Source organism: Streptomyces sp. NPDC001868, from assembly GCF_040297125.1.
Classification (GTDB): Bacteria; Actinomycetota; Actinomycetes; order Streptomycetales; family Streptomycetaceae; genus Streptomyces.
Window position 1 is genome coordinate 115,218 of record NZ_JBEOYO010000004.1, and the last position, 204,591, is coordinate 319,808.

The window sequence follows — 204,591 nt, forward strand, 5'->3', positions numbered from 1 at the left end:
GTAGCGGATGATCGGGAGGGCCTCCTTGGTGAGGGAGGTGAAGACGATCTCGCCCTCCTCGCCCTCGGGGAGCACCGCGTCCGTGAGCGGGTCGACGACCTCCGGATAGAAGTGGTCCTCCCAGATGTGCAGGCCGTCCTTGGTCTCCACGCACTCCTGCGCGACACCCGGGCCGATCACCTCCGACAGGCCGTATATGTCGACGGCGTGCAGGCCCGCCCGCTCCTCGATCTCCCGGCGCATCTCCTCCGTCCACGGCTCGGCCCCGAAGATGCCCACCCGCAGGGAGGACGAGCGCGGGTCCACGCCCTGTTTCTCGAACTCGTCGAGCAGTGTGAGCATGTAGGAGGGGGTCACCATGATGATCTCGGGGCGGAAGTCCTGGATGAGCCGCACCTGGCGGGCCGTCATACCGCCGGAGGCCGGGATCACCGTGCACCCGGCGCGCTCGGCCCCGTAGTGCGCGCCGAGGCCGCCGGTGAACAGGCCGTAGCCGTAGGAGATGTGCACCTTGTGCCCGGGGCGCCCGCCTGCGGCCCGGATCGAGCGGGCGACCACGTCCGCCCACACGGAGAGGTCGTTCTCCGTGTAGCCGACGACCGTGGGGCGCCCGGTGGTGCCGCTGGAGGCGTGCACGCGCCGTACGTCCGCCATGGGCACGGCGAACATGCCGAAGGGGTAGGTGTCCCGCAGATCGGCCTTCGTGGTGAAGGGGAACCGGGCCAGGTCGGCGAGGGAGCGGCAGTCGTCGGGGCCGACCCCGGCCGCGTCGAACTTCTTCCGGTACAGCTCCACATGGTCGTACGCGTGCCGCAAGGTCGCCCGCAGCCGGTCGAGTTGGAGCTCCCGCAGCCCCTCCGGGGTGAGGCGCTCGCCGTCGTCCAGCAGGTCGTGGGGGAGGGGTTCGCCCAGGCTGCTCATCACGGCTCCTTCGTGCCCACCACACCGTGAGCCGACCGACCATTCGGTTGCTGTGCGTCACGGTCATGTAATCCAGGGGTGTCGTCGCCTGTCAAGAAGGCGCTGATCGCGGGAGGGGGCGTGCGGGTCTTGCCCGTCCGCGCGAATCGCGTCACACTGGTACCGAACGAATGGTCGGTTGGGAAGCTGGTATCGATGACGACGACAGACTCCGCCGGAGGGCCGTCCCAGGGCACCGAGGGGCCCCCGGACGCCCAGGACGCGCTCCAGGAGCACTTCGACGCGACGATCGCGCGCGACCAGCGGATCGAGCCACGCGACTGGATGCCCGAGGGCTATCGCAGGACGCTCGTCCGGCAGATCGCGCAGCACGCGCACTCGGAGATCATCGGCATGCAGCCGGAGGGCGAGTGGATCACCAAGGCGCCCTCGCTGCGCCGCAAGGCGATCCTCTTCGCCAAGGTCCAGGACGAGGCCGGGCACGGGCTCTACCTCTACTCGGCGGCGGAGACCCTCGGCGCGGACCGCGCCGACCTGACCCGGCGGCTGATCGAGGGCCGCCAGAAGTACTCGTCGATCTTCAACTACCCGACGGCGAGCTTCGCCGACGTCGGTGTCATCGGCTGGTTCGTGGACGGCGCGGCGATCTGCAACCAGGTGCCGCTGTGCCGGAGTTCGTACGGGCCGTACGCGCGCGCGATGGTGCGGATCTGCAAGGAGGAGTCGTTCCACCAGCGGCAGGGATATGAGCTGCTGCTGACGATGATGCGCGGCACCGAGGCCCAGCGCGAGATGGTCCAGGACGCGGTGAACCGCTGGTGGTGGCCGTCGCTGATGATGTTCGGCCCGCCCGACGACGCCTCGCCCAACTCCGCGCAGTCCATGGCCTGGAAGATCAAGCGGCATTCCAACGACGAGCTGCGGCAGCGCTTCGTCGACATGACCGTCCCACAGGCCGACAAGCTCGGCGTCACCCTCCCCGATCCGGAGCTGCGCTGGAACGAGGAGCGCGGCCGGCACGACTTCGGCACGCCCGACTGGGCCGAGCTGAAGCGCGTGATCACCGGCGACGGACCGTGCAACGACCAGCGCGTGGAGCGACGGCGCACCGCCCACGAGGAGGGCGCCTGGGTGCGCGAGGCGGCCACCGCCCACGCGGCCAGACAGAGCGAGCGAGCCCGGAAGGGGACGGCGGCATGACCGGCACGAACGACGGCGGCACGGCCCGCCCGCACAAGGGCGACTGGCCGCTGTACGAGGTCTTCGTACGGGGCAAGCGCGGCCTGAACCACGTCCATGTGGGCTCGCTGCACGCCGCCGACGACCAGATGGCGCTCACCCACGCCCGCGATCTCTACACCCGCCGCAACGAGGGCGTCTCCCTGTGGGTGGTGCGCTCCGAGCACATCGCCGCCTCCACCCGCGACGAGAAGGACCCCTTCTTCGAGCCCAGCGCCGACAAGGTGTACCGCCACCCCACCTTCTACGACATCCCCGACGACGTCCCGCACATCTGAGGAGCAGGGCATGAGTGACGACCACGTCTACCTGACCCTCGCCGAGGGACACGAGGACGATGCCCGCTGGGCGTACGGCACCGGCTTCGAGGACCCCCTCCACGGCGTGGACACGACCGTGCCCGAGGGCGTGGACGCCGCCGAACTGGCCGCCGACTGCGTCGCGTTGGCCGACGACGCCCTCGTCTCGGCCCAGCGGCTCGCCGAGTGGACCACCCGCGCGCCCGAGCTGGAGGAGGAGGTCGCCCTCGCCAACATCGGCCTCGACCTCCTCGGCCAGGCCCGGCTGCTGTACTCCCGCGCCGGACAGGTCGACGGCACCGGGCGCGGCGAGGACGCGTACGCCTACTTCCGGGACGCGGACGACTTCCGCAACGTCCGCCTCGCCGAACTCCCGTGCGGTGACTTCGCGTTCTCGATCGCCCGGCTGCTCGTCCTGTCCAGCTGGCGCCTCGCGCACTTCGAGCGGCTGGCGGACCACCCCGACCCGGTCCTTTCCGCCATCGCGGCGAAGGGCGTCAAGGAGCTGACGTACCACCGGCAGTACGCCGCCGAGTGGGCCGTACGCCTGGGCGACGGCACGGCGGAGTCGCACCGGCGGATCCGTGCGGCGATGGAGCGAGTGGCCCCGTACCTCGGCGAGTTGTTCACCGCCTGCGACGTACGGGACGAGGTCGCCGCCGTGCTCCGCCAGGTCACCGAGGCGGCCGGGCTGCCGATGCCGGTGTACCGGCCGCTGTCCGGCACGGGCCGCGGCGGCGACCACACCGAGCATCTGGCGCCGCTGCTCGCCGAGTTGCAGAGCGTGGCCCGCGCCCACCCGGAGGCGACATGGTGACCGCCCCGACCGACGTGCGGCGTGCCCGGCACATCGCCGAACAGGTGCCGGACCCCGAGCTTCCCATGCTGACCCTCGCCGACCTCGGCGTCCTGCGGGACGTCGAGCTGACCGACGACGGCACGGTGGTCGCGAGCCTGACCCCGACCTACTCCGGCTGCCCGGCCATGGCCGAGATGCGCGCGGACGTGGCGGCCCGGCTGCGCGCCGCCGGGTACGAACGGGTGGAGATCCGCACGGCCCTGACCCCGCCCTGGACCACCGACTGGATCACCGAGGCCGGCCGCCGCAAGCTCACCGAGCACGGCATCGCCCCGCCCGGAGCGGCCCCCCGAGGCCCGGTCCCGCTCCTCCTGTCGCCCACCCGCCGCACGGTCGCCTGCCCCCTCTGCGGCTCGGCGGACACCGAGGAGACCTCCCGCTTCGCCGCCACGTCCTGCAAGTCCCTGTGGCGCTGCCGCGCCTGCCGCGAGCCGTTCGAGCACGTCAAGGAGATCTGATGGAAGGCCTCAAGGAAGAACCGACGGCCACCGCGCCGCGCCCGCGCGCCCGCCGCCGCCCGGCCTTCCACACCCTGCGGGTCACCTCCGTGCGGCCGCTCTGCGAGGACGCCGCCGCCGTCGGGTTCGACATCCCGGACGAACTGGCGGAGGAGTTCGCGTTCGCGCCCGGCCAGTCGCTGACGCTGCGGCGCGAGATCGACGGACGCGACGAACGCCGCTCCTACTCGATCTGCTCGCCGGCCGGTTCGGCGCCGCGTATCGGGGTGCGGGTGGTGCCGGACGGTCTGTTCTCGTCGTGGCTCGTGAACGACGTACGGCCCGGCGACACGGTCGACGCCATGGCCCCCACCGGCTTCTTCACCCCCGACCTCACCGTCCCCGGCCACCATGTGCTGATCGCGGCGGGCTCCGGCATCACCCCCATGGTCTCCATCGCCGAGTCGGTCCTGGCCGCCGACGCCCGCTCGACCGTGACCCTCTTCTACGGCAACCGCCGCAGCGGCACGGTGATGTTCGCGGACGAACTCGCCGACCTGAAGGACCTGTACCCGGCCCGCTTCCAGCTCGCCCACGTCCTGTCCCGCGAACCCCGCGAGGCCGAGGTGCTGTCGGGCCGCCTCGACGCCGAACGCCTCTCGGCACTGATCGACGCCCTCGTCGACGTCGGCACGGCGGACCACTGGTGGCTGTGCGGCCCGCACGGCATGGTCCGCGACGCCCAGCGGGTCCTGACCGGCCTCGGCGTGCCGGCCGACCGCGTCCACCAGGAGTTGTTCTACGCCGATGACGAGCCCGTACGGGAGGCGCGGCACGAGGAGGCCGCCGCCGAGGGGCCCGTCAGCGAGGTCACCGTCACCCTCGACGGGCGCTCCACCACCGCCGCGCTCTCCCGTGAGCGCAGCATCCTCGACGGCGCCCAACGAACACGCCCCGACCTGCCCTTCGCCTGCAAGGGCGGCGTCTGCGGCACCTGCCGCGCCCTCGTCACCGACGGCAAGGCCGACATGCGCCGCAACTTCGCGCTCGAACCGGCGGAGGTTGCCGCCGGGTATGTCCTGACCTGTCAGTCGTACGCGGTGTCGGAGACGTTGGTGGTGGACTACGACACGTGAAGGGGCTTTTGAGGCCGGATTGTCGAGTGCGGGCCCGGTGGGGCTTCTCGCGCAGTTCCCCGCGCCCCTCAAGATTCAGGCCCCTGCGGGCCTGAAAGACCACGGCCCCGCCGGCCTGAAAAGCGACGGGGCTGCGGGTTGAAAAGCACGGGGCGCAGCCCCTGCTTTTCAGGGGCGCGGGGAACTGCGCGACCAGCCCCCACTCACCCGCACCCGACAACGCACCGTCCCCACCGGCCCCCCACCCACCGTCACCCCTGATGCAACCGCTCCACCAGAATGTCGATCACCAACGGCGTACGCGGCCCGAAGCTGAGCAGCACCCCGTCCTCCAGATCCACCACCCGCCGATCCATCCCGGCCGGCGTCTCCTTGATCCCGGGAATCTCCACGAGCCCGTCGACCCCACCGACCGACTCGAGCCCCTTGCTCATCATCAGGATCACATCGGGCTGCGCCTTGACGAGCGCCTCGCTGGTGATCGGCGTGAACGGCTTGGACAGCCCGGCCACCACCCCCGCGTCCTCCGCCCCCGCGGCCGAGATGAGGGAATCGGCCCCGGACCCCTTCCCACCGATGAGGTACACGGCAGCCGAGCCCCGCATGTACAGGAACGCCACCTTCGGCGTACTCCCCTCGGGCACCGCCGCCCGCGCCGCCTTCAGCTCGTCCGCGAAACGCCGGTTGAGCGCCTTGCCGGCCGCTGGAACACCCAGTGCCTCGGCGACCCGGGTCGTCCGCGTGCTCACGTCGGCGAGTTCGTTGGCCGGATCGAGGACGACCACGGGGACTCCGGCGTCACGGATCTGGTCGATGGCCTCGCTGGGCCCGGTGTCGGTGTCGGCGAGCACGACGGTCGGCTCCAGCGAGAGCACGCTCTCCGCGCTCACATCGTGCGCCTTGGTCACCTGGGGAAGGCTCTTGGCCTCCTCGAAGGTCGCGGTGATGTCCCGGCCGACGACCTTGTCCCCGAGGCCGAGCGTGAACACGATCTCCGCGATGCCCCCGTTGAGCGGCAGGATCCGCGAGGCGTCCTCGACGGTGACCTCGCGGCCGTCGGAGGAAGCCACCGTGACGGGCAGCTTCGGCGTCGGCGCCTCGCCCTCCAACGGGACGACGGAGTTCGTCTTCAACTGCTTCTGGGCCGCGGCCGCCCGCGCGCTCGCGGACGACACCGAGGGCTTCGCTCCCTTTGCGTCCCCGTCCCCGTCGCCGCCTGCGCATCCGGCCGCCAGCATCGCGATAGCAACGGCCAGTGCGGCAACTCCCCTGCGGGCTATGGTGAGTTGAGGTCTTCCGGACCTGCGCATCGAACCGCCTTCCATGTCTACCGTTCGAACCAGGTGTTCGTTAGTTTAGGTTAGCCTTACCTGAGTTTCCTATGGTGGGAGTGCTGACAGCGATGCACAGATGTGGCCTACGAGCCCTGCGCGCAGCCCCGGCGGCGGTCGCCGTCGCGAGTGCCCTGATCCTCTTCCCGGCCCCCTCGGCGACGGCCGCCGGCGGCTCCGCGACCGGCCCCGAGGACCAGAAGCTCACCGTCTCCAAGTCCTCCGGACTCGACCCGGACGGCGAGACGGTCACCGTGTCCGGCACCGGCTACAACACCGAGAAGGGCATCTACGTCGCCTTCTGCGTGGACAACGGCGCCGGCAAGACCCCCACTCCCTGCATCGGCGGCGTCGACATGTCCGGCGACTCCGGTGCCTCGGTGTGGATCTCCTCCAACCCGCCCTCGTACGGGGAGGGGTTGGCCAAGCCGTACAAGGGCAGCGGGCACAAGGGCACGTTCTCCGTGCGACTCAAGGTGCGGGCCAAGGACACCAACACGGACTGCGCGAAGTCCGGGGTGACCTGCTCCGTGATCACCCGCAACGACCACACCCGGGGCGGCGACCAGAGCCAGACGGTCCGTATCCCGGTGACCTTCGCCGGTGCCGACGGCGGCAGCGGCGACGACTCCGGCGCCGACAGCACACCGACCCCGTCGGCCAGTACGAGCACGACGACCACCGGGGGCACCGGCAGCACCGCCGGCACGTCGGGCGACACGAACACCTCGGACGACCCGCTGGCCGACACCGGCAGCGCCGCCGTGCCGCTCGGCATCACCGCGGCCGGGCTGGTCGCGGCGGGCGGGGCGGCCTGGGTCTGGGCGCGCCGACGCCGTACCGCCGGCGCGGCCGGAGGCGCGGACCCGAGCTGACGTTATGCCGACGACAGCCGCACACAAGCCAGTCGACGCCCCCCCGACCGGGGCGTCCCGTCGGCCGCTCGGCCGACATTCCAGGGAGGACTTCGAGGTGATGAACAGACCTGGTGCCGCCGTGACGGCGGCGGGCGCGCTGCTCGCCCTGCTCTGCCAGGGCACGGCGACGGCACTGGACGCGGACGGGGCGCCACGGGAGGTGTCCGGCGGATTCGCCGGCTGGGGCCCGACGTTCGGGGCGTCCACCGGCACCGACGCGACGGTGACCGCCGAGGCGCCCGCGGTGCGCGGCTCAGGCGGCCGGACCTGGTTCCCCGTCGACGGCGGCAGCGCGGCCCCGAAAGCCGGGGACGCGGACGTCGAACTCGACGGCTCGATCCGTCTGTCCGGCGCCGGGACCGGCACACTGACCCTCAGTGAGCTGCGCCTGCGGCTCGACGGCGGCACCGGCACTCTTCGGGTGCGGGCCGAACGGGCGGGGGAGAGCGGCGATCTGACGCTGGCTCAGGTCGGCACGGGTTCCGCCGCGCCGACCGTGCGCGGCGGCGGCGCGACCTGGTCGGGCCTGCGCGTGTCGCTGACCGCCGAGGGTGCCGGACTGCTCGCCGAGTGGAGCGGGCGTTCGTACGCGGCGGGGGACGAACTCGCCCCGCTCGACGTGACCGTGGGCACCGGCACCTCAGGGGCGGACCGGCCGGAGGACGCGTCTGGCGACGACACTCCCTCGCCGACCCCGGACGCGGACGGCGCGGCGGCGACGCCCGGCTCCGAGGGGGAGGCCGACCCGGAATCCGTAGCGGCCACCCCCTCCGCGGCCGTGAATCTCACGAGCCTGGCCCCGGGTGCCGAACAACGGGTCACCGGCGCGGGTTTCGCCCCGGGTGAGGTCGTGCTGGTCGCGATCGACGACGACACCCGCTACCAGACCGTGGCCGACGACTCGGGCGAGGTCGCCCGTGACTTCCCGGTGTACGACACGGCGGCCAAGGGTGTGCACAAGGTCCGGTTGTACTCCGTGACCGGGGGCCGCGAGGCCGCCGCGGAGTTCACCGTGATCGGCGGCGAAACGCCTTCCTGAGCAAGGTACTTGTGACGTCCTTTGCCTTCTGTTGACAAAGAGATCAAGACCAAGGTTAGGTAAGCCTTACCTAAGTGTTGATGGGGTGTCCCTGTCGACCGCTGACGAGAAAGGTCCTCTCCCGATGAGAGTCGTTCCTTCCGCCCGTACCGCCGCCCGCGCAGGTCTCGCCGTCGCCGCCGCCTCCGCCCTCACCCTGGGCCTCGCCACCTCGGCCTCCGCCGCCACCTCGACCCGCTCGATCGTCGACGGCGGCACCACCTACAACCTGTCCGTGACCGCGCCGAACTCGGCCACCGCGGCGGGCCAGGTCATCACCGTCTCCGGCTCCGGCTTCAACACCGGCCAGGGCATCTACGTCGGCCTCTGTGTCGTCAACGGCGCCCAGGGCGCCAACAAGCCCACCCCCTGCCTCGGCGGCCAGGACGAGACCGGCGCCACCGGCGCCTCGCACTGGATCAACAACACGTTCGGCGGCCTGTTCGCCAACAGCTCCAAGTTCGGCACCGGCGGCACCTTCAGCGTCAACATCTTCGTCAAGGCCACCCTCGACGACGGCAGCGTCTGCGGCGAGGACGTCACCTGCGCCGTGGTCACCCGCGCCGACCACTTCGACAGCAGCGACCGCAAGTACGACGTCCACGTCCCGATCAGCTTCTCGTAATCACCCGCTCCGGCCGGGCCCCCTTCGCCACGGGGCCCGGCTCTCGGCGTCCCCGGGTGCGGGGCGCACCCGACGAATGAGGAACCCATGACAGACGACACGACGGCCCGGCGGCGGCCGGGCCGCGCGGCCCGGTTGTGGCTGAGACGCCCCGCGGCGCTTCTCGGAGCCGCCGCCCTGGTGACCGCCGCGGTCACCGCCGTCACGGTGAGCACCGCCGCCCAGGCCGCCGACACCCCGAAGACCGGCCATGGCGCGAACGGCCAGAAACTGACCGTCTCCGCCTCCGCCGACCTCGACCCCGACGGCGAGAAGCTGCGGGTCACCGGCTCCGGGTACGACACGGCCAAGGCCGTCTACGTCGCCCTGTGCAAGGACAACGGGGACGGCAAGATCCCCTCCCCGTGCATCGGCGGCGCCGACCAGAGCGGCACCGGCAGCTCCTCCCACTGGATCGTCCCCAAGGGCGACCCGTACGAGGGCACCCTCGCCATCGCCTGGGGCGCGGGCGGCACCTTCGACGTCGAGATCGACATCAAGGCCAAGGACAACGGCGTCGACTGCGCCCAGGTCGTCTGCTCCGTCGTGACGCGGGTCGACCACCGCAACTCCGGCGACCGCTCCCAGGACGTCCGCGTCCCGGTCGCCTTCGAGGGCCAGGACACCGGCGGCGGTGACGGCGGCGAGGGCGAGGACGTGCCCGCCGGCACGTACAGCTACGTCGAGTCCGGCGCGTTCCCGGCGGCCGGTAAGGTCAACGATCTCCTGCTGCACCCGGACTCCAAGAAGCTGTACGCGGGTTCGGACAATTTCGCCGCCTCCGGGGACGTCGACGAGCGCGGCCTGCACATCCTCGACCCGGCGGACGGCAAGAGCCTCGGCCACATCGCCCAGGCGCCGGGCAGCACCGGCACGCTCGCTCCCCGGGCCGTCGTACGGATCGCCGCCCCGCTCGCCGGTGACGGCGCCGTCTTCCAGTTCGCGCTGCGCGGCATCGGCACCGCCGAGGCCGGCGACGCGGCCGTGGCCGGCAAGTGGATCGCCGGCGCCAACATCAGCGGCATCGGCCCCGGCACCAAGGACACCACCGTCCTGGTCGCCCAGGGAGAGCAGCTCTCCGAGGCCGACATCGCCACCGCCGTCCCGCTGGAGAACCGCACCCTCACGCTGCCGGGCGGCTCCGTGCTCGGCGTCGACAAGGCACGCAAGGCCGCCTGGTCCGCGGGCTCCACCGGCGGCACCCTCCGCCGTGTCGACACCGGCTCCTTCACCGTCACCGCCACGGCGGAACTCCCCGCCGGGGACGTCCAGTTCGTCGAGGCGGACCCGGCCACCGGCAACGCCTGGGCCGGCAGCGGCAACACCGTGCGCGTCTACGACAAGGACGCCAAGCTCCTGAAGGCGATCGAGGGACCGGACGAGGCCGCCGATATCGCCTTCGACACCGCCACCGGCCGGGCCTTCGTCGTCTGGCAGGACAACGGCGACTCCGGCAACGGCGGCGACAGCACCAGCCACCTCGGCGTGTACGACACCACCACCTACGCGGCGGCCGTCGCGTCCACCAGGCTGCCGGACAACGACTCCCAGAACGGCTCGGCCTCGATCGCGGTCGCCCCGGGCGGCAGCACCGTCTACGTCAGCAGCCCCTCCGAGGGCGAGATCACCAAGCTCGACCGCCATATGTCCCCCAAGGTCACCCAGTCCCCGACCGACCGGACCGTGGCACCGGGCGACGAGGTCTCGTTCGTCGCGGCGGCCGAGGGTACCCCCGCGCCCGACGTGTCATGGGAGGTCAGCACGGACGGCGCCCAGACCTGGTCCGTGATCAAGGGCGCGACGAAGAACACGTACTCCTTCAAGGCGCGGGCGGCGCACGACGGTTACGAGTACCGCGCGGTGTTCAAGAACTCCGCCGGCACCACCCGCACCGCGCCCTTCACCCTCACCGTCACCGAGGCCGACGACACCACCACCGGCGGCGGGAACGGCGAGGAGGGCGACGAGCCGTCCGGCACGAAGACCGTCACCGGCTCCGAAGGCCAGAAGCTCACCGTCACCCCGGTCAACAACCTCGCCACCGAGAAGCAGACCCTCAAGGTCACCGGCTCCGGCTACGACGAGAAGAAGGGCGTCTACGTCGCCCTCTGCGTCGACAACGGCGCCGGCGAACTGCCCACCCCGTGCATCGGCGGCGTCGACATGACCGGCGGGTCGCACTCCTCCGCGTGGATCTCCTCCAACCCGCCGGACTACGGCGAGGAGTTGGCGATCCCGTACGAGGACGGCGGCAAGTTCGAGGTCGAGCTGACCGTCGACGCCAAGGACGAGTACACCGACTGCTTCAAGGCCAAGTGCGTCCTCGCCACCCGCGCCGACCACACCCTGTCCGGCGACCGCTCGCAGGACGTCAAGGTCCCGGTCGCCTTCGTCGGCCAGGACCCCGTGGACACCGACGACGGCAGCGACGGCGGCACCTCCACCGGCGGCGGCTCCAGCAGCGGTTCGACGTCCAGCGGCGGCGGCAGCACGTCCGGTACCTCCGGCACCTCCGGTGTCAGCGGCACGGGCGGCAGCACGACCACCGGGGGCGGCGGCAGTCTCGCTTCCACCGGCCTGACCGTCCTCGGCGTGGCCGCATCGGCCGCCGCGCTCACCGTGACGGGCTGGATCCTGCACCGGCGCGCCCGGGCGGCGGCACACGGCACGGCGGCCTGATCCACCAGACCGCACGGGGCCCGGTCCGCCGATTCGTTCGGCGGACCGGGCTCCCGCCGTCTCACCCCGTGGCCACGATCCAGTCGTACGCCTCCCGCGCCGTGAACTCCCCCTGCCCGCCCCGCACCAGCAGCCCCGCCGTCGCGAACGCCGGATCGTCCGCCTGGCCGGTGACGTACGGGACCGCGACGCACCGCATCCCGGCCGCGTGGGCGGCGGTGGCGCCCGGCGCCGCGTCCTCCAGGACGACACAGTCGGCCGGGGCGGCGCCCAGGCGGCGGGCGGCCTCCAGGAACACATCGGGCGCCGGCTTGCCGCGGTCGACCTCGTCCGCCGACACGACGGTCCGCAGATGAGCGTCGAGCCCCGTGCCGCCGAGGATCACCTCGATCGCCTCGCGCGACGACCCCGAGGCCACGGCCATGGCCACTCCCTCGGCCGCCAGCAGCTCCACGAGCTTCCGCATCTCCGGATAGACCCGGGTACCGGTGCGCGCCAGCTCCAGATAGTGACGGTTCTTGGTGGCGACGACCGTCTCGACCGGGGCGGCGAGGTCGTAGCGCTCCCTCCAGTCCGCGACCGTCTCCCGCAGGCTGATGCCCACGTACCGCTCGTGGTCCGCCCAGGTGAAACCGGTGACCCCGTGCTCGGCGAGGGTCCGCAGACTCGCCTCGTAGTAGTTCGGCTCGCTGTCCACGAGCGTTCCGTCGAGATCGAAGATGACCGAAGTGCTGCGGATGATGCTCATGGACTCCAGGGTGCCAGGGGGCCGCCGGGCCCCTGACTCAGCTCCTCGCCGCCCGGCCCGCCGCCGAGCCGATCGACTCGACCAGCGGCGCCAGCCGGTACGGCACCCGCTCCCTGAGCGCCACCTCCGTGCGCGTGCGCACCACGCCCGGCAGGCTGATCAGTGCCTGGATGACGTCCTCCAGATGCGCGTTGTCCCGGGCCACGACCCGGGTCAGGAGATCGCCGCCACCCGTGATCGAGAACGCCTCGATGATCTCCGGTACGGCCGCCAGCGCGTCCCCGACGTCGTCGAGGTGCCCCTGGGTCACCTCGATGTGCACGAAGGCCAGCACCGGGTGGCCGAGCGCGGCGGGGGAGAGCGACGGAGCCGTACCGGTGATCACACCGTCGCGTTCCAGCCGGTCGAGACGGGCCTGGAGCGTGCCCCGGGCGACCCCGAGGACCCGGGCGTACTCCCGCACGCTGGTACGCGGCCGCTCCAGGAGCAGTCGCAGGATACGGGTGTCGAGCTCGTCCACGGCCATGGTCCGTTGGCCTCCCTCTGTCCGTCGATGATCACCGGAAACTGTACCAATGGCCCAGTGGACCGCACGCCGGTTGAGCCAGCGGCTCTCTGATGCTTTCCTGAGGACCATCGATGGCGCCGCGCAGCGCAGGACGGCAATGAGGCCGGTCCGTGCCCGCGGCGCCATTTCCATGCCGGAACGGGCGTGGTCGAACTCGGAGGGGCCCGCACGGGCCGAAGGCGAACGGGAGAGGGGCGGGCGGCCGGCGGTGAAGAGGATGTTCATGGCTCCGGACCCGGGGCTGCTGAGGCTGCGGGTGTCGCTGCGGGCGGTGCTCGGCATCGGTCTCGCGGTGACCGTGTCGGAGCTGGCCGGGATGTCGCTGACCGCCTCGATCACGGCCGGACTCACGGCGCTCCTCGCCCTGTTCACGGTCACCGACCCGACCGTGCGCGGCCAGGCGGTCACCACCGCGCTGCTGCCCGCCGCCGGCTTCCCGGTCCTCGCCCTGGCGACGGTGCTGCACGACGTTCCGGCGCTGCGGGACGCGACGTGGCTCGTCGTGATCTTCTGCGGTGTCCACGCCCGCCGCTGGGGCCCGCGCGGTCACGCGCTCGGCATCTTCGCCTTCATGACCTTCTTCGTCACCCAGTTCCTGCACGCACTCCCCGGCCAACTGCCCGAGCTGTACACCGCGATGACCCTCGCCCTGACCGCCTCCTCCGCCGTGCGCTTCGGCGCCTGGTGCATCGAGCGGCGCACCCCGCCGACGCCCGTGCCCGCCCCCGGGGACGGCCGCGGACTGGCCCGGTCCACCACCCGCCAGGCCTTCCAGGCGAGCGCGGCCTGCGCCTTCGCGATGGCCGCCGGGCAGGTCCTCTCGCAGGAACGCTGGTACTGGGCCGTCGGCACCGCCTGGTGGATCTTCGTGAACACCACCTCGCGCGGCGAGACCCTGGTCCGCGGCTTCCGACGCGTCCTCGGCACGGTCAGCGGCATCGCCGTCGGCCTCCTCGTCGCCGTACCCCTGCACGGCGCCCCCGCCCCCACCGCCGCACTCGTCGCCGTCTGCGTGTTCGGCATCTTCTACACGGCCGCCGTGTCGTACTCCTGGATGATGCTCTGCGTCACCGTCATGGCGGGCCTGCTCTACGGCCTCCTCGGCGTCCTGGACCCGGCGCTCCTCGTCCTCCGCCTCGCGCAGACCGGCGTCGGCGCGCTCGGGGCCGCGCTCGCGGTGGCGCTGATCCTGCCGGTCACGACACACGCCGTCACCGACCGGTGGGTGCGGCGGGCCCTGCACGCGGTGCACGGCTGCACCGCGACGGCGGCCAGGCGCCTGGCGGGCGACCCGACTGCGGACCCGGCGCCGCGCGTGGCAGAGCTGGAAGCACTCCTGGGGCGCGTACGACTGTCCCTCGCGCCCCTGGTCCACCCGCTCAACCCGCTGCGGCGGCGCAAGGAACGGGCCCGCCGGGTGCTCGCCCTGCTGGACGACTGCGCCCGGGAGGCCCATGGCCTCGCCGCCGTCGCCGCCGACCCGGACGCCTCCCACGACGCCCGCCTCACCGCCGCGTGCCGCCGAGTCGAATCGGCCGTCGAAACCCTGGTAGGCGCGACCCCGGTCCACCCCGCCCCGCCCCACGCCTCCACACCCGCCCACCACCCCCACGCAGACCGTGCCCTGGCCCACCTACAGGCCCTGGAACGCGCCCTCACAGAACTGGCCCACCCCCTGCACACCGCTGCTCCGGCCCACGCCTGACTTCAGGGGGCGAGTTCTTCGACTGCGGGCCCGGTGGGGCTTCTCGCGCAGTTCCCCGCGCCCCTGAAAAGCATGGGTCGCCCCCGGCGCTTTTAAGGGGCGCGGGGAACTGCGCGATCAACCCAACACAACCCGCACCCGCCCACAATCCAGCACCCCCCGAGCCAGTAGGCGCAAGGGGGGTCAAAGGGGCACAGCCCCTTGAGGATGGGACGGGTAGGGGCGGCGGGGGCGAAACCCTCTGGTCTAGACCTGCTGCTACCCTCGCCCGCACAAAGACGAGCAGGCGAGGGGACGAACCATGGCACCAACGACAACACCCGGCAGACGACGGGCCTACATAGGCTCGTTCACCTCGGCCGGAGGCCCAGGCATCCTCACCACCACCGTGAACGAGAGAACCGGCGCCCTGACCCCCCTCACCACCACGGCCGACACCCCCGACCCGTCCTACCTCGCCCTCTCCCCGGACGGCACCACCCTCTACGCGGTCGGCGAGCAGCCCGACGGCACCATCGCCGCCTACCGGGTGACGGACGACAAGCTCGAGTTGACCGGCCCCCCGGTGACGGTCGGCGCCGCCCCCACCCACCTCACCCTGCACGCCGACCACGTCCTGACCGCCGACTACGGCTCCGGCAGCATCACCGCCGTCCCCCTGCACCCCGACGGCACCCTCAAGGTCGCCGCGTCCGGCACGCTCTGGCACACCGGATCGGGCCCCGACCCCGGCCGCCAGCAGGAGCCACACGCCCACCAGGTCCTGCCCGCCCCGGACGGCCACCGCTTCCTCGGCGTCGACCTCGGCACGGACTCGGTCCGGGTGTGCGCGCTGGAGGACGGCGTCCCCGTCGTGCACCACGAGACGCCGCTGCGACCGGGCTCGGGCCCACGCCACCTCGCCGTCCACCCGGACGGATCGTACGTCTATGTGCTGAACGAACTGGCCCCCACCATCACCGTGTGCCGCTGGCACGGCGCCGAGGGCTCTGAGGGCCCGCTGGAGGCGCTGGGAGAGGTCCCGGTGCTCCCGGGAGCCCCGGAGGGCGACGCGTACCCCTCGGGCGTCGCCGTGTCCCCCGACGGCCGCTTCGTGTGGACGGCCACCCGCGGCACGGACGTCCTCTCCGTGCTCGCCGTTGAGGGGGACACGCTGCGCCTGGTCACGACCGTGCCCTGCGGCGGCCACTGGCCGCGCGCCCTCACCTACGCGGCCGGGACGCTGTACGTGGCCAACGAGCGCTCGGGCGACGTCACCTGGTTCACGGTCGACCAGGAGACGGGCGTACCGACCCGAGGCGGCTCGATCGAGGCACCCGCGGCCTCCTGCGTCGTCCTGAACGTCTGAGACCGGACCCCGCTACGGCCCCCGGACATGGCCGCGCGGTCGCGCGTACGCATGCGGCGAGGCCGTACGGGTCGCGGTCGGGGACCGGGCACCGGGCTCAGCGGACCGGCATGCCCTGCGGCTGCTGCGGCGCGATGCCGAGCGCGGTCGTGTACTTGCCGAGCGCCAGCTTGCCGATCGCCGGGTAGGGGCCGAGCGCCTCGGCGGCGGAGCAGCCCGCCTCCGTCGCGGCCGCCTCGATCAGACCGGCGTCGATCTCCGGCCCTATCAGGTACGGCGCGAGCGCCAGCTGCTGGGAGCCCGAGGAGCGCAGCTGCTCGGCGACGGAGGTGATCGAGCCCTCCTGGTCGAGGGCGGCGGCCATCACCGGCACGGCGAGGCGCGCGGCCAGCAGCATGCCCGTGATCCCGGCGGCCTGCACGGCCTCCTCGCCGCCCACGGTGGCGAGGACGATGCCGTCCGCGGCGGTGGCGACGGTGAACAGCCGGGCCCGGTCGGCGCGCGCCAGACCGGCCTCGGACAGGCGCACGTGCAGCGCCTCGGCGAGCAGCGGGTGCGGGCCGAGGACATCGGTCAGCTCGGCCGCGATCCGGCTCTCCATGACGGCCTGGCGGACCTGGCGCAGCGTGGCGCTGTCCGGACCGGCCAGCAGGGGCACGACGACGGCGACGAGGCCTTCGGGCTCCTTGACGTCCAGGCCGGCGGCGCGCGCCTGCTCGTAGCGGGCGGTGCGCTCCTCGGCGGCGTGCGTGAGCACCGACTGCAGTGTGGGGAACTCGTCGGCACCCCCGTCGACGTAGCCGATGCGGGCGTCGAGGCCGGGCAGCTCGGAGCGCGCGATGCTCACGACCTCCTCGGCGAGGCTGCGCGTGGCGGCGCTGGGCGTGCCGGGCACCGCGAGGACGAGCGCGGGCGCGCCCTCGGGAGCCGCCAGGGGCTCCGGGCGGCGGTGCCGCCCGGGCTGGCGGGGTCGCGGCATTCGTACTGGCAGGCCGGACGCGGGCCCAGTGGGGGAACTCATGGCGCCGCATGTTACTGGCTTCTTGGGCTCCCCTGTTCGGGGAGGGTGCAGGTGAGCGGTATCCGTCCGGATTTGTCTGATGAGTTACGGCTCGATCAGGGCCGATCGATACCGCATTTATCTGCTGAGGGGTGTTCTTGGGTGCCCACGGTGATGCTTGTCCGACAGGCTGGATTGATCCCTGTTTCAGGTACTATTTTTCGGCCACCACGTACAACATCCGCTCGTCGTACGGCAACCCGAGCCCGCCACCCGCCAGCGCGGCCGCGATACGCACCGCGCCGACCAGCGGATCCCCTTCCGCCGGCACCCGTCGCGCGTGCGGCAACCGGTGCGCCAACTCGGCCTCCAGGGGGACGAGCAGCGGATCGCCGAGCTTGAACAGACCGCCGGTCAGGGCCACTCGGGGCTCGCCCGAGGCCGGGACCGGGTCGTCGGGGTGGGGGGCCGGACAGACGGCGGCAGCCGCGTCGGCCATGTGCCGGGCCGCCTCGCGCAGGACGTCCGCCGCCACCGGGTCGTCCCCGGCGCAGGCGGCGACCTCGGGCGCGAAGGAGGCGAGGACCGCCGGGCGGTCGGGTCTCGGGTAGAGCAGGCCGGGCAGCCCGACCATCGGGCCGAACATCGTCTCGGCGCGGGCCAGCAGCCGGGCCGACCCGCCGGTCCGGCCGTCGTGGGCCCGCAACGCCGCCTCCAGCCCCGCCCGTCCGATCCACGCCCCGCCGCCGCAGTCCCCGAGCAGATGGCCCCAGCCGTCCGCCCGGCGCCAGCTCTCCAGGTCCGTGCCGATCGCGATCAGCCCCGTGCCCGCGGCGATCACGGCGCCCGGCCGTGTACCGAGGGCGCCGGTGTACGCGGTGACCGCGTCGGCCGCCAGCGCGATCCGCCGCACCCCCAGCTCCCGCGTCAGCGCCGACGGCAGCTCGTCGCGCAGCTGGTCGCCGAGTGTCGCGAACCCGGCGGCCCCGAGGGCCACCGCGACCGGACGGCCGCAGCCGGCGTCGTCGAGCAACCGCCGTGCCAGGGGCAGCAACCGCTCCAGCAGCTGCCCCGCGTCGATACCGCGCGCACCGGTCCGCACCGGCTCCCCGGACACGAGCGGCTCGCCGAGCACCTCGGTGCCCCGGGCCAGTACCGCCCGCAGTCCGGAGCCGCCGGAGTCCACGGCGAGCACGACCGGGGGCTCACCGCCGGTCATGGCAGACGCCAGTCCACGGGAGCGCCGCCCTGGCGGGCCAGCAGGTCGTTGGCGCGGCTGAAGGGGCGGGAGCCGAAGAAGCCCCGGTCGGCGGAGTAGGGGGAGGGGTGAGCGGACTCGATGGCCGGCAGGTCGCCGAGCAGCGGGCGCAGATTGCGGGCGTCCTTGCCCCACAGGATGGAGACCAGGGGGCGCCCGCGTGCGGCCAGCGCTCGTATCGCCTGCTCGGTGACCTCCTCCCAGCCCTTGCCTCGGTGCGCGGCCGGCTTGCGCGGGGCCGTGGTGAGCGCCCTGTTGAGCAGCAGCACGCCCTGCTGGGTCCAGGGCGTCAGGTCGCCGTTGGACGGCTGGGACAGCCCCAGGTCGGTGTTCAGCTCCCGGTAGATGTTGAGCAGGCTGCCCGGCAGCGGCCGTACCTCCGGCGCGACCGAGAAGGACAGCCCCACCGCGTGCCCCGGGGTCGGATAGGGGTCCTGCCCGACGATGAGGACGCGGACGTCGTCGAAGGGCTGCTGGAAGGCCCTCAGGACATTGGATCCGGCGGGGAGATAGGTGCGTCCCGCGGCGATCTCCGCGCGCAGGAAGTCGCCCATCTCGGCGATCCTCCCGGCCACGGGTTCGAGGGCCTTCGCCCAGCCGGGTTCGACGATTTCATGCAACGGTCGTGGTGCCACGGCGTCACCCTACTGCCGTAACGGCCATGACGATCAACCGGCGATCGGCGGGTGATCGATAGTGATCGCTTCGATGATGAACTCGACGGAATTCGGGCCGACTTGATGGACGGATTCCCTGCCCTCCCCTCGGCTCGCCCCGCTCACTCAGCCGACGACCGCCGCCCGCACACACAGCACGTCCGGCAGATGCGACGCCAACTGTCGCCAGCTGTCGCCGTCGTCCGCCGACGCGTACACCTCGCCGTTGCGGTTGCCGAAGTACACGCCCGCCGGGTCCGCGTCGTCCGCGCACATCGCGTCGCGCAGGACCGTGCCGTAGTGGTCCTCCGTCGGGAGTCCCGCCGACAGCGGCTCCCAGCTCCTGCCCGCGTCCGCCGTGCGGAAGACCCGGCAGCGGTGGTCGGCGGGGACGCGGTCCGCGTCGGCGTTGATCGGGAAGACATAGGCGGTGTCCCCGCGGTGCGGATGGGCGACCGCGGCGAAGCCGAAGGTGGAGGGCAGGCCCGCGCCGATGTCCTCCCAGTGCGCGCCCGCGTCGTCACTGCGGTACACACCCCAGTGGTTCTGCAGATACAGCCGGTCGGGGGTGGCCGCGTCCCGGGCCACCTTGTGCACGCACTGGCCGAACTCCGGGTTGGGGTCCGGCAGGAACACCGCGGAGACACCGGAGTTGGACGGCGACCAGCTCGAACCGCCGTCCGCGGTGCGGAACACCCCGGCGGTGGAGACGGCCACCGTCACCGCGCGCGGGTCGCGCCGGTCGGTGAGGACCGTGTGCAGCCCCTCGCCGCCGCCACCCGGCACCCACTTGTCGCGCGTCGGGTGCTCCCACAGCGGCCGGACCAGCTCGAAGGACTCCCCCCGGTCCTCGGAGCGGTACAGCGCGGCCGGTTCCGTGCCCGCGAACACCACGTCCGGCTCGGCGGCCGACGGGTGCAGCTGCCACACGCGCTCCAGCGAGGCCCCGGTGTCCTTGGGGAACTTGACGGCCGGGCGGGCGGGCTCGGTCCAGGTGCGGCCGAGGTCGTCGGAGTGGAAGACGGACGGGCCCCAGTGGGCGCTGTCGCCGCCGACGAGCAGCCGGGGGGTGTCCGTACGGGTGTCGATCGCGATCGCGTAGACGGCCTGCGCGTTGAAGTACGGACTCTCGTCGAACTCCCAGACGCCCGCGCGTCGTCGCCCGATGAACAGTCCCTTGCGTGTGCCCACGGTGAGCAGTACGTCAGCCATCTCGGCCACCTCCCGGACATCGTCGTCCCAGTCACCGGCCAGTCTGCACCCCACCACTGACAGTCACCCCTCGGGACACCTCCGCCGCAGGTCAGCGGGCATGGCGGTGGGCCTGGCGCGGGCCGGGGCCCGTCCGGCCCCGGTGGGGTGACCCATGTCGCATGAGCAGCGGGCGGACCGCCGCCGTATGGGAGAGCGGTCCGGCAGTCCTGCGCGTGTGAGGGAGGGTGCCTCCGATGGTGGCATTCCGTGGTCCGAAGGTGTGGTTGTGGCGATGGCGGCGCAACCCGCTGAGAAGGCGCAGCGACCGGCTGGAGTCCTGGGTCGTGCTGATCGCCTGGGCGCTGACCCTGTTCGGCGGGGTGACGGCCGGGCTCCTGGCGGCCGAATCCGTCGAGTCGGGCCTCGCCCGGCAGCGCGCCGAGTGGCGTCCCGTCGGCGCGGTCCTCACCGAGGACGCGCCGGAGCCCTCCGCGGCGAGCGGCAGCGGCACGGACCAGGTGTGGGCGAAGGTCCGCTGGACGGCGCCGGACGGCTCCACGCGCCGGGGCCAGGCCCGGGTCGACCCCGCCAGTCTGATGGGCGCCCGGGTCACCGTCTGGACGGACGCCGAGGGCCTGCTGGTCACCAAGCCCGCCAGTGAGTCCCAGGCCCGGCTGCGCGCCACGCTCGTCGGTGGCCTCGCGGGCGTGTTCGTGGCCGCCGTGCCCTTCGTGGGCGGCCGGCTCGTACGCGGCCGTATGGAACGGCGGCGGATGGACCGGTGGGACGAGGAGTGGGCGCTGATCGGCCCGCTCTGGGCACGCAAGATCTGGTGAGTACGGGCGGGGCGTGAACGTGACGGCGATCGCCCCGCCCGCCCCGTTCCGCCCCAAGCCGCGCCGCCGCGCGCGTTCACGGCCGACGGCCGGACGAGGCCCGTGGGGGGAGGCTCCGTCCGGCCGTCGGGGGGACTCACCGGTGGGTGACGAGTGGTCTCACCTGTAGGTGATGTCCGAGGTGGAGTAGCGGCAGTTGGTGCTGTCGGGGCCCGTCCCGACGGCGGTGTTGTTGTTGTACTTCTGGCACGGGATGACCTTGCGACCGCTGTCGTTGAGGATCGTGATGCCCCGCAGGGTCGCCACGTCGCCGCGGTTGACGTTGATGCCGACGAGCCGCGTGGTCGAACCCGTCCCGGTCACCTCGATGTTGCTGAGGTTGACCTTGCGGGTGTACTGCGTGGAGCAGTCGCCGCACGAGCGGTACAGCGTCTTGAAGTCGCTGACCGCGAAGTTGGAGATGTTGAGCGTGCCGGGCCCGTTGTGCTGGAAGACCTTGTCGGCCGCCTTCTTCGCGCCGCCGCCGGTCACCGTGTAGGTGGATCCGCCGCGGAAGGTCGCCGCGTCCTCGCCGACGTCCTCCCACCACACGTTCTGCAGGGTGCAGTTGCCCTCGCAGTGGATGCCGTCGGCGCCGGGCGCGCCGATGATGACGTTCCTCAGCGTCGCGCCGGCCGCGAGCTTGAAGATCGGGTCCTGGCCCTCCTCCTGGCCGTCGCCGGCCAGGGCGCCGCTGCCGTAGTAGCGGACCATGCCGCCGTCCCTGGTGCCGGACACCGAGATGGTGGAGGACACCGGCTGGCTGCTGGTGGGCGTCGGCCAGGTGGCGGCGTTCGCCGGAGTGGCCCCGGTGGTCATGATCATGCCAAACGAGAGGCTGAACGCGGCGAACGTGCCGGTCAGCGCGCGCGTGCGGGCACGCGGACGTACCGCAGAAGTCATGTCCCGATTCCTTCTGTTGTCCCGGTGGATGGGGGGTGTCAGAGCTTTCCGGTGCCCGCGCCCGACGTCACCGAGGCGACGACGGAGGAGGCGGGCTCGGCGGTGTAGCCGTAGGGCGGGGCGGTGAAGCTCCCCACCCGGGAGATCTCGGTGGCGGCCCCACCGAGGTCGTTGCCGCGCAGGTTCGCGTAACCGTCCACGTCACTGCTGCGGTTCGTGGTGACCGCGACTCCCGTGTTGCGGAAGACGTTGTTCTCCACGAGCATCTGGGCGCCCATGCGCGAGTGGCAGGCGGTCTCCGCGCCGTCCACGTAGTTGTTGTAGAAGTGCCCGGTGCCGAAGCGCAGGCTGGGGACGCGCGAGTACACGTTGCCGAAGTGGTTGTGGTGGTACGTCACCCTCAGCCGGCCGGTGTCCTCGGAGGCGTTGTTGTCGCTGTGGCCGACGAGCGAGCCCTTGAAGTGCTCCCTGAAGGTGTTCCAGGACACCGTCACATGGTCCGAGCCGTGGTTGATGTCCAGCAGACCGTCGTAGTGGTCCTTGTCGTGGGTGCGGTCCGCCGAGAACGCGTTGTGGTCGATCCACACCTTCGTGGACTCCTGGACCGTGATCCCGTCGGCGGGCGCGACCGGCTTGCTGATGTTCAGATTGCGCACGACGACATTGGTCTCCTCCTTGATCCGCAGACCGCCGCCGGTGAACCCGGACGACGAACCCACGCCGAGGACCGTCGTGTGGGAGCCGATGTCCACCTGACCGCTCAGCGGGATCAGGCCGTTCACGCGGACCACCTTGGCCGCGTCGCCGGTGACGGCGCTCCGGAAGGCGGCGAGCGTCGAGACCGTCACCGGGGAGGCACCGCCGCCACCGGTGGTCCCGGCGCCGAAGCCGATCGGCGAGGTCTCCGCCGCTCCCGCCGAGTGCGGCAGGGCGAGCACGGCCGCTGTCGCCAGGGCGACCGAGGAGGCGACCAGGGCTGATCTTTGCGCCTGTGTACGTGGGGGGACGGTACGCATGCGGGTGCGTCCCTTCAGGGAGAGCTGACGGGCCATGTGTATGAACGATGTTCATATGTCTGATCGACGCGCGCGAGCGGAAGTACTGCCGCGTGGACCTCGATGGTGCAGGTGGAGCGGATTCCCGTGGGGGGTCGGGTTCCGGCGCGCGTGGCCCCTGGGGAGGGGTGCCCGTCGCCGGTTCACACTGCTGAACGGAACGTAGGGGGCAAGCGCTTTCTAGTCAACGCTTTGCGCAAAAGACATTGGGTCGGGCCTGGTGGGGGCGCTGGGCCGCGCTCGACGCGTGCGCCGACCGGTCGCGGCGGGCCGGCGGAAGCGAATTCTTTCGACGCGTGGGAGCGCTTCCATGGCCACCATGTCCATGTCACGATGCTCTTCCCGGTGACCGGAACCGACTTCTCTCCTTCCGCCGAACTCGTCACAGGAAGGCACAACGACGTGACCCTCACCCCCCACGACCGGGCGCGCGGACCACTGCGTCCGGTGCTCGTCGCGCTGCTGGGAGCGCTGGTGGCGTTGCTCGCGGCGACGCTCCTGACCGCGCCCGCGGCCGCCGCCGCGGACGCGAAGGCCGAGGCCGCTCCCCGGGCGGCCCTCACCGAGATCACCGGCTTCGGCACGAACCCCAGCAATCTGCAGATGTACCTGTACGTGCCGGACAACGTCACCGCCAGGCCGGCGATCGTGGTGGCCGTGCACTACTGCACCGGTTCGGGACCGGCGATGTACAACGGCACCGAGTACGCCCAACTCGCCGACCGGTACGGGTTCATCGTCGTGTACCCGTCCGTCACGCGCAGCAGCAAGTGCTTCGACGTCGCCTCCCCGCAGGCGCTGACCCGGGGCGGCGGCAGCGACCCCGTGGGCATCAAGTCCATGGTCGACTGGACCGTCCGCACCTACGGCGCCGACACCAGCCGTATCTTCGCCACCGGTATCTCCTCCGGCGCGATGATGACCAACGTCCTGCTCGGCGACTACCCGGACGTGTTCGCGGCCGGCGCCGCCTTCGCCGGGGTGCCCTTCGCCTGCTTCGCCACCACCAACGGCTCCGAGTGGAACAGCGACTGCGCCAATGGCACCATCAGCCGCACCCCGCAGGCCTGGGGCGACCTCGTCCGCGGTGCCTACCCCGGCTACACCGGAGCCCGGCCCCGCATGCAGCTGTGGCACGGCACCACCGACGACGTGCTGCGCTACCCCAACTTCGGCGAGGAGATCAAGCAGTGGACCAATGTGCACGGTGTCAGCCAGACACCGGCCGCCACCGACTCTCCCCAGTCCAACTGGACCCGCACCCGCTACGGCGGCACCGGTGACCGCGCCCCCGTCGAGGCCATCAGCCTCCAGGGCACCGGCCACAACCTCTACGCCTGGGGCATGGGCGAACGCGTCCTCACCTTCTTCGGCCTGAACAGCTCCGGCCCCGCGCCCCAGCCCCCGGCCGGCCCCTGCAAGGTGACCGTCACCACCAACGCCTGGAGCACCGGCCTGACCGCGTCCGTGACCATCACCAACACCGGTACGACGGCGGTCAACGGCTGGAAGCTGGGCTTCACCCTGCCCTCCGGACAGTCCGTCACCAACGGCTGGGGCGCCACGTACAGCCCGGCGAGCGGCGCCGTGACGGCGACCAACGTCTCGTACAACGCCGCGATCGCACCCGGCGCGAGCGTCAGCATCGGCTACCAGGCCAACCACTCCGGCAACAGCGGCGCACCCTCGGCGTACTCGCTCAACGGGACGGCGTGCACGACCGGTTGACATGCCGTACGGGCCGTCCGACCGGCCTTCGGCGCCGACGGTCCCCGGTCCCGGCCGACCTCCTGGCGTGCGCCGACGCGGCGCACGCCAGGACCTCGTTCGCCCCCGCTCCGACCTGCGACCCGAGATCTCCGAACTCCGACCTTCGACTTCTGACCTCGCCCTTCGACTTCCGACCTTCGATCTCCGGCGAAAGGCACCGCTCTTGCACCCGCTCAGCAGCCCACAGCCCGCCAGGCCGTCGAGCAGGACGCCGCTCGCGACCGTGATCGCCACCTGTGTCCTCGCCCTGGCCCTCGTCGTGGCGTCGTCCGCCGTGGCCGCCCTGGTCGGGAGTCCGCGGCGGACGGACGACGGGGCCGGCACCGGTGACACGGCGACGTCCGCCCGGCGCTGGGTGAACACCTGGTCCGCGATGCCGCAGCTCACCGAGCCGGGCAACATGCCCCCGGCGCCGTTCACCGGGGAGCGGGCCGTACTGGTCGACACGACCCTGCGGCAGACCGTGCGCGCCACCACCGGCGGCGACCGCGTCCGGGTGCGCTTCTCCAACGCCTTCGGCGGCGGCGCGCTGCCGCTGACCGCCGTGAGGGTGGCCCTTCCGCTGGGCGGACAGGCGGGGGTCGGCGCGATCGAACCCGGCACCTCGCGGACGGTGACCTTCAGCGGGAGGGAGTCCACGACCGTTCCGGTGGGCGCCCAAGTCGTGTCCGACCCACTGGACTTCACGCTGAGGCCGGGCGCCAACCTGACCGTGACGGCGTACCTGGCCGACGGGCAGGCGTCCCTCGCCCTCACCTCGCACCCCGGCTCCCGCACCACCTCGTACCTCCGGCACGGCGACCACACCGAGGACCCGGACCTCCCCGGCGCGACCCCGACCAACCACTGGTATCTGCTCAGCGATGTCGAGGTGCTGTCGCGGCCCGCCACGACCTCGGTCGCCGTCCTCGGCGACTCGCTCACCGACGGCCGGGGCTCCACCACCAACGGCAACAACCGCTGGCCCGACCAGCTCTTCGACCGCCTCCAGCGACAGCCCGGCACCCGGCACATCGCCGTCGTGAACCAGGCGGCCGGTGGCAACCGCGTCCTCAACGACGGCCTCGGCCCCAACGCCCTGGCCCGCCTGGACCGCGACATCCTGGCCCACAGCGGCGTCGAACAGTTGATCGTCTTCGAGGGCGTCAACGACCTCGGCACGGCCGAAGCCACCCCCACCGCCCAGCAGCGGGTCACCGCCGACCTCATCGCCGCCTACGAACAGATCGTCGTCCGCGCCCACGCCCAGGGCATCCGGGTGTACGGCGCGACCCTGCTGCCCTTCGGCGGCAACACCCCGTACGACGACACCGCCGGACACCGTGAGGCCGCACGGCAGGCCGTCAACACCTGGATCCGCACCAGCGGCCGTTTCGACGCGGTCCTCGACTTCGACCGCGCGGTCCGCGACCCGGGTGATCCGAGCCGGCTCCTGCCCGGCCTCCACGACGGCGACTGGCTCCACCTCAACCCGGAGGGCTACCGGATCCTGGCCGAAGCGGTCCCGGCCCGTCTGCTGCGGCGGAGCTGACCGGCGCGAGGTCCGGTTCGGCGCCGGCCGAACCGGACCTCGCCGGAAGGTGGTTGAAGAGCAGGTTCAGCACGATCGCCGTGAGGCAGCCCGCGCTGATGCCGCTGTTCATCACCGTCTGGAACCAGTCCGGGAACTTCGCGTAGACGGTCGGCACCCCGACCGGCAGCAGGCCCACGGCCACCGAGACGGCCACGACGGTCAGGTTGTCGTTGCCCTTGAACTCGACCCGGGCGAGGGTGCGCAGCCCACTGGCGGCGACCGTACCGAACATCACCAGGCCCGCCCCGCCGAGCACCGGCGCCGGAATCGCCGCGACCACGGCGCCGAGCTTGGGCAGCAGACCGAGCAGTACGAGGATCCCGCCCGCCGCCGCGACGACCCAGCGGCTGCGCACCCGGGTCATGCCGACCAGGCCGACGTTCTGCGCGTACGCCGTGTACGGGAAGGTGTTGAAGACACCGCCGAGGACCGTGGAGAACCCGTCGGCCCGCAGTCCGTCGGCGAGGGAACGGGGTTCCACCTCGCGACCGGTCAGCTCACCGACCGCGATCAGGTCGCCGGTGGTCTCGGTCATGGTCACCAGGGCCACCACCAGCATGGCCAGGATCGCGGAGACATGGAAGGTGGGCGCCCCGAAGTGGAACGGTGTGCTGATGCCCAGCCAGTCGGCGTCCCGCACCCCGCCGAAGTCCGTGAAACCGAGCGGCACCGCGACCGCGAGGCCCACGACGATGCCGATCAGTACGGCGATCCGGCTCAGGAACACCGGGGCGAACCGCTGCACACCCAGCACCACGAGCAGGACGAACACCGCGAGCGCCAGGTTCCTCGGCTCGCCGAAGTCCTTCGCGCCCACACCGCCGGCCGCCCAGTTGCCGGCCACGGGGAGGAGGGAGAGGCCGATGATCAGGATGACGGTGCCGGTGACGAGCGGCGGGAAGAAGCGGAGGAGCCTTCCGAACACCGGTGCCAGCAGCATGATCGCCAGGCCGGCCACTATCACCGAGCCGTAGATGGCGGGGAGTCCGCCGCCCTCCGTCCCGATCAGCACCATGGGGGAGACGGCCGCGAAGGTGCAGCCCTGCATGATCGGCAGCCGGACGCCGAAGCGCCATACGCCGACGCACTGGATGAGCGTCGCGATGCCGCACACGAGGAGGTCGGCGGTGATCAGATAGGCCAGGTCGGCGGGTGGCAGACGCAGGGCGCCGCCGACGATGAGGGGCACGGCCACCGCGCCCGCGTACATGGCGAGGACATGTTGGAGGCCGAAGGCGAGGAGGTGGCGGGTGGGGGGTACGTCGTCCACGGGGTGGGTCGGGGTGGTGGATGCCATGGGCGAGACCCTAGGGGACTTGAACAGTTTGTTGATTTCAGATGTGTTGCCTGTTCGCGTTCATGGCGCGGGTCGGTGGGGGTTGATCGCGCGGTTCCCCACGCCCCTGAAGGGGCGCGTCGCTCCGCGCGGCGGTCATGAGTGACTCCCAGTCGGGGAGTTTGACCACACCCCTGCCCAGTGCGGCCCCCAAGGTCGCCTCGGCCCTCTCGATGGCCTGCCAGCCCGACCAGTCGACCGGGTCGCAGCCCGCCGCTCGCAGTGCCGCCACCGGATCGTCCGGCACCTCCCTGCCCGCGAGCTCCGACGCGTCCTCCAGCAGGGACGTCGCCGTCTCCTTCGCGCAGGGGCGGTTGCTGCCGATCACTCCGGTCGGGCCGCGCTTGATCCAGCCGGCCACGTACTCGCCCGGGGAGGGGACGCCTTCGCGCAGGACGCGCCCGGCGGTGTGCGGGACCGTGCCGTGGGCCGGGTCGAAGGGGAGGCCGTCGAGGGGGACGCCCCGGTAGCCGACCGAGCGGAGGACCAGCTGGGCCTCGATCTCCTCGAAGCGACCGGTGCCCGTCAGACCGCCGTGGCCGTCGGGCTCCGTGCGCTCCAGGCGTACGCCGCAGACCCGGTCGCCGTCGGCGAGGAGTTCGACGGGGCGGAGGAAGAAGCGCAGCCGGATGCGGTGGCGGCCGGACGGGGCGGGCGCGGTGGCCCAGCCGCGCAGGACCTCCACGTTGCGGCGCTGCGCGGCTGGGAGGGACGACGGGTCGACATAGGCCGGGTCGAGTTCCAACTCGGCCGGATTCACGGTCACTCGTGTGTCCGGGAGGGTGCCCAGCTCGCGCAGCTCCTTGGTGGTGAAGCGGGCCTGGGAGGGGCCCCGGCGGCCCACCATGTGGACGCGGGTGACCTCGCTGGCGGCGAGGGAGGTGAGGGCGGCCTGCGGCATGTCGGTGGGGCTCAGCTCGGTCGCACCGCGCGCGAGCATCCGGGTGACGTCCACCGCGACGTTGCCGACACCGATGACCACGGCGGTCCGCGCCCCGAGGACGAAGCCGTCGGCGACCGCGTCCGGGTGCGCGCTGTACCAGGAGACGAACTCGGTCGCCGACCAGCTGCCGCGCAGTTCCTCGCCCGGGATTCCGAGCCGGCGGTCGGTGGCGGCGCCCACGCAGTACACGACCGCGTGGTACAGCTCCCGCAGCCGGGCGGCGGGCACCCCGTCGGGGCCCACCCGGACGCCGCCGAGGAACCGCACCCGCTCGTGCTCCAGCACGGCCCGCAGGGTGTTCTGCAGCGACTTGATCTTCTCGTGGTCCGGCGCCACCCCGTAGCGCACCAGCCCGTACGGGCACGGCAGCCGGTCCAGCACGTCGACGAGCACGTCCGGGTCCTGCTGGACGAGGCTCTGGGCGGTGTAGCACCCGCTCGGCCCCGAACCGACGACGGCGACACGCAGCACGGCGGACTCCTTACGCGAGGAGATCGCTGATGCCTCAAGGATCGCACCGCGGGGCCCGCCGGGGGAGGGGCGCGGAGGCGGGGGAGCGGCTGCTGCGCCGTCGGGGTGCCGTGCGCCCCCGGTATGCGTGGCTGTACGCAGTGAATGTGATCATGCGCTTACGTTGCGTATGTGCTGGAAGCATCCTTTCTTAATCTTTCTGATCGCCACTGGCAGGACGGCACGGTGACCGTGCGGCCCGCATGGGAGGTACAGGAGCACGACGGCGCCACGGCCTGGTTCAACGCGAAGCTGGCCTTCCCGGACGGCGCCGCGGTCGAGGTGCTCGCCGTGGTCTGCGAGGGCCGGCTGTCCCTGGAGGACGTCCGCGCCCAGCCGCCACTGTCCCTGGACGACCTGGCGGAGCTGGCCGACTGGATCGAGGGACCGCTGTTCGAGGCGTGCGGCACCCTCCCCGAGCACCTCGACGAGGAGCTGCCGGAGGCCCCGTACGGGCCCGGGCGCCGGGCCAGACCCGCCTGGCCGCGCGGGGTGGAGGGGCGGCGACTGGTGGCCGAGGAGTACCTCGCGGCGCAGCGGTCCGGCTACGACCCGGTCCTCGCCGTGATGTGCGCGACCGGGCACAGCCGCCGCAAGTCGCTCCGGCTGATCGCCGGGGCGCGCGACGAGGGCCTGCTCGGCCCCCGCCACGCCCGGCGCTGAGCCCGGGGGGCCGGCCGGCTACTTCGTCAGGTCGCGCATGCGGCTGATTTCCGTCGCCTGCTGGGCGATCACGTCGTCGGCCATCTCCTCGATCAGGATGTTGTTGCCCTGCGCCTTCACATCCGTGGCCATGGTGATCGCTCCCTCGTGATGGGTGATCATCAGCTTCAGGAAGAGCTGGTCGAACTTCTCCCCGTCGAGCGCGCCGAGTTCCTTCAGCTGGGCCTCGGTCGCCATGCCGGGCATCGACCCGTGGTCGTGCGAAGTCTCCCGCCCGTCACCGTCGTTGACCTTCAGCCAGCCCTCCATGGCCGCGATCTCGGGTTTCTGGGCGGCCGAGATGCGCTCGGCGATCCGCTTCAGCTGGGTGGACTTCGCCCGGTCGGGGGCGAGTTCGGTCATCTCCAGGGCCTGGGTGTGATGCTGGATCATCATGCGCGCGTAGTCGAAGTCCGCCGAATTCGGAGTGTCGTCCTCCGCCCGCTGTTTCGCGACTTCTTCCGGCGAGAGGGTTTGAGCCGCCTCACCGGGTTTTCCGGGGGCGATCACCGCGGGGCCGCTCGACTTGGCGGAGCCGCCGTCGGGGGCCGCCTCCGACCCCGAGTCGCAGCCCGCGAGTGCCAGCAGAACGGCCGTCAGCGAGGCCGTGACCAGCGGCGCGCGGGACATGCGGCGAACGAGCACAGTGACCTCCTGGGACACAGCAACGGGCGTACACCTCGTGAGTGTTGACGAACGTTCCTAACACGCTTTCACGAGCTGGTGATCAAATTTGTTCGTTACAAGTACATTGCCGTCTGTTGATCTGTGCATGATGAAGACGATACTTCGGAGGTGCACGAACCGTTCACCTGCGAACGGCCATACGGGAGGACACAGTGACCCTGTTGAACAACCTGAGGACGCGGCGCAGACGTCTGGGTGTCGCCGCGACCGCGGCCGGACTCCTGGCCGCACTGCTCACGGCCGGGCCGGCGGCCGCGATCCCCGACCCCGGGGACTCGCCCCCCACTCGGGAGAAGGTCTCCAAGAGCGACGCCGCCGAGGCGCGCGCGGCGATCGCCGCCGGCGAGATACCCGGCAAGGACGAGATCGTCCACTCCGACAACATCCAGCACGTGACCAACATCCCGAAGGACGCGCTGGCCGGCACCAACTCGGACCTCGCCTTCCAGGGCAAGTACGCCTACGCCGGCAACTACGACGGCTTCCGCGTCTTCGACATCAGCAACCCCAAGGCCCCCAAGACGGTCGCCCAGGTGCTCTGCCCGGGCTCGCAGAACGACATCTCCGTCTCCGGTGACCTGCTCTTCCTGTCCACGGACTCCTCGCGCAGCGACAACTCCTGCAACAGCACCACGCAGCCCGCGAGCGAGAAGTCGTCGTGGGAGGGTGTGAAGATCTTCGACATCAGCGACAAGGCGCACCCGAAGTACGTCGCCGCCGTCGAGACGGCCTGTGGCTCGCACACCCACACGCTGGTGCCCGAGCGCAGGAACATCTACGTCTACGTCTCCTCGTACTCGCCGAACGCCGCGTTCCCCGACTGCCAGCCTCCGCACGACGGCATCTCGATCATCAAGGTGCCGCGCAAGTCCCCGGAGAAGGCGGCCGTGGTGGGCTTCCCGGTGCTCTTCCCCGGTGAGGGCGCGGACGGTGGCGGCAACCCGGGTTCGCCCACGAACCCCGGTGTCTCCAAGACCACCGGCTGCCACGACATCACGGTGCTGCCGTCGAAGGACCTGGCCGCCGGCGCGTGCATGGGCGACGGCATCCTGTTCTCCATCAAGGACCCGGAGAACCCGAAGGTCATCGACCAGGTCCAGGACAACGTGAACTTCGCGTTCTGGCACTCGGCCACCTTCAACCAGAAGGCCAACAAGGTCGTCTTCACCGATGAGTTGGGCGGCGGCGGCGCGGCCACCTGCAACGAGGCGATCGGCCCGGACCGGGGTGCCGACGGCATCTACGACATCGTCGGCAAGGGCGACCAGCGCAAGCTCGTCTTCAAGAGCTACTACAAGATCCCCCGCCACCAGGCGGACACCGAGAACTGCGTCGCCCACAACGGCTCGCTGATCCCGGTCTGGGGCAAGGACATCATGGTCCAGGCCTGGTACCAGGGCGGCGTCTCCGTCTGGGACTTCACCAACTCCTCGAAGCCCAAGGAGATCGCCTACTTCGAGCGTGGTCCGATCTCCACCGACACCCTCGTCGGCGGCGGCACGTGGTCGGCGTACTACTACAACGGCTACATCTACTCGAACGACATGGTGAAGGGCTTCGACGTCCTGAAGATCAACGACCGTCGGACGGATCCGGCCAAGTGGATCCACCAGCGCGAGCTCAACGTGCAGACGCAGCCGGACTACTTCAGCTGGTAGCGGATCCCGCTGACCCCGCTGACGGAACAACCGCGACAGACCCCTGTCGCCCGTCCCGCCGGGCCCTTCGGGGACCGGCGGGACACCCGTCTCCGGCGCTCTTCATTGACCGAGGGGCCGCGCGAGGACATCCTGTAACTTCCGCGTCGACCGGCGGTCGGCCAACTATACTCAGCGCTTCCGGGCGGCGACCCTACGTGCTCCCGCCCGGCCGTTGTTCGTCCCGGGCCGCACGGGGGACGGTCCGGGACGGACGTCCAGCGGAGCCGAACAGCCGGTCGGCGAACGGCACTCGGGCACCGGCCCACCTCGGGACACCGGAGTCGACGGGACCTCAGCCCACCAGATTCAGCACGGGCCGCAGCCCCTCCGGCCGCGCGGCGGCGGGCAGAGGGTCGACGAAGTGCACCGCGCACCCCAGAGCCGCCGCACCGCCGTCGGCCCGCCGGTCGTCGCCGACCATCAGGACGTCCCGCGCGTCGACCCCGAGCGCCTCGCAGGCGAGGGCGAACAGACGCGGGTCAGGCTTCTGGACGCCGTGCTCGTACGACAGCGCATACGCGCCGACGTACGGGTCGAGGCCGTGGGCGCGGAACACCGGCCGTAGATCCCAGCCGATGTTGCTCACCACCCCGACGGCCACCCCGCGGTCGCGCAGCGCGGCGAGGACCTCCAGGGCGTCCGGGTAGGGGCTCCAGGCCGCCGGCGTCATATGGCGGTCGTACAGCGTGTCGTGGAGCGCGGGGTCGGGGAGTGCCACCCGGCGGGAGAGGCCCGTGAACGCGGCCCGGTGCTGCTCGGCGCTCCGGTCCCGCACCGCCCACAGTTCAGCCAGCCCACCCGTCGGCGGCTCCGCCGGGGGCGCCCCGCCCGGCAGGGCGCCCGCCCGCTCCAGGGCCTCGGCCGCGCGGAGCAACTCCGGCTCGGACAGGACGAGACCGGAGCCCGTCAGCGCCGCGCGGAGCCAGGACTCCGTGGACTCCGCCCGGAAGAGCGTGCCGGAGAAGTCGAACAGGACCCCTTTGATCGTCATGCCGACGATCCTTCGCGCCGGCCCGCGCCCGGTCAAGTACGCCTCGGGGCCGGTGAAGTACGCCTCAGGGCCGGTCAGGTAAGCCTCGGGACCGATCAAGTGCGAGTCGGGACCCGGTCGGTACGTGTCGGGGCATGCCACTTCTCGTACGTCAGCACCGCCAGCGCGATCGCCAGACCGCCCAGCAGCCAGCCGCCCAGCACGTCCGACGCCCAGTGCACGCCCAGCCAGATCCGGGTCACCCCGACACCCACGACGGAGACGACGGCCACCGCCAGTGCCGTCCGCACGACGACGCGGCCGGCGCCGTACCGGTGCAGGAGCCACACCAGCAGACCGAGGACGACCGTGGCCGTCATGGCATGACCCGAGGGGTACGCGGCGTAGTGGGCGGAGTCCACGGGGTCGGGCCACGCGGGCCGCTCCCGGCCGACGGCCGCCTTCAGGCCCTGCTGGACCGCCGTACCCACCGCGCAGGTGACCGCCATCCAGACGGCGAGCCACCATTCCCTGTGCCGCCACACCAGCCAGAAGGCGGCGGCCGCGGCCAGCAGACGCATCGTCACCGGGTCCCAGACCCAGTCCGTCAGCACGCGGAACGTGTGGGTGATGCCCGGTTCGTCGACGGCCCATCTGTGCGTGGTGTCCGCGATGCTCTCGTCCAGCGACAGAAGCGGCCCCCAGGAGAGCGCGACCAGGACGAGCAACAGGACGGAGGGCACCGCGAAGGCCGCGGCGACACGGTCGGTGCGGGTGGTCGGCGGCCGGTGGGGCGGCGCGTCGACGGTGGGGGTGTGCATACTGCGATCCTTGCCGACTCGCGGGGCATCAGGCCAACCCCGGGGCGTGAGATCACTGTCACGCGCCGCGACCGGAGCAAAGCCGCCGCGTCGCGCGTTGTTCTTGGGCTGCCCTTTATCCCCTCTTTGCCATGTCACGACCTGCCGAGTGCCCGCAAAGCGGGGACGAATGCCACCAGCACCGGCACGAACGGCACCAGGGCGGCGTACGCGGTCAGCCGCAGCCGCCGCGCCGGAGTGAGGCGTTCCGGGGGAGCCAGCAGCCGGTGGACCCGCTGCGGCACATGGTCCTGAGGGGCCGGACAGGGCCCGAACGCGCCCCGGTCCTCGTTGAGGCCGACGAGCGCGAGGGCGATGGTGAGGTGGCCGTGGCGGCGGGAGGCCATGTCGTCGGCGGCGAGTTCGACCAGCCGGTGCATCTCGTCGCGGAACGCCGCGAACACCGGCACCCGGGGAAACCCGCCCGCGAGCGCCGCCGCACAGTGCAGCAGCCAGTGGTGCCGCGCCCGTGCGTGCCCCTGCTCATGGGCCACCACCGCGTCCACCTCCCGGCTCTTCAGACGGCGCAACGCGGCCGTGGTGATGACCAGTCGGGGCACGGGACCGGGCAGCCACCAGGCGTCCGGCCGTTCGCCCTCCACCACCACCAGCCGGTCGCCGCCCGGTTCCTCGCCGGGCAACAGCGGTGCGCGCAGGAGGAGTTCGGCGTGGCGCCGATGGTGCTGGCGCCGGGCCCGGACGATCTCGCGGACCAGCATCGCCCCGGTCCACAGCCCGCCGCACGCGAGCGCCACGGCGGTGGCCACGGCCCAGGCGCCCCCGTCGCCCAGCGCGTACGCCTCCACGACCCCCTCCGGCGCGGGCGCGAACACCCGCCCGCGCACCGCCGTCCAGGCCGCCGCCGCGCTCAGCGCCATCGACAGCGCGCAGCACAGCAGTACGGCCGCCACCGCGCACTGCCACACCCACAGGGCGACCACCGGTTCACGGTCCGGCCAGTCGGCACGGGCCAGCAGTCGCGGGGCGACGACGGCGGTCAGGGCGCCGAGCAGCAACAACGCCGCGGGGACCATCATGACGCGCAGCCTATGAGCGGGCCGGTGCGCGGCGACACGGGCCGGACCGGCGAAGTGACACAGGCCACGGTCGGCTACGGCCCACGGCGGGACGAACCGCTTCCGCGCGGGTCGTGGCCGGGGCGCGGAGCCGTTCCGCACCGCCGGCCGCGCGGAGCCTTTCCCCACCCGCCGGCCGGGCGTGCGGCCGGCGGTGCCGCCGAGGCCTCAGCGGTACGGCTCAGGCGGCCAGGCATCAGCGGTACGGCTCAGGCGATCAGCGGCATGGCTCAGACGGTCAGCAGCATGGCGAACATCCCGATGCCCATGGACAGCCGGCAGGCCCGCGCCAGCTCCGGCCGGTCGCCCCAGCCCGTCGCCCCGGCGGCCGGGGCCCGCGCGCCCACCACGGCCGGTACGGGCATGAGCCGGACGCCCGCCCACAGCACATAGCCCGCGAAGTACACCAGCAGCACCCCGGTCACCGGCGGCAGGCCCGCACCGCCGTGGCCGGCGCCCGGCGAGGCGACCATCACCGCGGCCATGTAGACCATCGCCAGCGCACCCACCAGGTGATGCAGATGGTGCGGACTCGTACGGGCCGACCACAGCGCGCGCACCGCCGTCGCGCCGAACACCACCGCGTAGGCGAGCCAGGCCCAGCGCGGCGGCGCCACAGCGGCGGCGGGCACCGCCATCGCGGCCATGCCGAACCCCATCAGCGCCTCGCCGCCGGCGGCCAGGCGCTGTTCCTCGACGGCGCTGCGCATCCGGAGCAGGCAGTAGCCCCCGGTCACCGCGCACAGCGCGACCAGCAGCCAGCCGGCCGCGACCGGTCCGTGCACCGCGCACCTCCCCGTTCGACGACATCGGTCCGTGCTGAGCGTGAGGTCGGACAGTCGGTCAGGGCATGCCCGGGCCCGATGGCGCGCATACGAGCGCAAGGGTGTACGCGGGGGAGCGCGCGGTGGTGCTCGGCATGGTCGGCGCGAGCGGCGAATGGTGGCGACGCGCCTGGCCCTCGGAGTGGGCGACCCACGCCGAGCAGGCCGGACACCGTACGCTCGCGGCGACGGTACGACAGCACGGGTTCCAGGCATCGGAGGGCGCACGGGCATGACGGCAGGCAACGGGCGGGCAGCGGGGAGCGGCGCGGCGCTGGGGGACACGGTCTCCAAGGTGGTGCGCCAGTGGCAGACGGTGCACCCCGGTATCGACACGGCGCCGATGGAGATCATCGGCCGCGTCAACCGCTGCGCCGCCCTCCTCCAACAGGCCGAGGACGCGCCCCTGCGCCGCGCCGGCCTCACCCGCCCCGAGTTCGACGTCCTCGGCACCCTGCGCCGCACCGGTCATGAGCTGACCCCGAGCGAGATCGCCCGCGAGACCTTCGCCTCCGGCGCCGCCGTCACCAAACGCCTCAAGCTGCTCACCGAACGCGAGCTGGTCGAACGACGCGGCGACGACCGCGACCGCCGCGTCGCCCACGTCCGCCTCACCGACGCCGGCCGCGACCTCGTGGACAGCGTCATGCCGGAGCAACTCGCCTACGAGGAGGCCGTGCTCTCCGGCGTCGACACCGACGACCGCCGCGAACTCGCCGTCCTGCTGGGCGAGTTGCTGATCCAGCTGGAGGGCCGCCTGAATCTGCCGCGCGCCTAGGCCCACAGGACCTGGCGGGCCGTGCGGCGCGGATCGCGGATGCCGCCCGGCGAGGGCACGCACCTCACCGCACCTCACCTCTCCGGGCAGCCCCGCACGCGCGTCAGATCCCGGGCCGGTAGCGCAGTGGATGGTCCGCCGGGATCTCCACCAGCACGATCTCCGTGCCGTCCGGGTCGGCGATCCACATCTCGATCAGGCCCCACGGCTCCTTCACCGGCGGCCGCCGCACCTCCACCCCGGCGGCCAGCAGCTCCTCGTGCGCCGCCGTCACGTCCGCGACCTGCAGCCACAGCTTCAGCGCGGGCGACGGCGGGATCTCCGAGCGGCCCGCGACCTCCAGGAAACCGCCGCCGAGGAAGTACACGACGCCGCGGTGGTCCCCCGTACCGAACTCCCGGTGGACGGGAAGGCCGAGCTGCTCGCCGTAGAAGGCGCGGGAACGTTCGGGGTCGGTGGGGCGCAGGAGGGTGCGGCTGCTCAGTACGTGGATCATGTGTCGAGCGTAGGCGCTGGGGCCGTGCCTTCGGGGGCGGGCGGGTGGGGCTTCTCGCCCGGTTCCCCGCGCCCCTGTCGGGCCGCGGCTGCCGATACCCTCTTCCGTGTTCGAGCCCCGCAGACATCTGCCAGGAGCAGCCCATGGACACCGCCACCGGCCTGACCTTCCGTGATGCCACCGATGCCGACGTGGACGCCCTCGTCGCACTGATCGAGTCGGCGTATCGCGGGGACTCCAGCCGGGTCGGGTGGACCACGGAGGCGGACATCCTCGACGGTCAGCGGACCGACCCCGAGGGGGTCCTGGAGGTCATCAAGTCGCCCGACAGCCGGCTGCTCACCGTCGAGCGGGACGGCACCGTCGTCGCCTGCTGCCAGCTCGAACACCGTGGTGAGCACGCCTACTTCGGGATGTTCGCGGTGAGCCCGGCCCTCCAGGGCGGCGGCCTCGGCAAGGTGATCATCGCCGAGGCCGAGCGGATCGTGCGCGAGGCCTGGGGTGCCGAGGAGATGCACATGACCGTGATCTCCGTACGGGACGACCTGATCGCCTGGTACGAGCGGCGCGGCTACCGCCGTACGGGACGGACGACCCCGTTCCCGTACGGCGACGAGCGCTTCGGCATCCCGCTCCGTGACGACCTGCGGTTCGAGCTGCTGGTCAAGGAGCTTCGGTGAGCGTCAGGCCGTGAAGCGGCCCGTGCGTTTGATGTCCGGGTAGTCGGTCGTCGCGCCGTCCAGCTGGAGCGCGCGGACCAGGCGCAGATGGTCCTGGGTGTTGACCACCCAGCCGATGATCCGCAGGTTCGCCTTGCGGGCCTTCTCGACGACCTCCAGGGTCAGCCGCCGGATGTTCAGCACGAGGGTGGCGGCGCCCACCGCCACCGCCCGGTCCACGACGTCGGGGCCGTAGCGGCTGGCGACCAGCGCGGTGCGTACGCCGGGCACGAGCCGGGCGATCTCGGCGACCGCCTCGTCGTGGAAGGACAGCACCTCGACCCGGCCCACCAGGTCGCGCCGGTGCAGGACCTCGGCGAGGGCGCGGGCCGCCGCCGTGTCCTTGATCTCGGCCTGGAGCGGTGCCCGTACCGCGTCCAGGACCTCCTCGAAGGTGGGCACCCGCTCGCCGCGGCCCGCGTCCAGGGCGCGCAGTTCGGCGAGGGTCTTGTCGGCGATCGGGCCCGTGCCGTCCGTCGTCCGGTCCACGTCCGCGTCGTGCATGACGACGAGCGCGCCGTCCTTGCTCAGATGCAGATCGAGTTCGATGACGTCGAGGCCCGCGCGATCGGCGGCCACGAAGGAACGGAGGGTGTTCTCGGGTTCGACACCCATGACACCGCGGTGACCGATGGTGAGGAAGTTCAAGGTTGACTCGCTTCCGTCGACGGCGGCTCGGCCCGCGTGACCGGGGGAGGGGCGGCACGCGGCTGGGGCGCAGCGTAGTCCTCCCGCCGTGCGATGCATCCGTATGTGCACGGGCCCTTTCGGGTCGTGTCATGGCGTCCCACGCCGTGCCACGTCGCAGAACAGGACCGTTTCCGCACCTGCCCGGCGCCGATCGGGTCATCCCTGAGTGGGCGAGTCCGGCGCGCGTTGACCCCGGTGACCTCCGTGCGGGGAGCATGACGCACAAACTGTGATTCATGACGCGTGTGGCAGGAGATTCAGCGGTTAGGTAGGGAGGGTGGCGGGAAGATTTCCGGCTGGATCGCTCAAGATCGGTCTTGCGGTGGGGAAGCCTCGCTACGTACGGTGTCCTTACGAAAGTTTATCCCGTGGAGGATGGGTCATGACGGAAATTCTTGTGCGTATGGGTGTGGAGGGCGGCGTTCCTCCGGTCGATCGGGTGGTGGACCATCCGGCCTGGCCCGTACTCAAGGATGCCGTGGAGCGGATCCGGCCATGGCAGTCCAAGGACGGTTCGATCGACTTCGACGCCGAGCACACGCCCGATCCGGCGGACGCCGGGCTGGCCGTGCGGGACGTCATCGGTGCCGTCCGGGCGCTGTCGCCGCTGCTGCCGCACGACGCCGCCTACCACGAGGCGCTCGTCGAGGACCTGCGGCGCTGGGCCGACGACGGCTTCCAGGTGCCCGACTTCCTCGACTCGCTGCTGGCCTTCCAGCCCGCCGCGAGCCGCGCGGACGGTCTCCAGCACCTGGTCGTCTTCCCGATGTACACGCAGAACGGCAACCCCGACCGCAACCTCGAAGCGGTCGTGCTGCGCATGGTCTGGCCCGACTGGCTGGCCGAGCTGGAGCGCACCCGCTACGACAACCCGCTGTTCTGCGGCATCACCTTCGAGGACTTCACCGCCGGCTACGACACCAACTCGGCCGTCCTCTTCCCGGAGACCATCGCCGTGCGCGAGGCCCCGGCCCGCTTCTCCTGGGGCGGCATCTTCTGCGACCGCGAGGCCGCCCGCTTCCGCCGCGTCACCGACGCCGCCGTCGACATCCTCGGCCTCGAACTGCCCGAGGACGTCGCAGCGATGGTCCACGACCAGAAGCGCTGCGAGGAGGCCTTCGTCCTGTGGGACATGGTCCACGACCGCACCCACAGCCACGGCGACCTGCCCTTCGACCCCTTCATGATCAAGCAGCGTCAGCCGTTCTGGATGTACGGCCTCGAAGAGCTGCGCTGCGACCTCACCGCCTTCAAGGAGGCCGTGAAACTGGAGGCCGACGGCGTCCCGCAGGCCCGTGACGTGCAGTACGCCGTGCTCTTCGACCGCATGTTCCGCTTCCCGGTCACCGGCGAGCGCGTACGCAACTACGACGGCCTCGGCGGGCAGCTCCTCTTCGCCTACCTGCACAAGCACGACGTCGTCCGCTGGACCGACAACAAGCTGTACATCGACTGGCAGCGCGCCCCGCAGGTCACCAACCAGCTCTGCGCCGACATCGAGCAGCTCTACCGCGACGGCATCGACCGCCCCAAGCTCGTCCACTGGTTCGCCGGATACGAGCTGGTCGCGACCTATCTCGCCCCGCACCCCGGCTCCCGCTGGGCCAAGGGCCCGGACGCCCTGGATCTGACGCAGCCGCCGCGGAAACTCGTCGACGACGTGCTTCCGGACGAGTTTCCGCTCAGCATGTTCTATGAGGCGCTCGCCAAGAAGCTGAAGACCGTGATCGCCTCCACCAAGGGCATCACCGCGGCGGACGCCGAGCGGGCCGCCGCGTGAGCGCCCGGTTCGCGGACGTTCCAGTCGCTGCTCAGGAGGCGGAGACCATGCAGAACGGCAACGGTGCACTGAGTGGCGCGGTGATCGCGGTGGCCGGCGCGGGCGGACCCGCCGGCCGGGCGGCCCTGCTGCGGCTGGCCGACGCGGGAGCGATCGTCGTCGGCTCCGACAACGACCCCGAGCGGCTCTCCGAGGCCGTCGACGCGGCCCGGTACGCGCACGGCGGCGCGACCGTCGTCGGCGACACGGTCGATCTGCTGGACCTCCAGTCGACCCGGGACTGGGCCACCCGCATCGAGAAGGACTTCGGCCGGGTCGACGGCCTCGTCCACCTCGTCGGCGGCTGGCGCGGCAGCGAGACCTTCACCAGGACCAGCCTCGACGACTGGGACTTCCTGGAGATGCTGCTGATCCGCACCGTGCAGCACACGTCCCTCGCCTTCCACGAGGCCCTGCAGCGCAGCGAGCGCGGCCGGTACGTCCTGATCAGCGCGGCCGGCGCCAGCAAGCCCACCGCGGGCAACGCCGCGTACGCCGCCGCCAAGGCCGCCGCCGAGGCGTGGACGCTCGCCACCGCCGACTACTTCCGCAAGGCGGGCGGCCCGGACGGGCCGACCTCCGCGGCTGCCATCCTGGTGGTGAAGGCGTTGGTGCACGACGCGATGCGCGCCGACCGCCCCAACGCGAAGTTCGCGGGCTTCACCGACGTCAAGGATCTGGCCGAGGCCATCGCAGGAGTCTGGGAGAAGTCCGCCGCCGAAGTGAACGGAAACCGTCTGTGGCTGACCGACAAGCCGTGAACCCTCCGAAGACCGACGCCCGACGCCATCACGACCCGGAGATCCGCGGTTTCGCCAGCGACAACTACGCGGGGGTCCACCCCGAGGTGCTCGCCGCCCTGGCCCTGGCCAACGGCGGGCACCAGGTCGCGTACGGCGAGGACGAGTACACCGAGAACCTCCAGCGGATCGTCCGCAGCCACTTCGGCGCCACCGCAGAGGCGTTCCCGGTCTTCAACGGCACCGGCGCCAACGTCGTCGCGCTCCAGGCGGTCACCGACCGCTGGGGCGCGGTGATCTGCGCCGAGAGCGCGCACATCCACGTCGACGAGTGCGGGGCGCCCGAACGGATCGGCGGGCTGAAACTGCTCACCGTCCCCACACCCGACGGCAAGCTCACCCCCGAGCTGATCGACCGGCAGGCGTACGGCTGGGACGACGAGCACCGTGCCATGCCGCAGGTCGTCTCGATCACCCAGAGCACCGAACTCGGCACCCTCTACACGCCCGAGGAGATCCGCGCGATCTGCGAGCACGCCCACGCGCACGGGATGAAGGTGCACCTGGACGGCTCCCGGATAGCCAACGCCGCCGCCTCCCTGAACGTGCCGATGCGGACGTTCACCAACGCGGCCGGCGTCGACCTGCTCTCCCTGGGCGGCACCAAGAACGGCGCGATGTTCGGCGAGGCCGTCGTCGTCATCAACCAGGACGCCGTCCGCCACATGAAGCACCTGCGCAAGCTGTCCATGCAGCTCGCCTCCAAGATGCGCTTCGTGTCGGCGCAGTTGGAGGCCCTGCTGGCGAAGGACCTCTGGCTGCGCAACGCCCGGCACTCCAACGAGATGGCCCAGCGGCTCGCCGAGGGCGTCCGCGCCGTCCACGGGGTGGAGATCCTCCACCCGGTGCAGGCCAACGCCGTCTTCGCCCGCCTCCCGCACGACGTCAGCGAACGCCTCCAGAAGCGCTTCCGCTTCTACTTCTGGGACGAGGCCGCCGGTGACGTCCGCTGGATGTGCTCCTACGACACCACCGAGGAGGACGTGGACGGGTTCGTGGCGGCCCTCAAGGAGGAGATGGCGCGCTGACGGCCCACACGGAGACTGCATAGGTATACGGTCACCCGAAAAGTCATTGACGCTCGGGTGATCGTTTTCCTATGCTCTGCGGGCATGGAGCTGATCCAGCAGAACCCCGACCTGTCCGCCTATTTGATCGCCGACGAGGCCATAGACCATCACCATCCACGCGTGCGGCAGACGGCCGCGCGACTGGCCAAGGAAGCGGTGGACTCGTATGACTATGCGCGCGTCGCGTTCGAGTACATCCGGGACGCCGTCACGCACTCCCAGGACGCGGGTGATCCGCGCGTGACCTGGCGCGCGTCCGACGTCCTCGAACAAGGCACCGGTGTCTGCTACGCCAAGGCCCATGCGCTGACCGCTCTGCTGCGTGCCGAGGACATCCCCACCGCGCTCTGCTACCAACGGCTCGCGCACGACGACGGTGACGGCCACGTCGTCCACGGCCTGGTCGCCGTCCGCTTCAACGGCGCCTGGCACCGCCAGGATCCGCGCGGCGACAAGCCGGGTGTGAACGCCCGGTTCTCGCTGGAGGGGGAGGAGTTGGCGTGGGTGCCCGATCCCGACGCCGGCGAGCGGGACTACCCGGTCCTGTACGCCGCACCGCATCCGGCGGTGCTTGACGCCCTCAAGGCCGCCCCCGACCGGCCGCACCTCTGGCGAACGCTCCCCGCGGAACTCTGAGGTCCGTGTGGGTGCCGGGCTCCGTGACACTCCTGTGCCCGGAGGTGTGGCCTCCGCCATAGGCCGCCGCCGAGCCGAAGTGATCGACTCGGCGGATGCGTGCAGCGGGGCGGGTCCAGCGGTTCCTGGTGAGGTCGGAGCGGCATCGGCGCGCGGACATCGGCGTGGCGGTGGTGCTGGGGGCCATGGACCTCGTCGTCATCGGCTCGGTCCTGATGCTCGGCACGGAGGGTGTCTTCACCGAGGACTGGCTGCCCTACCCGGGGATGATGGCCCCGGAGGGCGAGACGTACCAGCAGGACTCCGTGGCCTTCCTCCAGCGGTTGGCGGCCGGAGGCGTCGGGCTGGCCCTGCTCTGCCGACTGTGGCTCACCGCCGTGGTGCACCTGGTCGTGCTCACCGTCGGGGCGGGCTTCATCGGGTCCCTGTCGACCTACTGGAACCCGTGAAGCCCGCGCCGGGCGAGGGAGGTCAGCGGGCCTCGGCCTCGCGGACCTGTTCCGGGGTCGGGGCCGTGCCGCCGAGGTGGGCGGGCATCCACCAGGTGTCGTCCGGGCCCTGCGGGCGGACCGGGTAGGCGCGCTGGGCGGCCTCCAGCAACTCCTGGACGCGTTCGCGGAGCTGGCGGGTGATGGCGCCCGCGTACTTGTCCTTGGAGGCCTCTATCGCCTCGCCGACCCGGATGGTGATCGGGATGTGGCTGCGCTTGAAGTTGCGCGGGTGGCCCTTGGTCCACAGCCGCTGCGTGCCCCACACGGCCATCGGGATCAGCGGGACGCCCGCCTCCTGGGCCAGCCGGGCGGCACCCGACTTGAAGCTCTTCAGCGTGAACGACTGCGAGATCGTGGCCTCGGGGAAGACACCGATGATCTCGCCGGAGCGCAGCGAGTCCAGCGCGTGCGCGTAGGCCGCCTCACCCTGCTTGCGGTCCACCGGGATGTGCCGCATGTTGCGCATCAGCGGCCCGGAGATCTTGTGCCGGAACACCGACTCCTTGGCCATGAAGCGCACCAGACGCTTCTGCGGCAGCGCCGCCAGACCGTCGAAGATGAAGTCCAGATAGCCGATGTGATTGCTCACCAGTACGGCGCCGCCCGAGCGCGGGATGTTCTCCGACCCCTTGCAGTCGATCTTCAGGTCCCAGGCCTTGAACAGGGTGCGGGCGAGACCGACTGCGGGACGGTAGACAAGCTCTGCCATGGGCGGAGTGGACCCTTCTCTCTGCCTGGGAAGGGGGCTCCCGGCGGGAAGTTACGCAGCCGTAGGTTTACGGCATCCCGCAGATCGTGCCCCAAGAACGGACGAGTAGCCAGTCTTGGCGCGGGCGTAGGGCGAGATTCTCGTCACGTCGGACACACGAGCGACCGTCGGGAGTTCATCCGGCTGTCACTTCGCGCGCACGGCCACCCGCCGGACGAGCAGATACATCTCGCACCCCAGGCAGTACCCGAACACCGCGTTCAGGAAGGCGGCGGCGAGTGCCGCGCCCGTCGCCGCCAGCCCCAGCCACTCGGGCCCAGCCGTGAAGCCGACCAGGCCCGCAGCCGCGAAGACCAGCCCGACCGCCTGCGCGAACCGCGGCGGCTCCGGCGCCTCGAACTCCGTCGGCGGCCCGATACGGGGCTGTACGAACCTGCGGAAGACCCAGCCGTACGGCGAATACCCCACCCCGCCGGCCGCGCCCAGCGCGAACGCGAACGTCTGCCAGCCCAGCAGTCGGCCGCTGCCGGTGATCAGCGCGACCGCCAGCACCGCGGTCGTCACGGCGGCCCCGAAGCGCGGGCCCCTCACATCGATGTCCATGCGTCAAGCATTCCGCAGGCCAATCTCCTCGGGGAGCCGGGAATCTTTGCAGTCTCATGAACGCTGAAGCACGCTGTGACGGGACTTGTGGTGTGTGGACTGGTGCTCGCCATGGCGAGCGTCTACGGAGTGCTGCATCAGCGGCGGAGCGGGAGAGTCAGGGTGCGCGGGCGGGACGGCGACAAACGGCTCGGCGCGGCGGAGTTGGGGGAGAGGCTCGGCGAACGGGCCACGCTCGTCCAGTTCTCCAGCGCCTTCTGCGCCCCCTGCCGGGCGACCCGCAGGCTGCTCGCCGAGGTGGCCGGAATGGTCCCCGGTGTCGCCCATGTGGAGATCGACGCCGAGGAACACCTCGACCTCGTACGCCGGCTGGACATCCTCAAGACGCCGACCGTGCTCGTGCTCGACGCGGACGGCCGGATCGTCCGCAGGGCAACCGGACAGCCGCGCAAGGCGGATGTGATCGCGGCGCTCGGTGAGGCCGTGTGAAGCCGCACACCGGTACGCACTTGACTGTACGCCTCACCTATCGTCAGCCTGACCGTATGCCCCGAGAACTCCTTCTCTTCGAGCGAGACGCCATGTCGACGGCGCTCTTGGTCCGCACGGCCAGTTCGTGCTGTCCCGGACCCTGAGCCCCAACGGACCAGCCCGTCGACTCCGGCAGAAGGACAACTCCATGACGGCCACCTCCGGCCTCGGTTCGCCCCAGCTCGCCTCCCCCGACCTCCTGCGCTCCGTCTTCCGGCGCCATGCCGCCGGTGTGGCGGTGATCACCGCCCAGAACGCAGGCGGCCCGGTCGGCTTCACCGCCACCTCGCTCAGCTCGGTCTCCGCCGAGCCTCCGCTGCTCTCGTTCGGCGTCGGCACCGGCGCCTCCAGCTGGCCGGTGATCTCCGAGGCCGAGTACATCGGCGTGCACATACTCGGGGAGCACCAGCGGGAGCTCGCCGCCACCTTCGCCCGGAGCGGCGCCGACCGGTTCGGGGCACCCACCGGATGGCGTAGCGGCCCGGAGGGAGTTCCCGTCCTCGACGACGTGCTCGCCTGGCTGGTCTGCCGGGTGGTGGCGCGTGTTCCGGCGGGGGAGCACCGGATCGTCCTCGCCGAGGTGGTGGTGGGCGATCCGTCGGGCGCCGGGCGGCCGCTGCTGTACCACCAGGGCCGCTTCAACGGTCTGCGAGACTGATTCCCGTACGACTACGCAGGGTTGCCTAACTCACAGTTCAAAGCGCTTGCTCAGCGGGCACGAACTGCGGGAACGTAGGCGTCGTACTGGCGAGTAATATATCGACCGGAGCGCAGGTCGCCCCGATCGGGATCGGCCGCTTCAGGCGCCTATGCTGCCTGGAAGAAGGCAGCCCAGAAATGACGATGCAGTAGGAGAGCCGGCGTGAGCTTGAGGATCGTTGTCACTGTGAAGTACGTGCCCGACGCCACTGGCGACCGGCACTTCGCCGATGACCTGACCGTCGACCGCGACGACGTGGACGGTCTGCTCTCCGAGCTGGACGAGTACGCGGTGGAGCAGGCGCTGCAGATCGCCGACGAGGCCGACGACGCCGAGATCACCGTGCTGACCGTCGGTCCGGAGGACGCCAAGGACGCGCTGCGCAAGGCGCTGTCGATGGGCGCCGACAAGGCGATCCACGTCGAGGACGACGATCTGCACGGCACCGACGCCATCGGCACCTCCCTGGTGCTGGCCAAGGCGATCGAGAAGGCCGGTTACGACCTGGTGATCTCCGGCATGGCGTCCACCGACGGCACCGGCGGCATCGTCCCGGCGCTGGTCGCCGAGCGTCTGGGTGTCCCGCAGGTCACCCTGCTCTCCGAGGTCTCCGTCGAGGACGGCGTGGTCAAGGGCCGCCGTGACGGCGACGCCGCGAGCGAGCAGCTGGAGGCCTCCCTCCCGGCGGTCGTGTCGGTCACCGACCAGTCGGGCGAGGCGCGTTACCCGTCCTTCAAGGGCATCATGGCGGCGAAGAAGAAGCCGGTTCAGTCCTGGGACCTGTCCGACCTCGACATCGAGGCGGAAGAGGTCGGTCTGGAGGGCGCCTGGACGGCTGTCGACTCCGCGGCCGAGCGCCCGGCGCGCACCGCCGGCACGATCGTCAAGGACGAGGGCGAGGGCGGCAAGCAGCTCGCCGAGTTCCTCGCGGGCCAGAAGTTCATCTAGGCCCCACTCCCTTACCGCCCCTTAAGCCTTCGCAATCCGCAGGAGAGCATTCCCATGGCTGAAGTTCTCGTCTACGTCGACCACGTGGACGGTGCCGTCCGCAAGCCCACCCTGGAGCTGCTGACCCTGGCCCGTCGCATCGGCGAGCCCGTCGCCGTCGCGCTGGGCAACGGCGCCGCCGACACCGCCGCCGCCCTCGCCGAGCACGGCGCGGTCAAGGTCCTCACCCACGAGGCCGCCGAGTACGCCGACTACCTCGTCGTCCCCAAGGTCGACGCGCTGCAGGCCGCCGTCGAGGCCGTCTCCCCGGCCGCCGTCCTCGTCCCGTCCTCCGCCGAGGGCAAGGAGATCGCCGCCCGCCTCGCGGTGCGCATCGGCTCCGGCATCATCACCGACGCCATCGACCTGGAGGCCGGTGACGAGGGCCCGGTCGCGACCCAGTCGGTGTTCGCCGCCTCCTTCACCACCAAGTCCCGTGTCTCCAAGGGCACCCCGGTCATCACGGTCAAGCCCAACTCCGCCGCCGTCGAGGCCGCTCCGGCCGCCGGCGCGGTCGAGGCGCTCGCCGTGACGTTCGGCGCGCTGGCCACCGGCACCAAGGTCACCGGCCGCACCCCGCGCGAGTCGACCGGCCGCCCGGAGCTGACCGAGGCCGCGATCGTCGTCTCCGGCGGCCGTGGCGTCAACGGCACCGAGAACTTCGCGATCATCGAGGCCCTCGCCGACTCCCTCGGCGCGGCCGTCGGCGCCTCGCGTGCCGCCGTGGACGCCGGCTGGTACCCGCACACCAACCAGGTCGGCCAGACCGGCAAGTCCGTCTCGCCGCAGCTCTACATCGCCAACGGCATCTCCGGCGCCATCCAGCACCGCGCCGGTATGCAGACCTCGAAGACCATCGTGGCCGTCAACAAGGACGCCGAGGCCCCGATCTTCGACCTCGTCGACTACGGCGTCGTCGGCGACCTCTTCGACGTCGTCCCGCAGCTCACCGAGGAGATCAACACCCGCAAGGGCTGATCCTCCGGACTCCTCCCGAGTCGTCCGAGGCCCCCGCGACCGCACGAACGGTCACGGGGGCCTCGGCTCATCCCAGGGTCAGCGAGGCCTGCACCGGCAGATGGTCGCTCGGGTAGGTGCCGTCCACCGAGAAGGTGTTCATCGCCGCCCAGTGGGTGGTCACCCCTGGCGAGGTCAGGATCCAGTCGATGCGCCGGCCGCCGGGCTTGAGCCCCCGGTAGCCGTGGTACGTCCCATAGGCCTGGGTGCGCGAGGCCGCCGCGTCCCAGGCGTCCACGAGCCCGTTGTCCAGCATCAGGTCGTACACCCGGTTGTCGTGGGCGGCGGCGTTGAAGTCGCCCGTGACGACGACCGGCGCCGACCGGTCCCAGCCCGCGATGGTTTCGCCGATCAGGCCGGCGGAGCGCTCCCGGGCGTACTGGCTGACGCTGTCCAGATGCGTGTTGAGGACGTAGAACTCCCGCCCCCCGTCGGCGAGATCGGCGAACTTCACCCAGGTCACCATGCGCAGCCAGTCCGCGTCCCAGGTGTTGGAGGCGATCGTGTACGGGGTGTCGGACAACCAGAAGTGATCGAACTCGATCGGGTCGAGTCTGCGGGTGTCGTAGAAGATCGCCATGAACTCGTCCTTGCTGCCACCCCCTCGGCCGGTGCCGATCCAGTCGTAGTGCCCGCCGAGATCCCTCTCGATCATGCGCAGCTGCTGGTACAGCCCCTCCTGGGTGCCGATGACATGCGGTCGCTCGCGGCGCAGCAGCTCCCTCATCACCGGGCGGCGCACGGCCCAGCGCGGTGTCTTGTCGACGACGGTCGCGAAGCGCACATTGAACGTCATCACGTTCAGGGCGCCCGCGTACTCACCGGCGGACGCCGGCTGTGACGAACCCGCTGTGGTCAGCAGCGGCACGGCGATGGCGGCGGCCGCCGCGGACCGAAGTCCTTGGCGACGCGTCACTCCGACCTCTTTCGGCACGCGATCTCCTCCCCTGGGCAGTCAGGATGAACCTTGCCCAGTGAATACGGAACAAGCGGCCGGTTCGGCAGTGACCAGCGGGAAAGCATGGGGAATCCCACTTCCGGACAGTGTTGACCGGGGCGGAGAGCGAAGGTTAGCTTCATTATACGGATTCGTGATTCCGCAGTGCGGAAAATGGAGGGTGTGGAATGGGGCAGGGCCGGCAGGAGAACGTGGCGACGAGTCTCGCGGGCACCGTCAGCGAGGAGATCAGCGCCTCCCTCGCCCCCGTCGACGCGGAGCTGGAGCGCCGCTACCCGGGCGACCCGGGCACCCGCCAGCCCGTGCACACCGTCTACGTCCCCGGTGACGTCTTCGCCGCCGACACGATCCGCGCCTGGGGCGACCGGGCCCTCGCCGCCCTCGACGAGCACGCCCCCGACGCCGCCTCCTTCGGCGCCGTCCTCGGCCTCGACGACGACCTCGCCGGGCCCGTGTACGACCGCGTCCGCGCCAAGCTGGAGCGCGAGCCGATCGAAGACCTGCGCGTCGACTTCGAGGACGGCTACGGCCCGCGTCCGGACGCCGAGGAGGACGAGGCCGCCGCCCGCGCGGCCCGCCTGATCGCCGAGGCGTACGCCAAGGGCACGGCCGCCCCGTACATGGGCATCCGGATGAAGTGCATGGAGGCGCCGGTACGCGACCGGGGCATCCGCACCCTCGACATCTTCCTCACCGGCCTGCTGGAGGCCGGCGGTCTGCCCGACGGGCTGGTCCTGACCCTGCCCAAGGTGACCTACGCCGAGCAGGTCACCGCCATGGTCCGGCTCCTGGAGGCTTTCGAGAAGGCGCGCGGCCTCACGCCCGGCCGGATCGGCTTCGAGATCCAGATCGAGACCAGCCAGGCCGTCCTCGCCTCCGACGGCACCGCCACCGTCGCCCGCATGATCGGCGCCGCCGAGGGCCGCGCCACCGGTCTGCACTACGGCACCTTCGACTACAGCGCCTGCCTCGGCGTCTCCGCCGCCCACCAGGCCAGCGACCACCCGGCCGCCGACCACGCCAAGGCGATCATGCAGGTCGCCGCGGCCGGGACCGGCGTACGTGTCTCCGACGGCTCCACCAACGTCCTCCCCGTCGGCCCGACCGAGCAGGTCCACGACGCCTGGCGCCTGCACTACGGCCTCACCCGCCGTGCCCTCGCCCGCGCCTACTACCAGGGCTGGGACATGCACCCCGGCCACATCCCCACCCGCTACGCGGCCGTCTTCGCCTTCTACCGCGAGGGCTACGCCCAGGCCGCCGCCCGCCTCTCCCGCTACGCCAACCGCGCGGGCGGCGACGTGATGGACGAGCCCGCGACGGCCAAGGCCCTCAGCGGCTATCTGCTGCGGGGCCTCGACTGCGGCGCCCTCGACATCGACGAGGTGTCCTGGGCGACCGGGCTGACCCGCACCGATCTGGAGGGCTTCGCGGCACCCCGACGGGCCGATCTGACGACCGACCCCGGCCGGTAGTCGCGTGGGCCGGACGGCCTACAAGTAGCGGTCCTGTGACAGCCGTTGCCACCGGTCCGGAGCGCCCCCGCCCACCGCTTAGGCTGTACGCGATTCATCGGTGTGTCATAGGAGCGAGGCGCGGGTGTCTTCGGGGGCGAACGAACAGACGGACGGTGCCGGGCGGGTTCTCGCCGGGCGGTACCGGGTCGTGGAGCAGCTCGGACGTGGCGGCATGGGTGTCGTCTGGCGGGCCGTGGACGAGGTGCTCCACCGCGAGGTCGCCCTCAAGGAACTGCGCACCTACACGGACGCGGGCGCGCCCGAACTCGCCGATCTGGGGCTGCGGATGCAGCGCGAGGCACGGGCCGCCGCCCGCGTCCGGCACCCCGGGGTCGTCGCCGTGCACGACGTGGCCGAGGTCGACGGACGCCCGCTGATCGTCATGGAGCTGGTCGACGGGCCGTCCCTCGACGACGTCCTGCGCGACCGGGGTCTCCTCGACCCGCGCGAGGCCGCCGCCATCGGCGCCAAGGTGATGGACGCCCTCGCCGCCGCCCACCGGGTCGGCGTCCTGCACCGCGACGTCAAGCCCGGCAACATCCTCCTGGACCGCTCGGGCCGCGTCGTGCTCACCGACTTCGGCATCGCCACCATGGAGGACCCGGGCGACGGCTCCGCCACCCACCTCACCCGCAGCGGCGAACTCGTCGGCTCCCTCGACTATCTGGCCCCCGAACGCGCCCAGGGCAACGACCCCGGCCCCGCCTCCGACGTCTGGGCACTCGGCGCCACCCTGTACGCGTCCGTCGAGGGCACTTCCCCGTTCCGGCGTACGTCCACCTGGTCGACGCTCACCGCGATCGTGAGCGACGAGCTGCCCGAGCCGCGGCGGGCGGGACCGCTCGCGCCCGTCCTGCGGCAGCTGATGGACAAGCGCCCGGAGAACCGTCCGGACGCCGACCGGGCCCGCGAACTGCTGGAGGCCGTGGCCTCCGGGGAAGCGCTCGCCTCCCCGACGGCGGGGCTGAGCGGCGGCCCGGCCCCGCAGCCGAGGGCGGAGACCCAACGGAGCGTGCCGTCGGTGCCGCCCGGCTTCGGACCGGCGACCGCGGGCGCGGGACACGGCGGCACGGGCACGGGTGCCGGGTTCGGCGCGACGGGCCCGACGCCCGGCTTCGGGCCGCCGCAGCCGCTCCCCGGCCCCGGCACGGGGGCCTCCCCTGCGGTCGGCGGTCCCGGTGCGGGCGCTCCGCAGCCGCCGGCCCCCGCTTCGGGCGCCGCCACCACCGTCTCCTCGACCGGCGGCAGCCGTCCCCGCAAGGGCCGCGCCCTGCTCGCCGCCGTGGCCGTCACCGTCGTACTCGCCGCCACGGGCGGCACGGTCGCCCTGCTCACCAGTGGCGACGACGGGAATACGGGCGCCCGGCCCTCGGCCACCGGAACAAGCAGCGGCACGCCCTCCCCGGGCCGCAGCCGGGGCACGGTCGACCTCACCGACGACTCCGAGGCCAAGAAGCCGGCCAAGGACGACAAGAAGTCCCCGAGCCCGAGCGAGAAGACCGAGGAGGACGAGGAGAAGGACACCGACGCGTCCCCCTCCCCGTCGAAGGACACGAGCGACGGCACCACCACCGGCGGCGGCTCGGGGGGCTCGGACACCTCGGGCGGCTCCACGAGCGGGGGCACGACCGGAGGGGCGACCGAGGAGACACCGGTCTGCCACTCCATAGGCGGCGGCAAGTACAACTGCACCGTCTGGACCACCGCCAAGTCCTACACCGCCTCCGGCACCGAGGTCGGCATCCTCAAGCAGGGCACCAACTACTTCTACTGCCAGGAGAACCTGGGCCGCCGCGAGACCTCCGGCGAGTGGACCAACGTCTGGTGGGCCAAGACCGACGACGACAGCGGCAACACGAACGTCTACGTCAGCGACGTCTACATCCAGGGCGGCGACAACGACGCCCCGGTGCCCGGCCTCCCGGTCTGCTGAGGCCGGGTCTACGGCCTTGCCGCCGGATGAGGCCGTACGTACTGCTCCAGACCCGACACCGTCGTCCACCTCTGCTCGGCGAACAGCTCCCTGCCCCGCAGACACAGCGCCCGGTCGCCGCGTGCCCGGGCGCAGAACTCGTCGGGGGTGGTGCCGAACAGGGCGCGCAACTCGGCGGAGGCGGCGAGGAGTTCGGAGATCAGCGGGCGCTGCCGGCCCGGGTGGGAGCGGGGGCCGGGGCCGCCGTCGTGCAGGACGCCCCACCGGTTGACGTAGATCCAGGCACGGTCGAGGACTTCGCCCGACTCCAGCTCGACACGGAAGTCGGCCGCGGGCAGGGCCGCCCGCTGGAAGTTGCCGGTCGGTGAGTCGACGCCCTCGCTCGCGTCGACCACGGCGAGCTGGGCCTCGTCGAGCCAGGTGAGGAACAGCTCGCTCGTGGAGCCGGGGGAGTGGAAGGGCGACGCGGACATGTAGCCGAGCAGACTGACATGGGCGGAGACGCCGATCCCGATGTTCGTGACCCTGGCCCTGACCATGGGGATCCGGCACCCGACACCGCGCTCCGCCATCTTGTGCACGAGCTGCGCGGGACAGGCGTTGGAGCCGACGGAGAGGACGGGGACACGGTCCTCGAAGACGAGCGTGTCCAGCGGCAGCAGCCGGTTGCCGTCAAGGAGCGCGGACTCGGCGGGCCAGGCGCCCGGATAGCTCAGCGGGTCCTCGCGCGGGGCCACGGCGAGGCCGAGCGCTTCGAGCGTACGGGGGTCGGGGGCTTCCAAGGGTCAGTCCGCGGGCGGGAGTTCGCCCGAGCCGCGGGCGATCAGCCGGGTCGGCAGCTCGATGCGCTCCGGGGTGAGGAGGGAGCCGTCCAACTGCTGGAAGAGACGCTCGGCGGCGGTGCGGCCCAGCCGGGCGGGGTCCTGGGCGACGACCGTGATGCCGGGCCGGAGCAGATCGGCCAGCTCGAAGTCGTCGAAGCCGACGAGGGCGACCGGGCGGGTGTGCTCGGCGAGAACCCGTACGACCGTGACCGTAACCCGGTTGTTGCCCGCGAAGACCGCCGTGACCGGTGCCGGGCCGGACAGCATCTCCTCGGCCGCCCTGCGGACCCGCTCGGGATCGGTGACGCCCAGCGACATCCACGCGTCCTCGACCTGGATGCCCGCGTCCTCCATGGCCGCCCGGTAGCCGCGCAGCCGCTCGGCGGCGGTGTGGATACGGGGCATGTCGCCGATGAAGCCGATACGGCGGTGGCCGTGGGCGATGAGATGGGCGACGCCGTCGCGGGCGCCGCCGAAGCTGTCCGACAGCACCACGTCCGCGTCGATCCGCCCGGCCGGGCGGTCCACGAACACCGTGGCGACGCCCGCCCTGATCTCGGGCTCCAGATAGCGGTGGTCGTCACCGGCCGGGATGATGACCAGGCCGTCGACGCGGCGGGCGCACAGCGCGAGCGCCAACTCCTGCTCGCGGTCCGGGTCCTCCGCGCTGGACCCGTTGATCAGCAGCGAGCCGTGCGCGCGGGACACCTCCTCCACCGCACGGCTGAGGGGGCCGTAGAACGGGTCGGCGAGGTCCTCCAGGACCAGGCCGATGGTGGCCGTACGGCCCTTGCGCAGCACCCGCGCGCTGTCGTTGCGCCGGAAACCGAGTGCCTCGATCGCCTCCTGGACACGGCGCTCGGTGTCCGGGGTGACGCCCGACTCGCCGTTCACCACCCGGGAGACCGTCTTGAGACCCACCCCGGCCCGGGCCGCGACGTCCTTCATCGTGGGACGGTTGCCGTAGCGGTTCTCGGAGCGGCGGGCGATGCCGTTGGCGGTCTCGGGCACTGTGCGCTGTCCTGTCCTGTCGTCCACGGGGTGCGATCGGTAGTGCCGTGGCGGAGTTGTGCGGCTGTTGAGGATGTGGCGTCGAGCATAGAGCCTGGACAACGTTGTCACAGCCGGGGGAGACTGTCTATCGCATTCTCTGGCCGGCGCCCCCCACCAGGCGAGCGTCGTGCTGCCAGTTTTTCCGGCCGGAGATCCGGGCGCCGCTGGACTCGGGCGTCCGGTAGGAGACTCGCAGCGGGAGAACTGACACTGATGCAGACCGACCTCGTGGCCGCGCTCGACATCGGCGGCACCAAGATCGCCGGGGCGCTGGTGGACGGCCACGGCCACATCCTGGTGCGCGCGCAGCGCCCGACGCCCGCGCGGGAGGACGGCGACACCGTCATGCGGGCCGTCGAGGAGGTGCTCGGCGAGCTGACCTCCGCCCCCCTGTGGAGCGGGGCCACGGCCGTCGGGATCGGCAGCGCGGGCCCGGTGGACGCCTCGGCCGGCACGGTGAGCCCCGTGAACGTCCCCGGCTGGCGCGGCTTCCCGCTCGTCGAGCGGGTCCGGGCGGCCACCGGCGGGCTGCCCGTCGAGCTGATCGGCGACGGTGTGGCCATCACGGCGGCCGAACACTGGCAGGGCGCGGCGCGCGGCCACGACAACGCGCTGTGCATGGTCGTGTCGACAGGCGTCGGCGGTGGGCTCGTCCTCGGCGGCAAGCTGTACGCGGGTCCCACCGGGAACGCCGGCCACATCGGTCACATCAGCGTCGACCTCGACGGCGACGCCTGCCCGTGCGGTGCCCGTGGCTGCGTCGAACGCATCGCCAGCGGGCCCAACATCGCCCGGCGTGCCCTGGAGAACGGCTGGCGGCCCGGCCCCGACGGGGACACCTCGGCCGCGGCGGTCGCCGCCGCCGCGCAGGCCGGCGACCCGGTCGCCGTGGCCTCCTTCGAGCGCGCCGCGCGGGCCCTCGCCGCGGGTATCGCCGCCACGGCCACGCTCGTCGAGATCGACATCGCCGTCATCGGTGGCGGTGTCGCGGGCGCCGGCGACGTCCTCTTCGCGCCCCTCCGCACCGCTCTCAAGGACTACGCGACCCTGTCCTTCGTCCAGCACCTGACCATCGCGCCCGCCGTCATGGGCACGGACGCGGGCCTGGTCGGCGCCGCGGCGGCGGCGCTGGCCCGCCGACCGAGCACGCGGGTGGCCGGGGTGGGGTGAGGGGCTTCCCGCACAGCTTCCGGGTGGGTGCGGTGGTGGGGCGAAACGTTGGAACCCGGCCGTGACCCCTTGGGGGCTTCGGCAGTTGAGCGGGGCATGAAGAAGCGCAGCATGCTCGCCATCGCCTCCCTCGCCACCGGTTTCGTCGTCGCGGCCATCACGCCGTCGCACGGTCTCGACGCCTCGGACGCGCTCGGGAAGACGGACGGGCTGAGCAAACTGGACGTCGAGGGCACGCTCGGCAAGGTCGGCAAGACGGTCTCCAGCGACAGCCTGGCGGTCGACGAGGACGCCCTGGGGGGCCAGGCGGACCAGGAGGGCAAGGGCGGCAAGGAAGGCTGACGGGAGCGGAGCGGGCAGCGGGTCCTTCGTCCGCTTCCCCTCGCATCGCAGGCGGCGGGTCCCCACTCGGTGGGGGCCCGCCGTCCGCGTATTTCGGCTCCTCGGCAGCGGCTGGTTTCCGTGGCGGAGTGGAGGGCAAGCCTCAGGGGGTCAACAGAAGAGGGGGAACCGTGATCGTCTGGATCAACGGTGCGTTCGGTGCGGGGAAGACCACCACCGCACGGGAACTGATCGACCTGATCCCGAACAGCACGCTCTTCGACCCCGAGGTCATCGGCGGCGCACTGACCCACATGCTGCCTGCCAAACGCCTCGCCGAGGTCGGCGACTTCCAGGACCTGCCGAGCTGGCGACGGCTCGTGGTCGACACCGCCGCCGCCCTGCTCGCCGAGCTGGGCGGCACCCTCGTGGTCCCCATGACCCTGCTCCGCCAGGAGTACCGCGACGAGATCTTCGGCGGCCTCGCCGCCCGCCGCATCACCGTCCGGCATCTGCTCCTGGCCCCGGCCGAAACGATACTGCGAGAGCGAATAGCCGGGCGGGAGATACCGCCCGATCTCCCCGACGGCGAGATGCGGATGCGTCAATGGGCGTACGACCACATCGCGCCGTACCGCGCCGCGCTCAGCGGCTGGCTCACCGCCGATGCCCATCTCGTCGACACCGGCGCCCTCACCCCGTACGAGACCGCGCGGCGCATCGCCGACGCCGTGGCCACCGACGACGTACCCGTGTGCGACATCGTGCAGACCCCCGAGCCGACCGCCGAGACGGTCGCGGCGGGGGTTCTCCTGTTCGACGAGGACGACCGGGTGCTGCTGGTCGATCCGACCTACAAGGCCGGCTGGGAGTTCCCCGGCGGGGTCGTGGAGGCGGGGGAGGCGCCGGCGCGGGCGGGTGTGCGGGAAGTTCTCGAAGAGACCGGGATAAGGCTCGACTCGGTGCCCCGGCTGCTGGTCGTCGACTGGGAGGCGCCCAGGCCACCCGGGTACGGGGGGTTGCGGCTGCTTTTCGACGGGGGACGGCTCGATGTCGGCGGTGCGCAGCGGCCCGTGCTGCCCGGGCCCGAGTTGCGTGGCTGGCGTTTCGTGACCGAGGAGGAGGCGGCGGATCTGTTGCCGCCGGTGCGGTTCGAGCGGTTGCGGTGGGCTTTGCGGGCTCGGGAGCGGGGCGCTGCGCTGTACTTGGAGGCCGGGGTTCCGGTGTGAGGGGGGCGCCTTGTCGCCGTTTCGGGGCGGTTGTGGGGCGGGTGCGGGTGAGTCGTGGTTGCTCGCGCCGTTCCCCGCGCCCCTGAAAGATGCGCAGTTCCCCGCGCCCCTAAGAGATGCGCTGCTCCCCGTGCTGCCGAGAGATGCGCCGCTCTATGTGCTCCGAGGGGATACGCGGTCCCCGCGCCCCCCTCAGAAGGACGAGGGGCGCGGTTCCGCACCGGGCGTTGGGCCGTCGCTCAGTTTGTGGCGTAGTTCTGGAGGAACAGTGCCTCCGTCACCGACATGCGCTCCAGCTCCTCCGGGGACACGCTCTCGTTGACCGCGTGGATCTGGGCCTCGGGTTCGCTGAGGCCGATGAGGAGGATCTCGGCGGTGGGGTAGAGGGCGGCGAGGGCGTTGCAGAGGGGGATGGAGCCGCCGTGGCCCGCGTACTGCATGTCCTGGCCCGGGTAGGCGACGGCCATGGCGGCGGCCATCGCCTCGTACGCCGGGCTGGAGGTGTCGGCGCGGAACGGCTGGCCGTGGCCGATCAGTTCGCAGCTCACCCGGGCGCCCCACGGGGTGCGGGCGACCAGGTGGGTTTCGAGCAGCTTGGCCGCGTGCTGGACGTCGACGCCCGGCGGGACCCGCAGGCCGATCAGGGCGCGGGCGCCCGCCTGGATCGACGGGGTCGCGCCGACCACCGGCGGGGCGTCGATACCGAGCACCGTGGCGGCCGGGCGCGCCCAGATACGGTCGGCGACGGTGTCGGAGCCGACCAGCTCCACACCGTCGAGCACCTTGGCGTCCGCGCGGAACTGCGCGTCGGCGTACTGGAGGCCGTCCCACACCCCGTCGCTCGCGAGGCCGTCGACGGTCGTCGTGCCGTCCTCGGCGCGCAGTGAGTCCAGCACGCGGATCAGCGCGGCCAGCGCGTCGGGGGCCGCGCCGCCGAACTGGCCCGAGTGCAGGTTGCCTTCGAGGGCGTCGACCTTCACACGCATGAGGATCATGCCGCGCAGGGAGGAGGTCACCGTCGGCAGGCCGACGCGGAAGTTGCCGGCGTCGCCGATGACGACGGTGTCGGCGGCCAGCAGTTCGGGGTGCGCCTCGGCGTACTGCTGGAGGCCGCCCGTACCCATCTCCTCGGAGCCCTCGGCGATCACCTTGATGTTCACCGGCACCCCGCCGTTCGCCTTCAGCGCCCGCAGCGCGAGCAGGTGCATGATCACGCCGCCCTTGCAGTCGGCGGCGCCGCGCCCGTACCAGCGGCCGTCGCGCTCGGTCAGCTCGAACGGCGGCGACACCCAGGCGGTCTCGTCCAGCGGCGGCTGCACGTCGTAGTGCGCGTAGAGGAGGACGGTCTTCGCGCCCTCGGGCCCCGGCAGGTAGCCGTACACGGACTGGGTGCCGTCGGGGGTGTCCAGCAGGGCCACGTCCTGGAAGCCCTCGGCGCGCAGCGCGTCGGCGACCCAGCGTGCGGCGCCCTCGCTCTCGCTCCTCGGGAACTGGTCGAAGTCCGCCACCGACTTGAAGGCCACCAGTTCGGTGAGCTCCTCCTTCGCCCGGGGAATCAGCGAGGCGACGGTCTCGGCGACCGGGTTCGACGGCATGGGCACGCTCCTCGTGGGTGCGACGTTGTCCTTGTGGGTAGGTGGCTGCGTACGCGCCTACCCGGTGTGTCGGTGTAGGGCGCATGCGCTGCCGATCCTCCCACAGCGATCCTCGGCGTCACCCGCCGTAGGATGCCTGTGACAGGTGCGGCAGGCGGCTGGATCGGGAGCTATAGACCATCGTGAGCAGCGAGAACTCTTCGGCGGACGACGTGCAGCGGGTGTGGGACGTCGTCGTGGTGGGCGCGGGGCCCGCAGGGGCTTCGGCCGCCTATGCGGCGGCGGTCGCGGGACGCAGCGTCCTGATGCTGGAGAAGGCGGAACTGCCTCGGTACAAGACGTGCGGCGGTGGCATCATCGGCCCCTCGCGCGACTCGCTGCCGCCCGGCTTCGAACTGCCCTTCAAGGACCGGGTGCACGCGGTCACCTTCTCGCTGGACGGCCGGTACGCCCGGACGCGCAAGTCGAAACAGATGCTGTTCGGGCTGATCAACCGGCCCGAGTTCGACCAGCAGCTCGTCGAGCACGCCCAGAAGGCGGGCGCCGAACTGCGTACGGGCGCCACGGTCACCCGCGTCGAGCAGCACGGTTCGGCCGTGCCCGACCGGCGCACGGTCGCCGTCGTCCTGCAGAGCGGCGAGACACTGCTCGCGCGGGCCGTCGTCGGTGCGGACGGAAGCGCCAGCCGTATAGGGGCCCATGTCGGGGTGAAGCTCGACCAGGTCGACCTCGGCCTGGAGGCGGAGATCCCCGTGCCGGAGACCGTCGCCGAGGACTGGAAGGGACGCGTCCTCCTCGACTGGGGCCCGATGCCCGGCAGTTACGGGTGGGTCTTCCCCAAGGGCGACACACTGACGGTGGGGGTGATCTCCGCGCGCGGTGAAGGCGCCGCCACCAAGCGGTACTTGGAGGACTTCATCGGGCGGCTCGGCCTCGCCGGCTTCGAACCGAGCGTCTCCTCCGGGCACTTGACGCGTTGCCGTGCCGACGACTCGCCGCTCTCGCGCGGGCGGGTGCTGGTCTGTGGGGACGCGGCGGGGCTCCTTGAGCCGTGGACGCGGGAGGGCATCTCCTTCGCGTTGCGTTCGGGGCGGCTCGCGGGGGAGTGGGCGGTGCGGATCGCCGAGGCGCACGACGCGGTGGACACCCGCCGTCAGGCCCTCAACTACGCGTTCGCCGTGAAGGCGGGACTCGGCGTCGAGATGAGCGTCGGCAAGCGGATGCTGACCGCCTTCGAGCGGCGGCCCGGCCTCTTCCACGCGGCCATCACCGGCTTCCGGCCCGCCTGGCGTGCCTTCGTCGACATCACGCGCGGGGCGACCTCGCTCGGCGAGATCGTCCGCACCCATCCGCTGGCCCAGCGTGCGCTGACCGCGTTCGACAAGTAGCGCGGGGGCCGCCGCCCGACGCCGGGCCTCGACAAGTAGGCGCGGCAGGCCCGCCCGAGGCCGGGCGCCGCCTCGGGGCACCCCGCCCGGTCATCGCTTCACGGTGATCCGGAAGACGGGGTGCTTCGGGGCGGCGGCGAGCAGTTCCTCGTCGGTGGAGTCGGCGTTGACGTCGCCGAAGAACCGGCCCACCTCCCAGCCCCACTTCTTGAGGTAGGTACGCAGCACGACGGGCTTCTCGGCGTCGGGCAGTTCGACCGCCGTGAACTCCTGCACCCGGCGGCCCACCTGGAGCCGTCCACCGCCGGCCGCCCGCATGTTGCGCACCCACTCGGAGTGGCCGCGCGCCGAGACGAGGTAGGGGCCGCCCTCGTACGGCAGCGGGTTGACCGGGAGCCGACGCCATTCGCCGCTCTTGCGGCCGAGCACGGAGAGCTCGGCGGTGCCGAGAACGCTGACGCCACGGCGGGCGAGCCAGCCGATGAAGCCGTTGAGCGCGCGGTCGAAGGGGTTGGCCTTGATGTAGTGCGGCGACGACGTCATGGGGTTCCTCCCCGTTGTGGTGGAGCAGTGCTCTCCCGGGTGATTGGGAGAGCACTGCTCTCGCTTGAGAGCAGTGTGCACGAGATCGGTGCTCCAAAGCAAGAGCAGTGCTCTCGTTTGTGGGTGGCGCTCCGAACTGTGAGCGCTGATCCATTCAGTGAGCACTGCTCCGAAACGTGTGCAGTGCTCTGCTCCTGTGGCACACTGCTTCGCATGAGCACAGCACACGGAGCCCGCGCCCGCGCCCGGATCGAGGTCACCGCCGCCATCAAGGACGAGGCACGCAGACAGCTCGCGGCCGAGGGCGCCGCCAAGCTGTCCCTGCGGGCCGTGGCGCGGGAACTCGGCATGGTCTCCTCCGCGCTGTACCGCTACTTCCCCAGCCGCGACGAGCTGTTGACCGCGCTGATCATCGACGCCTACGACTCCGTCGGAGAGGCCGCCGAGGCCGCGTACGCGAAGGCCGTCGACGGGAGCCCGGCGGCGCAGTGGGTCGCGGTGTGCGAAGGGGTGCGGGAGTGGGCGTTGGCGCGGCCGCACGAGTACGCGTTGATCTACGGTTCGCCCGTGCCCGGGTACACCGCGCCCGACGCGACCGTGCCGGCCGCGGCCCGGGTCGGGCTGTTGCTGATCGGGATCGTGCGCGACGCCCACCAGGGCAAAGGGGTGGCCCAGTGGAAGCTGCCCGCCGAGGTGCGGCCCGAGGCGCGGCGGATGGCCGAGGACCTGGCGCCCGATCTGCCGCCGGAGGTGGTCGTGGTGCTGGTCGGGGCGTGGGCGCAGCTGTTCGGGTTGGTCAGCTTCGAGGTGTTCGGGCAGTTCAACCGGGTGGTGGAGGAGCGGGCGGTGTTCTTCCGGCACGCGGTGGGCCAACTCGCCCACCATGTCGGTCTGGTCTTCCCCCGGTCCGAGCGGGCGGTGCGCTGACGTTCCCCGGGACCGGTGGGGCGTAGCTCGCGTACTTCGCCGGGAGTATCTGTGATCACCTCGCTCGGGTGACGTCGTGCCCGGTGGGCGGCGTCTAGCGTGGCGGGCATGGTGGAGCAGGGTACGGAGGCGGGCGGACCCCCGAGGTGGGGCGGGCCGCCGTGGCGACGGTGGCACGGGGGCGGCCCCCCGTGGTGGAACCGGCCGGACGGCGACGAGGCGCGTCCCCGCTGGCCGTGGCGCTCCACCGTGGTGCTCACCGTCTTCGTGATGGTCGGCTCGAACGCGGCGGCCGGGTTCCAGCAGGACGAACGGGCCGCGCCGGACCTGTTCGCGCGCGTCCTGCTGCTCATGGGCGCCGTTCTGCTGCTGTGGCGGTGGCGGCGCCCGGTGCTGGTCGCGTTCGGCACGGCCGCGACCGCCATGGTGTATCTGGGCGCCGGATACCCGTACGGGCCGGTGTTCCTCACCGTCGCGATCGGCTGCTTCAGCGCGATCGTCGCCGGGCATCGCAAGGCGGCCTGGACGGCGATGGGGGCGCTGTGGGTGGGGCATGTACTGGTGGCGCACTGGCTGTACCGGTGGCTGCCGCCGGGCGGGGACGACGCCGCGAGCTGGGGGCCGGAGATCGTCGTGGTGACCTGGGGCGTGGCGATCGTCGCACTCTCGGAGCTGGCCAGGACCCGGCGCGAGCAGTGGGTCCGGGAGCGGGCCGAGCGGGCGCAGGCCGCCCGGCGGCGGGCCGACGAGGAACGGCTGCGGATCGCCCGCGAACTGCACGACGTCCTCGCGCACAGCATCTCGGTGATCAACGTCCAGGCGGGCGTCGGCCTGGCGCTCCTCGACTCCGACCCGGAACAGGCGCGCACCGCCCTCACCACCATCAAGGCGGCCAGCAAGGAGGCCCTCGGTGAGGTCCGTCAGGTCCTCGACACCCTCCGCACCCCCGGCGACGCCCCGCGCACCCCGGCGCCGGGCCTCGACCGCCTCCCCGAACTCGTCGAGCAGGCGGCCAGCGCGGGCCTGACCGTCGAGATCGGGGGCGAGGCGCCCGATCTGCCGCCGGGCACGGATCTCGCCGCCTTCCGCATCGTCCAGGAGGCCCTCACCAACGTCGTACGGCATTCGGGGTCGCGCCACGCGCGCGTGGACCTCGATCACGACGGCCGTGAACTGCGGCTGCGGATCGACGACGACGGGCCAGCGACCGGCACCCACGCGGGCGGCGGCGGCAACGGACTCGTCGGAATGCGGGAGCGGGCCGCCGCGCTCGGTGGCACGATCGAGGCGGGGCCGCGCGCCGACGGGGGGTTCCGGGTGCTCGCCGTACTGCCGGTACGGGCGTCCCGCGAGGTCGAGGAGGACCGGTGATCCGCGTACTGCTGGCCGACGACCAGGCTCTGGTGCGGGCCGGGTTCAAGGCGCTGCTCGACGCGCCGCCCGACATCGAGGTGGCCGGGGAGGCCGCCGACGGTGAGGAGGCGCTGCGCCGGGTGCGTGAACTCCGCCCCGATGTGGTCCTGATGGACATCCGGATGCCCCTGCTCGACGGGCTCGCCGCGACCCGGCGCATCACCGGCGATCCGGCTCTGGAACAGGTCAGGGTCGTCGTGCTGACCACCTTCGAGCTGGACGAGTACGTCTTCGAGGCGATCCGCTCCGGCGCGTCGGGCTTCCTGGTGAAGGACACCGAGCCGGAGGAACTCGTGCGCGCGGTACGGGCGGTGGTCGAGGGCGACGCGCTGCTGTCGCCGGGGGTGACCCGGCGGCTGATCGCCGAGTTCGCGGCCCGTTCCAAGGAGCCGACGGCCTTCGCCTCGCTCGGCGAACTCACCGAGCGGGAGCGGGAGGTGATGGCCCTCGTCGGTATCGGCCTGACCAATGACGAGATCGCCCGTCGGCTCGTCGTCAGCCCGTTGACCGCCAAGACGCATGTGAGCCGCACGATGGTGAAGCTGGGCGCCCGCGACCGGGCCCAACTCGTGGTCCTGGCCTATGAGTCGGGGTTGGTGCGGCCGGGCTGGCTGGGCTGAGCGGGGTCCGGGCGGCCGGGTCCCGGGACCTGCTGTCCCGGAGGGCGTGTGGCGCGCCGGAAGCGGGTCAGCACGATCGTGACCACCGCGACGAACACCACCACGGTGACCGCCAGCGCGAGGAGGTCGAGCACACTCTCGCCGCGCAGGGAACCGACGACGTCCGGCAGGAACTCGGTCACCCCGAAGTAGGCCGCGCCCGCCAGCACCGCCCCCGCGAAGAGCGCGAAACCGATCTCCGTGGTCATCGCGTCCCGCTCCGCCTGTGTTCGTCTCCCCATGGGCCGAGTGTGGGGGCGGCGGGCGCACCCGACAAGGTGATGGACGCATCCGCCGGGCGCGGTTCAGCCGATGCCCGAGGATTCCCGCCACAGCCGCGCGAGTGCGGGGTCGCCTGTGACGGTGGGGAGGGGAAGCCGGTTCCACAGGGACAGGTACAGCCGGGGCGCCGGGCCCGCGATCTCGCAGTCCGCGTCGCCCGCCTCCGGTGTCTGTGACGCCTCCGCGCGTGCCGTCACGGGCGGTTCGGACGACAGCCGTACGGTCCACACGGCGTCCGTGTCGGTGGCCCGCATCCGCAGGACGCGTGGTGTCCCGGTGCGCGCGCGGCTCCTGCCGCGGGCGTGGAAGCCGAGCAGCAGTTCGTCGATGCCGTCGACGGCGAACTCCACGGTGGGCTCGGTGAGTTCGCCGCCGAGCGCGGACTCTGCGTCGGCGCGGTGCACGGCCGTCTCGTGGGCCTGGCGGCGCGCCCAGAAGGCCAGTGGGGACGGGGCGGGCAGGAAGCTCCAGCAGGCGAGGTCGGCGGGGGCGTTCCGCAGGGTGTCGACGAGACGCCGGTGCCCGTCCTCGAACCAGGTCAGCAGCGGATCACCGTCCAGCTCCGGGGCACTCCCGAGAGGCCGGGGCGAGTCGTGTCCCTCGGCGACGAGCGCCGTGGCCCAGCGGTGTACGGCCCCCGTGTGCCGTACCAGGTCCCGGACCCGCCACTCCGGGCACGTCGGCACCTCCGCGTCCGTACCGGCCTTCCGGGCGGCCGCGGCGAGCAGCCGGCCTTCCTCGTCCAGGGTTCTGATGTGCTCGGCAGTCTCCATGGGGTGAGTCTGCCGGATGAAGCCCGCTCGAAGCGCCCGCCCGAGGGGGGAGGGCGCTTCGGTTCACCAGAGGGTCGTCCGTGGGGCGACCGTGGGGCGATCGCGAGCCGTCCGTGAGTCGTCGGGGGGGCCTCGGCGGGTCCTCTGCGGGTCTTCGGCGGGGCGTCAGCGGGTCACGGTGTCGCCCGGATCCGGCCGTCGCGGCGCGTTCCCGCCCCCGCTTCCTCGTGGGCCAGCCACTCGGCGACGCTGTGGGCGATCGGCTGGCCGGTGTCCATCTCCACGAACCCGAACTGGCCGGACTGGTTGCACTCCAGGAACCACCAGATCCCGTCCGCGTCCTCCGCGAAGTCGAAGGCCCCGTAGGAGAGTTCGGCGTCGCGGAGATAGGTGCGCACGGCCGCGGCGGTGCGCGCGGGGACGTCGACCGGCTGCCAGGGCGCGGTGGACGGGGCGAAGCGGACGTCCACCTCGTCGGGGTGCGCGTCCGGGGCGACCGCCTTGCGGGCGGCCAGCATGCGGTCGCCGACGACGGTGAGCCGGATGTCGGCGGTCTTGGCGATCCGGCGCTGCAGCAGCGTCGGGCCGAACGCGACGGCGGTGAAGTCGGTGCCGGGCGCGATACGGCTGGTGGGGACCGTCCGGGCGGGCTCCTGCGGATGGGTGCCCGACACCGGCTTCACCACCAGGTCCGGGAAGCGCTCGGCGAAGTCACGGGCCGCCTGCGGGAACGTGGTGATCAGCGTGGCCGGTACGGGGAGCCCGCAGCGCTGGGCGTGCCGGAGCTGCCAGGGCTTGTGGCGGGCCCGCCGGGCCGCGTCCGGGTCGTTCATCCAGCGGGCGCCCGTGCCGCGCAGCATGCCGTACAGAGCCTGCGAGGACTCCTCGGTCAGCCAGGCCGACGGCTCGGCGACCCCGGCCGCCGGAACACCGGGCCTGCGCAACCAGATGGACCGCAGCCCGCTCATGCTCACCAGGCGCCCCCCGGCGGACAGATGTCCGCGGAAGGAGCCGTGCACGTACTCGCCGGAGAGCGCCACCGCGCCGGGCAGGTCGGCGGGGTCGAGCCGGACCACCGGTACGCCGGTCCTGTGGAGCTGTGCCACCACCAGGTCCGCCGTCACATCCTGTTCGCAGGTGAGGATCAGCACCGTCATCGTCGCCGGTCCGCGTTCAGTCGTCGAAATGGGTCTTCGACCCCGCCGTGGACGTCGTCGCCCCCAATTCCCGCATAAGACCCTGGTCGTGAGCGGCTATCCGCCCGTCGGCGAGCACGTTCAACTGCAGCCCGGAGTCGTAGGTGTACGGAGCGCTGAACTCCAACTGCTCAGCGGCGCGAGCGTAGTTGAGCACGAACAGTCGCATCGTTTCTCCTTGTTCGGGACCATCCGGAAAACCGGATGGTGACGCTCCGGCCGTCCTCTGTTCGGCCGGGTCGCAGTGCCTCCAGGGAGTTATACGAATCGAACGACTGAATGGTTGCCTCATGTTCTCGGAGGGCTGACTTCATGCACCGCGAGGTGTCACGGGGCAACGGTGAGTGGTCATTTCGAGGCCGGGTGACAAGGGGTGAGTGACGGGTGACGAACGCGTGGTGTCAGATCCGGAGCGCTCCGGAGGGGTGGCCGTGGGCGCGGCCGCAGGCGGTGAGGGCGAGGAGCGCGGTGCCCGTGACCCGGGTGTGCGGCCCGAGGGCGCCGGGGTCGACCGAGAGCCGGGCGGCGATGTCGGTGGCGTCGCAGGTGTCGGGGATCCCGAGTTCCTCCCGCACCTGGCGGTAGCGAGCGCCGAAGGCCTCGGCGTCCGAGAGGTCGACGCCGTCGTACATGTCGTCGGGGAGGCCGGCCGGGTGCTGGTGCGGCAGGAGAAAGCCGGACTCGGCCGGATGCGGGGGACCCGTGTCGCCGGCCTCGCTCTCCGCGGCGGCGAACGCGTCGTAGTGGCGCACCACATGTCCGTCCTCGGCGACGCACCAGGCCGTCCAGCCGTCCCCGCAGCTCATGCCGTACCACTGCGCGGTCCCGAACCGGCGGCTGAGGTCGGCGCACCGCCGGCGTACGACCTGCGGCAGGGTCTTCTCCGGGTCGTCCGAGCCCTCGATACGGTGGGTGTTCTCGGACGAGTCGCCGAAGACCAGCGTCCAGCCGTCCAGTTCGGGGCTGACGAAGACGCGTGCGCAGCTCGCGTGCGGGCGGCGGTCCCAGTTGTGGTGGTCGTGGTTCCAGGCCGAGGCTCCCGTCCGCAGGGTGACCGGCTCGGGGTCGCCCAGGCCGAACTCCTCCAGCAGCGCCCGCTGGTCGGCGCCCGGGACGGCGTACCAGGAGCCGCACAGGTGCAGGGGTTCCGGTATCTCGGCCGGCCGCCTGATCCGTGTCAGCCGACGCCACGCGGCGAGATCCCGGTCGCTGATCGCGGCCGGTCCGCCGCCGACCGCCAGCGCCTCCAGGGCCCCGGCGCGGATCCTCGGGCCGGTCGCGGGCCCCAGCCGCAACCGCCGCAGTACGGGTACGGCACGGGGGCCGATCGCCCCGAACGCCACGACCGCACGCTGCCGGACGTCCGGGTCGGGGTCTCCCAGGGACGGCACCAACTGGTCGAGGTAGCCCGCCGCGGACTCGCCACGGTGCTGGAAGACGGACAGCGCGACGACGCGCACCGGGGCGCGGGGGTGCTTCAACAGCGGGCCGTAGACCCCCACATCGGCCACGTCCAGCCGTGCCAGCGCCCACCGGGCCCGCCTGTCCGCCTCGGACGACTCGGCCCGCGCGACCGCCTCCGCCAGTGGACCGAGCGCGGGCTCCCCGATCCTGGTCAGCACGTCGGCCGAGACCGTCCAGTCCACGGGCGACCCCACGTCCACGAGCACGTCAAGCACCGCCGCGACCACGGCCTCCCCCTGCGCCACGAGGGCGTCGCGGGCCGCGCGGGTGTCGTCCCAGGAACCGGAGAGTTCGTCGGTGAGGGCTGCCTTGTCCATGGGCGCGCAGGTTAGCCGGGGCCACTGACATCATGCCCCCGAGTACGGTTCCCCCCCCGTTTACGGTTCCCCCCCGTGTACGGCCCCCGTGTGCGTCCCGCTGTACGTCCCGCGTCCGTCCCATGCACGTACAACTAATGCTCTTGACACCTTCCCGGGCGGACGGCGTAGGTTGAGGTGATCCTTCTCGGACGGGTGGAGGCCCTGATGCGCGTACGTGACGCGGCACCGCACGGTGCCGACGCGGGCGCGTGGCTGATCACCCGGCGGCATGTGGACTACTGCCGTACCGCCTCCGCCGTCTGTCCTTCCGCACGCGTCTGACCCCCGTCGGCCCCCTCGGGCCGGCCGTCTCGTCGTGCCCTCGGAAGGAACCCCATGTCCGGCCCCGCCCTGCGTCTCGCCGTCGAACTCGACGGCGACGGCGCCCATCCCGCGGCCTGGCGCCGCGCCGCCCACTCGCCCGACCAGCTGCTGACCCCGCGCCGGGTGGCCCGTGTCGCCGCCGCCGCGGAGAACGCCGGGTTCACCCTGCTCACCCTGGACGACGGCGCGCTCCCGCCCGGTGCCGCGCCCGACCCGGTCGGCCGGATCGGCGCGGTGGAGCGGGCCGCGTTCATCGCCGCGTCGACGAGTGTCGTCGGTGTCGCTCCGGTCGTCCCCCTCACCTACGCCGAACCGTTCCATGTCTCCAGCCAGTTGGCGTCCCTCGACCACATCTCCGTCGGGTGCGCCGGGTGGGTGGTCGGCGAGGAGACACGGCCCGAGGCGGCACGCGCCTGGGGACGACCCCTCGTCGACGGGGCCGCCGCCCGGGCTCGCGAGTCCCGCGACGGCGTCGACGTGGTGCGCGCGCTCTGGGACTCCTGGGAGGACGACGCGGTCATCCGTTCCGTGGCCACCAGCCGGTACCTCGACCGTGACCGGCTCCACTACGTCGACTTCACCGGCGACACCTTCACGGTGAAGGGCCCGGCGATCGTGCCGCGTCCCCCGCAGGGGCAGGTCGTCGTGCTCGGCCGGCCCGACCAGGTGCCCGCCGAGCAGCTCGACGTCGCCCTCGTCACGGGCCGCGACCTCGCCGCCGTCGCCACGGCCGCCGCCGGCGCCGGGACACCCCGGGCCTTCGCCGATGTCGAGGTCGCCCTCGACACGGCACACGCCACGGCCGAGGAACGCGTCGCCGACCTCGAACAGCACGCGCCCTGGACCGATCGCGGACGGCTGCGCCACATCGGCTCCGCCGCCGGACTGGCCGCGCTGCTGGAACGACTGCGGGGCGTCGTGGACGGCGTACGGCTGCATCCGCTCGTGCTGGACGAGGACCTGCCGGAGCTGTCCCGCCTCGTCCTGCCGCACCTCTTCGAACGGCGGCACGCCGTCCGCCCGCTGCCCGGCGCCTCCCTGCGCACCCACCTGGGCCTGGAGCGGCCCGCCAACCGCTACGCCGTCGCGGCGGCCCGGTCCGGGGAGGAGACCCGATGACCCGCACCGACCCCCTCGACGTCCCCCGGTCGGACGCGAAACTGCACCTCGGCGTCTTCTTCCAGGGCGTCAACCACTGGACCATCTGGTCCGACCCGGCCAGCGGCAGCCAGATCGACCCCGCCAGCTTCCGGCAGGTGGCCCGCACCGCCGAACGGGGCCTGTTCGACGCCTTCTTCCTCGGGGAGGGGCTGCGGCTGCGCGAGGTCGACGGGAAGGTTCACGACCTCGACATCGCCGGACGGCCCGACGCCATCACCCAGCTCGCCGCCCTTGCCGCCGTCACCGACCGGATCGGCCTGGTCTCCACCTCCAACACCACCTTCAACGAGGCCCCCGACCTCGCCCGCCGCCTCTCCGGCCTCGACCTGCTCTCCGAGGGCCGCGCCGGCTGGAACGTGGTCACCACCGACAACGCCTGGACCGGGGAGAACTTCCGGCGAGGCGGCTACCTCGACCACGCCGACCGGTACACCCGCGCCGAGGAGTTCCTGAACCTCGCCCGCGCGATCTGGGACGGCTGGAAGGACGGCGCGGCCTCCGGATCGCCGGGCGCCTCCACCTGGGCGGCGCCCGGAGCGGTCCGCCAAGTCCGCCACCGCGGGCGGCAGTTCGACGTCGACCTCGCGCCCACGCTGCCGCGCAGCCCCCAGGGCCACCCGGTGATCTTCCAGGCCGGCGACTCGGGCGAGGGCCGCGACTTCGCCGCCCGCAACGCCGACGTCATCTTCTCCGCCCACGGCAGCGACTTCGACGACGCGCTGGCCTTCGCCGAGGATGTCCGGGGGCGGCTTTCGGCCGCCGGACGCCCTGAGGACGACCTGCGCATCCTCCCCGGCACGGAGATCATCATCGGGGCCACCGAGGAGGAGGCCCTGGAGAAGAAGCGCTGGATCCGGCTCCAACAGGTCACCCCCGCCACGGCGTTGGGCATCGCCGGGCTCCTGTGGAACCGGGACTTCTCCGACCGGGACGCCGACGGGCCGCTGCCGAAGGAGGACCCGGTCGTCACCGAGAACGACGGCTCGTTCGGCTCCCGGCGCGTCGCCGACCCGCGCAAGGTCGTCGCCGAGTGGCGGGAGAAGGCCGAGGCGGGCGGCTGGTCGCTGCGCGAGACCGTCATCGCCCTCGGCCCGCAGCGCGGCCACGTCGGCACTCCGGCCGGCCTCGCCGACCGGTTCGCCCACTGGGTACGGCACGGCGCCGTGGACGGCTTCAACGTCACGCCGTACCTGATCCCCGACGGCCTCGACGACATCGTCGACCTGCTCGTCCCCGAACTGCAGGAACGCGGCGTCTACCGCACCGAGTACACGGGGACGACGCTGCGCGAACACCTGGGCCTGCGCGAACCCCTCACGCACCGCGCCACGACGGACGGGCCGTCGGCGGGCTGATCGAGCCGCCGCCTCACGACCGGCCCACCCCGCCCCGGGGTGGGCCGGTCGCCGTAGACCGGGCCGGGTCCGGATACGTGGGCCCGCCCCGCTCGGGCCGTCGCGGGGAACCCGACCGGCCGCATGCCGTGGGCCGTGCGGGCGAACGTCCGGCCGTGACTGCCACCGGCGTGGACCGATCCGCCGTCATGTTCGTGTGGCGCCGCCCCCCCGGCGTTCCAGGTCTGCCCGAGGAGAGCCATGCCCCGCCTGCCCCAGCTGCCCGCCGTCGCCGCGGTCACCGCCGCCGTCGCCCTGCTCGCCGCGGCGCCTCCGCCGGACGGCGAGCAGACCGTGTCCCGGCCCCGCATCGTCGCCCACTTCGACATCACGCGGGGACAGACCCCGGAGAACATCGCCCTCGAACCCGACGGCTCCGCCGACCTGACCTTCTCGGTCGCCCGTCAGATCGCCCATGTCACCAAGCAGGGCCACACCCACATCCGCGCGACCCTCCCCGCCGAGCCGAACCCGCGGACCCCCCTCGTCGGCGACGACATCGTGCTCGGAATCGCCCGCGCCCACGACGGCACGCTCTACGTCACCTACGCCACCGGAACCGGCAAGACCGGCGTCTGGCGCGTCGCCCCCGGCGGCCGGCCCCGCCAGATCGCGCAACTGCCGGCGAACGGGCTGCCCAACGCCATCGGCCTCGACGAGCGCCGAGGCGTGCTCTACGTCGCCGACTCGGTGCTCGGAACCGTCTGGCGCGTACCGCAGGCGGGCGGCACGCCCACGGCCTGGGCCACGGGAACGGCCCTCGAACCGGTGCCCGCCTCGGAGGGCGGTTTCGGCGTCGGCGTGAACGGCCTCAAGGTCCACGACGGAGCCGTATGGGTCTCCAACACCGACCGGGGAACCCTGCTGCGCATCCCCGTGCGCCGGAACGGCTCGGCGGGTGAGGTCGAGACCAGGGCGACCGGCCTCGGCGGAATCGACGACTTCGCATTCACCGGACGCGGAAACACCGTTCTCGCCGCCTTGGTCATCAGCAACGAACTCGCCCTCGTCCGCCCGGACGGCACCCACACCGTCGTCCTCACCCAGGAGGACGGGCTTTCCAACCCGACCTCCGTGGCCGTACGCCACCGCACGGTCTACGTGCCCAGCGGCGCCTTCTTCACCCTGCGGGACCCGAACCTGCTCCTCGCCCGCCTCGGCGAGGGGGGTCACGGAGGGTGACCGTCCGTGGTCCCGTCCACCGAATCGCTCGGCACCTTTCCCCGCATGTTTTCCGCCATGACTCCTGGTGCCTTTAGGCCCTTTGATCGCTTGATTCCCTGACGGAATTATCGCGGTCTGAGCCATGGAATTCGCCCGACAATGATCCGGAAACCCCGCGTGAATACGTGGACTCCGTGATGCCTCCGCGGAACTGCCCCGGTACAAGCCCTTTCCCGCTGATCCGCTGTGTTCTCAGAAGGCGGCCGGGGCGCGGCCGAGGGTGTCGTCCGGATCGGTGTTCCTGGGTGGACTCGGATTTCAGCCGGCTCAAGAAGTCGACTCAGCCGGCCGCCCGGAACGTCCGCAGCCGCAGGGAGTTGCCGACGACGAAGACCGAGGAGAAGGCCATGGCCGCCCCGGCGATCATCGGGTTGAGGAGGCCGGCCGCCGCGAGGGGCAGGGCGGCCACGTTGTAGGCGAAGGCCCAGAACAGGTTGGACCGGATGGTGCCGAGGGTCCGGCGGGCGAGCCGGATGGCGTCGGCGGCCACGCGCAGATCGCCTCGTACGAGGGTCAGGTCGCCGGCCTCGATCGCGGCGTCCGTGCCCGTCCCCATCGCCAGCCCCAGATCGGCCTGGGCGAGCGCGGCAGCGTCGTTGACACCGTCACCGACCATGGCGACCGAACGGCCCTCGCCCTGGAGCCGCTTGACGACGTCGACCTTGTCCTGCGGCAGCACCTCCGCGATCACGTCCTCGGGCGCGATCCCGACCTCGCGGGCGACGGACTCGGCCACGGCCCTGTTGTCGCCGGTCAGCAGGATCGGGGTGAGGCCGAGCGCGCGCAGCCGGGTGATCGCCTCCGCGCTGGTCTCCTTCACCGCGTCGGCGACTTCGAGGACCGCGCGCGCCTCGCCGTCCCAGGCGACCGCGACGGCCGTACGGCCGGACGCCTCGGCCTCGGCCCGCGCCCGGGCCAGGCTCACCGGCAGCTCCATCGCCCAGTCGGCCAGGAGCCGTTCGCGACCGACGAGGACCGCGTGGCCGTCGACGATGCCCTGCACCCCGAGGCCGGGCACGTTCGCGAAGTCCTCCGGCGTGGGCAGTGAGCCGAGCCGCGCCAGCGCACCCTCGGCGACGGCACGCGCGACCGGGTGCTCGGAGGCGTGCTCCAACGCGCCCGCCAGCCGCAGGACTTCGGCCTCGTCGGTGCCGTCGGCGGGGTGCACGGCGAGCAGGGTCATCCGGCCGGTGGTGACGGTGCCGGTCTTGTCGAGGACGATGGTGTCGACCCTGCGCGTGGACTCCAGCACCTCCGGGCCCTTGATCAGGATGCCCAGCTGGGCGCCGCGCCCGGTGCCGACCAGCAGCGCGGTGGGCGTGGCGAGCCCCAGGGCGCAGGGGCAGGCGATGATCAGTACGGCGACGGCGGCGGTGAACGCGGCGGTGAGCCCCGCGCCGTTGCCGAGCCAGAAACCGAGGGTGCCCAGGGCGAGGGCGATCACGATCGGTACGAAGACGGCGGAGATCCGGTCCGCGAGCCGCTGGGCCGCGGCCTTGCCGTTCTGCGCGTCCTCCACCAGCCGTGCCATCCGGGCCAGTTGGGTGTCGGCGCCGACCCGGCCGGCCTCGACGACGAGACGGCCGCCCGCGTTGACGGTGGCCCCGGTGACCGGGTCTCCGGCCACGACCTCCACCGGCACGGACTCGCCGGTGAGCATGGAGGCGTCCACGGCGGACGAGCCCTCGACGACCGTCCCGTCGGTGGCGATCTTCTCGCCGGGACGCACGAGGAAACGGTCGCCTACCTTCAACTCGCCGACGGGAACAGTCTGTTCGCCGCCGCCGGGCGTCAGGAGGGTGACGTCCTTCGCGCCCAGCTCCAGCAGCGCCCGCAGCGCCGCGCCCGCCTTCCGCTTGGAGCGGGCCTCGAAATAGCGCCCGGCGAGGATGAAGGCGGTCACCCCGGCCGCGGCCTCCAGATAGATGCTTCCGGCGCCGTCACCCCGGACGATGGTCAGCTCGAAGGGATGCGTCATGCCCGGTGTGCCCGCCGTTCCGAAGAACAGCGCCCACAGTGACCAGCCGAACGCGGCCAGGGTGCCGACCGAGATGAGTGTGTCCATGGTGGCGGCGCCGTGCCGGGCGTTCGTCCAGGCCGCGCGGTGGAAGGGCCACCCGGCGTACGTCACCACGGGCGCCGCCAGCGTCAGGGACAGCCACTGCCAGTACTCGAACTGCAGCGCGGGGACCATGGCCATCGCGATGACGGGGACGGCGAGGACCACCGCCGTGATCAGCCGCTGCCGCAGCGGCAGCAACTCGTCGTCCACCGCCCCGCCCGTGCTCTCGGGCTCGGCCCGTGCGGGCGGCGCGGGTTCCTGTGCGGTGTAGCCGGTGGCTTCGACGGTGGCGATCAGGTCCCGTACGGAGACGTCGTCGCCGTAACTGACCTTCGCTTTCTCGGTGGCGTAGTTGACCGTGGCCGTGACGCCGTCCATGCGGTTCAGCTTCTTCTCGATACGGGCCGCGCAGGAGGCACAGGTCATACCGCCGATGGAGAGCTCCACCTCGGCGGCCGGGCCGGTCCTGGTGATGGTCATGGCAGCTCCTCGTACGTCGTGGGCGGCTTGCGGACCGGATACCGGGTGGGGGTATCCTCGTCGCCAGATCCTGTATACCCCTGGAGGGTATCAGGGGCAAGTCGCTCGCCCCGCTTGACTTCATACCCCCTGGGGGTATCGTGAGCTGTGTGAAGGCCCCGGACCCGAAGGAGACGGCCATGAACACCGGACTGAGGATCACCGCGTTCGCCGCGGCGCTGGCCGCGACGTTCGGCACCGCCTACGGCGTCGGCAAGGGCGTCGACTCCGTCGTCGCGGAGAGCGCGGACACGGCGGAGAGCGGGGAGAACACGCCCGCGCGCCACGACAGCCACACCGAGGAGTCACCGGATCCCGGCGAGGGCGAGGGCGGCGAGGGCGGGCACGCGTCGGCCCCGGCCGGCGGACTGCAGATCTCCGAGGGCGGCTACACGCTCGATCTGAGGACGCCGGGCGTCACCGCAGGTCAGCGGGCTGATCTGCGCTTCGTCATCCGGGACGAGGACGGCCGCGCCGTCACCGCGTTCCAGCGCGAGCACGACAAGGAACTCCACCTGATCGTCGCCTCACGCGACCTGGTCACCTATCGCCATCTGCACCCCGTCCGCGCCGCCGACGGCACCTGGAGCACCCCCGTCGACCTGCCGAAGGCGGGCGGCTACCGCGTCTTCGCCGACTTCACCCCGGCCGGGAAGAACGCCGAGAACCTCACGCTCGGCGCCGACCTCGCGGCCTCGGGCACCTACAAACCGGAGAAGCTCCCGGCGCCGAGCGACACCGCCGAGGTCAACGGCTACGAGGTCGAGCTGAGCGGCGGCCTGCGCCCCGGCGCCGCGACCGAACTCGAGCTCAAGGTCTCCCGCGACGGCGGCCCCGTCACCGACCTCCAGCCCTACCTCGGCGCGTACGGCCACCTGGTCGCCCTCCGCTCCGGCGACCTCGCCTACCTGCACGTCCACCCCAACGGCGAGCCCGGCGACGGCAAGACCCGTCCGGGCCCCGACATCTCGTTCACGGCCACCGCCCCCAGCGCCGGCACCTACCGCCTGTTCCTCGACTTCAAGCACGAGGGCAAGGTCCACACGGCGGCGTTCACGGTCCGCGCCCCGTAAAGGGGCGCGGGGAACTGCGCGACCAGCCCCCACCGGCCCGCGGGTTCGTCACCGAGCCCTCCGCGGAACTCTCAGACGTCGGCCATCACCACCGAAGGCCGCCGCTCCCCGACCCGCGTCACCCGCTCGAACGCGTACCCCGCCTTCAGGACCGACCAGTCCCGCCGGTGCGGCCCCACGATCTGCAGCCCGACCGGCAGCCCCTCCGGCGTGAACCCGGCCGGGACGGACAGCGCCGGGCACCCCGTGACGGAGATCAGGTACGCCGAGCGCATCCAGTCGAGATAGGTCTCCATCGGAACGCCGTCGACGACCGTCGGATACGCCAGCCCGATGTCGAAGGGCGCGACCTGACTGACCGGCAGCAACAGCAGGTCGTACCGCTCGAAGAACTCCCGGACCCGGTGGAAGAGGGCGCCCTGCAGCGCCTGCGCACGGCCGAGGTCGGGGCCGCCGAGCCTGCGTCCCTCCTCGATGTTCCAGATCACGTCCGGGGCCAGCCGGTCGCGGTGCTCGTCCAGCAGCGGCCCGTAGGAGAGCTCCACCTGCCAGGCGCGCTGGGCGAGGAACACCTCGTCCGCGCCGGTGAGGTCCGGGCAGGCCTCCTCGACCTCGCAGCCCAGCGCGGCGAACACCTCGGCCGCCGGGCCCAGCGCGTCCCGTACCTCCGGGTCGACGGGCACCCGCCCGCCGAGATCGGGCGACCAGGCGATCCGCAACCCCCGCAGCCCGCCGTCGAGTTGCCACGCGAAGGTGGAACCCGGCGTCTGGAGGGAACGCGGGTCGCGGGGATCCGGACCGGCCATTACAGACAGGGCCAGGGCGACGTCCGCCACGGTCCGGGCCATCGGCCCCTTCACCGACAGCTGCCCCCAGGGCGCCTTGTCGGGCCAGGACGGCACCCGGCCGGGGGAGGGGCGCAGCCCGACGACGTTGTTGAAGGAGGCGGGATTGCGCAGCGAGCCCCCGGTGTCGCTACCGTCGGCGAGGGGCTGCATCCCGCAGGCGAGGGCCGCCCCCGCCCCGCCGCTGCTGCCGCCCGCGCTGCGGGAGAGGTCGTACGGATTGCGCGTCGCCCCGAAGACGGGGTTGACGGTGTGCGAACCCAGGCCCAGTTCGGGGACGTTGGTCTTGCCGAGGGTGATCGCCCCCGCCTTCCGCAGCCGCTCCACGACCAGATGGTCATGGTCGGGCACCCGGTCGGCGAAGATCGGCGAACCGGACGTCGTCCGGATGCCCGCCGTGTCGTGCAGGTCCTTGTGCGCGACGGGCAGCCCGTGCAGCGGGCCGACCGGCTCCCCGGCCGCCATCCGGTCGTCCGCCTCGGAGGCCTGCTCCAGCGCCCGGTCGGCCACCAGCGTCACGATCGCGTTCACCGCCGGATTGACCCGCTCGATCCGTTCCAGATGGGCGGTCACCACCTCCCGCGCGGAGATCTCACGGCGCGCCAGCGCGACGGAGAGTTCGTACGCGGTCCGGAAGCACAGGTCGTCCGTCGGATCCGCGTCGCCCGTCGGATTGACGGGGTACTGCACGGGATGGTCGACGAGATGGTTCACGGAGTGGTTCACGAGGTGGTTCACGCCCCTCCCAGGGAGTCCTTGAGCTGGACGGCCGCGAGCACTCCGAAGAGCGCGAAGGAGCCGCCCAGCAGTACGTTCGAGGTGATGCGGTTGCGCAGCGCCGGCTCCACGCTGCGGCGGTTGAGCAGTACCAGCAGCGCGCCGGAGAGCAGGGGCAGGATCAGCGAGCCGACGGCGGCGTAGGTGAGCACCAGGGACACCGGCCGGCCCATGAAGGTGACGGCGACCGAGGTGACGGCGCAGTAGAGGACGAACAGCCGGAACGGGCGCCCGTTCTGCGCGATATGGGGTTCGGCCTCGGCGTCCGGGATGCCGCGCAGCGCCCGCAGCGAGTCGGCCATCATGTAGCACAGGCCGTTGAAGCCGCCGACGAGCGCGCTCAGCGTGACGAGGAAGAACGTCCCCAGGAACAGCACCCGCGCCACCGACCCCAGATCGGCGCCGAGCGGATCGGCGAGTGCGGCCAGCCCGTCGCTGCCGGTGATGCTGCCGCCCGTGCCGTACAGCAGGCCCGTGCCCACCACCGTCGTGCACAGCACGAACAGGAAGGTCACGCCGTAACTCACCGCCGAGTCCGCCCGCATGAGCCGCAGCCGGCTCCGGTCCGCCCAGCCCTTCTCCCGCACCCAGTAGCTGTACGAGGCGATCCCGGCCGTCCCGCCCACACCGCCGACCAGCGCCAGCACGGTCACCACGTCACCCTCCGGCAGCCTGGGACGCAGCGTGCCGAGCAGCCCGGGAAGATCGTCGGCGGTGGCGAGCGTGGCCACCGCCAGGACGGCCATGCCGAGGAACTTGGCGAGCATGAACACGCTCATCACCCGCTCGAACACCGTGTACCGCCCGACGTACACGATCGCCGCCGACAGCAGCGCGATCCCGATGGCGACGGGCCTGACCGGCAGTACGGGGAACAGCGTCGACAGCGCCAGGGACGCCACCGAGCTGAGCGCCGCCCCGTAGAGCAGCCCGATCACCAGCACGAAGAGCATGAACACCAGCGGCAGCCAGCGCGCGGCCGACTTCAGGCTCACGATCACGGTCTGCCCGGTGGCCAGATACAGGCGGCCCACCGCCTCGGTGAGCGTGTACTTCAGGACGACACCGATGACGATCGCCCACAGCAGCGCCATTCCGTACCCGGCGGCGCCCGCCAGTGACGTCACCATGTCGCCGGCGCCCACACTCGCGGCGGCCAGCACCAGACCGGGACCGAGGAGCGCCAGGCGGCCCCGCCGGGCGACCGCGGGCGGGAGCGGTGCCGGAGCGGGGGAGTCGGCGGCCGGGGAACGCGGGGGACTGCCGGGAGTCAGCGTCACGTCAACCATCTCCGTACATCGGGGAGTTACGGGAGCCATGGGTTCGTGCGGCGGGTGCGGGCCGAGGGGGACGTGGACGCGCCCCGCACGGCGGGGAGACCGTGCGGGACCCTGCGGTTCCACTTCACGGCAGGCTGGTCCACGGCGACGGAAGGGAACAAGAACCCCTGCGGAGTTGACGGAATCAGCCATAGGCTGGGACCGATGGACGCACCGCAGACCGGGCCCGTGACGGATTCGCTGGACCGGCGCATCATCAGCGCGCTGCAGATCGACGGCCGGGCCGCCTGGCACCGCATCGCGGCGGCCCTCGGCGAGCCCGAGCGCACGGTCGTCCGCCGGGGCACCCGCCTCCTGGAGGCCGGCCTCGTACGGATCGGGGCGATGGCGATGCGCGGCCGCAGTGTGGTCGTCGGCGTCCGCTGCGCCCCCGGTCGCGCCCGGGTCACGGCCACCGCGCTGGCCCGCCGCCCCGACTGCGTCTACGCCCATGTCCTCACCGGCACCCCGGACTGCCTCGCGGAACTGCGCTGGCCCCGCGAACGGCTGGCGGGCCTGGTCCTGGACGAACTCGCCGGTCTGCCGGGCGTGGTGGAGACCCACACCCTCCCCGTACTGCGCCACGTCCGCACGATCCGCGAGTGGCACGCGGGCCTCCTCACCGACACCGAGATCGCCGCGCTGAAGGGCGAGGACCCCTCCGACACCTCGTCGCGGCCGATCACCGATCCCCTGCCGGCCTGCGGGACGTCACCCGAACTCACCCGCGCCGACCGGCTGTTGCTGCACGCCCTCGCCGAGGACGGGCGCCGCACCTACGACGAACTCGCGCGTGTCTCGGGCGTGTCGGAGGCCACCGCGAGACGCCGACTCGGCGCGTTACGGCGCGAGGGCAAGGTCCGCATCCGCGCCGTGATCGAACCCGCGGTGCTCGGCCTGCCGATCGAGGCCGTCCTCTGGGCCCGCACACCCCCGGCCAAGGTCGACTCCGTGACCACGGCCCTCGCCGAGTCCGCCCACGTCCGCTACACCAGCTTCGTCACCGGCGAACGCCAGCTCCTGATCCTCACCGCGTTCCCCGACGAGAACGCCCTGCACGACTTCGTCACCCGCTCCCCCTGGCTCCCCGAGGTGACCTCGATCGACGTCTCCCTCGTCCTCACCACCCTGAAGCGGGGCGGCCTCCTGGCCCCCTGGCTCCAGGACTGACACCCCTGGCACCCCCGGCACACCCTGGCACCACAGTCACCGGCCTCAGACGGTGACGACCCGCACCCCGGCCTCCTCGAAGCCCCGTACCGTCTCGGGTGCGGCGGCCGAGTCCGTGACCAGCGTGTCCACCGACTCCGTCGCACAGATCCAGGCGAAGGCCCGCCGCCCCAGCTTGCTGGAGTCGGCCGCGACCACGACCCGCTCGGCCCGCTCGCACAGCAGCCGGTTGACGGCGGCCTCCGCCTCGTCGTGCGCGGCGGCGCCGTGGACGACGTCCAGGGCGACCACGCCGAGGACGGCCAGATCCAGAGTGATCCGGTCCAGCACGCCGTCGGCGAGCGGGCCCACGAGCTCGTACGACTGGGCGCGGGCCACCCCGCCCGTCACCACGATCTTGAACTGGGGGCGCACGGCCAGCTCGCTCGCGATGTTGAGCGCGTTCGTGACGACGGTCAGCGCGGGCGCGCCGGAGGCCACATCCCCGCGTACGGCAGCCAGATCGCCCCGTACGGCCAGGGCCCGCGCCACCTCGGTGGTGGTTGTGCCGCCGGTCAGGCCCACCGCCTCGCCGGGGGCGACGAGATCCGCGACCGCCTTCGCGATGCGCTGTTTCTCGGTGGCCCGACGCGCCGTCTTGTAGCGCAGCGGCAGCTCGTACGAGACGCCGTGCACGACCGCCCCGCCCCGGGTGCGGACGAGCATCTGCTGCTCCGCGAGCTGGTCGAAGTCACGCCGGATCGTCGCGGCGGACACCCCCAGCTCGGCGGCCACCTCCTCGACCTCCAGCCGTCCGCGCTCGACGAGCAGTTCGAGCAGGGTCTGCCAACGGGCGTCGCGGGACATGGGCCCTCCTCTTGCGCGCGGATGCGATGGTGGTGGCTGTCATGATGCTTGAAGATGCTCGATAGGTGACTATATCTTGCAGAAACAAGCATGAGTCGGGTGTCTCCTGGGGAGGGTGACCGCATGACCCACGTCGAGGACGAGCTGAACAGCCAGCCCGAGTGCTGGACCCGCGTCGCCGCCGAGGCGGACGGACACGCCGGGGTCCTGCCGGCGCCGGGGGAGCGGGTGGCGTTCGTCGGCTGCGGGACGTCGTACTTCATGGGGCAGGCCGCCGCCGCGCTGCGTGAGCGGGCCGGTCAGGGGGAGACGGACGCCTTCGCGGCCTCGGAGTTCCCCCACGGCCGGGCCTACGACCGGGTCGTCGCCCTCACCCGTTCCGGCACCACCACCGAGGTGCTGGAACTGCTCGGCGCGCTGCGGGGCCGTACGCGCACGACGGCGATCACCGCCGACCCGGACACCCCCGTGATGACGGCCGCCGACGATGTCGTCGTGCTGGACCACGCCGACGAGAAGTCCGTCGTCCAGACCCGCTTCGCCACCACCGCCCTCACCCTCCTCCGCGCCCACCTCGGTCTGCACACCGAGGCCGCCGTCGCCGACGCGCGCACCGCGCTGGCGGCACCGCTGCCCGAAAAGCTCGTCGGCGCCCACCAGTTCACCTTCCTCGGCCGGGGCTGGACCGTGGGCCTCGCGAACGAGGCCGCGCTGAAGATGCGCGAGGCCGCGCTGGCGTGGAGCGAGGCGTACCCGGCGATGGAGTACCGGCACGGCCCGATCAGCGTCACCACCGGGGGGACGGCGACCTGGATGCTCGGCGAGGCACCCGAGGGGCTGGCCGAACAGGTGCGGGTGACCGGTGCGGTGTGGGTGGCCGGCGGTCTCGATCCGCTCGCCGAACTGGTCCGCGCCCAACGCCTCGCCGTCGCCGTGGCCGCCGCCCGCGGTCTCGACCCGGACCGGCCGCGCCACCTCACGCGCTCGGTGATCCTCGACTCCGACACCCGCTGAACCAGGAGGAGTTGTGCCGCTCACGACCACCGGGGAACTGATCACCGGGGCCGCCTCCGCGCACTCCGCGGTGGCCGCGTTCAACGTCATCACCCTGGAGCACGTCGAGGCGGTCGTCGCGGGCGCCGAGTCCGTCGCCGCGCCGGTCGTCCTCCAGGTCAGCGAGAACGCGGTCGGGTTCCACGGCGGGGACCTGTTCCCGCTGGCCCGCGCCGCGTCCGCCGCCGCCGAGCGGGCCGCCGTGCCCGTCGCGCTCCACCTCGACCACATCCAGAGCGACGACCTGCTGCGCCGGGCCGCCGACGCCGGATTCAGCTCCGTGATGTACGACGCCTCCCGCCTGCCCTACCTGGACAACCTCGCCGCGACCCATGCCGCCGTGGAGTGGGCGCACGGCCAAGGGCTGTGGATCGAGGCCGAGTTGGGCCGGGTGGGCGGGAAGGAAGCGGCGCGGGTCGGCGGCAGGAACGGCTCGGCGCCGCTCGACGCGCACGCGCCCGGCGCCCGCACCGACCCCGACGAGGCGCGGGCCTTCGTGGCCGATTCGGGCGTGGACGCGCTCGCGGTCGCCATCGGCAGCTCGCACGCGATGACCACCCGGACCGCGGCCCTCGACCACACCCTCCTGAAACGGCTGGCCGCCGCCCTGGAAGTGCCGCTCGTCCTGCACGGCTCCTCCGGCGTCCCGGACGACGAACTGCGCGCGGCCGTCACGGGAGGCATCGCCAAGGTCAACATCGGCACCGCGCTCAACATCGCCCTCACCGGCGCGGTCCGGGAGTTCCTCACGGCCCGCCCCGAGGTGGTGGACCCGCGAAAGTACCTCACGGCAGGGCGGGCGGCGATGACGGAGACGGTGGCCCGCCTCATCCGGGTCCTGCGGACGGAAGACGCCGTTCCACCTGCCTAGGCCGACCGTACGAGCCCGACGGGAGCCCGCACAGGCCCGAACGGGAGCCCGTACAGGCCCGAGCGGGAGCCCGTACGTGCCCGTCCCGCGTGGGAATGTGACCGTCTTGCGAAGCGCGACGTCCGGGCTCGGAGTGTGACGCCCGTCACTGATATTTTCCGGACATGCGGGAGACGGAGATCCACCTCGGTGAGCCGCCGGTGGTCGCCCTCATCGGTGTCGGCGTGCACGGCGTGGCGGGGCGCACGGATGTGTTCCGGCTGCCGGAGCTGTGGCAGCTGCACCTCTACCAGTACGAGGCCGAACTGACCGTCGACGGCACGGCCCACACCATCCGCCCCGGCCGGGTCAGTCTCGTACCGCCCGGCACCACGGTCCGCTACCGCTACCGGGGCCGCTCCGAACACCTCTTCGCCCACCTGCGCATCACCCCGGCCGGGGCGCCCCGCACCGTACCCGTAGTGCAGGACACCGGCCCCGAACTCCCCACGCTCACCGGCCTGTTGCTCCAGGCGGTGGCCGCCGCCCCGAGCGAGCCCGACCGTACCCGGGCCGAGCTGTGGACCGCCCTGTGGCGCGTCGCGCACCTGACCCCGCCCGCCGCGGCGGACCCCGGCCCGCACCCGGCGGTCACCACCGCCATCGCCCATATCGAGGCCCATCTCGCCGCCCCGCTCACCATCCCGGAGGTGGCCCGGGTGGCCGGTGTCTCCCACAACCATCTGACCCGGCTGTTCCACGCCGAGACGGGCGGCACGGTCGTCGCCTACATCCGCCGCCGCAGACTCGAACGCGCCCACCATCTGCTGCGCGCCACGACCCTCTCCATCCCCGCCGTGGCCGCCTCCGTGGGCATCCCCGACCTCCAGGCCTTCAACAAGGCCTGCCGCCGGGAGCTGGGCGCCTCACCGCGCGCCCTGCGGGGCACCGCCTCCTCGGCGGATGCCCCTAACCCCGTCTGACCGCCTTCAGCACCACGAACTTCGCGTCGCTCGCGACGAGTTCGCTGTTGCCGAAGATCCGTCGCAGCGTCACGTGGTACGCCAGATGGCGATTGCCGACCACCCACAGTTCACCGCCCGGCCGCAGCGCCCGCCGTGCCCCGGCGAACATCCGCCGGGCCGTGGCGTCGGTCGTCGCCTGGTGGGAGTGGAACGGCGGGTTGTTGAGCACGAGATCCACACTTTCCGGCGCGAACCCCTCCAGCCCGTCACCGACCCGGAACTCGGCCTTCCCACCGGCCTCGCCGTCGGCGTCCGGCCGGTTCGCCCGGTACGTCTCCTCCGCCGAGGCCACCGCCGGGTACGACTCGTCGACGAACACCACCTCGGCGTCCGGAGCGGCCAGCGCGACCGCCGTACCGACCACACCGTTGCCGCACCCCAGATCGACGATACGCCCGCCGCCCGGGTCCTTCGGCAGATGCCGCAGGAAGAACCGGGTGCCGATGTCCAGCCGGTCGGCGCAGAACACGCCCGCGTGGTTCACGACGGTCCGCCCGGCCAACAGGCCGACGTCATCCGGGAGTTGGTAGCTGTTCGGCCATGGGTTGTTGCCCCGGGCCCCCAGAGTCCGCGCGTCCGGCGCGCAGAAGATCAGCCGCGCCTTCTGCCGCGCGAGCGAGGTACGGGTCGGGCCGAGGATCCGCTCGAAGAGCCTGAGCGTGGAGGTGTGGATCTCCTTGACCATGCCGGTGCCGATCACGACCGTGCCCTCGTGCACGGCGGGCGCGAGCCGGTGCAGCTGGTCCTCCAGGAGCGCGAGGCTCTTCGGGACCCGGACGAGGAGCACGTCCACCCGGTCCGGGGGCGCGTCCTCGGTGGTCAGCAGCCGTACCGAGTCCGCCTCGACGCCGGCCCGCTCCAGATTCGCCCGCGTCGCCTCCCGGCTCAGGAACGAGTCGGTGATCTGCGTCGGTCCCTGCCCGTCCGGGGCAGTGGCCGGAGCGGTGATCGGTGCGGTGGCCAGCGCGGTGGTCAGCGCACCCCAGCGGTCCCCGACGACCACGACCGCCCCCTCCAACGGCGTTCCGCTCTCCGCGAGATGGCGCAGCAGATACGCGTCGGACGCGTCCCAGGCGCGCAGCTGCTCACGTGGGTCCTCGGGAAAGCGGGACAGGGTGTATTCGCCCCAGGGCGCGGTCATAGGGTCGCTCATCGTGTGCCCAGGCTAACCCGAGCCCAGCTCAGGCCCGGTCGCCGAGCGGCCGTGCGCGATGATGGCAGTCATGGACGCCGAGCTGTTCCCCCGGAGCCGTACGGAGATCGCGCCCGGCGCGGTCCATGTACCGGACTGGCTGGACATGGACCGGCAGCGGCGGCTTCTGGAGGCCTGCCGGGAGTGGGCCAGGCCGCCCGCCGGACTCCGCACGGTCCGCACCCCGGGCGGCGGCGCGATGACCGCCCGGCAGGTCTGCCTCGGCCTCCACTGGTACCCGTACGGCTACGCCCGCACGGTCGTCGACGGCGACGGCGCGCCCGTGAAACCGTTCCCCGACTGGCTGGACGAGCTGGGCCGGCGCGCGGTCGAGGACGCCCTCGGCGCACGGGAGGCGGCCGCCGCGTACGACATCGCCCTGATCAACTTCTACGACGGCGACGCCCGGATGGGCATGCACCGCGACAGCGACGAGAAGTCGGACGCTCCCGTGGTGTCGCTGAGCCTCGGCGACACCTGTGTCTTCCGCTTCGGCAACACGGAGACCCGGGCGCGGCCGTACACGGACGTGGAGCTGCGCAGCGGTGATCTCTTCGTGTTCGGCGGGGCGGCACGGCGGGCCTACCACGGGGTGCCCCGGGTGCACGCGGGGTCGGGGCCGCCCGGGCTGGGGCTGACGGGAAGGCTGAACGTCACCCTGCGGGTCGGCGGCTTCGACGACGGCTGACGCCCGCCGGGCGGGGTTCGGTGCCGAGCGGATCATGGGAGACTCGCCCTCATGGACGGGAAGGCGGCCCCCAAGGCGGCGGGCGAAGGGACACCGACGACGACGCGCACGCGGCTGGACCGGGGCAGGGGCGCGCTCGGTCCGGCGCTGGAACTGGTGCACACCGGCCGGGCACCGACCCGGGCCGTGCTCACCGCCGAGCTGGGCGTCACCCGGGCCACGGCGGGTGCCGTCGCCGCCGAGCTGGAGGCACTGGGACTGATCCGGGTCGACGCGCACCCGGGCGCCGCCGCCGGCTCCCAGGGCCGGCCCTCGCACCGCCTCGAAGTCGCCGAGGAGGGACCCGTCGCGCTCGCCACCCAGGTCCACGCCGACGGCTGGCGGGCCGCGCTGGTCGGGCTCGGCGGACGGATCGTCGCCACCACGCCCGCCTGCGAGATCGTGGACGCCGACCCGGCGAAGGTGCTCGGCTCGGTCGTCGACGCGGGCGCCGAGCTGCTGCGCGAGACCGGTCGGCGGTGCGTGGGCGCGGGCCTCGCCGTACCGTCCGCGGTCGCCGAACCGGCGGGGCTCGCGCTGAACCCGCTGCACCTGGCCTGGCCGGCCGGGGCACCCGTCCGGGAGATCTTCGCCGAGCGGGTCCGCGCGGCCGGGATCGAGGGGCCCGCGTTCGCGGCCAACGACGTCAACCTCGCCGCCCTCGCCGAACACCGGCACGGCGCCGGGCGCGGCTCCCGCGATCTGCTGTGCGTGGCGACCGGGCACCGGGGCGTCGGCGGTGCGCTGGTCCTCGACGGCCGTCTGCACACGGGCAGTTCGGGCCTCGCCCTCGAAGTCGGCCATCTCACCGTCAATCCCGAGGGCCGCCCCTGCCACTGCGGCAGCCGCGGCTGCCTCGACGTCGAGGCCGACCCGAGGGCCTTCCTCGCCGCCGTCGGCCGGGACCCCGGGCCCGAGGGGTCACTGCTCCAGCAGGCCAACGACCTGATCCGCACCCAGTACGCCGACCCGGTGGTCCGCGCGGCCACCGAGACCATCATCGACCGCCTCGGCCTCGGGCTCGCCGGCCTGGTCAACATCCTCAACCCCGACCGCATCATCCTCGGCGGGATGCACCGCACCCTCCTCGACGCGGACCCCGACCGGCTGCGCGCCGTCGTCGCCGACCGAGGTCTGTGGGGCCGGCAGAGCGGGGTCGCCCCGGTCCTGGCCTGCACGCTCGACCACAACAGCCTGGTGGGCGCGGCCGAGTTGGCTTGGCAGCCGGTGCTCGACGATCCGCTGGGCGCGCTGGTCTGACGGCCCTCACCGGGGCCGGGGCCCCCGCAGCATGATCATGCGGGAGACCACGAACGTCACCGGAATCGCCGCGCCCGACGCGAGCAGGGGGGCGAACCGGTTGCCCGCGTGCAGGACGTCCACGATCACATACACACCCGCCGTGGTGATCAGGAAATTCGTGGCATTGGTCAGCGGAAACAGCAGGAATTTACGCAGGGTCGGACGGGTGCGATAGGTGAATCGCGCGTTCAGGAAAAAAGAACCCGTCATGCTCAGAGCAAACGCGAGAATATGCGCGGCGAGATAAGGAAGCCAATGGAGGAACAACAGGTAAAAGCCGTAATAGGTCGCGGTGTTGACCACCCCGACCAGGGCGAAGGCGATGATCTGTCCTGATATGCGGCGCTCCGGCATCGGCTGGGCCTCGGGGAGCGTCGTCGTACGGGTCGCCGTCCCCATCAGCGAATGAGATCCTTCGTCGTGCCGCACGCCGCGTGCCCCTCCGTCTGCTCCACGTTGGTCGCCTTCACCAGGAAGTGCGGGCGTCCCTTCACCTCGTAGTAGATCCGGCCGGTGTACTCCCCGATCACCCCGAGCATGATCATCTGCACGCCGGCGAGGGCGGTGACGGCCGTGACGATGGTGACATAGCCCGGTGTCTCCACGCCGTTGACGAGTGCGGCGCCCACGATCCACGCCGTGTAGAGCCCCGCGCACACCAGCAGGCACAGACCGAGGTAGAGGGCGGCCCGCAGCGGCCGGTTGTTGAAGGAGAGGAGTCCGTCGAGCCCGTAGTTGAGCAGCGACCGGAAGCTCCAGGAGCTGTGGCCGTGTTCGCGCACGGCGTTCTCGTACGCGAAGGTCGTGGCGGGGAAGCCGACCCAGGCGAAGAGGCCCTTGGAGAAGCGGTTGTACTCGGTGAGGTCCAGGACCGCGTCGACCACCCGGCGGGACAGCAGCCGGAAGTCGCCCACGCCGTCGGCGAGTTCCACGTCGACGACACGGTTGACCAGCCGGTAGTACAGGCGGGCGGTGGCGGTGCGCAGGAGGCCGTCGCCGGTCCTGTTGCGGCGGGCGATGACCTGGTCGTAGCCCTGTTCGCGCAGGTCGACCATGCGGCGGATCAGGGCCGGCGGATGCTGCAGGTCGGCGTCCATGACGATCACGGAGTCGCCCGAGGCGTGCCGCAGCCCCGCGAGCAGTGCCGCCTCCTTGCCGAAGTTGCGACTGAAGGAGACGTACCGGACGCGGGCGTCCATGTCGGCCAGCTGCTTCAGGACGGTGAGCGTCCGGTCCCGGCTGCCGTCGTCGACGTACACGAACTCCATGTCGTGGCCGAGCGGAAGCAGTTCCTCCGCGACCTTCTGTATCTCCTCGTGGAAGCGCGCGACGACGGCTTCCTCGTTGTAGCAGGGTGCGACGATCGAGATGAGCATGGTTCTCCCCCAGGGGTGCGGTTCACGGCGCGGTGGTCACGCGCTCACGTGCGGTCGGGTCGTCGGGCGCGGGTCGAGTGGTGGCCTGGGGCACGGGTACGGGTCCTGCCCGGTCCCGTCGACGGCGGAGCAGGCCTGTCGCGCCGATCAGGAGCACGGCAGTGAGTGAGACGGCCCCGACCGCCGTGCCCAGGCGCAGCCCCGGTGGATGGAATGTGCAGGTCACGCTGCTGGCGGAGCCGTAGAGAGGCACGGCGATCAGCCCGTGGTAGTCCTTGGCGGGTACGGCGGGGGCGTTGTCCGTGGCACAGCGCCAACCGGAGATCCGGGGCGCCGCGACGACCGCGATACCCGTGCTGTGGGCGGGCAGTTCGGCCCGGACGGTCCCGTCGGACACGCTCACGCGGGTGGCGCCCGTCGCCTTCAGCCCGTCGACGGCGGTGCGCAGGCGCGCGGTGTCCAGGCAGCCGACCGCCCCGTCCGGGACGAGACTGGTCTTGTTCGGCGACAGCTCGATCCGGAACCGTCCGTCGTCCCCGACCGTGCCGAGCCGCTGCATGGGGGCGATCTTGGTGACGGGCTGATCGGAACGGAACCGCCCGGTCAGCGCCTCGCCGGACCCGGCGCCGTCGGCCGATCCGGGGCCGTCGGCGAGCCGCGCGGTGCCCGACATGTGCGGCGCCCACAGATACAGCTCGGACCCCGCCGGGCACCTGCCCGTGATCGTCGGCTTCTCCGGTGCGCTGATGTACGGCAGCGGACCCACCCGCACACCCGGCCGTCCGTCGTCGCTGGGGGACGGCGGCTTCCCGGCGGCGGTGCGCACGGTGAACCGGGGCACGGTGTACACCCGCGTGCCCAGCAGCAGTTCCTGGTTGCGGTACGGCGACGGCCCGAAGGCGGAGAGGTCCGTACGGCCGCCGGCGGTGTGCGGCCGTACCGTCACCAGTGGCGGCACGTCCTGCCGGGTCACGGTCACCCCGCTGCCGTCCTGCTGGAACCAGTTCTGGTGCGGGTCCGGCGGGGAGTGCACCCGGGCGCCGACGGAGAAGATCGCGTCCACGACGGCGTTGTCCAGGCTCTGCACGTTTCGGCCGCGCGAGGTCCAGCCGCCCCCGAGGGCGGTGAGCGTACGGCTCAGCACATCGGAGGTGAGACTGCTGTAGTACTGGGCGCCCTGTCCGCCCACCAGCAGCGGATCGTTGCCGACGGTCTGCTCCCGGCCCGGGTCGGTCCGGTACCGGGGCCAGCCGTCGGCCTCGGCGATCGCCTCGGCCTGGTCCCGCTGCCGCGCACCCCAGGGTGCGTAGTCGTCCATGTGCCCGAGCCGCAGCCGGGTGTCGGCGGCGGAGGTCACGGCCGCCTCCCCGAACTGCGTGCACACCAGCAGCGCCACGGCGAGGACCGCGAGCGGCCTGCCGTCCTTCCGTCTGAGCCCCAGCAGGATCAGACCGCCCAGCGCGCCGGCGGCCGCCAGCAGGGCGAGCGGGAGCGTGAAGGCGCGCGTCGTGCGCTCGCTGCCGCTCGCGACGACGATCACCAGCGCGAGCAGCGCACCCGCCGCGCCCAGCGCACGCGGGCCGGGAACGCCGTACGACAGGGCGTGCCAGGCGGCGATCACCAGCAGCGCGCAGAGCACGAACGCCTGACGGTACGAGCCGCCCTGCGGGGTCGCGAAGGCGTGCCAGAGCAGATGCGTCGGCCCCCACTGCATCGACAGCGCCACGGCCACCACCAGCAGCGTCCACCCGGCCCGTACCCGCACCGGGGCCGCCCGGTGGAAGGGCAGCGCGAGCGCGAGCAGCAGCGCGGTGGTGCCCACGAACACGGCCGGCGTCCCGAAGCTGTACGTCCCCGGCAGCAGCCGCGCGAGCAGGTCCTCGGTGGGGACGGGCACGAACTGCCGGACCCGGCCCGGATAGGAGTGCCGGGTGCCGAAGTGCACGACCGCCACCAGCGGCGCGGCCAGGCCCATGCCGAGGACCGTGACCAGGGCGGCACGGCCCGCCGCCCCCAGCCGCTGCCGGCGCGAGAGGTCGCCGAGCCACAGCCGGAGCAGCAGCACCAGGGCGGCGGCGAGGGTGGCCATGTACGCGGTGTAGAAGTTGGCGGTCCAGGCGAGCGCCACGATCAGCACACCCAGGAACGGCCGCCGCCCCCGTCGCGCCCATTCCCCGACCAGGCACAGCAGTGGCAGGAAGACCAGGCCGTCGAGCCACATGGGGTTGTAGACCGCGTCCGCCAGGGTCCAGCCGCACAGCGCGTAAGACGTGCCGAGCAGCCCCGCCGCCCACCAGCGGCCGGGACGCAGCGCGAGCAGCAGCCAGGCCATCGCGGCGGCGGCCGACGCCACCTTCAGCAGGGTGACCGCGTACACCGCGAGATCGATCTCGTCCCTCGGGAACACGGCCACGAGCAGGGCGAACGGGCTGCTGACGTACGTGCCGAGGTCGGGCAGGAAGCCGGCTCCGAACCCGGACTGCCAGTTGACGAACAGCCCGCCGTCGGCCCGGCCGTGCAGCAGGTCCCACAGGTGCGCGTGGAACGGCACGTACTGGTTGCCGAGGTCGTTGACGCTCCGGGTGCGCGGTCCGAACGGATAGCTGCGGGCCACCACATCGCCGGCGCAGAGCACGGCGACGGTGAACACGGCGGCGAACAACGCGGCTTTTCCCTGCGGGCGGAGTGGCGCCGCGGAACGGGTTCTCGGTTTCACACCCTGTCCCTGTCCGCTCGGCACGCCGAGTTCCGTTGAGCTACCCACTTCATTTTTCGACGGACCCCCATTTCGGTTCGCCGAATTAGAGGCTTGTGACTGGTTGAAGGTTGTGTCGTCGGTGAAAAGTGAAAGCAATAATTCCGAATGCCGCGGGAGAGCGGAAATGAGGAACGGATTTCCGGAGTACAGGAGTTGTCGTCGAGGTGATCAGCGGGTGAACTCGGCCGTGAGGCTCCACAGTGCCGCCACCAGTGGCCGCCGCAGATCCGCCCGCCGTACGCACAACCCGATCGGGAAGGGCTCGGGCGGAGTGTCGGCGGGGACCTCCGTGAGCCGGTCGCGTACGGCGCTGTGGTCGAGCACCAGTCGGGGGACCACACCGGTGCCGCAGCCCAGCGCGACGAGGGCCAACAGCGCCTCGTGGCCCTCCGGCTCGGCCACCGGATCGGGTGCGGTGCCGTGGAAGCGGAACCAGCGGTCGGCGGCATCGCGCACCAGCCCGCGGTGGGGGAGGACGAAGGGGCCGCCGAGACCGGGGTCCGGGCGGTCGCGCGCGGTGACGAACACCAGATCCGTCGTCGCCACCGTCCGGCTCACCAACGCCTCCGGCAGCCGCCCCGGGACGCCCGCGACCGCCACATCCACCTCACCCTCGTCCAGCCGGGCCAGCGCGGCGGCCGCGTCACCCGTGCGCAGATCGAGCCGGACCTGCGGATGGGCCGCACGGAACGGCGCCAACAGGTCCGGGAGCAGCGCCTGACACGCGGTCACCGTCGCGAACACGGCCAGCCGCCCGGTGAGTTCGGCGGGGTCAGGGTGCTCCTCGCGGTACGCGCGCCACAACTCCAGCGCCCGCACGGCGTACTCACGGAAGCGATGCCCCTCGGCCGTCAGCGAGACACCCCTCGGCCCCCGGTCGAAGAGCCGGTGCCCGAGGCCGGCCTCCAGCCGCTGCACGGTCCGGGTCAGGGTCGCCGGGCTGACATGACAGTCCAGGCTGGTCCGCCCGAAGTTCAGCGTCCCGGCCAGATGAACGAACAGCCGCAGCTCACGATGACCGTCCCGCATACCCGCCCACCTGGCCCTTTCAGTATCCGCAATACCCCGCTGCAGAGGTTGCGCTTGCCGCAACACTCGCGCGGACCCTACAACTCCTCCATGACCACCTCCACCGTCTTCGCCCTCGAAACCATGGACGTGCCCGGCGGCACGGAGACCGTCCTGCGCGGCGGCCGGCACCTCTTCCCGCTGCTGCCCCGGGCCTTCGCCGGGGTGCGCCGCATCGGTGTGATCGGCTGGGGACCTCAGGGCCGGGCCCAGGCCCGCAATCTGCGCGACTCCCTCGCCGGCACCGGCATCACCGTCACCGTCGGACTGCGCCCCGGCTCCGCCTCGGCCGACGACGCCCGCGCCCACGGCTTCACCGAAACGGACGGCACCCTCGGCGACTGGCTCACTGTCACCGCCGACAGCGACCTCGTCATCCTCCTGATCGCGGACGCGGCCCTCGCCGCCCACCACGCGGAGATCTTCGCCGCCCTGAAGCCCGGCGCCACCGTCGGCCTCTCCCACGGCTTCCTCCTCGGCCACCTCCGCGAGACCGGCGGCGACTTCCCGCCCGGACACGGCGTCATCGCCGTCTGCCCGAAGGGGATGGGCGACTCGGTCCGCCGCCTCTACGAGCAGGGCGCAGAGATCAACGGAGCCGGGATCAACAGCAGTTACGCCGTCCACGCCGACCCCGACGGCCACGCGACCGACCGCGCCCTCGCCTGGTCGGTCGCCCTCGGCTCCCCGTACACCTTCCGGACCACCCTGGAGAGCGAGTACCTCTCCGACATCGTCGGCGAGCGCGCCGTCCTGCTCGGCGCCGTCCACGGCATCGTCGAGAGCCTGTACACCCGCTACCGGCTCGCCGGGGACGACGCGGTGACGGCGTACGAGCGCTCCTGTGAGACCCTCACCGGCCCGATCGCCCGCACCATCTCCCACACCGGGCTCCGCGCGGTCCGCGAGGAGCTCGACGCGGCAGGCCGGGACGTCTTCGACCGCGCCTACACGGCCACGTACGGGCCCGCCCGGGAGATCGTCGCGGAGATCTACGACGAGGTCGCCGACGGCACCGAACTGCGCAGCGTCGTCCTGGCCGAACGCCGCCTCGGTGCCCGCCCGATGAGCGGGATCGGCGGCTCACCGATGTGGTCCGTCAGCGACCGCGCGCACGCCCGCCGGGGCGAACACGAGCTGCCCGTGGACCCGTTCACCGCCGGTGTCTTCGTCGCCACGATGACCGCCCAGATCGACGAGTTCGCCGAACGCGGTCACCCCTGGTCGGAGATCGTCAACGAGTCCGTCATCGAGGCGGTCGACTCCCTCCTCCCCTATATGCACGCCCGCGACGTGGCGTACATGGTCGACAACTGCTCCCGCACGGCCCGCCTGGGCGCCCGCCGCTGGGGCCCCCGCTTCCAGACCGCCTACGAGCAGATCGCCTACCCGGCCGCCGAACACCCCGCCGACCCGACCCTGTTGGCCGCCTTCGACACGCACCCGGTCCACATGGCCCTGGCCGCGGCGGCGAAGCTGCGGCCGTCGGTGGACATCGCCGTGGGCTGACGCCGGACGCGGGGGTGAGGTTCGCCGACGGGGGTGGGTGCGTGCGGTTCGTCGGCGGGTGCGGGTGCGTCGTGGTTGCTCGCGCAGTTCCCCGCGCCCCTGAAAAGCAGGGGCTGCGCCCCGTGCTTTTCAGGCCCACCACCGGTCGCCTTTCAGGGGCGGGGGGCCTGGTCTTTCAGGGGCGCGGGGAACTGCGCGACCAGCCCCCCACCCACCTGCACCCGCCGACGAACCGCCCCCACCGAGATGGTCACCGCCCGGTCAGCCTGCGACGGCCGACCGGGCGGGAGCGTGTTCGGACCTGCGCCCGCGCGTGGCGGGCCTGCGTCCGGTGTCGAACGGCTGCGCGGTGTCGAGGGCCGGCCCGGTGTCGAGCGTCCGACCGGCGTCGTACGGCGAGATCTTCGGCACCGCCGCCGAGGACGCCGGCAGCGTGAACCACACGACCTTCCCCGACTCGCCGTGCGGCCGCACACCCCAGCTCTCGCTGACCGCGGCGACCATCGCGAGACCGCGACCGCAGGTGGCGAAGGGCTCCGCGTCCTGGACGACGGGAAGGCGGGGGTCGTGGTCGTGCACCGAGACCGTGAGCCGGCCGAGGAGCAACTCCATCTCCACGGTGCACATCTTGTCCGGCTCCGCGTGCCGGTGGACGTTGGACAGCAGCTCGGTCACCCCGAGTGCGGCCCGCTCTATCAAGGGATCCAGATGCCAGTAGCGCAATTGCGCAGATACGATTCTGCGGACCTGGCCGATCCGCGACGGCAGGGCTTGGAGCTCCACCGTGCAGTGCCTGCTTTGCTGGCTGATCACGGCTGCGACTCCCCGAATTGAGTCCGGAAGAAGATCGGAGTACGGATCCAGCGAGGTGGCTGGGCGAAAAACGCCGCCTGCTGTGGTGCGGCCGCCTGTGACTGCCGCCTGGTGGCGGAGGCCGAAGCCGCCGCCTGCTCGTGGGGGGTGGCTGCGTACAACCGCCGCCCGCTGACATGGCCGGCGGGCTGGTTCGCAGCGTTATCGCCGGTAAACCCAGAGTGACGTGAGACCAGAGTGAACCAGGGTCACCGGTCCCGCAACTCGCGGTTCGTCAGCCGCTGCGTCCCGCGGCCCTGCGCACCGCCTCGATGAACCGGCGCGCGGAGGGCGGACCGGGCTTCCCCGGAGCCGGGTCGTGCTCGTTCAGGATGAGCGTGTAGCGGGTGCCGTTGACATCGGCCAACGCCCGGTCCTCGTTCGCGAACCAGGGCTTCGAGGCGCGTACCGCCTGCACCGGCGCGCTGTCGATCTCGCTGCCGTAGCTGGTGAGCAGCTGCAGCCGCCCGTCCTCGATCCGGACCTGCCCCGCCCGGGTGAGCTGCCGCAGCCGCTTCCCTATCCGCACGCCCGTGGCCGTGAACTCCGGCTCGGCCATGTACCCCGCCCCCTCATGCCCTTCGACTGTCCTGTGTCGTGATCCGTGTCCGGCGGACCGTGATCCAGTGTGCCCGAGGCCGCCTCCCCTGGGTGCCCCGGCATCGACCCGGCCCGTGCGGTGAAGTCTGCACGTCCCCCGCGTCGAGCACCAGTGCGCACGGTGGACCGGGGGCGGGGTTCCGGCGCACGCGCGGCATGCGCCCCCCATGCGCCCCGCGCATCCTTGCCACAGGAGTGCCTTTGAGGGGCTCAAAGGCATGTTTATGCAGGTGAGAAGCGTGCGGAAGGTGTTTATCATCGGGATGTCCGACGCCGCGATCCGCCGTCGGCGCAACGCGTGAGGAGCACGCCGTGAGCACCCCCCACCCCACCCGCCCTGGCGCCACCCTCGACGTCGATCACAGCGACAGCGAGTACCGCGCCTGGCTCAAAGAAGCCGTGCGCAAGGTCCAGGCCGACGCGAACCGCTCCGCCGACACCCATCTGCTGCGCTTCCCGCTGCCCGAGAGCTGGGGCATCGACCTGTATCTCAAGGACGAGTCGACCCACCCCACCGGCAGCCTCAAGCACCGCCTCGCCCGCTCCCTCTTCCTCTACGGCCTGTGCAACGGCTGGATCCGGCCGGGCCGCCCCGTCATCGAGGCCTCCAGCGGCTCCACGGCCGTCTCCGAGGCGTACTTCGCGAAACTGATCGGCGTCCCCTTCATCGCCGTCATGCCCCGTACGACCAGCCCCGAGAAGATCCGCCTGATCGAGTTCCACGGCGGACGCTGCCACTTCGTGGACGACTCCCGGAAGATGTACGAGGAGTCGGCCCGCCTCGCGGTGGAGACCGGCGGCCACTACATGGACCAGTTCACCTACGCCGAGCGGGCCACGGACTGGCGGGGCAACAACAACATCGCCGAATCCGTCTTCCGCCAGCTCCAGTTGGAGCGCTTCCCCGAGCCGGCCTGGATCGTCGCCACCGCCGGCACCGGCGGCACCTCCGCGACCATCGCGCGCTACGTCCACTACATGCAGTACGACACCCGCATCTGTGTCGCCGACCCCGAGAACTCCTGTTTCTTCGAGGGCTGGACCACCGGCGACCCCGATGTCACCTGCGACTGCGGCTCCCGTATCGAGGGCATCGGACGCCCCCGCATGGAGCCCAGCTTCGTCCCCGGCGCCGTCGACCGCATGATGAAGGTCCCCGACGCGGCCAGTGTCGCCGCCGTGAGAGCCCTGGAGAACGCGATCGGCCGCAAGGCCGGCGGCTCCACGGGGACGGGCCTGTGGAGCGCCCTCAAGATCATCGCCGAGATGGTCGCCGACGGCCGCCGGGGCAGCGTGGTGACCCTCCTGTGCGACCCGGGCGACCGCTACCTCGACAAGTACTACTCGGACGACTGGCTGAGACAACAGGGCCTGGACATCACCCCGTACACGGCGGCGATCGAAAGACTGCTGACCACAGGCATGTGGACGAACTGAGAGCCCCTTGTCACCGCCGGGCCCCGCAGCGCCCCTCCAGGGGCTCGGGGAACTGCGCGACCAGCCACAGACAGCCCGCACCCTCAAACGGCCCGCACTCTCAAACGGCCCTCACCCCCAACGGCGCTCAGTCGTCCGAGTCGTCGTCGAAGTCCTCCCCGGCCACCACCAGCCGCCGCAGATGCTCGGCGATCTCGGCCCGCGCCTGCGCGGCCAACCCCGCGTCGGTCACCAACGTGTCCACCTGCTCCAGCGCGGCGAACGAACTCAGCCCGACCGTCCCCCACTTGGTGTGGTCCGCCACCACGACCACCCGCCGGGCCGACTGCACGAGCCGCCGGTTCGTCTCGGCCTCCGCCAGATTCGGCGTGGACAGCCCCGCCTCGACCGATATCCCGTGCACCCCGAGGAACAGCACATCGAAGTGGAGCGCCGCGATCGCCTGATCGGCCACCGGCCCCACCAGGGAATCGGACGGCGTCCGCACACCACCCGTGAGCACCACGGTCGCCGCACCCTGCCGGGGCCCCGACGAGCGCTGGGCGGCATGGAAGACATCGGCGACCCGCACCGAGTTGGTGACCACGGTCAGATCGGGCACGTCCACGAGCCGGTGCGCCAGCGCGTACGTCGTCGTACCGCCCGACAGAGCGATCGCCGACCCCGGAGCGACCAGCTCCGCGGCGGCCCGCGCGATGTCCTCCTTGGCGCTCAGCTCCAGCCCGGACTTCGCCTCGAAACCGGGCTCGTGCGTGCTCGCCTCGGCCACCGGCACCGCGCCGCCGTGCACCTTCTCCACCGCGCCCTGGCGGGCGAGCGCGTCCAGATCGCGGCGCACCGTCATGTCCGACACGCCGAGTCTGCGGGTCAGCTCGTTGACCCGGACCCCGCCCCGTCGTCGTACCTCGTCGAGGATCAGGGCTCGGCGCTGCTCCGCGAGGAGGTTCTGGTTCTCACTCACGCCCGCTCCGGTCCTCTCGCCCCATCACACCCGACACGCCTTCCCTACCCCCTCCGACGAGGACATTCCCCCGTCCCCGGTCCCGAGGACGTCCCATATTCGCACGCCCCACGACGGGTGCCGCCACTACTTGCACAGCCACGTGCACGTCACGCTCCGTTCCTCGCGCCCGCCACTATCACACGGATCGGGGAGATTCGGTGACCACAGGTGTACGAGGCCCGCTCAGCGGCGATCATCAGTGCCTGCACATCACACCTGACTTGCGGCGCATCACGGGGGAAGCGGAACAGTGGATCGTGCGAGGGAACATACGACACATACGGAACCCAGGGAACATCCGGACCCCGTCGAGGCGGAAGATCAGCCGGAATCCGACCGGTCCACGACGGACGGCGCGGCCCTGGAACTCCTGGTCCACGGCGTCGGCGGCACCACCCCCGAACGCATGCTGGACGACCCGCGCACGGTCCGGATCACCGGCGACGACACGGCCGCCGTCTTCCGGCGCATCGACGACGCCGACGCGGAGAAACGTCCCGCCGACCACCGGGGCAGACCCGTCCCCGAGGCCTACGTCTGGTGCAACCTCACCTCAGGAAACGGCTCCCGCGCCCTGTGGCTGTTGCTGCTGCCGTTCATGGTCGTCAACCTCGCCCACTGGATGCGCCCCGCCACCCGCGCCCGCCGGCGGACGGTACGCCTCTACGGCCTCCTCGTCCGGCTGACCGGCCTCACCCTGACCGTGCTGCTCGTCGCGGCGGCCTGCGAGGTCGCCCTCGACCTGACCGCGTGGCAGTGCGCGGGCGCACGCGCGTGCGCGGAGGCGCACACCTGGCTCGGTTTCCTCTCCCCGGCCGTCTCCGACGACGGCTGGTGGAGCGAACCCGGCCGCCGCCTCTCCCTGGCGGCCCTGGTGCCCTCCGCGCTGACCGGCCTGCTCTGGTACCTCTCCCACCGCACCTGGAGCGAGTACGAGTCCCAGCGCCCCATGGACCGCGACGAGGCCCGCCCCGACGACGAGGATCAGGCGCCCCGCATCGCCCCCGACGTCGAGGACACGGCCCGCGTCGCCCTCGGCCGGCCCGGCTTCTGGTACGGGCGCCGTCTCGTGGCCCGGCTGCGGGCCGCCCACGCGGCGGCCGGCTTCCTGACGGTCGCGGCGGCCGTCGGCACCTCCGCGGCCCGCCACGACCGCCGGGCGGGCGGCCCCGCCGTCCTGGAGCTCCTGGGCTGGCTGCTGAACGCGGCATTCGTCGTGCTCGCCGTCGTCGTGGTGTGGGTGGTGTGCCGCCGGGGCCGCAGCGAGCGGCGCCTCGACAAGCACCTGGACGAACACCTGGTACGCCGCCTGCCCGCCAGCTCGATCGCCCTGCTGGTCCTGGCCGTGGTGTACGCCGGGTGGTCACGCCCCGGCTGGCGGTCGGCGGGGCGGCTGCCGGGCGACATGACCTTCGGCGGGATCACGCTGGTCCAGAGCCTGCTGGTCATCGCGCTCGGCGTGGTCGCCCACACCCTCTACCGATCTCGCCCCGACCCGCGCACCGCCATGTACGGTCTGGCCGGCCCCGCCGTCGCGATGCTCGCCTGCGCCCTCGGCGGCGTGATGTCCGCCGGTGTCGCCCAACGCGTCGCCGACTGGCTCGGCGGCACCGACGACGCCCTGCCCGGCCCACCCGTCCTCCTCACCTGGCAGGCCTCCGTCATCCCGCCCCTCCTCCTGGTCGTCCTCGGCCTCCTCGGCTGGCTGGCCCGCCGCACCTGGGTCCTGCGACGGACGGAGACGGCGGCGGTGGAGCGGGAGTACGACTTGGCCGAGGAGCGCCCGAGGGACAAGCAACCGAGGGACAAGCAACCGAAGGAGAACCCACCGAAGGAGAACCCACCGAAGGAGAACCCACCGGACGAGGCGCGACCGGACGAGGCGCGACCGGGCGGGGAGCCATCGCACTGGGCGCCACCGAACGAGGAGCACGAGTCCCAGGACTCCGGCCGCACCCGCCGCATCGCCCGCACCCGGGCCATGGCGGCGCTCACCGACCGGGCGCCGCGGATCGTCGGCATCACCTCCACCGTGACCCTGCTGCTCGGCGCCGGAGCCCTCACCGGCGCCCTGGCGACGTGCGAGACACCGGCGAGGGCGGCGCACGACTCACCGGACTTCGTCGCGGGCGCTGCCCAGACCGCCCAGACGCTGGGGTCCTGGCTGATCGGCGTGGGCTTCCTGCTGTTCGTCACCTGGGGGCGCCGGGCCTACAAGGACGCCTCCGCGCGGCGCACGATCGGCATCCTCTGGGACGTGGGCACGTTCTGGCCGCGCGCCGCCCACCCGTTCGCACCGCCCTGCTACGCCGAGCGGGCCGTACCCGACCTGACCTGGCGCATGGCCACCTGGACCCGCACCACGGGCGGCCGGCTCGTCCTCTCCGGACACTCCCAGGGCAGTGTCCTCGCGGCGGCGGCCGCCTGGCAGCTGACCCCCTCGGTCCGCAAGCGGGTCGCGCTGCTCACCTACGGCTCCCCGCTGGAGCGGCTGTACGGCCGCTGGTTCCCCGCCCACTTCGGCCCCGAGCCGCTGGCCTCCCTGCACCGCGAGGTCGACTGCTGGCGCAATCTGTACCGCCTCACCGACCCCATCGGCGGCCCCGTGCACCTGACCGGCGGATGCGCGCCGCAGGTCGACGCCGAGCCCTTCCAGGACCCGCTCGCCTACGGCCGCACCGGCGCCCACCCGCTGCCCGCCCCGATCCTCGGCCACTCCGACTACCAGGCGGACCCGGCCTTCGCCCACGAACGGCAACACCTGCTGGCCCGCATCGGCCCGGAGCTGCCGAAGCCCCGGCAGTCCTAGCCCACGGCCCACCCGGTACCGGGCCCAGGTCATTCGTCCGGGCAGGAGACATCCCGCTCCGGCCGGTGCCCCGTGCGCAGGAAGGCCGTCGCCACCCGGTCGCCGCACGCGTTCCCCGTCCCGAGGTACGCGCCGTGTCCGCCGCTCTCCACCGTGACGAGCCGGGCCCGGTCACCCAGCGCGGACCGCAGGTTCAGGGCGCCGACGTGGGGCGTCGCCGGGTCGCGCCGGTTCTGGATCATGAGGATGTCGGACGGCCCCTCGTCGGTGATCCGGGTCGGCCGCTCCACCGGCTCGTCCTTCCAGAAGGAACACGGCGTGATGTTCGCCGGCATCCCGGCCGTGAGCGGACGCCGCGCCCGGCTGTCGGCCACGGCCCGCTCGTGCGCGCCCACCGACGCGGGCCAGCGAACGTCGTTGCAGATCACCGCCACGGTCACCGCCACGTCCTCGTCGCTCATCGGCCCGGCCACGTCGGGGGTGAGGACCGGTGTCGCCTTCGGGTCCATGGCCTGCCGTATCAGCCGGGCCAGATCGTCGAACGAGTTGTCGTTGTAGAGCGCGGTCTGCATGGCCTGCCGCAGCCGGTTGCCGGTCAGGGGGACGCCCTCGGTGGTCGTCGCCCTCGGTGCGCGGTCCAGTTCGGCCGCCAGGGACAGGAACAACGGCCGTACGTCCTCCGGCCGTTCTGCGAGCCGCAGGCCCGCCGTCTCCTGCGCCGGGTCGGCGGCGAAGGCGGCGAAGTCCGGGAACCGGTCCTCCGCGCCCCGCGCCATGTTCGCCAGCCAGCCCCGCGCGACCCGCCGGGGATTCGGGTCGTCATTGCTGTCCAGCAGCAGGCGGTCGGTCCGCTCCGGGTACTTCTGCGCGTAGACGGCGCCCACATAGGTCCCGTACGACACCCCGTACGCCGACAGTCGCTCCTCGCCCAGGGCCCGCCGGAAGCGGTCGATGTCGCGTACCTCGTTGGCGGTGGTGAGGCTGCGCAGCACCGCCCCGCCGTTCTTCGCACAGGCCTCGGCGATACGCCGGGACCGTGCCACGTTCCCGGTGATGTCGCCGTCGGGCGCGGGCCAGGACCGCAGGTTCACCAAGTGCCGGTCGTCGGCAGGGAGTTCACAGCTCGCCCGGGTACTGCCGCCCACACCGCGCGGGTCGAGGCTGACGATGTCGTACACGTCGCCGAGTTCCCGCTGCAGGGCCTTGCCCTGCTGTGTGAGCCGCCTGACGCCGGAGCCGCCCGGCCCGCCCGGGATCACCAGCAGGGTGCCGCGCCGCGCCTCGGGGTTCTCGCTGCGCAGCCGGGAGACGGCGAGGGTGAGCTGCGGGCCGTCCGGGGCGCGGTAGTCGAGCGGTACGGGCAGGTCCGCGCACTCCTGGCCGGCGGGGCCTTCGGGCTGTGCGCAGGGGCGCCAGGTGAGGGTGCGGGAGGAGGGGGTCGCCGTGGCGGACGCCGGGCCGGTGACGGCGGTCAGCGCGGTGGCGGTGGCCGAGACCGAGAGGGCCAGGACCAGGGCTCGTCGGGTGCGAATCGTCATGGGGATCATGCTGTCCGCCGGATCGCTCCGGTCCCATCCGGCCGACAGCACACCCGGGGTGGGGTTCACCCCCGGGGGTAAACCCCCGCAACGTCCGCATCGTTCGCTACGACAGCTCCGGGAGGTCCTCCGCGTAGAGCAACGTCAGCGCGTCCTTGTCCGGTTCGTCGACCTGGGCGACCCGGCTCGCGTGGCGCTCGACCATCGCCTCGAAGGTCTGCCGCGCGGTACGGCCGTTGCCGAAGGCCGGGCCCTTGGGGATCGCCGTGAAGTAGTTCAGCAGGGCCTCGTCCGCGCCCGGCGCCAGCCGGTACTCGTGCTCCTCGGCCTGCTGTTCCACGATGCGCAGCAGTTCGTCGGGGACGTAGTCGTCGAAGGTGATGGTCCGTGAGAAACGGGACGCCACACCGGGGTTGACGGTGAGGAAGCGCTCCATCTCGGCCGTGTACCCCGCGACGATCACCACCACCGCGTCCCGGTGGTCCTCCATCAGCTTCACCAGGGTGTCGATGGCCTCCTTGCCGAAGTCCCTGCCCGAGTCCTCCGGCGACAGCGCGTACGCCTCGTCGATGAACAGCACACCGCCACGGGCCCGTTCGAAGGCCTCCTGGGTGCGGATCGCCGTGGAGCCGATGTGCTCGCCGACCAGGTCCACGCGGGAGACCTCGACGAGATGCCCCTTCTCCAGGACGCCGAGCGAGTGCAGGATCTCGCCGTAGAGGCGGGCGACCGTGGTCTTGCCGGTGCCGGGGGAGCCCGTGAACACCAGGTGCCGCTTGACGGAGGCCGCCTTGAGACCGGCCTCCTGGCGGCGGCGGCCCACCTCGATCATGTCGGTGAGGGCGCGGACCTCGCGCTTGACGCTGTCCAGACCGACCAGCGCGTCGAGTTCGCCGAGTACGGCCTTCGAGGCCCGCGCCGGCGTCTCGGGTTCCACGGCGGCTGGCGGCTGCCCGGTGGTGCGCTGGCCCGGGATCGAGCCCAGCAGGCCGGGCGACTGGGCCGTGGTCTGCGTGGCGGTCTCGTGCGTGGCCGGGGGCCGTACGCCCGCGCTCTCGTCGCTCGCGCAGTCCTCGACGACGGGACCGCCGCCCCCGGTGCCGGGGCCGCCGTCCGCGAACTCGTAACCACCGCGCGCGCAACGCTCCGTACGGCACTTGCGCAGGGTCGCCCGGCAGCCGTCGATGACGTGGAAGCCGTAGCCACCGCTGCCCGTCACCCGGCAGTTGAGGAAGCTGCCGCGGCCCCCGGCCGAGACATAGAAGCCCGCCTCGGCGGGCGAGGTGACCGTGCAGCGCTCGATGGTGGGGTCGGCGCCCTTGGTGACGATCACGCCGGTCTGCGTGCCGTCCACCGTGCAGTTGTTGAGGGTGCCGCCGCTGCCGTGGTCACGGAACCAGGCGCCGGTGGCGGCGTCCCGGATCCGGCAGTCGTCGAGCTGCGCGGTCGCCCCGTCGCTCACCGACACCGCCGTGTTCCGCACCTGCGACAGATCGCTGTCGACGACGTCCGCGCGCGAGCCCCGGTCCAGGACGAACAGGGCGTCCGGCACGTCGTGCACCCGGCAGGACTCCAGCACCACCGTCGCGCCGTCGCTGACCCAGACGGCCGGGTAGTCGCCGGTGCTGTCGAAGATCTCGCACTGGTTGGCGTCCACACGGGTGCCCGGGTCCCACACCGACAGTCCGTTGCGCCCGAACTGCCGCACCGTCGTGCGGGTCAGGGTGAGGACGGAGCGCGAGCGGAGGTCCACCGCGTTCTCCGGGATGTCGTGGATACGGCAGTCCGCCAGGGTGAGCACGGCGTCGGTGTCGAGGGTGACCCCGTCGGCCGTCGTCCGGTGCACATCGCAGTCGGTGAGATGGGCCGTGGCCCGCCCGGTGATCTGGACGCCGCTGCCGCGGACCTCGTAGACCTCGCAACCGACCGCTTCCAGCGCGGAGTTCTCCCCGGTCGCCGTCAGGCCCGAGCCCGAGGTGTGGTGGACGCGGCAGCGCTCCAGCCGGGGATGGCCGCCGCCGCGCACCGCGACACCGGCCTGGCCGGCCGCGACGACCTCGCACTCCTCGAACACACCGCCGCCGCCGTCGACCACGGCGATGCCGATACCGGCCGGGTTGTCGACCGTGCAGCGCCGGACCGTCGGACGGGCGCCGCCGCGCACCTCGATGCCGGCCGCGGAACGCGTGACGATCCGCAGGTCCAGCAGCTCGGGTGTGCCGTCCTCGACGAGCAGCGCGGGCGCCGCCGCGTCCTGGCCCTCCACATGCAGGTCCTGGACCACGGCGGACGCGGAGACGGTCAGGGGCACCCCGTCGACGGGCGCGATACGGACCGAGCCGGGCGAGCCCTCCGGGCCGCGCAGCGTGACCCCCCGCCGCACGACGAGGTTCTCCCGGTACGTGCCGGGGGCGACGATGAGCACATCGCCGTCGCTCGCGGCCTCCAGGGCCGCGGCGAGCGACGAGTACTCACCTGTGCGGCGCCGCCACCGCGATGTACCGGTGTGCGTCACCTGGACCGTGCCCTGTGCCATGGCGTTGCTGTGCCCCCACCTCGTGGAACGCGGGTCGATGCCGAACAGTTCGGCTGGTCGGTCCACCGTAGCGTGCGCGGGCAGGGGGAGTTGACCGGAGTGCGAAGGCGGTCAGCTGCCCGTGCCCGTCCTGCCCCAGTCCGGCCCGGCCTTGTCCCAGGCCTGGTCCCAACGGGCGTACCGGCGGCGGATCATGCGCCAGACGATCAGCCGTCTGCCGCCCTCGACGAGGCCCCCGGCGAGCACGGTGGCGCCGAATCCGGCCAGCACCGCGTGGGTCGTCGCGGTGGCGCTGTCCAGGGGGCGGCCCACGGTGCGGCCCTGTCCGTCGGTCCACAGCGTGAAGCGGTCGCCGGGCTGCGGGGTCTTGAGGTTCGCCATGACCGTGCCGTGGCGGTCGGTGCCGTCCGGGCCGGTCCAGTCGGCGACGACCCGGCTCTGGCGGTCGCGGGTGGTGGCCGTCTCCGGATCCGGGTCCAGCGGGGAGCCGTCGACCTTCTTGACGACGGTGGCCGTCACCCGGTGCCGGGTCTGCTGCTGGTCGCGCACGGACTGCTGCAGGGCGTCCTGGGCGCTGGTGCCGGCGACGGCGCCGATCACGGGGGCGACGAAGAGGATCAGGACGAGGGCCGCGAACGCCAGCCAGGCCTCGACCAGATCGGTCGCCCGCCGCAGGGGGTTGTGCCGCCAACGCCACAGTCCGCCGAACGCCCGTAGCCCACCGATTGCCCGCACTGCCCCACACCCCCTTCCGCGTCCGTGATAACCCGGGGCGGAGCCGTCCACGCGCGGTCACGGTCAAGAGAGAGGGAAATCACCCTCCCATCGGCCTTCTCATGAACTTCTCACAAAGACCCAACGGTCGGACCCGGGGCAGGTGTTCCCTGCACACGAACCGAATCGTAAGAGATTGAATTTTCAAGAGGGGAAGGGGGGTTCCCTCAAGAACGCTCAGATCTCGTCGGGTTCGAACTCCCTATTCGAGCACGCGCACCGGATCGCCGATCCGGACCGTGCCCCCGGATTCCGGCACGAGGTTCTGCCCGAAGACCAGCTTGTCGCCGAAACGGCGATGGCGGGCCAGGGTGCGCAGCGGCTCGCGGCCGCGCACGGCGGTGTCCTGGTCGGTGGTGGTCACCACGCACCGGCCGCACATCTTGGCGACCCGGAAGGTGACCTCGCCGATCGCGACGCGCCGCCAGTCGTCCTCGGCCCAGGCGTCCGTGCCGTCGACGACCACGTTCGGCCGGAAGCGGCTCATGGGGAGCGGGCCCTCCTCGGGGTGGTCGCCCCGTGCGATCAGGGAGTTGAGGGCGTCGAGCGAGCCGAGCGTGGTGAGCAGCAGCGGATAGCCGTCGGCGAAGCTGACGGTCTCGCCGGGACGGGCGAACTCGGGGTCGATCGGGCGGCGGGTCGCCGGGTCGTCGAGATGTGCGAGCCGCACGGGGATGCCCAGGTAGTCGCTGAACCAGGCGTGCGCGGCCGCGTCGGCGGGGACCCCTTCCACCTTGTCCCGCCAGATCTCCACGGTGACCGTGCCCGTGGGCTCGGGCACGGGGACGGTCAGCGGGGCCCGGCCGGACGCGGACAGCAAGAGACCGCCACCGGGCAGCGGCCCGGCGGCGGCCAACGCCAAACGCGGATGCGGACGTTGAGTGATGACCTTGCCCGTGTCGTCGACCAGCACCCAACGACGGTCGCCCGCCAGCCCCCAGGGCTCCACGACGGCCTCGTCGGGGGCGAAGCCCCGGGCCGCCTTCAGCGGGTGGACGTGGATCGAGTGCAGTGACGGATTCCCCATGGGGTCATCCTGCCAGCAGACCGTGACAACCCCACGCGAAACAGTTCAAGTGCCTCAGTACCCGCGGTACTGCTGACCGTTGTACGGATCCTGCTGGTACGGGGCCGCCTGGGCCGGGCGGGGAGCCGCCGGGCGCATGGCCTCGTAGCCGGCCATCGGGCGTTGCTGTTGCTGCTGAGGCTGGGCACCCGGATAGCCGCGCGGCCCCGCTGCCTGCTGCGGGATGTACGCGTTGGGCGCCTGCTGCAGCGGCGAGGGCTGCTGGGCCTGCGGATAGCCGTAGGCGGGCTGGGAGGGGCCGGCCGGCAGCGCGGGCAGCGCCGACGGCAGGGCGGGCAGGTTGCTGCTCGGGATGTCGTACTGGGCGGGTACCCGGATCGGGGCGATCTGAGGGGTTCCCCGCTCGGCGACGAGAGAGTCGTAGATCGGAGTGTCCGCGAAGGACGAGGCGGAGTAGTAACCGCCGCCGTAGGTGGAGCGGGGGGAGGTCATGGCACATAAGTTAAGCCCACGATGTGCTGGTTGGGGAGACCGATAAGAGGGTTGTTTTCCGTGTCGGCAGTGACGCCGGATCCCCAATGCGAGCGAACTCGGCGAAAAAGGGCAGCAAAGAGCGTACTGATCGTGTAAAGGCCGAGTTCCCAGCGGGTTACCGGCGGTTGGCCACGGATCTTTCCGTACGGGTTCTGGGGGTTGCGGGCCCCGGGGGAATAGGTTTGGCGCCGACAACGGATCCGGCCGGATCCGACGGTCCGCGTGGGACGCGGCCTGGCGACGACCTTCTGGATGACCTTCTGATGGGGGCGGACATGTCAATGCCGAAAGGATCGAACACCGCGGTGCCGACCACCGCGCTGCGCGTGGAACTGGGCCGGCGCTCCGGACCGGGCGTGCCCGACACCGACGCCTCGGCGCTGTTGCTCGTCGGCGGAAAGGTGCGCTCGGACGCCGACTTCGTCTTCTACAACCAGCCCGCGCACTCCTCCGGCGCGGTCCGCCACGAGGGCAAACGGGACGTCGGCGACCAGGTGACCGAGTCGCTCCTCGTCGACCTCGCGCGCGTGGAACCGGCCATCGAGACCGTGGTGCTCACCGCCTCCGCGGACGGGGGGACCTTCGGACAGGTGCCCGGGCTGTACATCCGGGTGCTCGACGAACGGGCCGGCACCGAACTCGCCCGCTACGACAGCGCGGACGCCGGCGTCGAAACCGCTTTCGTGCTCGGCGAGTTCTACCGCCGCCAGGGCGCCTGGAAGTTCCGCGCCGTCGGCCAGGGCTACAGCAGCGGCCTGGAGGGCCTCGCCACCGACTACGGCATCACCGTGGACGAACCGCAGCAGACCACGGCGCCCGCACCCGCACCCGTGGCCGCGCCCGTCGCGCCGCCCGTCACCGTGCCGCCCCCGGTGACGCAGGCCCCGCCCCCGCCGCCCGCCCCGCCCGCGACGGCCCCGGCCCCGGTCCGCCTCACCAAGGTCACGCTCACCAAGGAGGCGCCGGCGGTCTCCCTGACCAAACAGGGCGGCACCTCCGGCGCCCTGCGCGTGAACCTCAACTGGGAGGTGCGCAAGCAGTTCAAGGGGTGGGGCAGCAAGCTGGGCCGGGCCGTGGCCATGCACGCGGACCTCGACCTCGACCTGTGCGCCCTGTTCGAACTGTCCGACGGCAGCAAGGGCGTCGTCCAGGCACTCGGCAACGCCTTCGGGTCACTGCGTCAGCCGCCCTTCATCCATCTCGACGGCGACGACCGCACCGGCGCCGTCAGTAGCGGTGAGAACCTCACCGTCAACCTCGACCACACGCAGCACTTCCGGCGCATCCTCATCTTCGTCACCATCTACGAGGGCGCCCGCTCCTTCGCCGATCTGCACGCGACGGTCACCCTCCAGCCGCAGCACGGCGCCCCCATCGACTTCTCCCTCGACGAGTGCACCGTCCCCTCCACCGTCTGCGCCCTCGCCCTCATCACCAACCAGGGCGGCGACCTCATCGTCCAGCGCGAGGCCCGCTACCTCGTCCCCGAACGCGGTGTGAGCCCGCAGCGCACGGTCGACTACGCCTACGGGTGGGGGATGAACTGGACCCCGGGCAGGAAGTAACCGCGCCCTCGGCCGTTTCCTCATATTCCTCATATGAGGGGCCCTCGGTGGACGAGGGGTCCCCGGTGCGGGGCTAGCCCTCGTCCGGGACCGTGTCCGGGCGGGCGTAGGTGCGGCCCTTCCAGGCCGCACCGCGCCCCCGGTGGTGCCGCACCGCGGAGTCGACCGTCATGAGCAGATACAGGAACGCGGTGAACGGCAGCAGCGGAGCGAGCCACGGCGACTGACCGTAGTAGCGGAGCATCGGCAGATACGTCGCCGTCATCAGCAGCCAGGCGAGCCCGCCGAGGAGGGCCGTCGGGAGGTCTCCCGTGGCCGACCCCACCATGAGCCCCACGGGCGGTACGAGGTACACCAGCGCCAGACCGAGGACCGTGCCGGTGAGCAGCAGCGGGCTGTGCAGCAGCTGGGCGTAGGCGCTGCGCGAGACCATGCGCCACAGGTCGTGGAGCCGAGGGTAGGGCCGCACGCTGTCCACCCGCTCCGCGAGGCCCAGCCAGATGTGGCCGCCGCTCCGCTTGACCGCCCCGGCCAGGGCCACGTCGTCGATGACCGCCTGCCGGATCGCGTCCGGGATCCGCGCCCGCTCGGCGGCCTCTGCACCCAGCAGCACACAGCCGCCCGCGGCCGCCGCCGTGCGTGAACCCCGTACGCCGATCCGGCGGAACGGATAGAGCTGGGCGAAGAAGTAGACGAAGGCGGGCACGACGAGCTTCTCCCAGACGCTCTCTGCGCGCAGCCTGGCCATCTGGGAGACGAGGTCGAAGCCGCCGGTGCGCGCGGCGGCCACCAACGCGCGCAGGCTGTCCGGCCGGTGCGCGATGTCCGCGTCCGTCAGCAGCAGGAACTCGGGTCCACGCGCGCGTGCCAGCTCCATTCCGTGCCGTACGGCCCAGAGCTTGCCCGTCCAGCCGGCGGGCGGCTCCCCGGGCGAGGACACGGTCAGGGGCAGTCCGCCGAAGCGCCGGGACAGCTCACCGGCCAGGTCACCGGTGCCGTCCGAGCTGCCGTCGTCGACCAGGAATACCTCCGCCCGGCCGGGGTAGTCCTGGGCCAGCAGCGACGGCAGGCTCTCGGGCAGTACGGCGGCCTCGTCGCGCGCGGGGACGACGACGCAGACGTACGGCCAGTCGTCCGGGTCTCGGCGCGGTGGCAGACGTACGTCCGTGCGCCAGAAGAAGCCCTGGCCGAGCAACAGCCACAGCCAGGCGGCGAGTGATCCGGCGGCGATCCATGCGAGGGCGCTCACGCTCGCAGTCTGCCCCACCCGGGCGGTCCCACCGAGGCCATCGTCTATCGTGGCCGGGTGAAGATCGCGCTCATGGACTCCGGTATCGGTCTGCTCCCCGCCGCCGCCGCGGTACGGCGTCTGCGGCCCGACGCGGATCTCGTGATCTCCTCGGACCCCGACGGCATGCCCTGGGGCCCGCGCACTCCGCAGGATCTGACGGAGCGTGCCCTCGCCGTCGCCGAGGCGGCGGCGGCCCACCGGCCCGACGCCCTGATCGTCGGCTGCAACACCGCGTCCGTGCACGCCCTGCCCGCCCTGCGCGCCCTCCTCGAACCCGGTCTGCCGGTCATCGGCACCGTCCCGGCGATCAAGCCGGCCGCGTCCGCCGGCGGCCCGTTCACCATCTGGGCGACGCCCGCCACCACCGGCAGCCCCTATCAGCGCGGCCTCATCGAGGAGTTCGCCGACGGGGTGCCGGTCACCGAGGTGCCCTGCTGGGGACTGGCCGAGGCGGTGGAGCACACCGACGACGCGGCGATCGACGCCGCCATCGCCGCGGCCGCCGCGCTCACCCCGGACGATGTGACGACCGTCGTCCTGGGCTGCACCCATTACGAACTGGTCGCCGAACGCATCCGCGCGGCCGTCCAGAAGCCCGGCCGGCCGCCCCTGGTCCTGCACGGTTCCGCCGGCGCCGTGGCCGCCCAGGCGCTGCGCCGCATCGGCCAGCTGCCGAAGCCCGAGGCCGACTGGACCGCCGCCACGCTCACCGTCATCCTCAGCGGTCGCGAGGGCGCGCTGCCCGCCTCGGCCCTGGCCTACGAGGAGGGCAGGCTGCTCGGGACGACCGCTCCCGCGCCTGCCGTCCACGCGGAGCAGTAACGTTCCGCAACCAGGTGCCCGCGCTGCGGAACCTGAGTAGTCTCAGAGCCATGAGGGACCATCCCCACGGCGAGACGGGCGCCCCCGTAGGCCCGCACCCCGAGGTCTGGACCGGCCGCGCCACCAACCGCGGCCAATGGCTGCTGGCACTGGGCGGCGCCGCCTTCATGGCACTGGGCATCGAACTCGCGGTCGACTCCGCGTGGACGTCCGGAGTCGCCCCGCTGCTGATGGCGGTCGTCGGCTGCATCGCGGCAGGGGTGCTCGTCCTCTTCGGCACGCTCGCGTTCGTGCACGTCTCCGTGAAGGTCGACCAGGTATCCCTCGAAGTCCGCTGCGGCCACATCGGCGTGCCGCGCCGCCGCATCCCCCTGTCCCAGGTCGCCGACGCCGTCTTCGCGCCGTGCGTCACGCCCCACCAGTGGGGCGGCTGGGGCTACCGCTGGCGGCCGGAGAAGGGCACCGCCGTCGTCGTACGACGGGGGGAGGCCGTGGTGCTGCGGCTGTGGGACGGCCACACCTTCACGATCACCGTGGACAACGCGGAGACGGCCGTCAGCGTCATCCGTGCCCGGCTGACTCCGAAGGAGTCCGGCGCCGCGCGCTGACGCCCTCGACCACGGGACTACCGGTCGTCGAGATCCGGCACGTCGGCGCCGTGGCCCTCGTCCGTCAGGGGCCGGGCCGTCGCCATCCCCGCGAGCAGGCCCGCGCCCGCCGTCACGGTCGTGAAGCTCAGCGCGTTGCCGACCGCCGCGATCACGGCCAGCGCGGACAGGGCGGCGCCCGCCGTGAGGACGACCGGCGTGGGGCGAGGGGCCCGCCACAGGACGTACAGGATCCAGCCGAACACCGCGGCGAGCAGGGCGACACCCATGAGCCCCTGCTCGGCCGCCAGCTGCAAGGGCGCCGAGTGCGGTCTGTCGTCGGCCGACAACGTCAGGGCGACCGTCGGACTGAGTTCCCCGAAGCGGCCCGGCCCGGTGCCCAGCCACGGTTCGTCGTGGACGAGGCCGAGCGCGTCGTGCCACAGCTGGACCCGGTGCGGGGTGAGCTGCCCTTCCAGCGAGTCGGTCAGCCCGGCCGGCAGGGCGTCCTCGGCGATCCCCCACACCGTCGCCGTCACCAGGGCCGTGCCGAGCGCGAGTCCCGCGAGTCCCAGGCCCCGGTGCCGCATCCGGGCCGCCGCGAGCGAGCACAGCAGCACCCCGGCGCACGCGGCGAAACCGGTGGTCGAGCCCAGCACGGCCGCCGTCACCGCGATACCGCAGGCCAGCAGCCGCAGGGCCAGCCGAGGCCCGGCCGAGCGGGCCGCCCAGGCGGCACAGCAGGCGGCGCCCGCGGACAGCGCCAGCAGCGCGGCGGTCGCGCCCGTGTGCCCGAGCGGTGAGATCAGCGGTGAGCCCGCCAGGGCGTGCGGGGCGGTGACCGCGAGACCGAGACCGGCCAGCGCTCCGGCGGACGGTGCCAGCACCGGCAGCAGGGCACCGCAGATCCGGCCCGCCGCGTAACCGGCCGCCACCGCGAGCACCGCCAGCAGCACACCTTCCGGGCGGCCGCCCCGCGCCGCCGCCGTGGTCAACGACCAGGCCGCGCACGCCCCGAGCAGGAGCACGCCCGTGACATCGGAGACGTTCCGTCTCTCCCGCGCGGCCGACGCTCCGGCCGCCGGCTCCGTCCCTGTGGACCCCAAACCCGTAGCCCCCGACTGTGACGGGCCTCGACAGCCCCCCGACCCTGACGGGCCTCGACCGCTCGTACCGCATCCGGCCGCACGTCAGAGGCTCGCGCACACCGTAACGGGTGATGCGCCGGTTTGTGGACGAGTTGCGCAGGAACGTTGCGGCTGGTGTGCGACAAATGCCTCACCCGGGACGCACGGGCCGCGCTGTCGGCGCCGGGGTGACGCGCCGTACACTCCCCGAGTGACCGTCACCGCCACTCCCGTAGACGAGCCGGAACAGCTCGAACCCCAGGCCGCGCCCGTCTCCCGGGCGTCCCGATGGGTCGGCCGGCTCCTTCCGGCCGCCGCCGCGGCGCTCTCCGGGGTGCTGCTCTACGTCAGCTTCCCGCCCCGGACCCTGTGGTGGCTGGCCCTGCCGGCCTTCGCGGTCTTCGGCTGGGTGCTGCGCGGGCGGAGCTGGAAGGCGGGCCTCGGGCTCGGCTATCTCTTCGGCCTCGGATTCCTGCTGCCGCTGCTGGTGTGGACCGGTGTGGAGGTGGGCCCCGGCCCGTGGCTGGCGCTCGTGGTGATCGAGGCGGTGTTCGTGGCGCTCGTCGGCGCGGGCGTCGCCGTCGTGTCGAAGCTCCCCGGCTGGCCGCTCTGGGCCGCCGCGCTGTGGGTCGCCGGCGAGGCGGCACGCGCGCGTGCCCCGTTCAGCGGCTTCCCCTGGGGCAAGATCGCCTTCGGCCAGGCGGACGGCGTCTTCCTGCCGCTTGCCGCGCTCGGCGGCACCCCGGTGCTCGGCTTCGCGGTCGTCCTGTGCGGCTTCGGCCTGTACGAGGCGGTGCGGCTGGTGGTCGAGAACCGGCGCACCGGCGAGGCCGTACGCCGGAGCACCGCGATCGTCGCGGCACTCGCCGTCTCCGTCCCCCTGGTGGGCGCCTTCGCGTCCCGTGCGCTGGTGAGCGACAAGGCGGAGAACGGCACCGCGACCGTGGCGGTCATCCAGGGCAACGTGCCGCGCCTCGGGCTCGACTTCAACGCCCAGCGCCGGGCCGTGCTCGACTACCACGCCAAGGAGACCGAGCGGCTGGCCGCCGAGGTCGAGGCCGGCAAGGTCGAGCGGCCCGACTTCGTGCTCTGGCCGGAGAACTCCTCCGACATCGACCCCTTCGCCAACTCCGACGCCCGTGCGGTGATCGACAAGGCGGCCCTCGCCATCGGCGCCCCCATCTCCGTCGGCGGTGTCGTCGAGCGGGACGGCAAGCTCTACAACGAGCAGATCCTCTGGGACCCGGAGAAGGGCCCCGTCGACACGTACGACAAGCGGCAGATCCAGCCGTTCGGCGAGTATCTGCCCCTGCGGTCGCTCATCGGCGCCATCAACAGCGAGTGGACGTCCATGGTCCGCCAGGACTTCAGCCGGGGCACCGAGCCGGGTGTCTTCACCATGGACGGGGCCAAGGTCGGTCTCGTGACCTGCTACGAGGCGGCCTTCGACTGGGCCGTGCGCTCCGAGGTCGTCGACGGCGCCCAGCTGATCTCGGTGCCGAGCAACAACGCCACCTTCGACCGCAGCGAGATGACCTACCAGCAACTCGCCATGTCCCGGGTCCGCGCCGTCGAGCACAGCCGTACCGTCACCGTGCCGGTGACCAGCGGCGTCAGCGCGATCATCATGCCGGACGGCAGGATCACCCAGAAGACGGGCATGTTCGTCCCCGACTCCCTGGTGCAGAAGGTGCCGCTGCGCTCCTCGGAGACGCCCGCCACCAAGCTCGGCATCGCGCCCGAGATGCTTCTGGTGCTGGTCGCGGCCGGTGGGCTCGGCTGGGCGATCGGGGCCGGTGTGCGCGGGAGGCGCGCCGGTGGCGTGTAGCCGTACGCCTCTCGTGCGCGTCCGGGATGCGGCGGGGTGACGGAACCGGCCCGTTAGGGTCGGCTCCATGGCTACCCCTGACTTCATCCGCACACTCCGTGCTTCCGCCGGCAACCAGCTGCTCTGGCTCCCCGGAGTCACCGCCCTCGTCTTCGACGACGAGGGCAGAGTGCTGCTCAACCGCCGGTCCGACAACGGCAAGTGGTCGCTCATCGGCGGCATCCCGGACCCGGGGGAGCAGCCGGCGGCCTGTGCCGTGCGGGAGGTGTTCGAGGAGACGGCGGTCCGGTGCGTGGCCGAACGGATCGTCCTCGTCCAGGCGTTGGACCCGGTGCGGTACGACAACGGGGACGTCTGCCAGTACATGGACACCACGTTCCACTGCCGTGCCGTCGGCGGCGAGGCCCGGGTGAACGACGACGAGTCGCTGGAGGTCGGCTGGTTCTCCCTGGACGCCCTGCCGGACCTGGGCGAGTTCGCGCTGTTCCGTATCAAGCAGGCGATGTCCGACGCGGTCACGTGGTTCGACCCCACGGTCTGAGGGCGGACGGTCCTCGGTACCTGCCGCAAGCGGGTACCGGCGAGGTCGCCCACCTGACCGAACCGACCGTGCCCCTGTCCCCCGACCGGCACCGCTGTGCTGCGCGGTGCCGGTCGGGGATGTGGAGGTCCACGGATGAGACGGGACGACCCGCTAGGGCTGGGCGGAGGCCGTGGCGTCGGTGGTCTCGGTGCGGGACGCGGTCAGCCGGAGCGTCAGGGCAGCCGCGACCCCCGCCGACAGGCCCCGGACGAGGGCGGCCGGGACGCCGTCGCCGAGACCGTGACCACGTACAGATCCCAGCGCGGCTGCGACCCGTCCACCAGCATCCGCAGGAACTGGCTCGTCAGCAGGCCGAGTACGGTCGCGCAGACCGCGCCGACCGCCAGCGCGGGGACCGTGGCCCGGGTGAGCAGGCCGGGCAGCAGGCGCAGGGACCATCAGACCACGCCGAGCAGTACTGCATCGATGACGCGGTACAGGAACCAGCCGCCGAGCGGGGTGCCCGCCGGGCCCGACCAGGCGCAGAGCAGCAGCCACTGGCGCAGGAGGTCACCCGGTTCGGAGAGCCGGCCGCCACCCGCGAAGGCCGTTTGGAGGGAGACGGCGGCCGACTGGTACGAGAGGATCACCAGGAAGAACGCGATGAGCGCTGTTCCGGCGGTGGCGGCCGGACGGGCGGAGCGTGCCGGGACGGCTTTCTGCGGCAGCGGGCCGGCGCCCTTGGCGGTGACCCGCGCGATGAGGATCGTCGCCAGGGCGGATAGTCATGTGCCGTCGCCCGATCGACCGTACCCCGTGTGTCTCCTGGCAGAGGGGGAGACTGCGGTGCGGCGATCACACGGAGATCACAGAGGCGCGTCGGCTTGCCCGTCTGCCCGTTCCCCCCCGTGGGCCGGGTCAGTCGTCGGCGCGTACGAAGACGGGCTTGAGGTGCTTCTCCGGGAGCGCGTCGGGCAGTCGCTCCCAGTCGAGGACATGGGAGACGACCCGCGCGGGGTCGACCTTCCCGGAGCGGGCCAGGTCGAGGGCGTCGGGGATGTGGGCGCGGACGTTGTCCCGGGCGACGCGCAGGGTGACCCCGGTGAGGTACATGTCGAGCAGCGGCAGTTCGCCGGGGCGGAAGTGGTTGCCCGCCGACTCGCAGACGCCTTCCGGCACGAGGGACTGGACGGCGAGGGCCAGTTGGTCGACGCGGCCGGTGGCCTCGACGGCTATGTCGAAGCCGTGCCCGACGGGTTCGAGTGTCCCGGCGGTACGGGCGCCGAAGTCCTCGGCGAGCGCGCGGTGTTCGGGGTCGGGGTCGACGTACAGCACGTCGGAGGCGCCGAGCGCGCGGGCGATGTCGCAGACGTACAGGCCGATGCTGCCCCGGGCCACGACCAGGACGCGGGCGCCGGGCCGGTTCCTCAGGTGGGGTGCGACCAGGCGCCAGGACAGGGACCAGTTGTCGCTCGCGGAGGCCATGGCGACGGGGTCGAGGCCGGCGGGCAAGGGCACCAGCATGGCGTCCGCGTACGGCACCCGGACCAGGTCGGAGAAGAGGCCGCCCCAACTGCCGCCGATCGGCGCCCCGTACATCGCCATGTGCGGGACGGCCGCGCAGTGGGCGGTGAGCCCGGCCCGGCAGTGGTCGCAGGAGCCGCAGTTGATGGACCAGGGGACGACCACCAAGTCGCCGGGGGTCACGGTGGTGGCGGCGTCGCCGGTCTCGACGACGCGGGCCACGCACTCGTGGCCGAGGGCGAACGGCGGGTCGATGAAGCCGTGTCCGGCCAGGATCGCGGAGTCCACGTCGCACGAGGTGGCGGCCACCGGGGCGACGATCGCCTCCGCGTCCGACCGGAGCTTCGGGTCGGGCGCCTCGCGCCACTCGACGGTGTGGCGGGCCACGTAGGTCAGTTCACGCATCGGTCCGCTGCCCCTTCGTCAGCGCGACGAGGTCGGCGAAGCGGATGACGGAGCCGCCCGCGCCCCAGGTGCCGTCGGGCTGCTCGTGCACCAGCACCCACACCCGGAGGGCGTCGTCCCCGGTGAGCCCGGCGGCTTCGAGGACGGTCCTGGTGGCCTCCTCGATCAGCCCGGCCCTGCGGCGCTCGGACAGCGCCCCCTGCGGGACGGTCACCTCCACGAGGAAGCGCGGCGCGTCGTCCTCCGCCGTGGTCTGCGCCCCCTCGGGCAGCTCGGCCAGATAGCTCCACGCCTGGGCGCGGAAGAACGCGGTGTCCGGTGCGCCCTCCCAGCGCAGCAGCACGGCGGCCAGCTCGCGCTGAACCCGCGCGCGGCCCTCCTCGGTCAGCGAACCGGTCGGGGCGGTGAGCCGGATCATCGGCATGACGGAATCCCTTCGGGGGTGTGGATCGTCGGTTTCGCTCGTCGTTCCCGGCTCGTCGTTCCCGGCTCGTCGGTCTCGGATCGTGGGTCTCGGATCGTGGGTCTCAGGGGTCGGCTGGGGGCCGACGCCCTTCGCACGATCTATGACGATCGTTATAAACGGAGGTCACGCTAGACTATGACGAGCGATATAGCCAGAGGGGAGTACGGCCTTGACCCAAGGCGGCACGCCGTCCCGTGAACGCATCGTGGCCGGGGCGGCCGATCTGATCAGCAGGCGCGGCCTGAACGCCGCGAGCATCCGGAACCTGGCCAAACACGCCGAGGCGCCCCTCGGCTCGACCTACCACTACTTCCCCGAGGGCAAGGGACAACTGGCCACCGAGGCCGTGCGGTACGCGGACGCGGCCGTCGTCCGCATCCTGCGCAAGGCGCTGGAGGAGGGGCCGGTCGCCGGGCTGGGTGCCTTCCTGGCCCTGTGGCGCGGCATCGTCCTCGACAGCGGGTTCCGCGCCGGCTGCCCCGTGCTCGCCGTATCGGTCGAGGAACCCCCGGCCGACACCATCCCCCCGGCCCTCGCCGCGGCCGCCGAGGCGTTCGACAGCTGGGAGCGACTGCTCGCCGACTCGCTGCGCGCACACGGCGCCGACCCGGAACGGGCCGCCGCGCTCGCCGCCCTCGTCGTCGCCTCGGTCGAGGGGGCCATCGCCATGTGCCGCGCCAAGCGCGGCACCCAGCCGCTCGACCATGTGGCGCAGCAGCTCGAAGCGCTGATCGCCGGGGCCGTCGAACAACGAACCTGAGGGGGCGGCGCCCGGCGCGTGGCTCTCAGTCCGCGCGCCCCAGCACCGTCTCGACCAGCTCCCGCCGGTACGTCGTGTAGGCGGCCCGCAGTTCGGGGCCCGGCCAGCGGTCCGGCAGGAGTTCGGGCGGCAGGACGGGGTCGGCGAGCAGATGCCGTACGGCGGCCGCGAGGGCGGTGAAGCGGTCGGCGGGCTCCCGGGTCCGCTCGATGTGGGCGAGCAGTGCCTCGGAGGTGGCGGCCCAGGCGTCCAGCGGCCACAGGCGCGCCGCCAGCTCCCCGGCGGTCGGGCCTCCGCTGGTGGGGCCGTCGGTCGGTTGATCCGGGCGGCACGTGAAGTGCTGGACCGCCGCGTCCAGGCCCGGCGGGCGGGTGCGGTGGAGGTTGGCCGGGCGCAGCCACACGCCCTCCCGCAGCTCGGCGAGCCGTAGGGCCGTCAGCCGTGTGCGCAGGTCGGCGCGCTCGGCGGGGCGGCGCCCGGTCGCGGTGACGACGGCCATCTCCCAGTCGCCGTCCCATGGCCGGGTCTCGGGGTGGACCGCCTCGTCCTGGCGGCGCCGACGCTCCAGGAGCCGGTCGCTGAGGCGGTAGACCGCGTCCGCCCGCCGCAGGTCCCCGGCCGACACCATCCGGCTGAGCGCGGCCCGCAGCGTGGACCCGGCGACCCCGAACACCTCCACATGGCGCACCAGATCCTTCACGGGCAGCTCCGGCGGCCGCATGCCCAGCAGCAGGCTCAGGACGACCGACCGCGCGGACAACGGCCGCAGTTCGAGCTCGGCGGGCCGCCCCGACACGTTCGTCTGCATGACCCCGTACTGTACTGGGCATTCGATCATTGTTACGTCATAGCTGCGGTCGTAGGGATGATGTAATACTCGCCGCATGGTCTCGATACTCGCGCACACACAGCCGCAGTACGCCACCCACGACGTCACCAACCAGCCCCCGCCGCTCGCCCCGTACGACGCCTCCGCGGACGCGGCCCTGCTGGAGGGGCTGCGCAGGGAGGGCGCGGAGTGGGCCGAGAAGGACGTACGGCGGCTCGGGCTCCTCGCCGGGGGCGCCGAGGCGCAGGAGTGGGCCGAGCAGGCCAACCGGTACGAGCCGGAACTGCGCACGCACGACCGCTACGGCAACCGCGTCGACGAGGTCGACTTCCACCCCGCCTGGCACCACCTGATGCGGACCGCGGTGAGCGAGGGCCTGGCGGGCGCGGCCTGGGCGGACGACCGGCCCGGCGCCCATGTCGCGCGTATCGCCGGCGCCCTGGTGTGGGGTCACACGGAGGCCGGGCACACATGTCCCACCTCGATGACGTACGCGGTCGTGCCCGCGCTGCGCCGGCAGCCGGAGCTGGCCGCCGTGTACGAGCCGCTGCTGACCGGCCGGGAGTACGAGCCGGACCTGCGGGTGCCCACCGAGAAACGCGGGCTGCTCGCCGGGATGGGGATGACCGAGAAGCAGGGCGGCAGCGACGTACGCGCCAACACCACGACGGCCACGCCCAGCGCCGAGCCCGGTGTGTACACCCTGCGCGGGCACAAGTGGTTCACGTCGGCGCCGATGTGCGATCTCTTCCTGGTGCTGGCCCAGGCGCCGGACGGGCTGACCTGCTTCCTGGTGCCGCGTGTCCTGCCGGACGGCAGCCGCAACACCTTCCGCGTCCAGCGGCTCAAGGACAAGCTGGGCAACCGCTCCAACGCGTCCTCGGAGCCGGAGTTCGACGGCACCGTGGCCTGGCGGGTCGGGCCCGAGGGGCAGGGCGTGAAGACCATCATCGAGATGGTCAACTGCACCAGGCTCGACTGCGTGATGGGCTCCGCGACGCTGATGCGCAAGACGCTCGTCGAGGCGGGCCATCACGCACGGCACCGCAGCGCCTTCGGTGCGCGGCTCCTCGACCAGCCCCTGATGCGCAACGTCCTGGCCGATCTCGCGCTGGAGTCCGAGGCGGCCACGACCCTCACCCTGCGGCTGGCCGGTGCCGCCGACCGGTCGGTGCGCGGCGACGAGGGCGAGCGGATGTTCCGCCGGATCGCCACCGCCGTCGGCAAGTACTGGGTGACCAAGCGGGGCCCGGCCTTCACCGCGGAGGCGCTGGAGTGCCTGGGCGGCAACGGCTACGTCGAGGACTCGGGCATGCCCCGCCACTACCGCGAGGCACCCCTGCTGTCGATCTGGGAGGGCTCGGGCAACGTCAACGCCCTCGACGTCCTGCGGGCGTTGACCCGCACCCCCGGCACGGCGGACGCGCTGTTCGCCGAACTCGCCCTGGCCCAGGGGGCGGACACCCGGCTCGACACGGCCGCCGCCCGGCTGAAGAACGCGGTGCGCGAGGCCGACGAGACCGGCGCCCGGCGCCTGGTGGAGCGCATGGCCCTGACCCTGCAGGCCTCCCTGCTGGTCCGCCACGCCCCGCCCGCCGTCGCCGACGCCTTCTGCGCGACCCGGCTCGACGGCGACTGGGGGTACGCGTACGGCACCCTCCCGGGCTCCGTCGACCTGGACGGAATCCTGCGGCGGGCCCTGCCGACCGGATGACGCGGCGGCCACCGCCCCGGGCGCCGACGGCGCGTGGCGGCCACGACCCCGGGCGCAGACGGCCGTACGGATCGCCTCGACATCCTCCTGCTCCTCCTGGCCGTAAATCGCGGTAAGGTACGCCTAAGTGGACACGTGTCCAGTAGTGCCGGGTGTGCGTCAGGGAGGAGGGGGAGCGGTGTCGACGAGTGAGGTGCCCCAGCGGTCCGACGCGCAGCGGAATCGTGAGCGCATCCTTGAGGTGGCGCTGGCCGAGCTGTCGCGTTCCGCCGACGTCCCGCTCAGCGCGATCGCGAAGAAGGCGGGTGTCGGACAGGGCACGTTCTACCGCAACTTCCCCAACCGTGAGGCGCTCGTCCTGGAGGTCCACCGCCAGGAGGTACGGCAACTCGCCGACAGCGCGGCCGAACTGGCGCGCACCCGCGAGCCCGACCGGGCGCTGCGGGAGTGGATGGACGACCTCGCCCGCTACGCCACGGCCAAGGCCGGTCTGGCGGACGCGCTGCGCCAGGCCACCGCCGCGACCGGCGGAGCGGCGAAACCCGGCTCCCATCTCCTCCTCGCCGCGATCGAACTCCTGCTCAACGCCAACCACGAGGCCGGCACCATCCGCCCGGGCGTGACCGCCGACGACTTCTTTCTCGCCATCGCCGGCGTCTGGCAGCTCGACCCCCGGGGTGACTGGCAGCCCCGCGCCGCCCGCCTCTTCGACCTCGTCATGCGCGGCCTGCGCGCGGGAGCGCCCGGCCACGAGTGACCCGGCCGAGGCCGTCCGTTCAGGACCGGTCCAGGGTGCGGCGGACGACGTACGGCAGGATGCCGCCGTGGCGGAGGTAGGACAGCTCCTGCCCGGAGAAGATCCGCAGCCGCAGGTCCACGGTCTCCCGGCTGCCGTCCTTCCGCGTGATGCGCAGGGCGATGGGACGGGTCCCCACCGACAGGCCGTCGAAGCCCTCGAACGTCAGCACCTCCTCGCCGGTGAAGACGTACGAGGACGCGCGGTCGCCCTCGGTGAACTCCAGCGGCAGCACACCCATGCCGATCAGATTGCTGCGGTGGATGCGCTCGTACGACTCGGCGACGACCGCGCGGACGCCCAGCAGGGCCTGGGCCTTGGCCGCCCAGTCGCGGCTGGAACCGGCGCCGTAGTCGCGACCGGCGACGACGACCAGGTCGTGTCCGGACTGGCGGTAGGTCGGCGCGGCCTCGTGTACGGGCAGGACGCCGGAGCGGTCGGCCGTGTACGCGTGACCGCCCAGCCCCAGCCCCGGTTTCCGGTCCCGCACCGCCAGGTTGGTGACGGTCGGGTTGGTGAAGGCGCCGCGCAGCATGACCTCGTGGTTGCTGCGGCGGGTCGCGTACTGGTTCAGGTCGCGGCGGGCGACGCCGCGCTCGGTGAGCCACCGGCCCGCCGCGCTGTCGGCGGGGATGCGGCCGGCGGGGGAGATGCGGTCGGTGGTGACGTCGTCGCCCAGACGCAGCAACACCTTGGCGCCGCGCGGCGCGAGACGGTCCGGAGCGGTCGTCGACAGGCCGGTCAGATGCGGGGGACGACGGATGTACGTCGACCGCGGGTCCCAGGGGAAGCGGATGCCGGCGGGCGCCTCCAGCCGGCGCCAGGCGTCGGTACCGTCGCGCAACCGCTCGGCGTTGGCACGGAACATCTCCGGACGGACGTGCTCGGCACCCACTGTTCCGTGACATGCGCGCCCTCCTTCAGTCCGCTGCGGCGGAACAGGTCCAGCAGGAGGGTGGCGAGGGAAGTGGTCAGGTTCGGCCGTGACATCGGTCCCCGCGCTTGTCGAGTGGAGTGGGAGGGAGGGTGAGGGGGCCATCCTAAGAGTTCCGGTGGTGTGGGAAGGGCTCGCGGCGGCCCTGGGGGTGAGGCATGCCCGGGGCGCACGATTGTATCTATCGATCGCCAGATACAAGAGGGGTGCTGATGGCTCCGGTCAACCGGTGGGCGTCTCGCTGAGGGCGCGTCGGTAGACGGACTCGTCCTCGGGTTCGAAGACGTTGAGGACGACCCGGTCGAGGCGGCCGGGGTGGTCGACGAGCCAGTCGGAGACCGTGCGAAGGGCGAGGGGGGCGGCTTCGGATCTGGGGTAGCCGAAGACGCCGGTGCTCACGGAGCAGAAGGCGAGGGTGCGGATCGACTCCACTTCGGCGGCGAGGTCGAGGCAGGCCCGGTAGGCGGCGGCCAACGCCTCGGCGTCGTCCGGGGCGGGGCGGCCGTGGATCACGGGGCCGACCGTGTGGAGGACGTGGGCGGCCGGCAGATGATGTCCCCGGGTGATCTTGGCGGTGCCGGTCGGCTCCGAGGCGCCCTGCAAGGTGATGACGGTGTGGCAGTCGTCCCGCAGACGGGGCCCGGCCGCGCTGTGGATGGCGTTGTCGACACAGGGGTGCAGGGGCTGGAAGCAGCCGAGCAGGGCGCTGTTGGCGGCGTTGACGATGGCGTCCACCGCGAGGGTCGTGATGTCTCCCCGCCACAGGGTCAGGTGCTCTGCCGCCTGGTGGGTGGAGCCGGGGAACTCCTCGGCGACGGTGGGCAGTTGGCGTACGTCGACCGTGGTGCGCAGCCGGCGCTCCAAGTCCAGGACCGCGTCCACCGCGTCGTGCGCGTCGGCGGACAGGGGGCCCGGCGGGCGGACCGTCAGCAGGGCCCGCAGCACCCGGCGGGCCGTCGTCGCGTCAGCGTCCGCGAGGTCGCGCAGGGTGTCGGCGCGCAGGCCCAGCCGTGGCACGGCCGCGTCGGTGCTGAGCAGGTTCAGCGCCGTGCGTACGTACGCGTCCAGTTGTCCGGGGGAGGCGTCGGTGGGTGTGGGTGTGGGCCGGACGACCGGGTCGTCCAGGGCGATCGCGGTGCGGTAGGCGGTCAGCGGCAACGCCGACGGCCCGGCCGCTCGGACCGCTGGGGCCTCTCGCGCGGTCGGGCCGTCGGACAGGGTGCGGGGCATTGTCACGGGTGGGTCCGGGGGGTGGTGCGCAGGACGTCGGCGAGGGAGCGGGCGGGGTGGCCGGTGAGGTCGGGGATCGCGCTGCTGACGCCGTCGAGTTCGCCGTTGGCGATGGCCGTGTAGGTGGAGACCCAGGCGTCGAGCTCCCAGGGCGGGGCGCCGTAGGAGGCGCGGGAGGCGTACGCCTCCTCGATCGTCTCGGGCTGGTAGCGGAAAGGGCGGCCGAGCTGCTCGGAGAGGATGGCGGCCGCCTCGTCCAGGGTGAGCGACTCGGGGCCGGTCATGTCGTACGTCTTACCGGCGTGGTCGGCGGGCCGGGTCAGGACCGTCGCGGCGGCGTCGGCGATGTCGTCCTGGGAGACGAACGAGGCGCGCCCCTGCCCGGCGGGGCCCCGGATGACTCCGTCCTTCCCGGCCAGTTCGGGGATGATGTCCGCGTAGAGGTTGTCGCGCAGGAAGGTGTGGGTGAGCCCGCTCGCCCGGATGTGCTCCTCGGTGTGGAAGTGGTCACGGGCGAGGGTGAACGCGGCGTCGGGCGCGGCGCCGAAGAAGGACACGTACACCAGGTGCCCGACGCCCGCCTCCACGGCGGCGTCGACGAACGCCTGGTGCTGGGAGACCCGGTCGACGCTCTCCGAGGCGGACACCATGAACACGGTCCGCGCGCCGGTGAGGCCGCGTACGACGGCGTCACGGTCGCCGAAGCTTCCCCGGGCCGTCGTCGCCCCGGGCAGCTTCGGCGCCCGCTCGGGGCTGCGCACCAGCAGGCGCTGCGCCACTCCCCGCTCGGCCAGCCGGCGGGCGACGCGGCCACCGAGGCGGCCGGTGGCTCCGGTGACCACGATCGTCGGGTCGGTCGGTTCCGAAGGGTGTGTCATGGTGCCTCACGTCCTGGTGGGTCGATGTACTTGTGGCACGATCGCGTGTCCTCACGGGGCGAGCGTGTCCAGCAGCAGGTCCGCTCCGAACGGTACGGAAAGGGCCCGGTCCCCGAGGTCGGCGGGGGCCTCCGGATGGTCGGGGTTCACCCGTACCAGGCGGGCCCCGGGAGTGTGCCGTACGACGTTCTCCATGGGCCGACGGACCACGCCGGGGGTGTTGAAACCGGCGCCGATCTCCAGGACGAGCAGCCGGGCGGTGTCGGGCGTGTCGCCGAGCCAGCGGGTCAGTCGGTCCCCGGCGGGCAGATGGGCGCCGTCGACGAACTCCGGGCCCACGCGCACGTTGGGGAACACCTCGGCCCCGCAGTTCGGGCAGACGGGCAGGGCGGCCGGGTCGGTCACCCGGCCCGTCTCGCGGTCGTAGGCGGCGAGGACGCGGTCGAGGAACGGTTTCGCCGCCCAGGTCTCCTGGACGCAGGGCACGGTGCACTGCAGGCGGCCGTAGTCGCCCTGGGGTGTGAAGATCCGGTCCGGGGCGAAGCCGTTGCGGGCGAACAGGGCGTCGACGTTCGACGTCATCACCCAGTGTTCGCGCTCCCCGACCAGTGAACGCAGGCGCCGGTAGAGGGGGTTGGGCCCGGAGCCGTAGCGGATGTCGTCGATGTGCACGGCCCAGTAGCCCCACATCATGTCCGGCGGCAGCGGTACGCCCAGCAGATAGCGGGAGCGCAGACCGAGTCCGTACAGCGCCGGGAGGAGCTCCTTGAAGCGGGCGGCGTCGCCGTAGTCGTACCCGGCGGCCGCGCTCAGCCCCGCGCCGGCCGCGACCAGGACCCGGTCGGCCTCGTCGAGCCAGGTGCGGAGTGTCGCGGCGGCGGCCGGGAGGCCGGCGGGTGACGCCATGGGGTCCACGGCGTCGTTCTGGACCGTCATCTGGGGGGATCCTTTCGGGGTTCCCCCTCAACCTAGGGCGGTGAGCCCCTGGGGGCAGGGTCGGATCGGGACCGCTGATGGTCGGAATCCGACAGGCACCACCGACCCCGAGGGTTTCGAGGCGGCGCCCCCCGACCCCGGCGACTTCGAGGCGGCGCCCCCGCCCGTTGACGCGGTCCCCTCACTCGTCTCACTCGTCTCACTCGTTGTGGAGCACCTCCGCGATCGTCAGCCGTGCCGCCCGGCGTGCCGGGATGTACGCGCCCAGGACGGCGATGACGAGGCCCGCCAGGGCGAGACCGGCCAGGGCCGGGGCGTTCCAGACGTCCGTCATGTACGACGGCAGGGTGATGTCCACCGCGTCCGCCATGCGTGGAACGACCAGCCGGTGGCCCGCCATGCCGAGCGGGATGCCGAGGAGCGAGCCGAGGGTGCCGAGCAGGGCCATCGAGGCCACCGTCATCACCGTGACCTGGCGTGGGGTCATGCCGATGGACTTGAGCATGCCCAGATCGCGGCGGCGGTCGCGGGTGTTGAGGACGACGGTGTTGAAGACGCCGAGGGACGCGACGGCGGCGAGCAGGAGGGTGAGCACGGTGGCGGAGCCGATGATGGTCTGGGTGACGGTGTTGGCGCCGGTCGGCGACGGGCTGAGCCCCGGATCGGCGGCTTCGGCGGCCCGGGCGTAGGCGTTCGGGTCGGCGCCGTCGCGGAGCCCGACGTGATAGGCGATGGGATTCTCCCGAGGGGCCACGGACCGCAGGGTCGACCAGTCGACGACCACGACACGGGCGTTGGTCTGCATGAACTCCCCGACGACTACCAGGTTCGCGGTGCGGTCACCCTTCTCCACGCGGATGTGGTCGCCGACGCTCAGGCCGGTCCGGCGCAGGAACGCCGATCCGGCCACGACCTCACCGGTGCCCCGGATCCACCGGCCCTCGGTGAGCACGCTGTCCATCCGGGGCCGGTCGCCCCGGCGGCCTTCGAGCCACAGCTTCTCCGTCGAACCCTCCAGGCGGGCTTCGATGTTGGCCCTGGCGGTGACCTCGCGCGCGTCGGGCAGTGAGCGCAGCAGGGAGTGCAGTTCGAGGTCGTCGTGCACCGGCCTGGTCTCCTTGCCGTCGTGGTATTTCCCGACGTAGACCGTGACCTGGTAGGCGTCGTGGCCCGCGTTGCCGAACCGGTCCATCGTGGTGGCCAGGCCGGTCGCGAACGTCACGGTGGTCACACCGAGGACCACGGCGGCGAGCGTGAGGGCGCTGCGGCCCGGCCGGGCGAACGGCAGGCCGAGCCCCAGACTCACCGAGCGCGGCAGCCGGCTGCCCGCCAGCCGGCGCTGGACGCCGAGGGCCCGTCCGGCGCGCGGCGCGCTGCCCGCGCTGATCGCCCGCGCGGCGGACAGCCGGTGGGCGCGGACCGAGGGGGCGAGCGCGGCGAGGAGGCATACGGCGGGCATGCCGGCCAGGGCTAGCACGTTCACCCAGGGCGCGAGCGCCACACTGTCGTGGAAGACGCCCGCGTCCGGTCCCGTGAACGCGAATTCGAGCAGGGGCCGGGCGGCCAGATTGCCCGCGACGGTCCCGAGCACACAGCCGAGCACCGCCGGGACGGAGATCATCACGAGGTAGACGGCGACCACCTGCCCCGGGGTGAATCCCAGTGCCTTGAGGATGCCGATGTGCCGGAAGCCGGAGATCACCGCGCCGCTGACCACATTGGCGACGATCAGCACGGACACCAGGATGCCGAGGATGCCGAAGGCCAGCAGATAGGGCGCGTACGCCCGCGCCGCACTGCCTATCTGATCCTTGAGCGTGAGGTACGACCGTGAACCGGCCAGCGCGCCCGTCGGCAACTCCTCGGTCACCGTGGTCAGTTGAGCGCGCAGCCGCTTCTCCGACGAGGCGTCCGTGAAGCGGAACAGCATCTGCGTGGCCGTGGGGTCGAGGGCCTCGATCTGCCCGGGGGACACCCAGGCGTCGGCGGTGCGGCTGAGGTCGAAGGCGAAGCCGACGACGGTGAGCGCCGGGCCCGAGGGCACCTGGAGCGTCTTGCCCAGGTCGTCCGCCGTCCAGTCCGACTGCCGGTTGAGGACGACCTCGCCGGGCCCGGTGGCCCAGCGGCCCGCCCACAGGTCCAGCCGGTCCACCGGGCCCCCGGGGCCGGCGCGGCCCACGACGGTCAGTTCGTTGCCGAGGCCGTAGTCCATCGCCTCCCTCGGCAGCTCGACCGAGGCCTGGGCGAAGGGACCGGCGGACGCCGCCACCCCGGACCGCCGTACCGCACGCGTCAGTTCGCCGTCCGTGACCTTCGCGGAGTCGAACGCCGCGACGACATGAGGTCCCCGCTGCTTGCCGAAGGCCTTGTCGAACGGGGAGGAGGCCGCGTCGACCAGGCCGAGCGCCACCACGATCGCCGCCGTCGAGGTCAGCGTGACCAGGCCGATCACCAGCGTCTGGAGTCTGCGCCGCCGTACCGCCGCACGCGCGGCCCGCCACACGGCCCTCACGCGGACGGCTCCAGGGTGTGCTCGCCGGTCACCCGGCCGTCGGCGAACTCGACGAGGCGGCTGGCGCAGCGCCGGGCGAGATGATCGTCGTGGGTCACCAGGATCAGGGTCTGGCCGATCTGGTTGAGGTCGAGCAGCAGGTCCATCACCTGCTCTCCCGACCGGCTGTCCAGGGCACCCGTCGGCTCGTCGGCCAGCAGCAGGGCCGGCCGGTTCATCAACGCCCGTGCCACGGCGACACGTTGGCGTTCACCGCCGCTGAGCACCGCCGGGTAGGCGTTGCGCCGGTCGGCGATACCGAGTTCGTCGAACAGCTCAAGGGCGCGGCGGCGGGCCTGCCGGGCCGGGGAGCCGGTCAACTGGGCGGCCAGCGCCACGTTGTCGAGCGCCGACAGGTCGTCGATGAGGTTGAAGAACTGGAAGATCATGCCGATGCGGCGCCGCCGGTACAGGGCGAGCCCCTTCTCGCTCAGGTCCCCCACGCTCTCCCCGTGCACGACGACCGTGCCGGCCGTCGGACGGTCCAGACCGGCGATCATGTTCAGCAGCGTGGACTTGCCGCAGCCCGATGGCCCCATCACCGCGACCGCCTCCCCGGCCCGGATCTCCAGCGACACCCCGTCCAGTGCCGTCGTCTCGCCGTACTCCTTGCGCACACCGTCGAGCCGTACGACGGCTTCCGCTCCGTCGTACTTGGTTCTGCCGTCCTCGGTTCTTTTGTCCTCAGTGACCATGCACCGGACGCTAGGCGAGGAGCGCGGCCGGGACATCCCTCCCTGGATGGCAGCACGGCCCGCGTCTCATCCCGGGGATGCAGGGGCCCGCATCCCTGGGCCGATGCGGAGCGGTCCACCGGTCTGCGAAGGTGAACCCTATGTGGGAGCGGGGGGTTGACGGAACGACAGCGGCGTTGCCGGTGGCGTGCGCGGTCGCGGCCTGGCTGGCGGTGGCGCTGGTGCGTACGCGACGGCGCTGGCAGCGGGCCGTGGGGGAGCGCGGCTGGTTGCTCGAACGGGAGCGGGAGAGTGCCGCGTCGGCGGCGGTCGCGGCCGAACGCGACCGTATCGCCCGGGAGTTGCACGACATCGTCAGCCACAACGTCAGCCTCATGGTGGTCCAGGCGGGGGCGGCCCGCGAGGTGCTGGGCACCATGCCGGACGAGGCCGCGGCGGCTCTGCTGGCCGTCGAGGACGCGGGGCGCGGCGCGATGACCGACCTACGGCATCTGCTGGGTCTGCTGGCGCCCTCGCAGAACGGCGAGGACGCGGAGGCGGACCCGGAGACAGACACGGAGAGGGACGTGGAGGGGGACGTGGAAGGGGACAGGGCCGGGGGCGGGAACGGGGTGGTCGGGTCCGGCGCGAGCCGACTCGGCGGTGACCCGGGCGAGTCGGCCGAACTGGCGCCCCAACCCGGACTCGACCGGCTGGGCCCGCTCGTCGACCGGATCTCCTTCGCCGGTCTGCCCGTCGAGGTACGGATCTCCGGCGAGCCGCGCCCGCTGCCGCAGGGCATCGACGTGACGGCCTTCCGGATCGTCCAGGAGGCCCTCACCAACGCGCTCCGGCACGGCGACGGCGGCAAGGCCGAGGTCACCGTGCGGTACGCCGACCACGCGCTGCGCGTGGAGGTCCTGAACACCGGCCCCAGCGTGCTGACCGGCGGCGACACCACCCGGCCGCACCCCGCACGCCCCGCCCCGCGCCACCGGGACGGCACCGGGCGCGGGCTGCTGGGGCTGCGCGAACGGGTCGCGGTGTACGGCGGCGACCTGGACGCGCGGCGCCGTCTCGGCGGCGGCTTCCGGGTCCGGGCCCGAATCCCCCTGGACCGGCCGTGACGGCGGCAGACACGGTGCCGGCGCCCCGCGTGCTCGTCGTCGACGACCAGACGCTGATCCGGACCGGGTTCCGGCTGATCCTCACCGCCCGGGGCATCGAGGTCGTGGGCGAGGCCGCCGACGGGGTGGAAGCGGTGGCGATGGCCCGTGAGCTGGAACCCGACGTCGTGCTGATGGACATCCGGATGCCGAACATGGACGGCCTTGAGGCCACCCGCCGCATCCTGGACCGGGCCCCCGGCTGCCGGGTGCTCATGCTCACCACCTTCGACCTCGACCGTTACGTCTACGCGGCCCTGTCGATGGGCGCCAGCGGCTTCCTGCTGAAGGACGTCACACCGCGGCATCTGGCGGCCGCCGTACGGCTGGTCGACACCGGCGACGCCCTGCTGGCCCCCACCATCACCCGGCGGCTGGTGGAACGCTTCGCCACGGAAGCCGCCGACCCGCCCGCCGTGCACACCGACCTCCGGGCCCTGACTCCCCGCGAACTGGAGGTCCTGACCCTTGTCGGCCGCGGCCTGTCCAACACGGAACTCGCCGCCCGGCTCACCCTGAGCGAGGCCACGGTGAAGTCCCATGTGGCCCGCATCTTCTCCAAACTCCAGCTCCGCGACCGCGCCCAGGCCGTCGTGATCGCGTACGAGAAGGGGCTGGTGAGAGCCGGGGACCGCTGAGGCGGCGGGGGGAGCGCCGCGCCGGGGTGGGGGAAGCGCCGGGGCGGGGAGGGGGAAGCGCCGCGCCGGGGCCGGGCGATCGCGGTCGGGAACGAAGATCGGGTCAGAATCGTTCACGTGCCGCACCCCTACTGAAGGAGCAAGCCCGTGTCCGCCAGACCGACGGAGTCCCCGGCGACGGACTTCCAAGCGACGGTCTTTTCGGCGATGGACTTCCAAGCGACGGTCTTCCCGGCGACGGTCTTCCCGGGGCGCGGCCTATGAGCGCCGCGACCGCCGTGCTCGGGCTGCTGGCCGTCCTCGTCCTGACCGCCGGTACGGGCTATTTCGTCGCCCAGGAGTTCGCGTACGTCTCCGCCGACCGGCTCGCCCTCGCCCGGGAGGCGGCGGCGGGCGACCGGCGGGCGGCCCGTGCCCTGACCGTGCTGGAGCGGCTGTCGTTCATGCTGTCCGGCGCCCAGCTGGGCATCACCGTCCTCGGCTCGATCCACGCCCGCGACGCCCTGGTCGCCCGGTCGAGAGGACGCGCGGTCACGGCTCGCGCCCTCGCCCGGCCGGTGCCGCGCCTGCCGGACGACGCGACCGTGGCCGACGCCATCGACGTCCTGCGCCGGCACCGCGCCACCCTTGCCGTCGTCCACGACGACACGGGCCGCCTCACCGGCCTGATCAGCCTGGACGACCTGCTGGCCCGCTATCTGCGACCGAGGGCGACCTGAATGGCCCCGAGCAGGGGAGACCCGCCGCTGTCTCAGTCGGCCGGTGGCCGCCAGGTGGCCTGGACCAGGGCGCGTTCGGTGCCGGCCAGATAGACCGCGGTGGCGAGCCAGGCGCGGGCGTAGCGGTCCGGGTCGGGGTCGGTGATGCGGCCGAAGACATCGCGGGAGCGGCGGTCGGCCTCGGCGGTGAGGGCGGTCGACAGGTCGGCCGCCGCACGGAACCCGCTGCGCCGCAGGGCCGCGCCGCCGCCGTGCCGGTCGCCGTCGCGGGCCGGCTCGGCGACCGCGCGGCGGCCTCCGGAGACGGCGACCTCGACGAGCCGGCGCAGCCGCCACAACGGGGCCTCGGCGAGCGGGTCCGCCGGGGCGCCGACCAGGCCGTCCACGGAAAGCAGACCGTTCACGGTGGACAGGGCGTCCGGTGGTGGGAAGTGGGCGCCCTGGAGACGGTCGTAGCCCAGATCGGCGTGGCCCTGCCAGTCGTCCGGCAGCCGCAGGGTCGCGTCCGTGTCCGGGGCCGGGCCGATCGCCAGGGGGCGGAGCGTGGCGGCACGGTCGGGTTCGAGCCGGCCGAGCACCCGCACCCGCAGGCCGGGCCGGGCGGCGAGCTGACGGAAGTTGGCGGTGTGGGCGAGGTCCGGGTGGCCGTTGGCCGGTGTCAGCCGGACGAGGAGGCCGTCGGCGGATGAATCGGTGGAGTTCGACACTTCGCGGGCGAGCAGCTGGTCGCCCGCCGCGCCGACGATGACCAGGTCGCAGCCGATCAGCCTGCGCGCCGCCTGTTCGGCCTGTTCCGGGTCGGCACCGGGGCTGCCCGTGAGCCGTTCGGCGACCGCCTCCGCCAAGGGGCGGGCGAAGAGGGCGGCGAGCGGTCCCGACGTCCAGGGCAGACCGGCGAGCGGAGTGGCCCGCACGCCCTTGCCGGAGCCCAGGCGGCCGTCCGGGGAGAGCGTGGCACCGGAGATCAGCAGTCCGCCACGGGAGAGCTGGGCGTGATTCAGGATGCCCGAGCCGAGGGCGACGGTGGCCGTGGCGGCACCCCGGGCACGGGCCGGGCCGCCCGGCTTGACGTCGGCGATGGAGAACCAGCGTCCGTCGTCGGAGACGAGATGGGTGACGACACCGCCGTAGCCGGTGGCCGAGATCACCGGCTCCCGGCACACGCCGTGCACCCGCAGAGCGCCGCCCGGCCGGTAGGCGCGGCGGGCCGTGCCGACGAGGGCGGGATCCGGGTTCGCCGCCGCCAACAGGCCGGTGGTGAGCAGCAGTTCGCGTACGTTCGCGACCAGGTCGGCGAGCCGGTGGCCGTCGTGCCGGGCGCGGGCGCCGCGCAGTCCCCGTACGACCCGCAGGGCGGCCGCCTCGGCGCGGTGCAGCCCGGCGAGCCGGGCGGTGTGCGCGGCCCGCAACAACTCCGCCTGCGGCACCGCGCCCGCCGCGGGGACCCCGGCGGCGAGCACGGCCGCGGTGGCCGCCCAGAGGCCGGCCGCGGCGGAGATCTGGGCGGGGGTGGGGGGTTTGGCTTCAGAGGTGTCGGGCGTATCAGTGGTGCTGGGGCGTCCTAGGGTGGCGGGCCGGCTTGTGCCTTCGGTGGGTACGGCGGGTTTGGCGGACTCAACAGGGGTGTCGGTTGACGGGGCCTCATCTCGGCCTCCGGGGAGGCCCGTTGCCGCGCCGGGCTGTTCGACATCCGGCTCCGCGACGGCCGTCGCGTCGGCAGCGGGTTCGGCATCGGCGGAGGCGTCCGTGTCGGCGTCGGCGTCGGCCACCGGGCAGGCGCTCAGGACGGCGGCGCGGTGCAGACAGCGGGGTGCGAGCAGGCAGCTGCACACCGCCCGCTCGGCGTCGGTCACCGCGCCCGACGGTCCGGGGGTGAGCGTGACCTCGGCGTCCTCGCCGCACAGGACGCGCAGGGCACCGCCGTCGACCGTGACGGGGACGGCCGCGTACGTCTCGATCGCGGCGTCCAGTTTCTTGCGCAGCCGGGAGGTCAGGCTCTCGACGGCGGCGGCGACCACATCGGGTGCCGCCGGGGGCAGTTCGGCGTTCATCGGGTCTCTCCGCGGAGGCGGTCGCCCACCCAGCGGGCGAGGGCGAGGGGACTGAGGGCGGCGACCGGCATACCGGCCGCGACGAGTTGCCGGGCGACGGGTACCGAGTAGCGCGGGGTGCCGGTGTCGTCCAGGGCGGCGCAGCCCATCAGATGCACCCCGGAACTCGCGAGGGCCCGTACCTCGCCCAGCAGTCCGCCCAGCGGGTAGCCCTCCTCGAAGTCGCTCACCACCACCACGAGGGTCCGGCTGGGCACGGTCACCAGGGAACGGGCGTGCGCGAGCCCCGCCGCGATGTGGGTGCCGCCGCCGACCCGTACCTCAAGAAGCAGCGACAGCGGGTCGTCCACACGGTCCGTCAGGTCGATCACCTCGGTCGAGAACGTGAGGAAGTGCGTCGACAGCGTGGGCACCCCGCCCAGGACCGCCGCCGTCAGCGCCGACCAGATGACGGACGCCTCCATCGACCCGGACACATCGACGACGAGGACCAGCCGCCAGTCCGCCTCCTTGCGGGAACGGGTGCTGAACACCGGCCGCTCCGGTACGACCACGGTCCGGCCGTCCGCCGTCCGGCGGGTGTGGGCGAGGTTGGCCCGCAGGGTGCGGGGCAGGTCGAGCCGGCCACCGGGGCGGCGGGTCGGGCGCGGGGTCGCCAGACCCGTGAGCGCGGGGCGCATCCGGGTGGCGAGCTCCTTGGACAGCTCGTCGACCAGACGCCGTACCAGCGGGCGCAGCTTGGCCAGTTGCTGCTCGGGCATCCCTCCGGCGAGGGACAGCACGGAGGTCAGCAGGTCGACCGACGGGCGGACGGCCTTGGGGTCCAGCTCGGCCAGTACGTCCGTACGGCCCTGGTCGGCCGCCCGTGCCAGCACCTCCTCGCGGACCTCCGCGCCGAACAGGGCGTCCAACTCCTCGGCCCACTCCCGGGCCGTCGGGAACGACGCGTCTTGACCGCCGCCCTGACGCGGGCCGCCCTCCCGGCCGAGATCCGAGGAGCCCTCGCCCCGGCCGGTGCCGTACAGCTCGTCCAGCGCGTGCGCGTAACGACGGGCGCCCTGCGGCAGCCTCTCGCTCTGCCGGCCGAGGAGCAGCCGCCAGCGGTCGGCGGGGGTGAGGTGGAGGAGGGAACGGGGTGCGGGGGACGGCGCGGGGGTGGGGACGTCTTCGGTGCTCCCGGTGCTCCCGGTGCTCCCGGTGCTCCCGGTGCTCCCGGTGCTCCCGGTGTTGTTGGTGGTGTCGGTGGTCGGGGGGCTGACGGGGCTTTCCGGTTCGGCCGAGGTGGTGAGGGCCTGCGTGGGGGTGGGGTCGGTGTTCTCGGACGGCTCCGCCGTGTCCGTGCCGGTCGGCAGCCGCAGGGCGTTGACCGCCGCCAGGCCCGCCGTGTCCGCCGCCGTCCACAGGGCGAGGAGTGTCGGCGAGGCGCTGAGGGACAGGTCGAGGCGGTCGCCGAGGCGCTCGGTCACGGTGTCGAGGAGACGGTCGCGGCCGGCCGGGGTGAGGGTGTCGAAGCCGCCGCGGAGGGCGGGCAGCCGGTCCAGGAACCCCTGGTCCGTGAGCGTGTCGACGCGGTCGAGCAGCGGGTCCAGCGCGGTCGGCGCGGACTGGAGGAGCGGGGCCGCGCCGCTGAGCAGGCCGGTGAGACGGCGGGCCAGTCCGAGGCGGCTGTCGGGGCCGGTGGCCGTGTCGATCCAGCCTGCGGCACGCGCCCCGAGGGTGTCGGCGTCGTCGAGGTCGAGCAGGACCCGGGCGGCCAGGGCGGCACCCTGGATCAGCGGGGAGCCGGTGCGGGCGAGGGTGCCCAAGGCGTCGTCCATGCGCAGACCGAGGCGGTGTTCACCGGCCCGCGAGGCGAGCGCGACGAGCGCGGCGGCGTCCTCCGGCTGATCGCTGCCCGCGAGGCCGGGCAGCGCGCGGACGGCCGCCTCCAGGAGGTCGACGGCCAGCTCGGCGGCCGACAGCCTGCCCTCGGGCGTGGTGCCGGGCAGATGACCCCGGCGCAGCGCCTCCAACAGGTCGAGGGCTTCGAGGAGTTCGGGGAGCGTGGCCGCCGCAGGGAGCACGACGGCGGCGTCGGCCAGCCGGTCGGCGACCAGCGCGGGCAGGTCGCAGCGGGCCGCCGCCCGGAGCCCGGCGAGGACCAGGGCACAGGTCGGCCCGCCGTCCGCCGACTCCCTACGGAAGTCCTCCCGCAGGGTGCCCTCGGCGGCCAGGGCCGCTGTCACACCCCGTATCCCGGCCAGATCGAGCCGTACGGGAACCGCCGGCGTCCACGACAGCCGCCACCGGGTGGTGAGCGCCGTACCGTCGCCCGTGCCGGCCACCTCCACGGCCTCGCCGTAGCCCGCGCCGCACACCGCGAGGCGCTGGAGCAGGGTCTCGCGGCGGCCGTCGAGGGCGGAGCGGAGCGGGTCGAGCCGGAGCTCGCGCGGGGCGGGGTCGTCCGGGCCGGGCAGCCGCAGCGCGGCCAGCTCCGCCTCCACGGACGGGCCGAGCCCCGAACGGGGTGTACCCGGCGCGATCCGGCCCCGGTCGGTGCCGACCAGGACCACTTCGAGGGCCCGCGCGAGGGCCCGGCCACGGCCGAGCGGCTCGCCCTGGCCCATCACGGTCGTCAGCGCCTCCAGCACCTCGCCCCGGCCGGGGGCCACCAGCCCCCGGAGACTGGCCAGGTCGCCCGCCATCCGCAGGGTCTCGGTGGCCTCGCCCGTGCCCGCGGTGTGCCCGGCCGCGCGCAGCTCCCGGCACACATCGGTGATCGCTCGCGCGGCGGCGGCGTGCAGCAGTCCGGGGTCGCCCCCGGCCGTGAACACCGCCTGCTGCCAGCGTGGGTCCCGGATGCCCGCCGGATACCCGGAACGCGAGTCCAGCAGATCGAAGGCGTACGGGACGAGTGAGGTGACGACGGGCGGGTGCTCCCTGACGAGACCCGCTCCCCGAGTCCCGGACGCGGTTCCGGACGCGGTGCCGCCCGCACGCGGCCCCGGCACCGTGCCGGCCGCGCCGGACGACTCCGTGTCGTCCGAACCGCCCGCCCCGGCTGGATCGGTGTCCACGCCGGTCACGTCCGTCAGCGCCGGGGCGTGGAACGCGCCGATCACGGCCGCGATCCGGCGTCCGCCTTCCGCCGCGCGGGCGATCGTGGCCCGCATGTGAGCCTCACGGGCCAGGTCCACCGACGGCACACCGCCCGCCGACTCGGCGTCGCGCCGCAACGCCCACCCCACACCGAGCGCCGCCCGGCGGATCGCCTCTGGCGCGCAGCCGGGAGCGAGCACTTCCACGCACCGGTCCCAGAGATCGTCCCCGTCACGACCGGTCCCGGCGGCCGTGAGCGCCGCGGCGAAGGCGGTGGGCGCGGCGACGGCGGTGCCTTCGGCGACCGCGCTCCGCGTCTCGACGGCCGGGATGGAGCCGCCGCCCGCCGCCGCGCGGTCGGTCGCGGCTCCCGGACGATCCGGGTCCGATGCCGCATGGCCCGCGTCTGACGACGCATGGCCCGGGTCCGATGACGCACGGCCCGCGTCCGACGACGTACGGCCTCCGTCCCGCTCCACCTCGCCCGGGCCCGTCCTCGGGTCATCCGTACCCGGGCCCGTGCCCGGGCCATCCGCACCCGGGCCCGTCCTCGGGTCCCCCGCGTCCGGCTCCGAGCGGTTCGCCCCCGGCCTGCCCGCGCCGAACTCCTCCCGGCCCAGGGTCCACGCCAGATCCGACATCGGCAGATCGCAGCACACCACCTCCACGCCCCGCTCCCGGGCCCAGCGGAGGGCGGCGAGTTCGGGAGAGAAGTCGGCGAACGGGTAGAAGCCGAGCCGGCCGCCCTCGCTCGCGCCGGCCAGGGCGACCGGGGCGAGGGTGCCCGGGGCGGCGAGATGGGGCAGCCAGGGCTGGAAGTCGGCCGGCAGCTCCACGCAGACCACCTCGGCGCCGGAGGCGTCCAGCAGCCCGGGTACGGCGGCGGCGAGGGCCGGGCTGTGATGCCGTACCCCCAGCAGGTACGGCGCGGCGGAGTCGGCGAGGGCCGTGACGGCCGCCCGTGGGTCCTGAGTGGTCGTCACCGAAGGTTCTCCCGCAGGTCCCAGAGGCGGCGCCACATCGCGGAACCGTCCTCGGCGCGACGGCGCACCGGACCGTCCCAGTAGCCGAGCAGCCGGGCGTGGTCGGCCGGGTCGTCCTTGCGGACCACGCCGAGGAGATGGCCGGGGACGAGGTCGAGGGCGTCGCCCCCGGGCAGGTACGCGGCGGCCACCCCGAGCGAGGCCGCGACCTGCACGGCCTCGGCGGTGGACATCACCGTGCCCGGTCGTTCCACGTCCCAGCCCTCGGCGGAGCGGCCTTCGCGCAGATCGCGGAAGACGGTGACCAGCACGTCGAGCACCGCGTCGTCCACGCCGAAGGCCGCGCCCGCCCGCTGGACGGCCGCCTCCGCCTGCCGCCGGACGAGGGCCGTCTCGGCGTCGACGTCCGCGATCGGGTGCACGGTCTCGAAGTTGAAGCGGCGCTTGAGCGCGGCCGACATCTCCGAGACACCCCGGTCGCGCAGGTTGGCCGTGGCGATGACGGTGAACCCGGGCGCGGCCGGGACCTGGGCGTCGTCCGTGCCGGACAGCTCGGGCACACTGACCCGGCGGTCGGACAGGATCGACACCAGGGCGTCCTGCACCTCGGGCAGACAGCGGGTGATCTCCTCGACCCGCGCCACCCGGCCGGAGCGCATGGCGCCGAGCACCGGCGAGTCGACCAGCGCCTGCGGGGTCGGTCCCTGGGCGAGCAGCAGCGCGTAGTTCCAGCCGTAGCGGAACGCGTCCTCGGTGGTGCCGGCGGTGCCCTGCACGGTGAGCGCGCTGGTGCCGCACACGGCGGCCGACAGCAGCTCGGAGAGCATCGACTTGGCGGTACCGGGCTCGCCGACGAGCAGCAGCCCGCGCTCCCCGGCGAGGGTGACCACGCACCGCTCCACCAGGGCGCGTTCACCGACGAACTTGGGCGCGATCACCAGCTTGTCGGGCAGCGTCTCGTGCGGCTTGGGCAGCTTCAGGGTCTCGCCGCCGCTGCCGCAGACGAAGGTGACCACGGCACGCGGGGTCAGGCGCCAGCCGGGCGGGCGCGGGCCCTCGTCATGGGCGGCGAGGAAGGCGAGTTCGGTGGCGTGGCGCTCCTCCGCGGGCAGGGTCTGCCGGGCCGGAAGGGCCGCCGCCGTGTCGGTCGGGGTCATGAATGTCCTTGCTCAGTAGGTCTGTTGCTCTGGTGGCCTGGTGGCTTGTTGGTCGATCGGTCGATCGGTCGATCGACCCATCGCGGGGACGGGGCCGAGGGCGCCCAGTGGTCGGGCGCCCTGGCCTCCTCAGCGGCGGCGGCCCCGCCGTACCTTCAGCTCCTCGAACCGGGGCGCGTCACCGTCCTGGACGCGCTGCCAGGCCCTGCGGTACAGCTCGGCGGCCGGTTCGGTCGGCACGATCACGCCGAACGTCGCGTGCTCGTCGCTCATCAGCTCGCCGAAGAACGGCAGCTTCCACCGCTCCAGCGGCAGCCGTGGCGCCTTGGGGTCGACCCAGCCGCCGGGCAGGAACAGCGAGCGCCCGGCCCTGGTCCGGCTGGCCTCCACCACCAGCTCGCCGGCGGCCAGTTCGGCACGGGCGGCCTTGAGCCGGGCCGGCTTCCACCCGGTCCAGCGGGCCGTCATACGGTCGGTCGGGTCGGGCATGGCGAGCAGCATCAGATAGAGCGTGGCGGCGTCCTCGCCGATGCCGTACTCCTTGGCCACCTCCGCCACCAGCTCGGGCACGGAACGGCCGGGGTCCTGCGGCCACCAGGTGCCGTCCTTGTCGCGCTCCCCGGCGAGCGGGTCGCCCGGGTCGGCGAGGAGAGCCGCGTACGGGGCGGAGCGGGCCAGGCGCAGTGCCACCTCGGCGGCGTAGGGCCGCTGGTCGTCGACGCGCAGCGCGGGCAGATACGGGTCCTGGCCGGCCTCGTCGAGCAGCGCGACCCGGATGCCCGGCGCCGGCTGGTCGTCGTGGGTGGCCAGGATGACGGCGCCGTACCGCTCGAAGCCCGCGCCGACCTCGGTCGGGGCGCCCGCGGTCTTCCGGAACGCGGGGAGACCGATGTACCGCCCGAGGTCCAGCACCAGCCCCGGGTGGGCCAGCCGTTCGCGTACGGCGGTGAGCGCGGCGGGCAGCGCGGCCCGCAGCGGGTCGCCGGCGGGCAGCCGATGGGCGAGCCAGGCGGCGAGGCCGACCGAGCCGACCAGTGTGTCCGCCGTGAAGCCGACCGCTTCGTCCCCGACGGGCTTGACCCGGTCGCCGTCGACCGCCCACTCCAGGTCCCGGGTGAGCCGGGGCTCGTCGGCCGGGTGCAGCAGCGCGGGCAGGGCGCTCCGCAGCTCCCACGACGAGTGCTTGACCGCACGGGTCGCGTCGGCGAGCAGTTCCTCGGGGATGGCCCGTCGCTTGCCCACCTCGCTGTTCCAGACCTCCGCCGCGGCGGCCACGTCGGGCCCCTCGGTCCACAGCCGGGCGGGGTCGGCGGGCAGCAGCGCGGCCACCACCGCGGCGCGGATCTCGCCGTCGACGCCGCGCAGTTCGTCCTTGGCGACGGCCGCCGGCGCGAGCTTCACCCCGATGGCGTCGCGTGCCTCCGTGGTCAGGAACGAGCGCTCGTAGGTGTCGACCTGCGGCAGTCCGGCCACGATCAGCCGGGCCATCGTCCCGGTGACCCCCGTGAGCCGGGCGAACTCCTCGGCGGCCTCCGGGAACCAGGGCGCCGGTCCCCGGGCGGTCAGCTCCGCGAGGAACGCGCCGAGCCGGGTCGTCGACCCCTCGTCGGCCAACGGGGAGGACGCGTCGAGCCGGTAGCCCTCCGGTGTGTCGAACCGGCCCGCCGGGTCGTGGAAGAACCCGGTGAAGGTGCTGCCGTCGTCGTTCAGGGAGCCGCGTTCCACGATCGCGAGGAACGCGCCGCCGCCCAGCGGCAGCAGCCCGGTCCACGAGCCCTCCCGCCACTCGCCGGACGGAGTCCGCAGCCGGGGGGCCGCCACGTGCAGGACCACCTTGCGCCACCGCGTGGTCGTCGTGCCGCCCGCCAGCCCCAGCTCGACCAACCGGCCGAGGAGGGTGCGCAGCGCCTCGCGATGCTCCTCCGCGGTGGTGCCGGCCGCCGCCCGGAACGCCAGGGCGGTCGCGCGGTCGATCAGCGTGGTCAGCTCCGGTTCGCCGGTCGGCAGCGCGGGCCCGTCGAGGTGGAGGCACCCGGTCGGCCCCTCCGGTACGGCGGCGGTGCCGGACGCGAGCCCGGTGGCCCTGGACAGGGTGCGCAGGGCGCGGAAGACGGTGTCGGACTCGTCGTCGCGGTTCCACCAGTAGCGCCGTCCCACGCCGAAGCCGCTCATCGCGTCCTGGAGGACGGTGTCGGCGGGTCCGGCGGGCCCCTCCATCTCCTCGACGTCCCCGTCGAGCGCCCGGGTGAGCCGGGCGGCCGCCGCGTCGAGGACGGCCTGCTGGCCGGCGGCGTGGCGCACGACCCCGGCGATGCCCGCGACGAGCGCGTCGTGCGTGACCGGCAGGAGGGCGCGGATGGCGTCGGCCAGCGCCTTCCCGTCGCCCTGCCCGCCGCCCTTCCCGTCGCCCTTTCCGTCGCCCTGTCCGTCGTCCTTCGCGGCGGCCGTCAGCAGGGCCGCCGACGTCTCCCTGTCGATGTTCCGCAGCGCGGCGGAGCCCTCCGGGTCGCGGGCGGTCATGCACTCCCAGAACTGCACCGGCGGCAGCAGCAGCGTGCCCTCGCCGTAGACGCCCGGGGTCCGGTCCGTCTTCGCGACGGAGGTGACGACGCCGTCGGTGTCGACGATCTCCATCTGCCAGCCGTTGCGGACGACGGCACGGGCCCGGTCGTCGCCCGGGAACACGACGAGCGCGGACGGCCGGCCCCGGCCGGCGGGCAGGGTGACGGTGTGCCCGGCGAGGTCCTGGGTGCGCAAGGAGCCGTCGGGCAGCTTGATCGTGCGGATGCCGACGACGCCGTCCACGGGCGCGGAGGCCGGCGCGTGGTGGACGGTCGGCGAGGGGCCGAGCCAGCCGCTGTCGAAGGTGCTGCCCTCGGGGGCGTCGCGCAGCGCGTCGGCCAGGAAGGCGGGCATGCTCGCCCGCCCGCGCTGGTTCGTCGCCGGGTCGTACTCGTACCAGCTGTGCGTGTCCCGCTCGCCCTCCGCGTGCCACACCCAGTACGAGGCGCCGTCGAAGATCAGCCACCGCTCCTCGGGGAGGGTGGTGTCCCCGACATGCAGGACGCCCGCGCCGGTGGTGCGGCCGCCGCCCGGCAGGGGCAGGGTCAGCTTCAGGTCGGCCTTGTACCAGTCCATCTCCGTGCCCCGGGTGCCGCCCGGGCCCTGCATGGACCGGGGCTGGTCGGCGCGGGTGTGCCAGTAGCCGCGCAGGCCGTCGTCGCGGGAGCGCCAGTAGACGAGGAGTTCGCCGTCCACGTGGTGGAAGCCCGGGTCGCCCCACTTGTCGTTCGCCGGGATGCGCAGGTCGTGGGTGAGGAGGGTGCCCTCCGCGCCGATCACCCGGGCCTGGGCGGCGCCCGCCACGACGAGGTGCGGCCAGGCGTCGGCGACGACGATGTCCTCGACGTCGTCCTTCGGGACGAGGGTGGCGGTCGCGTCCTCCCAGGCGGGCCAGCCCAGTTCGTCGAAGAGCCCGGCGCGCAGCGTGCGCGACAGCACCGGCGCCAGGTCGGTGGCGACGGCCGCGCGGACCTCGTCCTCGGCGAGCGCCAGCGCCTCGGCGGGCAGCCACCTCAGCCGGCCGAGCGCCTCGGGCAGCTGCGGCAGACCCACGGCGGCGAACCGCCGGACGACCCCACGCACCCACTCCGCCAGCAGCGGGCGCCCGCCCGGCGAGGCGGCCAGCACACGGATCGCGCGCCGCCCGGAGTCGTCGTTGCCGAACCGGTCCGCGCCCCGCCGGAAGGCCTCGTGGAAACGGGAGTCGGCGGACAGCGACAGCAGTTCACGCCGCCCGTCACCGGCGGCCCACTGCTCCAGCGGCAGCGACCCGTCCTTCGGCGGGGCGGCCACGGGCACGTCCAGGGACAGCAGCAGGTCCATCAGATCGACATCATGCGTGACCTTCAACTCCCGTCCGGCGGAGGTAAGTTCGGTACGCAGCCGGTCCACCGCCCGTTCCACCAGCGGATACAGCTCCGGCATCCGGGTGGAGCCGCGCCAGGACCGCGCCCGCTCGCGGAACGCGAGGAACCGCTCCAGCCAGCCCGCCGTACCGTCGTGCGGACGCTGCTCCGCGGGCAGCGAGCCGTCCCACAGCCCGGCCGTGGCGCCGGAGGCCTCCAGCATGTCCAGCCACATCAGGGGCATCTCGTCGTCGTGTGACGAGGGGAGCGTGTCCAGCAGTGCGCCGCGCACCTTCGGCTCGCGCGCCGCCAGCGCCGCCAGCGCCGCACGGTGGCCCTTCCACCAGCCCGCAGCCGCACGCAGCGTGGACGGCAGGACCAGCAGCTCGGCCAGATAGTCCTGCTCGGTGAGGTCCGCGTCCCGGCCGGCGGCGCGGGCCAGCCTGCGCAGGTCGTTCGCCATCTGCGCCGACGGCGGCAGACCGCCCGCCGTACGGCGCAGGCACAGCTTGGTGAAGCGCCGCAGCGCCTCCTCGGCCGGCACCCGTGCGGCCAGTTCCTTCGCGTACGCCGACAGCACCTTCACCGGAAGCGCGCCGGCCAGCGCGAACTCCAGGAACACGGCGTCGAGCCGCTCCTCCTCGACGACCAGCCCGTGCTCCGCCTCGGCCTTGCGGGCGCGGGTGAACAACTGGGCCGCGTACGTGGCGTTCTCCTCCGCGAGGAACACCCGTCCGGCCTGCTCGTAGAAGGTCGGCAGGAAGTGCGGCACCGACGCCGCCAGGCGCGCGCCCAGCTCCAGATAGGCGTCCAGGGCCGCCTTCGGCTTGGACTTCGCCTGCCGGGCCGCCCGCTCCAGGTCCGGCACGACGCCCAGCGCGTGGTGACCGTCCGCCGGGTGGTGCACCAGCACCCACTCGGGGAAGCCCAGCGACTGCCGCAGCCCCAGCCCCACCACCGCCGGCTCCGCATCCTGCTCCAGCCCCAGGAACCCGGCGGCCAGATCCTCCGCCGCGCCCAGCTCCCCGGCGACCAGCCGCACCACCACCCGGTCGTCCAGGCCCGGATGACGGTACGTCCGCGCCGTCAGCGGCACCGCCCGCTCCCCGGCCCCCTCGGTGTCCGGCGGCAACACCGCGCCCGCCGCCAGCAGTTCCCCGTACGACACCTCTGCCGCCCCGCTCGACACCCCAGTCCCCCCGCTCATGCGTCCTTGCCCTCCTCGATCACACGCCCGGCGTACAGCGCCGCGGCCATCCGCATCCCCTCCGACCAGGCCACCGGGCCCACCTGGCTCAGCGGCAGGGCATGGCCGTCCTGGTCCTGCCAGGTGAGGCTGCCGGTCTCCACCTCGTCGTCCCAGTACGGCTCCCCGATCCACACCGAGGCCTCGACGGTGCGCTCGCCGTCCCGGACCCGGGCGGTGGCGTACCCGCCGGAGACGCGGTACCCCAGTGAGGTGGCGCGCGCGGCGAGGGCGAAGCGGGAGCGGAACCGGCCCCCGGTGAAGTCCCGCACCTGGGTGGCCTTGGCGGCGAGATCGTCCGGCCGCCGCCAGGTCCCCCGGTGTATCTGCTCGACACGCTGGACGATGCCCAGCTCCGCCGCGAACTCCCGGATGTCGTCGAGGTCCGGCAGCAGCACCGGGTGCGGCAGCGTCACCGTGCGCGGGGAGAGGCGGACCGTCTCACCGTCCAGGTTCACCACCCGCAGCTCGCCCGAGTCGGTGGCGCCGCGCAGGAAACCGACCTCGTCCGGGTCGTCGCCGACCACCGCGAGGTCGCGCAGCGCGGCCTGCCACGCCTCGTCCGGCCACACCCGGGCCAGCAGACCGGTGGGTACGGGCAGTGACGACACCATCCAGGCGTCCACCTGTGTGACGCACGCCGCCGCGTGCCGATCCAGCCATTCGGCGAACCGGCGCAGCCGGTCCACCTCCGGGTGGTCCTTCAGCGCCTTCGGCAGTGACTTCAACTGCCGTCCCGCCGCCCGGCCCGAGGTGGCTCGCGCCGCCACCCGCCCCTCCACAAGGGCGACTTCATACCCGTCACCCGCCGACAGCCAACCCACGAACCCCAGCCCTCCGCGTCGGTTCCACAAGAAGAAAGCACAGTTCAGCCGGGGAATCCCGGCCCAAGTGCGACCATGTGCGGAACGCTAGCGGCAGCCACTGACAATCGGTCCGGGGCGCCTCCCGACAAGCCTTCCTCGACGCGCCGGGAACCCCGACGACGAACAGGCAGGGCGAGACGATCCCTCCGGCGTCCGGCAAGCCAATCGAAGCGGGCACGCCGACGCATCCGTATACCTACGTAACCGAAGTACGTACTACCGGCCAGTCAACGAACCGGCGCCGTACGGCCGATGTGCTCACCCTCCGCAGCGACGCGCGGCGCACCGGAGGACCGGAGGACCGGACGGGGCGAAAGGGGAAGGGCGGGGCCGGAAACCGGCGGTTGGCCGAGAACGCGCGTACCGCGCGGCGGCCGGAGCATGGTCCGCTGGGTGCGATACGCGCCAATGCCGCCCCGCCGGCATCACGGGACAACCGGGCAACACCGATCCCCTCCTCACCCCCCGTCACACACCCGTTACCGTGCGGCGATACGAGTGTCCGTGGAGAGGCCACGGATCCGCCACGCCTCCCTCACGTGACGCACACTTCCGGCCGGGCCGCGCCCGCGCCGTGTCCGTCGGGGCAGACGGTGTGCTCGCCGGATGCCTAGCCTCCCGGCCCATGCGATCACCACTGATGAGACGCTTCGGCCTCGGTGCCGTCCTGGCCCTCGCCCTCGCCGTGTTCGGCATGGCGCCCGGCGCGAGCGCGGCCGCCGCGGCACCCGCGGAGCTGACGTTCACCACCGGCAGTGCCACCACCACGCCGGGCGGCACGGTCGACCTGTCGATGACGATCACGAACAACCACACCTACGACGTCTGGTTCATCTACCAGACCATCGAGCCCACCTGGCTGACCAACCAGCGCCCCGACCTGAAGTACTCCTTCACCGGCTGCAGTCTCGCCACGGCCGCCGGCGCCACCCCCTGCTCCGGGACCGGCCCCGCCAACCTCGGCACCAACTACGGCGCCACCGTCCCGCCCGGTCAGAGCCGTACGGTCACGCTGACGCTCCAGGTCGCCGCCGACTCCGGCTGCAACGGGAACATCGGCTTCTACTCGTACTTCTACGCGGAGTTCAGCGACCGCACGAACGTCAGCGGCGGCCCGGTGTACACCCCCGAGACCCGGGTGCTCTGCGCCTGACGATCCGTCGAGGGTGTGGGCGGCTGTGACGGGAGTGACCTGAAATGATCTGCGATCGGGCTTCCGTCATGGTCTGGACCACTGGCGAACGATCCGGCGGACCCGAGCGGCCCGCCGGTGCGCCCCGCAGGGCCCGGACCAGCGCGCCGGGCCCTCGCGGTCGTCGCGCGCCAGGTGCACGGGCGGATGAGAAAACGTTCAATTCGGTTCTAGGTTCGCCCAGTTGGACACCTGCGCTTTTCCGTCATGTTTCGCGGCATGACCACGAAAGCCACACACAGACACCACTATGTGACGCGACGGATGCGTCGACGACTGGGTTCTGAGGGGGACGCCGGCGTCACGCAAGGGGGTGCGTCCGCTCCAGGAGAGGCGTGCTCACCCCTGCCCGGGGAGGGGACTTCACCGCATGAAGCGGACCTTACGCACCACCGTGCTCACGGTGGGCGTGCTCATCGCCGCACTCGGCCTGCCGACCGGTCCGGCCCAGGCCGACGACACCACGCCCCGTGTCGACCTGCGGATCCTGGTGGTGAGCGACGGCGGCCCGTCCACCGACGCGATCGCCGCCGAACTCACCGCCGCCGGCACTCCGTACACCGAGATCGACCTGACCAGCTCCGACCGGACCGTGATCGACGCCGGGTTCCTCGCGGACACCGTCGACGGCCGGCCCCGCGCCAGGTTCCAGGCCGTCGTCCTGCCCAACGACAACCCGTTCCCGGCCGGTTCCACCGAGATGGCGGCCCTCGCGGCGTACGAGCGGACGTACGCGATCCCCCAGGTCGACGCCTACACCTACGCGCGTCCAGAAGCCGGTTTGCAGTACCCGGTCCACGGCGGCTACTCCGGCAGCCTAGACGGCGCCGAGGCCCAGGTGACCGACGCCGGCAGGGCGGGCGCCTTCGGCTACCTCGACGGGGCGGTGCCCTTCGAGGACAACGACCCCGCCGTCGGCGAGAGTTACGCCTACCTGTCGAGACCGGTGGCGGGTGCCGACTTCACGTCCTACGTCGACGCGGCGATCCCCGGCCAGTCGACGCGCGGCACCCTCGTGGGCGAGTACCGGCACGACGGGCGGCGCGAACTCGTGGTCACCTTCGTCTACAACCAGTACCAGCAGCAGTTCCGGCTGCTGGCCCGCGGCATCGTGGAGTGGATGACCGGCGGGGTGCACCTGGGCGCCTCGCGGAACTACTTCGCCGTGCACGTGGACGACGTGTTCGCCGCCGACGACCGCTGGAACACCGAGCTGAACTGCACGCCCGGCGACGTCGACTGCGCCGACCCGAACGTCGAGCCCGACCCCATCCGTATGACACCCGACGACGTCGGCCACGCCACCGCCTGGCAGGCCGACAAGGGCTTCACCCTCGACCTCGCGTACAACGGCGCCGGCAGCGTCGACCACCGCGAGGACAACAACGGCGACGACGCGCTCACCGACAGGTTCATCGCGGACCGGAATCGGTTCCGCTGGATCAACCACACCTACTCGCACCCTTTCCTCGGCTGCGTCCAGGACACCAGCGTGGTCCCCTGGAGATGCGCTACCGACGCCGACGGCTCCACCCGATGGGTGAGCCGGAACGAGATATCCGACGAGATCGCCACCAACCGCGTCTGGGGCGAGCGGGCCGGACTCCCGCTGGAGAACGACGAGTTGGTCACCGGCGAGCACTCCGGCATGAAGGTCCTCCCGCAGCAGACCGAGGACAACCCCAACCTGGCGCTCGCCCTCGACGACAACGACATCGCCTGGCTCGGCTCCGACAACTCCCGCGAGCCCGCCCAGCGCCCGGTCGGCCCCGCCATCACCGTGCCCCGCTACCCGATGAACGTCTTCTACAACGCGGGCCGGGCCGCCGAACAGGTCGACGAGTACAACTGGATCTACACCAGCCGCGCCCAGGGCGGCAGCGGCATCTGCGAGGACAACCCCGCCACCACCACCTGCCTCACGGCACCTCTGGACACGGCCACCGGATACGACGAGGTCATCGTGCCGCTGGAGAAGCGGATCGCCCTCGGCCACGTCCTCGCCAACGACCCGAAACCGCACTTCATCCACCAGTCGAACCTGGCCGAGGACCGCATCGCCTACCCGGTGCTCGACGGCGTCCTCGACGGCTACGCGGCCCTGTTCGCCGAGAACACCCCCGTGGTCAACCTGCGTATGAAGGACATCGGCGCCGAACTCCGGCGCAGGGCCGCCTGGCAGGCCGCCCTCCAGACAGGCGAGGTCACCGCCTACCGCATCGGCGACACCGTGACCGTCGAGGCGCCGGACGGCCTGGCGGTCACCGCCACCGCGCCCACCGGCACCACCCTCGCCGGGTCCGCCTTCGGCGACGCCTACGCGGGCGCCGTCTCCGGCTGGACCCCCTCCTCGGGCGACCCCCTCGCCCTCGTCCTGCCGACGATGTCCACCGGCACCTCCGCCCCCGTCACCACCGGGTCCGCCGAGGCCACGGAGCCCGCACCGGACACCCGCGTCCCCGCGGGCGTGAGCGACAGAGTGCCGTACAGCGCGGACCAGGACGCCGCGGACGACACCACCGCGGACGACTGACCCGCGGCACCCGCCCACCAGACCGTCCCGGCCGTCCGACAGGCGGCCGGGACCGGCAGGGAACCACCCCACACCACGGCCGTGGAGCACACCGATGCCCGTTCCTCACGACGCGCGCCGACTCGGCGCGGCGCGCGTCACCCTCCTCACCGAAGGCACCTACCCCCACAGTCACGGCGGCGTGAGCGTCTGGTGCGACCAACTCGTCCAGGGCATGCCCGACCTCGACTTCGACGTCATCGCCGTCACCGGCACCGGACGCGAACCCGTCGTCTGGGACCTGCCCGCCCAGGTCTCCCGGGTGCTGTCCGTCCCCATGTGGGGCGAGCCGCCGGAGGGCCACCCGCCCCGGGGCCGCGCCCGCCATCGACTCACCACCGCCTACGAGCGGTTCCTCACCGCCCTGCTCGACCCGGGCGCCGAGAGCGGGTTCGCCCCCGCCCTGTACGAGCTCGCGGGGGCGGCGGCGGACGGCACGCTCAGCCCGTTCCTGCGCTCGGACCGGGCCATCGCCCAGCTCACCGCCGTCTGGAACCGCCCCGGTCTCGCCGTACGCGAGGCCCGGCCCACCCTGCACGACGCGCTCACCGCGACCTCCCTGCTCGAACACGCCCTGCGCCCCCTGGCCGTACCACCGCCCGAGACCGGCGTCGCCCACGCGGTCAGCGGCGGCGTCGCCGTCCTCCCGGGCCTCGCCGCCCTCGAACGGCACGGTGTGCCCCTGCTGTTGACCGAACACGGCGTCTATCTGCGCGAGCGCTACCTCGGCTACCGCACCGCGCCCTACCGCTGGCCGGTGAAGGCCGTCGTCCTCGGCTTCTTCCGCCTCCTCGCGGAGGAGACCTACCGCCGGGCCGCCCTGATCACCCCGGGCAACCGCTACAACCGGCTCTGGGAGGAACAGGGCGGCGCCGACCCGGAGGCGATCCGTACGGTCTACAACGGCGTCGACCCGGCCGCGTTCCCGCCCGCCGGGCCCGAGCCGGAGACGCTCACCCTCAGCTGGGCGGGCCGCGTCGACCCCATCAAGGACCTGGAGACCCTCATCCGGGCGTTCGCCCTGGTGCGGGCCCAACTCCCGGACGCACGGCTGCGGTTGTTCGGCGGAACACCACGCGGCGGCGAGGCCTACCGGGAGCGGTGCGAGGCGCTCGCCGCCGAGCTCGGGCACGGGGACGCCGTCACCTTCGAGGGCCGCGTCGACGACATCAAGGACGCCTACGCGGCCGGCAACGTCGTGATGCTCTCCAGCATCAGCGAGGGCTTCCCGTTCACCCTGATCGAGGCCATGTCGTGCGGACGGGCCACCGTCTCCACCGATGTCGGCGGCGTCCGCGAGGCCGTCGGCGACACCGGGCTCGTGGTGCCTCCGCGCGACCCCGAGGCGATGGCGAAGGCCGCGCTGGAACTCTTGGGCGACGCCGCGCGGCGCCGGACGATGGGGGAGGCGGCCCGGCTGCGGGTGATCGAGCAGTTCACCCTCCGCCGGACCATCGACACCTTCCGGTCCATCTACCTCGAACTGCCCACGCGGGCCCGGCAGTCGAGGACCGGAACGCCTCCGGCGGAAGCACTGACCCCGATGAGCACGGTGGCCGGATGAGCGGGCCCATGTCACTCGAACCCGGCGGCGTCGAACACGACACCCTCGCCATCCGGCTGGCCGACCGGCGCCGCCCGCGCCGCCGCCCCAGCTGGGCCCTCGGCGACGACACCACCCTCACCATCCGGCTGCCCCACCAGGGCCCGGACGAGGAGGCCGTCAGCGAACTCGCCGCCGAACTCGCCGACCGCGTGGGCCCGGCCGTCCACCCGTACGAGGTGGCCGCCCTGCTGGAGGCGGAGGGCCTGTCCGCCTCCCTCATCAAGGACCGGTACGGCCACCCGAACCTCTTCTCGCTCGCCGCGGCGTTGTACGAGCGGGTGCCCAGAACCTTCCCCGACCCCGCGCCGACCGCGGACCCCTGGCGCCCGGACACCGTGCGCTGCCTCCTGCGGGGTGTCCTGTTCGCCCTGCCGGGCCTCGCCTATCTGCTCACCGCCCCGCTGTGGAACCCCGGTGCACACGCCCCGGCGCTCATCGTGGCGGGCCTCGTCTCCTGGGCCTGGGGCCAGGCCCTCGGCCACCGCGCCCACCTGCGGATGGTGACCGGGCAGCACGAGGCGGCCCGTACGCTCCTGACCGGCGCGCCCGTCGGAGCGCTGGTGGCCACGGCGATCGCGGCGCTGCCCGCCCAGGGCGGCCCCGTCACCCTGGTGGCGGCCGCCCAGTCCGCGTACCTCGCGGCGGCGGGCGTCCTGCTGGTCCTCGGCAGGGAACGCCAACTCCTCGCCGCGCTCAGCCCGTTGATCGCCGGCGCCGCCGTCCTGCCCTGGTGGGAACCGGGCCCATGGCTCCGGGCCGGACTGCCCCTCCTCGCCCTGCTCGCCACCCTCGCCGTCACCGGTCTCAGCCTCCGGCCCGCCCTCACCGCCCCGGCCGTGCCGGACGCCCGCCGCCCCCGACTGCTGTGGTCCCTGCCGTACGGACTCTTCGGCCTGGCCGCCGGGGTGCTGGTGCTGCTGGAGGGGCGGGAGGAGCCGTACGCGGTGATACTGCTGACGGTGAGCATGGGCCCGGCGGAGTGGCTGCTCTTCCGCTACCGAGGCCTGTCGGTCGCCGCGCTGCGCGCCGTCGCGACGCCCGCCGGGTTCCTGCTGCGCTCGGCCGGGATCCTCGTCCTCTGCCTGCTCGCCTACCTGCTGCCGCTGCTGCCGGCGGCCTGGCTCGCCGACGCCGACCCGGCCCCCCTGCTCCTGCTCGCGGCCGTCCTGTGGACCGCGCTGCTGCTCCAGGCGTTCGGGGCGGCCTGGCCGTCGGCCGCGATCTGTCTCGCGGCGGCGGGCTGCGCCGGCGCGGTCACCCTGCTGCGTCTGCCACCGGGCGAGCTGGCGCTGCCCCTGTGCTGCGCCGCCGCCGCGCTCTGTCTGTCGGCGTGCGCGCTGCGGCTGCTCGGCCGGCCCGCGCCGCACGCCTGAGCCCCGCGCTCACCCACGACCACCCGACACCGCCCCCACATCCGACCGACCGGAAGGACACACCAGTTGACCTCCGCACCGCTCGCCGCCGTCACCGGAGCCGAGGGCTTCATCGGCTCCCACCTGACCGAGGCGCTGGTCGCCTCCGGCCACCGGGTCCGGGCCATGGCCCAATACAACTCCTTCTCCTCCTACGGCTGGCTGGAGACCCTGAATCCGGACGTCCTGGACCAGGTGGAGATCGTCCTCGGCGACGTCCGCGACCCCGGCTCGGTCCGCGGCCTCCTCGACGGCGCCGACACCGCCTACCACCTGGCCGCCCTCATCGCGATCCCGTATTCCTACCAGGCACCCCACAGCTACGTGGACACCAACGTCACCGGCACCCTCAACGTCCTGGAGGCCGTCCGCGCCCTCGGCACACCCCGCCTGGTCCACACCTCCACCAGCGAGACCTACGGCACCGCGCGGACGGTGCCGATCACCGAGGACCACCCCATCAACACCCAGTCCCCGTACGCCGCGTCGAAGGCCGGTGGGGACCGGCTCGCCGACAGCTACCACGCCAGCTTCGACACCCCGGTCGTCACCCTGAGACCGTTCAACACCTTCGGACCGCGCCAGTCGATGCGCGCGGTGATCTCCACGGTCATCGGCCAAGTGGCCGCCGGGGAGCGGACCATCACCCTCGGCGATCTGCGCCCCACCCGGGACTTCACCTTCGTCAAGGACACCGCACAGGCCTTCCTGACCGTCGGCACCGCGCCCGCCGCACAGGTCGTGGGCCGCACCTTCAACGCAGGCACCGGCGGCGAGATCTCCATCGGCGACCTCGTGGCCCTGATCGGCAAGGTCATGGACAGCGAACTCGACGTCCGCGAGGACGAGGCACGCATCCGGCCCGCGAACTCCGAGGTCATGCGGCTCGTCGCGGACGCGACCCGGCTCACCGCCGCCACCGGCTGGCAGCCGGCCCACACCCTGGAGGAAGGCCTCGCGCACACCGTGGAGTTCTTCCGCGACCCCGCCAACCTCGCCCGCTACAAGACCGGCATCTACAACATCTGACTCCCGTCCGGCACGTCCGAAACACCTCTGCGAAGCACATCTCCGAAAGCACCTCGACGAAGGAGGAGCACCATGCACGCAGTGATCCTGGCGGGAGGCAAGGGTGTCCGGCTGCGGCCCTACACCACCGCGCTGCCGAAGCCGCTCGTCCCCATCGGCGACCAGCACGCCATCCTGGAGATCGTGCTGCGCCAGCTCTCCACGGCCGGCTTCACCCATGTCACCATCGCCATCGGCCACTTGGGCGAGATCATCCGCGCCTACGTCGGCGACGGCTCCCAGTGGGACCTGACCGTCGACTACGCCACCGAGGAGAGCCCCCTCGGCACCATGGGCCCGCTGCTCAACCTGCGCGACCGGCTGCCCGAGACGTTCCTCGTCATGAACGGCGACATCCTCACCGACCTCGACTACGCCGACGTCCTGCACCACCACCGCGAGTCCGGGGCGCCGCTCACCATCGCCACCTACGCCCGCGAGGTCCACATCGACTTCGGCGTGCTGACCACCGACAACGCCAAGGTCGTCGCCTTCACCGAGAAGCCGAGCATGGACTACCGCGTCTCCATGGGCGTCTACGGCGTCTCCCGCTCGACCCTGGACGGCTACACCCCCGGACTGCCCCTGGGCTTCGACGAGCTGGTCCTGGATCTGATAAGGACTCAGAACCAGCCGCACGCCTACGACTTCGACGGGTACTGGCTCGACATCGGCCGCCCCGACGACTATGACCGGGCCAACGCCGAGTTCACCACCCGCAAGTCGCTTCTGCTCAAGGGAGCCTGAGCTCTACATGCGCATTCTCGTCCTGGGTTTCACCGGCTATCTCGGCACCCACGTCGTCGAGGGGCTGCGTGCCCTGCCGGGCGTGCTGGTCCTCGGCGCCGGACGCGCGCCCACCGCCGAGTACGTCATCGACCTCGCCACCGACCGCCGCGACGCACTGGCGAAGACCCTCGCGTCGGCCGCGCCCGACACCGTGATCAACTGCGCGGGCGCGACCGGCGGCGACCCCGTGACCCTCGCCGAGGTCAACGCCCGAGGCCCCGCCGTCCTGTGCGCCGCGCTCCGCGAGGCCGCCCCCGGCGCACGGCTGGTGCACCTGGGCTCGGCCGCCGAGTACGGGCCCGGCGTCCCGGACGTCCGGGTGACGGAGTCGGCGGCCACCAGCCCGCTCGCCCCCTACGGCGCGACCAAACTCGCGGGCACGGTCGCCGTCACCACCTCCGGCCTGGACGCGGTGGTCCTGCGCGTCGGCAACCCGGTGGGCCCCGGGGCACCGCCCACCGGCCTCCCCGGCCGTATCGCCGCCCTGCTCCGCACGGCCGGCCCCGACCCCGACGCCGTCCTCCCCCTCGGCGACCTCTCCGCGTACCGCGACTTCGTCGACGTCCGCGACGTCGCCCGAGCGGTCGCCCTCGCCGCCACGGCCCCCGGCCCCCTGCCCCCCGTCCTCAACATCGGCGGCGGCCGGGCCGTCCCCGTCCGCGAGGTCGTCCGGGGCCTGGCCGACAAGGCGGGCTTCCGGGGCCGGATCGCGGAGAACGCGGCGGGAGCGGGAGCCGCGGTGCGCTGGGGGAGCGCGACGGGCCCAGCGGGCGGGACGGGGTTCGCGGGTGCGGCGGGTGCGGGCGGTGCGGCGGGGCCGGACGGCTCCGCTCGTGCGGCTGGCGGCGCGGCGCCGACTCGTGTGGCGGGTGGCGCGGCCCCGGCCCATGCGGCTCATGCGGCCGACGGCGCCGGTTCGGCCGGTTCGGCCCACGGGCTCGGTTCGGCCCACGCGTTCGGCTCGGTGCGCTCGGCGGACGTGTCCTGGCAGTGCTCCGACATCACCGCCGCCGAGACGGCCCTGGGCTGGCGCCCGGCCCACACCCTCGACGACGCGCTCACGGCACTGTGGGAGAGCGGGGGCGGAAGGGTCGGCGGGGAAGGCGGCGAACCCAGGGAAAGCGGGGAGGGCCGGCTCGGCGGGGAAGGCGGCGAACCCGGGGCAAGTGGGGAGGGCCCCCTCGGCGCGGGCGGCGAAGGCCGACCCGGCGGGGGTCACAGGACCGGTGACCGTACGCCGTGAGCCTCCTCATCCCGCTGTACGTCCACCCGGCCGAGGACCCGGGTGCCTGGCACCGCCTGATCCGGGCCGCGACCCGCACGTACGGCGTCGTCCTCAACCCCGCGAACGGCCCCGGCGAAGGCCCCGACCCCGCGTTCACAGCGGCGGCCGGGGCGCTGCGCGCGGCCGGGGCCCGGCTGCTCGGCTATGTCGACACCGACTACGGGGTGCGCGACCGCGCCGAGGTCGTGGCCGACGTACGCCGTCACCAGGAGTGGTACGCGGCCGACGGCTGCTTCCTCGACCAGGTGACGGCCACACCGGACGGGCTGCCCGCCTGCCGCCGGCTGGTCCGGGCCGTACGCCGGCTCGGCGCCGGGACCGTCGTCCTCAACCCCGGGGTCCACCCGGCCCCGGGGTACGCCCGCCTCGCCGACCTGACCGTCACCTTCGAGGGCCACTGGTCGACGTACGTGTCGGCGTTCAGCAGACCCGCCTGGGCCGCCCGGCTCCCACCCGAGCGGCTCTGCCACCTCGTCTACGGCGTCCCCGAGGCACTCGTCCCGCTCGCCGTCCGCACCGCGCACGACCGGGGCGCCGGGGTCTGCGGCCCGGTCACCGGCGAACCACCCAACCCCTGGGCCCGGCTGACCCCCGCCCTCACCGGGACGGACCGATGAGGAGACCGGCGCTCGCGTTCCTGACCCTGCTGGCCGCGCTGGTGGCCTCGACGCTGACGGGCTGCGCCGACGACGGCGCCCCGGACTCCGGGCAGCTCTGGAAACCCCGGCCCGGTCTCGCCTGGCAGTGGCAGCTCGACGGGAAGGTCGAGCCCACGGCGGACGTGCCGGTCTACGACATCGACGGCTTCGAGAACTCCGCGGCGGACGTGGCCCGGCTGCACCGCGACGGCCGGAAGGTCATCTGCTACATCAACGTCGGCGCCTGGGAGGACTTCCGGCCCGACAAGGACGCCTTCCCGCGCTCGCTGCTCGGCGAGGAGAACGGCTGGGCGGGCGAACGGTGGCTGGACATCCGGCGCACCGACGTCCTGCGGCCCCTCATGGCGCGCCGCTTCGACATGTGCCGCGACAAGGGCTTCGACGCCGTGGAACCCGACCTGATGGAGGGCTACGGCAACGACACCGGCTTCCCCCTCACCGCGCGGGACCAGCTGACGTACAACCGCATGATCGCGGACCTCGCCCATGAGCGCGGTCTGTCGGTGGGTCTGAAGAACGACCTGCCGCAGATCCCGCAGCTCCTGGCCGACTTCGACTTCGCGGTCAACGAGGAGTGCGCCCAGTACGACGAGTGCGCGCGGCTCACGCCCTTCATCGAGGCGGGCAAGGCCGTGTTCCACGTGGAGTACACGGAACCCCGGAGCGGCTTCTGCGCCGAGTCCCGCAGACTGAAGCTGTCGTCGATGGTGAAACGACTGGAACTCGGGGTGTGGCGACAGCCCTGCTGAGCTCGGTGCACGGGGGGAGCGGCATGGAGTGGTCGGCCGGGATCGAGAAGCGGGTCGCGCTGGTGAACGCCGCGCTGCGGCCGATCGCCGAGGAACCCGTGGACGTCGGTGACCCCGACTGGGAGGAGAGGATGCGGGAGCGGCCGTGCGCGATGGACGAGGCGGGGGTCCGGGCGGAGGCCGAGGCCGTGCTGCGTGCCGTCCTCACCGCCTACGCGGACGGCGACGAGGACCTGCGGATCTTCCTGCGCGGCCTCTTCGAGCACTACACCGCCTTCCGCTGGGCCGTGCACCTGCCTTTCGAGCCCACTCCCGAGGGGTTCCGGCTGCGCCTGCTGCACATGTCGGCCGTCGATCAGGGCTCCGACACCCGTGACGAACTGCTCGCACTGCGCGACCTGTGCGAGGACGCGCGGCAGGCGGGCATCGACATCGGCCCCTGTCTGCGCGAGGTGGCGGAGCTGTCCAGCCGTGTGGACAAGTACGGCATGGGCTCCACGCGGGACATCCTGCTGCGCACCGCCCGGTGACCGGAACGCGGGGCCCGTCGGCTCGCGACGCTGCGTCCCTTATCGCACAACCGTGCGTGACCTGGCGGTTTTCCTGGAACAGGACCGCGCTCCGGCGGCCATCCGCTCCTATGGTGGAGATCACACGAAGGCGACGGACGCTGAGGCGGCGACCATGGCGGATACGGAGATCGACTACGCGGCGGTGTTCCAGGCGCTGCCGGGCATGGTGGCGCTGCTGACACCCGAGCTGGTGTACGCGGACGCGAACGAGGAGTTTCTGCGGATGTCGGGCCGCACCCGCGAGCAGGTGGTCGGCCGGTATCTCTTCGATGTGTTCCCCGACAACCCGGACGACCCGTCCGCGAACGGCATGCGGAACCTGGCGGCCTCCCTGAACCGGGTGGTGGAGAGCGGCGAGCGGGACGCCATGGCGCTGCAGCGCTACGACGTGGAGTCGGCGGAGCGGCCGGGGGAGTGGGAGGAGCGGTACTGGAGCCCGGTGAACGCGCCGATCCTCGGCCCCGACGGCAAGGTGGTGCTGCTGATCCACAAGGTGGAGGAGGTCACCGAGCTGATCCGGGCCCGTGAACGCTCGCCCGGCGACCGGACCAGCGTGCTGGAGGCCGAGCTGTACACCCGCGCCCGTGAGCTGCAGGAGGTCAACGAACGGCTGCGGGAGGCGCACGCCCATGAACGGGAGGTCGCCCTCGCCCTGCAGACGGCGATGCTGCCCGCGCCCGACCCGATCGGACACCACCGCGCGGCCGTGCGCTACCAGCCGGCGACCGACGCGCTGAACGTGTGCGGCGACTGGTACGACCTCGTCGACCTGTCCGGCGTCGACCGCATCGGTATCGCCGTCGGTGACGTGGTCGGACACGGCCTGGCCGCCGCCTGCGTCATGGGCAAGCTGCGCAGCGCGCTGAGCGCCGCGTCCCTGGTGGCGGACGGCCCCGCCCAGGCGCTGGACGCGCTCGGCCTGTACGCCCGCTCCGTCGCGGGCGCCGAGAACACCACCGCCGTGCAGACCTGTGTCGACTGGGACACCCACACGATCACCTACAGCAGTGCCGGGCATCTGCCGCCCGCCCTCCTGTGCCGTGACGGCAAGGTCGTCTTCCTCGACCGGGCGACCGATCCACCGCTCGGCGCCCGCCCGGAACACACCCCCCGCCTGGAGGCCACCGTCGACTTCACCGAGGGCGACATGCTCGTCCTCTACACGGACGGTCTGATCGAACGCCGGGACGAGGACATCGACCTCAGCCTCGCCCGCCTCGCCGACGCGCTCACCCGCCACCGCCGGTCCACCCCCGAACCCCTCGCCGACGCCCTCCTCCTCGACCTCCTCCCCTCCGGCCGCGCCACGGACGACACGGCCCTCGTCATCCTCGGGCTGTGAGCCGGGCGGCGGCTCAGTCGAGGTGGTCGGCCACCAGGGCGGCGAACTCGTCCGGGTCGGCCACCCGGATGCCGAGGGTCTCGGCCTTGGCGCGCTTGGAGCCGGCGTTCTCGCCCGCGACGACCAGGGAGGTCTTCTTGGAGACGCTGGAGGAGGCGCGTCCGCCGGCGCGTTCGATGAGCTCGTTCATCTGGTTGCGGCTGAGCTTCTCCAGTACGCCGGTCATGGCGCCCGTGACCACCACGGCCATCCCGGCGAGCGGACCGCCCGCGGGCTCGGCGCCGGCCTCCGTGCCCCCCTTGGTGCCCTCCTTCGTACCGTCCGTCGTTCCGTCCTTCGCGTCGGCGGACTCGTCGTCGACCGGGGCGGGCGGTGTGGCGCCCGGCTCGGTCATGTTCACCCCGGCCGCCGCGAGCTTGTCGATGAGCGGGGCCAGTTCGGTCAGCTCGGCCACGATGGACGGGGCCTTCTCGGTGCCGATGCCCTCGACCCGCTGCATCGCCTCGACGTCGGCGGCACGCAGGTGGTCCATGGTGGCGAAGTACCGGGCGATCCGGCGGGACATGGAGCGTCCGGTGCCCCGCACACCCAGCGCGCACAGCACCCGCGACAGCGGCCTCCCCTTGGCCGCGTCGAGCGCGGCGAGGAGGTTGTCGGTGCTGGTCTCCCCCATGCGCTCCAGGCCGAGGAGCTGCTCCCGGGTGAGAGCGAACAGATCGGCGAGATCGGCCACCAGGCCCGCCTCGACGAGCTGGACGACCCGGGTCTGCCCGAGCCCTTCCACATCGAGCTGATCGCGGCCCACGGCATACGAGAGGGACGCCACCAGATGGCAGTTGCGGCCGTTCTCGCAGCGCCAGCGCTGTTCCCCGGTGTCGATGCCGGAACCGCATCTCGGGCACACCTCGGGGAAGACGATGGGCTGTTCCTCGCCCGTGCGCAGATGGGCGACCGGCGCCTCCACGCGGGGGATGACATCACCGGCGCGATGCACCATGACATGGTCGCCCAGCCGCAGGTCACGGCGGGTGATGTCGGCCGGGTTGTGCAGGGTGGCGTACGTGATGGTGGAGCCGTCGATCTCGACGGGCTCCAGCACGCCGCGCGGGGCGATGATGCCGGTGCGCCCGACGTTCCACTGCACCTCCAGCAGCCGGGTGATCTTCTCGACCGCGGGCAGCTTGTAGGCGATCGCCCAGCGCGGGGCGCGGGAACCGGCCCCGGCGGCCCGCTGATCGGCGGCGAGGTCGGCCTTGACGACGATCCCGTCGATCCCGAACGGCAGCTCGGCCCGCAGCGCGGCGATCTCCTTGACCCGGTCCAGGACCTCTTCGACCGTGCCGGCGGTGACACCGGGCACGGCCGTGCTCGCGGTGGTGTTCACCCCGAGGTCGGCGGCGCGGGCCATCAACTCGCTGTGGGACAGCTCGCCCAGATGGGCGGCGGAGTCGGCGTCCGTTCCGGGCAGGGGCAGCAACCCGTAGCCGAAGAAGGTCATCGGCACGGTGTAGGCACGCTCCTTGGCGCGCAGCGTGCCCGCCGCCGCGTTGCGCGGGTTCGCGAACGGCTGGCCGCCGTGCCCGGTGCGCACCTCGTTGGCGTGCTCGAACTGGGCGTTGGTCATGAGGACTTCGCCCCGCACCTCCACCGTCACCGGCTCGGCCAGCTCGCGCGGCAGCCCCTCGACGGTGCCTATGGCGTGCGAGACGTCCTCCCCGGCCGTCCCGTCGCCCCGCGTGATCAGCTGGGTGAGCCGCCCCCGGGTGTACCGGGCGGCGATCGCCAGCCCGTCGAGCTTCGGCTCCACCCCGAACCGCTCCACCTCGTGCCCGATCCGCCGGGCCAGCGAGGCCGTCCACGCCGTGAACTCCTCGGCGGAGAACACGTTGTCCAGGCTCAGCATCGCCACCGTGTGCGGCACGTCCCCCTCGACGGCCCCGCCGGCGACCTTCCCGGTCGGCGAGTCCGCCAGCACCTGGTCGGGATGCTCGGCCTCCCACGCCGCGATCCCCCGCACGAGCCGGTCGTACGCGTCATCGTCCAGCACCGACGTACCGCCCGTGTAATAGGCGGCCGAAGCCCGCACCGCGTCCTCGACGGCCTGGGCGTAGGCGGCGGCATCCACGATCACTGCAACTGATGTCGTCATGCGACCATCCTGCCGCCCACCACTGACAACGCCCCTGCCGTCGGGAACGGGAGCGGAGGCTCAGCCCTTGGGCTGGGTGAAGCGGATGCTGTTGCCGAACGGGTCGCGGAGCCCGCAGTCGATGCCGTACGGGCGCTCGGTGGGCTCTTCGGTGAACTCGACGCCGAGGCTCCGCAGGGTCTCGTACGTCTTGCGGCAGTCGTCCGTGCTGAAGATGAGGTGACCGCCCATGGCGCCCTTCGTCAGCAGGTCGCGGACCTGGGCCGCGGTCTCCTCGGACAGCGCCGGGGACCCCGGCTTCTCCAGCAGGATCTGGCGCTCCGGGTGGCCGGGTACGTGGACGGTCAGCCAGCGCATGAAGCCCAGGTCGACATCGGTGTTGACCTCCAGACCGAGCTTGCCGACGTAGAAGTCGAGGGCGGCGTCCTGGTCGAGGACGTAGATCTGCGAGTGCGTGATGGCGGTGAACATGGGCACCACGCTAGCGAGCGCGCCGGACGAAAACTTATCCAAAACTGCTCAGCCGCTCGGTCGCATCCACGCCTTTGCGAAACAGGTCGGTACGGCCACGGCCACCGCCGCCCTGCGGTACTCCCGGGGTGATGTGCCGACGATGTCGCGGAACGTCCGGCTGAAGGTCCCCGGGCTGCCGAAGCCGACCTCGAAGCAGATGTCCGTCACCGCGCGGTCGGTCTCCCGCAGCAGGAACATCGCCCGTTCGACCCGGCGGCGTTGCAGATAGCGATGGGGTGTCTCCCCGAACGTGGCGCGGAAGGTGCGCGTGAAGTGCGCCTCGGAGACATGGGCGATCCGGGCCAGCGCGGGGACGTCCAACGGCTGCGCGTACGCCCGGTCCATGGCGTCCCGGGCGCGCAGCATACGGCGGTTGGACTCTTCGGAAGCTCGGCTCACGGCGTCATCACATCATGGGCACGCCACGGGCCGGACGAGCGGATTCGCTCGCCCGGCCCGGTGCCGACGGGGGCGTACGGCCGGTGGATCAGACCGCCGGGGACGGGTACGTCGGGTACTCGACGCCGGAGACGTGCTGGACGACGCGGATGACCTGGCAGGAGTAGCCGAACTCGTTGTCGTACCAGAGGTAGAGGATCGCGTTGTCGCCGTCGACCTTGGTGGCGCCCGCGTCGACGATCGAGGCGTGGCGGGAGCCGATGAAGTCGCTGGAGACCGAGTCGGGGGCGTTGGTGAAGTCGATCTGGCGCTTGAGCGGCGAGGTCAGCGAGACGTTGCGGAGGTAGTCGAGGACCTCCTCGCGGTCGGTCTCACGGCCGAGGCGCAGGCTGAGGATCGCGATCGAGACGTCCGGGACGGGGACGCGGATCGAGCTGCCGGTGATCGGCGCCTTGAGGTCGGGCAGCGCCTTGGCGACGGCCGAGGCGGCACCCGTCTCGGTGATGACCATGTTGAGCGGCGCGGAACGGCCCCGGCGATCCGACTTGTGGTAATTGTCCAGCAGGTTCTGGTCGTTGGTGAACGAGTGGACGGTCTCCACATGGCCGCGCAGCACACCGAACTCGTCGTCCATCGCCTTCAGCGGGGGGACTATCGCGTTGGTGGTGCAGGACGCGCAGGACAGGATCTGCTCGTCCGGCTTGATCGTGTGGTGGTTGACGCCGTGCACGATGTTCGGGACGTCGCCCTTGCCGGGGGCGGTGAGGACGACCTTGTCGATGCCCGGGCGCAGATGGTTCGACAGGCCCTCGCGGTCGCGCCACTTGCCGGTGTTGTCGATGAGGATGGCGTTCTTGATGCCGTACGCGGTGTAGTCGACCTCGGACGGGTCGTTCGCGTAGATCACCTTGATGGTGTTGCCGTTGGCGACGATCGTGCTCTCCGCCTCGTCGACGGTGATCGTGCCCTGGAACTGGCCGTGGATGGAGTCCCGGCGCAGCAGCGAGGCGCGCTTCACGATGTCCTGATCACCGCCGCCGCGCACGACGATGGCGCGCAGCCGCAGACCGTTGCCGGAGCCGGCCTTCTCGATCAGCAGCCGGGCCACGAGGCGGCCGATGCGGCCGAAGCCGTAGAGGACGACGTCACGTCCCTCGCCGCCCTCGATCTTGTTGACGCCCGTGGCGCCGGCGACGGCCTCGGCGGTGAACTCCGCGATCGACAGGCCGCGGTCGTCGGCCCGGTGGGCCTCGGCGAGCAGGCCGATGTCGATCTGGGCGGGGCCGAGGTCGAGCTCGGTGAGGGCGTGCAGGAACGGCAGGGTGTCGGTGACCGAGAGCTCCACACCGGCGATCTGGCGGGCGAACCGGTGGGTCTTCAGGATGCTGACCACCGACTTGTTCACCAAGGAGCGGCTGTGCAGCAGGACCGTCACGTCCCGCTCACGGTGCAGCTTCCCGATGATCGGGATCATCGACTCCGCGATCTCCTCGCGGTTCTTCCATTGGGTGAACGAGTCCTCGTTGACAGTCACAGAATTATCTTTCGAGCTAGGCGGCGCTCATATGCTAACCACCCCGCTCGGAGGAGACGCACCGAGGGGGCACACATACGCACCCGGTCACCCCCGACCCTTGACGCCACAGCCGTATCGCCCTACTCCTGGCATGTCTATGTCAGTTCAGCATTCTGGCCCAAGGAGCCGGACCCGCAGTGGCCCACACCGCCCCGGGCGATCGGCCCGTTCGACCCGGAGCGCAGTGAGAACGGGGGGTCGGTCGGCGGCGTCGGCTGGTACCGCAAACACTTCGAGGTGGGGGAGCCCGGCGACGATCACGGGTCACATATCGAGCTGCGGTTCGACGGGGTGTACCAGAACGCGGACGCCTGGCTGAACGGGAAACACCTCGGTTTCCATCCCAACGGCTACACGTCCTTCGCCCACGACCTCACCCCGCACCTCGATCCGTCGGGCCCGAACGTGCTCGCCGTCCGCGTCGACAACAGCGGCCGCAACAGCCGCTGGTACGCCGGCTCGGGGATCTACCGGCACACCAGGCTGACGGTGACCGGCCCCGTGCGCGTCCCCCTCTGGGGCGTGCGGATGACGCCACCCGCAAGGTCACCTTCGAGATCGACGGCGCCGGGGAGCTGGCCGCTGTCGGCAACGGCAACCCGCACAACGTCGACAGCTTCCGGCGACCGGCCCGCTTCACCTGGCACGGCAAGGCCCTCGCGATCCTCCGCCCGGGAAAGCGACCGGGCTTGCCTCACCCTCACCGCGAGGTCCTCAGGCCTGCGCCCGGCGACCCTCGCGCTACCGGTCCGCCGCCGGCGTTCGTGAGTTCGTGAGTTCGTGAGTTCGTGAGTTCGTGAGTCCGCGAGTCCGTGAGTCCGTGAGTCCGTGAGTCCGTGAGTTCGTGAGGTGCCGTACGGTCCCGGGCCGGTCGCGCGTGGCGAACCGGCCCGGTCCCGCACCGACACCGTGACTACGCCCCGCCGTCCCCGAGTTCGCTACGGACCTGCAACGCGGCCAGCGCGGCGCGCGAGGTGACGCCCGTCTTGCGGTAGATGCGCGAGAGGTGGGTCTCGACGGTGCGCGGGCTGAGGAAGAGCTGTTCGGCGATGGCGGGACTGGTCAGGCCCTTCGCGACGAGCGCGGCGATCTCGCGCTCCCGTGGGGACAGCCCGGCCAGCTCGACGGAGGCCGCTTCCCGCGACCGTACGTCGGTGTCCGCGCCTGGACCCGCGCCAGGGCCCGCACTCATGCCCGGACCAGTGCTCGTGCCCGCCACCCCGCCCGCCGTCCTCGTCGAGGTTGCCGCCGCCGTCGCTGTCACCGAATCGGTGTGGGTCTGGGTCTGGGTCTCCGGCTCGACGAATACGGCCGGGCGGATCATCTCCGCCAGACCGGTGAGCAACCGGGCGTCGCCCTCGGTGGCCAGCCGCAGGGCGCGCTCCCACATGGCGCGGGCCCGGGCCGGGCGGCCCGCCGACGCGGTCAGAGGCGCGCCCATCAGCAGGGTCTGCGCCTCCCACAGCCGCCCCTGGCCCCGGGCGGCCTCCCCGGCGGCCTGCTCGAACAGGTCGGCCGCGGCGGTCGCATCGCCTTCGGCCAGCGGCACATGCGCCAGGCTGCGCAGCGCGGACGCCCGCTGCGCCACGAGATCGAGCCGCTCCGCCTCCTTGCGGGCGCGTTCCGCCCACTGCCGGGCCTCGTCGTGGTCCCCGGTGGCCACGGCCGCGGCGACGAGGACCTCGGTGAACAGGGGCCGCATGCTCGGCTGGAGCCCGGCGAGGTCCTCCCCGCCCGCCCGGAGCACGGCGGCCCGGGCCCGCCCCGGATCACCGGCGTGCAGCGCGGCGTACCCGAGCACACCCCAGGCGATGGACGCCCACCAGCGGGTGCCGGCGCCGGCCCGCGCGACGGCCTCCTCGGCGACGGCCAGCGCCCCGCCGTCGCCCGGCGGGAGCGAGGGGATCAGGGCCTGGGCCTTGGACGCCAGCACGAACGCGAGCAACTCGTCGCTGCCGATGCCCCGGGCGATCGTCTCCGCCCCCTCGGCGAGTTCGACGGCCGACCCCAGCCGCAGCGTCATCACATGGAGGTGGGACAGGCACAGCAGCAGATGCGGCACCACATTGAGCAGACCGCCCCGGCGGGCGATCACGCGGCCGCGCTCGGCGTGCCGTTCGGCGTCCGCGTACCGCTCCAGGAACGCCTCCGCCCAGCTGAGCCGGGCCAGGGGTTCGCACAGACCCGCGAGGTCCTGGTCGGTGAGGGAGTCGATGAGCGCGGCGGCCCGGTCGGCGGCCTCGGCGGCGGCGACCGTGTTGCCCTCGTACGCCTCACCGAGCGCGGTGACGGCGAGCGCCCCCGCCTCCGCGACGTCGTCGCCCAGTGACCGGGCCAGCTCCAGGGTGCGGGCCACGTCGTCGCTCACGTCCGCGTAGGAGCTGGCGTGCGGCGCGGACGAGCCCAGTTCCAGGCCGAGTTCGATGGTCCCGGCGGGGGAGAGGTCGGCGCCCCGGGCCAGTTCGCGACGGAGCAGGGCCACGGCCTCCGCGTACCGGCCGAGATGGCGCTCCATGACCGCGCACAGGGTGACGGCCGAGGTCCGTACGCCGTCGTCGGTGCCCGGCGGCGACAGGCTGATCACCTCGTGCAGCAGGTCCCGGGCCTCCCGCAGCCCGCCGCAGGCGCCGAGCGCCTCGGCCCGCCGCAGCATCAGGTCGCGGCGCAGCCCCTCGTGCACCGGCCGTTCGGGCAGGTGCGTGAGGGCGACGCCGAGCCAGTGGGCGCTGCTCGCGGGCGCCGTCGCGGCGGCCTGCCGCGCGGCCTCGGTGAGGACGGTCACGGCGCCCGGGTCCCAGCCGGTCAGCGACCGCTCGACGTGGTGTGCCCGCTCGCTGAACGGTGCCCCGATCCGGGCCAGTTCGGCGGCGGCGAGATGGTGCATCCGGGTGCGCAGCAGGGGATCGGTGGTGTCGTGGACGAGGGACCGCAGCACCGGATGCCGGAGCGCCCAGCGGCCGTCGGGCCCCGGCCGCGCCAGGTCGCGGGCGGTCAACTCCCGGAAATCCGCATCGAGTTCGCTCGTCGGGCGACTGGTGACGGCCGCCACCAGCTCGGGCGCCGCGTGGTCGCCGAGCACGGCCAGGGCCTGGACGGTCCCGCGCTGGCCGTCGGTGAGCGGTGTCAGCTCGTCCAGCAGCAGCGAACTGAGCCCGGCGGGTCTGCCGGCCTGGAGCAGGGCGAGGAAGTACAGGGGGTTGCCCTCACTGGCCGCGTACAGCTCGGCGGCGAGACCGGCCGGCCGGTCGGGGGCGAGCGTCGCGAGACAGGCGCCGCGGTCCAGGGGGCCGAGTTCGAGACGCAGCACCGTCCCGGCCTCCACGCCCCGGGTCAGGGAGGCCACGAGCCGGGGCGAGGTCTGCCGTTCGCGGCGGGCGACCACGATCACCACGGGGGCGCGGCGCGGCGGATGCCGTACGAGATGGTCGAGCAGTTCCAGGGACGCCGGGTCCGCCCAGTGCACGTCGTCGAGGGCCACCACCAGGCCGTTGCCGGTCCGCGCGATCCGGGCGAGGAAGGCGGCCGCCGCGCGTTGCAGGGCGAAACGGTCCATGGTGGAGACCTCGGTGAACGGGGAGGGGATCCCGGTCTCGGTGTCGAGGTCCGCGAGGGCGTCGGCGAGGGGCTGGTAGGGCAGATGCCGCTCGTACTCGGTCGCCCGGCCGCGCAGCACCGTCATGCCCCGCTCCCGCGCCCGCGCGCAGAACTCCGACACCAGCCGGCTCTTGCCGATCCCCGCCGCGCCGGTGACATCGACGACCGTCGGACCGTCCCCGGACACCGTCGGACCGTCCCCGGACACCGTCGGACCATCCCCGGACACCGTCGGACCGACCCCGGACACCGTCGGGCCGTGGCCAGTCCCCGTCGCCCCGTCGTCGGTCCCCGTCGGCGCCCGGCCGGTCCCCGTCAGCCCGTCGAGTATCCCGTCGAGCCGTGCCAGCTCGCTCTCCCGGCTCACCAGCGGAGCCACGTCCCACGGCAATGCGATTCCCCCCGAAGCCGGCCCCGGGCCGTCCCGGAGCCAATCCGGAGGTTCCTGATCGCGAACCCCCGGCCGATTCTCGAAGATTGTACGTAGACCCCGACATCCCGGAGGCCCGCCCTCCGCATCCGTACGGGTGCCACCTTGACGCCCCTGACCGGCGCACCTAGGTTCCCCTCGACGCGATCCGCATGATCGGACGGACAGGTCCGCGATCAGACAGGCAGGTCGACGATGACGGACTCCCCAACTCCCGATGGCACCTCGGCCCCCGACGGCACCGGCGCCGTCCGGCCGCTCCAGGTGGAGACACACGGCCTGGACGTGATCGGCGACGCCGACCGCAAGGGCACTCCCCGCACCCTCTTCTGGCCCTGGTTCGGCGCCAATGTCTCGGTGCTCGGCATGAGCTACGGCGCGTTCGCGCTCGGCTTCGGCATCTCCTTCTGGCAGGCCCTGGCCGCCGGAGTCGTCGGCATCGTCTTCTCGTTCCTGCTCTGCGGCTTCGTCGCGGTCGCCGGCAAACGCGGCTCGGCCCCGACGATGGTGCTCAGCAGGGCCGCGTACGGGGTGCGCGGCAACCGGCTGCCCGCGGTCGTCTCCTGGCTGCTCACCGTCGGCTGGGAGACCGTGCTGTGCGCGCTCGCCACCATGGCCACCGCCACCGTCTTCGGTCGGCTCGGCACGGGCGGCGGCACCGGGACGAAGGTGATGGCCCTCGTCCTGGTCGCCGCCCTGGTCGTGGTGGTCGGGGTGATGGGCTTCGACCTGATCATGCGGTTCCAGACCGTGATCACCGTGGTCACGGGCGTCCTGACGGTGGTCTACGTCGTCCTGGTCGCCGACCACGTCCACTGGTCCGCCGTCAGCGCCGTACCGGCGGGCTCCGCCCAGGAGTTCATCGGCGCCCTGGTCTTCCTGATGACCGGCTTCGGACTCGGCTGGGTCAACGCGGCGGCCGACTACTCCCGCTATCTGCCGCGCGGCTCCTCCGGCCGGGGCGTCGTCGGCTGGACCACCTTCGGCGCCTCCCTCGCCCCGCTGCTCCTGCTGCTCTTCGGACTGCTCCTCGCGGGCTCCTCCGCCGACCTCGGCGAGGCCATCGCCCTCGACCCGATCGGCGCGCTGACCACGCTCCTGCCCACCTGGTTCCTGGTGCCGTTCGCCGCCGTCGCCGTACTCGGCCTGGTCGGCGGCGCCGTCCTCGACATCTACTCCTCAGGCCTCGCTCTCCTCGCGGCCGGCCTGCGCGTACCGCGCCCCCTGGCCGCGCTCGTGGACGGTGTGCTGATGATCGCGGGCGCCGTCTACATCGTCTTCTTCGCCGACGACTTCCTCGGCCCCTTCATCGGCTTCCTCACCACGCTCGGCGTCCCCATCGCCGCCTGGTGCGGCGTCATGCTGGCCGACCTCCTGCTGCGCCGCCGCGACTACGCCGAGCCCGACCTGTTCCGCCCGCAGGGCCGCTACGGCGACGTCCCGCCCGGCCCCCTCCTCCTCACCCTCGCCGCCACCGCCCTCGGCTGGGGCCTCGTCACCAACTCCGCCGCGGGATGGCTCGACTGGCAGGGCTATCTCCTCGGTCCCTTCGGCCTCGGCGGCAGGAACGGCGACTGGGCCTACGCCAACCTGGGCGTCCTGCTCGCCCTGGCGACCGGTTTCCTCGGCACGCTGCTGCTCGCCCGCGGCCGGGTACGGGCCCAGGAGGCGCGGGGATGACCACCGTGCCCGGCCTGCTCGCCGTCATCGACATGCAGCGCGTGTTCGCCGAACCCGACAGCCCCTGGGCGGCCCCGCGCTTCGACGAGGCCGCGGCGGGCGTACGACGTCTGCTGCCGGCCTTCGCCGGACGGACCGTGTTCACCCGCTTCGTCGCGCCGGAGCACCCCCAGGGGGCCTGGCGGGCGTACTACGACCGCTGGCCCTTCGCGCTGCGGCCACCCGACGCGGCCCTGTGGCGACTGGTAGACGAACTCGCCGACGAGGCAGGGACGGTGGGCCTGGTCGACGCCCCCACCTTCGGCAAGTGGGGCCCGGAGCTGGCCGCCCGGCTGGGCCCGGACGGGCGGCTGGTCCTGGCCGGGGTAAGCACCGACTGCTGTGTGCTGTCCACGGCCCTCGCGGCGGCCGACGCGGGCGTCGAGGTGCTGGTCGCCGCCGACGCCTGCGCGGGCGCCGACGACGAGTCGCACGCCAAGGCCCTGCACGTGCTGGACCTGTACCGGCCGCTCGTCCGGGTGGTGACCGTCGACGAGATCCTCGGGCCGTGACCGTCGACGGGGTCCTCCGGCCGTGACCGTGTTCAAGTAGTTCTCCGGCCGTGACCGTCCAAGTGATCCTCGGTCAGTCGCGTCCCGTACCCCGGTAGAGGTCCAGCTCCCCGTCCAGCTCCAGGACGAGCACGGTCGCGTACGGGTCGAGGTCGGCCTCCGCGGGGGCGTCGATCCAGGTCACGCCGGGCACGGCGTCCAGGCCGCCGATCACCCGGTGGCCCAGCTCGGTGCCCGTACCGAGGACGGTGACCTTCTTGACGGGGTTGCGCAGGCCCCGTACCGCCACGGACTCGCGCGGCACGTCGAAGCACGTCAGATACAGGGTGCGGCGGTCGGCGGAGAGGGTGCTCGGGCCGTAGTGGTGTCCGGCGGGCAGCCCGGCGACCGTGCCGTACACGGCGTCGGAGTGCCGGCCGATCCACGCGCCGAGCCCCTCCAGCCGTTCGACCTGCTCGGCGGTGATCGACCCGTCCGCCCTCGGCCCGACGTCCAGCAGCAGATTGCCGCCCATGCCGATCGTCTCGGCGAAGTAACGCACCAGCTGCCGCACCGACTTGTGATTGTCGTCCTGGTGCTGGAAGCCCCATGAGTCGTTGATGGTCAGACACAACTCCCAGGGCCCGTCGGGTGCTTCGAGCGGTACCCCCTGCTCCGGGGTGGCGTAGTCGCCGTGGCTGAGCATACGGGCGTTGAGAATGGTGTCCGGGTTCTCCGCGAGGATCAGCTCGGCCAACTCCCGTATCCGCCACTGCTGTTCGGTGCGCTCCCACTCGCCGTCGAACCACAGCAGGTCGGGGCGGAACCGCTCGACCAGCTCGCTCACCTGGCCGTCCCGGTAGGCGAGGTAGCGGTCCCAGGCCGCCGGGTCCTCCTCGCCGGGTGCGGCATGGGAGTAGCGGTTGGCGTCGTTGCCGCCCGGGTGGGTGTCCGTCCACTGGTCGATCTCGGGGTGGCGGACGCTCGCGTAGTCCGGGTGGTTCCAGTCGGAGTGCGAGTAGTAGAGGCCGACCTTGAGGCCCCGCTCGCGCAGCGCGTCGACGTATCCCGCGATCAGGTCCCGGCCCGCCGGGGTGCGCCGGACGACGCTCAGCTCGCCGTGGGCGGTGTCCCACAGGGCGACGCCGTCATGGTGGCGGGCGGTGAGCACCGCGTACTTCGCGCCGACCCGGGCGAACAACTCGGCCCAGGCGTCGGGGTCGTACGCGGAGGCGGTGAACCCGTCCAGCTGTTTCATGTACTGCTCGTGCGTCACCTCGCCCCAGTAGAACGACCAGGACTCCGGCACCCCGTCCACGGCGTAGATGCCGTAGTGGATGAAGATGCCCAGTTTGGCGGCGGGAAACCAGGGTTGCATGGTCATACGGCCACGCTAGGCGGACGGTCCCGCCGGGCGCGTGGGCGCGGGTCACCACTACTGGTCCGTTTTCACCCCGAGGCGCTTCGGCGATACGCGCCCGCGCCGCGCGATCTCTTTACGCGGCTGTCATGTCCCTGTAGCTTCCGCGCTGCAAGGGCTTTCAGGAACTTGCCGGTTCCTCTTGCAGATCCGCCTCGCGCACCACCCGTCGGATCGACTCCCCATGTAACGGCCCGCATTGGAGTTCGCGCATGAGACGTCCACCCCCTGACCGGCCACGCCGCCCCGTCCTGACCTTCATCGTGGCGGCCGGCCTGCTCGGAGCGCTCGCGGCGGTCCCCGAGGCGGGCCCCCTCCCCATGGAACCGGCCGCCGCCGAGGCGAACACGGCGACCGTCTTCTACTACACGAAGACCAAGAACTGGTCCTCCACCTACCTCCACTACGCCCCCGACGGCGGCTCCTGGACGACCGTGCCCGGCACCCGGATGGAGACCGCCTGCACGGACTGGGTGAAGAAGACCGTCGACCTGGGCGCGGCCACCGGCCTGGCCGCCACCTTCAACAACGGCAGCGGCACCTGGGACAACAACGGCGGCAACAACTACGCGCTCGGCACGGGCACCATCACGGTCAAGGACGGCGTGATCGCCCACAGCGACCCCTGCGCCGGCACCGGCCCCGTCGAGGGCGACAAGGCGACCGTCTACTACTCGACCGCGACGACCGGCTGGACCACGACCAACATCCACTACGCGCCCACCGGCGGCTCCTGGACGACCGCGCCCGGCGTGGGCATGGAATCGGCCTGCGCCGGCTGGTGGAAGAAGACCCTCGACCTCGGCACGGCCACCTCCCTCAAGGCGGCCTTCAACAACGGCAACGGCGTCTGGGACAACAACAACAGCGCCGACTACGCGATCCCGGCCGGTACGACGACGGTGAAGGACCGCACGGTCACCAAGGACGCCAAGGACCCGTGCGCGGCCGAGGCCCCCGACACCCGGGCGCCGACCGTCCCGGCCAAGGTCACCGCGAGCGCCACCCACACCTCGATCGTGCTGAGCTGGGACGCCTCGACCGACGACAAGGGCGTCACCAAGTACCAGGTAACCCGCACCGGCGGCACCAAGGGCACGACCGTCACCGACATCGGCTCGACCGTCCTCTCCGACACAGGACTCGAGGAGAAGACGACCTACACGTACACGGTGAAGGCGGTGGACGCGGCCGGCAACACCTCGGCCGCCTCCGCCGAAGCCAAGGCGACCACTGGTGAGAAGGCCCCCGAACCCGCCTCCGGCACCCCCCTCGGCACCGACCCCCGCAAGGACCCCATCTACTTCGTCCTCACCGCCCGCTTCCACGACGGCGACAGCTCCAACAACCGGGGCGGCGGCCAGCACACCAAGTCGGGCAACGCGGCCAACAACGACCCCATGTTCCGGGGCGACTTCAAGGGCCTGGTCAACCGGCTCGACTACATCAAGGCGCTCGGCTTCTCCGCGGTCTGGATCACCCCGGTGGTCCTCAATCGCTCCGACTACGACTACCACGGCTATCACGGCTACGACTTCTACAAGGTGGATCCGCGCCTGGAGTCGACCGGGGCCTCGTACCAGGACCTGATCAACGCGGCCCACGCCAAGGGCATGAAGATCTACCAGGACGTCGTCTACAACCACAGCTCCCGCTGGGGCGCCAAGAACCTGTCCACGCCGAAGGTCTACGGCGTCCGGGACTCCCAGTGGAGCTGGTACTACGACGAGAAGAACGAGGGCTTCGAGTACGACGGCCTGACCGTCGAGCCCAAGTCCGGGAAGTCGTACTACAACGGCGACCTGTGGTCCACGGCCGAGCCGACCGGCAACACCTGCGTCAACTGGGGCAAGCCCACCGGCGGCAAGAGCGCCGAGGGCTACACCCTCTACAACTGCCAGTGGCCGAGCCCCACTTCGGGCATGTTCCCCAAGGCGTACTACCACCAGTGCTGGATCGGGAACTGGGAGGGCGAGGACGCCCGCTCCTGCTGGCTGCACGAGGACCTCGCCGACTTCGACACCGAGAACACGGCCGTGCAGAACTACCTCATCGGCGCCTACGACAAGTACATCGACATGGGCGTCGACGGCTTCCGCGTGGACACGGCCGTCCACATCCCGCGCGTCACCTGGAACCGCCGCTTCCTGCCCGCTATCCAGGAACGGGTCACCCAGAAGTTCGGCGCCGAGGCCGCCAAGAACTTCTTCGTCTTCGGCGAGGTCGCGGCCTTCGTCAACGACAAGTGGAACCGGGGCTCGGTCAACCACTCGGCGCAGTTCTACACCTGGAAGGAACGCAAGGAGTACAGCGCCGACGACGAGAAGGCCGCCCTGGAGCAGTTCGACTACGAGAACGGCCAGGGCACCGGCAACCAGCCGACCTCCACCAACGCCTTCCTGAACGGCAACAGCTACCACACGCCGGACCACAGCCGGTTCTCCGGCATGCACATCATCGACATGCGCATGCACATGAACTTCGGTGACGCGCAGAACGCCTACGGCAACGGCAAGGACTCCGACGACAGCGTCAACGACGCCACGTACAACGTCGTCTACGTCGACAGCCACGACTACGGCCCCAACAAGTCCAGCAACCGCTACGGCGAGGGCACCGACGCCTGGGCCGAGAACATGTCCCTGATGTGGACCTTCCGCGGCATCCCCACGCTCTACTACGGCTCGGAGATCGAGTTCCAGAAGGGCCAGAAGATCGACTGCGGGCCGACCTGCGCGCTGGCCACCACCGGACGCGCGTACTACGGCGACCATCTCGCCGGATCGGTGACGGCGTCCGACTTCGGCAAGGCCGACTCGGCGAGCGGACAGGTCGCCACGACGCTCTCCCAGCCGCTGGTCAAGCACCTCCAGCGCCTCAACCAGATCCGCCGCGCGGTCCCCGCCCTCCAGACGGGCCAGTACTCCACCGAGGGCATCAGCGGCCAGATGGCCTTCAAACGCCGCTACACCAGCGGCTCGACCGACAGCTTCGCCCTCGTCACCGTCACCGGCGGCGCCACCTACGACGGCATCCCCGACGGCACCTACCGGGACGCCGTCACCGGCGACGTGAAGACCGTCTCCAACGGCACGCTCAGCGTCGGGGCACCCGGCAAGGGCAATCTGCGGGTGTACGTCCTCAACGGCCCCGGCAAGATCGGCGGTGACGGTCCGTACCTGAAGTGAGCGCTACTTGGCGCTATCCGATGGGTACACCGAGGCCCCGCCGGGAGTTGAATCACCTGTGTCGCACACCGACGTCCCCCCACGTCTGGAGACACAGTGATCGCCGTTCCCGAACCGGACCTCACCGAACGTGAACTCGTGGAGCGGGCCGTGGCACTACGGCCCGCTCTGCTCGAACGGCAGGCGGAAACCGAGGAGTTGACCCGCTACCCCGAGGAGACCCACCAGGACTTCCTGCGCGCCGGCTTCTACCGGACGCTCCAGCCCCGCCGCTACGGCGGCTACGAGTTCGGCCTCCCCACCTTCTACCGCGTCGTCACCGAGATCGCCCGCGGCTGCCCCTCCACCGGCTGGGCCCTCTGCCTGACCGCCGCCCACGTCCTCCAGGTCGCCGGCGTCTTCGAGAAGAAGGCCCAGGACGAGATCTTCGGCACCGACGGCGACTTCCGGGCCGCCTCCACCGTCGCCCCGGTCGGCCTCGCCCGCCCCGACGGCGACGGCCACATCCTCCTCGACGGTGTGTGGCCGTACTCCTCCGGCGCCCCCTACTCCACGCACTACATCGGCCAGACCCTGCGCGCCCCCGAGAAGCCCGACGACCCGCCGGGTCCGTTCGTGCTGTTCATCGCCCCGCGCTCGCAGTTCACCGTCGTCGAGGACTGGCACGGCGTGCTCGGCCTGCGCGGCTCCGGCTCCAACAGCGTCCGCATCGACAACGGCCGCGTCCCCACCCACTTCACCCGCGAGACGAGCCTCCTCGACCTGCCCGTGGAGGGCGGCACCCCCGGCTCGAAACTCCACGACAACCCGATGTACGCCCACCGCGCGCCCAGCTTCTACCACGGCGAGCTGGCCGCCATCATCATCGGCACCGCGTACGCCGCAGCCGACGAATACGCCCGCATCCTCACCGAACGCCCGCAGCTCCTGGACCCCACCCGCACCCGCGCCGAACTCCACGACTACCAACGCCACCTCGGCGAGGCACTCGGCGCGATCCACACCGCCGAGGCCGCGCTCCAGCACAACGCCCACGCCTGGATGGAGGCCTGCCGCCGCAACATCACGGGCGAGGAAGCCTTCACCACCGCCGTCGACAACCGCCTCGCGCTCGTCTTCCAGCACGCCGGACGGATGGCGTACGACGTCCTCCAGGGCACCCTCTTCCGCACCGCAGGCTCCCGGCACGCCCGCGACGGCGAACGGATGCAGCGGTACTTCCGGGACGCGGCCACGTACTGGACCCACGTCGGAGCGAGCATGGCCGAACCCCTGGCCAGGCGCGTCGGCTGCGACCGCCTGGGCCTGCCCTCGGACGGCATCCCCCTCATCCCCTGACCCGCCGGCCCCCGCCCGCGCGATCACTCCCGCCCCGCACACCTCGCACGCATCGGTCGCGCACAGGAATGCCCGCGTCCGTGTCGGGTACGCGAGGGGCGACGCGCCCGGGACGGACGCCGTCCTGGGCGGCTTTTTCCATCACTACCTGGGATCTTTCATGGACATATCCTCCAACGGCCACCACGCGACCCAGGCCACCACACCGGCCCAGCGCGCGCTGACCGTGCTCGCCTTCGACACCCATGACACGGCCGCGCTGCACACGCTCGCCGACAGTGAGGTGCTGATTCCCGTGCCGGACGACGCCGACGAGGCGGCCGTGAGCGACCCGACGGCCGTGGCGCTGCCCGTCCTGGAGCAGCCCGGCGGCGAACAGATCGTGCCGGTCTTCACCTCGGAACCCGCGATGGCCGAGCTCCTGCCCTATGTGTCGCGCTACCGCCTGGTCCCGCTGGGCGCCCTCGCCTCCCAGTGGCCGACCGACGCCGATCTGTCCCTCACCATCGACGCCGGCTCCCCGCACGGCCTCACCCTCGACGCCCATGACGTGGGCACCCTCCTGGGAGGACAGGGCATCTGACCCCCGCCCCGGCGCGGTGCGGACCCGGCCACGACGGCGTTCGCCTTCGGGGGCGTACGGGATCTGCCGCGCTGAGGGGGAGGTGAGGCGGAGGCGCCGGTGGGTCAGCCCTGCCGCAGCATGCGGGACAGGACGTCGCGCTGCAGTGGCAGGACCTCCGCGTGCAGGTCGCGGCCCTTGTCCGTCAGGGTGACCCATACGCCGCGCCGGTCCTCCGCGCAGACGGACCGCTCCACCAGGCCGTCCTTCTCCAGGCGGCCGATCAGCCGGGACAGAGCGCTCTGGCTGAGGTGGACCTTCTCCGCGATGTTCTGCACCCGGCACAGGTCCCCGGCGGCCGTGGCCGCCGCCATGCCCGACGCGAGGATGTCGAGCACCTCGAAGTCGCTGGCGCCGAGGCCGTGCGGATGCAGTACGCGGTCGATCTCGCACATCGTGCGGGCGTGCACGGACAGGATGTCCCGCCATTGGTCCTCGAGCCGGACACCGGCCGTGTTCGCTGCCATATGTGCACGGTAACAGAGGGCGAGGTGTTCGTTGTCTGTGCAACTAGTGCAGACGCATCCACCGGCCTCGCGCTACTCGGCCGCGGTGTCCTCCATGAGCCCGATCAGGTTTCCGTCCGCGTCCTTCACCGAGGCGATCAGCCTGCCGCCGCCCACGTCGTGAACGTCCTCCAGGGTCTCCGCGCCCGTGCCGAGCAGGGCCGTGAGCGTCGACCGGATGTCGGCGACGTGCCAGTACGGGACCGGGCCCGTCATCCCCTTCGCGTGGCCGTTCGGGTCCAGGGCCACGTCCTGGCCGGCGTCCTTGAAACCGACGTAGTACGGGGTGTCCGCGTACGGTTCCACCTCCAGCAGCGCGCTGAACAGGGCCTTCGCCCCGGCCAGGTCCTTGACGGGGTAGACGATGGTCTTCAGTCCGGCGGTCATGACGTGCTCCTCGGTGGGTTGAGATTCCGGTCGCTGGGATCTGCGGTCCACGCTAGGACGGGGAGGGGCGCCGAGGCTTCTCCGATCCTGACCACTCGCCCGCGCCCCGCGTTTCCTCGCCCCGCTGTGCCGGGCGGAGCCAGAGCGTGGAGAGCGGGGGCAACGTCACGCGGACACTGCCCGCCCGCCCGTGCCAGGCATGTGGCTCACGTTCGACGGGGTGGGCGTTGACGACGCCGCTCCCTCCGTACACCACGGCATCGGTGTTCAGCACCTCACGCCACACCGGGACATCGTCAGGCACCCCCAGCCGATAGCCCTCACGCACCACAGGACTGAAGTTGGACACGGCCAGCAACGGCACACCACCCGCATCGAGCCGCAGGAACGCGAACACATTGTCCTCGGCCGCGTCCGCGCTCACCCACTGGAACCCACCGGGATCGGTGTCCCGCTGCCAGAGCGCGGGCGTGTCCCGGTACACCGTATTGAGGTCACGGACGAGATCCCGCACACCGCGATGGTCGGCCTCGGCGCCGTACCCCGGATCGAGCAGCCACCAGTCGGGACCGTCCGGCTCCGACCACTCGCCGCCCTGCGCGAACTCCTGCCCCATGAAGAGCAGTTGCTTGCCGGGATGGGCCCACATGAAGCCCAGATACGCGCGGTGATTCGCCCGCCGCTGCCACCAGTCACCCGGCATCTTCGACACCAGCGCCCGCTTCCCGTGCACGACCTCGTCGTGCGAGATGGGCAGGACGTAGTTCTCGCTGTACGCGTACACCATCGAGAACGACATCTCGTTGTGGTGGTACTTGCGATGCACGGGCTCGTGCTCGATATAGCCCAGCGAGTCGTGCATCCACCCCATGTTCCACTTCAGCCCGAAGCCCAGCCCGCCGCTGTCGGTCGGCCGGGTGACGCCGTCCCAGGCCGTGGACTCCTCCGCGATGGTCACCACACCGGGCGCCCGCCGGTACACGGTCGCGTTCATCTCCTGCAGAAAGGCGACCGCGTCCAGATCCTCACGCCCGCCGAACACATTGGGCGACCACTGACCGGAGTCACGCGAGTAGTCGAGGTACAGCATCGAGGCGACGGCATCCACCCGCAGCCCGTCGACATGGAACTCCTCGCACCAGTAGACGGCGTTCGCCACCAGGAAGTTGCGGACCTCTACGCGCCCGAAGTCGAACTCGTACGTCCCCCAGTCCGGATGCTCGGCCCGCCGGCTGTCCCCGGGCTCGTACAGCGGCTCCCCGTCGAAGCGGCCGAGCGCCCAGTCGTCCTTGGGGAAGTGGGCGGGCACCCAGTCCACGATCACGCCGATGTCGGTCCGGTGCAGCGCGTCGACGAGGTACTTGAAGTCGTCGGGGGTGCCGAGGCGGGCGGTCGGGGCGTAGAAGCCGGTGACCTGGTAGCCCCAGGACCCGCTGAACGGATGCTGGGCGACCGGCATCAGCTCGACGTGGGTGAAGCCGAGATCGCGGACGTACTCCGGCAGCACATCGGCGAGTTGACGGTACGTCAGTCCTGGTCGCCAGGACGGCAGATGGACCTCGTAGACGGAGAACGGCGCCTCGTGCACAGGCGTGTCCCCGCGCCCGGCCATCCACTCCGCGTCGCCCCACTCGTAGCGCGAGGCGGTGACGATGGACGCCGTCGCGGGCGGGACCTCCGCCTGGCGGGCCATCGGGTCGGCCTTGAGGAGCCGGTGGCCGTGGCGCGAGGTGATCTCGAACTTGTAGTGGGCGCCCACGCCCACCCCCGGCAGGAACAGCTCCCAGACCCCGGACGCACCGAGGGACCTCATCGGGAACGCCGTCCCGTTCCAGCAGGCGAAGTCCCCGACGACCCGCACCCCTTGGGCATTCGGCGCCCACACGGTGAACCGGGTGCCGGGCACCCCCTGATGGGTCATCGGCTCGGCCCCGAGCGCCTTCCACAACTGCTCGTGCCGCCCCTCACGGATCAGATGCAGATCCAGCTCGCCCAGCGCGGGCAGGAAACGGTACGGGTCATGGACCTCGTGGTCGGTGTCCTCGTACGAGACGAGCAGCGTGTACTCCGGGACATCGACGGTGGCGGTGGTGGTGTCGGTGTCGGTGTCGAGCGGGAGCAGGACGGAGAAGAGGCCGTCACCCTCCGAGGCGAGATAGGTGCGTTCGCCGTCGATCACGACGCTCACGGCATGGGCGTACGGTCGCAGGGCCCGTACCGCGATCCCGCCCGTCACCGGGTGGGCGCCGAGCAGGGCGTGCGGGTCGTGATGGGCGCCGGACAGCAGCCGCGCACGGTCGTCGGGGGCCAGGGGAGGGGCCGGCACGGTCAGCCGGGGCCTGCGCGGCGGCGGGCCCGCCGCCTCGGGGGGAGTGGTGTCGCGCAGGGCCACGGTGTCAGTCTCCTCTCACGGCGAGACGCTCGATCGCCGCCATCGGTACGGGAAGCCAGTCGGGGCGGTGCCGGGCCTCGTACAGCACCTCGTACACGGCCCGGTCGGTCTCATAGGCACGCAGCAGACCGTGCTTCTTGCGCGGATCCCAGCCGGCGTGCGCCGCGTAACCCGCGCAGTAGGCCTCCCGGCAGCGGCGTGCCCACTCCGGGCGCCAGGGGCGGCGCTGCCGGGCGGCGTAGTCGAAGGAGCGCAGCATCCCGGCGATGTCCCGCACCGGCGACTGGGTGCCGCACCGCTCGGCGAGTGGACGGGACGGCTCGCCCTCGAAGTCGATCACGAACCACTCCCGGCCCGCCCGCAGCACCTGCCCCAGATGCAGATCGCCGTGGACGCGCTGCGCGGCCGGCCCGACATCGCAGGACAGCAGGGCGTGGAAGGCGGTGCGCAGCCCGGGCACGAACGGCCGCAGCGCCGGTACACAGCGCGCGGCGGCGTCCAGCCGCTCGGTCATCGCGGCGGCCGTCCGCCCGTTCTCGTCGTGGGCCCCGGAGGGGAAGGCCGAGGCCAGCGCCATATGGACCTCCGCCGTGGCCCGGCCCAGCTCACGGGCCTGCGCCGTGAAGTCCTGCCCGGCGGCGAGCGCGCCGAGCGCCAGTGTCCAGCCGTCGGAGGCGTCGGGCAGGAACGGCTGCAGCACACCGAGCGTCGCCGCGAACGGATCGGTCGTCCGGAACCAGGCCACCGGCGCCGGCACCCGGCCGCACCCCTGCCCGGCCAGCGCGCCCGGCACCTCCAGATCCGGGTTCACCCCCGGCTGGATACGCCGGAAGACCTTCAGGATGAACGCGTCCCCGTACACCAGCGAGGAGTTGGACTGCTCGGCGTCCAGCAGCCGGGGAGCCAGCCCGGCCGGTACCCGTACGTCCGGGTCCGCCTCGAAACACAGCGGGCCCGCCGTACCGGGATGCCGCAGCCGCTCGAGGAGCAGCTGCGCCGAGCGGGGGTCGTACAGCGCGTCGTACACGGTCAGCCCCGCGAGCGGACCCTCGTGCGCCTGCCCGATGAGCGCCCGGCTGAGGCGTGGCACCACCTGCTCGCGCACACCGAGCAGCAGCTGGTAGCAGTCACCGTCCGGGGTGGCGCCACCGGGCGCGGGCACTCCGCCGTGGCCGGTGTGGCTCGGCTGACCGGTGTGCACGAGCAGATGCAGACAGCCCGGATACAGCTCGGTCATCGACAGGAGGGCGAGGTCCGTGACCGGCCGGTCCTTGCCGGCGAACCAGCGCTGCCTCGGCAGCCACTCGCGCAGCAGCCCGGCCAGCGAGGTCATGAGGTCGGCGGCGACCCCGTCGCAGCTCGGCCGGAGCAATGCGGTTGCGGTCTTCGGCATGGTGACGCGTCCTTTCGCCGGCCCGCGCTTCAACGCCCTCGGGCAGCGCGGGAGAGGACTCGGGAGAGCCGGAACCAGTAGAAGCCGTGGCCCGCGAGGGTGAGCAGATAGGGCAGTTCACCTACGGCGGGGAAACGGACACCGCCGATGAGCTCCACGGGGTGGAGTCCGTCGTAGGCGCGCAGATCCAGTTCGGTGGGCTGCGGGAAGCGCGAGAAGTTGTTCACACACAGCACCAGGTCGTCCCCGTCTTCTTCGATCGAAGGGGCTTCCCGGAGATACGCCAGCACGGCCGGGTTGGACGACGGCAACTCGGTGTAGGTGCCGAGACCGAACGCCGGGTTCTGCTTGCGGATCTCGATCATGCGGCGGGTCCAGTGCAGCAGCGAGGAGGGGGAGGACATCGACGCCTCGACGTTCGTCACCTGGTAGCCGTAGACCGGGTCCATGATCGTCGGGAGGGAGAGTCGTCCCGGGTCGCAGGTCGAGAAGCCGGCGTTGCGGTCGGGGGTCCATTGCATGGGGGTGCGGACGGCGTCGCGGTCGCCGAGCCAGATGTTGTCGCCCATGCCGATCTCGTCGCCGTAGTAGAGGATCGGCGAGCCGGGCAGGGAGAGCAGGAGTGCGGTGAACAGTTCGATCTGGTTGCGGTCGTTGTCCAGGAGGGGCGCCAGCCGACGCCTGATTCCGATGTTGGCGCGCATACGCGGGTCTTTGGCGTACTCCGCGTACATGTAGTCGCGCTCTTCGTCGGTGACCATCTCCAGCGTCAATTCATCATGATTGCGCAGGAAGATGCCCCATTGGCAACTGGAGGGGATGGCCGGGGTCTTGGCGAGGATTTCCGAGACCGGGTAGCGGGATTCCCTTCGGACCGCCATGAAGATCCTCGGCATCACCGGGAAGTGGAACGCCATATGGCATTCGTCGCCGCCGCTGGAGAAATCACCGAAGTAGTCGACCACGTCCTCCGGCCACTGGTTCGCCTCCGCGAGGATGACCGTGTCCGGGTACAGCGTGTCGATCTCCCGGCGGACATGCTTGAGGAACGCGTGGGTGGCCGGGAGGTTCTCGCAGTTGGTGCCTTCCTCCTGGTAGAGGTAGGGGACGGCGTCCAGCCGGAACCCGTCGATGCCGAGGTCCAGCCAGAACCGCAGGGCGGCCAGCATTTCCTCCCGGACGGCGGGGTTCTCGTAGTTGAGATCGGGCTGGTGGGAGAAGAAGCGGTGCCAGAAGTACTGCTTGCGGACGGGGTCGAAGGTCCAGTTGGAGGCTTCGGTGTCGACGAAGATGATGCGGGCGTCCTGGAACTGTTTGTCGTCGTCGGCCCAGACGTAGTAGTCGCCGTAGGGGCCGTCGGGGTCTTTCCTGGACTCCTGGAACCACGGGTGCTGGTCGCTGGTGTGGTTCATGACGAAGTCGATGATGACGCGCATGCCGCGTTGGTGGGCGGCGTCGACGAATTCCACGAAGTCGGCGAGGTCGCCGAATTCGGGGAGGACGGCGGTGTAGTCGGAGACGTCGTAGCCGCCGTCGCGGAGGGGGGATTTGAAGAAGGGCGGGAGCCAGATGCAGTCGATGCCGAGCCACTGCAGATAGTCGAGTTTGGCGGTCAGGCCCTTGAGGTCGCCGATGCCGTCGCCGTCGCTGTCCTGGAACGAGCGGACCAGGACCTCATAGAAGACGGCGCGTTTGAACCAGTCCGGATCCCGGTCCCGCTGCGGAGTGTCCTCGAAGGTGTCCGGGATGGGTTTGTTCATGGTCATGGCGTACCTGACACTCCGATCTGCGACGAGGAGGTCGTGCTCTCGGCCTGGAGCCGGACATGCTGGACATGGAGGATGTGCGCGGGTGCCCGCCCGGGTTCCAGGCGCACGTAGTTCGTCCTTCCCCAGCGGTAGGTCTCCCCCGTCAGCTCGTCGCGTACCGGCACGTTCTCGTCGCTCCCCAGGCCGAGTTCCGCCATGTCGAGCGTGACCGTGGCCTCCTGGGCGCGATGGGGATCGAGGTTGACGACCACCACGACCGCGTCCGGGCCCGCGCGCTTGCTGTACGCGATCACCGCGTCGTTGTCGGTGTGATGGAAGCGCAGGTTCCGGAGCCCGTGCAGTGCGGGGTGGCGCCGTCTGATGTCGTTGAGCGCGGTGATGAGGGGCGCGATCGTGCGGCCCTCCTGTGCCGCCGCGTCCCAGTCGCGGGGGCGGAGTTGGTACTTCTCGGAGTCGAGGTACTCCTCGCTGCCCGGCTTGAGGGGGGTGTTCTCGCACAGTTCGTAGCCGGAGTAGACGCCCCAGGTGGGGGAGAGGGTGGCGGCGAGGACGGCGCGGAGTTCGAAGGCGGGGCGGCCGCCCTGCTGGAGGAAGGCGTGGAGGATGTCGGGGGTGTTGACGAAGAAGTTGGGCCGCATGTAGGCGGCGGCTTCGCCGGCGAGTTCGGTGGCGTACTCCGTCAGCTCCTGTTTGGTGTTGCGCCAGGTGAAGTAGGTGTAGGACTGCTGGAAGCCGGTGGCGGCCAGGGTGTGCATCATCGCGGGGCGGGTGAAGGCCTCGGCGAGGAAGATGACGTCGGGGTCGGTGGCGTTGATGTCGGCGATGACCTGTTCCCAGAACACCACCGGTTTGGTGTGGGGGTTGTCGACGCGGAAGATCCGGACCCCGTGGTCCATCCAGTGCCGCAGGACGCGTGTCGTTTCGGCGATGAGGCCGGGCAGGTCGGCGTCGAAGGCGATGGGGTAGATGTCCTGGTACTTCTTCGGCGGGTTCTCCGCGTACGCGATCGTCCCGTCGGGGCGGTGGTGGAACCACTCGGGATGCTTCTGCACCCACGGGTGGTCCGGGGAGCACTGCAGCGCGAAGTCCAGGGCGACTTCCAGGCCCAGCGCGCGGGCCTCGGCCACGAAGAAGTCGAAGTCGTCGATCGTGCCCAGGTCGGGGTGGACGGCGTCGTGGCCGCCCTCCGGGGAGCCGATCGCCCACGGCACGCCGACGTCGTCGGGGGTGGGGGAGAGGGTGTTGTTGCGGCCCTTGCGGAAGGTGGTCCCGATCGGGTGGATCGGGGGCAGGTAGATGACGTCGAAGCCCATCGCGGCGATGGCGGGCAGGCGGCGGGCGGCGGTACGGAACGTGCCGTGGGGCTGCTCGGGGGTGCCCTCGGAACGCGGGAAGAACTCGTACCAGGAGCCGTACAGGGCCCGCTCCCGCTCCACGAGGAGGGGCAGTGGTTCGCTGGAGGTGACCAGTTCGCGCAGGGGGTGGCGGGTGAGGACCTCGTCGACCTCCGGCGCCAACGCCGCCGCCAGTCGGTCGGCGACCGGAAGGGTGTCGTCGCGCAGGCGCCCGGCGGCCGTCAGCAGGACCGTGTGCCCGCCTCCCTCCGGCACGCCGGCGGCGGCGCGCGCGTACAGCTCCGCGCCCTCCTCCAGGACGAGTCCGGGGTCGATACCGGCCGGGATCTTGATGCGGGCGGTGTGGCGCCAGGTGGCGATCGGGTCGCTCCAGGCCTCGACGCGGTAGGTCCAGCGGCCCACGGCGGTGGGGGTGACACAGGCGCCCCAGCGGTCGGTGCCGGGGGCGAGTTCACGCATCGGGGTCCACGGGGCGGGGCGGCCCTCCGGGTCCTTGAGCACGACATTGGCGGCCACCACGCCGTGGCCCTCCCGGAAGAGCGTCGCGGTGACCTCGAAGGTCTCGCCGACGACCGCCTTCGCGGGACGTCTGCCGCACTCGACAAGGGGGCGGACGTCCCTGACGGGGACGCGGCCGATGGCCGGGGCCGGGATCGGGCTCATGGGGTCTCACCTCCGCCGTGCTCGGGGATCGGCGCTGGGCCGAACGGGTACTGGGGGGTCTACCGCCCGGCCGTGAAACGCCGTCCGGACGGCGGACCACGTCGGACGGAACGGGCCTTGCCGGTCTGCTCCTTGCGGGCGGCCTTGCCGGTCTGTTCCTGCTGGGGACGGCCCGTCTGCTCCTGGAGATAGGCGGGCAGGCTCGTCCGGAGGTAGCGCTCGGCGGCCGTGACCGCCTCGCGGGCGCAGCGCTTGCCCATCAGCACGCACAGCGTGTAGCCCGAGTCCTCGAAGTTGGCCCGGGCCGCGCGGTCGGTCGGGGACGCGAGCATCGCGCGTTCCCAGGTGCGGTAGCGCCGCAGATGTCTGGCCACCTCGTTCTTGGCGGGCAGCAGCATGTGCTGGTCCCTCCCGGCACTCTCGGCGGAGCACGCTTCCCGGGGGAGGTCGTGCACGGAGGGGCATCGACGCCTCAGGGAGCCGATGCCTTCACTCATGGTGCACAGGGAACCACCGGGCGTCTTGTTGGTTCTTCAACCACCCCAGGAGTCGCTCGTGTTGCACGAATGGCGTAGCCCACCCACTCTGGAGCTGACTCAGAAGTGATCGGTGCTCACGCTTCGTGCTCGCGAGGTGGGAGCTTCGCCGGTGAGGAGCCAACGACGATGAAGACCGCAGCATCTCGCTACTACCACCTCGACGTGGAAGTCAGTCCGGAACGGGTCGGACAGGTCAGGCGCATCCTGGCCGCCCACCTACGGTTCTGGGACCTGGAGACCCTCGTCGGGCCCGTCTGCCACAGCGCCGAACTGCTGCTGCGCGCGATCGAGGAGCACGCCACGGACAAGGACACCTCGATCGAGATGTGGTGGAACGGTCAGCACCTCATCGCGGCGGTGGGTGCGAACGACCGGGAGATGCGCCCGGACCGGGAGTTGCGTCCCTGCCTCACCCGTATCGCCGCGCTCAGCGACGGCTGGGGCTGTTGCTCGACGGCCACCGGCAGCACGGTCATCTGGTTCACCCAGCGGGCGCCGGTCGACCTGAGCGTGCCCTTGGTGCCGAGGGCGCCCGAGCCGGCCCTGCGCGAAGTGCTCCAGGTGCCTCGCGAGATGCCCGTCGCCGTGCTCGCCGGTTCGCCCGGCGGCGAGGCGCCGGACGCCTGCGAAGCCGCGCGGTGACCGCGCGGCCGGACCGGACCGGGGTGCCCGTGTGGAGCGGGCACCCCTACCCGCTGGGTGCCTCCTACGACGGCACCGGCACCAACTTCGCGGTGTTCAGCGAGGTCGCCGAACGCGTCGACCTGATCCTCGTGGACGACGACGGCGCCCACCGCTCCGTCCCGCTCACCGAGGTCGACGGCTTCGTCTGGCACGGCCATCTGCCCGGCGTCGGACCGGGACAGCGCTACGGCTACCGCGTGCACGGCCCCTGGCACCCCGCCGCCGGCCACCGCTGCGATCCGGCGAAGCTGCTGCTCGACCCGTACACCAGGGCCGTGGACGGGCAGACCGACAACCACCCCTCCCTCCGCGAACCCGGCGCCGACAGCGCCGGGCACACCATGCTGGGCGTGGTCACCGACCCGTTCTTCGACTGGGGCGACGACCGCCCGCCGCGCCGCCCGTACGCCGACACCGTCATCTACGAGGCGCACGTCCGCGGCCTCACCCGCACCCACCCCGACGTGCCCGCCGAACTGCGCGGCACCTACGCCGGACTGGCGCACCCCGCGGTCGTCGAGCACCTCACCTCGCTGGGGGTGACCGCGATCGAGCTGATGCCGGTCCACCAGTTCGTGCAGGACGGCGTCCTCCAGGACCGGGGCCTCACCAACTACTGGGGCTACAACACCATCGGCTTCTTCGCCCCGCACAACGCCTACGCCGCCCACGGCACCCGAGGCCAGCAGGTCACCGAGTTCAAGTCCATGGTCAAGGCGCTGCACGCGGCCGGCCTCGAAGTGATCCTCGACGTGGTCTACAACCACACCGCCGAGGGCAACGAGAAGGGCCCCACCCTCTCCTTCCGGGGCCTCGACAACAGCTCGTACTACCGTCTGGTGGACGGCGACTGGGGCCACTACTACGACACCACCGGCACCGGCAACAGCCTGCTGATGCGGCACCCGTACGTCCTCCAGCTGATCATGGACTCGCTGCGGTACTGGGTCACCGAGATGCATGTCGACGGCTTCCGCTTCGACCTGGCGGCCACGCTGGCGCGGCAGTTCCACGAGGTGGACCGGCTCTCGGTGTTCTTCGACCTGATCCAGCAGGACCCGGTCATCAGCCGCGTCAAGCTCATCGCCGAACCGTGGGACGTGGGCGAGGGCGGCTACCAGGTGGGCAACTTCCCGCCGCTGTGGTCGGAGTGGAACGGCAAGTACCGCGACGCCGTACGGGACTTCTGGCGCGGTAGCCCCCACACCCTCGGCGAGTTCGCGTCCCGGCTGACCGGCTCCTCCGACCTGTACGAGCACAGCCGGCGCCGCCCCCGCGCCAGCGTCAACTTCGTCACCGCGCACGACGGTTTCACCCTGCGCGACCTGGTCTCGTACAACGACAAGCACAACGAGGCCAACGGCGAGGGCAACCGGGACGGCGAGAGCGTCAACCGGTCCTGGAACTGCGGGGTCGAGGGCCCCACCAAGGATCCGCGCGTCCGCGCGCTCCGCGCCCGCCAGCAGCGCAACCTCCTGGCCACACTGCTGCTGTCCCAGGGCATCCCGATGATCGGCCACGGCGACGAGTCGGGCCGCACCCAGCGCGGCAACAACAACGCCTACTGCCAGGACAACGAGGTCTCGTGGCTCGACTGGCGGCTGGACGCCGAACGCCGCGCACTGCTCGCCTTCACCCGCGACCTCATCGCCCTGCGCGCCGCCCACCCCGTGCTGCGCCGCCGCCGTTTCTTCCACGGCGACACCCCGACCCGCGCCGGCCGGCCGCTGCCCGACCTGGTGTGGCTGCTGCCGGACGCCGAGGAGATGACCGACGCCGACTGGGACCGCGCCGACGCCCACGCCGTGGCCGTCTTCCTCAACGGTGACGCCATCGCCGAACGCGACGCCCACGGCGAGCCCGTCGTCGACGACTCCTTCCTGCTCCTGCTGAACAGCCACTGGGAGCCGAAAGTCTTCCGCCTGCCGGACGCCGCGTACGGCGAGCGCTGGGCGACCCTCGTCGACACGGCCGCCGAGCCGGACGGCGTCCCCGACGAGACCGAGCACAAGGCGGGCGCGGAGATCACCGTCGAGGCCCGGGCGCTGGTGCTGCTGTCACGGCCCTCCCGGGCCGGCTGACCCCCAGGGGCCCGGCCCGGCGGAGGTCAGCGCGCGCTGCGTGACGTGATCGTGAACTGGGCGCCGTCCGGGTCGCGGAGCACCGCCTCGTTCGCGTCCTGCGTCAGGATCGTGCCCCCGTGGTGCTGGGCGGCCTCGACACGGGCCGGCACGTCGGAGACGGAGAAGTGCACCTGCCAGTGCGGGCGGATCGTGGGGTCGGGGGCGGCCTCCAGCGCGCCGGAGCTGATCCGGGCCACGACCTCGCCCTCGCTGCGCAGCACGACCTCGTTGCCCTCGTAGCGGACCTCGCAGCAGCCGGGCCTCTCGGTGGCCCACTCCAGGACCTCGCCGTAGAAGATCGCGGCGTCGAAGGCGTCCCGGGTGTGGAGGCGGATGAAGGCCGGGGCAGCCTTGCGCCAGGTCTCCCAGTCGGTGAACAGCGCGCCCTCCCAGATCCCGAACGAGGCCCCGTGGCGGTCCGCCAGCAGGGCCGCCCGGCCGGGCGGGAAGGAGAGCGGGCCGACCGCGACCGTGCCGCCCCGCTCCCGGGCCCGGGACGCCGCCGCGTCCGCGTCGGACACCGCGAAGTACGGGGTCCAGGCGACCGCCATCTGCCACAGGGTCGCCACCCCCGCGATCCCGGCGACCGGCACCCCGTCCGCCAGCGCGATCCGGAAGTGGTCGCCGAGCTTGGCCGTACGCCATCGCCAGCCCAGTACGGCGGCGTAGAAACTCTCCGTGGCCGGCAGATCCCGGCTGGTGAGGCTCACCCAGCAGGGAGCCCCGAAGACGGAATGGCTGGAGACGACGTTCTCCGCGCCCCGGTGATTGCTGTCGCTGTTCATGGCAGTAGCGTCCTGGTCTCGTCCGCCGGCACACCCCGGCCGCACTCCAGTGTCCAACCGGATCCGGGGCCGGTGCTCGTCGAGTACCCCCGGGTCGGCGTTCCGACGCCGGTGGCACCGCGATCTTCGGACGACCGTTCGGGTGATGACCGGGGTGGCGTGGTCTTACCGTGCGCCACTCGCGCATGCGCCCGGCGGCGGATGAGGGGAGCATTCGGTCCATGGCCGACATGACGGAAAGTTCAGCGCCCGGGCAGGCCGCCCCCGGCTCGGCTCCGCCCCATCAGACCCTCGCTCTCGCGGCGATGATGTTCGCCGTCTCGATGACCTTCATCGACCAGACGATCGTCGCCATCGCCGCCCCGAGCATCGTGGACGAGCTCGGCCTCTCCTCGTCGGGCATGCAGTGGGTGGTCAACGCCTATCTGCTCGCCCTGGCCGCGTTCTTCGCGCTCGGTGGCCGGCTCGCCGACATCCTCGGGCACCGCCGGATGATGGTGATCGGCACCCTGACCTTCGTCATCTCGTCCGTGCTGTGCGGCTGCGTCCCCGACGACAGCTTCGCCGTGGGCTGGCTGATCGTCTTCCGGGCCACGCAGGGCCTGGGCGCCGCCCTGATGTTCCCGGCCGCGCTCGCCGTCGTCGTCGCCGTCTTCCCGGTGGACAAGCGCGGCCGGGCCCTCGCCCTGTTCTTCGGTCTGTCCGGTGCCCTCACCGCGCTCGGCCCGCTCCTCGGCGGCTGGCTCACCGACTGGACCTGGCGCGCGATCTTCTGGGTCAACGTGCCCGTCGCGATCGTCGCCCTCGTCCTGACCGCGCTCGCCCGCATCCCCCACCGGGCCCGCCGTGAACGCCTCGACCTGCCCGGCGCCGTCCTCGTCGCCGTCGGCATGGGCCTCAGCGTGCTCGGCCTGCAACAGGCCTCGGCCTGGGGCTGGAGCAGCTTCGCCACCTGGGCCTGCGTCATCGGCGGCCTGGCCGTCCTCGTACTGTTCTGCGCCTACGAGCTCCGCGTCGACGAACCGCTCATCAAGCTCCATGTCTTCCGCGACAAGGCGTTCAGCGTCGACGCGGCCGTCCTGTTCTTCTCGATGCTCGCCTTCGTCCCGCTGTTCTTCTTCGCCTCGGTGTACGCGCAGGTCTCGCTCAGCGCCTCACCCACCCAGGCCGCGCTGTTCCTGCTGTACTTCTTCATCGGCTTCGCCATCGCCTCCCAGTGGGGCGGCCGGATCCTCGACAAACGCGGCGCCAGGCCCGCGCTGAAACTGGGCACGGCCCTCGGCGCGGTCGGCTTCGCCTTGTGGGCGAACAAACTGACCGACCTCTCGATGCACGACCAGTGGCCCTACGTCGCCCTCGCCGGCGCCGGCATCGGCTTCCTGCTCGCGCCCGCCTCGACCGACGCGGTGAACCGGTCCCTCAACGCCTCCTACGGCGAGGTCACCGGCATCACCCAGACCGTGCGCAACTACGCGGCGGCCGTGGGCCTCGCCGTGTACGGCACGATCCTGACGCATGTGACCACCGACAAGGTCGTCGAGACACTGACGTCCAGGGGAGTGCCGGACGACGCGGCGCGGGACGCGGCCCGTGACATCTCGGAATCGGTCACCGGCAACCCGGACAGCCAGGCACCGAGCGGGGACGGCCCCGTCGGCACGGTGGTGCGCGACTCGATGGACGCCATCCGCATGGACTTCGCCGAGGCCAACCAGTGGGTGTTCTACGGGATGGCCATCGCGCTCGGCATCGGGTTCCTGTGCGCGCTGCGGCACCCGGGCACCCGCGTCACCGAGGAGACACGGACACCCGACCGGGAGCCCGTGCACCACTGACGGCGGCACGGGACCACGGACGGCGGCACAGCCCGGGAACCCGCTCCTCAGGCCGCGCGCCGCCTCACGTCGACTCCCGTCGCACCAGCTCCGTCGGCAGGATCACCGCCGCCGGGTCCTCGCCGCCGATCTGGGCCAGCAGGACCCGCACCATCTCGTTGCTGATGCGGTCGTAAGGCTGGCGGATGGTGGTGAGGGCGGGGACGGCCTCCGTCGCCGCGACCGAGTCGTCGAAGCCGCCCACGGCCACGTCCTCCGGGACCCGGCGGCCCGCCCGGCGCAGCGCCGCGAGAGCGCCCTGCGCCATCAGGTCGGAGGCCACGAACACGGCGTCCATGTCGGGCGCCCGCTCCAGCAGCCGGTCGGTGCCCGCCTCGCCGCTGGCTCGGCTGTAGTCGCCGGAGACGATCAGCCGCTCGTCGATCTCGACGCCCGCCTCGGTGAGGACCTCCTTGTAGCCGGCGAGGCGGTCGACACCGCCGGGCGAGTCCAGCGGGCCGGTCACGACACCGATCCGCCGGCGGCCCAGCGACAGCAGGTGGCGCACCATGTCGCGGGCGCCGTCGCGGTCGTCGGCGGCCACGTAGCTCACCTTGGAGCCGGGAGTCATGGGCTTTCCGCACTGGACGAGGGGGATGCCCGCCTCGCGGAGCTCCTGGGCGACCGGATCCGCGGAGTGGCTGGACACCACCAGCACACCGTCGACGTGGCCCGCCGTGATGTACCGCGTGATCCGGCGCCGCTCGTCCTCCGTGCCGGCCACCATCAGCAGCAGCGGGATGTCGTGCGCGGCCAGTGCCTGGGTGCAACACCGCAGGAGGACATTGAAGTTGGGGTCCTCGAAGAGCTTCTCCTGCGGTTCCGTCAGCAGGAAGCCGATCGAGTCCGAGCGGCCCGTGATCAGCGAGCGGGCGTGCCGGTTCACGACATAACCCGTCCTGCGGATCGCGGCGTTGACCGCCTCGGCGGCCGTCGGGCTGACGTAGTGACCGCCGTTGAGCACGCGCGAGACCGTTCCCCGGGAGACTCCCGCCTCGCGCGCCACGTCGTGAATGGTCGGCGGCTTACGCCTGCCCCCCGTGCTGCTCATGGTCATGACTTTACGGCTCCGGAGAGAAGATCGAGGCTCCAGAACCGCTGGATGACCAGGAAGAGCGCGATCAGCGGGATCACCGCGAGCAGCGCACCGGTGATCACCAGGGTGTAGAGCGCCGGGGTGTTCGCGCCCTGTTCGAGAAGCGTGAACAGGCCGAGCGTGATCGGGAACTTCTCGTCGTCGCTGAGCATGATGTACGGCAGCAGGAAGTTGTTCCAGACGGCCACGAACTGGAACAGGAAGACCGTCACCAGACCTGGCACCATCATCGGCAGCGCGATCCGGGTGAAGATCCGCCACTCGCTCGCCCCGTCCATCCGCCCGGCCTCGACCACGTCGGTGGGCACGGCGGCAGCGGCGTAGATCCGGGAGAGATAGACGCCGTACGGGGAGAGGACCAGCGGCAGCAGCACCGACCAGTAGGAGTCGGCCAAGTCCGCCTTCGCCATCAGCAGGTACTGCGGGATCGCGAGGATCACCGGCGGCATCAGCACGCCCGCCATCAGGACGTTGAAGACGGCCTCGCGGCCCTTGAAGCGGTAGATCGCCAGCGCGTAGCCGCTGATCGCCGAGACGGCGGTGGACAGCAGGGCGCCGAGACCGGCGTAGAGGGCGGAGTTGCCCATCCACTGCCAGTAGATGCCGTCGCGGTAGGCGTTCAGGTCGGACATGTTGTCCGCGAAGCCGGTGCCCGGCAGGAAGGTGAACGTGGAGAACAGTTCGCTGCCCGACTTGGTGGCGGCGATCAGCACCCAGGCCACGGGCAGCAGACAGTAGATCGCGCCCAGCAGCAGGGTGAGCGTCGGGACGAGCGCGATGCGGCGGCGCAGCGGCGGGCCCTGGGCGGTGCCGGGTGTGGTCCCCGCGGCCGGAGCGGCCTTGCGGACGGCAAGAGAACTCATCGTGCTGCCTCCTGCTTGGTACGGGAGTTCGCGGCCCTCAGGAAGCCGAAGGAGAGGACGAGCGTGGCCACGGCGATGATCACCGCACCGGCCGCCGCCGAGTAGATGTCGCCCTCGCCGAAGGCGTCCCGGTGCACCTTCATCAGCGGACTCCACGTCGTGGAGACCGAGTTGGTGAGGGGCTTGAGGGTGGTGGGCTCGCTGAACACCTGGAGCGTGGCGATGATCGAGAAGAAGAAGGTCAGCACCAGGGAGGGCGCCACCATCGGGATCTTGATCCGCAGGGCGATCTGCGACGGGGTCGCCCCGTCCAGCTTCGCCGCCTCGTACACCTCGGTCGGGATCGACTGGAGCGAGGTGTAGATGACGATCATGTTGAAGCCGGTGCCGCCCCAGATCGCGATGTTCGACAGCGCCGCGTACAGACCGCCGCCGTCCAGCAGGTCCGGCTGGGGGAGACCCAGCTTCTCCAGCACGAAGTAGAAGGGGCTGACGTCCGGGAGGTAGAGGAAGCCCCAGAGCAGGGCCGCCACGACGCCCGGGACGGCGTACGGCAGGAAGATCGCCAGCCGGGTGAAGGGGGCGAGCCGCACCTTGTCGCTGTCCAGCATCAGGGCGAAGACCAGCGCCAGACCGAGCATGACCGGGACCACGATCGCGCCGTAGCCGAGGACGCGCAGCGCGCCGTCCAGCAGCTCCGAGTCGGTGAGCGCGTCGGTGTAGTTCTCGAAGCCCGCCCACACCTCGCTCCGCGCCCCCGAGCCGAGGCCGAGCCCCTTGACCTGCACCTTGTGCAGGCTGAGCCAGACCGCGTAGCCGATGGGCAGCGCGAAGAAGAGGGCGAACAGGATCGTCGCGGGGAGGAGGAAGGCGTACGGGGCCCCCTTGACCCCGTACGACCTCCGGCGTGCCGTCGTCACTCCGCGACCTCGAAGCCCTGCTTCTTCATGTCGGCGACCGTGTCGTCCTGCATCGTCTTCAGGGCGGCACCGAAGTCCGACTTGTTCTTGGCGGCGGCGCCGAACGCGTCCTTGAAGGTGGTGTACGCGACGTTCACGTTCGGGCCCCACGCGGAGGGCGCCGTGGTCTTCGCGACCTCGGAGGCGACGGTGTAGAAGTCGGCCTGGTTGGCGAAGAAGGCCGGCGGCTCGGCGAACGCGTCACTGGTCTGCGCGGTGGTGGCGGCCGGGTAGATGCCGCCCTCCTTCGCCAGCGCGGTCAGCGCCTCGGGGTCCGTGTTCAGCCAGGTGGCGAACTTCGCGGCGGCACCCTTGTTCTTGGAGTCCGTGGTGACGGCGGTCGAGGAGCCGCCCCAGCTGCCGGTGGTGTTCTCGGAGGCCGACCACTGCGGCAGCGGCGCCACCTTCCACTTGCCCTCGGTCTCGGGCGCGGCCGTGGTCAGCGTGCCCGGCGCCCATACGGCGCTGACCCAGGCGATCTGCTTGCCGGTGTTGAGCGCCTTGTTCCAGGCCGGGGTGTACATCGGCTGGTTGTCGATGGCGCCCTCCTCGACCAGGCCGCCCCAGAAGTCGGCGACCCGCTGTGTCGCCGCGTCGTCGATGCCGACCTTCCACTTCTGGCCCTCGGTGGTCCACCACCGGGCGCCCGCCTGCTGCGCGAGACCGGCGAAGAGACCGGAGTCGGCGGCGGAGAAGGTGGTGAGGTCGACGTCCGCGTCCTCCTTCTTCAGCTTCCGCGCCGTCTCGGCGAACTCGTCCCAGGTCTTGGGAACTTCGAGGCCGTACTTCTTGAAGAGGTCGTCGCGGTAGTAGAACATCATCGGCCCGATGTCCTGCGGTATCGCGTAGACGGCGTCCGAGCCCAGCGTCGTCTGCTGCCAGACACCGTCGGCGAACTTGCCCTTCGCGTCGCCCGCCTCGCCCGCGATGTCGGCGACCGCGTCGTTGCTGACCAGGGTCGGCAGCGCCTGGTACTCGGCCTGCACCAGGTCCGGGCCCTTGCCCGCCTTGTGCGCGGTGAGGATCTTGGTGACGAGGGTGTCGCCGGAGGCCTGCTTCTTCGCCGTGACGGTGATCTGCTGCTCCTTGCCGGGACCCTTGTTCCACAGGTCCACGACCTTGTCCATGCCCGGCGTCCAGGTCCAGTACGTCAGCTTCGCCGGCCCCGACTGGGCCTCACTGTCGTCGGACCCGCCACAGGCGGCAAGTGTGGTGGCGCCGAGCGTGACCGCGACGGCGGTGGCCACAAAGCGCCGGTGCTTCGTGATGTCGGACATGGATGTTTCTCCCCTGACCTGGGTCCTCGTCTGCTGCGAAGACCGTGCCATGCTTCTGTGAGCGTTCACAGTAGAGAAACATCCCGGACACTTGTCAATGGTTGTTGCTGTGCGGTTATGTTGGGCTCGCACCGCCGAAGCAGTGTGTGCACGTTCCCAAATGATCAACTCAACGGGAGAGATCCATGCCGGAGACCACCCCCACGGGCCTCACCGGGCTCGCCTTCGGTGGGGACTACAACCCCGAGCAGTGGCCGGAAAACGTCTGGCACGAGGACGTCCGGCTGATGCGCGAGGCCGGCGTCACGATGGTGAGTGTCGGCATCTTCTCCTGGGCCCTGCTGGAGACCTCGCGCGGCACGTACGACTTCGACTGGCTCGACCGGCTGCTCGACCTGCTCCACGAGAACGGCATCCGCGTCGACCTCGGCACCCCCACCGTCGTCCCGCCCGTCTGGTTCTACCGCGAGCGCCCCGAGGCGCTGCCTGTGGCCGCCGACGGCACCCGCTACGAGTTCGGCTCACGCGGCGCCATCTGCCACAGCAACACGGACTACCGGGCCGCGGCCGCCAACATCACCACCAAGCTCGCCGAGCGCTACGCCGACCACCCGGCACTCGCCCTGTGGCACGTCCACAACGAGTACGGCGTCCCCGTCTCCGCCTGCTACTGCGACTCCTGCGCCGCGCACTTCCGCCGCTGGCTGGAGCGGACGTACGGCACGGTCGACGCGGTCAACGAGGCCTGGGGCACCGCCTTCTGGGGCCAGCACTACACCGACTTCGCGCAGATCAACCCGCCGCGTGTGGCCCCCACGGTCGGCAACCCCGGACAGACCCTCGACTACAAGCGGTTCGCCGACGAGACCATCCGCGAGAACTTCATCGCGGAGCGCGACATCCTGCACCGCCTCGCCCCCGGCATCCCGGTCACCACCAACTTCATGACCGCGCTCAGCCAGTGCGACTCCATCGACTACTGGGCCTGGGGCCGCGAGGTCGACCTCGTCACCAACGACCACTACCTGATCACCGACGGCCGCCGCACCCACGTCAACCTCGCGATGGCCGCCGACCTCACCCGCTCGGTCGGCGCCGGCGCCCCCTGGCTGCTCCTGGAGCACTCCACCTCGGGCGTCAACTGGCAGGCCCGCAACCCCGCCAAGGCCCCCGGGCAGATGGCCCGCAACTCCCTCGCCCATGTGGCGCGCGGCTCCGACGGCGCCATGTTCTTCCAGTGGCGGCAGTCCCGGCGCGGCGCCGAGAAGTTCCACTCGGCGATGCTGCCGCAGGCCGGCACCGAGTCGAGGGTCTGGCGCGAGGTCGTCGAACTGGGCGCCTCCCTCGACTCGTTGAGCCAGATCCGCGGCACCCGGACCGTCGCCGACGTGGCCGTCCTGTGGGACTGGCACTCCTGGTGGGCGCAGAACCTCGCCTGGCGCCCCAGCGAGGACCACGAGGCTCGCGAACGCGCCGACGCCTTCTACGAGGCCCTCTACGACAGGCACCTCACCGTCGACTTCGCCCACCCGGAAGCCGACTTGTCGGCCTATCCCCTTGTCGTCGTTCCCGCCCTGTACCTGATGACCGAGGCGGCGGGCGACAACCTCAAGGCGTACGTCGAGAACGGCGGCACCCTCGTCGTCTCCTACTTCTCCGGGATCGTCGACGAGCACGACGCCGTCCACGAGGGCCCGTACCCCGGCGCCCTGCGGGACGTACTCGGCCTGACCGTCGAGGAGTTCTCACCGCTGCTCGGCGGCGAGAGCGTGCGGATCACCGGCCCCGACGGCTCCGAACTCACCGGTGACGTGTGGACGGAGTTCGTGGTGACGCGCGGCGCCGAACCCGTGTGGACGTACGCCGACGGGCTCGCCGCCGACCGGCCCGCCGTCACCCGGCACCGGCTCGGCGAGGGCTCCGCCTGGTACGTGTCGACCCGCCTCGACGCGCACGGCCTGGACGCGCTCCTCGGCTGGGCCGCCGACGACGCGGGCATCGCGCCCCGCGCCGATCTGCCGCGCGACGTCGAAGTGGTGCGCCGCGCGGGGGAGTCGGGCGACTTCCTCTTCGCGATCAACCACACGGCGCTCGACGCGAAGGTGCCGCTGGACACGGCCGGCACCGAACTCCGCACCGGCGAACGCGCGGCGGGCCGCCTCGCCGTACCCGCCGGGGGCGTCCGGGTCGTACGTCTCGACGCCTGAGCACCTCGCACGTCTCGACGTCGGAGCACCACGTACGCCTCGATACCTGATCACCCCGTACGACCCGACGCTCGACCACCACCCCCGAACACCGGCCGGATCTCTGGGGACATCCGGTCGGTAACGGCGGCGCCGCGCCCACGGCCTTCGGGTGCGGCGCCGCCACAGCACCGCGCAACCGGATCCCCACCTTCGTCGAAGGGACGACGATGTTCCACGCGAGACGCGCCCTCAGGGCCCTGCTGATACCGCTGTTCGCAGGCCTGGCGCTCACCACCCTGCCCGCCACGTCGGCCTCCGCCGCCTCCACGCTCACCAACGGGGGCTTCGAGTCCGACGGCACCGGGACCGCGACGCCGGCCGGCTGGTCGACGTACTCGGCGGCCGGGCAGAACTCCGCCTCCTTCACCGAGTCCGGTGGCCACGGCGGCAGTTACCGCCTCTCCCACTACTCGGCCTCGGCCTACAAGGTGGAGACCTACCAGTACCTCTCCGGCCTCACCAACGGGAACTACAAGCTCACCGCGTGGGTGCGCTCCGGCGGCGGCCAGAACTCCGCGTACCTCGCGCTGAAGAACTGCGGCAGCGCCGAGCAGCGCACCGACATCCCGGTCTCCTCCAGCGGCTGGATCCGGATCGTCACCTCGATCGCGGTGACGAACAACCAGTGCACGATCAGCGTCAACTCCGACGCCAACGCCGGGAACTGGATCAACGTCGACGACCTGACCTTCGCGTCCGGTACGACGGGCCTGTCCATCAAGGGCTCCGACGTGTCCTCGCTCATCAAGAGCGAGGCGAAGGGCGGCGTCTACAAGAACAGCTCCGGCACGACAGGGGACGCGCTCGCCATCCTCAAGAGCGCCGGGCAGAACTACGCGCGGGTCAAGGTCTGGGTGAACCCCGCCGACGGCTACAACAACAAGACACGCGTGCTCGCCGCCGCCAAGCGCGTCAAGGCGCAGGGCATGAAGCTGCTGGTGGACTTCCACTACTCGGACACCTGGGCCGACCCGGGCGCGCAGACCGTGCCGTCCGCGTGGAGCGGGCACTCCTACAGCCAGTTGAAGACGGACGTCTACAACCACACCTACGACGTCCTCAACGCCCTCAAGTCCCAGGGCACCACCGCCGACATGGTCCAGGTCGGCAACGAGATCAACGGCGGCATGCTGTGGTCGGCGGGCTCCACCTCCAACTGGTCGCAGCTCGCAGGACTGCTCAACTCCGGCTACGACGCCGTCAAGGCGGTCAACTCCTCCACCCAGGTCGCGCTGCACCTCGCCAAGGGCGGCGACCTGTCCGGCACCCGCTGGTGGTTCGACAGCGCGGTCTCCAACGGTGTGAAGTTCGACGTCATCGGCCTGTCGTACTACGGCTACTGGCACGGCACGCTCGCGGACTTCCAGACGACCCTGGACGACGCGGCCTCCCGCTACGCCAAGCCGGTGTTCCTCGCCGAGACGGCCTACCCGTTCCGGCTCGACAGCGAGGACGCGCACGAGAACATCATCGACCTGAGCGGTGAACTCGTGTCCGGTTACCCGGCCACGACCGCCGGTCAGACGCGGTGGATGAAGGACGTCGCGAGCATCGTCGAGGCCGTCCCGAACGGGCGTGGCCTCGGGATCTTCTACTGGGAGTCGACCTGGACCGCACGCACCGGCAACGGCTGGGACCCGACCGACTCGTCCTCCGGGAACGGCTGGGAGAACCAGGCGCTGTTCGGCTATGACGACAGGGTGCTTCCGGCGGTGGCGTGGTTCAGCCACCGGTAGCGCTCCCCGTCCATGAAGGGGGCCGTACGCCTCGGCGTGCGGCCCCCTTCGGTCGTCAGGAGGCGACCGTCGTGTCCAGGAAGCGGTGCAGCGAGGCTGTCATGGCGTCCACGAACGCGTCCCGGACCTGCTCGGACACCCGGTCCAGGGAGAGATACGGGTTGAGGTCCTCCAGCTCGACCAGGAGGAGGTCGCCCTCCCGGGTGCGGCAGGCGTCCACGCGTTGGATGCCGTGGTCGAGGGTGTTCCAGTCGATGAAGCGCCGGGCGAAGCCGAGGTCCGCCTCCGTGGCCTCGTAGGGCTCCAGGACCCAGCGGCGGTCGGGGTCCGGTGCGTACAGGGCGTACTGGAAGCTGTCGTCGACGTAGTAGAACGACACCTCGTAGCGGAAGTCGACGCGGGGCTGGACGAGGATGTCACCCCAGGTCAGGCCCGCCAGTTCGGCGCCGGTCACGAAGCGCAGGCCGATCGAGTCCGCGCCGGCCTTCGGCTTCACCGCGTACGAGACGGTGTCGGGCAGGTGCGTCCGGTCCTCGGGCCGGTCGACCGTGGGGATGACCGGGTACCCGGCCCGGGTGAGGTCCAGCAGGTACCGCTTGCCGGTCATGTCGGCCCGGCCGGTCAGCGGGTTGTAGACGGGGGTGCCGAGTGCCGTCGCCCGCTCGCGGAAGGCGTCGTACGCCTCCTGGTAGTGGAGCACGGGACCGCTGTTGCGGACCACGACCGCGTCGAAGCCGTCCATCAGCGCCGCCGCGTCCAGCGGGTGGCACAGGGCGAGGTCGAACTCCGCGCGCAGCCGGGAGGTGAGGAAGACGTCCTCGTCGCCGTAGCGCCGCCCACGGGCCGGGTAGGCGAGGTCGGTGACGTACAGCAGGCGGGGGCGGGCGGGCACGGTGTTCTCCCTGGTCGGTGACGGACAACTTAACCCGAGGTCACGAGGGACGGCCCGGCCGCCTGCCAGGATGGACCGGCGGGGGCGGACGGACGATCGGGAGGCGGACATGAGGGACGCGAGGGGTGCCGGACTGGTACCGGAGGTGTTCGTCGGGATCGGCGGACGCGGACCCGAGGATGTGATCGCCGACGAGCGCGGACGGGTACTGACCGGTGTCGAGGACGGTCGCGTCCTGCGGGTGGACGGGCTCGCGGAGCCGGGACGGGCCCGGGTCGAGACGATCGCCGAGACCGGCGGCAGGCCGTTGGGTCTCGAACTCCTCCCGGACGGTGACCTGTTGGTGTGTGACGCCGAGCGGGGCCTGTTGCGGGTCGCGACCGGCGACGGCACCGTGCGGGTGCTCGCCGACGAGGCCGAGGGTGAGCCGCTGCGGTTCTGCAGCAATGTCGTGGTGCTCTCCGACGGGACCGTCTACTTCACGGTCTCCAGCCGCCGTCACCCCCTCCACCAGTGGATCGGTGACATCGTCGAACACACCGGCACCGGGCGGCTGTTGCGGCTCGCGCCGGGGGAGGGGACGCCCGAAGTCGTCCTGGACGGGCTCCAGTTCGCCAACGGCCTCGCGCCCTCCGCCGACGAGTCGTTCCTCGTGGTCGCGGAGACCGGCGCCCGCCGGCTCACCCGCGTCCACCTCACCGGGGCGAGGGCCGGCACGAGCGAGCCCTTCGCCGAGGATCTGCCGGGCACACCCGACAACATGTGGCGCGATCCGCAGGGGTTGATGTGGGTGGCCCTCGCCGGACCCCGTATCGGCGCCCTCGACCGTCTCCACCGCACCGGCCCGGCCGTACGCCGTGCCGCGAGCCGGGTCGCGGTACGGGCACCGTTCCGCCCTCTGGGGTTCGCCGGGGTCGTGGCGGTCGACGAGGAGGGGCACGTCGTGCACACCCTCGTCGACCGCCACTCCCGCTTCCGCATGGTCACGAGCGCCTGCGTGGCCGAGGGCCGTCTGATCCTCGGGAGCTTGTGGGAGCGGGGGGTCGCGGTGTGCGAGCTGCCGGGAAATGCCGACTGAGGCGGGGCCGCCGGCTCAGCCATCGGGCGAGTGCGGGGCGGGGGACGGCCGAGTTACGCTGTTGACCGGCCGCGAGCCCACTCGCGGCGCGGCGGTGGGGCCCGCCGTACCCGAACCGCGGCAATCCGCCGCCAACGGTCCCTGCTTGTGACGGAGCCCGCCCGGCCTGCGACCGGGCACCGCCGAGTAGGAGACGCACACATATGACAGTTCCGCACTCCGACGGGGCTCAAGCCTTGGAATCCCCCGTCGCCGCTCCTTCCCGGGCTGCCCCCTGGCACGACCAGGCACCCGTGGTCGCGGTCGTGGCGGTTGGCGGCGGCATCGGCGCGGCGGCCCGCTACGGCGCGTCGCTCATCTGGCCCGCGCAGCCCGGTGGCTTCCCCTGGAGCATGTTCGGGGTGAACGTGGCCGGCTGCTTCCTGATCGGCCTCTTCATGGTCGTGATCACGGACATCTGGGCCGCCCACCGCCTGGTACGGCCCTTCTTCGGCACCGGCGTACTGGGCGGCTTCACCTCCTTCTCGACGTACGCCGTCGACATCGAGCGGCTGGTCGACGAGAGCCACCCGCGCACCGCCCTCGCCTACCTCGCCGCCACCCTCCTCGCCGCCCTCACGGCGGTCTGGCTCGCGGCGACGACAGCACGCCTGCTTCTCGCATGGAGGCGACGATGACAAGCACCGGACGGACACGGCCCAGCGGTCCCGCCCTCCGCCTCACCGTTCTGATCGGCGAGCACGACACCTGGCACCACAAGCCGCTCTACAGCGAGATCGTGCACCGGGCGCACGCGGCCGGCCTCGCGGGCGCCAGCGTCTTCCGGGGCATCGAGGGCTTCGGCGCCTCCTCGATCGTCCACACCACACGTTTGCTCTCGCTCAGTGAGGACCTGCCGATCGCGGTGACCGTCGTGGACACGGAGGATCGCGTACGGGCGTTCCTGCCGCAGTTGGACGAACTGGTCATCGAGGGGCTGGTGATGCTCGACACCTGTGAGGTCGTCGGCCGGACCGGGCCCACCGAAACACGTGAGGAAGGTAAGAGGTCGTCGTGAACTGGGCGCTCGTCATCGTCGGCGGAATGGTTGGCGCGCCTCTGCGCTACCTCACCGACCGCGCCGTGCAGTCCCTTCACGACACGGTCTTCCCGTGGGGCACGTTCACCGTGAACGTCGCCGGTTCCCTGGTCCTCGGCGTCCTCACCGGCGCCGTGACCACCGGTGCCGCCACCTCCCACCTGCAACTTCTGCTCGGCACCGGTCTTTGCGGGGCGCTCACCACGTACTCGACCTTCTCGTACGAGACCCTGCGCCTCGCCCAGGACGGCGCACGCTTCCACGCCGTCGCCAATGCCGTCGGGAGTGTGGTGGCCGGGCTGGGCGCGGCTTTTGTGGGGATGGCGTTGGCGGAGGCCCTCTGGGCGTGAGCGCGGGCGCTTACCCGGCTGTTGTACGACTGCCTCCACCGGTGCGACCCCGCGGCCGTGCCCGGGTACGTCTGACCGGCGTCGCCCGTTGTGCCCGCACGTATCCGTCATGCCCCAGCCGAGCAGAACTGGACCCCATGAGCACCATCACCGTCGGTCAGGCCGTCGTCCTCGGAGCGGTGGAGGGGGTGACCGAGTTCCTGCCTGTGTCCTCCACCGGGCATCTGAAGATCGCCGAAGGGCTCATGGGGATCCAGGTCGAGGACAAGGCGGTCGTCGGGTTCTCGGCGGTCATCCAGGTCGGCGCGATCGCGGCGGTGCTCGTCTACTTCCGCGGGGACATCGTTCGGATCGGCTCCGCCTGGTTCCGGGGGCTCTTCCACGCGGCGGAGCGGCAGGACCGCGACTACCGGTTCGCGTGGTGGGTGATCGCCGCGACGATCCCGATCGTGGTCGTCGGGCTGGCCGCCAGGTCGCTCATCGAGGGGCCGCTCGCCTCGCTGTGGGTGGTGGCCGGTTCGCTGATCGCCGGCAGCGGGGTGATGTGGGTCGCGGAACAGGTCGGCCGGCGCCGGCGCGCGGAGGAGGACACCCGGTTCCGGGACGCGATGCTCGTCGGCGGTTCGCAGATCCTCGCTTTGCTCTTCCCGGGTTTCTCCCGCTCCGGAGCCACCATGTCCACCGCGCTGCTGCTCGACCTCGACCGGGTCGCGGCCACCCGGCTCTCCTTCTTCCTCGGCATCCCGGCCCTCACCGGCGCCGGGCTCTACGAACTGAAGGACGCCCTCGGTGCGGGGGTGGGCGCGGCCCCGCTGATCGTCGGCACCACCGTCTCGTTCGCGGTCGCGTACGCCTCCGTCGCCTGGCTGCTGAAGTTCGTGACCAGGCACTCCTTCAACGTGTTCGTGTCCTACCGGATCGTCGTCGGGGTCCTCCTCTTCGGGCTGCTCGGCGCGGGTGGCCTCAGCTGACAGCACACGTCGCAGGCGCCACGTGCTGATCCACGACCGCCCGTGACCTGGAAGATCGAATCCCGGACCCCTTGACAGCCCCCTCCCGTCACCCGCAGGATCACCCCCGTGAACCTGTCAGACAGCCAGACAGGTGGCTCGGCACCCCGGCGCGTCAGCGCCATGGAAGCGGTGCTCACCCACCTTCGCGACGCCATCGAGCGCGGCAAGTACGCCATCGGGGAGAAACTCCCCTCGGAGGCGGAGCTGTGCCGACAGCTCGAAGTGAGCCGTCCGGTGCTCCGCGAGGCACTGCGCGCGCTCCAGGTGATGGGCCTGACCCAGTCCCGTACCGGCAAAGGCACCTTCGTGATCGCGAACGCCGTCGAGGACCCCACCTTCGGCGACTACGCGGCGAGCGACCTGCTCGAAGTGCGCCGGCATGTGGAGATCCCGGTCGCCGGGTACGCGGCGGTGCGCCGCACCCCGGAGAACCTGGACCACCTGGCCCATCTCCTGGACCGGATGGAGCGGGAGACCGACACCACCGCCTGGGTCGCGATGGACACGCTCTTCCATCTGGCGGTGGCCGAGGCCGCCCAGAACCCGGTGTTCCGCCGGGTCATCGAGGAGATCCGGGACGCACTGGCCCGCCAGTCGGCCTTCCTCAACGAGCTGGGCGGCCGGCGCGAGCAGTCCAACCGCGAGCACCGGGCCATCGTCGAAGCGCTGATCGACGGTTCCGAACACGACGCGGTGGAGGCCATGTCCCACCACCTCGACCGCGTCGAGACCACCCTCACCGACATCGTGCGTTCCCCGCGCACGGACAGCTCCACGGAAGGCGGACGCGAGACGTGAGCGAGCAGTCCCTCGACAAAGACGTCGTACAGGCAGGACAACCGGCGGCTCATGTCGACGCCGGAGACGCCGGCTACAGCAAGTCCCTGAAGTCCCGCCACGTCAACATGATCGCCATCGGCGGCGCGATCGGCACCGGCCTCTTCCTCGGCGCCGGCGGCCGTCTCGTCGACGCAGGCCCGTCCCTCTTCATCGCGTACGCGGTCTGCGGAATCTTCGCGTTCCTCGTCGTCCGCGCCCTGGGCGAACTGGTCCTCTACCGGCCCTCGTCCGGCGCCTTCGTGTCCTACGCCCGGGAGTTCCTCGGCGAGAAGGGCGCGTACACGGCCGGCTGGATGTACTTCCTGAACTGGGCCACCACCGGTATCGCCGACATCACCGCGGTCGCCCTCTACACCCACTACTGGGGCATGTTCTCCGACATCCCGCAGTGGGTGATCGCGCTCATCGCGCTCGCCGTCGTCCTCGCCGTGAACCTGATCTCGGTGAAGATGTTCGGCGAACTGGAGTTCTGGTTCGCGATCATCAAGGTCAGCGCGCTCGTGATCTTCATGGTGATCGGCATCTTCCTGCTCGTCACCCAGCAGCCCGTCGACGGCCACACCCCCGGCCCGTCCCTGATCACCGACAACGGCGGCATCTTCCCCAACGGCCTGCTGCCCATGCTGCTGATCATCCAGGGTGTCGTCTTCGCCTACGCCTCCGTCGAACTGGTCGGCGTCGCGGCGGGAGAGACCGAGAACCCCGAGAAGGTCATGCCGAAGGCGATCAACTCGATCATGTGGCGCGTCGGCCTGTTCTACGTCGGCTCCGTCCTCCTCCTCGCGATGCTGCTGCCCTGGTCCTCCTACAAGGCGGGCGAGAGTCCCTTCGTCACCGTGCTCTCCAACATCGGCATCCCGGCGGCCGGCGGCATCATGAACCTGGTCGTGATGACCGCGGCCATGTCCTCGCTCAACTCGGGCCTGTACTCCACCGGCCGCATCCTGCGCTCGATGGCGATGGCCGGCTCCGCCCCGAAGTTCACCGGCGTGATGAGCCGCAGCCAGGTCCCGTACGGCGGCATCCTGCTCACCAGCGGTATCTGTGTCCTGGGCGTCGGACTGAACTTCGTGGTCCCCGCCGACGCCTTCGAGATCGTCCTCAACTTCGCCGCGATCGGCATCATCTGTACCTGGGGCATGATCATGATCTGTCACCTGGTGTTCTGGCAGAAGACCGAGAAGGGCGAGCTGACCCGGCCGAGCTACCGGCTGCCCGGCTCCCCGTGGACCGAACTGGTGACGCTGTTCTTCCTGGCGTCGGTGCTGGTCCTGATGTACGCGGACGGCGGCGCCGGCCGGACGACCGTGCTGTGCCTCCCCCTGATCGTATTGGCGCTGGTGCTCGGCTGGTTCGGCGTACGTCGCCGGGTAGCCCAGCAGTCGGCCGGAGTGAAGAAGTGAAGCAGGCAGTGATGTACGACCCCACGACCACCGGCGCCGCGGCGATCCCTGCGTCTCCGGTGGCCGCGGCCCCCGCGATCCGGGAACCGCTCCACGCCCCCGTCGCCCACCTCGTACGCGGAGGTGTCATCGAGGGCATCCACTACGGCTCCGTCGTGGTGCTGGGTGCCGACGGGGAGGTGGAACTCCAACTCGGCGACATCGAGGCGGCGTTCTACCCCCGGTCGGCGCTCAAGCCGGTCCAGGCCGTGGCGATGCTGCGCGCCGGACTGCCCCTGGACGGCGCACTGCTGTCCCTGACCGCGGCCAGCCACTCCGGCGAGGAACGCCACCTCGCCGGAGCCCGGCAGATCCTGGAACTGGCCGGGGCGACCGAGGACGACCTGCGCAACGTCACCGACATGCCGTACGACCCGGCCGTCCGGGACGTGTGGATACACGAGGGGAGGCAGCCCTCCCGTCTCGCGCAGAACTGTTCCGGCAAGCACGCGGCCATGCTGTACACCTGCAAGCTCAACGGCTGGTCCCTGGAGGACTACCTCGACCCGGCCCACCCGTTGCAGCAGGCCATCGCCGAGATCGTCGAGGACCTCACCGGGCAGGCCATCGCCCAGGTGACCGTCGACGGCTGCGGCGCCCCCCTCTTCTCCGTCTCCCTGCACGGTCTGGCCCGCGCCCTCGCCCGGATCACCACCGCCGCCGAGGGCACGCCCGAGCGGACCGTCGCCGACGCGATGCGCGAGCATGCCGAGATGGCGTCCGGGGCGGGGCGCGATGTGGCCGAGTTGATGCGGACCGTGCCGGGGTTGCTCACCAAGGACGGCTTCGAGGGGGTCCAGGTCGCCGCGCTTCCCGACGGGCGGGCCGTGGCCGTGAAGATCGCCGATGGGGCGAATCGGGCCAGGGTGCCGGTGACCGCGGCGGCGCTCGTACGGGCCGGGGTCGCGCCGGAGGCTCTCGCCGGGTTCTCGGGTGAGGTGTTGCTCGGGGGTGGGCATGCGGTCGGTCGTGTCAGCGCGGTGCGGGCGCTGGATCCGATGCCGCGTCTGCCCTGACGGTCGGGTGCGTTGTCGGCTTCCGGCCCGGTGGGGCTTCTCGCGCAGTTCCCCGCGCCCCTGAAGGCAACGGCCCCTGCGGGCCGTTGAAAAAGCACGGGGCGCAGCCCCTGCTTTTTCAGGGCCGCGGGGAACTGCGC

At 72.1% G+C, this 204,591-nt stretch carries 174 protein-coding genes and 2 pseudogenes (1 of these 176 cut by a window edge); 92 read left to right on the top strand and 84 right to left on the bottom strand.

Features of this window, described 5'->3' with window-relative positions; translation table 11 throughout:
• A protein-coding gene (gene paaK, locus ABT147_RS06985) for a phenylacetate--CoA ligase PaaK (RefSeq protein WP_351403142.1) crosses the window boundary here: on the bottom strand, nt 1–921 show its 5' portion. 402 nt of this gene lie to the left of the window's left edge; only the first 921 of its 1,323 coding nucleotides appear in the window; its start codon is at nt 919–921; the stop codon falls past the left edge of the window.
• A gap of 195 nt (nt 922–1,116) precedes the next feature.
• On the opposite strand from paaK, the gene paaA reads away from it, so the two are divergent.
• Genes paaA through paaE form a run of 5 tightly spaced genes read left to right on the top strand, consistent with a single transcriptional unit; the run spans nt 1,117 to nt 4,891 of the window.
• Complete coding sequence (gene paaA, locus ABT147_RS06990) at nt 1,117–2,121, top strand: 1,2-phenylacetyl-CoA epoxidase subunit PaaA (protein ID WP_351403143.1); 1,005 nt, start codon at nt 1,117–1,119, stop codon at nt 2,119–2,121.
• Nucleotides 2,118–2,438, top strand: coding sequence for a 1,2-phenylacetyl-CoA epoxidase subunit PaaB (gene paaB, locus ABT147_RS06995; protein ID WP_351403144.1), 321 nt, complete (start codon nt 2,118–2,120; stop codon nt 2,436–2,438). Before paaA ends, paaB begins: the two co-directional genes overlap by 4 nt.
• 10 nt (nt 2,439–2,448) lie before the next feature.
• Nucleotides 2,449–3,276, top strand: a complete 828-nt coding sequence (paaC, locus tag ABT147_RS07000) for a 1,2-phenylacetyl-CoA epoxidase subunit PaaC (RefSeq protein ID WP_351403145.1) — start codon at nt 2,449–2,451, stop codon at nt 3,274–3,276.
• Nucleotides 3,270–3,776 (top strand): 1,2-phenylacetyl-CoA epoxidase subunit PaaD, encoded by a 507-nt coding sequence (gene paaD / locus ABT147_RS07005; RefSeq protein ID WP_351403146.1) that lies wholly within the window; start codon nt 3,270–3,272, stop codon nt 3,774–3,776. Before paaC ends, paaD begins: the two co-directional genes overlap by 7 nt.
• Nucleotides 3,776–4,891 (top strand): 1,2-phenylacetyl-CoA epoxidase subunit PaaE, encoded by a 1,116-nt coding sequence (gene paaE / locus ABT147_RS07010; RefSeq protein WP_351403147.1) that lies wholly within the window; start codon nt 3,776–3,778, stop codon nt 4,889–4,891. The genes paaD and paaE overlap by 1 nt, the downstream gene beginning before the upstream one ends.
• Nucleotides 4,892–5,142: 251 nt before the next feature.
• Here the strand turns inward: paaE and ABT147_RS07015 are convergent, their stop codons facing one another.
• Complete coding sequence (locus ABT147_RS07015; RefSeq protein WP_351403148.1) at nt 5,143–6,201, bottom strand: heme/hemin ABC transporter substrate-binding protein; 1,059 nt, start codon at nt 6,199–6,201, stop codon at nt 5,143–5,145.
• A gap of 92 nt (nt 6,202–6,293) precedes the next feature.
• Here ABT147_RS07015 and ABT147_RS07020 point away from each other — a divergent pair, with 92 nt between their 5' ends.
• From ABT147_RS07020 to ABT147_RS07035, 4 genes are all read left to right on the top strand, one after another.
• The gene (locus tag ABT147_RS07020) at nt 6,294–7,097 is read left to right on the top strand and encodes an LPXTG cell wall anchor domain-containing protein (protein ID WP_351403149.1); all 804 of its coding nucleotides are present in this window, start codon (nt 6,294–6,296) and stop codon (nt 7,095–7,097) included.
• Between the two features lie 100 nt (nt 7,098–7,197).
• The gene (locus ABT147_RS07025) at nt 7,198–8,178 is read left to right on the top strand and encodes an HtaA domain-containing protein (protein WP_351403150.1); all 981 of its coding nucleotides are present in this window, start codon (nt 7,198–7,200) and stop codon (nt 8,176–8,178) included.
• 124 nt (nt 8,179–8,302) lie between these two features.
• Nucleotides 8,303–8,842, top strand: coding sequence for a hypothetical protein (locus ABT147_RS07030; RefSeq protein ID WP_351403151.1), 540 nt, complete (start codon nt 8,303–8,305; stop codon nt 8,840–8,842).
• A gap of 87 nt (nt 8,843–8,929) precedes the next feature.
• The gene (locus ABT147_RS07035) at nt 8,930–11,560 is read left to right on the top strand and encodes an immunoglobulin I-set domain protein (RefSeq protein WP_351403153.1); all 2,631 of its coding nucleotides are present in this window, start codon (nt 8,930–8,932) and stop codon (nt 11,558–11,560) included.
• Nucleotides 11,561–11,621: 61 nt separating this feature from the next.
• Here the strand turns inward: ABT147_RS07035 and ABT147_RS07040 are convergent, their stop codons facing one another.
• Together ABT147_RS07040 and ABT147_RS07045 are read right to left on the bottom strand one after the other, a co-directional pair.
• Nucleotides 11,622–12,308 carry an HAD family hydrolase gene (locus ABT147_RS07040; RefSeq protein ID WP_351403154.1) on the bottom strand — a complete coding sequence of 229 codons (687 nt, stop codon included), beginning with the start codon at nt 12,306–12,308 and terminating at the stop codon, nt 11,622–11,624.
• Nucleotides 12,309–12,345: 37 nt separating this feature from the next.
• A complete protein-coding gene (locus ABT147_RS07045) occupies nt 12,346–12,834 on the bottom strand; it encodes an Lrp/AsnC family transcriptional regulator (protein WP_351403155.1) in 489 nt (162 codons plus the stop codon).
• Nucleotides 12,835–13,093: 259 nt separating this feature from the next.
• On the opposite strand from ABT147_RS07045, the gene ABT147_RS07050 reads away from it, so the two are divergent.
• Nucleotides 13,094–14,581 carry an FUSC family protein gene (locus ABT147_RS07050; RefSeq protein ID WP_351403156.1) on the top strand — a complete coding sequence of 496 codons (1,488 nt, stop codon included), beginning with the start codon at nt 13,094–13,096 and terminating at the stop codon, nt 14,579–14,581.
• 301 nt (nt 14,582–14,882) lie between these two features.
• Entirely contained in the window at nt 14,883–15,929 is a 1,047-nt protein-coding gene (locus ABT147_RS07055; RefSeq protein WP_351403157.1) for a lactonase family protein, read from the top strand.
• Between the two features lie 97 nt (nt 15,930–16,026).
• On the opposite strand, the gene ABT147_RS07060 is transcribed toward ABT147_RS07055, so the two are convergent.
• From ABT147_RS07060 to ABT147_RS07075, 4 genes are all read right to left on the bottom strand, one after another.
• Nucleotides 16,027–16,950 carry a sirohydrochlorin chelatase gene (locus tag ABT147_RS07060; RefSeq protein WP_351403158.1) on the bottom strand — a complete coding sequence of 308 codons (924 nt, stop codon included), beginning with the start codon at nt 16,948–16,950 and terminating at the stop codon, nt 16,027–16,029.
• Nucleotides 16,951–17,143: 193 nt separating this feature from the next.
• Entirely contained in the window at nt 17,144–18,148 is a 1,005-nt protein-coding gene (locus tag ABT147_RS07065) for an N-acetylglucosamine kinase (protein WP_351403159.1), read from the bottom strand.
• Nucleotides 18,145–18,822: a uracil-DNA glycosylase gene (locus ABT147_RS07070; protein WP_351403160.1), complete on the bottom strand. Its 678-nt coding sequence runs from the start codon at nt 18,820–18,822 to the stop codon at nt 18,145–18,147. Before ABT147_RS07070 ends, ABT147_RS07065 begins: the two co-directional genes overlap by 4 nt.
• A gap of 147 nt (nt 18,823–18,969) precedes the next feature.
• Nucleotides 18,970–20,055, bottom strand: a complete 1,086-nt coding sequence (locus ABT147_RS07075) for a WD40/YVTN/BNR-like repeat-containing protein (protein ID WP_351403161.1) — start codon at nt 20,053–20,055, stop codon at nt 18,970–18,972.
• 236 nt (nt 20,056–20,291) lie between these two features.
• Between ABT147_RS07075 and ABT147_RS07080 the strand changes: the two genes are divergently transcribed.
• Nucleotides 20,292–20,873, top strand: a complete 582-nt coding sequence (locus ABT147_RS07080; protein WP_351403162.1) for an Rv1733c family protein — start codon at nt 20,292–20,294, stop codon at nt 20,871–20,873.
• 159 nt (nt 20,874–21,032) lie between these two features.
• Here ABT147_RS07080 and ABT147_RS07085 read toward each other — a convergent pair whose 3' ends face one another.
• Complete coding sequence (locus ABT147_RS07085) at nt 21,033–21,815, bottom strand: pectate lyase (RefSeq protein ID WP_351403163.1); 783 nt, start codon at nt 21,813–21,815, stop codon at nt 21,033–21,035.
• A gap of 38 nt (nt 21,816–21,853) precedes the next feature.
• Nucleotides 21,854–22,831, bottom strand: coding sequence for a pectate lyase family protein (locus ABT147_RS07090; protein WP_351403164.1), 978 nt, complete (start codon nt 22,829–22,831; stop codon nt 21,854–21,856).
• A gap of 441 nt (nt 22,832–23,272) precedes the next feature.
• Between ABT147_RS07090 and ABT147_RS07095 the strand changes: the two genes are divergently transcribed.
• On the top strand, nt 23,273–24,598 hold the full coding sequence (locus ABT147_RS07095) for an extracellular catalytic domain type 1 short-chain-length polyhydroxyalkanoate depolymerase (protein WP_351403329.1): 1,326 nt from the start codon (nt 23,273–23,275) through the stop codon (nt 24,596–24,598).
• Between the two features lie 265 nt (nt 24,599–24,863).
• Nucleotides 24,864–26,171, top strand: coding sequence for an SGNH/GDSL hydrolase family protein (locus ABT147_RS07100; RefSeq protein ID WP_351403165.1), 1,308 nt, complete (start codon nt 24,864–24,866; stop codon nt 26,169–26,171).
• Here ABT147_RS07100 and ABT147_RS07105 read toward each other — a convergent pair.
• Together ABT147_RS07105 and ABT147_RS07110 are read right to left on the bottom strand one after the other, a co-directional pair.
• A complete protein-coding gene (locus tag ABT147_RS07105; RefSeq protein ID WP_351403166.1) occupies nt 26,107–27,510 on the bottom strand; it encodes a nucleobase:cation symporter-2 family protein in 1,404 nt (467 codons plus the stop codon). The genes ABT147_RS07100 and ABT147_RS07105 overlap by 65 nt on opposite strands.
• 37 nt (nt 27,511–27,547) lie before the next feature.
• Nucleotides 27,548–28,963: an FAD-dependent oxidoreductase gene (locus ABT147_RS07110; RefSeq protein WP_351403167.1), complete on the bottom strand. Its 1,416-nt coding sequence runs from the start codon at nt 28,961–28,963 to the stop codon at nt 27,548–27,550.
• A 225-nt stretch (nt 28,964–29,188) separates the two neighbouring features.
• Here ABT147_RS07110 and ABT147_RS07115 point away from each other — a divergent pair, with 225 nt between their 5' ends.
• The gene (locus tag ABT147_RS07115) at nt 29,189–29,665 is read left to right on the top strand and encodes a DUF6214 family protein (protein ID WP_351403168.1); all 477 of its coding nucleotides are present in this window, start codon (nt 29,189–29,191) and stop codon (nt 29,663–29,665) included.
• An 18-nt stretch (nt 29,666–29,683) separates the two neighbouring features.
• Here the strand turns inward: ABT147_RS07115 and ABT147_RS07120 are convergent, their stop codons facing one another.
• Nucleotides 29,684–30,349 carry a DUF305 domain-containing protein gene (locus tag ABT147_RS07120; RefSeq protein WP_351403169.1) on the bottom strand — a complete coding sequence of 222 codons (666 nt, stop codon included), beginning with the start codon at nt 30,347–30,349 and terminating at the stop codon, nt 29,684–29,686.
• Nucleotides 30,350–30,543: 194 nt separating this feature from the next.
• Between ABT147_RS07120 and ABT147_RS07125 the strand changes: the two genes are divergently transcribed.
• Nucleotides 30,544–32,049, top strand: a complete 1,506-nt coding sequence (locus tag ABT147_RS07125) for an LVIVD repeat-containing protein (RefSeq protein ID WP_351403170.1) — start codon at nt 30,544–30,546, stop codon at nt 32,047–32,049.
• A 334-nt stretch (nt 32,050–32,383) separates the two neighbouring features.
• Here the strand turns inward: ABT147_RS07125 and ABT147_RS07130 are convergent, their stop codons facing one another.
• From ABT147_RS07130 to ABT147_RS07145, 4 genes are all read right to left on the bottom strand, one after another.
• A complete protein-coding gene (locus ABT147_RS07130) occupies nt 32,384–33,082 on the bottom strand; it encodes an HAD family hydrolase (RefSeq protein ID WP_351403171.1) in 699 nt (232 codons plus the stop codon).
• Nucleotides 33,083–33,177: 95 nt separating this feature from the next.
• Nucleotides 33,178–33,882: a phosphatase PAP2 family protein gene (locus ABT147_RS07135; protein ID WP_351403172.1), complete on the bottom strand. Its 705-nt coding sequence runs from the start codon at nt 33,880–33,882 to the stop codon at nt 33,178–33,180.
• A 134-nt stretch (nt 33,883–34,016) separates the two neighbouring features.
• On the bottom strand, nt 34,017–34,958 hold the full coding sequence (locus ABT147_RS07140) for a M56 family metallopeptidase (protein WP_351403173.1): 942 nt from the start codon (nt 34,956–34,958) through the stop codon (nt 34,017–34,019).
• Between the two features lie 269 nt (nt 34,959–35,227).
• Nucleotides 35,228–35,782 (bottom strand): DUF5134 domain-containing protein, encoded by a 555-nt coding sequence (locus ABT147_RS07145; RefSeq protein ID WP_351403174.1) that lies wholly within the window; start codon nt 35,780–35,782, stop codon nt 35,228–35,230.
• Nucleotides 35,783–35,847: 65 nt separating this feature from the next.
• Here ABT147_RS07145 and ABT147_RS07150 point away from each other — a divergent pair, with 65 nt between their 5' ends.
• Entirely contained in the window at nt 35,848–36,057 is a 210-nt protein-coding gene (locus ABT147_RS07150; protein ID WP_351403342.1) for a hypothetical protein, read from the top strand.
• Nucleotides 36,054–36,599 (top strand): MarR family winged helix-turn-helix transcriptional regulator, encoded by a 546-nt coding sequence (locus ABT147_RS07155; protein WP_351403175.1) that lies wholly within the window; start codon nt 36,054–36,056, stop codon nt 36,597–36,599. Before ABT147_RS07150 ends, ABT147_RS07155 begins: the two co-directional genes overlap by 4 nt.
• A gap of 103 nt (nt 36,600–36,702) precedes the next feature.
• On the opposite strand, the gene ABT147_RS07160 is transcribed toward ABT147_RS07155, so the two are convergent.
• Entirely contained in the window at nt 36,703–37,095 is a 393-nt protein-coding gene (locus tag ABT147_RS07160; protein WP_351403177.1) for a VOC family protein, read from the bottom strand.
• A gap of 143 nt (nt 37,096–37,238) precedes the next feature.
• Between ABT147_RS07160 and ABT147_RS07165 the strand changes: the two genes are divergently transcribed.
• On the top strand, nt 37,239–37,775 hold the full coding sequence (locus tag ABT147_RS07165; RefSeq protein ID WP_351403178.1) for a GNAT family N-acetyltransferase: 537 nt from the start codon (nt 37,239–37,241) through the stop codon (nt 37,773–37,775).
• Between the two features lie 3 nt (nt 37,776–37,778).
• Here ABT147_RS07165 and ABT147_RS07170 read toward each other — a convergent pair whose 3' ends face one another.
• A complete protein-coding gene (locus ABT147_RS07170; RefSeq protein WP_351403179.1) occupies nt 37,779–38,462 on the bottom strand; it encodes a glycerophosphodiester phosphodiesterase in 684 nt (227 codons plus the stop codon).
• 424 nt (nt 38,463–38,886) lie between these two features.
• Between ABT147_RS07170 and ABT147_RS07175 the strand changes: the two genes are divergently transcribed.
• The 5 genes from ABT147_RS07175 (at nt 38,887) to ABT147_RS07195 (ending at nt 43,278) form a co-directional block, all read left to right on the top strand.
• The gene (locus tag ABT147_RS07175; protein ID WP_351403180.1) at nt 38,887–40,284 is read left to right on the top strand and encodes a DUF6421 family protein; all 1,398 of its coding nucleotides are present in this window, start codon (nt 38,887–38,889) and stop codon (nt 40,282–40,284) included.
• Between the two features lie 47 nt (nt 40,285–40,331).
• A complete protein-coding gene (locus ABT147_RS07180) occupies nt 40,332–41,084 on the top strand; it encodes an SDR family NAD(P)-dependent oxidoreductase (protein WP_351403181.1) in 753 nt (250 codons plus the stop codon).
• On the top strand, nt 41,081–42,151 hold the full coding sequence (locus ABT147_RS07185; protein ID WP_351403182.1) for a threonine aldolase family protein: 1,071 nt from the start codon (nt 41,081–41,083) through the stop codon (nt 42,149–42,151). The genes ABT147_RS07180 and ABT147_RS07185 overlap by 4 nt, the downstream gene beginning before the upstream one ends.
• A gap of 84 nt (nt 42,152–42,235) precedes the next feature.
• Nucleotides 42,236–42,829, top strand: coding sequence for a transglutaminase-like domain-containing protein (locus ABT147_RS07190; RefSeq protein ID WP_351403183.1), 594 nt, complete (start codon nt 42,236–42,238; stop codon nt 42,827–42,829).
• A gap of 95 nt (nt 42,830–42,924) precedes the next feature.
• The gene (locus tag ABT147_RS07195; RefSeq protein ID WP_351403184.1) at nt 42,925–43,278 is read left to right on the top strand and encodes a hypothetical protein; all 354 of its coding nucleotides are present in this window, start codon (nt 42,925–42,927) and stop codon (nt 43,276–43,278) included.
• 22 nt (nt 43,279–43,300) lie between these two features.
• On the opposite strand, the gene ABT147_RS07200 is transcribed toward ABT147_RS07195, so the two are convergent.
• Nucleotides 43,301–44,029 (bottom strand): lysophospholipid acyltransferase family protein, encoded by a 729-nt coding sequence (locus tag ABT147_RS07200; protein ID WP_351403185.1) that lies wholly within the window; start codon nt 44,027–44,029, stop codon nt 43,301–43,303.
• 186 nt (nt 44,030–44,215) lie between these two features.
• The gene (locus ABT147_RS07205; protein ID WP_351403186.1) at nt 44,216–44,632 is read right to left on the bottom strand and encodes a DUF4395 domain-containing protein; all 417 of its coding nucleotides are present in this window, start codon (nt 44,630–44,632) and stop codon (nt 44,216–44,218) included.
• Between the two features lie 75 nt (nt 44,633–44,707).
• On the opposite strand from ABT147_RS07205, the gene ABT147_RS07210 reads away from it, so the two are divergent.
• The 4 genes from ABT147_RS07210 (at nt 44,708) to ABT147_RS07225 (ending at nt 47,828) form a co-directional block, all read left to right on the top strand.
• Nucleotides 44,708–45,121, top strand: a complete 414-nt coding sequence (locus ABT147_RS07210) for a TlpA family protein disulfide reductase (RefSeq protein ID WP_351403187.1) — start codon at nt 44,708–44,710, stop codon at nt 45,119–45,121.
• A 190-nt stretch (nt 45,122–45,311) separates the two neighbouring features.
• Nucleotides 45,312–45,821 (top strand): flavin reductase family protein, encoded by a 510-nt coding sequence (locus tag ABT147_RS07215; protein WP_351403189.1) that lies wholly within the window; start codon nt 45,312–45,314, stop codon nt 45,819–45,821.
• A gap of 204 nt (nt 45,822–46,025) precedes the next feature.
• Nucleotides 46,026–46,811 carry an electron transfer flavoprotein subunit beta/FixA family protein gene (locus ABT147_RS07220; RefSeq protein ID WP_351403190.1) on the top strand — a complete coding sequence of 262 codons (786 nt, stop codon included), beginning with the start codon at nt 46,026–46,028 and terminating at the stop codon, nt 46,809–46,811.
• Nucleotides 46,812–46,865: 54 nt separating this feature from the next.
• On the top strand, nt 46,866–47,828 hold the full coding sequence (locus tag ABT147_RS07225; RefSeq protein WP_351403191.1) for an electron transfer flavoprotein subunit alpha/FixB family protein: 963 nt from the start codon (nt 46,866–46,868) through the stop codon (nt 47,826–47,828).
• Nucleotides 47,829–47,895: 67 nt separating this feature from the next.
• On the opposite strand, the gene ABT147_RS07230 is transcribed toward ABT147_RS07225, so the two are convergent.
• Nucleotides 47,896–48,801 (bottom strand): endonuclease/exonuclease/phosphatase family protein, encoded by a 906-nt coding sequence (locus ABT147_RS07230; RefSeq protein WP_351403192.1) that lies wholly within the window; start codon nt 48,799–48,801, stop codon nt 47,896–47,898.
• Between the two features lie 191 nt (nt 48,802–48,992).
• Here ABT147_RS07230 and ABT147_RS07235 point away from each other — a divergent pair, with 191 nt between their 5' ends.
• Both ABT147_RS07235 and ABT147_RS07240 read left to right on the top strand, forming a co-directional pair.
• Nucleotides 48,993–50,300 (top strand): DUF6986 family protein, encoded by a 1,308-nt coding sequence (locus ABT147_RS07235; protein ID WP_351403193.1) that lies wholly within the window; start codon nt 48,993–48,995, stop codon nt 50,298–50,300.
• 124 nt (nt 50,301–50,424) lie between these two features.
• Entirely contained in the window at nt 50,425–52,275 is a 1,851-nt protein-coding gene (locus ABT147_RS07240) for a serine/threonine-protein kinase (protein WP_351403194.1), read from the top strand.
• An 8-nt stretch (nt 52,276–52,283) separates the two neighbouring features.
• Here the strand turns inward: ABT147_RS07240 and ABT147_RS07245 are convergent, their stop codons facing one another.
• On the bottom strand, nt 52,284–53,057 hold the full coding sequence (locus ABT147_RS07245; RefSeq protein WP_351403195.1) for a hypothetical protein: 774 nt from the start codon (nt 53,055–53,057) through the stop codon (nt 52,284–52,286).
• Between the two features lie 3 nt (nt 53,058–53,060).
• Nucleotides 53,061–54,110: a LacI family DNA-binding transcriptional regulator gene (locus tag ABT147_RS07250; RefSeq protein WP_351403197.1), complete on the bottom strand. Its 1,050-nt coding sequence runs from the start codon at nt 54,108–54,110 to the stop codon at nt 53,061–53,063.
• Between the two features lie 255 nt (nt 54,111–54,365).
• On the opposite strand from ABT147_RS07250, the gene ABT147_RS07255 reads away from it, so the two are divergent.
• From ABT147_RS07255 to ABT147_RS07265, 3 genes are all read left to right on the top strand, one after another.
• Entirely contained in the window at nt 54,366–55,322 is a 957-nt protein-coding gene (locus ABT147_RS07255; protein WP_351403198.1) for an ROK family protein, read from the top strand.
• A gap of 96 nt (nt 55,323–55,418) precedes the next feature.
• Complete coding sequence (locus tag ABT147_RS07260; RefSeq protein ID WP_152166946.1) at nt 55,419–55,664, top strand: hypothetical protein; 246 nt, start codon at nt 55,419–55,421, stop codon at nt 55,662–55,664.
• 170 nt (nt 55,665–55,834) lie between these two features.
• Nucleotides 55,835–56,872: an NUDIX hydrolase gene (locus tag ABT147_RS07265; RefSeq protein ID WP_351403199.1), complete on the top strand. Its 1,038-nt coding sequence runs from the start codon at nt 55,835–55,837 to the stop codon at nt 56,870–56,872.
• Nucleotides 56,873–57,111: 239 nt separating this feature from the next.
• Here ABT147_RS07265 and ABT147_RS07270 read toward each other — a convergent pair whose 3' ends face one another.
• On the bottom strand, nt 57,112–58,467 hold the full coding sequence (locus ABT147_RS07270; protein WP_351403201.1) for a dipeptidase: 1,356 nt from the start codon (nt 58,465–58,467) through the stop codon (nt 57,112–57,114).
• 182 nt (nt 58,468–58,649) lie between these two features.
• Between ABT147_RS07270 and ABT147_RS07275 the strand changes: the two genes are divergently transcribed.
• Nucleotides 58,650–59,855, top strand: coding sequence for a geranylgeranyl reductase family protein (locus ABT147_RS07275; protein ID WP_351403202.1), 1,206 nt, complete (start codon nt 58,650–58,652; stop codon nt 59,853–59,855).
• Nucleotides 59,856–59,945: 90 nt separating this feature from the next.
• On the opposite strand, the gene ABT147_RS07280 is transcribed toward ABT147_RS07275, so the two are convergent.
• Complete coding sequence (locus tag ABT147_RS07280; RefSeq protein ID WP_351403203.1) at nt 59,946–60,398, bottom strand: nitroreductase family deazaflavin-dependent oxidoreductase; 453 nt, start codon at nt 60,396–60,398, stop codon at nt 59,946–59,948.
• 213 nt (nt 60,399–60,611) lie between these two features.
• Between ABT147_RS07280 and ABT147_RS07285 the strand changes: the two genes are divergently transcribed.
• The 3 genes from ABT147_RS07285 to ABT147_RS07295 all read left to right on the top strand — a co-directional run bounded on the left by ABT147_RS07285 (nt 60,612) and on the right by ABT147_RS07295 (nt 63,358).
• Nucleotides 60,612–61,325, top strand: a complete 714-nt coding sequence (locus ABT147_RS07285) for a TetR/AcrR family transcriptional regulator (protein WP_351403204.1) — start codon at nt 60,612–60,614, stop codon at nt 61,323–61,325.
• Nucleotides 61,326–61,433: 108 nt separating this feature from the next.
• Nucleotides 61,434–62,696, top strand: coding sequence for a sensor histidine kinase (locus ABT147_RS07290; RefSeq protein ID WP_502983043.1), 1,263 nt, complete (start codon nt 61,434–61,436; stop codon nt 62,694–62,696).
• The gene (locus ABT147_RS07295; protein WP_351403207.1) at nt 62,693–63,358 is read left to right on the top strand and encodes a response regulator transcription factor; all 666 of its coding nucleotides are present in this window, start codon (nt 62,693–62,695) and stop codon (nt 63,356–63,358) included. Before ABT147_RS07290 ends, ABT147_RS07295 begins: the two co-directional genes overlap by 4 nt.
• Here ABT147_RS07295 and ABT147_RS07300 read toward each other — a convergent pair.
• The 5 genes from ABT147_RS07300 to ABT147_RS07320 all read right to left on the bottom strand — a co-directional run bounded on the left by ABT147_RS07300 (nt 63,319) and on the right by ABT147_RS07320 (nt 67,429).
• Nucleotides 63,319–63,639 carry a DUF6332 family protein gene (locus ABT147_RS07300; protein WP_351403208.1) on the bottom strand — a complete coding sequence of 107 codons (321 nt, stop codon included), beginning with the start codon at nt 63,637–63,639 and terminating at the stop codon, nt 63,319–63,321. The genes ABT147_RS07295 and ABT147_RS07300 overlap by 40 nt on opposite strands.
• A gap of 63 nt (nt 63,640–63,702) precedes the next feature.
• Nucleotides 63,703–64,452, bottom strand: coding sequence for a maleylpyruvate isomerase family mycothiol-dependent enzyme (locus tag ABT147_RS07305; protein WP_351403209.1), 750 nt, complete (start codon nt 64,450–64,452; stop codon nt 63,703–63,705).
• A gap of 173 nt (nt 64,453–64,625) precedes the next feature.
• A complete protein-coding gene (tgmB, locus tag ABT147_RS07310; RefSeq protein ID WP_351403210.1) occupies nt 64,626–65,609 on the bottom strand; it encodes an ATP-grasp ribosomal peptide maturase in 984 nt (327 codons plus the stop codon).
• A gap of 16 nt (nt 65,610–65,625) precedes the next feature.
• The gene (gene tgmA, locus ABT147_RS07315) at nt 65,626–65,817 is read right to left on the bottom strand and encodes a putative ATP-grasp-modified RiPP (protein WP_013005676.1); all 192 of its coding nucleotides are present in this window, start codon (nt 65,815–65,817) and stop codon (nt 65,626–65,628) included.
• Between the two features lie 232 nt (nt 65,818–66,049).
• Complete coding sequence (locus ABT147_RS07320; RefSeq protein WP_351403212.1) at nt 66,050–67,429, bottom strand: HEAT repeat domain-containing protein; 1,380 nt, start codon at nt 67,427–67,429, stop codon at nt 66,050–66,052.
• 378 nt (nt 67,430–67,807) lie between these two features.
• Here ABT147_RS07320 and ABT147_RS07325 point away from each other — a divergent pair, with 378 nt between their 5' ends.
• From ABT147_RS07325 to ABT147_RS07335, 3 genes are all read left to right on the top strand, one after another.
• A complete protein-coding gene (locus ABT147_RS07325) occupies nt 67,808–68,914 on the top strand; it encodes an LLM class flavin-dependent oxidoreductase (RefSeq protein WP_351403213.1) in 1,107 nt (368 codons plus the stop codon).
• The gene (locus tag ABT147_RS07330) at nt 68,911–70,311 is read left to right on the top strand and encodes an NtaA/DmoA family FMN-dependent monooxygenase (protein WP_351403214.1); all 1,401 of its coding nucleotides are present in this window, start codon (nt 68,911–68,913) and stop codon (nt 70,309–70,311) included. The genes ABT147_RS07325 and ABT147_RS07330 overlap by 4 nt, the downstream gene beginning before the upstream one ends.
• A gap of 240 nt (nt 70,312–70,551) precedes the next feature.
• Nucleotides 70,552–71,532 carry an SMP-30/gluconolactonase/LRE family protein gene (locus ABT147_RS07335; RefSeq protein WP_351403216.1) on the top strand — a complete coding sequence of 327 codons (981 nt, stop codon included), beginning with the start codon at nt 70,552–70,554 and terminating at the stop codon, nt 71,530–71,532.
• A gap of 322 nt (nt 71,533–71,854) precedes the next feature.
• On the opposite strand, the gene ABT147_RS07340 is transcribed toward ABT147_RS07335, so the two are convergent.
• On the bottom strand, nt 71,855–74,116 hold the full coding sequence (locus ABT147_RS07340; RefSeq protein ID WP_351403217.1) for a heavy metal translocating P-type ATPase: 2,262 nt from the start codon (nt 74,114–74,116) through the stop codon (nt 71,855–71,857).
• Between the two features lie 179 nt (nt 74,117–74,295).
• On the opposite strand from ABT147_RS07340, the gene ABT147_RS07345 reads away from it, so the two are divergent.
• Nucleotides 74,296–75,228 carry a DUF8832 domain-containing protein gene (locus ABT147_RS07345; RefSeq protein ID WP_351403218.1) on the top strand — a complete coding sequence of 311 codons (933 nt, stop codon included), beginning with the start codon at nt 74,296–74,298 and terminating at the stop codon, nt 75,226–75,228.
• A 71-nt stretch (nt 75,229–75,299) separates the two neighbouring features.
• Here ABT147_RS07345 and ABT147_RS07350 read toward each other — a convergent pair whose 3' ends face one another.
• Complete coding sequence (locus ABT147_RS07350) at nt 75,300–76,799, bottom strand: amidase (RefSeq protein ID WP_351403330.1); 1,500 nt, start codon at nt 76,797–76,799, stop codon at nt 75,300–75,302.
• Between the two features lie 8 nt (nt 76,800–76,807).
• On the bottom strand, nt 76,808–78,139 hold the full coding sequence (locus tag ABT147_RS07355; RefSeq protein ID WP_351403219.1) for an Nramp family divalent metal transporter: 1,332 nt from the start codon (nt 78,137–78,139) through the stop codon (nt 76,808–76,810).
• Nucleotides 78,140–78,334: 195 nt separating this feature from the next.
• On the opposite strand from ABT147_RS07355, the gene ABT147_RS07360 reads away from it, so the two are divergent.
• Complete coding sequence (locus ABT147_RS07360) at nt 78,335–79,339, top strand: Lrp/AsnC family transcriptional regulator (protein ID WP_351403220.1); 1,005 nt, start codon at nt 78,335–78,337, stop codon at nt 79,337–79,339.
• A gap of 45 nt (nt 79,340–79,384) precedes the next feature.
• On the opposite strand, the gene ABT147_RS07365 is transcribed toward ABT147_RS07360, so the two are convergent.
• On the bottom strand, nt 79,385–80,185 hold the full coding sequence (locus ABT147_RS07365; protein WP_351403221.1) for a DeoR/GlpR family DNA-binding transcription regulator: 801 nt from the start codon (nt 80,183–80,185) through the stop codon (nt 79,385–79,387).
• A 123-nt stretch (nt 80,186–80,308) separates the two neighbouring features.
• On the opposite strand from ABT147_RS07365, the gene ABT147_RS07370 reads away from it, so the two are divergent.
• The 3 genes from ABT147_RS07370 (at nt 80,309) to ABT147_RS07380 (ending at nt 83,071) form a co-directional block, all read left to right on the top strand.
• On the top strand, nt 80,309–81,199 hold the full coding sequence (locus ABT147_RS07370) for an SIS domain-containing protein (RefSeq protein ID WP_351403222.1): 891 nt from the start codon (nt 80,309–80,311) through the stop codon (nt 81,197–81,199).
• Nucleotides 81,200–81,212: 13 nt separating this feature from the next.
• Nucleotides 81,213–82,109 (top strand): class II fructose-bisphosphate aldolase, encoded by an 897-nt coding sequence (locus ABT147_RS07375; RefSeq protein ID WP_351403224.1) that lies wholly within the window; start codon nt 81,213–81,215, stop codon nt 82,107–82,109.
• Between the two features lie 164 nt (nt 82,110–82,273).
• On the top strand, nt 82,274–83,071 hold the full coding sequence (locus ABT147_RS07380) for an AraC family transcriptional regulator (protein ID WP_351403225.1): 798 nt from the start codon (nt 82,274–82,276) through the stop codon (nt 83,069–83,071).
• Here ABT147_RS07380 and ABT147_RS07385 read toward each other — a convergent pair.
• A complete protein-coding gene (locus ABT147_RS07385; RefSeq protein WP_351403226.1) occupies nt 83,058–84,266 on the bottom strand; it encodes a methyltransferase in 1,209 nt (402 codons plus the stop codon). The two genes, ABT147_RS07380 and ABT147_RS07385, sit on opposite strands and share 14 nt — an antisense overlap.
• Before the next feature lie 70 nt (nt 84,267–84,336).
• On the opposite strand from ABT147_RS07385, the gene ABT147_RS07390 reads away from it, so the two are divergent.
• The gene (locus tag ABT147_RS07390) at nt 84,337–84,993 is read left to right on the top strand and encodes an alpha-ketoglutarate-dependent dioxygenase AlkB family protein (protein WP_351403227.1); all 657 of its coding nucleotides are present in this window, start codon (nt 84,337–84,339) and stop codon (nt 84,991–84,993) included.
• 51 nt (nt 84,994–85,044) lie between these two features.
• On the top strand, nt 85,045–86,292 hold the full coding sequence (locus ABT147_RS07395; protein WP_351403229.1) for an ROK family protein: 1,248 nt from the start codon (nt 85,045–85,047) through the stop codon (nt 86,290–86,292).
• A gap of 6 nt (nt 86,293–86,298) precedes the next feature.
• Here ABT147_RS07395 and ABT147_RS07400 read toward each other — a convergent pair whose 3' ends face one another.
• From ABT147_RS07400 to ilvY, 4 genes are all read right to left on the bottom strand, one after another.
• Nucleotides 86,299–86,688, bottom strand: coding sequence for a GtrA family protein (locus ABT147_RS07400; protein ID WP_351403332.1), 390 nt, complete (start codon nt 86,686–86,688; stop codon nt 86,299–86,301).
• 44 nt (nt 86,689–86,732) lie between these two features.
• Complete coding sequence (locus tag ABT147_RS07405) at nt 86,733–87,710, bottom strand: glycosyltransferase family 2 protein (RefSeq protein WP_351403230.1); 978 nt, start codon at nt 87,708–87,710, stop codon at nt 86,733–86,735.
• A 22-nt stretch (nt 87,711–87,732) separates the two neighbouring features.
• Complete coding sequence (locus tag ABT147_RS07410) at nt 87,733–90,372, bottom strand: YfhO family protein (RefSeq protein ID WP_502983044.1); 2,640 nt, start codon at nt 90,370–90,372, stop codon at nt 87,733–87,735.
• 264 nt (nt 90,373–90,636) lie between these two features.
• Complete coding sequence (gene ilvY, locus ABT147_RS07415; RefSeq protein WP_351403232.1) at nt 90,637–91,497, bottom strand: HTH-type transcriptional activator IlvY; 861 nt, start codon at nt 91,495–91,497, stop codon at nt 90,637–90,639.
• A 90-nt stretch (nt 91,498–91,587) separates the two neighbouring features.
• Here ilvY and ABT147_RS07420 point away from each other — a divergent pair, with 90 nt between their 5' ends.
• The gene (locus ABT147_RS07420) at nt 91,588–93,045 is read left to right on the top strand and encodes a ketol-acid reductoisomerase (protein WP_351403233.1); all 1,458 of its coding nucleotides are present in this window, start codon (nt 91,588–91,590) and stop codon (nt 93,043–93,045) included.
• A gap of 261 nt (nt 93,046–93,306) precedes the next feature.
• Here ABT147_RS07420 and ABT147_RS07425 read toward each other — a convergent pair whose 3' ends face one another.
• A complete protein-coding gene (locus tag ABT147_RS07425) occupies nt 93,307–93,858 on the bottom strand; it encodes an ATP-binding protein (protein WP_351403235.1) in 552 nt (183 codons plus the stop codon).
• A 274-nt stretch (nt 93,859–94,132) separates the two neighbouring features.
• The gene (locus tag ABT147_RS07430) at nt 94,133–94,456 is read right to left on the bottom strand and encodes a hypothetical protein (RefSeq protein ID WP_327348838.1); all 324 of its coding nucleotides are present in this window, start codon (nt 94,454–94,456) and stop codon (nt 94,133–94,135) included.
• A gap of 353 nt (nt 94,457–94,809) precedes the next feature.
• On the opposite strand from ABT147_RS07430, the gene cds1 reads away from it, so the two are divergent.
• Nucleotides 94,810–95,934, top strand: a complete 1,125-nt coding sequence (gene cds1, locus ABT147_RS07435) for an L-cysteine desulfhydrase Cds1 (RefSeq protein ID WP_351403236.1) — start codon at nt 94,810–94,812, stop codon at nt 95,932–95,934.
• Nucleotides 95,935–96,061: 127 nt separating this feature from the next.
• Here cds1 and ABT147_RS07440 read toward each other — a convergent pair whose 3' ends face one another.
• Nucleotides 96,062–96,895: a DeoR/GlpR family DNA-binding transcription regulator gene (locus tag ABT147_RS07440; RefSeq protein WP_351403237.1), complete on the bottom strand. Its 834-nt coding sequence runs from the start codon at nt 96,893–96,895 to the stop codon at nt 96,062–96,064.
• A gap of 292 nt (nt 96,896–97,187) precedes the next feature.
• Between ABT147_RS07440 and ABT147_RS07445 the strand changes: the two genes are divergently transcribed.
• Nucleotides 97,188–99,746, top strand: a complete 2,559-nt coding sequence (locus tag ABT147_RS07445; protein ID WP_502983045.1) for a hypothetical protein — start codon at nt 97,188–97,190, stop codon at nt 99,744–99,746.
• A 29-nt stretch (nt 99,747–99,775) separates the two neighbouring features.
• Here the strand turns inward: ABT147_RS07445 and ABT147_RS07450 are convergent, their stop codons facing one another.
• The 5 genes from ABT147_RS07450 to ABT147_RS07470 all read right to left on the bottom strand — a co-directional run bounded on the left by ABT147_RS07450 (nt 99,776) and on the right by ABT147_RS07470 (nt 106,113).
• Complete coding sequence (locus ABT147_RS07450; protein WP_351403334.1) at nt 99,776–101,293, bottom strand: alpha/beta hydrolase; 1,518 nt, start codon at nt 101,291–101,293, stop codon at nt 99,776–99,778.
• Between the two features lie 97 nt (nt 101,294–101,390).
• The gene (locus ABT147_RS07455) at nt 101,391–103,820 is read right to left on the bottom strand and encodes a right-handed parallel beta-helix repeat-containing protein (protein ID WP_351403239.1); all 2,430 of its coding nucleotides are present in this window, start codon (nt 103,818–103,820) and stop codon (nt 101,391–101,393) included.
• A 111-nt stretch (nt 103,821–103,931) separates the two neighbouring features.
• On the bottom strand, nt 103,932–104,555 hold the full coding sequence (locus ABT147_RS07460; protein ID WP_351403240.1) for an Rv1733c family protein: 624 nt from the start codon (nt 104,553–104,555) through the stop codon (nt 103,932–103,934).
• Nucleotides 104,556–104,796: 241 nt separating this feature from the next.
• Entirely contained in the window at nt 104,797–105,621 is an 825-nt protein-coding gene (locus ABT147_RS07465) for an MOSC domain-containing protein (protein ID WP_351403241.1), read from the bottom strand.
• A 54-nt stretch (nt 105,622–105,675) separates the two neighbouring features.
• The gene (locus ABT147_RS07470) at nt 105,676–106,113 is read right to left on the bottom strand and encodes a DUF6643 family protein (RefSeq protein WP_351403242.1); all 438 of its coding nucleotides are present in this window, start codon (nt 106,111–106,113) and stop codon (nt 105,676–105,678) included.
• Between the two features lie 317 nt (nt 106,114–106,430).
• Between ABT147_RS07470 and ABT147_RS07475 the strand changes: the two genes are divergently transcribed.
• Complete coding sequence (locus ABT147_RS07475; RefSeq protein WP_351403244.1) at nt 106,431–107,720, top strand: TerD family protein; 1,290 nt, start codon at nt 106,431–106,433, stop codon at nt 107,718–107,720.
• A 73-nt stretch (nt 107,721–107,793) separates the two neighbouring features.
• Here ABT147_RS07475 and ABT147_RS07480 read toward each other — a convergent pair whose 3' ends face one another.
• On the bottom strand, nt 107,794–108,969 hold the full coding sequence (locus ABT147_RS07480) for a glycosyltransferase (RefSeq protein ID WP_351403245.1): 1,176 nt from the start codon (nt 108,967–108,969) through the stop codon (nt 107,794–107,796).
• 57 nt (nt 108,970–109,026) lie between these two features.
• On the opposite strand from ABT147_RS07480, the gene ABT147_RS07485 reads away from it, so the two are divergent.
• Both ABT147_RS07485 and ABT147_RS07490 read left to right on the top strand, forming a co-directional pair.
• On the top strand, nt 109,027–109,833 hold the full coding sequence (locus ABT147_RS07485) for a glutamate racemase (RefSeq protein WP_351403246.1): 807 nt from the start codon (nt 109,027–109,029) through the stop codon (nt 109,831–109,833).
• A gap of 50 nt (nt 109,834–109,883) precedes the next feature.
• Entirely contained in the window at nt 109,884–110,441 is a 558-nt protein-coding gene (locus ABT147_RS07490) for a hypothetical protein (protein WP_351403247.1), read from the top strand.
• A gap of 17 nt (nt 110,442–110,458) precedes the next feature.
• On the opposite strand, the gene ABT147_RS07495 is transcribed toward ABT147_RS07490, so the two are convergent.
• Nucleotides 110,459–111,448 carry an O-antigen ligase family protein gene (locus tag ABT147_RS07495; protein ID WP_351403335.1) on the bottom strand — a complete coding sequence of 330 codons (990 nt, stop codon included), beginning with the start codon at nt 111,446–111,448 and terminating at the stop codon, nt 110,459–110,461.
• A 310-nt stretch (nt 111,449–111,758) separates the two neighbouring features.
• On the opposite strand from ABT147_RS07495, the gene lnt reads away from it, so the two are divergent.
• Nucleotides 111,759–113,375, top strand: a complete 1,617-nt coding sequence (gene lnt, locus ABT147_RS07500; RefSeq protein ID WP_351403248.1) for an apolipoprotein N-acyltransferase — start codon at nt 111,759–111,761, stop codon at nt 113,373–113,375.
• A 67-nt stretch (nt 113,376–113,442) separates the two neighbouring features.
• On the top strand, nt 113,443–113,916 hold the full coding sequence (locus tag ABT147_RS07505) for an NUDIX hydrolase (protein WP_351403249.1): 474 nt from the start codon (nt 113,443–113,445) through the stop codon (nt 113,914–113,916).
• A gap of 440 nt (nt 113,917–114,356) precedes the next feature.
• On the opposite strand, the gene ABT147_RS07510 is transcribed toward ABT147_RS07505, so the two are convergent.
• The 3 genes from ABT147_RS07510 to ABT147_RS07520 all read right to left on the bottom strand — a co-directional run bounded on the left by ABT147_RS07510 (nt 114,357) and on the right by ABT147_RS07520 (nt 116,251).
• Nucleotides 114,357–114,548, bottom strand: coding sequence for a hypothetical protein (locus tag ABT147_RS07510; protein WP_351403250.1), 192 nt, complete (start codon nt 114,546–114,548; stop codon nt 114,357–114,359).
• Between the two features lie 268 nt (nt 114,549–114,816).
• On the bottom strand, nt 114,817–115,827 hold the full coding sequence (locus ABT147_RS07515) for a zinc-dependent alcohol dehydrogenase (RefSeq protein ID WP_351403251.1): 1,011 nt from the start codon (nt 115,825–115,827) through the stop codon (nt 114,817–114,819).
• Nucleotides 115,820–116,251, bottom strand: a complete 432-nt coding sequence (locus ABT147_RS07520; RefSeq protein ID WP_351403253.1) for a tautomerase family protein — start codon at nt 116,249–116,251, stop codon at nt 115,820–115,822. The genes ABT147_RS07515 and ABT147_RS07520 overlap by 8 nt, the downstream gene beginning before the upstream one ends.
• Before the next feature lie 211 nt (nt 116,252–116,462).
• Between ABT147_RS07520 and ABT147_RS07525 the strand changes: the two genes are divergently transcribed.
• Nucleotides 116,463–117,053 (top strand): TetR/AcrR family transcriptional regulator, encoded by a 591-nt coding sequence (locus ABT147_RS07525; RefSeq protein ID WP_351403254.1) that lies wholly within the window; start codon nt 116,463–116,465, stop codon nt 117,051–117,053.
• 25 nt (nt 117,054–117,078) lie between these two features.
• On the opposite strand, the gene ABT147_RS07530 is transcribed toward ABT147_RS07525, so the two are convergent.
• A complete protein-coding gene (locus tag ABT147_RS07530) occupies nt 117,079–117,861 on the bottom strand; it encodes a PaaX family transcriptional regulator C-terminal domain-containing protein (protein WP_351403255.1) in 783 nt (260 codons plus the stop codon).
• A gap of 76 nt (nt 117,862–117,937) precedes the next feature.
• Here ABT147_RS07530 and ABT147_RS07535 point away from each other — a divergent pair, with 76 nt between their 5' ends.
• Together ABT147_RS07535 and ABT147_RS07540 are read left to right on the top strand one after the other, a co-directional pair.
• The gene (locus tag ABT147_RS07535; RefSeq protein ID WP_351403256.1) at nt 117,938–119,596 is read left to right on the top strand and encodes a DNA alkylation response protein; all 1,659 of its coding nucleotides are present in this window, start codon (nt 117,938–117,940) and stop codon (nt 119,594–119,596) included.
• A gap of 178 nt (nt 119,597–119,774) precedes the next feature.
• Nucleotides 119,775–120,353 carry a TetR/AcrR family transcriptional regulator gene (locus ABT147_RS07540; protein WP_351403257.1) on the top strand — a complete coding sequence of 193 codons (579 nt, stop codon included), beginning with the start codon at nt 119,775–119,777 and terminating at the stop codon, nt 120,351–120,353.
• Nucleotides 120,354–120,372: 19 nt separating this feature from the next.
• On the opposite strand, the gene ABT147_RS07545 is transcribed toward ABT147_RS07540, so the two are convergent.
• From ABT147_RS07545 to ABT147_RS07570, 6 genes are all read right to left on the bottom strand, one after another.
• Nucleotides 120,373–121,260, bottom strand: coding sequence for a hypothetical protein (locus tag ABT147_RS07545; protein WP_351403258.1), 888 nt, complete (start codon nt 121,258–121,260; stop codon nt 120,373–120,375).
• 288 nt (nt 121,261–121,548) lie between these two features.
• Nucleotides 121,549–122,556, bottom strand: a complete 1,008-nt coding sequence (locus ABT147_RS07550) for a protein-ADP-ribose hydrolase (protein WP_351403337.1) — start codon at nt 122,554–122,556, stop codon at nt 121,549–121,551.
• Nucleotides 122,557–122,558: 2 nt separating this feature from the next.
• Entirely contained in the window at nt 122,559–123,434 is an 876-nt protein-coding gene (locus tag ABT147_RS07555; protein ID WP_351403259.1) for an SDR family oxidoreductase, read from the bottom strand.
• Nucleotides 123,435–123,485: 51 nt separating this feature from the next.
• Nucleotides 123,486–124,370 carry an SIR2 family NAD-dependent protein deacylase gene (locus tag ABT147_RS07560; protein ID WP_351403260.1) on the bottom strand — a complete coding sequence of 295 codons (885 nt, stop codon included), beginning with the start codon at nt 124,368–124,370 and terminating at the stop codon, nt 123,486–123,488.
• Between the two features lie 199 nt (nt 124,371–124,569).
• Nucleotides 124,570–126,882 carry an ABC transporter permease gene (locus tag ABT147_RS07565; protein WP_351403261.1) on the bottom strand — a complete coding sequence of 771 codons (2,313 nt, stop codon included), beginning with the start codon at nt 126,880–126,882 and terminating at the stop codon, nt 124,570–124,572.
• A complete protein-coding gene (locus tag ABT147_RS07570) occupies nt 126,879–127,616 on the bottom strand; it encodes an ABC transporter ATP-binding protein (protein WP_351403263.1) in 738 nt (245 codons plus the stop codon). Before ABT147_RS07570 ends, ABT147_RS07565 begins: the two co-directional genes overlap by 4 nt.
• 140 nt (nt 127,617–127,756) lie before the next feature.
• Between ABT147_RS07570 and ABT147_RS07575 the strand changes: the two genes are divergently transcribed.
• From ABT147_RS07575 to ABT147_RS07585, 3 genes are all read left to right on the top strand, one after another.
• Nucleotides 127,757–128,722 carry a sensor histidine kinase gene (locus tag ABT147_RS07575; RefSeq protein WP_351403264.1) on the top strand — a complete coding sequence of 322 codons (966 nt, stop codon included), beginning with the start codon at nt 127,757–127,759 and terminating at the stop codon, nt 128,720–128,722.
• Complete coding sequence (locus tag ABT147_RS07580) at nt 128,719–129,399, top strand: response regulator (protein ID WP_351403265.1); 681 nt, start codon at nt 128,719–128,721, stop codon at nt 129,397–129,399. Before ABT147_RS07575 ends, ABT147_RS07580 begins: the two co-directional genes overlap by 4 nt.
• Nucleotides 129,400–129,659: 260 nt before the next feature.
• On the top strand, nt 129,660–130,118 hold the full coding sequence (locus ABT147_RS07585; RefSeq protein WP_351403266.1) for a CNNM domain-containing protein: 459 nt from the start codon (nt 129,660–129,662) through the stop codon (nt 130,116–130,118).
• Between the two features lie 32 nt (nt 130,119–130,150).
• Here the strand turns inward: ABT147_RS07585 and ABT147_RS07590 are convergent, their stop codons facing one another.
• From ABT147_RS07590 to ABT147_RS07610, 5 genes are all read right to left on the bottom strand, one after another.
• Nucleotides 130,151–132,169, bottom strand: coding sequence for a hypothetical protein (locus ABT147_RS07590; protein WP_351403267.1), 2,019 nt, complete (start codon nt 132,167–132,169; stop codon nt 130,151–130,153).
• Nucleotides 132,166–136,230, bottom strand: coding sequence for a vWA domain-containing protein (locus ABT147_RS07595; RefSeq protein WP_351403268.1), 4,065 nt, complete (start codon nt 136,228–136,230; stop codon nt 132,166–132,168). Before ABT147_RS07595 ends, ABT147_RS07590 begins: the two co-directional genes overlap by 4 nt.
• Nucleotides 136,227–137,387 carry an ATP-binding protein gene (locus ABT147_RS07600; protein WP_351403269.1) on the bottom strand — a complete coding sequence of 387 codons (1,161 nt, stop codon included), beginning with the start codon at nt 137,385–137,387 and terminating at the stop codon, nt 136,227–136,229. Before ABT147_RS07600 ends, ABT147_RS07595 begins: the two co-directional genes overlap by 4 nt.
• Before the next feature lie 129 nt (nt 137,388–137,516).
• A complete protein-coding gene (locus ABT147_RS07605) occupies nt 137,517–142,502 on the bottom strand; it encodes a DNA-binding protein (protein ID WP_351403270.1) in 4,986 nt (1,661 codons plus the stop codon).
• Nucleotides 142,499–143,365, bottom strand: a complete 867-nt coding sequence (locus ABT147_RS07610; RefSeq protein ID WP_351403271.1) for a DUF4132 domain-containing protein — start codon at nt 143,363–143,365, stop codon at nt 142,499–142,501. The genes ABT147_RS07605 and ABT147_RS07610 overlap by 4 nt, the downstream gene beginning before the upstream one ends.
• 667 nt (nt 143,366–144,032) lie before the next feature.
• Here ABT147_RS07610 and ABT147_RS07615 point away from each other — a divergent pair.
• The 11 genes and pseudogenes from ABT147_RS07615 (at nt 144,033) to ABT147_RS07665 (ending at nt 156,653) form a co-directional block, all read left to right on the top strand.
• Nucleotides 144,033–144,560 carry a hypothetical protein gene (locus tag ABT147_RS07615; RefSeq protein ID WP_351403273.1) on the top strand — a complete coding sequence of 176 codons (528 nt, stop codon included), beginning with the start codon at nt 144,033–144,035 and terminating at the stop codon, nt 144,558–144,560.
• Between the two features lie 409 nt (nt 144,561–144,969).
• Nucleotides 144,970–147,132, top strand: a complete 2,163-nt coding sequence (locus ABT147_RS07620) for a hypothetical protein (RefSeq protein WP_351403274.1) — start codon at nt 144,970–144,972, stop codon at nt 147,130–147,132.
• A gap of 94 nt (nt 147,133–147,226) precedes the next feature.
• On the top strand, nt 147,227–148,735 hold the full coding sequence (gene pelF / locus ABT147_RS07625; RefSeq protein ID WP_351403275.1) for a GT4 family glycosyltransferase PelF: 1,509 nt from the start codon (nt 147,227–147,229) through the stop codon (nt 148,733–148,735).
• Complete coding sequence (locus tag ABT147_RS07630) at nt 148,732–150,150, top strand: hypothetical protein (protein ID WP_351403276.1); 1,419 nt, start codon at nt 148,732–148,734, stop codon at nt 150,148–150,150. The genes pelF and ABT147_RS07630 overlap by 4 nt, the downstream gene beginning before the upstream one ends.
• Before the next feature lie 66 nt (nt 150,151–150,216).
• Nucleotides 150,217–151,218: a GDP-mannose 4,6-dehydratase gene (locus ABT147_RS07635; RefSeq protein ID WP_351403277.1), complete on the top strand. Its 1,002-nt coding sequence runs from the start codon at nt 150,217–150,219 to the stop codon at nt 151,216–151,218.
• 72 nt (nt 151,219–151,290) lie between these two features.
• Entirely contained in the window at nt 151,291–152,004 is a 714-nt protein-coding gene (locus ABT147_RS07640; protein WP_351403279.1) for a nucleotidyltransferase family protein, read from the top strand.
• Nucleotides 152,005–152,011: 7 nt separating this feature from the next.
• Nucleotides 152,012–152,782: pseudogene (locus tag ABT147_RS07645) on the top strand (SDR family oxidoreductase); the annotation flags it as partial.
• A 503-nt stretch (nt 152,783–153,285) separates the two neighbouring features.
• Nucleotides 153,286–153,948: a spherulation-specific family 4 protein gene (locus ABT147_RS07650; RefSeq protein ID WP_351403280.1), complete on the top strand. Its 663-nt coding sequence runs from the start codon at nt 153,286–153,288 to the stop codon at nt 153,946–153,948.
• The gene (locus ABT147_RS07655; RefSeq protein ID WP_351403281.1) at nt 153,945–154,739 is read left to right on the top strand and encodes an endo alpha-1,4 polygalactosaminidase; all 795 of its coding nucleotides are present in this window, start codon (nt 153,945–153,947) and stop codon (nt 154,737–154,739) included. The genes ABT147_RS07650 and ABT147_RS07655 overlap by 4 nt, the downstream gene beginning before the upstream one ends.
• Entirely contained in the window at nt 154,721–155,269 is a 549-nt protein-coding gene (locus ABT147_RS07660) for a hypothetical protein (RefSeq protein WP_351403282.1), read from the top strand. The genes ABT147_RS07655 and ABT147_RS07660 overlap by 19 nt, the downstream gene beginning before the upstream one ends.
• Nucleotides 155,270–155,423: 154 nt before the next feature.
• A complete protein-coding gene (locus ABT147_RS07665) occupies nt 155,424–156,653 on the top strand; it encodes a PP2C family protein-serine/threonine phosphatase (protein WP_351403283.1) in 1,230 nt (409 codons plus the stop codon).
• 13 nt (nt 156,654–156,666) lie between these two features.
• Here ABT147_RS07665 and ligA read toward each other — a convergent pair whose 3' ends face one another.
• The 4 genes from ligA to ABT147_RS07685 all read right to left on the bottom strand — a co-directional run bounded on the left by ligA (nt 156,667) and on the right by ABT147_RS07685 (nt 161,248).
• Nucleotides 156,667–158,802, bottom strand: a complete 2,136-nt coding sequence (gene ligA / locus ABT147_RS07670) for an NAD-dependent DNA ligase LigA (protein WP_351403284.1) — start codon at nt 158,800–158,802, stop codon at nt 156,667–156,669.
• A 60-nt stretch (nt 158,803–158,862) separates the two neighbouring features.
• Nucleotides 158,863–159,273 (bottom strand): VOC family protein, encoded by a 411-nt coding sequence (locus ABT147_RS07675; RefSeq protein WP_351403286.1) that lies wholly within the window; start codon nt 159,271–159,273, stop codon nt 158,863–158,865.
• Between the two features lie 48 nt (nt 159,274–159,321).
• Nucleotides 159,322–159,714, bottom strand: a complete 393-nt coding sequence (locus ABT147_RS07680) for a helix-turn-helix domain-containing protein (RefSeq protein WP_351403287.1) — start codon at nt 159,712–159,714, stop codon at nt 159,322–159,324.
• Between the two features lie 88 nt (nt 159,715–159,802).
• Nucleotides 159,803–161,248 (bottom strand): glyceraldehyde-3-phosphate dehydrogenase, encoded by a 1,446-nt coding sequence (locus ABT147_RS07685; RefSeq protein WP_351403288.1) that lies wholly within the window; start codon nt 161,246–161,248, stop codon nt 159,803–159,805.
• On the opposite strand from ABT147_RS07685, the pseudogene ABT147_RS07690 reads away from it, so the two are divergent.
• Nucleotides 161,162–161,698 (top strand): annotated as a pseudogene (locus tag ABT147_RS07690) (sugar-binding domain-containing protein); the annotation flags it as partial. The gene ABT147_RS07685 and the pseudogene ABT147_RS07690 overlap by 87 nt on opposite strands.
• Before the next feature lie 167 nt (nt 161,699–161,865).
• A complete protein-coding gene (locus ABT147_RS07695; protein WP_351403338.1) occupies nt 161,866–162,066 on the top strand; it encodes a hypothetical protein in 201 nt (66 codons plus the stop codon).
• 137 nt (nt 162,067–162,203) lie between these two features.
• Here ABT147_RS07695 and ABT147_RS07700 read toward each other — a convergent pair whose 3' ends face one another.
• Nucleotides 162,204–165,275: an AAA family ATPase gene (locus tag ABT147_RS07700; protein WP_351403289.1), complete on the bottom strand. Its 3,072-nt coding sequence runs from the start codon at nt 165,273–165,275 to the stop codon at nt 162,204–162,206.
• 234 nt (nt 165,276–165,509) lie between these two features.
• Between ABT147_RS07700 and ABT147_RS07705 the strand changes: the two genes are divergently transcribed.
• Both ABT147_RS07705 and ABT147_RS07710 read left to right on the top strand, forming a co-directional pair.
• A complete protein-coding gene (locus ABT147_RS07705) occupies nt 165,510–166,994 on the top strand; it encodes a purine-cytosine permease family protein (RefSeq protein ID WP_351403291.1) in 1,485 nt (494 codons plus the stop codon).
• Nucleotides 166,991–167,545 carry a cysteine hydrolase family protein gene (locus ABT147_RS07710; RefSeq protein WP_351403292.1) on the top strand — a complete coding sequence of 185 codons (555 nt, stop codon included), beginning with the start codon at nt 166,991–166,993 and terminating at the stop codon, nt 167,543–167,545. The genes ABT147_RS07705 and ABT147_RS07710 overlap by 4 nt, the downstream gene beginning before the upstream one ends.
• A gap of 73 nt (nt 167,546–167,618) precedes the next feature.
• Here ABT147_RS07710 and ABT147_RS07715 read toward each other — a convergent pair whose 3' ends face one another.
• Entirely contained in the window at nt 167,619–168,908 is a 1,290-nt protein-coding gene (locus ABT147_RS07715; RefSeq protein WP_351403293.1) for an alpha-L-fucosidase, read from the bottom strand.
• 356 nt (nt 168,909–169,264) lie between these two features.
• On the opposite strand from ABT147_RS07715, the gene ABT147_RS07720 reads away from it, so the two are divergent.
• The 3 genes from ABT147_RS07720 to ABT147_RS07730 all read left to right on the top strand — a co-directional run bounded on the left by ABT147_RS07720 (nt 169,265) and on the right by ABT147_RS07730 (nt 174,053).
• Nucleotides 169,265–172,132, top strand: a complete 2,868-nt coding sequence (locus ABT147_RS07720; protein WP_351403339.1) for a carbohydrate binding domain-containing protein — start codon at nt 169,265–169,267, stop codon at nt 172,130–172,132.
• Between the two features lie 96 nt (nt 172,133–172,228).
• Entirely contained in the window at nt 172,229–173,470 is a 1,242-nt protein-coding gene (locus ABT147_RS07725) for an acyl-CoA dehydrogenase family protein (protein ID WP_351403294.1), read from the top strand.
• A gap of 160 nt (nt 173,471–173,630) precedes the next feature.
• Nucleotides 173,631–174,053, top strand: a complete 423-nt coding sequence (locus ABT147_RS07730; RefSeq protein ID WP_351403295.1) for an SseB family protein — start codon at nt 173,631–173,633, stop codon at nt 174,051–174,053.
• A 104-nt stretch (nt 174,054–174,157) separates the two neighbouring features.
• Here the strand turns inward: ABT147_RS07730 and ABT147_RS07735 are convergent, their stop codons facing one another.
• The 7 genes from ABT147_RS07735 to ABT147_RS07765 form a co-directional block, all read right to left on the bottom strand.
• Nucleotides 174,158–174,559 carry a MarR family winged helix-turn-helix transcriptional regulator gene (locus ABT147_RS07735; protein ID WP_351403296.1) on the bottom strand — a complete coding sequence of 134 codons (402 nt, stop codon included), beginning with the start codon at nt 174,557–174,559 and terminating at the stop codon, nt 174,158–174,160.
• A 72-nt stretch (nt 174,560–174,631) separates the two neighbouring features.
• Nucleotides 174,632–174,985, bottom strand: coding sequence for a VOC family protein (locus ABT147_RS07740; protein WP_351403297.1), 354 nt, complete (start codon nt 174,983–174,985; stop codon nt 174,632–174,634).
• 52 nt (nt 174,986–175,037) lie between these two features.
• Complete coding sequence (gene glgB / locus ABT147_RS07745; protein WP_351403298.1) at nt 175,038–177,377, bottom strand: 1,4-alpha-glucan branching enzyme; 2,340 nt, start codon at nt 177,375–177,377, stop codon at nt 175,038–175,040.
• Nucleotides 177,378–177,381: 4 nt separating this feature from the next.
• Entirely contained in the window at nt 177,382–178,770 is a 1,389-nt protein-coding gene (locus ABT147_RS07750; RefSeq protein ID WP_351403299.1) for a maltokinase N-terminal cap-like domain-containing protein, read from the bottom strand.
• Between the two features lie 29 nt (nt 178,771–178,799).
• The gene (gene treS, locus ABT147_RS07755; RefSeq protein WP_351403301.1) at nt 178,800–180,536 is read right to left on the bottom strand and encodes a maltose alpha-D-glucosyltransferase; all 1,737 of its coding nucleotides are present in this window, start codon (nt 180,534–180,536) and stop codon (nt 178,800–178,802) included.
• A complete protein-coding gene (locus ABT147_RS07760; RefSeq protein ID WP_351403302.1) occupies nt 180,533–182,557 on the bottom strand; it encodes an alpha-1,4-glucan--maltose-1-phosphate maltosyltransferase in 2,025 nt (674 codons plus the stop codon). The genes treS and ABT147_RS07760 overlap by 4 nt, the downstream gene beginning before the upstream one ends.
• A 59-nt stretch (nt 182,558–182,616) precedes the next feature.
• Complete coding sequence (locus tag ABT147_RS07765) at nt 182,617–182,955, bottom strand: DUF5133 domain-containing protein (protein ID WP_351403303.1); 339 nt, start codon at nt 182,953–182,955, stop codon at nt 182,617–182,619.
• Nucleotides 182,956–183,222: 267 nt separating this feature from the next.
• On the opposite strand from ABT147_RS07765, the gene ABT147_RS07770 reads away from it, so the two are divergent.
• Both ABT147_RS07770 and glgX read left to right on the top strand, forming a co-directional pair.
• Complete coding sequence (locus ABT147_RS07770) at nt 183,223–183,738, top strand: pep a2 (protein WP_351403304.1); 516 nt, start codon at nt 183,223–183,225, stop codon at nt 183,736–183,738.
• Complete coding sequence (gene glgX / locus ABT147_RS07775; protein WP_351403305.1) at nt 183,735–185,861, top strand: glycogen debranching protein GlgX; 2,127 nt, start codon at nt 183,735–183,737, stop codon at nt 185,859–185,861. The genes ABT147_RS07770 and glgX overlap by 4 nt, the downstream gene beginning before the upstream one ends.
• A 26-nt stretch (nt 185,862–185,887) precedes the next feature.
• Here glgX and ABT147_RS07780 read toward each other — a convergent pair whose 3' ends face one another.
• A complete protein-coding gene (locus ABT147_RS07780; RefSeq protein WP_351403306.1) occupies nt 185,888–186,688 on the bottom strand; it encodes a VOC family protein in 801 nt (266 codons plus the stop codon).
• A gap of 230 nt (nt 186,689–186,918) precedes the next feature.
• Between ABT147_RS07780 and ABT147_RS07785 the strand changes: the two genes are divergently transcribed.
• Entirely contained in the window at nt 186,919–188,523 is a 1,605-nt protein-coding gene (locus ABT147_RS07785; protein ID WP_502983046.1) for an MFS transporter, read from the top strand.
• A gap of 64 nt (nt 188,524–188,587) precedes the next feature.
• On the opposite strand, the gene ABT147_RS07790 is transcribed toward ABT147_RS07785, so the two are convergent.
• The 4 genes from ABT147_RS07790 to ABT147_RS07805 are packed head-to-tail and all read right to left on the bottom strand — an operon-like array spanning nt 188,588 to nt 192,757.
• A complete protein-coding gene (locus tag ABT147_RS07790; protein ID WP_351403309.1) occupies nt 188,588–189,619 on the bottom strand; it encodes a LacI family DNA-binding transcriptional regulator in 1,032 nt (343 codons plus the stop codon).
• A complete protein-coding gene (locus ABT147_RS07795) occupies nt 189,616–190,521 on the bottom strand; it encodes a carbohydrate ABC transporter permease (RefSeq protein WP_351403310.1) in 906 nt (301 codons plus the stop codon). The genes ABT147_RS07790 and ABT147_RS07795 overlap by 4 nt, the downstream gene beginning before the upstream one ends.
• Entirely contained in the window at nt 190,518–191,441 is a 924-nt protein-coding gene (locus ABT147_RS07800; protein WP_351403311.1) for a carbohydrate ABC transporter permease, read from the bottom strand. The genes ABT147_RS07795 and ABT147_RS07800 overlap by 4 nt, the downstream gene beginning before the upstream one ends.
• The gene (locus ABT147_RS07805) at nt 191,438–192,757 is read right to left on the bottom strand and encodes an extracellular solute-binding protein (protein WP_351403313.1); all 1,320 of its coding nucleotides are present in this window, start codon (nt 192,755–192,757) and stop codon (nt 191,438–191,440) included. The genes ABT147_RS07800 and ABT147_RS07805 overlap by 4 nt, the downstream gene beginning before the upstream one ends.
• A gap of 185 nt (nt 192,758–192,942) precedes the next feature.
• Between ABT147_RS07805 and ABT147_RS07810 the strand changes: the two genes are divergently transcribed.
• Together ABT147_RS07810 and ABT147_RS07815 are read left to right on the top strand one after the other, a co-directional pair.
• Nucleotides 192,943–194,964, top strand: a complete 2,022-nt coding sequence (locus ABT147_RS07810) for a beta-galactosidase (RefSeq protein WP_351403314.1) — start codon at nt 192,943–192,945, stop codon at nt 194,962–194,964.
• Nucleotides 194,965–195,173: 209 nt separating this feature from the next.
• Nucleotides 195,174–196,742 carry a glycoside hydrolase family 53 protein gene (locus ABT147_RS07815; RefSeq protein ID WP_351403315.1) on the top strand — a complete coding sequence of 523 codons (1,569 nt, stop codon included), beginning with the start codon at nt 195,174–195,176 and terminating at the stop codon, nt 196,740–196,742.
• A 55-nt stretch (nt 196,743–196,797) separates the two neighbouring features.
• Here the strand turns inward: ABT147_RS07815 and ABT147_RS07820 are convergent, their stop codons facing one another.
• Complete coding sequence (locus ABT147_RS07820; protein WP_351403316.1) at nt 196,798–197,634, bottom strand: ATP-grasp domain-containing protein; 837 nt, start codon at nt 197,632–197,634, stop codon at nt 196,798–196,800.
• Between the two features lie 109 nt (nt 197,635–197,743).
• Between ABT147_RS07820 and ABT147_RS07825 the strand changes: the two genes are divergently transcribed.
• From ABT147_RS07825 to ABT147_RS07860, 8 genes are all read left to right on the top strand, one after another.
• Entirely contained in the window at nt 197,744–198,712 is a 969-nt protein-coding gene (locus tag ABT147_RS07825) for an SMP-30/gluconolactonase/LRE family protein (RefSeq protein WP_351403317.1), read from the top strand.
• 203 nt (nt 198,713–198,915) lie between these two features.
• Nucleotides 198,916–199,389 carry a fluoride efflux transporter CrcB gene (crcB, locus tag ABT147_RS07830; RefSeq protein ID WP_351403319.1) on the top strand — a complete coding sequence of 158 codons (474 nt, stop codon included), beginning with the start codon at nt 198,916–198,918 and terminating at the stop codon, nt 199,387–199,389.
• Nucleotides 199,386–199,769: a DUF190 domain-containing protein gene (locus ABT147_RS07835; RefSeq protein ID WP_351403320.1), complete on the top strand. Its 384-nt coding sequence runs from the start codon at nt 199,386–199,388 to the stop codon at nt 199,767–199,769. The genes crcB (ABT147_RS07830) and ABT147_RS07835 overlap by 4 nt, the downstream gene beginning before the upstream one ends.
• The gene (gene crcB, locus ABT147_RS07840) at nt 199,766–200,140 is read left to right on the top strand and encodes a fluoride efflux transporter CrcB (protein ID WP_351403321.1); all 375 of its coding nucleotides are present in this window, start codon (nt 199,766–199,768) and stop codon (nt 200,138–200,140) included. Before ABT147_RS07835 ends, crcB (ABT147_RS07840) begins: the two co-directional genes overlap by 4 nt.
• Before the next feature lie 137 nt (nt 200,141–200,277).
• The gene (locus ABT147_RS07845) at nt 200,278–201,111 is read left to right on the top strand and encodes an undecaprenyl-diphosphate phosphatase (RefSeq protein WP_328840933.1); all 834 of its coding nucleotides are present in this window, start codon (nt 200,278–200,280) and stop codon (nt 201,109–201,111) included.
• A gap of 108 nt (nt 201,112–201,219) precedes the next feature.
• Entirely contained in the window at nt 201,220–201,951 is a 732-nt protein-coding gene (locus tag ABT147_RS07850) for a FadR/GntR family transcriptional regulator (protein WP_351403322.1), read from the top strand.
• Nucleotides 201,948–203,396, top strand: coding sequence for an amino acid permease (locus tag ABT147_RS07855; protein WP_351403324.1), 1,449 nt, complete (start codon nt 201,948–201,950; stop codon nt 203,394–203,396). Before ABT147_RS07850 ends, ABT147_RS07855 begins: the two co-directional genes overlap by 4 nt.
• Nucleotides 203,397–203,407: 11 nt before the next feature.
• A complete protein-coding gene (locus tag ABT147_RS07860; protein WP_351403341.1) occupies nt 203,408–204,451 on the top strand; it encodes an asparaginase in 1,044 nt (347 codons plus the stop codon).
• Nucleotides 204,452–204,591 lie beyond the last annotated feature (140 nt).

Excerpts from the sequence above, each read along its gene's own strand:
- paaA (WP_351403143.1), top strand. The coding sequence starts at position 1,117 with ATGACGACGACAGACTCCGCCGGAGGGCCGTCCCAGGGCACCGAGGGG.
- paaB (WP_351403144.1), top strand. The coding sequence starts at position 2,118 with ATGACCGGCACGAACGACGGCGGCACGGCCCGCCCGCACAAGGGCGAC.
- paaC (WP_351403145.1), top strand. The coding sequence starts at position 2,449 with ATGAGTGACGACCACGTCTACCTGACCCTCGCCGAGGGACACGAGGAC.
- paaD (WP_351403146.1), top strand. The coding sequence starts at position 3,270 with ATGGTGACCGCCCCGACCGACGTGCGGCGTGCCCGGCACATCGCCGAA.
- paaE (WP_351403147.1), top strand. The coding sequence starts at position 3,776 with ATGGAAGGCCTCAAGGAAGAACCGACGGCCACCGCGCCGCGCCCGCGC.
- ABT147_RS07015 (WP_351403148.1), bottom strand. The coding sequence starts at position 6,201 with ATGCGCAGGTCCGGAAGACCTCAACTCACCATAGCCCGCAGGGGAGTT.
- ABT147_RS07020 (WP_351403149.1), top strand. The coding sequence starts at position 6,294 with ATGCACAGATGTGGCCTACGAGCCCTGCGCGCAGCCCCGGCGGCGGTC.
- ABT147_RS07025 (WP_351403150.1), top strand. The coding sequence starts at position 7,198 with ATGAACAGACCTGGTGCCGCCGTGACGGCGGCGGGCGCGCTGCTCGCC.
- ABT147_RS07030 (WP_351403151.1), top strand. The coding sequence starts at position 8,303 with ATGAGAGTCGTTCCTTCCGCCCGTACCGCCGCCCGCGCAGGTCTCGCC.
- ABT147_RS07035 (WP_351403153.1), top strand. The coding sequence starts at position 8,930 with ATGACAGACGACACGACGGCCCGGCGGCGGCCGGGCCGCGCGGCCCGG.
- ABT147_RS07040 (WP_351403154.1), bottom strand. The coding sequence starts at position 12,308 with ATGAGCATCATCCGCAGCACTTCGGTCATCTTCGATCTCGACGGAACG.
- ABT147_RS07045 (WP_351403155.1), bottom strand. The coding sequence starts at position 12,834 with ATGGCCGTGGACGAGCTCGACACCCGTATCCTGCGACTGCTCCTGGAG.
- ABT147_RS07050 (WP_351403156.1), top strand. The coding sequence starts at position 13,094 with ATGTTCATGGCTCCGGACCCGGGGCTGCTGAGGCTGCGGGTGTCGCTG.
- ABT147_RS07055 (WP_351403157.1), top strand. The coding sequence starts at position 14,883 with ATGGCACCAACGACAACACCCGGCAGACGACGGGCCTACATAGGCTCG.
- ABT147_RS07060 (WP_351403158.1), bottom strand. The coding sequence starts at position 16,950 with ATGAGTTCCCCCACTGGGCCCGCGTCCGGCCTGCCAGTACGAATGCCG.
- ABT147_RS07065 (WP_351403159.1), bottom strand. The coding sequence starts at position 18,148 with ATGACCGGCGGTGAGCCCCCGGTCGTGCTCGCCGTGGACTCCGGCGGC.
- ABT147_RS07075 (WP_351403161.1), bottom strand. The coding sequence starts at position 20,055 with ATGGCTGACGTACTGCTCACCGTGGGCACACGCAAGGGACTGTTCATC.
- ABT147_RS07080 (WP_351403162.1), top strand. The coding sequence starts at position 20,292 with ATGGTGGCATTCCGTGGTCCGAAGGTGTGGTTGTGGCGATGGCGGCGC.
- ABT147_RS07085 (WP_351403163.1), bottom strand. The coding sequence starts at position 21,815 with ATGACTTCTGCGGTACGTCCGCGTGCCCGCACGCGCGCGCTGACCGGC.
- ABT147_RS07090 (WP_351403164.1), bottom strand. The coding sequence starts at position 22,831 with ATGCGTACCGTCCCCCCACGTACACAGGCGCAAAGATCAGCCCTGGTC.
- ABT147_RS07105 (WP_351403166.1), bottom strand. The coding sequence starts at position 27,510 with ATGGCATCCACCACCCCGACCCACCCCGTGGACGACGTACCCCCCACC.
- ABT147_RS07130 (WP_351403171.1), bottom strand. The coding sequence starts at position 33,082 with ATGACGATCAAAGGGGTCCTGTTCGACTTCTCCGGCACGCTCTTCCGG.
- ABT147_RS07135 (WP_351403172.1), bottom strand. The coding sequence starts at position 33,882 with ATGCACACCCCCACCGTCGACGCGCCGCCCCACCGGCCGCCGACCACC.
- ABT147_RS07140 (WP_351403173.1), bottom strand. The coding sequence starts at position 34,958 with ATGATGGTCCCCGCGGCGTTGTTGCTGCTCGGCGCCCTGACCGCCGTC.
- ABT147_RS07150 (WP_351403342.1), top strand. The coding sequence starts at position 35,848 with ATGCCCGGGCCCGATGGCGCGCATACGAGCGCAAGGGTGTACGCGGGG.
- ABT147_RS07155 (WP_351403175.1), top strand. The coding sequence starts at position 36,054 with ATGACGGCAGGCAACGGGCGGGCAGCGGGGAGCGGCGCGGCGCTGGGG.
- ABT147_RS07160 (WP_351403177.1), bottom strand. The coding sequence starts at position 37,095 with ATGATCCACGTACTGAGCAGCCGCACCCTCCTGCGCCCCACCGACCCC.
- ABT147_RS07165 (WP_351403178.1), top strand. The coding sequence starts at position 37,239 with ATGGACACCGCCACCGGCCTGACCTTCCGTGATGCCACCGATGCCGAC.
- ABT147_RS07175 (WP_351403180.1), top strand. The coding sequence starts at position 38,887 with ATGACGGAAATTCTTGTGCGTATGGGTGTGGAGGGCGGCGTTCCTCCG.
- ABT147_RS07180 (WP_351403181.1), top strand. The coding sequence starts at position 40,332 with ATGCAGAACGGCAACGGTGCACTGAGTGGCGCGGTGATCGCGGTGGCC.
- ABT147_RS07190 (WP_351403183.1), top strand. The coding sequence starts at position 42,236 with ATGGAGCTGATCCAGCAGAACCCCGACCTGTCCGCCTATTTGATCGCC.
- ABT147_RS07195 (WP_351403184.1), top strand. The coding sequence starts at position 42,925 with ATGCGTGCAGCGGGGCGGGTCCAGCGGTTCCTGGTGAGGTCGGAGCGG.
- ABT147_RS07200 (WP_351403185.1), bottom strand. The coding sequence starts at position 44,029 with ATGGCAGAGCTTGTCTACCGTCCCGCAGTCGGTCTCGCCCGCACCCTG.
- ABT147_RS07205 (WP_351403186.1), bottom strand. The coding sequence starts at position 44,632 with ATGGACATCGATGTGAGGGGCCCGCGCTTCGGGGCCGCCGTGACGACC.
- ABT147_RS07215 (WP_351403189.1), top strand. The coding sequence starts at position 45,312 with ATGACGGCCACCTCCGGCCTCGGTTCGCCCCAGCTCGCCTCCCCCGAC.
- ABT147_RS07225 (WP_351403191.1), top strand. The coding sequence starts at position 46,866 with ATGGCTGAAGTTCTCGTCTACGTCGACCACGTGGACGGTGCCGTCCGC.
- ABT147_RS07235 (WP_351403193.1), top strand. The coding sequence starts at position 48,993 with ATGGGGCAGGGCCGGCAGGAGAACGTGGCGACGAGTCTCGCGGGCACC.
- ABT147_RS07255 (WP_351403198.1), top strand. The coding sequence starts at position 54,366 with ATGCAGACCGACCTCGTGGCCGCGCTCGACATCGGCGGCACCAAGATC.
- ABT147_RS07260 (WP_152166946.1), top strand. The coding sequence starts at position 55,419 with ATGAAGAAGCGCAGCATGCTCGCCATCGCCTCCCTCGCCACCGGTTTC.
- ABT147_RS07270 (WP_351403201.1), bottom strand. The coding sequence starts at position 58,467 with ATGCCGTCGAACCCGGTCGCCGAGACCGTCGCCTCGCTGATTCCCCGG.
- ABT147_RS07280 (WP_351403203.1), bottom strand. The coding sequence starts at position 60,398 with ATGACGTCGTCGCCGCACTACATCAAGGCCAACCCCTTCGACCGCGCG.
- ABT147_RS07285 (WP_351403204.1), top strand. The coding sequence starts at position 60,612 with ATGAGCACAGCACACGGAGCCCGCGCCCGCGCCCGGATCGAGGTCACC.
- ABT147_RS07290 (WP_502983043.1), top strand. The coding sequence starts at position 61,434 with ATGGTGGAGCAGGGTACGGAGGCGGGCGGACCCCCGAGGTGGGGCGGG.
- ABT147_RS07300 (WP_351403208.1), bottom strand. The coding sequence starts at position 63,639 with ATGGGGAGACGAACACAGGCGGAGCGGGACGCGATGACCACGGAGATC.
- ABT147_RS07305 (WP_351403209.1), bottom strand. The coding sequence starts at position 64,452 with ATGGAGACTGCCGAGCACATCAGAACCCTGGACGAGGAAGGCCGGCTG.
- tgmB (WP_351403210.1), bottom strand. The coding sequence starts at position 65,609 with ATGACGGTGCTGATCCTCACCTGCGAACAGGATGTGACGGCGGACCTG.
- tgmA (WP_013005676.1), bottom strand. The coding sequence starts at position 65,817 with ATGCGACTGTTCGTGCTCAACTACGCTCGCGCCGCTGAGCAGTTGGAG.
- ABT147_RS07320 (WP_351403212.1), bottom strand. The coding sequence starts at position 67,429 with ATGGACAAGGCAGCCCTCACCGACGAACTCTCCGGTTCCTGGGACGAC.
- ABT147_RS07325 (WP_351403213.1), top strand. The coding sequence starts at position 67,808 with ATGTCCGGCCCCGCCCTGCGTCTCGCCGTCGAACTCGACGGCGACGGC.
- ABT147_RS07330 (WP_351403214.1), top strand. The coding sequence starts at position 68,911 with ATGACCCGCACCGACCCCCTCGACGTCCCCCGGTCGGACGCGAAACTG.
- ABT147_RS07335 (WP_351403216.1), top strand. The coding sequence starts at position 70,552 with ATGCCCCGCCTGCCCCAGCTGCCCGCCGTCGCCGCGGTCACCGCCGCC.
- ABT147_RS07340 (WP_351403217.1), bottom strand. The coding sequence starts at position 74,116 with ATGACCATCACCAGGACCGGCCCGGCCGCCGAGGTGGAGCTCTCCATC.
- ABT147_RS07345 (WP_351403218.1), top strand. The coding sequence starts at position 74,296 with ATGAACACCGGACTGAGGATCACCGCGTTCGCCGCGGCGCTGGCCGCG.
- ABT147_RS07355 (WP_351403219.1), bottom strand. The coding sequence starts at position 78,139 with ATGGTTGACGTGACGCTGACTCCCGGCAGTCCCCCGCGTTCCCCGGCC.
- ABT147_RS07360 (WP_351403220.1), top strand. The coding sequence starts at position 78,335 with ATGGACGCACCGCAGACCGGGCCCGTGACGGATTCGCTGGACCGGCGC.
- ABT147_RS07365 (WP_351403221.1), bottom strand. The coding sequence starts at position 80,185 with ATGTCCCGCGACGCCCGTTGGCAGACCCTGCTCGAACTGCTCGTCGAG.
- ABT147_RS07370 (WP_351403222.1), top strand. The coding sequence starts at position 80,309 with ATGACCCACGTCGAGGACGAGCTGAACAGCCAGCCCGAGTGCTGGACC.
- ABT147_RS07380 (WP_351403225.1), top strand. The coding sequence starts at position 82,274 with ATGCGGGAGACGGAGATCCACCTCGGTGAGCCGCCGGTGGTCGCCCTC.
- ABT147_RS07385 (WP_351403226.1), bottom strand. The coding sequence starts at position 84,266 with ATGAGCGACCCTATGACCGCGCCCTGGGGCGAATACACCCTGTCCCGC.
- ABT147_RS07390 (WP_351403227.1), top strand. The coding sequence starts at position 84,337 with ATGGACGCCGAGCTGTTCCCCCGGAGCCGTACGGAGATCGCGCCCGGC.
- ABT147_RS07395 (WP_351403229.1), top strand. The coding sequence starts at position 85,045 with ATGGACGGGAAGGCGGCCCCCAAGGCGGCGGGCGAAGGGACACCGACG.
- ABT147_RS07400 (WP_351403332.1), bottom strand. The coding sequence starts at position 86,688 with ATGCCGGAGCGCCGCATATCAGGACAGATCATCGCCTTCGCCCTGGTC.
- ABT147_RS07405 (WP_351403230.1), bottom strand. The coding sequence starts at position 87,710 with ATGCTCATCTCGATCGTCGCACCCTGCTACAACGAGGAAGCCGTCGTC.
- ilvY (WP_351403232.1), bottom strand. The coding sequence starts at position 91,497 with ATGCGGGACGGTCATCGTGAGCTGCGGCTGTTCGTTCATCTGGCCGGG.
- ABT147_RS07420 (WP_351403233.1), top strand. The coding sequence starts at position 91,588 with ATGACCACCTCCACCGTCTTCGCCCTCGAAACCATGGACGTGCCCGGC.
- ABT147_RS07430 (WP_327348838.1), bottom strand. The coding sequence starts at position 94,456 with ATGGCCGAGCCGGAGTTCACGGCCACGGGCGTGCGGATAGGGAAGCGG.
- ABT147_RS07450 (WP_351403334.1), bottom strand. The coding sequence starts at position 101,293 with ATGATCCCCATGACGATTCGCACCCGACGAGCCCTGGTCCTGGCCCTC.
- ABT147_RS07455 (WP_351403239.1), bottom strand. The coding sequence starts at position 103,820 with ATGGCACAGGGCACGGTCCAGGTGACGCACACCGGTACATCGCGGTGG.
- ABT147_RS07465 (WP_351403241.1), bottom strand. The coding sequence starts at position 105,621 with ATGGGGAATCCGTCACTGCACTCGATCCACGTCCACCCGCTGAAGGCG.
- ABT147_RS07470 (WP_351403242.1), bottom strand. The coding sequence starts at position 106,113 with ATGACCTCCCCCCGCTCCACCTACGGCGGCGGTTACTACTCCGCCTCG.
- ABT147_RS07475 (WP_351403244.1), top strand. The coding sequence starts at position 106,431 with ATGTCAATGCCGAAAGGATCGAACACCGCGGTGCCGACCACCGCGCTG.
- ABT147_RS07490 (WP_351403247.1), top strand. The coding sequence starts at position 109,884 with ATGAGGGACCATCCCCACGGCGAGACGGGCGCCCCCGTAGGCCCGCAC.
- ABT147_RS07505 (WP_351403249.1), top strand. The coding sequence starts at position 113,443 with ATGGCTACCCCTGACTTCATCCGCACACTCCGTGCTTCCGCCGGCAAC.
- ABT147_RS07515 (WP_351403251.1), bottom strand. The coding sequence starts at position 115,827 with ATGCGTGAACTGACCTACGTGGCCCGCCACACCGTCGAGTGGCGCGAG.
- ABT147_RS07520 (WP_351403253.1), bottom strand. The coding sequence starts at position 116,251 with ATGCCGATGATCCGGCTCACCGCCCCGACCGGTTCGCTGACCGAGGAG.
- ABT147_RS07530 (WP_351403255.1), bottom strand. The coding sequence starts at position 117,861 with ATGCAGACGAACGTGTCGGGGCGGCCCGCCGAGCTCGAACTGCGGCCG.
- ABT147_RS07535 (WP_351403256.1), top strand. The coding sequence starts at position 117,938 with ATGGTCTCGATACTCGCGCACACACAGCCGCAGTACGCCACCCACGAC.
- ABT147_RS07545 (WP_351403258.1), bottom strand. The coding sequence starts at position 121,260 with ATGTTCCGTGCCAACGCCGAGCGGTTGCGCGACGGTACCGACGCCTGG.
- ABT147_RS07550 (WP_351403337.1), bottom strand. The coding sequence starts at position 122,556 with ATGCCCCGCACCCTGTCCGACGGCCCGACCGCGCGAGAGGCCCCAGCG.
- ABT147_RS07555 (WP_351403259.1), bottom strand. The coding sequence starts at position 123,434 with ATGACACACCCTTCGGAACCGACCGACCCGACGATCGTGGTCACCGGA.
- ABT147_RS07560 (WP_351403260.1), bottom strand. The coding sequence starts at position 124,370 with ATGACGGTCCAGAACGACGCCGTGGACCCCATGGCGTCACCCGCCGGC.
- ABT147_RS07570 (WP_351403263.1), bottom strand. The coding sequence starts at position 127,616 with ATGGTCACTGAGGACAAAAGAACCGAGGACGGCAGAACCAAGTACGAC.
- ABT147_RS07575 (WP_351403264.1), top strand. The coding sequence starts at position 127,757 with ATGTGGGAGCGGGGGGTTGACGGAACGACAGCGGCGTTGCCGGTGGCG.
- ABT147_RS07585 (WP_351403266.1), top strand. The coding sequence starts at position 129,660 with ATGAGCGCCGCGACCGCCGTGCTCGGGCTGCTGGCCGTCCTCGTCCTG.
- ABT147_RS07590 (WP_351403267.1), bottom strand. The coding sequence starts at position 132,169 with ATGAACGCCGAACTGCCCCCGGCGGCACCCGATGTGGTCGCCGCCGCC.
- ABT147_RS07600 (WP_351403269.1), bottom strand. The coding sequence starts at position 137,387 with ATGACCCCGACCGACACGGCGGCGGCCCTTCCGGCCCGGCAGACCCTG.
- ABT147_RS07605 (WP_351403270.1), bottom strand. The coding sequence starts at position 142,502 with ATGAGCGGGGGGACTGGGGTGTCGAGCGGGGCGGCAGAGGTGTCGTAC.
- ABT147_RS07615 (WP_351403273.1), top strand. The coding sequence starts at position 144,033 with ATGCGATCACCACTGATGAGACGCTTCGGCCTCGGTGCCGTCCTGGCC.
- ABT147_RS07620 (WP_351403274.1), top strand. The coding sequence starts at position 144,970 with ATGAAGCGGACCTTACGCACCACCGTGCTCACGGTGGGCGTGCTCATC.
- pelF (WP_351403275.1), top strand. The coding sequence starts at position 147,227 with ATGCCCGTTCCTCACGACGCGCGCCGACTCGGCGCGGCGCGCGTCACC.
- ABT147_RS07630 (WP_351403276.1), top strand. The coding sequence starts at position 148,732 with ATGAGCGGGCCCATGTCACTCGAACCCGGCGGCGTCGAACACGACACC.
- ABT147_RS07640 (WP_351403279.1), top strand. The coding sequence starts at position 151,291 with ATGCACGCAGTGATCCTGGCGGGAGGCAAGGGTGTCCGGCTGCGGCCC.
- ABT147_RS07655 (WP_351403281.1), top strand. The coding sequence starts at position 153,945 with ATGAGGAGACCGGCGCTCGCGTTCCTGACCCTGCTGGCCGCGCTGGTG.
- ABT147_RS07665 (WP_351403283.1), top strand. The coding sequence starts at position 155,424 with ATGGCGGATACGGAGATCGACTACGCGGCGGTGTTCCAGGCGCTGCCG.
- ligA (WP_351403284.1), bottom strand. The coding sequence starts at position 158,802 with ATGACGACATCAGTTGCAGTGATCGTGGATGCCGCCGCCTACGCCCAG.
- ABT147_RS07675 (WP_351403286.1), bottom strand. The coding sequence starts at position 159,273 with ATGTTCACCGCCATCACGCACTCGCAGATCTACGTCCTCGACCAGGAC.
- ABT147_RS07705 (WP_351403291.1), top strand. The coding sequence starts at position 165,510 with ATGACGGACTCCCCAACTCCCGATGGCACCTCGGCCCCCGACGGCACC.
- ABT147_RS07710 (WP_351403292.1), top strand. The coding sequence starts at position 166,991 with ATGACCACCGTGCCCGGCCTGCTCGCCGTCATCGACATGCAGCGCGTG.
- ABT147_RS07715 (WP_351403293.1), bottom strand. The coding sequence starts at position 168,908 with ATGACCATGCAACCCTGGTTTCCCGCCGCCAAACTGGGCATCTTCATC.
- ABT147_RS07720 (WP_351403339.1), top strand. The coding sequence starts at position 169,265 with ATGGAACCGGCCGCCGCCGAGGCGAACACGGCGACCGTCTTCTACTAC.
- ABT147_RS07730 (WP_351403295.1), top strand. The coding sequence starts at position 173,631 with ATGGACATATCCTCCAACGGCCACCACGCGACCCAGGCCACCACACCG.
- ABT147_RS07735 (WP_351403296.1), bottom strand. The coding sequence starts at position 174,559 with ATGGCAGCGAACACGGCCGGTGTCCGGCTCGAGGACCAATGGCGGGAC.
- ABT147_RS07740 (WP_351403297.1), bottom strand. The coding sequence starts at position 174,985 with ATGACCGCCGGACTGAAGACCATCGTCTACCCCGTCAAGGACCTGGCC.
- ABT147_RS07750 (WP_351403299.1), bottom strand. The coding sequence starts at position 178,770 with ATGCCGAAGACCGCAACCGCATTGCTCCGGCCGAGCTGCGACGGGGTC.
- treS (WP_351403301.1), bottom strand. The coding sequence starts at position 180,536 with ATGACCATGAACAAACCCATCCCGGACACCTTCGAGGACACTCCGCAG.
- ABT147_RS07760 (WP_351403302.1), bottom strand. The coding sequence starts at position 182,557 with ATGAGCCCGATCCCGGCCCCGGCCATCGGCCGCGTCCCCGTCAGGGAC.
- ABT147_RS07765 (WP_351403303.1), bottom strand. The coding sequence starts at position 182,955 with ATGCTGCTGCCCGCCAAGAACGAGGTGGCCAGACATCTGCGGCGCTAC.
- ABT147_RS07770 (WP_351403304.1), top strand. The coding sequence starts at position 183,223 with ATGAAGACCGCAGCATCTCGCTACTACCACCTCGACGTGGAAGTCAGT.
- ABT147_RS07780 (WP_351403306.1), bottom strand. The coding sequence starts at position 186,688 with ATGAACAGCGACAGCAATCACCGGGGCGCGGAGAACGTCGTCTCCAGC.
- ABT147_RS07785 (WP_502983046.1), top strand. The coding sequence starts at position 186,919 with ATGACGGAAAGTTCAGCGCCCGGGCAGGCCGCCCCCGGCTCGGCTCCG.
- ABT147_RS07790 (WP_351403309.1), bottom strand. The coding sequence starts at position 189,619 with ATGACCATGAGCAGCACGGGGGGCAGGCGTAAGCCGCCGACCATTCAC.
- ABT147_RS07795 (WP_351403310.1), bottom strand. The coding sequence starts at position 190,521 with ATGAGTTCTCTTGCCGTCCGCAAGGCCGCTCCGGCCGCGGGGACCACA.
- ABT147_RS07805 (WP_351403313.1), bottom strand. The coding sequence starts at position 192,757 with ATGTCCGACATCACGAAGCACCGGCGCTTTGTGGCCACCGCCGTCGCG.
- ABT147_RS07810 (WP_351403314.1), top strand. The coding sequence starts at position 192,943 with ATGCCGGAGACCACCCCCACGGGCCTCACCGGGCTCGCCTTCGGTGGG.
- ABT147_RS07815 (WP_351403315.1), top strand. The coding sequence starts at position 195,174 with ATGTTCCACGCGAGACGCGCCCTCAGGGCCCTGCTGATACCGCTGTTC.
- ABT147_RS07825 (WP_351403317.1), top strand. The coding sequence starts at position 197,744 with ATGAGGGACGCGAGGGGTGCCGGACTGGTACCGGAGGTGTTCGTCGGG.
- crcB (WP_351403319.1), top strand. The coding sequence starts at position 198,916 with ATGACAGTTCCGCACTCCGACGGGGCTCAAGCCTTGGAATCCCCCGTC.
- ABT147_RS07835 (WP_351403320.1), top strand. The coding sequence starts at position 199,386 with ATGACAAGCACCGGACGGACACGGCCCAGCGGTCCCGCCCTCCGCCTC.
- ABT147_RS07845 (WP_328840933.1), top strand. The coding sequence starts at position 200,278 with ATGAGCACCATCACCGTCGGTCAGGCCGTCGTCCTCGGAGCGGTGGAG.
- ABT147_RS07860 (WP_351403341.1), top strand. The coding sequence starts at position 203,408 with ATGTACGACCCCACGACCACCGGCGCCGCGGCGATCCCTGCGTCTCCG.